This is a genomic window from Kordia sp., from assembly GCF_965283645.1.
GTDB lineage: Bacteria > Bacteroidota > Bacteroidia > Flavobacteriales > Flavobacteriaceae > Kordia.
Window position 1 is genome coordinate 865,072 of record NZ_CBDIPG010000001.1, and the last position, 230,686, is coordinate 1,095,757.

Sequence of the window (230,686 nt, forward strand, 5' to 3'; positions counted from 1 at the left end):
AGTTTTCGTCCTGTGACCAAGGTAAACATGGATATGTATCAAAAATCGTATGATATCTTTATTCGTGAGAATAAGGTAGAAGAGGAAAAAACAGTTGTTTTGTTTGAAATTACACTTTCTAACTTACGTGCGGAAGGTGAAATTGATGAGCAAGATTTTATGGACAGAGCACAATTACTCGGTTCACTTGGTCAAACAGTGATGATTTCTAACTTTAAAGAATACTACCGATTGGTAGAATATTTCTCTAACTATACAAAAGAACGTATGGCGTTGACAATGGGCGTAAATAACCTTGTTGACATCTTTGATGAAAAATACTATCGTCATGTTAGTGGAGGAATTTTAGAAGCATTTGGGAAACTATTCTACAGAGATTTAAAAGTGTACTTATATCCAATGAAACGTAAGGAAACTGGCGAATTGGTAAATAGTAACAACATGAAAGTACATCCACGTATGAAAGAATTGTATAAATTCTTTAAGTACAACGGAAAAATGGTTGACATTTTTGATTTTGATAATGATATTTTACAAATTTTCTCGCGAAAAGTATTAAAAATGATTGCTAGCAATGAAGAAGGTTGGGAAAGCATGTTGCCCGATGGTGTTTCGGAAATCATTAAAGAGAAAAACTTATTTGGCTATTTAGAGCAAAATGAAAACGAATTGATAGAAAAAAAATAACACATAAAAGCTCCATTTGAGGAGCTTTTTTTATACCTAAAAACTACAATGAAACTATTCGAATTCACAGCAAACAGTAATCTTTCCAACTGGTATGTTGTAAATGATGATGTTATGGGCGGATTGTCGCAAAGTACATTTACACTAAGTGAAAACGGTCACGGAGTTTTTAAAGGAACGGTTTCGCTAGAAAATAATGGTGGCTTCTCTGCTATTCGTTATGGAATTGGAAACACCGATATTTCAGGGAAAGAAACGGTTTGTATTCGCCTGAAAGGTGACGGGAAAAAGTATCAATTTCGTTTGAAACAAAACAAAGATGATAGACATTCGTACATCACAACATTTCAAACTGTTGGCGATTGGGAAACGATTGAAATTCCACTAAATACTTTATATCCAAGTTTTCGCGGACGCACATTGGACATTGGTAACTTTTCGGCAAACTATTTGGAAGAACTCGGTTTCTTAATTGGGAACAAAAAGCAAGAATCGTTTCAATTAGAATTGGATTATATAACATTGAAGTAAAAGATTAAAACTAAGAATTTAGATTGCTTCATTTTCAAAATATTGACTTCTCATTATATCGTATAATTCATCATTGCGAATGTTTTTAAAACAAATTACTTCTACATTTAAATCATAAAAAAACAGACTTCACAAAATTGTAAAGTCTGTTGTATATATTAAACGTCACTTCGAATGAATTTGTGAAACAAATTAGTATCGAGCGAGAAGTATTTTAAAAATACTATAGATTCCTTCCTATACAGGAATGACAACTGAAATTCGAAATTAACCTATCAATTCCAGAATTTGCTCCGCGTGTGCTTTCGTTTTCACTTTATCAATCACATGATCAACAACGCCTTCTTCATTGACTAAAAATGTTTTACGGTGAATTCCATCATAGGTTTTCCCCATAAATTTCTTTTCTCCCCAAACACCAAACGCTTCAATTACGTCTTTGTTTTCATCTGCTAATAATGGAAAAGGAAATTCATATTTATTCTTAAAATTGGTTTGTCTTTTTTCAGAATCAGCACTTACACCTAACAATTCAAATCCTTTGCTTTGCAATTCAGTATAATTGTCTCTCAAGTTACACGCTTCCGCCGTACAACCTGGCGTACTTGCCTTTGGATAAAAGAAAACGATTAGTTTTTTTCCTTTGTAATCTGATAAAGAAATTGCGTTTCCATCTTGATCATTTACGGTAAAATTGGGTACTTTATCTCCTATTTTTAAAGTGTTCATAGCTTTCAATAATTTATTGATTATTTTTGTATAAAAATACTGAAAAATGACCAAACAAGAAAAGGTTCAGTTTGTAATTGATACACTTGAAGAAATATATCCAGAGATTCCAGTTCCACTCGATCATACAGATCCGTATACTTTACTTATTGCCGTTTTGATGTCTGCACAAAGTACCGATGTTCGCGTCAATAAAATTACGCCGTTATTATTCGCGAAAGCTGATAATCCGTATGATATGATCAAACTTTCAGTAGAAGAAATTAGAGAAATTATAAAACCTGTCGGTTTATCACCAATGAAAGCAAAAGGAATTTACGGTTTGTCACACATACTTATTGACAAACACAATGGTGAAGTTCCGAAAACTTTAGAAGAGTTGGAAGAATTACCAGCTGTCGGACATAAAACGGCAAGCGTTGTGATAAGTCAGGCATTCGGAATTCCTGCTTTTCCGGTAGATACGCACATTCACAGATTGATGTATCGTTGGAATTTGACAAACGGAAAAAATGTAGTTCAGACAGAAAAAGATGCAAAACGGTTGTTTCCAAAAGAAAAATGGAACGATTTACATTTACAAATTATATGGTACGGACGAGAATATTGCCAAGCGCGCGGTTGGAACTTGGACAACGATATTATTACCAAAACAATTGGTAGAAAGTCAGTATTAGATGCGTATTATTTAAAAGTTAAAAAGACTCGCAGCTAACGAGTCTTTTTCCAAAGTTTAGTTGAGAAGCGTTTCAAACTTCATCCTTTTGTAATTAATAACACTTAAAGCCTTAGAATAGTTCAATATGAAATTAATTGTATCCTTTTTAGGTAACATTTTTTTCATTTCAGATGAACTTTTAGTGTAATTTTTTGCCATGCGTCGGTTTTTATATTTAAAATACAACGCACGGAATTCTATTTTATTGTATTAGTTTGTTAAAACTATGTTATGTTTGTCAATAACTTTTCGCAAATTAATCAAAGCGTACCGCATTCTACCCAATGCGGTGTTGATGCTTACCCCAGTTTTTTCTGAAATTTCTTTGAAGCTTAAATCTTGATACATACGCATCAATAACACTTCTTTTTGGTCTGCTGGCAATTCATCAACTAAGCGTCGAACGTCACGTTCTACTTGGTTTTTGATGATTTTTTTCTCTGCATTTAAATCGGTATCACTTAATACCGAAAAAATATTAAAATCACCATTATTGTCATATTTTGGCATTCTATTATTTTTTCTAAAATGATCAATCACCAAGTTGTGAGATATACGCATAACCCAAGGTAAAAATTTACCTTCTTCATTGTAATTTCCTTTTTTTAGCGTTCTAATCACTTTGATAAAAGTGTCTTGGAAAACGTCTTCTGTAATATCTCTATCCAGAACTTTTGAATATATAAAACTATATATTCGTTGTTTATGACGTTCTATTAATGTGCCTAAAGCGCACTCGTCACCTTTAATGTAATTAGATACCAATACTGAATCTTGCAGAATCTGTTCCATAGCAATACTTTTTATACTTTGATACTTATCGAGGCTGATAAAATCTATTTAAATTTTAAAAAGTACTTTTTTGCTATACGCAGATGTTTTTGTAGTGTGAATTAATAAATCCAAATATAGTGACAATCGTTAAAGAAATGCAAATAAAATCCAATATTTTAACATTTCCGCTGTTTTTATTGGGTTAAACCGTTCGTTTTATAAGTAATATATTACTCAGTACAACTATTATTTTACATATTCTTTCCCTCAAATTCATTTTATTCCAAGTATTAAAAGCAGTATCTTTGCAATTATTTTTTCTCCAATGACACAAGATCTCGCTACTATAAATCCAAAAGAAAACATCATTATTAAAGGTGCAAAACTGCACAACCTAAAAAATATTGATGTGGTAATTCCACGAAATAAATTGGTTGTGATTACTGGACTTTCGGGTTCTGGAAAATCAAGTTTAGCTTTTGACACCTTATATGCAGAAGGACAACGAAGATATGTAGAAAGCTTGTCATCTTATGCTCGACAGTTTTTGGGACGTTTGCACAAACCAAAAGTAGATTATATTAAAGGAATAGCGCCTGCAATTGCCATTGAACAAAAAGTAAACTCTACCAATCCGCGTTCATCCGTAGGAACCACAACAGAAATTTATGATTATTTAAAGTTGCTGTTTGCACGAATTGGAAAGACCATCTCTCCTATTTCTGGTAAAGAAGTAAAAAAACATACTGTTTCTGATGTGATCAATTATGTAAAAACATTTGAAGAACGTAGCAAGCTTTTATTGTTAGCTCCTGTAACTGTTCCGGAAGGTAGAAGCGCTTTTCATACTATAAAAGTGTTAGCACAACAAGGATATGCACGAATTAAAAAGAATAATGAAATTATCCGAATTGATGAAATTAACGAAGACTTTTCAGAAGATTTCTCTTTAGTAATCGATCGTATTGTAGTTGCGCATGATGAAGATTTCTACAATCGCTTAGCAGATGCAATTCAAACTGCGTTCTTTGAAGGAAAAGGCGAATGTAATATTGAAACTGTTAGTGATCAAAAAAGCATGCATTTTAGTAATAAATTTGAGTTGGATGGAATGAAATTCCTCGAACCAAATGTGCATTTATTCAGTTTCAACAATCCGTATGGAGCTTGCCCAAAATGTGAAGGTTATGGTGATGTAATTGGAATTGATGAAGATTTAGTCATTCCAAATACAGGACTTTCTGTATATGAAAACGCAATTTTTCCTTGGCGTGGCGAAAGTATGAGTTGGTACAGAGATCAATTGGTAAATAATGCATATCATTTCGATTTTCCAATTCATAAACCTTGGTTTGAATTAACCGCAACACATAAAAAATTAGTTTGGGAAGGAAATAAATATTTTGAAGGATTGCATCAGTTCTTTTCTTATTTAGAAGAAAAAAGCTATAAAATTCAGAATCGTGTAATGTTATCACGGTATCGTGGAAAAACAAAATGTGCAACCTGTGAAGGAAAACGTCTTCGCCAAGAAGCAAATTATGTAAAAATTGATGGAAAAACAATTACGGATTTAGTGGTTTTACCGTTAAATGAATTGATTGTTTTCTTTGACAAATTGAAATTAAGTGAACACGATCAAAATATAGCAAAACGTTTATTAAAAGAAATTAAAAATCGTTTGGCATTTTTAACGAATGTTGGACTGGATTATTTAACCTTAAACCGCAAATCGAATTCACTTTCTGGTGGAGAATCACAACGAATTAACTTGGCAACTTCACTCGGAAGTAGTTTGGTTGGTTCTATGTATATATTGGATGAACCTAGTATTGGACTGCATCCGAAAGACAGCGAACGCTTAATTGAAGTATTGTTATCCTTACGGGATTTAGGAAATACCGTAATTGTTGTTGAGCATGATGAAGACATTATGCGTGCCGCTGATGAAATTATTGATATTGGTCCAGAAGCTGGAACACATGGTGGACATGTAGTTGCTTTTGGCGATTATGAAACTATTTTGAAAGCAGATTCGCTAACCGCAAAATACCTCAACAAAACCATTAAAATTGAAGTTCCTCAAAAACGCAGAACTTCCAATCAATTTATAAGAGTTGTTGGCGCACGTGAAAATAATCTCAAAAATATAGACGTCACTTTTCCTCTAAACATGCTAACAGTCGTAACGGGCGTTTCTGGAAGTGGGAAAAGTTCGCTGGTAAAAAAGATTCTGTATCCTTCCATGTTGAAAGAAACTGGCGGATATGGAGAAAAAGCTGGTCAATTCACAAAAATAGATGGAAAATATAGCAACGTAAAACATATTGAATTTGTTGATCAAAATCCTATTGGACGTTCTTCGCGTTCCAATCCGGTAACATATATTAAAGCATATGATGATATTCGTGCGTTGTATGCAAGTCAGAAGCTTTCTTCTATTAGAAACTACAAAACCAAGCATTTCTCGTTCAATGTTGATGGCGGACGTTGTGAAACCTGTAAAGGTGAAGGACAAGTTACGATTGAAATGCAGTTTATGGCTGATGTACATTTGGAATGTGAAACATGTGGCGGAAAACGTTTTAAGAAAGAAGTTTTAGAAGTTGCGTTTCAAGATAAAAATATTGATGATATTTTAACCATGACTATTGACGACGCCATGGATTTCTTTACGAAACATGAGCAGAAAAAAATATATCGTAAGCTAAAACCTTTGCAAGATGTTGGTTTGGGATATGTAACACTCGGACAAAGTTCGTCTACACTTTCTGGTGGAGAAGCGCAACGTATTAAGCTTGCATCTTTCTTGGTAAAAGGAACTACCAAAGAAAAAGCATTGTTCATTTTTGATGAACCAACCACAGGATTGCATTTTCATGATATTAAAAAACTATTAAAATCATTTGATGCCTTAATTGAAAAAGGACATTCGATCATTGTGGTGGAACATAATATTGAATTGATCAAATGCGCCGATCATATTATTGATTTAGGTCCTGGCGGTGGAAAAAATGGAGGAACGCTTGTTGCATACGGCACTCCTGAAGAAATTGTAAAAAATAAAGCTTCGTTTACAGGAAAATATTTAAAAGAGAAATTGTAGTGTTTCTTTTCCAAATAAAATTTGATTGTACAAAATAGGCAGTCTCAAAAATTAAATTTTAGTCAAGCCAAACCATGTACTGAACTAGATTCAGTATTAACTTAATTTCTCATGATTATTGAAAATTAGGATCATGAGATTCTGAATCAAGTTCAGATATACGAAAGTACTATCTACCATTAATATAGGAAAAATGATACAATCCACAACATTACAAACGTAACTGGAATTACAAAAATTAAGTATATAAAAGATAAGATACAGGTTTTGATAAATGTTTTAATATATCCTTGCTCATAAAAACGTTTCAGACTTATGACTAAATAGAAAAAGGTTGATAGTATTAGTAAAACATCAATAACATCAGGAATTTCTACAATATAGTTTGCAACTAAAATGATACTAGAAGCCAAAAACATGAAGGCAAAATAGTAAAAACTAAATACCATATGATGTGCAAAACGTCCTCGTTTTCTGTACAGAATTCTTAATAAGAAGGCAAATATTGGAATTAAGAAAAACATAGAAATTGGAATGGTGTCAAAGAAAGCTTTTAACAGTCCTACACCTCTATTATGTCTAAATTTAATGATCTGTTTTCCAAAAAATCTTGAAAACCAACCATCACCATCTTTATAGCCCATTGCTTTTAACTTATCATCAACACTGGCGTTACTTTGCTCTAAAGAATCTAGTAATTGTGTATCAAAATTAAATCCTAAAACTTGTCCATTTACGTTCCTATTCTTCTTAACTTTTGAGGTATCATTTCCTATGTTTGTTTCAGATATTAATACGTTTTTCATCTTCGCTAAAGCCAAGCTATCTTCTCCATCCATAGTTGCAATTTGCACTTCCAAAGCATTAGCAATGGAATCTCTCACCCGATTTGCCTCTTCTACAATTGCTTTTTCTTTCCCAAAAGTTTCTTTGAGCGAATCGTCAAATTCACGCTGACTAGAACGTGTGGCAATTGAAAACAAAAAGAAAAACACGATCGATGCAAATAGATAAAACTGTGCAGGATGCAAGTATAATAAGCGTTTTCCTTTTACAAACTCTTTCGCTAAAAAACCAGGTTTAAGTAGTAATGGAATGAAACTTCTAAAAAATCGAGCATCTACCGAAAAGTAATTCATAATGGTATTATGAAAAAGTAAACGCATACTCAATTTGTCATCTACTTTTTGACCGCAATTAGGACAAAAACTATGATAGTGTGTCAATTGATATTCACAATTGGAGCAGTGTTTGGTTTCGGTTGACATATTTTTTAGTTACGGTTGGTTTTGCAATACATACAAAGATGCTAAATTCTATTTACACGTTGAAATTAATGAAATAATAAATGGTATACTAATCTGTACATTTTTATATTTCAATGTTACATTTTTACCACTATTTCTTTAAATCGATCAAAAAAATACATACTCAAAACACTTCTAAATTACTCACAAACAGAATCTTGCATTTTTGGCACGCAAATTGGTTTTACTTAGGCAAATAGCGCTCGCCGAAAAGCTAAAGAGTAGGCATAACCCTAAAAGTATATATTATGAAAAACTTTTACCTTTTATTTGTAGGATTGTTACTAAGTGTAACAGCTACACAAGCAAGTGAAACTAGCAACCAACTAGAAACTACCGAAAATGGGTTAACTAATCGCTATCGTTATGCACAACCAATTCAGTTTGTAGAACGAGGTGTAGAATTTTTTATTTTCCAAAACGGAGAATTCGATTTTAACACACATCCTGTAGCAATTAACAGAACAAGAAGAAGTTCTGTAAACGCAACCTTTGGAGCTCCAAGAGTTCGTACCAGAGGAACTCGGTTCAATACAAGAAATATTGGTGTTCGTGTAGAACATGATAGAAACGGAAGAGTACGAAGAATTGGAAATTTATTTATCAGCTATGACCAGATTGGACGCGTAAAAAGAATTGGAACCATTTACATGCGTTACCACCAAAGATTTGGAAAAATAAAGCAAATTGGTGGATTACACTTAAAATATAACCGTAGAGGAAGACTCATCAGACACTATGGAAGTGTAAAACTAACACCAACACGTACGCAATGTGCAGTTGGTAATTGTAGAATTGATCATGCAAATGTTCATATTAATGATGATTTTCAAAACGGACATGATATTCCAGCAAATGATGACGATTTATATTATTACAGAAATAAAGGAAAGCAGAAAAAATTAAAAAAACAATAAATAGCAGTAACCAATAGTAACATAAAAACCTCGTGAAAATGTTTGACTTCACGAGGTTTTATTTTATAGTATAAAGAAAACGCTCCAACTATTTCTTCGCCGTTTTCGTATATTTTAATCTATGACAGAGTCAACTAAACTACAAAAATTTTAATCGCGTCAGACGACTATAATTTTATCTTCTCCATAACTTCAAAAACCAAAAACAACACTACTATAATTTTTGCCTAAAGTAATTATTTGAAATCACATATAAGTATGGCAAAACCGTACTTTCTATCCGTTATTTTGCATATTTTAAGACTTTTTTTTACTTCCATTTTCATCAATTTCAAAACTTTGGCACGTTGTTTGGTTTATACTTAACAACATTAAAACTTTGTGTCATGAGAAAAATAATATTCATACTTACAGGAATCTTTTTCTTCGCTGCAACAACAGTAGAAGCAAAACGGACAACAACAACTACAACAACAGCAACGTATTTCAATAACAATTCATTTTCGTTTATTGAACAAGGAATTACATTTTCTGTTTATAATGATGGAGAATTCGACTTTTTTATCAATCGTTTGCATCCTGGAATTAGTGCCAATATCAATACTGGCGGATTAAACATTAGTTTTAACGCTGGTTATAACTACAATCCGTACATACAATATGATGATTATGGAGCGGTAATTCAAGTTGAAAATGTTCCTATTTATTATGACTATTACGGACGAGTTTTCAGAATTGGTAATATCAATTTAAATTACAATAGCTTTGGAAATTTATTGCAAGTTGGTAATATGAATGTATTTTATGATGATTTCGGATATTATTCGCATACAGCAGGTTATATAAATAGATTCAATAGAAGAACAGTGTTTTACAATAACTGGTTTTTTCGCCCATCTGTAAATTTATGTCTTGTAAATTTCAGACCATATAGACAATTTTATACGCCAATTCGTTATACTTTTTGTGCTCCATATAGAAACAACTTCAGACGTTCATATGTTAATGTTGGACGAACTTATCGTTATGCAAGAAATAACTCAAGAAGAAATGTGTATAGAAATGATAGAAGAGTTACACGTAGAAATGATTTAGCTATCAATAACACTAGAAGAAATACGGTAACACGTTCGACAAGAGGTACAAGAAATAATACACGTGTGGCTTCTACTAGAAACAATACACGTAACAATACTACAACGCGTAACAATACACGTACAACTAGACAAAATAACACAACACGTAACACTCGTAATACTAATAATGTACGAAATACACGAACTGACAGAAACACATCTACTAGAGGAAATGTTCGTACAAATACTACAAGAATTGCACAAAACAATACAACACGTTCGACTCGTAACAACAACGTTCGATCAAACAGTACTAGAAATAATACAAGATCAGTAACACGTAACAATACTCGCACAAATAGAAATGTTACTACAACACGATCTACTCGAAATAACAATACAAGAGCGACAAGAAATTCTAGCAGAAATAATTCAAGAGCGACACAAAGTAATAGAAGTACGCAAAGAAGAGCTGTAACACAAAAATCAAATCGTTCTTCACAACGAAAAGCGAAAAGCTCTCGAAAAAGAAGTACAAGAACTAGAAGTTAAAACTTAATTAATTAGTTATATAAATTGATCTTGCCTAATATTCCTTACCAAAATATTAGGCAAGTTTTTTTATGTAAGATTGTGAAGTAACGTAGCCAAACGTTCGGTTAATGCTTTGCGCGAATATTGTTGCAATCCAATTGGTGCCGTTTTTAATTCTTGTCTTTTGTATAAATTATAATATGAAATAATTTGCGCTTTTAACTGTTCCTTTTCAGTATATAAAAAATACGTTCCAGTATTGGTTTCTTTGATGATTTTTGAAATATCAGCACCTGCTGGCCCAAGTCCGATAATTGGTCGTTCGGCTACCATATATTCAAATATCTTTCCTGCAATGATTCCTTTTGTTTTTTCAGCATCAATTTCAATCAATAATAACACACGCGAAGTACGTTGCAATTCCAACGCTTTTTGATGTGAAACATATCCAAAATATTCTGTATAATCGTCTAATCCAACTTCACTAATTTTCTGCTTAATTCCATCACTAATAACTCCTGCAAATTGCAATTGAAAATCAGTTGCAAAATTCTTATTTTCTTGAAGTAATTCTGCTAATACTTCCCATAATATTACAGGATTTCGTTCTGATAACAATGAACCAATATGCGAAATTGTAAATTTTTCACTTAACGGTTTGTGTGCATACTTTTCAATATCATAACCGTTCGTAATAACTTCAATAGGTTGTGTTGTGAGTTTAGAAAACTCTTCTTTTGTTGTAAAGCTCGTCGTTACAATTATATCTGCCGTTTGTAAAACTTCAGCTTCTAACTCTTTGTGTTTTTGTTGAGATTTATCAGTCAATTTCAATGACGAATGGTATCCAATTGTAGTCCAAGGGTCTCTAAAATCTGCAAGCCACTTTATGTCTAATTCTTTTCGCAAGCTAAGTCCGATCAGATGCAAACTATGTGGTGGACCTGTAGTAACGATGGAATCAATATTTTCTTCTTCAAGGTATTTTTTTAAAAACTTTACGGAAGGTTTTATCCAATATTTACGTGCATCAGGAATAAAAAAGTTTCCACGGATATAAAGTAATAACTTTTCGATAAATGTTTGTCTTCCTTTTGCGATAATTCCTTTGCTAATCTTTTTTGTTTTCTTTTTAGAAAAAATGGTTGCAACCGAATAGGGTTCAAAAATTGACTTTTTTAGAATTGTAATATCTTCCGGAATTTCGTCTGAGAATGATGCATCTACAATTGGATAATTAGGATTCTTAGGAATATACACAACTGGTTCAATGTCGAAATTGCGTAAATATTTTACAAATTTCAACCAACGCTGTACACCTGGGCCACCGGCTGGCGGCCAATAATATGAAATAATAAGTACTTTTTTAGGCATAACTTGAGGGGATTAATTATGCTTTTTCTTCTCTCCTATGCTTGAATTCGAAATATAAAGCTCCAATAATTAAAAGTATCAAAATAATTGTACTTGTTAATGAAACTACTATACCTGTAGCAACAATTTTAGGTTCAAATTTAAAATCAATTGTATGTGTTCCTGCCGGAACTTCTAATGCTCGTAACACATAATTTGCACGATAATGTGGCACTAATGTACCATCAATATAAGCGTTCCAACCATGTGGATAATGAATTTCTGAAAATACAGCAAATCCAGCTTCTTTATTTTGTGATTTGTATGTCAAAGCATCTGGCTTATAATCAACCAATTCAATTGTTGCCAATGAATCTTTTACATAAGTTTCTTTTAACGTGTCAGCGGCTTCTTGCCCTTTTCGGAATACAGCTTCACTTTTCGTATTTAAACTAGCTAAAGACAGTATTTCTTCATCTGCGGAATTCGCGAATTTCAAATTATTTACAAACCATGCATTTCCATTTGGATACGGGTTTCTAAGTGCAACAGCGCCAGCGCCAGCTTGATCTTGTTGCCCTTCTAAATCTTCAATAATATACCTAATATTCAACATATTAAGTACATTGATATTGCGTTCGTTCACTTCAAATTTTCCATTTCCATGATCGAGATAGAAATCATATAATTCTTGAAATTGTCTTGGTTTTGCCGCATGATAACCACCTAATGTGTTATGAAAATATGCAGTACGTGAATTTGCCAAACGTAATCTTGGTTCAAATACACGATAATGTCCTTTGTCTTTCAAAATTTGTTTATCAACTTCTAAAGTTCTATAGGGTTGCGAAAATTGTGCTTTGGACACAAATCCTTCCGTAGAAACGTAACCTCTTGCAACGCCAACTAAATCAAATAATAACAATCCTATTAGCAAAACAATTACTAAATTTTCTTTTAACTTGTCTTTGATGAATGCAAATAAAACTGCCGCAGCAAGCAAGATTAAAATTAACGAACGAATTGAATCTTGAGTTAATATGGACACACGATCTTCACGAATGATTTCCATAAATTCTGGACCAAAAACCGCTTGTTCATAATACGCATCATTCAAACCAACAAAATCAAATAAAGCCGTTTTAAACAGGATAAAGAAAATAATAATTCCACCAATAATTCCCGTAGAAAGTAATAAAGCTTTCTTTTTTTGTTCTGTTTTAATTTCTTTATTGAATAAACTTACCAAGGCTAAAACACCCAAAATAGGAATACACAACTCTAAAATGACTTGTATGGACGAAACTGCCCTAAATTTGCTGTACAACGGGAAATTTTCAAGCATAAAATCTGTAAGTCCGCTTAAATTTTTTCCCCATGATAACAATATAGACATTACAATTCCGCCTGCGAGCCACCATTTTGCTTTACTTCTTACCAAAAATAAACCAAGCAATGCCAAGAAAATGATAACTGCTCCAACATAAGCTGGCGCAGCAACAATAGGTTGATCGCCCCAATATGTTGGAATATTTCTAACAATATCTCTAGCTTGCGTTGGAGAAATGTTTCGTTGTAATAAATATTTATATGATTTTGAATTAGTTCCTAAATCTTCAGAACCTGCTCCACCCATAAATCGTGGAATCAATAAATCGAAGGTTTCCATTTTTCCATAACTATATTCTGTTATGTACTCTTTAGAAAGTCCTTGTGTTTCTTTTTTACTTCCATCAGGATTGATTGTTAATTCACTTTTCCCACGAATACTCCAATCTGCATATTGCTTCGTTGTTAATAAGCTTGCTCCGTTAACACCAATTGCCAAAATTACAGCAACAACTAATAAACCAACTGCTTTAAAAAAATGTGCTAATTCATTGTTTTTAAATGCTTTTTCAAAATATTTTTTATTGAATTTAAAGGGTTTTTCTTTATTGAATAAATAATGGAAGAAATACACCAATCCAAGTACTATAACTAACAACATTAAGTAATATGTCATTTGTGGATGCGACGTCATAATTTCCAACGACATGGCGACGGCTGTGAGCAGAAATCCCCAAATATATTTTCGTTGAAACGTCAGCAAAATTCCTGACAATACCAGCGGAAAGTACGCTATAGCATGCGCTTTGGCGTTGTGTCCAACGCCCAAAATAATGATTAAATAGGTGGAAAACCCGAAAGCGACAGCTCCCAGAAATGCCAACTTATAATTGACTCGCATGACCAATAATAAAACGTAAATACCTAAGAAATACAGAAATAAATAATCTGCGGGTCTTGGTAAAAAACGTAAAGTTCTATCTAATGTTTTTATGTATGCATGCGGATACCGCGCTCCTAATAAATAGGTTGGCATTCCTCCAAAAGCATTGTCTGTCCAATACAATTCTTCGCCAGTAGCTTCTCTATAATCGTTTTGTTTTTTTGCCATTCCAGCATACTGAACAATATCTGTTTGCTGTATTTTTTTTCCTTGTAAAACTGGATAAAAGTATGCCAATGACATTCCTACAAAAAGTAAAATTGCTACTACATGCGGAATTATTTTTTTGAAATCTATTTGCACTTGATATTATTTTTAGCGTGTAAATGAATGAAAGCAATATACTAAAACCTTTTTGGAAAGGCTACACCGAAGTATTAATCTACTTCTTCAAAATCTATATATTCACCAACATTTTTAGAAGGTTTAGTTTTTGGCGCTTTATCTATAACCGTTTCTCCTTCTCTTGGCTGTTGTTGCTGATTTTTTGCATGTTGCTTAAATTGTTCCGAAAATTTTTTCTCAGCTTTCTTTGCTACATATCTTAACAAGAATGGCGCAAACAACCTTCCTAAAATACGTAATCCGTATATCGCAAGAATTACAATTGCTATTGTTCTAAGTACTCCCATAATAATTAGTAACCTATATATTTTTTCAAAAATACAATTTATGAAGATTTAATATCGTTTTTACTAGATAAAAAAGTATAATTTTATGTAGTTTTGAATTTAACCCAATAAAAAAATGATGAAAACAAATTCCTTCTTAGCTGTTCTCGGTTTCTTATTTTTATCCACTTCAGCCTTTGCACAATATACAGAAGTGATCAATTCGAATCGTCCTGGAGCTTCTATCAGTGCTTTTTCTGTGGGAAAAAATGTGATACAATTTGAAGGTGGAATGTTTGTAGAACAACAAGAACACAAGAAATTAAATACCGAAGTTAAAGCCTTTGGTTTAGATTTCGCTTTGCGTTACGGTTTGTTTAAAGAACAACTCGAAATTAGTTGGGAAGGTGCTTATCAGTTTGATACGTTTACAAATAACACTACAAATCCTCCATTTGAGTTCAACCGAAACGGTTTTCTATCACACACCATTGGAGCAAAATATATGATTTACGATCCGTATATCAAATCATCATTAGAAAAACCAAATTTATTAAGCTGGAGAGCAAATAATTCCTTCCGTTGGAAAGATTTAATTCCTGCAATTGGTGTATATGCTGGTGCAAATTTTATTTTCTCAGACAATCCATATTTTCCTAGAACAGAACCTTCAATCAGTCCAAAAGTTACGCTCGCTACACAAAGTCATTTTGCAGGACGTTGGGTTTTTGTTTCAAACATTACCTATGACCGAATTACTTCTGACACTAAAGAATTAAGCTATATTTTAACATTAACACATGCGTTTGACAATCCAAAATGGTCTGCTTTTGTAGAACATCAAGGAATTGATAGCGATCGTTATGCAGATGCTTTATTTAGAGTTGGTGGAGCATATTTGTTAGGTGACGACTTTCAGTTAGACGGCGCAATTGGTGCAAGTATAAAAAATACACCAACACGCTTATTTGCTTCTATTGGTATTTCGTATCGAATTGACGATTGGCATGTAGATGAACTTATTCCGATTGATGAACAAGATCCAAAAGGTGATGAAAAGAAGAAGAAAAAAGATGAAGACGAATTGAAAAAATTTGAAGATGATGGAGACGACGGTTCTATCTAACATTTAATACACTTTTTTTCAAACTAACCAAATTAATGATTAATGATTGATATTCGTGAAGCTACTTCTAAAAAGGATTTAAAAACTTTTGTAAAATTTCCATTTAGCATATATAAAGGTTCAAAATATTGGGTTCCACCTATTATTAAGGACGAATTGGAAACTTTTAATAAAGACAAAAACCCCGCATTTTTAGATGCTGATGCACGTTTTTTCTTAGCTTATAAAAATGGGAAACTAGTTGGACGTGTTGCGGCAATTGTCAATTGGATTGAAATTAAAAAACAAAAACTTTCCAAAATGCGTTTTGGTTGGTTTGATATGATTGACGATTTTGAAGTTTCTGGTGCGTTGCTTGATAAAGTTGCCGAAATTGGTCAATCGCATAATCTAGAATACATGGAAGGTCCTGTTGGATTTTCAAATTTAGATAAAGTTGGAGTACTTACTGAAGGTTTTGACCATATTGGAACAATGATTACTTGGTACAATCATCCGTATTACGAAAAACATTTTATTCATCACGGACTCGTTAAAGAAAAAGAATATTTAGAAAATAAGTTTCCGTTTGAGAATGTAAAACCAAAGTTTTTTGAACGTGTGCAAAACTTAGTCAAAAAGCGTTACCAACTTCGTCAGCTCAATTTTACCAAGACCAAAGACATTATGCCGTATGTAGATCAAATGTTTGATTTATTTAACGCTTCGTACGCTTCGTTGTCTTCTTTTGTTCCGATTACCGATATTCAAAAAGCATATTTTAAAGATCGCTATTTAAATTTTATCAATCCAGAATTCATCAAATTTGTCATTGATAAAGATGATCAATTAGTTGCCTTTGCCATTGTTATGCCATCATTTGCAAGAGCTTTACAAAAGATGAATGGAAGATTATTTCCGTTTGGGATTTTCCACTTATTGAAAGCTCGAAAAAAACCAAAAAACATCACATTCTACTTAATTGGCGTGCATCCTGAATATCAAAACAAAGGATTAACGGCAATTCTCTTTATGGAATACTACCTAACATTTACCGAGAAAAATATTGAAACCTGTATCCGAACTCCTGAATTAATCGAAAATACTGCCATTCATCAACTTTGGAAACATTTTGAACCTGTAACGCATAAACGCCGAAAAACGTATAGAAAAAATCTGTAGATTTTTTCAGATGTTAGATCGCTTTGCCTTCAGTATTCAGTATTCAGTATTCAAAAACAATCTCAATACTCAATACTAATTTCTCAATACTAAATTTAAAACGCTGTTAGCACTTCATCAAAAGGAACTTCCAATTGTGTTCCGCTAATCATGTTTTTTACGATACACGTATTGTTTTCCAATTCATTTTCTTTTATAATAATAACATAAGGTATGTTACGCTTATTAGCATAACTCATCTGTTTGTTCATGTTTTTATTATCTGGATACAACTCTGCACTTTTTCCTGCTTTTCGTAAAATCTTGATCAATTTCATAGAAGCAAGTGCTTCTTTTTCACCATAATTAACACACAATACATCTACTTTATCTGTAACAGTTTTAGGAAACAAGCCAAGTTCTTCAAGTACTAAGTAAATTCTATCCAATCCAAACGAAATTCCAACACCACTGACATCTTTCAATCCAAAAATACCCGTTAAATCATCGTAACGTCCGCCGCCGCCAATAGAACCCATTTTTACACCTTCTGGCGCAGCAACTTCATAAATAGCTCCTGTATAATAGTTTAAACCTCTGGCAAGTGTAATATCCAAATCTAAGGTTGCTGTTTCTAAGCCTAAAACTTCAATGGCTTCAAACACAAATTCCAATTCTGAAACTCCTTCCATTCCTTCTTTCGAACTGGAAAGTAATCCTTTTAACTGACTTAATTTTTCATCTAAATTTCCTGAAAAACCAAACAATGGTTGTACTTTTTCTATTGCTTCCACAGAAATTCCTTTGGCGAGCATTTCATTTTTCACACCTTGTTCACCAATTTTATCTAGTTTGTCTAATGCTACTGTAAAATCGATTAGTTTGTCCTTTGCTCCTATTACTTCCGCAATTCCCGAAAGAATTTTACGGTTGTTTATTTTGATCGTAACACCTTCCAAACCTAGGTTTGCAAACACCTTGTCATACAATTGTACAAATTCTACTTCTTGCCAAAGCGACGTTGAACCAACCACATCTGCATCACATTGAAAAAACTCTCTAAAGCGTCCTTTTTGCGGTCTGTCGGCACGCCAAACTGGTTGAATTTGGTATCTTTTAAAAGGAAATATAATATCATTCTGGTGTTGCACTACATACCTTGCAAACGGAACTGTAAGATCATAACGCAAGGCTTTTTCTGCTAACGAATTTGAAAAACGTGCCAGATTTCCATCTTCCAGTGCTTTCAAATCTGCTTTTTTCACTTTATCACCAGAGTTTAAAATTTTGAAGATTAATCGATCGCCTTCTTCACCATATTTTCCCAATAACGTTTCTGATTTTTCGAAAGATGGTGTTTCAATTGGTTGAAATCCAAAACTTTGAAAAGCAGTTTTTATGATATTAAATATGTAGTTACGTTTCGTTACTTCTATTGGAGAAAAATCTCGTGTTCCTTTTGGTATGCTAGGTTTCTGTGCCATGTTTCTGTATTGTGGCGCAAATATAAGTTTATTTTATTTTTTGTGTAACTGTTTAAGGATTGAATGATTGTTAGATTGAAGTATTTCTTAAACTTTTAGGAGATATCCTTGAAGATTTAAAAAATATTTTACAGAAAAAACAATATTATTTTGTAGCCATAGTAAATACCTAATGTAAGAATTAAGTATTAACACTCGTAAATATAACAACCACATAAACTAGTTTTACAATATTATTAATCATATAAAAACTAATCTTATGGGAAACACAATTGGAGCCACTTCTTGGCTAGACAACAACGGACAAATTCACCTTAGAGTGTACAGCTTACAACAATCTAATGGAAAACTACTAGAAAGATGTTGGGATAGTAACAAATGGTACGATGGTAACTTAACAAATCAGTTTGATGCAATTTCTGGTGCTGGAGCAACTTCATGGCTAGATAAAAGCGGACAAATTCATATTAGAGTATATGCTGTTGGTACCAATGGTAAAATTATGGAATTTTGTTGGGATAAAGACAAATGGTACTCAGGAGCATTGAGCAATCAATTTCAAGGAAGTTCAACTCCACAAGCAGCTTCATGGTACGATAAAGATGGACAAGTGCACATCAGAGTATATGCATACAACCAAGACAATGCACAAAAAGAATATGCTTGGGATGGATCAAAATGGTACATCGGTGCATATACTGAATAACTACATTTTTTAACTTACCATTAAAAAAGAGTTTCTTATTTAAGAAACTCTTTTTCTATTATTATTTTTATATGAATGCTGCGTCATAAAAGATTGAAGAAAGAATTTAGTTATTTACTTTTACGGAATAACTTATATTTTTCTAACTTGTTCTCGTTAAGAATTACCAATTATGAACTTCAAACCAATCAACTGCCCAAAATGCAACTTAGCACAACCTCGAATTCGTAAACCAAAAGGTTGGAAAGAAATTTTATGGGGTGGAAATACCTGTGAAAATTGCAGTTGTAAAATGGATCGCTTAGGTAAAGAACGCTCCTAAAACGTTTATTAAATTGTTACAATAAATAATTTTCAAATTGATATACTAATGTTAATTCAATATAATTTTTCCTTAAAATTACTTTCCTTAGTTTTCATGAAAAATATAGTTAAATAACTGAAATACAGATTCTATTTTTTATTTTCTTTGATTGTCTAAAGAAAACGAAACAAAAGAAAAGACACTTTTCCAGAGGAGTTTTTTAACTAAAAAAAGCTAAAAACCGTAAAGCTTTCTCTAAATTTCCTCCAAGGATTCGAAAATTCTTAACGAAAAAACATTACTACACTGCGGAAAAGAATAAAACTCAGTTCCTTTTTATCGAACTTACATTGCATTGAAAACTATTTCATAACAGTAGTATTGCTTATTACAGTAGTAATAGTATTTGATTGAAATATGTTGTGAATATAACTACTGATACAATGAAACTCGATAAACTACGCGGTGATTGATTCAAACCACTGAAATAGTTGTCCTTTTGTAATGTTTGAACCTTGTTGTACCAATGCAAATTTGTCTGCATTACGATCTTCAGAATATGCTTTGTTTGCCGTTAGGATTTCTACTTTTTCAGTTGCATAATTATCACGCAACCAATTAAACCCTTCTTTTGTAGTAATGTCAATACCTTCCTGTAGAATTTTAATGGCAATTAATTTCATTTCATTTTCACCTAAGTGAAATAAATACATGTGTTGAGGCGATACATTTTCAAGATAGTTTGCTTGTTTCAATACACCTTCCCAAACCAAGTCACTAAATACATCTATTTCCTGTTCTGCAACTGCTGGCTTTTCAGTTTTCAACGTTGCCCATTCGTCTGCAGTAATGGATTGTGTTGCTAAGAAGTTGATAAATTCTTGGTGTAATTCTTCTAATTGTTCTTTTGTGAGTCTTGTATATTTCATGTTTCTTTCCTAAAAAAATGTATGCTTTGCTTAAAAAGTCTGCAAATTTACAACATAATAATGCTTCGAGAAATATATTACTGCTTTTATTACCTCAAAATACTTTTAATGAACTCCTGAAGAAGATTCCATAATAATATTAACTCTTGTTGGCTTGTTGGCACTTACCATTATGTCTTTGAATTCAACTGTATTAAGACCTGTCAATACAGCTTTTAAAGAATATTGACCTACTGCTAAGTAATTTATAAGATAGCTTCCATTTGCTCTTGTAACTGCAAGTCTATTTTTATCAGAAGTATTATTTTGAACAGTAATTGTTACCCCAGGAAGTGTCTCTCCATTTTGCAATGTAACTGTTCCTCTAATTTCTCCACTGTTTTCCATAATTGTGATTTTAAATTTATTCCATGAAGATATAAAAAAAAAAGCCACTCAAAAAATGAGTGACTTTCGTATGTAAACAATTAATTAATTGTTTTGTCTTATGCTTCTGCAATAACTTCGAATGGTAAGTCTACAACTACACTTCTGTGCAATCTAACTTTCGCTTCGTATTTACCAGTTCTTTTTACACTTCCACCGATAACTTTGATGAATTTCTTCTCAATAGTATGACCAGCTTTTTCAAGTGCAGTTGCCAAATTGATATTGTTTACAGATCCGAAAAGTTTTGTTCCAGATCCTGTTTTTGCAGTAATCTTAATTTCTAAGTCTAACAATGATTTCGCCATTGCATTAGCCTCATCCACTAATTTTTGTTCTTTATAAGCTTTTTGTTTCAAGTTTTCTGCTAAAACTTTTTTAGCTGAACTTGTTGCTAATGTTGCAAATCCTTGTGGAATTAAATAATTTCTTCCGTAACCGTTTTTCACTGTTACAACGTCATCTTTAAATCCTAAATTTTCAACGTCTTGTCTTAAAATAAGTTCCATAATTGCCTCTAGTTTATTTTAACATATCGCCAACATATGGCATTAATGCTAAGTGACGCGCTCTTTTCACAGCTACAGACACTTTTCGTTGATATTTTAATGAAGTTCCTGTCAAACGACGTGGTAATAATTTACCTTGTTCGTTTACAAATTTGATTAAAAAATCTGGATCTTTATAATCGATATACTTGATACCAGACTTCTTAAAACGACAATATTTCTTTGCCTTTGTAGTTTCTATGTTCAAAGGAGTTAAATACCTGATTTCTCCTTCTTTTTTTCCTTTTGCTTGTTGTTCTATTGACGACATAATTTCTTAAGATTTAGCGGTTTTTCTATTTCTTCTTTTCTCTGCCCAAGCAATTGCATGTTTGTCTAACCTTACAGTTAAATAACGCATGATACGCTCGTCACGTCTAAATTCTAGCTCGTAAGGAGTAATAACTTCTCCTGGTGCTTGGAATTCGAATAAGTGATAGAAACCACTTTTTTTGTGCTGAATTGGGTAGGCTAATTTTTTTAGTCCCCAATCTTCTTTTGAAATCATTTTTCCACCTCTAGAAACAACGAAATCTTCAAATTTCTTTACTGTTTCCTTTATCTGAGTTTCAGATAAAACGGGATTTAAAATGAAAACAGTTTCATAATGATTCATAAATACTATTTTTTTAATTAAAAATGAGCGCAAATGTAATGTTTTATTGTTTGAATGCAAACAAAAAACTATCTTTTTTTTGTGCAAATATGTAATAAAATCAGTAATAAATACGCTAATTTGTTGTGTCTTTAATTTATTTTTTATAACATTGCATGTACCCAAATTTGATAAAATCGCTTTTACATATGAAGCTTAACTGTATTATCGTAGACGATTCTTCCATACAGCGAATGGCTGTAGCGAAGTTGACGCTAAACCATCCATCTTTAAACCTCATTGCTGAGTACAGCAACGCTATTGAGGCTAAGAATGGATTGAAGACAAATAATGTCGATTTAATCTTTTTGGATATTGAAATGCCTGTTTTAAATGGATTTGATTTGCTAGAATCATTAAAAAATCCGCCACAAGTAATTATGGTTACCGGAAAAACCGAATATGCTTTTAAAGCGTTTAACTATGATGTTACTGACTTCTTACACAAACCTTTAACGAAAGATCGTTTTGATAAAGCCATTGCTCGTGCGTTGGACAAATCTAATTATGGAGCGAAAAGCACTGAAGATGATGATCATATTTTTGTGAAGAGTAATTTGAAGAAGCGCAAAGTAATTTTAAACAGTATTAAATGGATTGAAGCGTTAGGCGATTATGTAAAGTTGGTTACTGACGATAGTAATATTGTAGTTTTATCTACTATGAAAGCTTTTGAAAAGCAATTACCTGAAAATAAATTTTTACGAATTCACAAATCTTATATCGTGAATTTAGACAAAGTTGATCGTTTTAATAGTAAAAATGTTGAAATTTCTGGTCAATTAATTCCATTGAGTAGAAATAAGAAAGTCGAACTTTCAGAAGCACTTTCTAATATTTAGTCTTCGACTTCGCTCAGACTCCATACAATTTTCTCCGAAAACTACTCGAAATGACGATGTGTGTTTTTACTTTTTCAATACTAAATACTGACTTCTCAATACTGTTTTAAACCGTATCCACATCAACAATAACGCGTACACTTCTGTAGCTTGCAATGGATGAAAAACTGTTTTTTACACGTGTGATTACGTCTTTGGTTTTTGCTAACGATTGTTGTTTCGGGATTTTTAGTAAGATATGCTTCAGGTACAAGTTTCGAATTCGTGCTACAGGCGGAAATTCTGGACCTAATACATTATCACCAAAACTGTTACGAAGCGACTTTGCAAACCAAGCCGCACTTTCATTTACACGATTGTACTCTTTGTGTTTTACTGTAATTTTTATCAATCTGTAGAATGGTGGATAGTGAAATTGTCGTCTGTCATTTAATTGATCTGTAAACATTCCTTCGTAATTACCAACCGAAACTTGTTGTAGTATTTGATGATACGGATTGTAGGTTTGTACAATGACTTTTCCTCGTTTTTTGGTTCTTCCAGCTCTACCGGCAACTTGCTGAATTAGCTGAAAACTACGTTCATGCGCTCTAAAATCTGGAAAGTTTAGCATACTATCCGCATTCATGATTCCGACTAAATTCACATTTCTAAAATCCAGCCCTTTTGTCAACATTTGCGTTCCAACTAAGATTTGAATTTCCTGTTGTTCAAACGATGAAATTATTTTTTGATACCCGTATTTTCCACGTGTTGTATCTAAATCCATTCGACCAACTTTTACATTGGGCAGTAACTCTTTTAGTTCTTCTTCTATTTGTTGCGTTCCAAAACCTTTGGAATCTAATTCGTGACTTCCGCATGCCAAACATTGTTGTTGCATGGCAATGTGATGACTACAATAGTGACAACGCAATTGATTTTTGTAGTGATGATACGTTAAACTCACATCACAGTTTGGGCATTGTGGCGAATGTCCGCAAGTATTACATTCTATAATGGGCGCATAACCACGTCTGTTTTGGAATAAAATAACTTGCTCGCCATTTCCGATAGTTTCTTCTATTTCTTCTAACAAACGATCTGAGAAATGACCTTTCATACGCTTTTTACGATGCTTCTCTTTGATATCAACTAATTCCATGTCTGGCAATAAAACATCACCATAACGCCGTGTAATCGTCGCTATAGCATACTTGTTTACCTTTGTATTGTAATAACTTTCTATGCTTGGTGTTGCAGATCCTAGTATTATTTTTCCGTGATGCAGTTTTGCCAATACAATTGCCGCATCACGCGCATGATAACGTGGCGCAGGATCAAATTGCTTGAAAGAAGTTTCATGCTCTTCATCTACAATAACCAAACCCAAGTTTGAAAACGGTAAGAATAGTGAAGAACGCGCTCCAAGGACTATTTGTGCTTTCGGCTTGTTATCCAAGACATTGTTCCAAACCTCAACACGTTCATGAATGGAATATTTGGAATGATAGATGGCAACTTTTTCACCAAAATAGTTTTGCAATCTGTCAATGAGTTGTGTTGTTAACGCGATTTCTGGCAATAGATATAATACTTGTTTACCAGTAGCTATGATTTCTTCAATGAGTTTTACATAGACTTCCGTTTTCCCAGAAGATGTGATTCCGTATAGCAAACAAACATCTTGCGTTGTAAATGCCGTTTTGATGGTTTCATACGCTTCCGCTTGATATTGATTGAGTTGTTTTGAAGCTTCTACTTCTTCTCCGTCATACACCACTCTATCTTTCTGAATGTAATATGCTGAAAGAATTTCTTTGTCAATCAAAGTTTTTATGACTGCCGAACTCGTGTTGCTTTGTTTGCTTAGTTCTTTAACCGTTATTGGTTGTTTTGTCGTTGCAGAAAGTGAGAATAACGTAAGAATGACTTCACGTTGTTTTTTAGCTCTGTTTAATGAATCTAGTAGTGTTTGTAAGCTTTTTTCATTTGTATAATTGGCGTGAAGCTTTACATACCGAACTAATTTTGGTTTGTATTGCTCGTAAATTTCTTCATATACTTGAATGACTCCTTTTTCAATTAATCGTGTTAAAACAGGTAACACTTTTTTCTTACCGAGAATTGTACTGATTTCTTGAATTTTTAATAGTGATTGATGCTGTAATGCTTCAAAGATTAGAAATTCATCATCTTTTAAGCTGCTTTCATCAACCTCATTATCAACACGTTTAGATATAATTGTTTCACTTTCTAACAGAAAAGCACTTGGAACTGCCGAACGAAATACTTCGCCTAAACTAGCCATGTAGTAGCTGGAAATCCATTCCCAATGTTGCAATTGTTGCTTGGTAATGATTGGAGTTTCATCAAGAATTTGCTGAATTTCTTTGGCTTCGTAAACTTCTGGAGCAGTTTGATGAATTTTGTAGACCAATGCTGTGTATACTTTGCTCTTTCCAAACGGAACAGCTACACGCATTCCTTGCTGTAGAAAGTGTGCTTCAGCTTCTGTAATACTGTACGTAAACAGTCGCTGTAGCGGAATTGGTAATATGACATCAATGAAATAAGCCATTGCTCAAAGGTAGGTACTTTACATAAAAAAACCACTCTTTTTTTGAGAGTGGTTTTCTATATTTTTTAGGGTTGCTATTATTCTACACGAAACCAATTTTGAGTTCGGTATAGAAAGGCTACATAACCTCGTACATAGAGTTTATTTTTATCATCCGCATCAAGCCAAAGTTTACATTTGTATTCTTTTCCTTTTTCTGGATCAAGAATTTTTCCACCTTCGTATTCGTTATCATCTTTGGAAAGTCCGTTAATAATAACCATTCCTAGCACTGGCTTGTCTTTTCGGTTATCTTTACATTTTTCGCATATACCATCACGTTTTGCAGGATTTAGAATTTCGATAACCTTTCCGTAGATTTTTCCATCTTTTTGATAGATTTCTACAATAGATTTTGCTTCTCCTGTTTCGTCATCGATCGTTTTCCATTTGCCTTCAATACTTTGCGAAAAAGCAACTTGAAAGCTCAAAAGAAATACAGTAGCAAGTATGTAAAGTGTGTTTTTCATTAGTTAAAGTTAGTTTCCTAACATTCCTTTTTTAAGCTTTTTATCAGCAGGTTTATCAGATAACCAAATTCCGAAAAGTGCTTTTTTGAACTCCATTCCTGAGATTGCTCCTTTTTTCGTTCCGTTTTTGTAAACCATAACGCCGCTTCCTTTGATATATACAATATCGAAGATGTCTCCATCATTGATTTCGTCACTAAAGAAACCTTTAAATTTTTCTATTTCTGCCGAAATTGACGCTGTTTTTCCACCTGTAGAGTTTTCAAAACCTTCATCTACTGCATCAATCATTTTTTTACTAGAAATTAAACGTGATGTAATGTGTAATTTGATTGCCATTGACGCGTCTGCTTCGATAATATCTTTTGCATCACTTGATTTTTTTGTCAAATACAATCCGCCAGAATATAACTTAAACCAAGCTTTTTTTCGAACGCCTGCTCCATTATACATAAGTTCCTGACCTTCAAAAGTTACTGTTTCAGGAAGTGTCGCTGCACCAATTTCTATTTGTGCTTGTGAAACACTCATTCCTACGATTAGAAAAGCGAATAACGCATAAATTGTCTTTTTCATTTTAATATTGGGTTTGTTTATAATTACGTGTTGTAAGATACCATTTTTTATTATGCAAACATAATACTTTATGTGATCTCTCTTTTTAATTTTAACATATCTATGGAAGCATTTAACTCGAATCCTAACAGTAATATATTAGCATTCAACCATATATACATCATTAAAATTAATAATGCTCCAATAGAGCCATATAATTCATTGTATTGTGAAAAGTTAGAAATATAAATTCCGAACAAATACGATGTCAATACAATGAGTACTGTTGTGAGTAAAACGCCAGGTGAAAAGAATTTTGCTCTTCGTCCTTGATACGTTCCAAAATGGTATAGAATTGCTGTTCCAATGTAAATGATCAAAATTACAAAGAGAAATTGCGCAATACTGATTGCAATTTGATCACCATTCGTTACATTTAATCCTGTCGTTTTTCCTGCAAAATTACTTATGTATGGAATGACATATAGCTCTACATATCCTAATACTACTATTGTAAAAATCAATAACAATGCCAAAATTAATCCAACACCCAAAGCGAGCGCATATTGCCTAAAAAATCTTCTTCTTTTTTGAATGTAATATGAGTTTTCAAATCCTGCAAAGATAGCACTGACACCATTTGCCATTAAAAAGATAGAAAGTAAGAATGTAGTAGAGAGCAATCCTCCACGTTTGTTTTTTACAATATCTACAATGATTTCATTAAAGAAGCTTGACGTTTCATTGGGTAGAAATGAAGTGATTGTTCTGATAAATTCTGCTTGAAAGTCTTCAATTGGAACGTACGGTAATAAATTTAATAAAAATAGCAACGATGGAAATATTGCCATAAAGAAACTAAACGCCACCGCGCCCGCACGAGAGGTCAACGCACCATTAATGATTCCGACAACATACATTTCTATTAGATCATAGAGAGACAAGCCTTCGAATCCAGGAAGTTTTATTTTCTTGAGCAAGGCTACTAAGAAGTTTAGTATCGGAATTTTGGCTAATTTGTCTTCGATGTCTTTTGACATTATTCAACAGCTTTTAGACTTAAATCTAAATTGTATACAGAATGTGTGAGCGCACCAGAAGAAATGTAATCAACTCCACAAAGTGCGTACTCGCGAATGGTTTTTTCATTGATTCCACCTGAAGATTCTGTCAAGCATTTATCTCCAATCATTTTAACGGCTTTTCGTGTATCTTCGTAATTGAAGTTGTCAATCAAGATTCGATATACACCTTCGGTTTGAAGAATTTCTTCTATTTCTTTCAGGTTACGAGCTTCTACAATAATTTTTAAATCGTGATTATTTTCTTTCAGATACGCCTTTGTTTGCGTTATTGCTTGCGTTATTCCTCCACAAAAATCAATATGATTGTCTTTTAACATTATCATATCATACAAGGCAAAACGATGGTTGACGCCACCACCAATTTTTACAGCCCATTTTTCTAAAGCTCTGATTCCAGGTGTTGTTTTTCGAGTGTCTAGTATTTTTGTTCCTGTTCCTTCTAAAAGTGTCACAAACATATTAGTTTTTGTTGCAATAGCACTCATACGTTGCATAGCATTTAATACCAAACGTTCAGCTTTTAGGATCGATTGTGATTTTCCAGTAACATAAAACGCAATATCTCCATATTTTACATTGCTTCCATCTTCAATTAGTGTCTCCACTTTCATCTCTGGATCGACGTAATTAAACACCATTTTTGCAAATTCAATTCCTGCAATAATTCCTTCATCTTTTACCAATAGTTTTGCTTTTCCTGTGGCTGTATCTGGAATACAAGCTAACGAACTGTGATCGCCATCACCAACATCTTCACGGATAGCATTTGAAATTATTAGTTCTAATTCTTTTTGAAATTGCGTTTCTGAAATCATATTTTCGTTTAAAATAGTATTTATACCAAAATTGCAACGTTTAAATTGCATTTCAAAATTGTAACGGATAATTATTGGAAATAAAAAAGCATCACCTTTTCAGATGATGCTTTTACGGCTTTATTTATAACGACTTATGCTTAGTAGCAAGAACCACATGTTCTGTCAAAATATGTTCTATCTCCTGTACAAATACAGTCTGTATGCGGAATAGATACTGGTGGACAGCCAATACTGTGTGGAATTGGACCTGAAGGCTGACAAGCACCACCGCTAATTCCACCTTTAATACTTCCATTTCCTACTCCCGAAATTGTGTTTTTGCTAATGCGCAACTTTTTTAAACTCTTTTTTTTCATGATTTTAAGTTTTAATGATTCATATTTATTTTTGAAGGCTTTAACTTACCCTTACACAAGTTAAAACTTATATTTACAACGCTTGATTCAACATGTTTAGTGTGAATAATGAATAGATTATGAAATTTTTAACAAAAAGCACCACCATTTCTGATGATGCTTTTACATCTATTATATATTGAATTGGATTAACAGTGAAAACTGTCGTCTGAAGAACACCAGCAATTAGATCCGATATCTCTTGATTCTGTCCAACAAATTGTTTCAATAGTGATTGGTTGCGGATCAGCAACATTACAATTACGACTTCCAGGTGGTCGTCCACCTTGTAAAGCTGACAAGTTTCCAATTGTTTTCTTAGATAAACTTAATTTACCGATTTGATTCTTTTTTTTCATAATTTCAAATATAAAATGGTTAAAATTTCTATTTAAAAATACTAAGATTTGACATTTGTTAAAAATGAAACTTATGATGTTTTATAAAACATCACTATGATTTTGCTTCCTAAAAATCGATCAATTAATAACATCAAAACGTTATCTAAAACAAAAAACACCATCTTTTGAGGATGGTATTTTTTGAATAGAAAAACTAAGTTTTCTTCAATCTTTTTTCTTTTTCATGGTTCTAAGACCTTGCAATTTTTTGTAAATTTAATTATTAAATTCCTATAAAACAGCCAACTAACTATTAGTAATTATTATCTACATCATTAACAACTTTTATACATAAAATAGTTTACATAAAAAAATACTTATAAAGTGATCTAATTTGATAATTTGTATTTTGCAGAATTCATTTATTTTTGAAGTATGAATATTAAAGTACTTGCCATAGGGCGAACGGACGATACGCAATTGCAACAACTAATTGATTTGTATGTAAAACGGTTATCGCATTATGTGAAATTTGACTTGGATATCATTCCTGACCTCAAAAACACAAAGAATTTGAGCGAAGCACAACAAAAAGAAAAAGAAGGCGAATTAATTTTGAAAAAACTCGCTCCTACGGATATTTTAGTGCTGTTAGACGAGAATGGAAAACAGTTTACTTCCGTAGATTTTTCAAGTTATTTACAAAAACGCATGAACTCAGGCATTAAAACGTTGGTATTTGTAATTGGCGGACCGTATGGTTTTTCCGAGTCCGTTTACGCGAAAGCACAGGGTAAAATATCGTTATCAAAAATGACCTTTTCCCATCAAATGGTACGTTTATTTGTTGTAGAACAAATTTACAGAGCCTTTACTATTTTAAGAAACGAACCGTATCATCATCGATAGAAATTATAAGTTTATGAAACTCGTATTTGCAACCAACAATCAAAATAAAGTCAAAGAAGTACAATCGTTACTTCCTGATCATATTACTATTTTAAGTCTAAAAGATATAGGCTGTAAAGAAGACATTCCAGAAACACAACCAACTATTGAAGGCAACGCCATTCAGAAAGCACAATATGTAAAAGAACATTATGGCTATGATTGTTTTGCAGATGATACAGGTTTAGAAGTAAACGCTTTAAATGGCGAACCCGGCGTTTTCTCGGCACGCTATGCAGGTTTGCAACGAAATGCAGATGATAATATGAATAAATTATTGAGCGAATTGCAAGATAAAAATGATCGTTCTGCACACTTTAAAACGGTTGTTGCGCTAATTTTAAATGGCAAACAATATACATTTGAAGGAATTTGTAAAGGAAGCATCATCAAAGAGAAAAAAGGCGAAAAAGGTTTTGGCTACGATCCAATTTTTATGGCAAATGGATTTGATGAAACCTTTGCACAAATCTCTCTTGAAGAAAAAAATCGTGTGGGACATCGTGGAAAAGCGGTACAAAAATTGATTGACTTTTTGAACACCAAAAAATAATTAATCTTGACAACGTACAGACTTTTGCTCGCTTTAATTCCACTTTTTATTAGTTCTTGCACCAAAACAGTCACTGAAACTGTCATTGAAAAGGAAATCATATACCTACAAACGGTAAATGATACTTTGTTAAGAGTTCATACTCCAAAAGCAAATGGCGATCAGTATCAATTTAAAATTCTACAAAATAACAACCCAATAACTTTTAAAAGAGTTACTCATCTAAAAAAATCAAGTTTTGAATATTTTGATAGCATATACAACATCAAAAGTTCTTTTACTAACAAAAAATTAGAATTAAGCAAATACGATGAATATATAGAAAAAGCAAGTTTTATCAATATTTCGCTTCCTGCTATAGATAACAAAACAGAAGAAAAATTTGTCATAAGAAGATTATCACAAACATATCAAGATTTAAAATTGAGAGGTATTCAAGGTAGTAAACATAATCTCCAAATTTATAATCCAAATTCTCTAGCTATTCCTCTATATACATTGATTTTCCATGGAGACGAGTTATTAGCTTACAACGGTTTAGACTACATTATTTCAATAAAATATGGTTGTTGCATGAGCACGAACACATATGAATTATTTGATTTCAAAGGAAATTTCATCGTAGGTTCAAATCACAGTATCAAAGAAATTAATACCAAAGACAAAACCTATTTTATTGGAGTATTAAAACCTGATATTCCAGATTTTCCAACTATTTTCATTCAAGATTCTAATAAAAATACACAATACGTAAGTTTATCAAATATCAATGTAGATAATATTGCAGGTGAAGAGTTTTATCTAAAATTTAAAAGTGAAAACAAACCAAAGATAAAAACCAATAGTCCGTTATTATCTAAATATAAGCTTAATGATCTAGACGATCTCGAAATTTGGATTCCATTCAACAAAAAAGACACCTTAAAAATTCCGTTCAAAAACCAAAAAGCATTTGGCGTTAATCATTCACAAATACTTATTTCGCTTCCGAAATAAAATTAAAAACCTGATTTACAACAAAATATATAAAAATATCATACATATAAAATCATTATGCATACATAGCAATAAATCAAAATAAAACACTACCTTTGCCGCTTGAAATCCCAGAGCGGGATGAAGTTATGCAGCGTCAAGGTATTTAATAAGGTCGTGCGCTCCATGTAACTTCTCAAGACAGCAAGAAGCTGTACGAACCTTTATAAATTACATTATGACAAAATTTGAAGAATTAGGTCTTCAAGACTCGCTTTTGCGTGCAATTCAGGATATGGGCTTTGAAACGCCTAGTGAAGTTCAAGAAAAAGCAATTCCATTATTACTTAACGAAGATACAGATGTTGTAGCACTTGCTCAAACAGGAACTGGTAAAACAGCCGCGTTTGGTTTTCCGTTAATTCAAAAAATTGATGCAAATAGTAGAACTACACAAGGATTAATCCTTTCTCCTACACGTGAATTGTGTTTACAAATTACAAACGAATTAAAAAACTACTCTAAATACGAAAACATTAATGTTGTTGCTATTTATGGTGGTGCAAGTATTACCGATCAAGCGAGACAAGTAAAGAAAGGTGCACAAATTGTTGTGGCTACACCTGGACGTATGCAAGACATGATCAATAGAAGATTGGTTGATATTTCTAAAATAGAATATTGCATCTTAGATGAAGCGGATGAAATGTTAAACATGGGATTCTATGAAGACATTACAGCTATTTTATCACACACACCAGATGATAAAAGCACATGGTTATTCTCCGCAACAATGCCAAGAGAAGTATCTACCATTGCAAAAAAGTTTATGCATTCTCCAAAAGAAATTACGGTAGGATCGCGTAACTCTGGTTCAGATACAGTAAGTCACGAATACTACGCAGTAAGCGGAAGAGATCGTTATTTAGCATTAAAACGCTTGGCAGATGCCAATCCAGATATATTTTCAGTAGTTTTCTGTAGAACAAAACGTGATACACAAGCAGTTGCTGAAAAATTAATTGAAGATGGTTACAACGCGGCGGCAATTCATGGTGACTTAAGCCAGAATCAGCGCGACTTAGTGATGAAATCATTCCGTACACGTCAAATACAAATGTTAGTTGCAACCGATGTTGCGGCTCGTGGAATTGACGTTGATGATATTACACACGTAATTAACTATCAACTTCCTGACGAAGTAGAAACCTACACGCACCGAAGTGGTCGTACTGGTAGAGCTGGAAAATCAGGAGTTTCAATAGTAATTGTTACAAAAAGTGAAATGCGTAAGATAAAATCTATCGAGCGAAAAATTCAACAAAAATTTGAACAAAAAGCCATTCCTACTGGAATTGAAATTTGCCAAATTCAATTGTTTCACTTAGCAAATAAAATTCATACTACAGAAGTAAATGAAGAAGTAGAAAAGTTTTTACCTTCTATCAGCGAAATTTTCGAAGATACTTCAAAGGAAGAATTAATCAAACGTATGGTTTCCGTTGAATTTAACAGATTCTTCAATTACTACAATAAAAAACGTGATTTAAATCAGCCGAAAGGAAACAGTGAAGACAGTTCATCTCGTGGAAGAAGTAACGAGCACAGCACACGTTATTTCATCAATGTCGGTGAAAAAGATGGATACGATTGGATGCGTTTAAAAGATTTCTTAAAAGAAACATTAGATTTAGGACGTGATGATGTGTACAAAGTTGATGTAAAAGAGAGTTTTTCTTTCTTTAACACGGATGTTGACAAAAAAGAACGCGTTTTAGAACACTTTACAGACTTTAAAGTTGACGGACGTTTTGTAAACGTAGAAGAATCAACCAATACTGGCGGCGGCGGTGGAAACCGAAGACGTTCTGGCGGTGGTGGCGATCGTAGAAGACGTTCTGGCGGCGGAGATAGTGGCGGTGGAGATCGTAGAAGAAGAGATCGCAGAAGTGAAAATTCATCATCTGATGGTGGAAGACGAAGACGAAGCGGCGGAAGCGAAAGCGGTGGCGGATTCAGAGGAAGATCAAGAAGAAAATAACAGAATACTGTTAATATTAAGTAAAAAGTGCGCTACGGCGCGCTTTTTTTAGTTTTGTTTAGTATTTTTATATAAAATTTAGTCATTTAGGCTAATTTTAAACATTGCATACATGAAAAAGGTACTTACTTTTCTATTATTATTTTTAGCCATCACCTCAATTTCTGCACAAACTGTGCAAAAAGAAAAAAAATTGTATGCTAAAGTTATCAATGACGCGGACGAAAAACCAATGCCAAATGTGCATGTTGTAAATTTAACAACGATAAAAGGTGTTATTACCAATGAAAAAGGAGAATTTGAACTTACTGCAAAAGCAGATGATGAATTATTCTTTTCATTTTTAGGTTTTAAATCGATCAAAGTTCGTGTTACCAATGACATGTTAAAATACAAAGGTTCATCTACAATTCGATTGACAGAACTTGCATACGCCCTTGAAAAAGTAGTACTTACACCATATCAACTAACTGGATATTTAGATATTGATGCGAAAAATGTTCCGATTAGAGCAAATTATCGTTACCGAATTGCCGGACTTTCTTCTGGGTATGAAGCTGGTGGAAATGCGCCTGGAGCAATCTCAACAGTATTAGGAGCCATATTTAATCCTGGTGATTTCTTGCAAAACTTATTTGGTAAAAAGCCAAATCAAATGCGCAAACTGCGTCAAATGAAAGAAGATGATGAAATTAGAAATCTGCTCGCTTCAAAATTTGACCGACAAATGCTTCGCGAATTATTACAGGTAGAGCGTGTAGATATAGACGAAATTCTATCACTCTGTAATTATTCAAAAACCTTCATTACAACTGCAAACGATCTACAAATTTTAGATGCAATTAATGATTGTTATGAAGAATATAAAATCTTAAGCAGACAAAAAAAGAAGTAATTCTTACCTTGAACTTCACTCCTATTTTGTTCAAATTTTCACGCTATAATTTACTTTAACTATTTTAGTTATTAAGAAAATTGTTAACTCAATCGTTGTAGTTACAATTTTTTAACGGAATCTAAATTTCACGATATGAAAATAGCCTCGTAACCTTTATATTGCAGTAATTCTAACTCAATTCACAACAAAATATGAAGTCATTAGCGTTATTATCTATACTATCACTATTTGTTTTTGGATGTAAATCCAATTCTTCCGAAGTTGCCAAAACTACTTCAAAAGAACAACCATTTGTGTGGGAAGCTGCGAATGTATATTTTATGCTTACAGATCGTTTTCACAACGGAAATAAAGAAAATGATGTAGTATATGATAGAACGAATGAACCTGCAAAATTACGTGGTTTCATGGGTGGCGATATGGCAGGAATTACACAAAAAATAAAAGAAGGATATTTTGATGATTTAGGAATCAATGCCATTTGGTTTTCTCCTGTGTTAGAACAAATTCACGATAGTACAGACGAAGGCACAGGAAATACGTATGCTTTTCACGGATATTGGACAAAAGATTGGACAAACTTTGATGCCAATTTTGGAACAGCAACAGACTTTAAAGAATTAGTGGATACAGCGCACGAGCACGGAATTCGAATTCTGATGGATGTTGTAATGAATCATACTGGTCCTGTAACCGAAAAAGATCCTGTTTGGGATAACAATTGGGTTCGGACTGAACCAAGTTGTAGCTATCAAAATTATGCCACTGCTGTAGATTGTACGCTTGTTGAAAACCTTCCAGATGTATTAACAAACCGTGAAGAAGCTTCTGAATTACCTTCTCCATTAGTTGCAAAGTGGAAAGCAGAAGGTCGTTATGAACAAGAAACGAAAGAACTAGACGAATTCTTCCAAAAGACAGGATTGGCAAGAAGTCCAAAAAATTACATCATCAAATGGCTAACCGATTATGTTCGTGAATATGGAGTAGATGGCTACAGAGTTGATACCGTAAAACATGTAGAAGAAGCCGCTTGGAACGCTTTAAACAAACAGGCTAAAATAGCTTTCGCTGAATGGAAAACTGCCAATCCTGAAGCGGTTTTAGATGCTAATGAATTCTTTATGTTGGGCGAATTGTACGGTTACGGAATTGAATCAAAACGTTTCTATGATTTTGGCGATAAAAAAGTAGATTATTACGCGAATGGATTTGACAACTTGATCAATTTTCAATTCAAATATGATGCACAAAAAGATTACGAAAGTATTTTTTCTAAATATGATAGTATTCTACAAAATGAACTAAAAGGAAAAAGCGTGATGAATTATATTAGTTCTCATGATGATGGAGAACCTTTTGATCAAGATAGAACAAAAACTTTTGAAGCCGCTACAAAGTTATTATTAACGCCTGGTATATCACAAATTTATTATGGTGATGAAACAAAACGTTCGTTACGTATTGAAGGTACAAATGGAGATGCTACATTGCGTTCGTTCATGAATTGGTCCGCTATCAATACACTTGAAACAAAAGAATTGCTTACACATTGGCAAAAATTAGGAACATTCCGAAAAGCGCATCCTGCAATTGGTGCTGGAGCACACAAAATGCTTTCAAATAGTCCGTATGTATTCTCAAGAACTTATAAAAAGGACAACGTTGTTGTTGGGTTAGATTTGCCAAAAGGAAAGAAAGAAATTACTGTTAGCAACTTATTTGAAAATGGTTCGACAGTAACAGATCATTATTCTGGAAAAACTGCAACCGTTGAAAATGGAAAAGTTACAATCGATTCTGAGTTTTCAATTGTACTTTTACATTTATAAACAATGTCTTGGGTTTTAGAATCAAATTAATTTTAATTGATCACCAAACATCATTTCGAATGATTTTCAATAGAAAATTGTATCGAGAAAGACCTATAAATAGAATTCGTCAATTTTGAATTAAAAGCATCCTAATTTTATATGCTCAAATCAAGGTTTCGAAAACAAGGCAACTCTGTTTCCTTCTGTATCAATAAAAACTGCCATATAACCAGTTTCAGGAGAAATTTGCGTTTTTCCTTGCACAATAATTCCACCAGCTTTTTGTATAATTTCTAATTCATTCGCAACATCATCAGAAGCAAAATATACCAACGCTCCGTCTGTTTTACTTGGAATGTATGATTCTTGCTTTATCAATGCGCCTGTACAATTTTCAGGTGCCGCTTTTGGTGGAAACCAACCGTACAATACGCCACCAAAATCTTGTACTTTAATGGATACGTTAAAAACAGTTTCATAAAATTTTTGAGCGCGAGCCATGTCTACAACAGGAATTTCAAACCATGCAATCATTTGTTATCGTTTTTAGTTCGTAAAAATTTTAGTTACTTAAAGATACTTTTTATTTTTGATTTTACCCATACTGCATCAAAATCTAGGGCAATTTCATTTTTTTTAGTACTTTTAAAACTCCTAAAAAAACAACCCATTTATGAAATACGAAGCAACAACTGTAGACGCATATATAGCACAACTTCCAGAAGATCGTAAAGAAGTTATTACAAAACTGAGAACAATTCTTCAAGAAAATTTACCTGAAGGTTTTTCTGAACGAATTGGATATAATATGCCTGCTTTTGTAGTTGCACATGACACGTATCCGGATGGTTATCATTGCGATCCAAAATTACCATTGCCTTTTATAAGTTTTGCTTCTCAAAAGAATTTTGTCGCTTTGTATCACATGGGAATTTACGCCAATCCTGAACTTATGGAATGGTTTACAACAGAATATCCAAAACATTGTAAACGCAAGCTAGATATGGGGAAAAGTTGTATTCGATTCAAAAAAATGGACGATATTCCTTATGATTTAATTGCAGAATTGGCAACAAAAATGTCACCTCAAAATTGGATTGACTTGTATGAAGCAAATGTGAAGAAGAAGTAAGTATTACTAATTTTCTTCGTATCGTTTTAAAATATCATCAATACTTTTAATAGACTTTTTGCACCAATCCATTCGTTTTTCAAGATTTTCTTCTTCGGTTAATTGCCAAGAAATGTCTGAGTTACGAAGCAAATTCGTCACATGTTGAATGGTAATTGCCGCCGAAACGGAAATATTCAAGCTTTCCGTAAAACCTACCATCGGAATTTTTAAAAACTCATCGGCTTGCGCTAATACTTCTTCACTCAAACCTTCTGTTTCTTTTCCGAAAAAGAATGCCGCTTTTTGCGTAATGTCAAACTCATGTATATATTGAGAATCTTTGTGTGGCGTTGTCGCAATGATACGATATCCTTGGGCTTTTAACGTATCAATGCAGGTTTGTGTATTACTAAATCGATGAATATCTACCCATTTTTGTGCGCCCATTGCAATTTCTCTGTCCATCTTCTTGCCCAATTGCGCTTCAACCACATGTACATCTTGCAACCCAAAAACATCGCAACTACGCAATACAGCACTTGTATTGTGCAATTGATATACATCTTCAACTGCAACCGTAAAATGTCGTGTGCGTTGTGCTAAAACTTTGGCAAACAAACCTCGTCTACGTTCGGTGAGAAAACCTTCTAAATGCTCCAATAAATCTTTGTCAATCATGCTGCAAAATTATCATAAAAAGATATTCGAGCAAAATAGCAGAAAACATTTGAGATATCTGAGTAATTTCACTAATTTAACCTTAAAAATTATTGCCGAATGAAATACCATGCATTATTGTTGCTCATACTTTGTATGAAAACATCTTTTGCACAAAATCTTGAAGAAATCTCCGTTAATTTTGCTGTAAATGACACGATCAATGATGCGAAAGTTATTGAATTTGCAAATTTGCTACAAACATCTCTCTATGCTCTTGATACTGAATTCTTTTTAACCAATTTCGATTCTGAATCTTTCGCTGCTAAGGTGTTGATGAACGATGAAGAATCTTTACAAAATAAAGATATTCGGACCTTCAACAAAGCATTTACAGATGGTTTTTTAAAGAAATTTGATGTCTTCCCCGTAAAAATAACACAGACTATTGAAAATAAAGCTTCGTATGATGTTGTAAATTATTATTACGATGAACTCGAAAAAAAATACCATCTATTATTTAGAGTTTATTCAGATACTGATGGCTTAAATTATCATGATTATCAATTGAATTATGTAAATAAAAAATTTAAAATAGAAGATATTTACATTTACACAACTGGAGAATACTTAAGTGACACCATCAAACAGTTGTATTTGATTAATTTACCAAAAACTTACTTAGATGATATTGATGTAAACAAAAATAGATTGAATACCATTTTATTTTTTTACAATTATCAGAAATTAATCGCACAAGAAAAATACAAAGAAGCCTATGATGTATTGTCAAATTTAGAAGGTGATATTAAAGAGCAAAAAGTAATTTACATTATGAAAATTCAAGTAGCTTCCGTTATTAGTGAAATTTATTATATGGAAGCTATAGACGAATTATTGAAGAAATTTCCCAACGATCCATCGACACAATTAATGGCTGTTGATTATTATGTAATGTTGAAAAATTACAATGCTACAATGGCTTCTTTACAAGCGTTAGAAATTGCTACAAGTGATACGTTTATTGAATATATACGTGGAAATTTAGCTTGGGAATTCAATGATTATGAAGGTGCTGAAAAAGCATACAAAGCTACCATGAAGGAATATCCAGATTTTGAAGCTGCCCGATTGAATTTATTATATATGTATGATGAAGCGAAACTGTTTGAAGCTTGTATTGAAATGCTTGATACATTTGTTGCCAACGGTTTTTATACCAAACAAGATTTGATTAATTTTATTGATGATACAAAAAACGAATTGAAAAATATACCAACTGCTGAACTTTATAAACAATGGAAAGAAAAAAAATAGTTGTACTAACAGGCGCTGGAATTAGTGCTGAAAGCGGCATTAAAACGTTTCGTGATGCGGACGGATTGTGGGAAGGACACGATGTTATGGAAGTTGCTACACCAAATGGTTTTGACAAAAATCCTGCATTGGTCCTTGATTTTTACAATCAGCGAAGACAACAATTGAAAAATGTACATCCAAATGAAGGTCACAAAGCTTTGGTACAATTAGAAGAAAAATATGACGTTGTAATTATTACGCAAAACGTAGATAATTTACATGAACGCGCAGGAAGTTCAGAAATAATTCATTTGCACGGTGAACTTGTAAAATCGAGAAGTACAAAAGTACCGTTTAAAATCTATGATTGTACAGAAAATATTGTGTTAGGTGATTTGTGTGAAAATGGTGCGCAATTGCGTCCACATATTGTATGGTTTGGTGAAGACGTACCAATGATACAAATGGCTGTAGAAGAATGCTACAAAGCTGATATTTTGATTATTATAGGAACATCTATGCAAGTATATCCAGCGGCAAGCCTGATTGATTATGTCCCTCAACACACAAAAGTATATTTTATAGATCCAAAACCTGCATTACCAACTAATTATCATAGAGATGTAACAGTTGTTGCAGAGAAAGGATCAATTGGTGTTCCGAAAGTTGTTGCTGAGTTGATGTAACAAGATTCTCAACTATGCTCAACTTGACATTGAAACACTATATATGTTTTTTGTTGATCTAAAAACTGCAAAACTAGGCTTAAAACTCTTACTTCTAAATACTTACTGCGGTTGCTTCTCTCCTATTGATAATATAGCTCTCGCATCTGTAACCCAATCCGCTAATTCTTTAATTTGTGCTTCGGTTAGTTTTGCGTCACCATGTATCCAAGTATACGATGAAATTGGCATATGGCCTTCTTCAACTTCTTCAATAATTTCTTCTAATTTATGATCTTTTCTTTTTGTTGAATACGTACTCCATTCTGAGAAGTTTAATTCTTCTTTTCCGTGCTTTACATGATCTGCCAGCCAATACGAAACTGGTTCTACATTACTATACCAAGGATAACGCGTATTGCTTGAATGACAGTCATAGCAAGCAACTTTTAACGTTTGTTGTACAGAAGCTGGCGGATTCGTTTCTGTTAAAAATGGTTGTAAATCAGCCACATCACCTATATTTTTTTCTGGTCCGAAAAATTGTAAAATTATCAATATAAATAATGCAAAAACTGCTATTTTTTTGAGTATCTTCATGTCGTTATTCTTAAGCAGTCTAAATTATAAAAACAATGACGTTTGCACAACTTTATTCGGAATTAAATTATGTAAATCATTCTCGTGAGAAGCGAAACTATTATGCACAAATTGTTTTAAACAATCCGGAATTACTTCCAACCTTACTTGAAGTTGTGTTTACTGTTGATGATAAAATTTCGGCAAGAGCCGCATGGTTATTTGAGTTTGTTGCACGTGAAAATTTAGATGCAATTCTTCCATATTTAGATATGTATACAGAAAAAATGCAAACTGTACATTTAGATCCTGCAGTACGACCTATGGCGAAAGTTGCCGAATATTTAATTGAAGCCTATTATCATAAAGTTCCCAATAAAACACAACAAAAATTACAATTACACCATCGTGAAAAAATTACAGAAGCTTGTTTTGATTGGATGATTAGCGATCAAAAAGTAGCTGTAAAAGCCTATTCCATGCGTTCATTATTTTTATTAGGAAAAGAATTCGACTGGATTCACCAAGAATTATTACTAATAATAGAGCGTGATTTTGCATCACAAAGTGCCGCTTTTAAAGCCAGAGGCAGAGATTTGATTAAGCGGATTAAAAAAGGACAACGATAAGTAACTAAAATCTAACGTAATAAATTTTATTTCATAAAACGGAACAAGTATATTTGTCAGCTTAACACAACAACACAACTATAATGACGCTTACACCGCTTAACGCAATTTCTCCTATTGATGGAAGATATCGTACCAAAACTATCGCATTAGCTAATTATTTTAGCGAAGAATCTTTGATTAAATATCGTGTTTTAGTAGAGATTGAATATTTTATTGCTTTGTGCAATATACCTTTACCGCAACTAGAAAGTTTTGATGCTTCATTATTTGACGATTTACGCAGTATTTATGAAAACTTTACTTCTGAAGACGCACAGGCAATTAAAGACATTGAAAAAGTAACAAATCATGATGTAAAAGCAGTTGAATATTTCATTAAAGAGAAATTTGACGCGCTTGAAATTTCACAATATAAAGAGTTTATTCACTTCGGATTAACGTCTCAAGATATTAACAATACTGCCATTCCGCTTTCTATTAAAGAAGCGTTGCAAGATGTGTATCTTCCAGAATTGGTCAGTGTTTTGGAAAAATTGAAAGAATTGGCAACTGAATGGTCAGCTATTTCAATGTTAGCCCGAACGCACGGACAGCCAGCTTCGCCAACACGTTTAGGAAAAGAAATTGAAGTATTTATTACGCGTATTGAAGCACAAGTTGAATCGATTTCAGGAATTCCACATGCCGCAAAATTTGGTGGTGCTACTGGAAATTTTAACGCTCATAAAGTTGCATATCCAACAATTGATTGGAAAGCGTTTGGAAATGATTTTGTAGAACGAATTTTAGGATTACATCATTCATTCCCTACAACACAAATAGAACATTACGATCATGTTGCAGGAATTTTTGACGGATTGAAACGTATCAATACAATTTTAATTGATTTGGATAGAGATTTCTGGACGTATATTTCTATGGATTATTTTAAGCAGAAAATTAAAGCTGGTGAAGTAGGCTCATCTGCAATGCCACACAAAGTAAATCCGATCGATTTTGAAAATAGTGAAGGAAATTTAGGAATTGCCAACGCAATTTTCACACATTTATCTGCAAAACTACCAATTTCGCGTTTGCAACGTGATTTGACAGATTCTACGGTATTGCGAAATGTTGGTGTTCCCTTTGGACATACAATAATAGGATTTCAATCTACTTTAAAAGGATTGACTAAATTATTATTAAATGCACAAAAATTTGAGCAAGATTTAGAAGATAATTGGGCAGTTGTTGCAGAAGCTATTCAAACTATTTTGCGAAGAGAAAGTTATCCAAATCCGTATGAAGCCTTGAAAGGATTGACTAGAACTAACGAGAAAATAACGCAAAAATCCATTGCAAGTTTCATTGATACATTGGAAGTTTCTGACGCAATTAAATTGGAGTTAAAAAACATTAATCCAACTAATTATACTGGAATTTAAATAAAAGCTAGTTTCCCATTTATTTTTTATTAATTTAGCTGAGTTAATTAAATGTGTAAATAAATGAATGGTTTGAGTATTAAACTAAAGAACACCAAAAAACACGATATCTTGGCTACCAAAGAAAACATAGGAAGATTACAAATTAAAAAGAGAATTTTTAATAAAGCTATCAAATCATACATTCAAGAGAATTATGAGACAGGAGTTCATTTTGGGAGCATGGACAATAATTTAAAAGAGATTTTAAAAGACTTGTCGTTAGATTCTATTATGGATAGCTCCTTAAAGTTATCACTAATTGATGTGAATAAACTGACTACTATTAATGAAAATCAAAATGAGTTTTCAAACTTCGGATTATATGAAAATTTCACATGTACTTTCATCGCGAAAGAAGGTGTAGACTCAAATGAGTTTGTTAAAGGTATGCATAAGCTTGAAACGTCCTTCTTAAATATTTACAATGATCAAGCAGGCAAAGAATTAATAGAAATTGAACATAAAAACCGTATGGCAATAAGAAAAAGAGAAATGCGTGAAATTATATTTTTCGTAATTCTTTTTATTATAGCAATTGCCACTATTTATTTCTTCTCTAAATAATTAAGTATCTATATAAATTGGATAAATGTTTCAGTATACATTTATCCAATTTTTTATTTTGATAACTTTATAAAGTTTGAAAACACTCCTAAATTCATACCGTCAGCGCTAAAATCTTGCGTAGATACAAACTTGTAAAGTTCCATAAATTTATTCATCGTCATATCATCTCCAATGATCCGTGCAACTGCAAAACCGAAGTTTTTATCTGAAAAAAAGATAACAATTTCGTCAATGGAATTTTCATCACCAGTATATTTTATAATACCACGTGACCCAAAACTAACAAGTTCGTGATATTTTGGTTGTTTTAAGATCGATTTTATTTTTTTATTTTCTTCAGAATAATCATCTTTTGTAGTTTCTGATATTCTAAATGCCAATACACTTACGCGTTCAATAGCTTCATAAGCTTCTAATTGCGCTTCATCCATTTCTGAATTGCTTGGTTTTAAAACACTTTTAGGAATACTACTTGAAGAAAAACCGATGTTTTCAGCGTTTGCTAAAATATAGTTTTGTAAGCTATTCTTATCTGAACAACTACTAAAACAAATAAGCAAAACAACTACCGAAATAATTGATTGTATATTTTTCATTTTTTGATTGATTTGATGATTATTTGATGATTGTTTGATGTAAAAAGTAAAAAGCGCATCAATAGACAAATGCTGTTGATGCGCTTAAAATTAGAACGTTATTTAGTTTTTCTTTTTCGCATTCTTTAAGTGTTCTCCACCTGGAATGTCCATTTGACTCGTCAACTTTGAAATTTGATTCAAGTCAATATCTCCTGTTAAAGAAACTACCACTGTATTAATATCAGTTTCGCTGATTTTTACTTTATCCTGAATTCCTGTAATACACATTAGTAACTCTTTTACTTTTGTATCACTACTTCCAGATTTTACATAAAATTTCATACGTGTATTTCCTTCTCTAACAACCATTAATTCTTCTAAATCGTTAGAACGTTTTCCAACCCATCTTTCAATTTCTGCTGCAATTTTTGCATTACTTGTAGCAATAGTTTTAAAACTTGTAATACTATTTACCATTTTCAAAAATTCTTTCGAATCTGGATCGTCTGCATCTAATCCCATTGTTGCAAGCATCTTAAACATTCTTGGTTTTATAGATACGTATGCTACGTCTTCACTATCTGCGTATTTTTCAAAAATACCTTGTCCAAATGTAACTAATGGCAACGCCATTAAGAATACTAAAATTACTATCTTTCTCATGTCTTAATTATTTTGTGTTATAAAAATTTTGTTAGTTGTTTCTGTAAATTGATTTAAATGATTGATGCGACTTGCTCCCGTATTGAAACTTTCGGAAACTAAGGTCATACTTTCTTTGAATTGTGCATATGCTAATGCAGCTTTTTCTCTTTCGAGAGCGTCTGTGTATTGCGTAATTCCAATGGCACTCATGAAGATTAATACAGCGGCAACAGAAATCCATTTTAAATAGTTCTTTCTAGGTTGTAATGGAACGTTTTTTGTGTATTGTTCTTCTTTTAAATTAGCGAAGTGTTGAAACATTGGTTGGTATTCTTGCAAATGCGGCGCCACATTATTTTGCGAAAAATACAACTGTAACTCTTGTTCTTCTTGAACCGTTGTTGATGCTTCAAAATACTTCTCTACTAATTTTTCTATGTTAGCTAATTCCATAGTTGTGTTTTTTTATAAGTTCTTGTCTAACGTATTTTCTTGCTCTTGATAGTGCTACTCTAATTGCTGTTGGACTCATGTTTACTACTTTTGCAATTTCATCAAAATCATATTGCTCTACATCTCTGAGCTGAATAATTATTTTTTGTTGTGCTGGTAGTTCTTCTAAAATCTGATGAACAAAATTTACACTATCTCTTGCTTCTACTTCTTTTTGTAAAGACGTGTGTTCGTCTTTATAATTACTGTGTACTAATTTTAAATTACTTGCTTGTTTTGATTTTAACTTATCCAAACAATAATTTTTAGTCATTGTCATTGCAAAGGCCTCTACATTGTTATACGCTGCAATCTTTGCTTTTTTCGACCATAATTTCAACAACACTTCTTGGGTTGCATCCTCAGCTTCTTCATTAGAAACTAGCAAACGCTTTGCCAATCTGTAGAGTTTATCTTTGAACGGCAATATGATATCTAAAAAATCTGCCTGTTTCATATTATGGTTATTTTTGTTTTTTGATTGCTTATAAGGAAGACGAACGAGTTACAAATTTGTTACAAATAATTTTTATTTTGCAATAATGTAGCTATTTTTAGTGTTTATTAGTAAACCCACAAGTTAAGATATTACTATGATGAAGAAAATTATGAATATAAAAAAATTGCTCTTCTTATTTGTTGCCGCTTCAGTTATTGCTGTAAGTTGTACAGATCAAGATGATAATCTGTTTAGCGTACCTGCCGATTTAGAAGTACAAGATTTTGTATGGAAAGGGTTAAACCTTTGGTATTTTTGGCAAGGTGAAGTTACAGATTTGGCAGATAGCAAATTAGATAATAGCGAAGATTACATCTCATTTTTAAACAGTTTCCCAAATCCTGCAGATTTATTTGAACATTTACGTGATCCAGATGATCGTTTTAGTGTAATTGTAAGTGATTATGATCAACTGCAAGCTTCTCAACAAGGAAACTCAGATTCTAATGGTGTTGATATTAGTTACATCTTCCTAAATAGTGGAAGTCCAGAAGTAATTGGATATGTACGTTATATTATACCAAACTCAGACGCAGACGGAAAAGATATTCGTCGTGGAGATATTGTGTATGGTGTAAATGGACAAAGTTTATTTTTCAACTCTGAAACAGATAATAATTTAAATTTACTCGATCCTACAAATTATACCTTCAACTTAGCTGACTTAACCGTTACTAATGGAGTTCGATCTATTGCACCAAATGGACGAAATATTGATTTAACAAAAACAAACATTACTGAAAATCCAATACTGATTGCTTCTACAATTGATGTTGGACCAAAAAAAGTTGGATATTTAATGTACAATCAATTCATTTCTACTTTCGACGCACAATTAAATGGTGCGTTTGCAACTTTTCAAGCAGAAGGTGTTACTGAATTGGTATTAGATTTTCGTTACAATCCAGGAGGATTTGTAAGTACGGCTATTGCTTTAGGAAGTATGGTAACTGGTCAGTTTGAAGGACAATTATTTACAAAATTTCGTTACAATGATAAAATTCAGCCACAATTAACAGATGCACAAGAAAATAGATATTTTGTAAATGCAATTAGTACTGGAGCCGCTATAAATAGTTTAGGATTAACGAAAGTATATGTAATTACAACAGGAAGCACCGCTTCCGCTAGTGAATTGATAATTAACTCTTTAGAACCATATATTGATGTAATACAGGTAGGAACAACGTCTAGAGGAAAAAATGAAGCTTCTGTTTCTTTATACGATTCACCTTCATGGACATTTGGAGATGCACAGTTAAACCCAAATCACAAATGGGCAATGCAACCTTTAGTTTCTCGATTGGAAAATAGTGCCGGTTTTTCTGATTATACTGATGGGTTAAACCCAGATATTGTTCTCGCAGAAGATTTAACAAATTTAGGTATTCTTGGTGATGAAACTGAGCCATTATTAGCAGCCGCACTTACTGATATTGCAAACGCAGGAAGACCTTCAGGTTTAGATAGCTTTAAAATTGTGCCAATAGACTTTATTACAGATTCTAAGTTGCGTACCATTACTGCTGATCGTATGTATATCGATTTAAAAGTTGGTAAAAACGATGACGCTTTACAAAATCATAAATTAATTATTCCACAAGAATAATTACACACTATATCTTATACAAAAAAGCTCCTTTATCTAAGGAGCTTTTTTTTACAATAAGGAATCAAAAATTCAAGAACTACAACCTCTTTTGCGAATTATTTAAGTACAAATTTTAGCAAGATATTATTGCTTTATTATTTTTCGTACGACTGTTTCCTTATTGCTTTTCAACGCTAACATGTACATTCCATTTTGAAAATTGGACAAATCAATGGTCGTTTCTGTAAAAGAAGCTACTTTTTCATATACCATTCTTCCAGATACATCATATAATTTAAGAGATGTAATGTGCTTGTTATTTGTGCTTGAAATGGCTAAATAATCCGTTACAGGATTTGGGTATGCAACCAACGTAGTATTCATTTCTGAACCTTGTACGCTTAATAGTGAACTATCTACAAACACGCTGACTATTCCTGCATTAGGATTACTATTTATAGGATTTGTGGCATTAAACGCGCCAATACCAAAATATGCTCCATTATCACTTAAGCTTACCGAAATACCGGCTAAGTCACCTGCGACATTTGAATTATTAAAAATTCCTGATACAGCATTCCACACATTTCCTGACGTATTTTCATATAAGTATGCTTTTCCAGAACTAGTTCCGTCGCTGTCATTAAAAGGAGCGCCAACAGCTAAAAAGTTACCATCATCACTTAATGCAACTGAAGTTCCAAAACGATCACTATTGCTTTCTCCAACAACACTAGCACTAAACACATATGTATTTGAAGTTCCATTATATTTATATACTCTAACAAACCCTGAACCATTTGCAGGATCATTGGTTTGTGGCGCACTTGCTACTAAAACATTACCGCTATCACTTAATGCGACAGTGGTTCCAAAAGCAAAACTTTCTCCTACTATTGCATCAACAAAAATTTGATTCCAGTTTGATGTGTATTCATATACCTTTACCTGCCCTGAATTTGTTCCGCTTGCGTTACCGTTTGCATCTGAAAAAGGAATTCCGATAGCCAAAAATGTACCATCGTCATTAAAATTTACAGAATTTCCAAATCGATCACCATCTACAATACCATTCAGTGTACTTCCTAATTGTGACCATGATGCGCCGCTATATTCATACACGCGCACTTCTCCTTTTGCTGTATCAACTCCTGAAGCGGCAATCGCAACTTTTGTTCCGTCCGCGCTTAAATCTACAGCATTTCCTAGATTATCGAAATCTGATTGCCCTATAAAATCTGAACCAAGTTGCGTCCAAGTTCCAGCATTGTTTTCATATACACGCGCATATCCTCTTGCAGATCCACTTCCGTCCGCTCTTGGAACGCCAACCGCAATTATTGATCCATCTGCATTAATAGCTACACTACTTCCAAAAAAATTGCCTGTGCTATCGCCAACGATATCACTTCCTACTTGCGTCCAACTGCCCATTGTAAATTCATACACTTGTACTTTTCCAGTATTGGAATTGTGTTGTATAGAACTTATAACTATAAAATCGCCCGAAGCATTCATTGCAGAATTGCCTCCAAACCTATCATTTGTCAATCCGCCTGCATCTGCAATAATATCTCCTTGCAATGCGTATTGCGAAAACCCCAATATAGGAATCATTAAAATGTAAAAGAGTACTGTTTTTTTCATGAAATTTGTTTTAATTGTTAGTAAAAAATAGTGTCATCATATCTTTTAAAATTTAGAGATATGAATATCTGATATTGTTTTACAAAACAAGACTAAAATTGATTTCGCGAAAAGTTTTGACCGTCTACAAATGGTCTACAGGTGGCTATAAATGCCTATAAATAGTGAGATTTAGTGTTTTCACCCAGTTACATTAGTATTTTTACTACAAGGTAAATAGAAAGTTTTTTAAATCATCTTCTTTGTTCAGATTCAGTTTTTTCTTGAGTCTGTATCGATGCATTTTTACACTTTTGGGTTCTATATTTGTTAAGATTGATACTTCTTTGCTAGACAAATTCATACGTATGTATGCACATGATTTTAAATCATTATTTGTCAAGTTTGGAAATTTAGTGTTGAGTACTTTGAAGAAATTGGGATGCACACTAGTAAAATGTTTTTGAAACGTGGACCAATTAGCATCTAAATTTAATCCGTGTTTTACTAAATCTTCAAGTTCGTTAATTACATTCGATTTTGGAATAGCGGCATCTTTGAGTGCGTTTAGTTTGTTTCCTAAATTTAGGAGCAATTCATTTTTTTGAAAAGAATTCATTGTTACAGAACTTAATTCTACCGCTTTTAACTCTAATTCCTTTTTTTGAAGCGCTACTTCTAGGTTTGCAGCCTTTTTTTCTTTTTCGAACAAGTCTTCTTTGAGTTTGAATCCTTTTCGTTTTATTTTATATCTATTGTATAAGAGTAATAGCGTGATGATGAGTAATACTGAAAAAACAATTGCCCAATTTCTATATAATTTTGAAACTGCAATATCTTTGTCTTTTTGTACCGTTTCTGTTTTTAAGATTTGTATTTCTTTCGCTTTCTTCTCAGCTTCGTATTGCTCTTGGTAAAAAGCTACTTTTTCAGATACATCTTTATTGAATAAACTATCTTTCGTTGTTATATACCTATTAAAATTATCATGTGATAGTTCATATTGTTTTAATTGAAAATAAGTATCTGTCAATCCTCTATGCGCTTCAACACGATATGGCAAAGAACCCGATTTCTCTGCGGCATCTTTTGCTTTACTGTAATATTCTTTTGCTTTTTGATACTTTTTTTGTTTGTATTGAAATCCACCTAAATTGATAAACGTCATTGCGGCATTTTCAACATCTCCGATACGCACAAATAAATCATTTGCTTTGGTATAATAGTCAATGGCTTCTTCTGTTTTTTTCTCAGAAGCATTTATGTTTCCTAAGTTTGAATATGCACCAGCCAATCCTCTTTTGTCTCCAATTTTTAATGCAAATTCTAAATAGTTTTGATAATAGGTTTTTGCTTGAGTATAATCCTCTTTTTCATAATAAATAGTTGCTATATTATTGATTGAACTCGCTATTAATCGTGGATTTTTTAGTTTTTTTCGATATTCGTAAGATTCTTCCAAATAGGACAATGCTTTATCATAATCATCTAAGTTTTTATATAATAATCCGATACCATTTAGTGCATCTGAAGTTTCTTTTTGCAATTCATACGACTTGTATATTGACAAGGCTTTAAAATAAAAATCCAATGCTTTTTGATATGCTCCTTTATGCCTGTATAATGATGCTAAGTTATTATATGATTTTGCTATCGACGTAGAATCGTTTACTTTGATACGATAATCTAATGCTTTTGCATAATTTGCCAAACTAGAGTCTATAACGCCAAGTCGCTGATACAAAACGCCTAAATTGTTATATGCATCTCCTTTTTTCTTAAAATTAGTAGGTGAAATTAATTCCAATGATTTAGACCAATATACCTTTGTACTATCATATTTTCTGGTATAAAAATATGCTGTTCCTAAATTTTTATAAGAATCGATAAGTCCGTTAGTATAGTTCAGTTGTTCACTTAAGGCAATTGCTTCTGGCAGGTATTTAAATGCCAATCGAATATTTTTACCAAAATTCTTTCTACTAACATCGTTCAGAAAAACCACTTTGGTCGTATCATTTTTCATTGATTGTAATTTCAAATTGAGACTGTCAACTTGTGCATACATTTGAAATGATAGAACTAAAATAAGTAAAGTAACTTTTTTCATAGTGGTAGCTTATTTATAAAAAAATTATTCTGAAATAACTCCAAACAAGATATAAAAAAAACGCTTCTAATTTCTTAGGAGCGTTTTTTTTATGCAATCTATAGCTATTAATTAATTTTCTGAATGGTCACTATTGCGCCTGTTGCATTTCTATCTGACAAAGTAGAATCACTTTGTGTAACATCATCAAAAGCAAAAGCGTAATCATCACTATCAATAGCATTTTCATGAATGTATTTTGAATATACATTGTAACAATCCAATATACTTCCGTCTTCTAATTTCATTGTATTTGTATAAAAAACATTTTCCTTTTTGTATGTTTTCCAGTTTTTATCTTGTGTTCTTGTTGTTGGTGGCATTAAATACAATACAGCATCTTTGATGCTTGGATGCGCTAAAATTCCAACATTAAAAGCAGCTCCTAAGTTTTTAGCAGGAACCGATTGTGGCGTTTTATTCGGTGCCGCAAACAAATTTTCACAACCAAAAACACTTCCTTTTATCTGGTTGCTTCCTGTTGGCTTTTCAAACGAAATACTAGGTAGTTTTCCGCTTCCGCCTTTTTCTGAGAATACAAACTTGCCGCCTGTTACAATTCCTTCAAAAATAACATCTTGATAGCCTGGATTAAATTCTGCAATTTCAGACATATCAACTTGAACTGATTTTCCCTTTCCTTCGGCATAATATTCCCAAACAGCATCTACATAGTTTTGAAAGCTAGAAGCATCAAAATTATTATCAATTACATCTGGTAAATTTACCAATGCTTTATTTGGCGCTATAATTCTTATGACGTCTTTACCTTCTGGCTTCTGTCTAATTTTTGTCCAATGTCCATCAAGTCCATCTTTAAACGATTTGAAAATTTCTTGTCTGCTTTTCGCAAATCCTTTTGGACCATTTGTCGTTCCGTTTGGTAGTTTTTCTTGTAATTGTAAAGGAACGCAGAAGAAATCTACATTCGTAATGTCAATAAACGGAAATCCATCTTTTGGTAAAAATGAAATTTCAAATTTATCATATATCACATTAAAACTTGGATCTAAAGGATTTCCAATATTTGGTGGCGAAATATCATCGGCAAATTTTAATGCACTTCCAAATGAAAGATATACAATACCTGAATCAATATTAGGCATATGAATGATTCCGTCTGTAAGATCACTTAATTTTACAGCTATAGCCGTATTACTCCAAGCTTTAGAAGTTATATCATAAAATTGTTGCTTTTTATTCTCTGCAATAGAAGCATTCATTCCTTTAATTGTAATATATATTTCTTCATCTGATCCTGAATTATTTACAATTGTTATTGGAAATGGATTTGGGCTACTCATCTGTAATATGGTTTAAAAGTTAGAACGACAAGTTACCGTAACTATTTTAAACAACGCAACGTAGTTATACGTAATTACTAAATATTAAAAAATCACACAAATAGGTGATGTAAAATGCTATAATTATGTGTTTTACAATCAGTAATGTAGCTTTAATTTTGACGTATTAATCATTAAAAATTTAAACTATGAAACATACAAATGATTTAATTATCGTTCATTTCCAAGAAGGCTTTTTTGACAATACGAATCAAGACATTAAAAGTACAGTACTATCTACATTAACTCCAATGGTGAAAAATGCAATCAAAGCAAACATGCATGTTAGTTTTTGGGAAGATGTAACAAGTAGTGATCCAACATCAATTATTGATCTTTCATCTTTCAATAAAAAAGTAAGTCGTGAGGATGCACCTGGTGGAGTGAACAAATCGTACATAGTACATGGAGCCGAAATAACCTTAACAGGTGGTTGGTTTGGCGCTTGTATCAAAAATGCTATACGAAGTATTTTGTTAGCATTTTTTAAGAATAAAGAACTCATCAAAACTGGTGAACTTACCATACGCATGCCTTCAAAAGCAGTATATGATGAAAATGAATTGTTAGCTGATATGTCAGATGCTAATATTGGACTCGATATTGTAGACGCGCTTGAAAGATCTGCTGTACTAAATCAATTAGAAGTAAGAGAAAGAGGTTTACAAGTACGAATTGCCAAAAGTAAAACACAAGAAACCATTTTAGAAAAAATTCTTGTAGCAGTACCACATAAACCAACATTACAGATTTTTGATGTCGTTTTCTTGATAGATTGATTTTATGTATTCTTATAAAATTAAAAAAGCCATTGGTTTCCCAATGGCTTTAGTCGACTTATTGTATTAAATAAACGTTACAGGTTCAAAGAAAAACCAACGCGAACGTTTGTTCCTCTTGTAGTAAATCCTGTAATTTCTGTATATGCTGAATTAAAGATGTTTGAAACGGCTAAGAATCCGCTTAAACGCTTGCTAAACTTATGGTTTACGTTTGCGCCAATTAAGCTAAATGATTCTAAAGTTACATCTTCAAAAGTTGCAAAGTTTGTATCTAAACGTTCAGATGTAAATTGGTAAGATACAGCAGCATTTGTTTTTTGTGTAAATGCATATCCAACATTTAGGTTTGCTTTGTGCTTTGGAATACGCAATACTTTTACATCTTTCTTTTCTGTAAATGTATAGTTTGCATCAATTGTTAAGTTTTCAATTGGTGTTGTAGCTACTTCAAATTCGAAACCATTTACTGTAAAATCCTGACTTACATTTTGATATTCTCCAGCAAAAGTTGTAAAATCAGTCACTACATAATCAATAAAGTTTTGCTCGTCTCTGTTAAAATATACGGCGCTTGCACGAAATTTTTCAGACAACTTCACTTCTACTCCACCTTCTAAAGTTGTATTTTCTTCAGGTTCTAAGTTTGGATTTGGTCCAAAATTTCCAAATAATTGCGATAATGAAGGTGCAATAAATGAAGTACTGTACGAAGCAAATGCTTTTACATATCCTTTTTGGAATGGCATACGATACGACGGATTAAAATTGTATGTAAAGTGACTTCCATATTCACTATGGTTGTTCATTCGCGCTCCAGCGTTAACATTCAATCCAAAGTCAGAAACATACACAACATTTACATACGGATCTACAATAGAAGAAGATTGTTCTTCTGTAAATACCGTTTGATTGTCAATATAATTTACACCAACAACTGTGTAAAATTTGTTGTTGAAGTTATATTTATTAAAGATATCTACTGCAATTGTTTCAGCTTCAAAAGTTGATGGGAAACTTGATCTAAATGTACGATCAATAGAAGTATATGCCGCATTTAACGTAACACTACCATTTTTATACGTGTACTTTGGTGCAACTCCAAAACGATATTGTTCACTTTCCGATTGAAAGTTTGCATCTTCTATAGGAAATGAGTTATCAAAATCGTTTTTAAATTTGTCTAATGTTCCGTAAATACTAGCTTCAAAAGCATTAGAAAATTTATATCCAACTTTTACATTTGTATTTATTCTTGAAAAAGGATCACTTTCTTCTCCAATTACGGCCGATAAACCATCTGTACTTTGATGTCCAAAACCAACTACATAAGATAGTTTATCAACAGTTCCGTCAATACGAGCGCTGTTTGAAAAATCGTTAATATTATAGTTTGAATCGTCTTGCGATTGGTTGGTTCCGAAAGAACTGTTTATTGTCAACGCAATATCATTTTCAGATGCTTTTTTCGTTGTGATATTAATTACCGCTGTTGCCGCACCACTTCCGTACAACGTACTTGAAGCTCCTTTAATAATTTCAATCGATTCAATTCTGTCTAAAGAAATTAAACGTAAATCAAAATCGTTGGCAATAGAAGAAGGATCGTTTACTTGAATTCCGTCAATTAAAATTAATACTTGGCGGTTGTTTCCTCCACGTACAAAATAACTTAGATTTTGTCCTGCGTTACTTCTACTTCCTAAAATTTCAATTCCACTTTTGGTATTGATTACCTCAGCAATCGTTTTTCCTTGGTTTCTTGCAATTTCTTCACTTGAGATAGAAATTACCGTTTTTCCAGAGTTTTCACGTTTCAATGCGTGACGTGAATCTGAAATGACAACTTCATCAAGTTGTTCTTTTTCGTCTTGTTGTTGTGCAAATACAGAAGTACAAGCCAATAACAAAGCACTAACAGATAGTACTGTTTTTTTCATTTGTTTTCGTTTTATGGGAAAAAGTATGGGTTTCCATACGCAAACTCTTATCCCGAAAGTTTGACATTAATTGCGAAATGTGGCAGGTCTCCTGACTTACAATTTGCTATATACCTTCCCGAATACTCAGTGGTCATGTAGTTATAACAACTCATTGTTGAAATGAGGTACTGAAAATGTTCAGCACATGTTTACAGTTGCGGGAACAGTTCAAGACTGAAGGAATGTTTCCTTTTCACTTGATTCCCTTTTAATTCGCACATACAAACGTATGTTTGAAACCAAAATTCGGCGCAAAAATAAACATTCTTTAGAATCTATCTACTAAAAGATGAAATAATATTACTTTTGAAAAAAACTAGCGAAACCATTTATGCAATCTTTCAAATCTATTTTTTGTCTTCTTATTATACTTTGTACATTTACTTTTTCGTGTAAAACGGAGAAAAAAGAAGCGCCACAAGAATCATTACCTACAACGCAAACACCTGAAAAAGAGCAGGGAAAATTAAAATATGCCAAGAAATTTTCCATTGAAAAAAATGGAGATATTACAGTCATTACTGTTTTTTCGCCTTGGCCAGATGCTGATAAAAATTTTACGTATGCGCTGATTCCAAGAGAAAAAGCCGCTGCAATTACGCTCCCACGTGATGTGTATGATGCAATTATTCTGACTCCTATTGAACGTGTTGTAGTAACTTCAACAACACATATTCCAACATTGGAAATGCTTGAAGTTGAACATGCGCTGGTTGGTTTTCCAGATACAGATTATATTTCTTCTAAAAAAACACGTGCTTTAATTGATGCAGGAAAGATTAAAGATATTGGTCAGAATGATGAAATTAATATGGAATTGTTACTGGATTTACAACCAGAATTAGTCATTGGATTTTCGATCAACAATTCAAATCCTACGTATAAAAAAATTGAAGATTTAGATATTCCTGTAGTGTATAATGGCGATTGGACAGAGGGAACGCCACTTGGAAGAGCAGAATGGATACAGTTTTTCGCACCATTTTTTCATAAAGAAGCCAAAGCTACAGAAGTATTCAATACGATTGAAAAAAACTATATAGAAGCAAAACAACTCGCAGAAAAAGCTACAAAAAAACCAACGGTTTTGGCTGGTGCCATGTATAAAGATATTTGGTATTTGCCTGCTGGCGAAAGTTTTCAGGCACAGTATTTAAAAGATGCCAATGCAACTTATATTTGGGAAGACTCTGAAGGCACAGGAAGTTTATCGCTCAGTATTGAAAGTGTGTTAGACAAAGCTGCCGATGCTGCTATTTGGATTGGTCCAGCACGTTTTAAAACCTATGAAGACATGGAAAAAGCTAGTAAAATGTATACTAAGTTTGCTCCGTTTATAAACAAAAAAATATATTCTACAGCAAATACTCTTGGAAAAACTGGCGGAACTATGTATTACGAATTAGCGCCAACACGACCAGATATTGTGTTAAAAGATATCATTAAGGCAATTCATCCAGAAGTGTTGCCAAATTATAAACCTTACTTTTTTAAACCTTTATTATAATTGCCAAATCAATCGTCATATAGCGTTACGTTTATCATACTTAGCTTAGTATTGATCAGTTGTTTTCTGATGAATATTAGCTTAGGTTCGGTTGCAATTCCGTTAAAAGGAATTTTTGCGGCGTTTACAGGTGGCGAAATTGATAAAGAAACCTGGCGAATTACTATTTTGAGTATTCGGTTACCAAAAGCTATTGCGGCAATTTTAGTTGGTTTTGGATTGTCATTAAGCGGTTTGTTGATGCAAACATTATTCAGAAATCCACTTTCTGGACCTTTTGTGTTAGGATTGAGTTCTGGTGCAAGTTTGGGCGTTGCTTTGTTAATTATGGGCGCATCCGTATTTGGTGGTTTTTTAGGAACACTTTTACTATCAAGTTATAGTTTGGTAATTGCGGCAAGTATTGGCAGTTTCTTGGTTTTGTTGACGGTTATGGCGGTTTCGTATCGTGTAAAAGATACGATGTCAATTTTAATTATCGGATTGATGTTTGGAAGTATTACAGGTGCAATTGTAAGTGTACTAACCTATTTTAGTGATGCTGACGAATTGAAACAATTTATGATGTGGACACTTGGTTCCTTAGGGAATTTAGATGCGCAAGAGTTGAGCATTTTAACATTTTTAGTGGTTTTAGGAATTGGCTTAAGTGTTTGGGCTATTAAATCCTTAGATGCTTTTTTATTGGGTGAAAATTATGCCAGAAGTTTGGGTGTAAATATTAATAAATCGCGATTGCTTGTTATTATCGCAACCAGTTTAATGGCTGGAAGTTGTACAGCTTTTGTTGGACCAATTGCTTTTATTGGTTTGGCAGTTCCGCATATTACACGATTGTTTTTTAATACAACAAATCATCGAATTTTAGTGCCAAGCGTCTGTTTAATTGGTGGAATTTTAATGTTGGTTTGTGATAGTATTGCACAAGTTCCATTTAGTGAAATTACACTTCCTATCAACGCGATTACGTCTATTATTGGCGCACCAGTTGTGATTTGGTTGTTGGTGAGAAAACGGAAGATGATTTTTTAGACTTGTTCACGCGTAGGCGGGAATCTCTTAGATTTTTAGATTCGCTTCACTGTTGGATGTTAGGTCGCTTTGCTTTTGGGTTTTGAGTTGCTTCACTGTTTGGTTGATTGGATTTCTCACGCATGACAGAAAACCAAAAACTAGGTCCTAAAAACCATAAAATAACGTACCTTTATCATCTAACTAAAAGCCTATTTCTACAACAAACACATATCCAGTTTTACAAGCTTCAAATCTTTCTATTGGCTATCAAGATAAAGCGAATACTAAAGTGATTGCAGAAGCTATTAATTTTCAAATTTCGAAAGGAAAATTAGTTTCATTGGTTGGCGCAAACGGAATTGGAAAATCTACATTGTTACGAACGTTGGCAAAGATTCAACAACCACTTTCTGGAGAAATATTATTACAAAATAAGTCGCTTCACTCCTATGCTAGCGGCGAATTAGCCAAAGAAATTGGTTTGGTTTTAACAGAACAATTGCCATCTAAGAATTTGACCGTGTTGGAATTAATCGCGCTTGGACGCCAGCCATATACTAATTGGATTGGAAATCTTTCAAATCATGATTATGCTATTATAGAAAATTCTTTAGAGAAGACAAATTTGCACGAGTTGAAACATCGGAAATGTTATACATTAAGTGACGGACAGTTGCAAAAAGTAATGATTGCACGCGCGTTAGCACAAGATACATCTATGATTATTTTGGATGAGCCAACGACACATTTAGATATGTATCATAAAGCATATGTGTTGAATTTACTAAAGAAATTAGCACACGACACACAAAAAACAATGCTATTTTCTACACATGAAATCGATTTGGCAATTCAGTTGTGTGACGAAATGATTGTGATGCATGATGGTAATGTATTTTCAGGAACTCCATGCGAATTGATTGAACAAGGCGTTTTTGAAGCGCTATTTCCTAATGATTTGATTGCTTTTGATGCAACTTCAGGAAGTTTTAGGGTAAAGAACAATTGATATATCTACAAAAGAAAAGCGCCTTATCAAAAGATAAAGCGCTTTATAAAAACTAACCAACCAAATGTAAAACGACTCTATGTACGCAAGTAACCAGCTCTGTGTACTGTCATCATCGTAATACACATTATATAAGACAATTTCCATGCCAAAATGTTACACGTTTCCTTAAAAAAAATCTGACTTTTGTGAAATAATCCCAAAATTGTGTTAATAAAAAAAACACCTCACAAACGTGAAGTGTTTTTTTACTAAACTAACCAACCAAAATGTACTATGACTCTATTTACGTAAGTAACCAGCTCTTTGTAACGTCATCATCATGGTACATATATCATAAACCAACTTCTGTACCAAAATATTGTATTGACTTTTAAATTCTAACAAAACTTTAGCATTTGAAAGCTTCATGATTGCTTTTATGCTAACTCAATTTTACATACAAAAAAACGCTTCACAAGTGTGAAACGTTTTTTTACTAAACTAACCAACCAAAAATTGTATTATAACTCTCTTTACGCAAGTAACCAGCTCTTTGTACGGTCATCATTATAATACACTTTATATAATCCAACTTCCGTGCCAAAATGTTCTGAGTCTTCTTAAAAATAAGTGTGTTTCTGTTAAATATTCAGAAAGTTATGTTAAGTCTATTCATAAATGTAGTAATTGATCGAACAATATATACTTGAGAAGAGTTTTATCGCCTAAAAAAACATAGCAGCATCTACAACTAAAACTACTTCACTGACAACTTTTATACAATTTGGCAGATTTCTAAAAAAAGTCGTAAAATATGATCTCGTTATGCAACTTACAACTCATACGTTCGTCATTCAGACTTCTTAAAGTTGCGTTTCATTAACAAAAAAACGCTTCACAAGCGTGAAACGTTTTTTTACTAAACTAACCAACCAAAAATTGTATTATAACTCTCTATACGCAAGTAACCAGCTCTTTGTACGGTCATCATTATAATACACTTTATATAATTCAACTTCCGTGCCAAAATGAATTTCTAACTATTAAAATTTAGCCAATATCATTACTTTTTGCACAATTTTTATTTTTGGTTAATAATAGCAAGTATTTCATTAAAAACAGCAATACTATCTATGGTTTGTAACGAAATACTTATATACATTTACATATCACAAACAACACAAGAGTTGTAATTACATGTTTTTATTACTGTTACAGGTTCTGTAACAGGATGATCACAAGTCTCTGTTTTACATTCAGCATTAACCCATGTTATTCTTCCTCCAGTTAGTGTTCCTACATGAAGGTTAGAAATTGATTTCTTGTTTAGTTTTAGTGATTTAAAGTTTTGTTTTTTCATAATGTAAATTGTTATAGTTAATATGTTTTAGGTTTAGGTAATTTTATCTTGGTCTTCTTGGTCCTGGCGCAGTGTCTGATGGAATTGTATCAACAGGATCATCCATTGGTACAGCATTGTCGGCTGGTTCTACATAGCCTGCATCTGGATCAAGATTAGGATCTGTAATTCCGCCAAGAATTTGAAACATCCGTGTTGTTTCAATATGATTGAATTGTTGTTTTTTTCATAATTTTAATGTGTTTGACTTGTGTTTCTTTTAAACTCTTTTTTAAAAAACATTAATTAAGACGAAGAAGATGTCGAATCATCTGCTGTAGTATCAGCATCGGGATCTTTGTTAGGATCTGTGATTGGTTTAGGAGTTAATCTTCCTCCCAAAATTTGAAACATCTGTTTTGTTTCAATACGATTGAATTGTTGTTTTTTCATAATTTAAATTGTTTTAGTTAACAATTCAAATGTATAGGTATAGAAAAATAAAACAACTGATATACATAGCTTTGTGATAAATAGGTGTAAAAATAGTGATGAATTAAAAATATAGTGTGACCAGTCACTAAATATCTGGGATGAACTTTTTTCATCTTCTCTAAAGGAAATCACATGTGATAAAATTCTATTCTTAAAAAATAGTACTTGATCAATAATTTTGATGAAAGTGATAAAAATGATACAGTGTTTTTTTACTAATTTTTAGTCGTTTTTATGCAAACAAAAAAACACTTCACAAGCGTGAAGTGTTTTTTTAAAACTAACCAACCAAAATGTAATGCGACTCTCTTTACTTCGAGTAACCAGCTCTGTGTAATGTCCTCACCGCGTTACGTTTTAGTATAAAACAAGTACCGTGCCAAAAAATAAAATCTAGTATATTTTTTGTTTGAAATAGATTTCGATATTTTTATAAATTAATACTATTCTCTTGAAAAAAATATTTGAAACCGAGCGTCTTATGTTGCGTGAGTTTACTCAGAAAGATGCCGCTTTTGTGCTTCAACTTGTCAATTCGCCTTCATGGTTAAAGTTTATTGGCGATCGTAATATAACAACGATAGAGGTTGCGACTCAGTACATAAAAAACAATTTAATGCTAAGCTATGAGATCAATTATTTTGGTTTGTGGTTGGTTTCACTAAAAGACACAGGAATTCCAATTGGTATGTGTGGTTTGGTGAATAGAGATTATCTTGAAAATATTGATATTGGTTTTGCTCTTTTACCAAAATATGAGCGAAAAGGATATATGTACGAAGCTACAAAGGCAACGATGAATTATGGAAAAAAAGTAATTGGTATTGATAAAATAGTTGCGATTACAGATACTAAAAATGTAGCTTCAATTGGATTGCTAAACAAAATAGGATTGCAGTTTGAAAAAAAATTGCAACTCTCCGATGATGACATAATTTTATTATTTTCGTAGCGTACTTATAGTTTACAAAAAAAGAACTCACAACTCACATGAATCCTAAACTAAAGAAAGGCATAAAAGCTGGTCTTGCAATGTATGGAATTGGTTTTTTAATCTCATTGCTATACTACGTATACGTTCCGCAAAAAAGTCATATGCCAGCAACTTACATGCTTGTTTTAATTGGTTTATTTTATATATCATTCATACTTTTATTCGTAAATATATTTCTGTTACTATTTAACAAAATAAGATTGCTCATTATGGGGTTTATAATTACAAACATGATCTATATTATAGTATGCTTGATCTTTCTGTATTTTAAGCCGATTTGATTTAAATTTCTAAACCTTCTACAAAAAACTTTTTTGGTAAATATTCTTCGCTAAATTTTTGATGTACATAATTAAACCACATCACTTTATATAAAATTTCAGAAGTAATTTTTCTTTGGTTACCATTTGGATAAAAGAGTTTTTCTTGAGGTTCTTTTTTTATTCCTGATAAAATAAAATCTGGAGTTTGATATGAAGTTTTCTTTAGTTCTTCATTATTTTTTTTTTCATAGGACTTTCTGTGTTCTAGTTTTTTTGTTTTGAATTGTACCACTTTTCCATATAAATAATTAAAATCACTTACATAATTAGTAACTTCATCAATTAAACTTATGCTTTCTTTTCCATTTTCATCAACTTCATCTTTTCTATAAAAATTTAATTCTTTATGTGAAATCAGAAAAGATTCAAATAAAGTTTTCTCTTCAAATTTACTTGTATTGGCACAAAAATAAACACAAACGTATTTTATGAAATCTGATATTTGAGCTTTTTCAATTTCTTCACTAAATATTTTCTTATTTTTATAATCTTCTAAATAAACTTCTTTCACTAACATTAAAGGAGGTACTAGTAAACTTAAATCTTTTATACTTGAATGATTTTGTGTTAAAGGATGTGATTTTAAAGTAACTATATCACCAATACCAAACTTATTTTCTAAATCCATAAAATATTTTTTTTAAATGTACGAAAAAAGTTAGATTTGTCGTAAGTAGAGAAGTTCTTTAAAATTTATGATATTACATTTACAGAACTATTGTATCAATTATTTAATTGGTCACTTAATCTGACCATTTTTGGGATAATACATACGAGATTAAGAAGAATGTAATTGTTTGTATAATTTCTTGCTTTATGCATAAACCAAGAATTATACCAAACGAGTCTGTCTTGCTATTGAGACATCTTGTCAAGCTTCCCACTAGGAAAGCAATCAAGTAGCAAACAGCTAAGATAACTAAATTTCTTGGATATGTATCAATCATAAGTTCTAAGGTATTTAAAGTCTTTGACGTAAAAATGCAGCGTGAATCGAGAATTCGGTTTGTGGTTCAACTCGAAAGAGTGTTATGTAATTATTCAGATAAAAAACGTGGGAACTTCTCATACTTTTTTAATTCATGCAGAAACAAAAAGATTGGTTTAAAGATAGAGGTTATCTACATTTTTCTAATAAAACACCATTACGTGTTAGGAAGAGTGTGTTTAACTATGTCTCAAATTCTAAGAAAGTAGCGAGTCACTCTTTTTATCCTTTAATTTTTAAAGAAATAAAACAAAGACGTTATAAAGAATCAAGTTTTGAGGAAATAATAAGACGTTCTCATAAAAAATGGAAGGACGGGAAAATAGTTTCTAATACTAAAATCAGAGAAATTTTATACACAACACATATAGATGCGCATGTGTATTCATATTACACACAAAAAATTATCACTCCGAAGTATGAATATTACCTGAAACAAAATGCGCTTCTATCTGATTCAATTACAGCATATCGACAGATTAAAACTGATGATGATATAAAATTTAAAAATAATGTACATTTTGCTAAAGATGTTTTTGATGAAATAAAAAGGCGAAAAAACTGTGTTGCACTAGTTTTAGATATTGAGAACTTCTTTCCTAGCTTAGATCATAAAATTTTAAAGTTAGCTTGGGCTAAATTATTAGGTTGTAAAACACTTCCAAAAGATCATTACAATCTTTTTAAGTCATGCACACGGTTTTCATATGTAAAACTTAATGATTTAAGAACAAAGAATAATCATTTTGATGAAAAGAAAATTGCACACTTACGTAATAAAGGAAAACATACATTTTTTGAAAATATAAAAGAGCTTGTAGCTTCAGAAATAATAATTCATAAAAACCAAAAGAAAAATAAGAACGGAAAACTTATGGGAATTCCACAAGGTTTACCGATAAGCGCATTATTAGCAAACATTTATATGCTAGCATTTGATGAAGATATAATTAATGAATTAACTATAAAACAAGGAGTTTTTTACAGAAGATATTCAGATGATATCGTATTTTTATGTGAACAGAATCAAATAGATTTAGTTGAAAAATTTGTGGAAAAAGCAATTGATAAAATTAATCTTTCAATTTCATTTGAGAAGACGGAAAAAATACTTTTTAAAAGTGATTCAGGGCATTTACAGTGTTATAAAATTGAAAAAGATAACTCTTTGAAGAAAAACTTTCCTTTAAATTATTTAGGCTTTGAGTTTTATGGGTATCAGACTTTGATTAAATCGAAAAACTTAGCAAAGTTTTATCGAGAAATGAAAGATACTGTAAGACGAAAATCTAAACGCGTTGAAGCAATCAAAGAAAAGTATCTACTTGATGAAGCTCCTTTATTTAAAAGAAAAATTTATCGTTTATATAGTTTTAAAGGTGTTCAAACTCGTGAAATACCGACAAAAAGAGTGACATTCATTAATGGAAAGCAGCATATTCATAAATATGATAGAAAGTTCAGAGGAAATTATTTACGATATGCATATAGAGCTTCGGAAGATTTAGAAGCTCCTGAAATAAAAAGGCAATTGAGAAATCATTGGAAAATTTTACAAAAAACGCTCAGGAAATATGAGTTTTCAAATGTAAGAGATTCATAATTCAACATTCTGAATTTATAATTAACACAAAATACTATCTTTACACAAAATCTAATTCATGTCAGAAATCGTTATTTATATTATTCTTATAGTAGTGTTTTTAGCTGTTGGTATTTTCTTAGGAATGTACATCGGAAACCTTAAAACAAAAGCACAACAAGAAGGTTTACACGAACGTAACCGTCAATTACAAACACAGTTTGATGATTTGAAACAATCCGCCCTAACTGAAACTGCAAAGCAAAACGAGTCGTATCAACAACAACTAAATGATGTAAAAAACAGTCTGATAAAAACAGAACAAGAACGTGAAGAAATTCGACGTGAAAAAGATTTCTTAAATGTAGAATTAGCCCGAAAGAACTCAGAATTCGAAAATCTACAAAAACAAAACCTAGAACGTGATGAAGCATTAAAAACGCAACAAGAACAACTTCGCAAAGATTTTGAGTTGTTAGCGAATAAAATTTTAGAAGAAAAATCATCCAAATTCACAGAACAAAATAAAGAGAATATTAAAAACATATTGACGCCACTACAAGAGAAAATTCAACATTTTGAAAAGAAAGTGGAAGACAGTCAAAAGGAAAATATTAGTATTCATTCCGCTTTGCGCGAAAAACTATCCGAACTCAGCAAAGCCAATTTGCAAATCAGTCAAGAAGCTGTCAACTTAACGAAAGCGTTGAAAGGTGATAGTAAAATGCAAGGAAATTGGGGCGAATTGGTCTTAGAACGTGTTTTAGAAAAAAGTGGTTTAGAGAAAGATCGTGAATATATAGTACAACAAAACTTCTCTCGTGACGATGGTTCACGCGCTATGCCTGATGTAATTATCAACTTGCCAAATAACAAGAAAATGGTAATTGATGCAAAAGTTTCATTAACCGCTTACGAACGTTATGTCAATAGTGAAGACCAAGAAAGAGAAGTGAATTTAAAAGAACATTTAATTTCTATAAAACGTCATGTAGATCAACTTTCAGCTAAAAAATACGAAGATTTATACGAAATGGAAAGTCCCGATTTTGTATTGATGTTCATTCCGATAGAACCTGCATTTGCAATTGCCATTAACGCTGACAATACCTTATACAACAAAGCATTTGAACAAAATATTGTCATTGTAACGCCAACAACATTACTAGCAACTCTCCGTACAATTGATACGATGTGGAATAATGAAAAGCAACAACGAAATGCAATTGAAATTGCGCGCCAAGCTGGTTCGTTGTATGATAAGTTTGAAGGATTCATGAGCGATTTAATCGGAATAGGTAAAAAAATTGATGCTACAAAATCTGACTATTCTTCAGCAATGAACAAACTTTTTGAAGGTCGTGGAAATATTATCACAAGTATTGAAAAAATTAAGAAAATGGGCGCAAAAGCAAAGAAATCACTTCCCGATACAATCATTAAACGTGCGGAAAGTACTGATGAATTGCAGGAATAGGTTTGGTGTTTGTTGAAATATAAAATACCAATAGCTAATCAAATATAACAAGGCAAAAATAGTTTCAAAGTACTTCTCGATACAATTTTTCTTCATTTCATTACGAAAAATCACTCAAAGCGACCCAAAAGCACTTGCGCTGAGCGCAGCCGAAGTGAAGTGACCAAAAAAACACCTTATCTGAGAGTTTGATAAGGTGCTTTTGTGACGTTTCCATTCATTTGCTATTTCTTTCATGTTACACTTGACTTACGGTAATTGAAACAGCGTTTTCTAAACCTAATTCTTTGTTAACTTTCACTTTTGTTAAGATATCCATTAACTTCAAATCTTTTTTCCATTCTCCATTTACCAACGTTTGTACATCATATAATACGCCATCTGTTGCAAATTTAATTTTCAGTCCTTTGTAATTAGCATCATATTTTGTTACTACGGAAGCGTAATTTTCTTGAAACCAAAGTTCAGCTTCTCTTGCTCCTTTTGCTAATTGTTCTGGCGTTCTTGCTCTTTTCTTTTCTGCCGCAATTGATTTTTGTAAAGCAAGTTTTAATTCTTCTGTGACTTCCATTAAACTGTCATTTAATTGTTGTTCAGCTTGCGCTTCCATTAATTTTATTTCGTCCATTGCTTGCGCAATTGCAATGCATTCTTCCAATGCTTGCGCTTCAAATTCGCTTGTTGTTTGTGTTGCTACAGGAACTACTGTTGCCATTTCTTCTCCTACTACTGCTGTAGTTTCTTTTGTTTCGTTTGTTGAAAAATTGCATGCTGTAAATGCTAATGCTACTAATCCTAAAGCTGTGAATACGGTACGTTTCATACGAGTTTGTTTTTAAGTGTTATACTTTATTTATAGTTCAAATATGCAACGAAACTCAGGAAGAATTTGAATAGCTTTAGTATTCGTTAGAAACCATCTAGAATTCGTTGAAGATTGTTAAATTTCATTGCCTATCTCCAATCTTTCACGTATTTTTATAGAAAAAGAATACGCTGGTAAAAATCTTAACAATTTCAATCCAGCCATACTGAAAAAGAAAGATTGAATACATGAATGGAATGAATTTTAACTACGAAAAAGGCTTTACATTTAGTAAACATATTCCAGAAGACATATCGCATTTTGATCGCGTGTTTAATATTTTTAAAGACGTTCTCACGCACACGTCAGGCGATATAGAAGAAGCCTTTGAGTGGCTCGATACGCTCGATAAAGAATACAATATCTTCACGGACGAATACACATTGCAAGACTTTGAAGACGATCTGAAAAAGCGCGGTTACATCAAAGAAGAAATTGATCCAGATAAAGGAAATGCAGGCAACGGAAGCGGAAAAGGTAAAAATATATTGACAGCGAAACTGGAAGCTGCCTTGCGTTCGTATGCACTAGATCAAATATTTGGAAAGCTAAAAAGAAGCGGTTTAGGAAATCATAATACATCAAAATTAGGAAAAGGTGACGAACACAACGGAGAACATCGTGCGTTTCAATTTGGAGACGATTTGTCAATGATAAACATGACAGAAAGTATTAAAAATGCACAAGTAAACAATGGAATTTCAGACATACGTCTCACCGAAAATGATTTAATTGTTGAAGAAACAAAACATAAATCGCAAATGAGTACAGTGTTGATGATCGACATTAGTCATTCCATGATATTATATGGCGAAGACCGAATTACACCAGCAAAAAAAGTTGCAATGGCACTGGTTGAGTTAATTCATCGTAAATATCCAAAAGATTCTATTGATGTTATTGTCTTTGGAAACGAAGCATGGCCGATTAAAATCAAAGATTTACCCTATTTAAAAGTTGGACCATATCACACAAATACAGTTGCCGGATTGGAATTGGCAATGGACATTCTTCGCAGAAAACGAAACACGAACAAACAAATTTTCATGATTACGGATGGAAAACCAAGTTGTGTGCAGTTGCCTTCTGGAGAATTTTACAAAAATAGCAATGGTTTGGACGAAATGATTATTTCAAAATGCTTGAACAAAGCCGCACAGGCGCGAAAACTAAAAATTCCAATCACAACCTTTATGATTGCTCAAGATCCGTATTTACGACGATTTGTAGAACTTTTTACGGCACAAAATAGAGGAAAAGCATTCCTAACTGGATTATCTGGTTTAGGACAAATGATTTTTAAAGATTACGAAAAAAATAGAAAAAGAAGAATTTAAATATGGCACTACTTTTTCCGAAGTATCGTAATTACTTTGTTGAAGCCTGTGCTGAACTTGATTCAGTATTCTTTGGAGAAGCAAAGAAAACGAAAATAAAAAACAAAAATGATACACCTAAGTTTTAAGTTGTTTCATTTAAAAAAGAACAATTGAAAAAGAATAAAATTCATAGATGAAAAAAGAAATCACATTCAAAGAATTAAAGGATTCTGGATTTATAGATAAAACAATTAGTGAAGAAATTCAAGCAAATTTAATTGCACGAATCAAAGCAAATGAACCTGTTTTTGAAGGACTTTGGGGATATGAAGATACGGTAATTCCGCAATTGAAAAAAGCAATTTTGGCAGGACATCACATTAATTTATTAGGGTTGCGAGGACAAGCAAAAACTAAAATTGCAAGAAGCATGGTTGCATTGTTAGACGAATATATGCCAATTGTAAAAGGATCTGAAATTAATGACAGTCCGTTTCAACCTATTTCTAAATATGCAAGAGATATACTAGCCGAACATGGTGACGAAACTCCAATTTCGTGGGTACACAGATCTAATCGTTTCTTTGAAAAATTAGCAACACCTGATGTAAATGTTTCTGATTTAATTGGTGATATCGATCCTATCAAAGCGGCAACATTAAAATTACCGTATTCGGATGAACGTGTATTGCATTATGGAATGATTCCGCGTGCCAATCGATCTATATTCGTGCTAAACGAACTTCCTGATTTACAGGCGCGTATTCAAGTATCATTGTTTAATATATTACAAGAAGGTGATGTGCAAATACGTGGTTTTCAGTTGCGAATGCCGCTCGATATTCAATTTGTATTTACGGCGAATCCAGAAGATTATACCAACAGAGGAAGTATTGTGACGCCGTTAAAAGATAGAATTGGCTCACAAATTTTTACACACTATCCAACATCAATTGCGTTAGCGCGTAAAATTACCGAGCAAGAAGCAAATGTTTCCACAAAAGATAAATTGGCAATACAAGTTCCGAATCTTGCAAAAGATTTGTTGGAAGAAGTAGCGTTTGCGGCACGTAATAGTGAATATGTAGATGCAAAAAGTGGTGTAAGTGCACGTTTAACAATTAGTGCCATGGAAAACTTAATGGCCGCCGCAAAATTACGATTAATTGAAACAGATGCTGAGCAAACTACAATTCGTTTGGTAGACTTCATGTCAATTATTCCTTCAATTACAGGGAAAATTGAATTGGTATATGAAGGTGAACAAGAAGGTGCGGATGAAGTAGCTAAAATATTGATAGATGATGCCGTAATGACATTATTTGAAGATATATTTCCGCGTGTTCCTAAATTAGAAAAAGAAGGTGTAAAAACAACGTATACAGATGTAGTTACTTGGTTTGAAGATAACTTTATTGAATTGAATTATACAGCTACAGATGAAGAGTTTTATACAAGTATTAATATGGTAACACCTTTAAAAAGTATTATTGAAGAATACGCTTCTGATTACAGCAAAGAAGATCAATATTTTTGTAAAGAATTAATATTATGGGCATTAACGGTTAATAATAAATTAGATAAATCTGAAAATAGTACAGCTTTCACGTTTGATTCGGCTGGTTTCGGCAAACACTTTTTATAGAAATATATTTGAACTTAAATAAAAATGTTTCCAGAAAGTTATACGATTTTCTGGAAACATTTTGTTTTGTTAAACAGCTGTGAAAATTTATTTTTCGTCGCAAACTCCAGCACGCTGTGCAAGTTGCCACATAAAATCGGTACGGTAATATGTAGAATCTTTCGAAACCGAATTATTTTCATAATCTTGTAAAATTGGGGTTCCGTTGTAAGCAATTGGATGAATTCCTTGTGTGGTAGTATCTGTGACTTGATTTGGTAAAATAATTCCATCTCCCATGGAGCTAAACATTCCTAAATTTTGTCTTGGATTGTTGTTATTTAATGTAGCGCGTGCATGGCATGTAATACAGGAAGAGCTGGAAACTAAGTTTGCTTCTAAAATAGAGTTACCAAGGATTGTAGCCTTTCCTTCGTTAGTTGTGTATTGCGTTTGCGAACCTTTTAAACGGTAATTTTTAAAAGCTTCTGGAACATTATTTTCTTCGAATAAAAGTTTTAAAGCTTCTGAAGTTTCTCCCGTATTGTAACCCGCATTAACTACATTTCCTGGATTGGGACTAATGAAAGGTTCTGTACAACCAAAATTATCTTTACATCCTATATAATCACAAATACCCAGGTTTCCTGAATATTCAAAGGTAGACCAAACCCAATTTGGGAGTTCATGTGTTACCAAATGAAAACCGACTAAACCCATGAGTTGATCAGTTACGGAAGCTTCAATAATGTCTGGTGCTTCTTCGGATGCATCCTGTACTTCACTTACTACTGTCTTTTTACCACTTATAATCTTAGTATAGTACGATCCAACTTGTGATGAATCAACAGGAATCCATTGAGCTTTGATCATCATTGCATCTTGCGGAAAATTAATTCTTCGCTCTTTAGCCATTTTATAAACCGAATCCTGATTGTACAATGCATTGTCTTGAATATAGTCAAACATGGCTTTGTTAATTCGTAATTCTTCGTAATATGGATTGTCAAAATTAAGTGTCAACATCGTAAATGCGGTCGTTTCAAAATTACTATTCGGGCTAATTCGTTGATTATTAACCGCGTCAATGATAGCAACCGCTTTTGGATTTCCGAGTAAATTTTTAAATGAATCGGTAGGCCATTCTTTACCATTACAAGCATCTTCATATGTATATTCAGCACTTGCCCAAAACTCCCAATTTAAGTTGGTGGGCGATTCTGTTTTTATCTGGAAAGTTCTTGCCATTTTTTCCCATACATATTGATCGGTATGATAAGCGGCCATACTTGCATCCGGATCATTTTGTAAGGTCTCGTAATCTGTTTTTACTTGTGAACAATTGTACATTAATGCTGACAATAATAACAAGCAACTGGAAAATTTTAAGTTTCGTTTCATAATTTATGGTTGGTTAGTTAAACTCTTATTATTTCTAAGTTATACTCTCCTATTTTACTCACTTGTTAAGTTTGGTAAAAAAATGAGAGCATATATCAGAACTTTGCCATAACATATATGAAAGTACTTCTATACAGTATTAAATTGAGTTTGATAAATTCTTTTAACTAGTAGGAATATTTATAGTCTAAAAATTAAGTCTTTATAAACTATATGTTATGAAAAAAATAAATCAATTATAATAATAAAATGGTAGGTTAGTATATATGATTAGTTGGCATTATCTTTTGCAATTGCTAAAGCGGCTTCGTCTATTTTTTTCAAATCAATTTTCACAATTTCCTTAACTGCATATTCATAATCTTCTAAAACAACTTGATCTTTTGGTTGATGAGCCGTGAGTATTTTTTTATATGCAGTCATAAATGGAACAATATCAAGTAACGTATGATATTCACTTGTATGTTGTACAGCGGCTTGTGCTGCAAAGCGCGCTAAATTTCTCAGATATACAGCATATTTTCCTAAAGCTGTAGGCAATACCAATCCTATATATTCTAATTTTTTAGAAATTGTATCATCCATTTCAGTATCAAAAGTACCATTTAGCGTTGTTGAAGGGCTTATTTGTTGGTAACGATTTACTGGAACACCAATAATATTTTTAGTAGCCAAAGCATTTAGTGCGGCGGCACTTGCTAAAGTTCCCGTAATTGTTTCTGAAGGATTTGCATCGCTTGGTTGTTTGATATAATCTTCATAAATAGTTGGTATTTTTTCTAAATCTTCTTTTTGCCAAGCATGTGGTACAACATCAATAGCGTTGTGTTGACTTAAATAGTAAATTTTAGATGCGGCAATTTGTTTTTCGTAATACGAAGCAAAAGCTTCATCACCTGGTGTTGGCCCAGCAGTTGGAAACGCACCAATAGATGTTATTCCATTTGCATCCCATTCTGATTTTGTATCTGAAAGAAACAATGCTAATGTAGGAGACAAAGCACCGCCTAAACTATGTCCAGCAACGGCTATTTGCATTCCAGTTAACATAGGATTTTTCTTTAAGAAGTTTTTTAAAGCCGTAATTACAGTTTCTCCTTCATGATCTTTCATGTTACGTAAAATAGACAAGCCAACATACGTTCCATGTGAAATGTTTCCAGAACTTGGAACACCTGTTATGGTTTCCCAAGATTTTGTTGTGTGTACCGAAAAATCTTCTACTAGCCATCCAAATGGAGAGTTTACATTTGTTCCTGCAATACCAATTACCATTACATTTTCGTCTGCATTGTAATACATTCCCATGGTATTGTCTGCATGTACAGAATTTGATGTTGGGTCATTTGCATACACAATTGGTCCCCAAACAGCTTTCCAATTTCCAATAATAGAAGTCGTTTCTGACAGAACAGCGGCAGCAACCGTTTTTACATATGCTTGCATTTTAACCATTCCGCTTTTACAATCGGTTTGTTCCCATGACAGGTTAGAGGCTGAATTTACTGAGAATGATAAGCTATAAATTTGTTTTAAAAGTTCATTTGAAGGATTCATAAATTTTTTTCTTTTTTCTTGAATTACTAAGTATGTTTATAAACAAAGTAACTATTTTCCATATGCTTGTATTAGAAGACTTACACGCGAATATAGAAACAGGTATTTATACTGATAAAAAGAGAAAAATGTTTATGAGAATGTTAAAAAAAGGTCATATTTGTAAATAATTATTACTTTTGTAAATAAGTTATCCCAAATTGAAAAAAGAGTGAAGCTAAAAATACTTTTAACTATTTTATTATTTTCTTTTGCCACTACCATGTTCGCTCAAAACAATAGTAGTGTTGCATTAGCTTCTACGACTGAAACAGTTTTTAATATCTTACCAAATCCTGGAATTAACGAATTAAATATTAGACTTACAGAGAAGAAAAATGCTTCTGTTGAAGTTTATAATTTGTTAGGTAGAAAAATTTATACAGGAAAATTAACGACAATGCACAATGCTATTGATATTACTTCTTGGAAATCAGGAATTTATTTGGTAAAAGTAATTACAGATAAAAAATCGATCACAAAACGATTTGTTAAAAAGTAATTCTAGTCTTTCACAAATTATCTTTTCTTTTCTGCTTTAATCTTTTAGCACACATCTTCAAAATTTTTGTTATTGTTGTATACATTGTACAACTTCTTTTTTTCTTTAGTACAATTTTCTGAATATTAATAATGATGTAATTAATTCAAAAAAGAGTAGATTTCACTCATCATAAATTCATCACTAAAACAACTCTTTTAATACCTTACTACAAATTTAGCACGCACTTTTTTTATTAAAATTTTATATAAAAATTCATTTCATATCATAGTAAAGTCAATATATAAAAGGATTTGTGACGAACACCTTTATAATAGGGACAAACAATATTTTACTAATTTCATTATGTTTTAAATAATAGTATTTTTGTTTAAAACATACATCTTGAGCCACTACCAATATCTTATTCTTCTTTTTTTTACATTAAATATATGTCATGCACAGGAACATGTATACAAGCATTTTGGTGTAGATGAAGGTTTGCCAAGTTCGGAAGTATATGATGTTTATCAGGATAAACAAGGATATATTTGGTGTGCTACCGACAAAGGATTGGCACGTTACAACGGCTATGAATTTGAAAATTTTACCACACAAGATGGATTGCCAGACAATGTAGTTTTAGATTTTTTTCCTCAAAAAAATGGACAAATTTGGTGTTATGGGTATCAGAATCAAGAAATATTCTATTTTGATGAAGATTTTAAAAGGTTTCATAAATTTAAGTATAATAACCTATTCAAAAAATACATTAGATCTAATACTGTTGTAAAGAGCATTGTTGTTGATAAAAATGAATCTATACATATTGGTGGGTATAATATTTATGGAAAAATTGAAATAACCAAAGACGGAAAAGATATCAATCGTTATGAGAAAAACACTAATACGACTAAAGATCCTGGTGAATCTAAAATTAAATTTGCCATAAATACAAAAAATAATCTCCTATTTTCAATATATGATGATTATGAGTTTCCTGAAAATATTTTGACTTCTCATGAGACAAATATGGTAAATTCACGGTTAAAATTCGATCGGTTAAATAAAAATCAATATGCAGTTATAAACAATGGTTTGTGGATACTTTCTAAAAACGGATCTTATACAGCTGTTAAAACATCACATGCTCCAATTGGAGTTAAACAAATAAATGATTCTCTTTTTTTTGTCGGATATTATAACAATGGTGCAGAAATTAGAAACGTATCAGGTGCTGTAATCAAAACATTCTTACCTGAAAAATCGGTAACTAACTTTCTAATAGATACTGAAGGAGGTTATTGGTTTAGCACTTTAAATCATGGTGTTTTTTATGTGAAAAATCCTAAAATAAACGTGTTTCGTAGAGTGCATGTATCTTCTTTGACAAAAAATAATGAAAATGTATTATTTGCGGGTTTTAATAATGGTAATATTGTGAATATAACAAAAGGAAAAATTAATGTTATATACAAGGCGTTGAATATCAATAAAGCCATTGTTGAATATGATAAAATTCAAAATCATTTTTATGGATATAGTGATAAAGGTTTCATTAATTATACATTGCATATAAAAGATCATCCTAATTATGTTCGAAAAATTCCTGAAAACGTTGGAAATCCTTTGTTGTATTCGGGAACATCTTCCTATACAGTGATCAAGAATGATACTTTTGTTACCCATAAATTGAATCATAAAACGCAAGATGTATGTATGTTAAATGGAGAAGTTTTGATTGCAACCACAAATGGTTTGTTTGTACACAGAGATAGTGTTGTAAAAAAGAATCCTTCTTTAGACTTTTTGAATCTAAGAATAGATGATATCGATATCAATAAAAAAGCAACTACAGTATACATGGCTACACATGATGCTGGAGTTGTGGTGTATGGAAATCGTATTTACAATATAATGGAAGAAGATGGCTTGACAAACAATATTGTAAGTGAAGTTCATATTGAAAATGATTCTATTGTTTGGGCATGTACCAACTCTGGACTCAATAAAATTTCATTCCTGCCCAATGATACATTTAAAATTACAACAATTACAAAAGAAGATGGTTTATTAAGCAATGACATTAATGATGTAGAAATCGTAAATGATACAGTTTGGGTTGCTACAAAAGAAGGCTTGTGTTTCTTCAAAAAAGATATGATAGCAACAGATACAAGCTCAAAAATGATTTCGCTACATATAAAAGAAGTCAAAGTAAATACTAAATCCATTGATGATGCCGCTGTAAAACTTCCGCACTATCAAAATAATATCGATTTTTCATTACTAGCTATATCGCACAAAAACTCTAACAATTTTAATTATTTATATAGAATAAAAGAAATAGATACCAATTGGATTGCTACAAAAAATAGAAACATTCGATTTCCTTTGTTATCGCCAGGAAATTACACATTTCAAGCAAAAGCCTGTGTGTTAAATACTAACTGTGATAACGTCGTATCATATACCTTTAAAATTATGCCGCCATTTTGGAAAACGTGGTGGTTTTATAGTATGTGCGTATTTCTACTATCTGGTATTGTATATCTATTCTTTAAAATTCGTGTGTTTACGTACAACAAAGATATCATTCGTGAGCTCATTCGGTTGGCTATAAAACGTTTAAAACGGGAAGAAAAATTCATTAATTTTCGATCTAATGGAGAAGATTTTAAAGTTCCCACGTATGAAATTTTATACGTAAAATCGCAAGGAAACTATTTGGACATTATTACAGAAAAAAAGACGTACACAATTCGTTGCAAAATAGGCGATTTTATAGCAACTACGCCAGATGCCTTAGAATACCTTAGGATACATCGTTCACATATCATTAGAATTGATAAAGTATCGAGCAAAGGAAAAAATTGGGTTGTCATAAAAGAACAAAAAATACCCGTTGGAGAGACATATCTCTATCAATTAGAAAAAATTCAATTTTAACTAGAACAGTATTGAATATTGAGGTTTTGGTATAAATGTTTAGAATCCATAAACTCACAAAAGAACAAATCGACAAAATTCTAAATGTAAAAGTATTTTTCAACCAACACATAAAACCCGAAAGCAAAGTGACCCAAAAATCAAACCTAAAGCCTTTCCGTACACGTAATTTTCACTTTATACTTTTCTAAATCTTTAATATACTTTTCGAGTGTAAAATCTTCATGATCAAACTCTTCTCGTCGTTTACGCTTCATTTCAATACGTTTCAATGCTTTCAGAAACCGCTTAATGGCTGTAATATCGTCTAAAATTAAGCCATCAACTTCAATACCTTTTCCATCGTCATCACGTGCTACCATTGTAAAGTAAGAAGAGTTGCAATGTTTTACAGCGCCAGTTTGAATATTTTCTGCTTCCACGCGAATGCCTACAACCATCGACGTTTTTCCAACATAATTAATAGAAGCACGCATCGTAACCAATTCGCCAACATCAATCGGATTCAAAAAATCAACAGTATCTACGGAAGCCGTTACACAATACGCTCTCGAGTGTTTAGAAGCGCAGGCAAACGCAATCTGATCTAACAATGAAAGAATATAGCCTCCATGAATTTTTCCACTAAAATTAGAATGTGACGGAAGCATCAATTCGGAAATTGTAATTCTAGATTCTTCTGCAGATTTATATTGTATACTCATAAACGGTATTTCTAAATATTTGTTTAAAAATAATGAAATAAGTTCACTTCCGTGAGATAAATCTCGTTGAAAAACGAATTTTAGATCCTAACAAACGAATCTTAAAATAACGTACATTTTACTTCAATTTCATAGAATATTTGAATCAGTACGAACAAAAAATAACGCAAATGATACGCTCAAGTTTGACTTAACTGCTCAAATTAACTGTTCATTTGAATTGGATTACCATACTACAAAGAAGTTTATTTAGAAGACAAAATTGTATTTATATGTACATAGAATCACAATAACAGAAACAATGTAAACAGCTTACTGACAAACAAATATCTGTTTTTCCGAAGTGTCAGTAAATGCTTCTTCGTTAAAACTTCCAAATTTATGAATGATATTAAAATCATTCCATGTAAGGTAAGAATCTAGTTCCTGTGGAAAAAACAATCTCATATCCAAGTTTTGAATTGAATTAAATTCACCATTAATGTAATAATGCCATTCTATACGATTAATCTGAGTTTTATTTTCATAGCACATTTGCTGTTTTATCAATACTTCTCTTCCATCGTTGGTGGTATATTCGGCAATTTGCGTATGATCTTTTTCAGCTTCAACAATGTATTGAATATTCGGATTGAAGCAATCTAACAGAAATAAACCTCCTTTTTTGAGATGATTTTTAACCACGGTAAACGCCTTAAATAAATCTTTATTTTTATATAAATGATGAATTGAGTTAAATGGAATAAAGATAAGATCGTATTTTTCTGGCAAGTGCAAAGTTCTAATATCTGCTTCTATAAATTCAATTTCTAATCCTTCTTTGGAAGCTTTTGCTGTTGCCTGTTCAAGCATTGAAGGTGTAAAATCTACGCCAGTAATATCATATCCATCTTTTGCGATTGGAAGTGTCAATCTGCCTGTACCACAACAAAGCTCTAGTATACGAGCATCTTTATTTTTTGGAAGCCACCGTTTGTAAAACTCCAAATCGGCTAGATTGGTGTTCATTCCATCATAGATATTTGCATCATAAATTAAATCGCCAACTTTATAACTATCATTCATTTTGTCCTTTTCTACCTATTATGTTATCATGAATACATAAAAAATAATGTGTAATTCTATTAAAACTGCTTATTATTTTCTATAAAAGTAGAACAAAGATTATACGTATGCAATCTACTTTTCCGTAAAGAGTTGCTTATAGTAATTATATTCTGAAAAAAATCTGAGATTGCTCCAGTTTGTTCTCTACTGCATTCAACTGACAGTTTGCACTGAAATTAAATAGATTGGTACAATAATTAGAAATGCTTCCTGCAATCGTAAGACTTTAGGAAGCTTTTGTTATCGCTATTGAGTTGATTTACTCTAATGAAGTTTCCTTTTTGTGAATACAAGCTAGAATAATATTGACAAGTGGAACTAAAAATAACCAGCGATTGTATCCTGCATCGTTAAGTCTTCTAAAACCTAAAGCTATAAAAGGAAGAAGCGTTAATATCAAATAGATGTCGCCTAAATTATCAATACCCAATTTGACACTCAAAATTCCTAAAATAAATACAATTATATTTTCAATAAGGAAAAACATCCAAAATTGTTTTACAGTTGATTTACCTGTAAAATCAAAAGTTCTTTTTAGTGGTTCAATGTAATAATTCATACGTTATTGGTTTTAACAGTTTTTAGTCATCTTATCATTTTGACGACTTTTTTCTACAAATTACTACAATAATTATCAAATCAAGTTATGGTTTTCCGTAAAGAAAAAAAATAATTCGTGAATTCGTGACAAAAATAGATTCTTAACTTCTCAACAATGACCATGCAAAACAAAAAAAATGCTTCCAAAAACCGTATGGCTCATGGAAGCATTTTCAACTGTATTTGCTTTTTTATTACATATCGACTAGATTCGATATAACAGTTACCATGCAAAGAGTTTATTTACTCAAATACATTTTTCTACGTGAATATAAGTTGTAGAAATCGTCATCTTTTAAGCTATCAATAAATAAGATGCTTTCTCCTGTACTTTTCATTTCTGGCCCTAAACGCTTGTTTACATTCGGGAATTTATTGAAAGAGAACACAGGTTGCTTAATGGCATATCCTTCTAATTGTGGATTGAAATCGAAATCCGTTACTTTCTTCTCTCCTAACATCACTTTCGTTGCAAAGTTTACATACGGTTCTTTGTATGCTTTCGCGATAAAAGGAACGGTACGAGATGCTCTAGGATTGGCTTCAATAATGTACACCATATCATCCTTGATAGCGAACTGAATATTGATCAACCCAACTGTATTTAATGCCAAAGCAATCTTTTTTGTGTGATCTTTAATTTGTTGCATCACAAACTCACCTAAGTTGAATGGTGGCAACGTTGCGTTTGAATCTCCTGAGTGAATTCCGCAAGGTTCAATATGCTCCATGATTCCGATGATGTATACATTTTCACCATCACAAATTGCATCTGCTTCAGCTTCTATAGCGCCATCTAAATAATGATCTAGTAAGAGTTTGTTATTTGGAATTTTACGCAATAAGTCTACTACAGTTTCTTCCAATTCTTGCTTATTAATCACAATTTTCATTCCTTGTCCTCCAAGTACATATGATGGACGAACCAAGATTGGGAAATCCAATTCATCTGCCAACGCTAAGGCTTCATCTGCATTTTCTGCAACTCCAAATTCTGGATATGGAATGTTGTTGTCTTTTAATAAGGTTGAGAAACTTCCTCTATCTTCCGCTAAATCTAACGATTGATACGTTGTTCCTAATATTTTTATTCCGTGACGATCTAACTTTTCAGCAAGTTTCAACGCGGTTTGTCCACCTAGTTGTACAATGACACCTTCTGGTTTTTCGTGTTGAATGATATCGTAAATGTGTTCCCAGAAAACAGGTTCGAAGTATAATTTATCAGCCGTATCAAAATCGGTAGAAACCGTTTCTGGATTACAATTAATCATAATTGTTTCGTATCCACATTCAGCCGCGGCTAAAACTCCGTGTACACAACAGTAATCGAACTCAATTCCTTGCCCAATTCTGTTTGGTCCAGAACCTAACACCACAATTTTCTTCTTGTCAGTTACAATACTTTCATTGTGAATATAACGTTTGCCGTCAGCAGTTTCTATTTCTGCTTCAAATGTAGAATAGTAATACGGTGTTTTTGCCGTGAATTCTGCCGCACAAGTATCTACTAATTTGTACACACGTTTTACGCCTAATTCTTCACGTTTTTTGTACACTTCACTTTCCCAACAACCCAACATGTGTGCTATTTGTCGGTCAGCAAATCCTTTTTGTTTTGCTTCTAACAGTAAATCTTTCGAAATAGAATCAATTTTATTATGTGAAGCAATTTCTTTTTCTAACTGGTGTAATTCTTCATATTGACGTAAAAACCACATGTCAATTTTAGTGATTTCGTGAATTCTACTTAATGGAATTCCCATCTGAATGGCATCATAAATTACAAATACTCTATCCCAAGAAGCATGTTTTAGCTTGCTTAAAATTGTTTCATAATTTTTATATCCTTTTCCATCTGCACCAAGTCCATTACGCTTTATTTCAAGTGATTGCGTTGCTTTGTGTAAGGCCTCTTGAAACGAACGTCCAATTCCCATTACTTCACCAACAGACTTCATTTGCAGTCCAAGTTCACGATCAGATCCTTCAAATTTGTCAAAGTTCCAACGTGGTATTTTTACAATTACATAATCGAGTGTTGGCTCAAATAATGCTGAAGTCGATTTTGTAATTTGATTGTCCAATTCATCTAACGAGTATCCGATAGCTAATTTGGTAGCAATTTTTGCAATTGGATATCCTGTTGCTTTACTTGCTAATGCTGATGAACGTGATACACGCGGATTAATTTCAATTGCAATAATTTCTTCTTCCGCATCAGGACTTACAGCAAATTGCACATTACAACCACCTTCAAAGTCACCAATACTACGCATCATATGAATTGCCATATCACGCATTTTCTGATACGTACGATCTGATAATGTCATGGCAGGTGCAACCGTGATGGAATCTCCGGTATGAATTCCCATGGGATCCATATTTTCGATTGAACAGATAATTACGACATTGTCATTTTTATCACGAAGTAACTCTAATTCGTATTCTTTCCAACCCATCATTGCTTTGTCAATCATTACCTCATGAATTGGAGAAATTTCCAGTCCACGACGTAATAATTCGTCAAAATCTTTTGGATCGTATACAATAGAAGCTCCTGCGCCACCAAGTGTGTACGATGCTCTAATAACTAACGGGAAACCAAATTCTTGTGCAATTTCTTTTCCTTTTAAGAACGATGTTGCAGTTGCTTGTGGCGCCATTCCAACACCAATTTCAAGCATGAGTTCTCTAAATTTTTCACGATCTTCCGTAATATTAATCGCTTCAATATCAACTCCAATTAGTTTTACATCGAAGTCTTTCCAAATTCCTTTTTCATCAGCTTCAATACATAAATTCAAAGCAGTTTGTCCACCCATAGTTGGTAAAACTGCATCAATTTGTGGATGCTCTTTTAAGATTTCAATGATTGATTTTGTAGTTAAAGGTTTTAAGTATACATGATCCGCCATAGAAGGATCGGTCATGATTGTTGCGGGATTTGAGTTGATGAGAATTGTTTCGATTCCATCTTCTCGTAATGAACGAAGTGATTGTGATCCTGCGTAGTCAAATTCACAGGCTTGACCAATTACAATTGGGCCTGACCCAATAAGTAAAATTGAATTTAAGTCTTTTCTTTTTGGCATTTTGAATAGTTGTGTGTTGTGTTGCTAAAAATAAAAAAATGTTCAAGTATAAAAAAAGGTGTTGCTTAAAAAAAACAACACCTTAATTTATATGATTATATATCATTACTTCTTATGTCTCAATTCAGATGACACAGAAACTTTTTTTCTTCCTTTCGCTCTTCTACGAGCTAGCACTTTTCTACCGTTTACAGAAGCCATTCTTTCTCTGAAGCCGTGCTTGTTTCTTCTTTTTCTTTTCGATGGTTGAAATGTTCTTTTCATTATATAATTTCTTTAATTTCTCTTCTAAAATAATTGTATGTGCACGAGAGATTGTTTCTAAAAGTGCGGCGCAAATATACAAAGAGTTTTTACTTTCACAAACAGATTTTAAAAAATATTTACGATTGTTTTTTATACATTTGCAACCTCTATAAATATATACCGTTTTATGTTCAACAAAAATATTAAATTAATTATAGCTGCCGCAATTTTAGCATTCGCAATTTACCAAATTTATGATGACTATATTGGTAACGGAATTTTCTTGATTCTGCTAGCGGCAATCTTTGTATTGCTCTACTTTAAGAATGAGTTTATTTTATTATCTTTTTTAAAACTTCGTAAACAAGATTTTGAAGGTACAAAACGTTTGCTTTCTAAAATTAAAAATCCAGAAACTGCACTTACAAAAAAACAACAAGGATATTATTACTATTTACATGGTATTATGGCTTCCCAAAATAATTTGACTCAAGCCGAAAAACATTTGCGCAAAGCAGAAAAGTTAGGACTGAGTATGGATCATGATATGGCAATGGTAAAAATGACCTTAGCGGGAATTGCTTCTCAGAAAAATAGAAAGCAAGAAGCGAAGAGCTTGATGAAGGAAGCTAAGACGCTTGATAAACGCGGAATGATGTCTGAGCAAATAAAGATGATGGAACAGCAGATGAAACGCGCTTCAAACGCTCCTAAACAGCATTATGGAAACCGTCAGCAAATGCGAAGAAGATAATTTCGTAAAGTGAAAAAGAAAATATATTGCGAAAGCGACTTGTAATAGAGTCGCTTTTTTTATTTCTATTTGTTCCATAAAGATTTACTATCGCAATACACTATACTAAAATCTCAATACTATTTTTTAGCACGATGGCGAATAACATCAGGCACAATTTGTGAATCTTCTTCTACAAAATGATGCAAGTTGGATAAGATTTCTGAGTTTTTGTTATTGTTTGAAATCAACTCATACGCAATACTTTGAATGTCTTCTTTTGGAGCTACCGGTTTTTTAAACTCCGTTTTTAATACGTTTAAGAAGTTAAGATTGTTTGCTTCTTGCACTTCATATTTGTAAAAATGATTGATTTCACTTTGAAGTTCTTTTTTACTTTCAAAATGTACAAAGTGATTGTTTAAACAATTGACAGCATCTTTGTTTTCGCGCCAACCTTTTACGAGTAGTTGACTTGCAGCAACTTTGTCGTCCATTTTTTTACGATAAATCAACGACGCTTTTACATACTGATCATTCTTGGCATAATCATCAACCACAATTTTATAATGATGATGTGCATTTTTAGTATCTTTTATTTTGGTATAAATATCACCAACCGATTCATGCGCGTCTAGTTCTTTATAAAGTTTGATCGCTTTTTTGTACGAACGTGCTTTTTCATAACATTCTGCGGCATTTTGCTTGTCGTTGCATTTTTTTAGATAAATTAATGCCGCATCACTGTGCAAGTTTGCTTCTTCAAAAATATACGCGGCTCTGTATGGATTTCGAAGTAGTTTGAGTTGAATATAGGCGGCTTTTTTGAATTGTTTTTTCTCAATAAAACCATCACATAACTTTTCATACCGATCCATTAGTTTTTGAAACTGATCGTCTCCAACGGTTGTTCCACCACCATTTCCACTAGATTCTCCTGACGATTTAAACATGGAAGCAATGAACAATCCTACACCTAAAAATATAATAATTATGATAAAAAGTGCTAACAGAAAACCACCAAAATCACCATTCAGAAGTGTATCAAAAATGATGTAAAGCAATTTTAACATCAACAATACGATGATGAAATATAAGAGTTTGCCTTCAAATCTACTTTCTTTATGCATCGTCTTGGTCAAATTTTTTGTTTCTATTTAATAATGTATATAACATCCTTAGTACGATAAATGCCGCTATGACACCAAAAGTTCCAGGAAATCCATCTTTATTTAATATTGGGTAGAAAAGATACACTAATAATCCTATAATTATGATTGTTAGGAATATCTTGTTTTTGGCACTTATTTCATTTCCACCGAAATAAAAAGCACTTTTTCGTTGATTTTTATCTTCACTTTCATCATCATGAATGTCAAATAATTCACTTTCATCAGGTAAATCTAACCAAGAATGCTTTTTTTCTAGCGGTTTTTTCTGCTCTTTTTGTTTTCCATACAGTAGTAAATATCGAATGAATAATAGCAAAGCTAAAATAGCAATAATAGCCAAAATGGTTTGAATAATGCTGCTTTCCGGTGTTGGTTCAAGTTGTTCTTCACGCTGTCTTGTGTCCGACAGATCAACATCTGTATCCGTATCTTCATCTTTTGTATACGTGGTTTCTGTATCTGGTGTTGGTTCAATATCTTCATACGGATTAACGACTTCTTTTTTATATCTGGTCTCTTTTACAGCATTTAATGCTTCATACCCGATCCAAAAAAGCACTACAATTGCCAAAACTGCGAATACTATTTTTAGGTAATTTATTACTTTACCATCAGTTTTTCCAAAACCTAACGATTCAAAAAAGCCGCTTTTAAATTTGTATTTCGCAAATGCTTTTCCTCTTGAAGTTCCCATCATGTCTAACGGAATCGCCATTTTGAGCGCCGCATCAGGATTTTTATCTAAGTAATTTAAATATTTTGCAACCTCAGCATTGTTTCCTTCCAATACTTTTTTCATATCAAAAGGCAAATCTTTAGGGTCTACTTCCTCTGAACCAAATGGATTTTCCAACGCTTCCACTTCTTCCACTTCTTCTATTTCAATACTGAAAGAGGCAACTTGTGTTGGAATTTTGACACCTTTTGCGGGTGTTTCAATTGTTGGAAATTGTTCTTGTGGATTTTGTATAATTGTTGCCCAATTTAATACTTCATTGAGTTCAATCATGCCAAATTCATGATGAAAAAAATGTGGACTTCCATTTACCAATTTTGTAAATTCTTCATCTGTCAACGCCATATTCAACGCTGTGTTTTCAGGAATAAAGAAATTTTCGTGTACTTTTTGTATAGTTATGTTGTTTCCTATATCTATATTTTTCTGAGCTGTTTTTAGAATTAGTAACACACCCGAAATACCATTTGCTTCCATACTTGGACATGCGTACGCTGTACAGTCGGACAATTGAAGTTTCATGCGTTTCACTTCCTGCAACCATACTTTTGGCGACGCGTGCTTGATGAAAATTCCGCAACGTGGATACGGATTGTGATCGATAAATTGCAACGCTAACTTCATGAATTTATGATATTTACGATAAATGGATCAATATATTTACGCTTGAAATCTTTTACACTGCTAACTTTTAAATTTGAATCTTCTGGCAAGAAATATTCATTCCCTGCAAATTCGGTTTTGGTTGCCATTGCCAATGTTATTTCGATGTAAGAAGATAAATAAAAGGTTTCTATTTCTGGATTTGGGCTTAAAAATGCTAAAATTCCTTTTTTATCTATCGCAATTTTACTTCCGTTACTAAACCTAAATTCTGTTTTACTAATATATGTTGCAACTGCCGCATTTCCTTCTTCTTTTCGATCTAATTGAAATAAAAAATAATCATCCGAAATGTGTAATTTATGCAAGTTATTAAAGACAAATTCTAAACTTTTAGTAATTGTAATCGATCTTATTTTTGTAAATATAGAACCTGGAAAATATGCAAAATAGTTATCAATACACCTTTTATAATGTTCTTTGAGTTCATTAGAAGGTTGCGTAATTTCGTCAATAAACGTATGCTTTGTATCTATTTTTAGAAAAACAGGATCGGCGCTGTAATATTTTTTTGTGATGAGATATAATTCGTTTTCATGCACTAGTAAGTTTTTAACCGAAGCGTTACTTTGTTTACTATAATCGCCTGTAAATGTATGCGAATGAAATTCTCCTTTTACAATAATTTTGTTGGAAGAATTACAAGAAACGATTATAAATTCATCGTTACGTATTGTTGCTATTAATGGTTTTTTCATACCTGTTACAAAACGAACATCTGTTCTGACAAGATTAAATCCTCTGTCGTGATCGTTCATTCTATACAAAGCGCCTCGTTTCTGCAACACATATCCGGTATCAGCTGTGAAAAAGTGTGTTAAATACCCGTTTGGATATCCATACAATAGTGGATATTCAATAATTGGTGCTTCTTTTTGAGATGTATTTTGTCTTTTTCGTCGCGAACTTGGTGGTTTTGCCCATAATTCTTGTAATGGCAATTGAATGTGTTTTACCAATCGTTTTGCGCTATTTTTAAGTTTGTATACGTCAATATTTCCTTCTGTATCAGCCGTAATAATTCCGCCAAATTTATCATGATGTACATTAAAAACATGTTGCATGGTTGCATGTTGCAAGGTTTTTGGAGAGGTAAATAAGGTAATTTCTATGTTTTCTTCTTCACATTCGTCAATAAATTGTAGTATCGCGCTTGACGCATCTAATAAAGGAGACGTTATTTGTAAACCTTCAATAATATCTATCTTTTCTTCAAACGCAAGTTGTATATAGTTTTCGCCAATTGCATACGGCTGAAAGTTCATTTCATTTTTTGGATGATGAATGAAGGCAAAAGCAGTTGCAAACGATAGTATTTTGGGTGTTCCCCAATTTTTTATAGTTGTATCAATTAGAAAAATTCGTGTGCGCAAATCTTCTTCTGGCGTTGTTTCACGACGAATAAAAAGTGCTTCTTTATTGGCGATTCTGTGTAAAAAGATTAAATCATCATTTGCGAATTCTGAAATCAGCAAATTATCAAACTTTCCTTTATTTGTGATGTCTGAGATTCCTCCGAGCGGCATTTCTCCTGGATGCACATAATGCATTGGCAGTTGAATTCCTGACCAAATTCGTTTGATTAAATTCCCCATAAAGAACGTTTTTGGGTCATCAATCAATTGTTGAATCAAGTCTGGACTGTCACTTATGGTTTCAATTTCGGCATCTTCTGGGGCAATTTCGACAGGTACCATTTTTCCCCAAGCTTTTAACAAAGCATTTACCGTTGGATAGCGTTCATGTAACAACGCTAACGAATTAAAATCTTTGCTTAGTGCAGACATTGTAATTTCGGTTTGCCTGCCACATTGGTTCAATTCAAACGCTTTATTTTGGATACAGGTTACAATTGCTTCTCCATATTTGTTGGACAAACCATGTTTAACTTCTTGAAATAAGAAGATGAATAAGTCAATTCTGTTTTTATTCTTTTTATATTGTTTTGGAAGTGAGATTAACGTTTCTAAAAAACATTGTGCTTCTTCAAAATATACATTTTTAAACAATAAATCGTCTTCAAATGTTTTTTGAATCTTTTTAAATTGTTCATCAATTGTCTTTGAAACTTCTCCAGAATTTGTTGCCAAGAAAGCTAAAATTAACGCACCAAAAGGAGGTAAATCATTAGCAGAAATTGCTTTGAGTATTTCTTCAATTTGTTCTTTGTACGCAATCGTAATTCCATCAGGAACACTGATACAGTTGATGCCGCCACGATAGTCAGATACATTTTCAATAACATTTTTATCAAATATATAATCAATTTCCCATTGCCAGAAATAGTCTGTATAGGATTGAAAATAGTATATAGCTTTTTGTTGCGTAATGCTCATGTTATTGTGATAATCGGAATCCGCTAATTGTCAATGGTTTTAATTGCTCTGCTGTTATTTTATAATATGTACTATCTTGCTGAAAAACAACATATTGACTGTGTTCTGTTTGTATATTTTTATGATAGAAATTGCTTAATTCTGGATGTTCAAAATCGGATCCTGTTGGAATTAGAAAGTGTTGCTGTTGCCAATAACTTTTCCCAGGAATGGGCAATAATGGAATTCCTATGAGAAGTGCTTTGTTGTTGACAATTGTCCATTGAATGGATTGTAATCGGATGGCTGGAGCTTTTTGGATGTACGTTTCTAATACTTCAAAATCAACTACTATTGCTTTCGATGCTCGCTCTACGCTTGAAGCAATCAATTTGAAATCTATCGTTTCGTTTACACCAAAATAATTGAAATTATAGTTTGGCATTTCTACAGATAATGCGTTGTTGATTGGCGACCAAAGCAATGATGTTTTGAGTCGTTCTTCGGGTAAATTTCCGCCAAGGAGAAATAATGCATTGTCTTGTTGAAAGTATATTTTTTTGAATGGAATGCTTCGTATTTCTGGACTATTGAGTTGATTTGGAGAGATTCCTCGAACCCAAATATCGTCTTCATCAGTAGCCATGCGTAATGTATTCCACACGCGAATTTGTGAAAGTTTTTCTTTGTATTTTGAAGGCAATCGCAACCAATATTCCGTTACGCCTTGTGCAAGATTTCTTTCCACAACTGATCTATTTCATTGTTTATGTATTGCTTTTTTTGTTGGTCTTTGATCCAATCGGTACGATTTTGCAAGTAGCGAAGTTTGTCTTTGATCACATTTAACTCTTGCAACGACAAACCTTCACTTGATAGTTTTAGTTTTAAGTTGGAAACTTCACTCATCAATTCTTCTGGATTTGGCGCTTTGTTGAAAAACGCTTGCGGATGTGAACGTTCTGTCGTTTCTTCCTTTTCAATTAACGCATTTACCGTTCCTTGCAAGGTTTCTATTTGTTCTTCCGTGTTCCAAATATATTTTAAGACCCATAAATCAGAAAGAATTGCTTCTGTTCTGTCGCACAACATAGCGCTTGCCGCCACTAAGTTTTGCATTTTTACCGCTCGCCTATCCGATACTTCTATTCCAGTATTTCGTAAACTGTGAATTAGTTCGATGTATGAACTTCTGATTGCCGATAAATCAACTTCTTTTACTTGATATTGTAGCTCTTTGATTTCGTCTGGTGAAATGAGCGTACGTTCTATTTCTTCATTTCGTTCAAGTTTCCAACCAGCATGCAATACTTCTTCTAAAAGATCGGGTTTTACGTTGTCTACTTTTAATCGAATTAGGAAACGATCTAGTAACGCCGCCAACGCTTCATCTTCTGGTAATAAGTTACTGGCACTTATGAACATTAATGCCGGTAATTTTTTTGTTTCTTTTCCGCGACGAAATATTTTTTCGTTTAACGCCATTAATAAACTATTCAAAATAGCCGAATTCGCATTGAAAATTTCATCTAAAAAGACCAACGAAGCTTCTGGCAGCATTCCGTCCGTATTCGTTTTTAATTCTCCTTCTTTTAGCAAACGAATGTCTAATGGACCAAATATTTCATTTGGCTCCGTGAATCGTGTTAATAGATAATCAAAGTTAATTCCGCCAATTACATGACTTGATAATTGTTTTACGATGGCACTTTTTGCTGTTCCTGGCGGTCCTAAAAGAAATACATTTTCTCTTGCCAATAATCCAATTCCAAGCAAATCAATTACTTCATCTTTTCCGACGAATATATTTTTGATTTCTTCAAGTATCGTACGTAGTTTTTTTGTTTCGTTCATAATGTGTTAAACTTCAGAAGTTAACGCTCTCCAAAAGTGATTTTTGTGTTCTCCAAGATGAATTGCGATATTTTCGTGAATGATTGTATGTTCTGTGAGACTGATGTCTTTTTTTTCAATGACTCGATCAATAAAGAGTGTTTTGAAGCATTCGTTTTGAAAGAGTTTTGCAAGTTGTTCTTGATCAATTTCTAAATCAAAACTGTGTCCAATAGTTGTATATGGAAATTTTTGCAAACGTATTTTTAAGATTTTCACCAACCAATCTTCAAAGTCAATTGCTTCCAATTCTTTGATAATAAATGGCAAAAAACGTAACGACAAATCTGCCGAAAGGCAACTGTTTGCCGTTATTTCATCTTTTAATGCTTCAAAATATTGATTGAGATCTTTTGGTTCTTCGTGTCTATGTGCTAAGAATTGTGCGCCAAAGTAGATCATTTTTCCGCCCCAAATTGCGGCTTCTCTGTTAAACTTTGGTACTTCAAACGGATAGTTTAGGGCTTCATTTTCATATTCTTGCTCTAAAAAATCGCCTAAATCATTCAATTCTTTATCACTTACTTTTGGTTTGTTTGTATATAAAACAAATTGCCCAGAAGTACGCAAGTGATGAATGGTTTGAAGTATGTTGTTCTTTGTGTTCAAGAATTTTTAAATAAAAATATTGTGTTACCGAGAAGGCATTACTCAAAAGAACGAAAATTATATGTAAGAAGCAATTTTGGCTGTTGGGTTTTTGTATCTCTACGGTGTTTAGGTGCAAATTGTTTTTCTCACTTGAAAAACTGGTAGTTTAGACAATTAGCTTTGAGTATTAAAAAAAGCTGTTCAGAAATTTCTAAACAGCCTTTTTGTTTTTTTAAAATAACTATAATATTTTATATTAAAGTATCAAGTGTGTAAGGGTTATTTACAGAATGACTTCCAAATTCTTTTAACAATTCAATTAAATTCCCTTTGTGTTTTGGGTTCTTCTTGATATAGGTTTCTACTACAGGCTGTTTCTCAGATGGAATACGGCTTAAGAAAAAAGGCCATAAACGATCATTTTCATATTTTTTATTAACATCTGGAAATTCAAAAAGTGGTTGTAAATCATTTTGTGACTTAAATGAAGGAGTATATTCAAAAAACCACTTCTCTTTTTCATATGTCAAATATCCCATTTCTTGAGATTGGTATGATACAAGAATAGTTGGATTTGTATTAGGTACAAATCCATATTCTTCATCAGATTTTTTTGATGAATTTATTTTAAATATATTTTTTATTATTTTTTTCATTTAACGGAATCTAAAAGTTGTGATAATTTTTCAAATCTTATTTTTAATATCTTCTCTATAATCTCTCTTCTTTCTTTTAAAAAGAAATTTTGAAATTTAGTATTTAATATTAAAATTGCCTTATCAAGACTTTCTTCATTAGTCCATATTTCTTTGTGATTGTTACTAATATAATTATTTTTTATTAAATAATCCACCAAATCAAAGTGATTACAAGATTTATTATTTGGTATGCTTATCTTTGGCGACGAATTTTTAACGTATTTATTTAGAGATTTATTGTTCCCTAGTTTCAGTTCAGAATATAAATCTAACATTTTCTCATCTGACTTATTCCAATATAATCCTCGCGCAGAATCATAAATGGGGGAAAATTTAGGGTTATGTTTATTTTTTATATGGGTTATAACTCCCCAATTATAATAATGTCTATCATTATTTCCACTTAAGGCATCAAATAATAACATGTGAAAAAAACTATCTAGTATGGTCTGATGATCTTTTTTAAAAACCTCTTTTATTGCTCTAGTTATATCATCAATATTAATATAACTTTTCAAAGAACGATCTTTGTCCATATCATCAATCCACTCAGTATTAGTTTCATTTAAATATCTAGACAAAATGTTAGCACCATGCTCTAATGATTGTTCCTCATTATGAAAATGTTCACTTAAAAAACGAATATAATTTTCGACATAAACCAATCTAGAATTTGCAATATTTATGCCAAAACATGTACCAATTTCTGTCATAAATTGTTCAGTAATGCTTTCATTAGGATACCATTTATGGCCAATTTTAGCAATATATTTAATCCATTTTTTTGGATTTACTTTTAGACATTTTTTATACTCATAAACTCTTATTACATCTTTTGGAGCATCTCCACCCACAGATTCATTAATACACTTAAAATTTTGTTGTTTCAATATATCTAAACCACTTAGTTTGCTAAATATACCCGACTTATGAATACATTTCTTTGACGTTAATTGCTTAGACATTAATTTATGTGTTATGAATTATTAACTACAAATTTTAATAGTTTACTTCGCATAATACCCATCTTCAGGAATTGCAATTTTATATTTTTTTCGTGATTTATTGTTCAATTTGTTTTCACGCAACCACGGATTGTGAATTTTTAAGATTTTGTAGTTAATGTCAAACTTTTTTGCAAAGCTTGCAAAATTCGTAACTGCTGTGTCTACTTCCACTTTATACGTTGGAATGTATGTGTATAAATGCTTGGCATTAAAGTTGAAACCGTATTTTTTAGCATTGGTAAAGATTTCTTTTAGCGCAATCACTCTAAAGATGTAACGACCAGTTTCTTCTCCTAGTAATAAATCATAATACGAATCTACTTGTTGCTCTGTTAAACGTCTGTTTACTCCTCCATTTCCTGCATTGTACGCCGCCGCCGCTGATGTCCAGTTTCCAAATTTCTTTTTAGATGCTAATAAGTATTTACATGCCACATGTGTTGCTTTTTCTAAATGAAAACGTTCGTCTACATTGGAATTGATTTCCATTCCGTTTTCTCTTCCAGTAGCTTTCATTATTTGCCAAAAACCTCTTGCTCCTGCTGGAGAAGTTACGTTTTGCAATCCACTTTCAATGACAGCTAGGTATTTAAAATCGTCTGGAACACCATATTCTTTTAAGATTGGCTCTATGATTGGGAAATATTTGTTTGCACGTTTGAATAGTAATAAACCGTTTGACTGCCAATACGTGTTTACTAACAATTCACGATCCATACGTTCTTTGATGTCTGGCAAGTGCAATGGAACTTCTTCGCCTGCAAAATTTAAGGTTTCTGGAACATCTAATGCATATACATTGTAATCATTCGTATCAGTAGCTACTGATTGATTTTCCGATGCTGTTTCTTCTGTCATTACTGCCACTTGCTCCTGTTGTACAGCATTCATTAATAATATTCCGAGGAAAATTAATCCTAAAAAGGCAAATCCATTTTTAATTTTACGCATATGAGTTTTTTTAAATATTTTCTTAATCGACTTTAAGTTAAGTATTTTTTGGCGAATTGTAAAAAATGATTGGGTAGTGATTACAAAAATAGGAAACTGATTTTGAATCGAGTGCCTATCGTTGAAATTTATTTTAATTCATTAAAAATATTTTATTTCCGCTTTTTGTAAAATAATTACTGCGTCACGCTGGATTTATTTTGCTTCACTAATTCAAAAAATCAGCGTGTTACAGAGACAGGAGATTCTGAATTGATACTGAATCAAGTTCAGCACAAGGCTTAGAATGACGCACTTTACAGCTTTATGGTATATTACAAACATGTAATTTAATTTGTATTCATACTTGTTTTACAAGTACTTCTCGACACAGAATTATTTCATTTCATTCGAAGCTATATTGTGAAAAGTTATTCTTTAATTAATCTTGGAAGGTTTTCGTTGAACCATTTGTATTTATTGATGATCATTATGTGTGTTCCACCTTTTACTTCAATATAGTTGGATAGATATTGCTTAGGGAATACACCATCATTTTCACCGTGAATATGTATTGTGTTTGGCAACGCTTCTACTTGTTCCCAATTGACAATTTGCTCAATTGACCAATCTAAATAGTATTTATCGCGAACAGACAAGTATTGCTCGTATAAGTCCAATCGTTTCGTTGCTAAATCGCCAAAAGCATACTTCCGAATCATATCAATATTATTGACTAAACTTGTTGGTAAGAGTTTGTAGATTTTAGTTTTTTTAGCAAATTTTATTCTTCTTGGTAATTCGAACATCGTTTTTACACTTGAAACCACAATAAGCTTACGAATGTTGATGTGACGCGCCATTTCTTGCACTAATATTCCTCCAAAAGAAACACCAATTAAAATGCTATTATCGTGTTTTATTTTTTGTGTCATGCGCAATGCATACGCTTCTATGGTTTCTTCTTTTTCAGGTACAAACCATTCTAAAAAATACATTTCATATTCTTCTTCAGGTAGCTGAATATGCTTAAATATTGAAGGGTTTGCGGCCATTCCTGGCATGAAATACACGGGTATTTTATTAGGTTTCATACAGATAGTAGTACTAAAAACTCGGAAATCTACTCTAAATTTAGTATCTTTGCAACTTAACCCAAGATTTTTTCTTCTAAAACACCATTTAAAGATTAATTTAAATTAAACTGCTATGGATAATGAGATTGTTATCAACGACAATGAATTTTTAAGACAATTCGAACACAAGACTGATAACGGAATTGCAAAAATTGAGTATTCACTCCAAGAACGTAAAATATTTTTAACAAAATTAATTGTTCCAGAAGAGTTAGATACGCTAGAATTTAAGAATGCATTTATTAGAACTGTACTCGACAGCATTCAGGATCGCAACTTACGCGTTGTACCAACTAGTCCAAGAATTGCTAGTTTTTTACGAAAACATAAAGAATATAAAGATTTACTGCCCGTAGGCGTTCGAATCTGATTAAATTAAAACTAAAAAAAAGGGAACTGATAAAGTTCCCTTTTTTTGTAGCATATTTTTTAAAGTTATGTTACTTTTTTTTCAAATACTTTAAAACTTCTATTGCTCTTTCTTCAACTTTTGCTAATAATTCTTTTAGTGATTCTGGAGCATTTGGTTGGTAACGAATGTTTATTTTTTTCCCTTTATATGTTAAGTCTGTATTTTGAATGTCCATAATGCGTTCATCATCATATTTGTCTTGAAAATTCATGAAGTTCGCCTCTTCAAATTGCTTGAATATTGATGCAGATTTATCTGCTGTCAATTTTACCACATGTTTTCCTTGCACTGCTGCATTGAATCTTCCCGTGTAATAAACTGTTCCGTCCGCATACATGATCATTGTGAATTCTTCACAGTTTCCTTTGCATGGAGATTTATATAACGTTATTGATTCGCCTTTTGGTACACTCGCTGTAGTTCCTTGATTGTCGATAGGCGTCGTGATTAAAACAATATCTGTAGTTTCTTTCGTTGGCACTTTTTTTTCCTTGACAAATATTTTATCATTATTTTCCATGCCTACTTTAGTTGCTACCATTTCATATTTTTTAAATTTAATTTTTACAGTATCACCCGATAAGGTAGCATATTCTTTGTCGAATTTAATTTTTGAAACCTTATAGAGTGCTCTTGTTACAGCCATTGAGAATTCTGAATCGCAACACATTTCTGTACATCCTAAGTTGCTCAGTTGAATGTTTCCATTTCCAACAATCGAATAGGTTCCGAAACAATTATTTTTATCAAGTTTTAATGTGAATTCTGTTGCACTTTTTATGGTAAGAATGACATCATTTGTCACTGAAAATTTTGTGTCATTATCTGTCAATTCGCTTACAACCCAAGAACTTCCGATGAATTCTTTCGTAGTTGCATCACAACTTATTAAAGTTAAGACTAATATAGAAAGTAATGTTGTTTTCATGCGTTTTGATTTAAAGTTAAATATAAGTATCTATTTGTAATTATTGATAGATACATTATGATATTTACACGAATCATACCAATCTTTCGACCACGTTCAAGATACTCCGATGAAACATTTTAATGTAACACATTCAAAATAGCATATTATGAAATATAACTAGTTAGCTTGAAGCAACTGTTTCCTTTACAAAGTCAAAACGAACCATCCCATCATCGTCAATTTTTGTGAGCGTAACTTCATGTAGTGTATTGACCAATTCAGGATTCCAAGGAGCTTTTACTTTTACATAATTTTCGGTAAATCCGTGAATGTAGCCTTCTTTGTTTTCACCTTCAAACAATACTGTTTTTGTATTCCCTAGTTGACTTTCATAGAATGCTCTACGCTTTTTTACAGATAATCCGCGTAACATTTTACTACGCTTTTTACGCACGCTTTGCGGTACAACACCTTCCATTTCGGCAGCAACTGTATTTTCACGTTCCGAATAGGTAAATACGTGTAAGTACGAAATATTCAATTCCGTTAAGAAGTTATAGGTTTCTAAAAACAATTCGTCCGTTTCACCAGGAAATCCGACAATTACATCCACACCAATACACGCATCAGGCATTACTTCTTTAATTTTCGTCACACGATCTACATACAATTCGCGCATGTAACGACGACGCATTAAACGCAATAACGTATTGCTTCCACTTTGTAATGGAATGTGAAAATGCGGAACAAATGTGTTACTTTTTGATACAAACTCAATAGTTTCGTTTTTCAACAGGTTTGGCTCAATTGAAGAGATGCGTAATCGTTTAATACCTTCAACTTTGTCTAACTCTTGAACCAATTCTAAGAATGTATGTTCGTGTTTTTTGTTTCCAAATTCACCTTTTCCGTAATCGCCAATATTTACACCTGTTAATACAATTTCTTTGATGTTTTTCTCTGAGATTTCTTTCGCGTTTTTTAATACATTTTTCAATGTATCACTTCGAGAAATTCCTCTTGCCAACGGAATTGTACAGTACGTACATTTGTAATCGCAACCATCTTGTACTTTTAAGAATGCACGCGTACGATCGCCAACAGCATAGCTTCCCACATAAAAATCAGCCTCTTCAATTTCACATGAATGTACTTCGCCAAAATCATTTTTGGTAAGATCATTTATATAATCTGTAATCTTAAATTTTTCTGTCGCGCCAAGCACTAAATCCACACCATCAACAGCCGCTAATTCTTCTGGTTTTAGCTGTGCATAGCAACCAACTGCCGCCACAAACGCATCAGGATTTACTTTTTGTGCTTGTTTTACAATAGTTTTGAAGCGTTTATCAGCATTTTCTGTTACGCTACAGGTATTAATAACATACATATCTGCATGTTCTGAAAAATCTACCTTTTCAAAACCTTCCTCTTGAAAGTTTCGGGCAATTGTAGACGTTTCTGAAAAATTCAGTTTGCAACCTAGCGTATAAAAAGCGACTTTTTTTCTATCGTTCATTCCTGTACTTTTCTACCAAAACGGTAGCGATTTGTATTAGTATACCATTTATCAATTGACAACTGGTATTATTTATGTACTTTTAAACCTTTAAATTTTGGACTACGATTCGTAATTCTTGAAGGTAAAAGCCCGCAAATTTACAATTAATTCAGCATATGATAAAATTAACAATACAACATTTTAAATTGGTAATAAGTTCTATATCAATCGGTTGTTTGTTGTTGATTTCTTTTTCGTGTCAACAAAACAATACTGACAACAGAGATCACTTGGTTTTTCGCTATAATGAGCATGCAAATATTACTTCCTTAGATCCTGCTTTTGCGAAAGATCAACGAAATATTTGGGCGGTTCATCAACTGTTTAATGGTTTGGTTGAAATGGACAATGATTTAAATGTAATTCCTTCTATTGCAAAGTCTTGGAAAATTTCTGATGATGCAATGACTTATACTTTTGTACTGCGAAATGATGTGCAATTTCACAACCATGAGTTGTTTGGAAAAGATAGTACACGAACCGTCAATGCATTTGATTTTGAATATAGTTTTAATCGTATTTTAGATGATAAAGTAGCTTCTAGTGGACGCTGGATTTTTAAAAGTGTAGCTAGTTTTAAAGCCTTGAATAACGAATTATTCACAATTACGCTTACACAACCTTTTCCTGCTTTTTTAAGTCTGCTAACGATGAAATATTGTTCGGTAGTGCCGAAAGAGATTGTGGAACATTATGGGAATGATTTTAGAGCGAATCCGATAGGAACTGGCCCTTTTCAATTTAAGATTTGGGAAGAAAACACAAAATTAGTTTTGCGCCGAAATCCTACTTATTTTGAGAAAGATACTACCGGAAACAACTTGCCCTATTTGGAAGCAGTTGCCATTACTTTTTTACCAGATAAACAGAGTGAATTTTTACAGTTTGCACAAGGAAATATAGATTTTTTAAATTCGCTTGATCCATCATATCAAGATGAAATTTTGGATGCTTCTGGTCAGTTACGAGAAACCTATTCTGAAACTATTAATATGATTTCTGGACCGTATTTGAATACTGAGTATTTAGGGATTTTTATTGGCGATAGCACCAACGTTTCCAGTCATCATTTGTTACGAAAAGCAATGAATTATAGTTTTGATCGTCAAAAAATGATCACATATTTGCGTAGCGGAATTGGAACGCCAGCCATTCATGGTTTTATTCCAAAAGGATTGCCTGGTTTTGCCAATATTAAAGGATTTGATTATCAACCCGAGCTTGCGCAACGTTTAGTGAATCAGTATGTTGAGGAAACTGGAAATACGTCGCCAGAAGTTGCTATTACGACAAACGGACAGTATTTAAATTTCTGTGAGTACATTCAGCGAGAGCTTGAAAAGATAGGAATTAAAGCTAGTGTAAATGTGATTCCCGCGTCTACGTTGCGTGAATTGCGATCGAAAGGAGAGTTGCCAATTTTTAGAGCAAGTTGGATTGCCGATTATCCAGATGCTGAAAATTATTTATCACTTTTTTATAGTAAAAATTTCACGCCAAATGGTCCAAATTATACACATTTTAAACATCCACAGTTTGATGAATGGTATGAAACTGCGTTGCAAGAAACGGAAGCTACCAAACGTGCCAAATTGTATACAAAAATGGATTCTTTGTTGATTTCGGAAGCGCCATTAGTTCCTCTGTATTACGATCAAGTTGTGCGATTTACACAAAAAAATGTTGAAGGCTTGGGCATTAATGCATTGAATTTATTAGAGTTAAAACGTGTAAAAAAAAGTAAGTAAGTTTTACTTTTATACCATAGTATCAATTTTCGTTTCACTATACAACTCCACTCCTTTTTTCGTTAAAAAATAACAACCTACAGCGCAAATTATATTGTAAGGTATTGATAATAGTATGATGAACCATCCAATTTCAATTCCCCATAAAAATCCTTTTTCTATTAGTATAGACATCCAATTTTCAGGAAAATATCCAGCTTGCATATCATGAAAATGCCATAACATTCCACCAAAAGGAGAACTTAGTAAAGTGGTTAGCACACAAATTATAATCGTTAAGAATATACGTCTAATTGTGTTTTTATTTCGAAAGCTATTTGTGAGTAGTGTTGCTAGAATTCCGTAGAAAAAACAAGGAATCATTATGTACTGTAACGGAAATGCGTGATGGTAGAGAAACATGCGATATAATGCTCCGAATACATGATGATACGGTACTAGCAACCATAAGATATAATACAAAATAGACGCAAGCATAAAACTTGAAATCCAAAAGAAAAGGAGTCTACTTTTAAGTATTTTAGGAATTAATTGTTCACTCATTTTTAGGTGTACTTCACAGACTCAACTAATTTAAGTTAATTACATTTAAAACTAGAAATTTTAAGTATTTTATTAGTAATCAGCTAAATTCTACTAAACATTAGTAATATTTTTCTTTGTAACGTTTTCATTTTTTTTAATACAGATATTATATATGTTTCATTGAAAAGAAGAAGATTATGGGGTCAGGAGCAGGTTTTTTTGTACATGGCGATTTAGAACGAACGAAAAAAAGACGTGCTAAAAGAACTTTTGATAAGAACATTCAGTATTACAAAGACGAAGGAATTAAAGAGGAATTTCCGAAAGCTACAGAAGCACAGTTGGAAGCGATTCGTGAAAAAATTAAAAAACAACAACGTTTGGATAAATTCAAATTGATTGTAGCTTTTGTATTAGCAATTCCGCTTTCACTTGGTGTCTTAATTGGAATTATTTATTTATTAACCTCTTAAAACTATTGTTATGATTGGAGTTGGAGTTGGATTGGCTACGATGAATGCTACTTTGAAAGCGAATAGCAGACGAAAGAGAAGAGTTGCTTTTGATAAAAATCTTCATTATTATAAAGATGAAGGTATAAAAAATACATTTCCGAAAGCTACAAAGGCGCAATTGGAAGCAGTTCGAAAGAAAATTAAACAACAAAATCGTATTGAGATCAGAAAATCAATAGCTGCGTTTATACTTGGAATTCCTGTATCAATTTTTGTAGTAAAATTATTTTTTGATTTCATGCTATTTCTAAACTCATAATATTATGCCAGTTATTGTAAAATCTGCTTCTACAGTTGCGTTTAATAATAGTAAGCGTAGATTGGAGCATCGACAAAATCAACGAAAGTTATATCTTAAAGAAACTACTGAAAAAGCTGTTTATGAAGAAGCTACGGATAGTTTGTTAAAAAATATTCGATTCAAAATTCAAGAACAGGAAAAAAGACGCAGGATAAGAAATATTAAAGCAGGAATTATTTTTGGAGTTATACTTACACTCGTTTTTTGTTATTTCATGTTTTTTAAATCGTTTGACTCAGATTTAATGTCTATTTCAATATTTGAGTAACTCATCTCAACAAAATTTATTTAATAACAATTAAAACCAATTTATTATGTCTGGGTTTATGTCACATGCAAATAGTGTTATTCGAAACAATAGACGCAAGCGTTTGGATAAGCTAGAACGCGTAGAGCGTTATATTGGCACAGAATCGTCTACAGCTGAATATAATGAAGCTTCTGAGTATATGCTACGTAAAATTAGAACGAAAATTCAGAAAGAGCAACAACAATCGCGACAAAAAACAATTCTTGTATTTTCAATTGTTGGTGTTGTTTTACTCGCTGTTATGAGTTATTTTCTTTTTATTCATGAATTTTCAAATGAAGTACCACTTATCTTTCAATTCTAGTAGATAAAATGCATTTGTAACACTTTCAACACTTTACCTACATATATAATATACGTTAAATTAAAAAAGAGAACGTTATGATGGGATCAGGAACAGCATTTGAAGTATTTGGAGATATTGCTAGAACAAAGCAAAGACGTAGCAAGAGAACACCTTTTGACCATGCAAAACGTTATTATAAAAATGATGGAATTAAAAATGTGTTTCCGAAAGTAAACTCGCAAGTTTTGACACAAATTAGAAAACGTATCCAAGAAGAAAATCAACAATCAACACGCAAAACTATTGCAATCTTAAGTATTGTAGGATCTGTTTTAGTATCACTTATGTATTACTTTTTATTTGTGTATCAATTTTCCAACGAAGTATCAAGTTTATTTCAATTTGGCTGGTAATTATTGAAAATCAACAACTCAAATTTTACAGATTGCTTTATTTCATCCACAATAACGACTTTTTAAGTATGTTGTATATCTATTTTTAGAATCGCCAATTATCGTCTTTCTTCTTCGATAAATCTCCTAAATCTTTGTTTCCGATTAAGAAATCTTCTCTTGGTTTTTCTTCTTCTTCAGATTTTCCGATATCCGAAATTTTAGGTTTTAAACGTTGTTTTTCTTCGAATTTCTTTTTCCAAGATTTTTTTAATAGTTGATAAAATGCCCAACATGACAAAATACCAATTGGTAAAAATATCAACGTTAGTATAATGTTTGATGTACCTTCTAAAATGTATGATCCTGTGATTTCAGAGTATAGTCCTATAAAAACACCTGCAATAAAAGCACCTGCATAATAGGATATAATACCCAATATTGCGTATAACCACGCTAATTGCTGTTCATATTTTTTCGCTAATTCGTAAAATTGCCTTCCTACGGCAATCATGATGATAATTTCTAACATATTATTTTAAGGTATTATTCTTTTCGCCATTTTTTAGTTTCTTCAAAAACATGTGTTAGTATAGCTTCATCTTGTGCTGTAAATTCCACTTTACGTCGTAACATTACTACTTTGGCTACTTCAAATGCTTTCTTAGTTAGATACGTTGTAAATCCGCTTGCGCCGCCCCAACTGTAACTTGGCACAAAGTTTCTTGGAAATCCTGACCCGAAAATGTTGGCATTTACTCCAATAACAGTTCCTGTGTTAAACATGGTATTGATTCCGCATTTACTATGATCGCCCATCATTAAACCACAAAATTGCAATCCAGTTTTTGCAAAGTTTTCAGTTTCATAACTCCACAAACGTACAGGTGCATAGTTATTTTTTAAGTTTGAGTTGTTACTATCCGCTCCAATATTACACCATTCACCCAGAACTGAATTCCCTAAGAATCCGTCGTGTCCTTTGTTTGAATAGCCCATTAATACAGAGTTGTTTACTTCTCCTCCAACTTTACAAAACGGCCCTAAAGTGGTAGCTCCATAAATTTTGGCGGCTAGTTTTAATACTGAATTCTCACACATTGCTAACGCGCCACGCACCACAGCTCCTTCCATGATTTCAGCATTTTTCCCTATGTAAATAGGTCCGGAACTTGCGTTTAATGTACAAAAATTTAATGTTGCGCCTTCTTCTATAAATATATTTTCAGGAGCAATTACATTTACCGTTGCAGGAATTGGTTGTGATGTTCTATCTTTTGTTATCAAATCAAAATCAGCTTGAATTGCTGCTGCATTTTTTGAAAAGATATCCCACGTATTTTCTATTCGCAAGCAATTTTCTTCATATGAAATTACATCATAGGTATCAAAATCAACCTCATCTTGTTCGTCTGTTGCGTGAAAAGCAATGATTTCATCACCCGAAAAAATAGCTTGTTTCGAAGATAAATCTTGAATCATAGCAGTCAATTCGGCATTTGGCAGAAAAGAAGCATTAATCATTACATTTTCTTCCAACTCAACCATCGGATATTTTTCAGAAAGATATTCCTCTGTTATTGTGGTCGTTGTACCTCCTAAATGTAATTCCCACTTTTCTCTGATGGTTAATATTCCAACTCTAATATCGGCAACAGGTCGTGTGTATGTAAATGGTAATAATGCATTTCTAACGGTTCCATCAAACAGAATATAGTTCATGAGTATCTTGAATTTTTGTAAATGTAAAAAAAGCTAGGCTTTTGCTATGATTTTGTTACTAATTTTTCAAAAAAAAATGTCTTTCAGCTAACTGAAAGACATTTTTAAATGTGTGATCGAGATTCTTATTTCTTGAATTTCGAGTATTTGTTTTTGAACTTATCAATACGACCAGCTGTATCTACTAATTTAGACTTACCAGTGTAGTATGGATGTGAAGTTCTTGAAATTTCTAATTTGTATAGTGGATACTCAGTACCTTCGTGTTCGATAGTTTCTTTAGTATCTACAGTAGATTTTGTAAGAAATACATCGTTGTTAGACATATCTTTAAAAGCTACTACTCTATAATTTTCTGGATGTATACCTTGTTGCATCTTGTAATTTTTATTGTGACTTTCTCAATTTTCGAGGTGCAAATTTAATTATTATTTCTGAATGTGCAACATTTAAATAGAAATTTTTTGACATTTTCTACGCTTGAATTTCTATATTTGTGACTTGCATCAAAAAACAGATCCATGTTTTCAAAAACATCACATTTTGGAATTGCTCTAGGAATCCTAAATATTATATTTTTCTTAGCGCAATATCAACAAAATATTCATACCAAACCATTAAATATATATGTAATTTTAATGATGCTGATTTCAGTGATATTTATCATACTAGCAATTGTAAAAGCAAGTAAAGATCATGAAGGAGAATTGTTTAGTATTCGAAAAGGATTGCAGACAGGTATTGGTGTTATTTTACTTGGCGGTTTGATTATTTGGGTATATCAAATTTTTCATGCCAACTATATAGAGCCTGATTTTATTGATAAGTTAGCAGCCGCTGCGCCCGAAAATCTACAGCTTGACAAACAGTTTTCACCTGAGGAAATTACTGAGAAGGTTGCTTTATTCAAAGAAAATTATAAGTTTAGCTTATTCAGTGATGTTATATTAAAAAGTTTATTTACTGGATTTTTTGTTTCTTTGATTACTTCATTGGTCATCAAATCGAAAATATTTGTAAAACCCTAAGAATTAATATTACTGTATGAATATATCCGTAGTTATACCACTACTTAACGAAGAAGAGTCTTTACAAGAACTTTATGATTGGATTGCACGTGTAATGAAAGCCCACAACTATTCATATGAAGTGCTTTTTATTGATGATGGAAGTACCGATCGTTCTTGGGAAATTATAGAAAACTTATCTTCTAAACATTCAGAGATAAAAGGAATTCGCTTTTTACGAAACTACGGAAAATCACAAGCCTTGCATGCAGGTTTTAAAAAAGCAATTGGTGATGTTGTCATTACAATGGATGCCGATTTACAAGACAGTCCTGATGAAATTCCAGAATTATTTACTTTAATTACAGGGAAAGAGTTTGACTTGGTTTCTGGTTGGAAAAAGAAACGTTACGATTCTGTCATAGCAAAAAATATTCCTTCAAAATTGTTCAATTGGGCGGCAAGAAGAACTTCCGGATTGAAATTAAACGACTTTAACTGTGGTTTAAAAGCATATAAAAACATTGTTATTAAGAATGTTGATGTATATGGAGAAATGCACAGATACATTCCTGTATTGGCTAAAAACGCAGGTTTTGGAAATATTGGCGAAAAAGTTGTGCAACATCAAGCGCGTAAGTACGGCAAAACGAAGTTTGGATACGATCGCTTTATTAATGGTTTTTTAGATTTGATTACAATTTGGTTTTTGTCAAAATTTGGAAAACGACCAATGCATTTATTTGGCGCACTTGGTGTGTTAATGTTTATAATTGGCTTTGCTGCCGCTGGCTATATCGGAATTACTAAATTGTACAAACTTGCCAACGATTTACCCGCAATTTTGGTTACAAATAATCCTTGGTTTTACATTTCGTTAGCTACCATGATTATTGGAACGCAACTTTTCTTAGCTGGATTTTTAGGTGAAATTATTTTACGAAGTAAACGTGATAAGGAACGTTATAAGATTAATGAAACTACTAATTTTTTATAATTACTTTGCACCACCTTTTGGGTTTCTCTGATTGAATTTTTAGTAAATTTTATACTTTCTACATTTTTTATTTTCGTATTCTTTGCTTCCCTCAAGAATACTGAATCAAATCAACTATTGGTTGCGCTTCTTCTTTTTAGAAACGTTTTCTACTAGAAAATAAGCATTGTAAGCACTTACTATTTTACTCGATTTTTGACATGACTATTAAACACTACTAATAACAATCCATTTTAATTTGCGCCATATTTTCAAATTCACTTAATGGAAGATTTAGCTTTGATCGTGTGATGACTTCCAACAGATTCAATACTTGATTTTGCATTCCAACGGAACCACAAATCATAATAACACCATTATTTTGCAACACATTTGCTATAAAATCAGCGTGTTCAGTAATCAAATCTTGTACGTACTGTTTGGTTTCTGTTGATTGCGAATATGCTACATGAAATTTTGTAAGCTTATTGGTTTCTAGCGCTCTGTCAATGATTTTTTTATATATTTTTAACGAAGATGTTGTACGTGTTCCCCAAAATAAATGTACTTTTTTAAGTTTCAAATTTTCATTAATCATTCCTAAAAATGGTGCAATTCCTGTTCCGTTAGCAATCATCACAATTTTATCAGTATGTTTTGGAAAATGAAACTCATGATTGCGTTTTATATTCGCTTTTACAAGATCATTTTTTGCCAATTGACTTAAATATGTAGAACACACACCTAACTCATGTTTTTTGATACTTAATACAATGGAATTGTCTATTTTTCCAATAGAATACAAACGTTCTACATGATCGGGTTTAGGATAAAAAGACAATAAATCGCCTGATTGAAATTTTTGATTCTTGGAAGGTTTTAATTGAATTAAGAATGTTTGGTCTTCATTTAAGTCTGTTCTTTCAACAACTGAAAACGATTGTAGCTTTTTTAAATTCACGGCAATAGCTGGTTTGTCAATTATTATTGGAATATTAGTATGAGTTCCCCATTGTTTTGCCCAACTTTGAAAAGCCGTAAATGATTGATTGTTGATTTTAAATACTGGCAGTATCGCATTGAAATTATCATGTATTTTCAATAGTTCATCCACATCTATCGCATATTTGCAGAAATCAGGATACAGTAACGACCCAAAACCAACTACAGAATAATTTAAGGTATTATTTAACGACGTACTTTTCAGTAGTGATTCAAATTTTTTCGCATTGCTTGGCGCTTCTCCTTCTCCATATGTAGCCGTAAAAACGATGACATGTCTTGCTTTTTGATAACTTGTATAGTTGTTTAATTGTGTAATAAATGCTGTTTTTCCACTAGCGAGAAGCGCATCAAAAAATAGCTTCGCAAAACGATAGGTATTTCCTGTTTCTGAACCAACTAAAATGATGAATTCCGCAGTATCTTTAGCATATCCATTTTTAGGAATCAACTGCTTTTTGGTTCGCTTTAAGGTCATTTTAAAACCTGAATAGATAAAAAATAATACAGCCATACATGCCAATGCTAAAATAATAGACCATACTATATTTCCTTGACCTGTATGTACTACTAAACTCCATTCGGATGCAATGGCAACCCATGGAAGTTGAAAGGAACTCAAAACTTCTCCTGTATATTGATGCACTTGCAATTCTTCATTGGAAAGTTGTACCAAAAAATAATCTTCAACATCATCAGAAAACGGAAATTCAATACTTTTTACATGTGCCAACGATATGTTTTGAAACAACTCAAAATCTGAAGGTTTTGATTTTTCAGGAATCGTCTCTGAAAATACTACTTCTTGATGTGACATGTTATACGAAGGAAGTAGATCAAATTTTTCTAGCGATAAATACACACCTGTAAATGTAATAATAACCAACGGAATCAACATAATTCTACCCAATTGCACATGATAATATTGGTGAAAATTTTCTTTGACAATTTTTGAAAAGAATCGCTTAATGCCACCTTGTCGTTTGGCTATCAGCTGAATTCCTGTAATAGCAATTAAGAACAATAAAAAGGACACGAAACCGACAATAAATCGCCCTGTGCCTTTTAAAAATAGGGAACGATGCAAATTTGTTGCAAATTTAAATATAGGTGCTTTTTCAATACGTTCTCCAAGCTTTTCTCCTGTATTTGGATTGATATAAAACGTTTCACTTTCGCCTTCATTGGTAATTACAGAAGCAACTACAAAATTATCGTTCGTAATTTTAAGATTAATAACTTCATCATAGTTTTTCTGTAAAACATCAACTGTATTTGCAATTGAAATTTCATCCAAATTATCCACAGCAAAAGGTGTTAACTGCTTTGAGATAGGCTCAAATGCTAGAATAATTCCTGTAATGGAAGCAATTATGATAAAAAGCGAAGAAGATATAGCCAACGCTAAGTGGCTATATCTCCAGATTGAAATTGTCATTTTCAAAACTTTTATTTTTGTGGAATCATGCGAATGTAACGGATAAATCCATTGCCTTCTTTTTTACTTTTTACACTTTCAGAAGTAAGCTCAAACTGTACATCATCTGTATAATATTCTTGATCTTCAACCGCAGTTTCAAAACGAATTTTATATCTTACATCAATTTTATCATCAGGAATTTTAAGTACACAGATTTTTCGTTCGCCACCACTAATGGTTTCGCCTGTAATAGCATCAATATCAGGACGTCTTTTCCCGTAAAATTTCCACCATTCTGTAATGTCTGAATACCATTCATCATCATTTCCTTGCACATAAAGCGTTTGCAGATAATCGCCATTCGCATCTAATAAAGAAATGACAACGTAAGCGCCTTCGCCAGTATAATTTTTCATTTGAATCATACATTTGTACTGAGAACTTTCAACGGAAGTGGTAAAACTCGTCAATATAAAAGCAAAAAGCATGCTTATAACTGTGATCGTTCGTATTGTTAATTTTTTCATAAGCTATTTTAAAAATGTGATGTCAATTTTTTTCTGTTGTAATACTTCATTTTCTGTTGCCAAATCGTATACACTTTCATGAAAATTTGTTTTTTGAGATACATCGGCACCAATTGATATTAAATATTTTAAAATCTTTGTGTTTTTAGCTTTCATTGCCGCAATGTGTAGCGGAGAAATTCCTTCTATATTTTTCTGATTGATATCAATATTTAGTGAGTGAACATATGTAATGAGTTCTAAATTTTCAGTGTTTACTGCCAAATGAAACAAGGTGTTTCCGTTGGATTGTGGCTTTAGAAAATTAAAATCTTTACTTTTTAATAGAGCTAATTTTTGATTGAAATTCGCTTGTTTTTTTGGGTTGAAATTTTTTAAAAGGTAATATCCTAGATTGTATTTTTCTTTATCAACTACAGCTACAGTTGCTCCTTTTTGCAAAAGAAACGCTACAACTTCAGGAGAATTACGATACACTGCATTTGTCAAAGCACTTCTACCTTCTTTATTTTGATGATTGATATTTTTTGTTTCCGAAGTCAAATAGCGAACAATAGCTTCATCATTTCGAGAAGCCACATTTAACAATGCTGTATTTCCGTCTTTATCAACTTGATTCACGTCAACACCTTCAGCAATGAAATATTTGAATACATTTATATCTTTTGATTTGTATGCTAACGAATGTAATGGTGTTTCTCCTTCGGTTGTTGTGATATTTGGAGAAATTCCTAACGAAACTAAATATTTAAAAGTGGGTAAGGTATTTACTTTTCTTCGCAATCCACGACTTGCAAAAATGATAGCATTTTCGTTTGCTTTGCTTACTTTTTTATAATCAACTCCTTCTTCAATTAAACGTTTCATTAGTGGAATATTTCCAGCTTTTGCGGCATAATTGAAAATTCCATTTCCATGAGTATCCGTACTTTTTAATGAAACTCCTTTTGAGATAAAGTAGTCAATAATTTCAAAATCTTTAGCGAAAGGTGCTACTAACAATAATGCATTTGCTCCATTGTTATCGGTATCTTTAGTAAAATTTGCTCCATTACTGAGACAAAAGTTATACAATTCAGGATTGACCTGACCTGTGACAGCGGCAAAATTTGCTATAGAATATCCGTGACTATCAATGATAGTTGTTTTCGCACCTTTCTCAACTAAAAATTGCATCATTTCAAGATTACCTTTGTAAGCTGCCCAAAAAATATAGGTTCTTCCGTCATGGGTTAACTTGTTAACGTCATTTCCTTTTTTTGAAAGTAAATATGTGATGGTTTTATTGTCTACTTTTTCAAGAAGTGCCATAGAAACGGCATCAAACATATTCCGATCGAGTTGGGCAATATCATTTCCGTTGGCTATTTTTTGATCAATATCGGCAATACTCGGATTTGTTTTCCAATAGGCTCTACTCAAAAAAGCGTTAGATTTTTGAGCTAAACTTGTAGTAACTACACATAGTAGAAAAGTAGTTAAAATGAACTTGAACTGTTTCATAATTTATTTTTTTACAAAAGATTCAATGATTTCATTAATTTCTTCTTCTTCAGTCATTTCATCAGTAAATAAATACTTATACAACACTTTGTTATCTACTTTTGCTTCAAGTGATAAATCTGTATGTCTTCCGTATACTTCTGACCATTTTTCACGAACATTTGCCCATTTTTCTTGATGTTTTTGCCACCAATCTGAAGCGCCTTTACAACGACTATTCGCTACTTTTTTATATACATTATAACCTTTTTCACTAGCAATAATGATATCTTCTTTTCCAGTTTCACGAACTACTTTTAAGTTATCTTGATCGTGAATCCAACCAAAATTTGTAATTTCATGTCGATTACCACGAACCGTCACATTGTAGTCGCTTCGCTTTGTATATTCACGTCTTGGAAGTGGTGCATCAGTAGTATTTTCCCAATAGCTTTTCCCATCAACATGAACCCAAGTTCCTGAACCTTCATAACGTGGACTATCATCAACTTGATATACTTTTTGTGTCCATTGGTTTTTTATGGTTGCTCTTGGTTTTTCTACAAATAACCAATTATTATCACCATTGTACATGTAGAAATCTGTATTTTCAAATAACCAATCTTGACGCCAATGCTTTACAATGTAAGGTTTTCCAGGACTTCCAACTTGTAGTAAGTGTTGAATTGAAATTTTATTTTTTTCATCCACAACAAGTTGCGCCCACTCTAAGCCTTTGTCTGTTTTTGTTTTTGATGGTTTGTATAGAGAATCATTACTGTATTGAAATGTTTCAGCAAAATTGAACGTTACTTCAAAACAACCACACATTTCTTTAATAGCATTTCGGTCTTTCTTCTTTTTACTTTGCGCTTGTATGATGTTTATATTCAATATACTTAAAACGAATAGTGTTACGATTTTTTTCATCTGTTTATAATTTTTTGATTCTTGAATGTTCATAAATCAGAATACATTCAAGAACTCACATGAGTTTTTTAAATTTCCTTGGATTGATTTGAATGTGCATGTACTTCACTAGAAACTAGTAACATTATCATTTGGTTGATATACATAGCTAAATGTGAAATAACGACTTGCATCTGCAAACGCATCAGGATTGTCAGGTGCGTTTTCATAATAGCTCAATATTTCAACTTTAGCATATTTTCCATCGTGCGTTCTGATAACTAATATTTTTCCAGGAATTGGATTGATTAAAAATGTTGGCGCTCCTGCATAATTGTACCAACCATTTCCGCTTCCACTAGGAATTGCATAGCTTGAAGAACTGTCTTGTAGCAAGTTTTCAGTTTGTACTTCCGTTATGGAACTCATAGTTCCGTCAGCGATATACACAGCACCGTTTCCTGTACGCTCAGGTTCGTCAGTTGTTCCAAGTGAAGTTCCTCCGTTAATAATAATTGAAGTTCCTCTAAAAGCAATATCCCATTCCGTATTACTGGTGGTTGCTTCTCCTGTAGCAAAGTTAAATTTGGCAAAAGTACCCGAAACAGGTTGCCCTTGTCCTCCAGTTTGTGGCGCATGTAAATTGCTTACCGTTTCAGAGTTTACAGCTAATAATTCAGGTGTAGCGTCATCGTCATTACTACACGATAAAAATCCTATACATAGGAAGGTAACGATTAAAAGATTGATTGTTTTCATGATATATAAATTGTATAATTAAAATTCAATAGTTAGATTTCCGTAGATAATACGACCTGCAATGTTGCTGATGTTTTGCGGATCGGTAAAGTCAAATAGATTGTCAATACCGAAACCGAATGTGTATTTATCGTATATCGTTTTATTCATAGCTAAATCCCAAATAGCATAACCGTTAACAAAGTCATCGTAGTTGTCCAGATAACCATTTCCGTTGGAGTCGGCAATTCCGTATTTACTGCGATACACAGTTCTTATGTTTGCATTAGCATTCCATGTAGGAATATTGTAGAATATTTTCCCGTTTGCCATGTGTCTTGAACGATTGAACAATCCGAAATAATCCGAGGTTTTTAGTTGAAACGAAGGTGAACTTGGACTTTCGCGTGCAAATACTTGTCCATTGTCAAAAGCTGCTACTGCGGCTTTATCTTTTGCAAATAATAATTGATAACCAGCTGAGAGTTTTACATTTTTAATGATTTTCCATGTGGAAGAAAATTCCAAACCTTGTGTATATACTTCGTTTACATTGGTATAACTAAATACATTTTGCCCGTTGGTTTTGTTGGCTATGATTCTTGTATCAATTAAATCATCAATGGTATTTCTAAATATATTTAATTGTAGTGAAGTTTTTGAAGTCGGTTTGTAATCAAAACCTATATTGATAGCTAACGAACTTTCAGGTCTTAGTTCATCGGAAAACGCACTTACGGGAACAATTTGATTGGCAATTTGTCCTTCCGCTTCTAACTGTGCAATGGCGTCAGCTACAGCATCATATCCTAAAACTGTATACCCTACAGTAGCATTGGTAAAATTGAAATATAGTTGTCTAAAATCTGGAGCTTTAAAACCATAACCTGCCGAACCTTTTACAGCAATTTTGGAGTTTACCTCATAGCGAAGTGCTAATTTTGGACTAAACTGAGAAGCGTATACATTATGATTGTCAAACCGTGCACCGACGATTATATTTAGCTTTTTTAGCGGATTTCCATCGTATTGTGCGTACACATAAGGAGATTTGAATTTGGGTGTTCCACTAAAAAATGTGCGATCAAGTGTTTCATATGTATACCCAATTCCACCAATGTATGATGCCTTTTCAGAAGCTTTATAAATAGTTCTTACTTCTGGTCGAATCATGGTTTGATCGAAAGAAGCTTCACTAAAGTTTAAGTTATCTGAAAGATCATCTAAAAACTCAGAAGCATAATAGTTTGTTGTATAAAATTCTAAGGTACTTTGCCATTTTGAATTGAACTTATGATTCAATTTTGTGTGAATATTCCATTCGTTAACGCTACTTTCACCTTGCAAGGTTTCAGAAGCAATATTTTCTTGCTGTTGGGTAAATATTCTACCTGAGAAAAGTATATCGGTATTTTCAGAGAATTTGTAGGTAGCTTTTGATGAAATCGTATAGTTTTCAAACGGTTCAACTGTATTGGAAAAAGTATTGTTGTTTAAATCAAAACCTTCACTACTGTATCGGTTTACAAAACCTGAAATACTAAATTTATCATTCTTATAACCAATGTTAGCTCGTGTATCGTAAGTTTCAAAGGAAGAAGTCCGTTGTTGTACACTTCCGTTTACGCCATATTTAGGCGTTTCAGTAATAATATTAATTACGCCGCCAAGTGCTTCGTTTCCATATAGTGAAGAAGAAGCACCTTTAATAATTTCAATTTGTTTGATGTTTCCAACTGTAATTCTATCTAAATCCAATGTTCCTGCTGAACGACCAATTAACGGAACGCCATCTACCATAATAAGTGTGTATGCAGCATCCAAACCTTGCATCTGAATGCCTTCTCCTCCACCAAAACCTGGTACAGTAATTAAACCACTTTGTTCATTTAAAATATCACTCAAACGTACTGCATTGATAATTTTTAAGTCTTTTTTAGAAACAATAGTAGCAGGTAATGGTAATGAAGATAACTGTCGCTTAGTTCGTGTAGCAGTGATAACAACATTGTCTAAAGTTTCTGTTTTAAGAGAATCTTTCTCAACGGTATTTGATTCCTGAGCAGTTACCATTCCTGTTAAAAACACTAAAATATAGCACCAATTATTATTTTTACTTAGACTCATTATAAATAATTTGAATGCAAATATATATATTATTCTTATTCATTCTAAATAAAAATAATGTTTTTTATGATCAGAAATTCGAGACTTAGTGTTTATAATTTAGAAGACACCATACCTATTTAAAAATTGAAATTTTTTATAGAGATACACAGGTTTCGTTACATTAAAAAATCATTCAATTCATAGATGATTTTTCTGTAACATCAGTTAAACTTTAGAAAAATCAACACCTTGAATGTTGGAATTTTACATTGATTCTGAAAGTGTATGATGCAGTTTTGATATAACACAATTGTACTGAACCATCTTAATTGTAGCTGATTTACCTTGTAGGCGGCATACAATCTACAGTTTGTAAGTATTTGTTAAGTATACTATAATTGCTGGTTGAAAATAACTTTAAGACGTTTTGTGAATAAACATTCCGAATATTTTTGAAGTATTTGTAATAAGGCTCTATTTTATTTGCTTACCAAATACTCCCATTAGCTGAATTAATTTGGAAATTAATCACATAAGCCACTACAATACCAATCAAAACTAATGATGGCTCGAAGATTTTTAGCTATTCTAAATTGAAGAAATAATGTACTGATACAAATGTTCCTGTAATTACTAAAAACAAAATAGACTCATGACGAGTCCAATGTGCTCAATCCTTTATTTTGAAAAGTTAATTTTAACGCTTGAGCGTTACGTTTCCTGTGATGGTTCTTCCGTTTTCTAGAGTGAGTTTATACCAATAATCGCCAGCTGGCAAAGGACTTCCTCTATAAGTTCCATCCCATTCTCTATCGGCTTTTATGTAATCTAGGTTTTTACCATATCTATCATACAATTCAATAATAGCGTTTGGATAAAATTCTTTGCCTATTAATGACCAAGTATCATTTATGTTATCTCCGTTTGGTGTAAAGAATTTTGGAAACCCGCCAACTAAGACTACTCCAGAAGTTGAATCGCAATTTTCGCGTTTTACTACAATATCATACACACCTGGAAATAAATTAGTAAATTCATTAGATTCATAAAATGTTGCGCCTCCATTAATAGAATACAAAACTTCCTGTGCACTTGCTCCTACAAGATTAATTTTGATAGAATTCCTATCTTGAAAATCAGATACTTCTATGTTATCAATTTCTATTGGTGATACTTCCGTAACTACAAAAGCAACTTCTGTTTCACAACCAGCTCCATTTGTAACGACCACATAATAGGTTCCCGTTTCTGTAACAGAAATCATTGGTGTAGTTTCATTGGTAGACCAAGTATATCCTGCAAAATTTTCTTCCAATTCGAGTAGTACCGCTGCTCCGTCTCCACCACATAAAAATACTTCTTGATCGTCTACTTGTGGTTGTGCTATCACATTTATAGAAACATTTCCTATCGCAGAACAATCCTCAGCTCCGTAAGAAACTCTAAAGAACAGTTGCTCAATTGATGTGTTAATTTGTACTGTATCAGATAATTGATTTTGTGCTAACAGCGCATCATTATCAGATAGATAAATTGCAATACTAGCTCCAAGAAAATCTTCAGAAAGTTCGGCTACTATTTGAGATATCGCAATTCCATTGGTATCTAATTCACAAACATCAATGCTTGTATATTGATCAAGATATCCGCCTACAGTGGCTTTTAATCTTACAGTTCTGATCGTAAAACATGCTGGATTATCAAAAACTCTTGCATAAATAATTTGTTCATTTACCGAATTCGTATAAAAAGGACCGTTAATTATATGTTGGTTTAATTCTGCATCATTTAAATTCTCATAAAATGATACTTGAACATCAGGAGATGTAGTGTTGGCACGAATAAAATTTGTGGCTACTTCCAAGTTAAATATCGTAATTCCATCGTTCGGATTACTATCAACATCACATTGTTGTATAGTATATTGTACATTCAACACTTCAGGAACTTCATCAATGACAACAACTTCATTGAAAGTTCTATTAGGTTCATTTGTAAAAGCAACCTCAGCGGTAACAATATACACACCAGTATTTGTAAACACATGAGAAGGAGATATTTGTGTAGAAGTATTGTTTGCACCTGAAGCTGGATCGTCAAAATTCCAATTTATAGAGACAATATCGGTCGTATCATCTACAGTAAAAGTTGTTGTATCTCCAAAACATTGATTCTCAATCGTGGCAATACTTTCAAAATATGATTGTACATAAGATGGCAAGCCAAAACGTGCAAAATTAGTTCCTAAATTTACACTATTGAATTGAAAATTACAGTCAGGACCTGATAAATTTGGCGAATTTATAGATGATAATGTTGAACCAGGTAATGAGTGATAAATTCTCTTATTAAATCCAATTTGTAAGCTTCCGCCCAAAGATGGAGCTACTTGACTTTGTTCATAATTGTATACAACATATCGTGTATTACTAACACTAACGGCATCAACATCAAACTGTTGCAATTGTATATTTGAAATTGAATTATCTGTGCTAAGTAATTTTCCAGAAGCATATAATTTTGAAGAATTTGAAGAAAACTCAACGCCATAGTATGTAAGACTCTCTCCTAAAAAATCTGAATTCTGTACAACACCTGTTTCTTTATTAAAATCATATAAATATAGATATCCTTTTTGCTCAGGAAAAAAGAACGCATGTGCAATTGCTAGTTTTTCACCATTGGGAGATATTTTCATATTTCCTCTCGTATTTCGATAACTCGAAACAGTAAAAGAAGTTTGTGAAATGACTGGAACAGTATCTACACCAGCACCTGTTACTTTAAATGCGTAAAATGAATTTTCATAATGCGTAACAACCCAAAAATTTCCGTCAGTACTTAATGCAGAACTTACTTTCTCAGATGTATTTGGCATTAAATTTACATTTTTATCCGTGACTGCTCCCATTCCGCCATCAAGCGTCATATCTACTATCGTATAATTAAATCCGTTACTTGTATTTGTTACTGGATCGTAAGCATCTACAACATCTGTTGTAAAAATATAATAAATAGTAGGATTGCCAGGACTTGGCACAATAATGGATGATTGCGTACTCGAAAAGCTTCCTATTAGATCAGTTCCATTAGACATAATTTCATGCAAACGATTCCACACGGTTACTCCATCTGTATAGAATAGTAAGGAACCATTCTCATCTGAAATCGTTGAACAACCTTCAAGTGTATTTACTTGACTATTACCTAACAATGTTGGGGTTCCACTGTTAAAATCTAATCCAGCATTTATACCAAAAAACCAGTTAGCGGTTTCTCGTTGTGCGTTAATTATAGAACAGAAAAAAAGTAATATGCAAAAGAGTTTTAGAGTTTTTTCTTTCATATTATTCATAGCAATTCAATAAAGTTATCCAAAATATCCTTCCTAGCAAAATAGAAACCAAATGAATTCATTATTTTTGTATCTAAATTTTCTTTTAATGACAAAGATTGACGCAAAAATTCTGGAAAAAGCAACAGCTTGGTTGAACCCAAATTTTGATTCGGACACAATTGCAAAAGTGCAACAACTTATTGATACAGACCCAAAAGAACTTACTGAAAGTTTTTACACAGATTTAGCTTTCGGAACAGGCGGAATGCGTGGTGTTATGGGACCTGGAACCAATAGAATTAATAAATATACACTTGGGAAAAATACACAAGGATTAAGTAATTACCTTAAAAAAGTGTATCCAAATGAACCTTTAAAAGTTGCTATTGCATACGATTGTAGACACAATAGTAAGTCGTTAGCACAAACGGTTGCAAATGTATTTTCTGCAAATAATATTGAAGTATTTTTATTTTCAGATTTACGTCCGACACCAGAATTGTCATTTGCTGTAAAGTATCTAAATTGTCATTGTGGAATTGTCTTAACAGCTTCGCACAATCCGCCAGAATATAACGGTTATAAGGTATATTGGACAGATGGTGGACAAATTGTACCGCCAGAAGATGAAGAAATCATAAATGAAATCAATGTATTAGATTTTTCTGAAATCAAGTTTGAAGCAAAAAATGAGTTGATCAAATTGATAGACACGGAAATTGATGAAGCTTTTGTAAAAGCAAGTGTTGCAAATGCAGATTTTAAAGCGCCAAAAAAAGATGATGTAAACATTGTGTTTACATCTTTACACGGAACTTCTATCACTATGATTCCTCCTGTTTTGCGTGAAGCAGGATACAACAATATATACATCGTAGCTGAACAAGCTACACCAGATGGCGATTTTCCAACAGTAAAATCACCAAATCCAGAAGAACCAGAAGCCCTAGAAATGGCTTTGAAACTAGCAAATATTACAAACGCTGATATCGTTATCGGAACTGATCCTGATAGTGATCGTTTGGGAGTTGCAGTTCGTGATTTAGATGGAAATATGATTCTGTTAAACGGAAATCAAACCATGGTTGTCATGACCGATTTCTTATTGCAACAATGGAAAAACAACGGTAAAATTAACGGGAAACAATTTATTGGATCTACAATTGTATCAACTCCAATGATGGTTGATTTGGCAACTGCGTATAATGTTGAGTGCAAAATTGGCTTAACAGGTTTTAAATGGATTGCAAAAATGATCAAAGATTTTCCAGAACTTGAATTTATTGGCGGTGGCGAAGAAAGTTTCGGTTTTATGACAGGAGATTTTGTACGTGACAAAGATGCCGTTACAGCCGCATTATTAGCTTGCGAAATTGCTACACAGGCAAAAGCCAATGGAAGTTCTTTTTATGAAACTTTAATTGACATGTACGTTGCACACGGTTTCTATAAAGAAAAATTGATTTCTATGGTTAAAAAAGGAATGGATGGCGCGGCAGAAATAAAGCAAATGATGATTGATTTACGCGAAAATCCAGTAACAACTATTGACGGTTCAAAAGTGGTTCGCATTGAAGATTACCAAACTTCTACAGCAATTGACATGACAACTACTGACACAACGCCTATATTAGTGCCAAAATCAAATGTATTAATCTATTACACAGAAGATGGTACTAAAATTGCGGCACGTCCTAGCGGTACAGAACCGAAAATAAAATTCTACTTTAGTGTAAAGTTGCCATTAGCAAACAAAGCTGATTACGCAGATGTAGAAAAACAACTCGATGCAAAAATTGAACGCATCGTACAAGAAATGAAACTCAACTAATGAATTATATTAAAAAAATATTGCGTTTTGCAATACCTTATAAAAAATACGCATACTTAAATATTTTCTTCAATATACTTTATGCATTGTTTAGTACGTTAGGAATGGTAGCATTAATTCCAATGCTTACCGTACTTTTTGATGAAGGAGAAAAATTGACTAAAAAACCAATTTTCAACGGTAACATTAAAGAATATTCAGAAAATTATTTGAATTATTTTATCACTACTACTTCAGAGAGTGAAGGACAAATTAATACATTGATGTACATGATTATTCTGATCATTGTATTATTCTTTTTTAGAAATATATTCTCTTATTTAGCCATGTATTTTATTACTTTTTTACGAAATGGAATCTTGAAAGATGTTCGAAATGAATTGTATGATAAAATTACAGCATTGCCTATTTCTTTTTATTCAGAGAAACGTAAAGGCGATGTAATTGCTAGAACTTCAGCAGATGTTGGTGAAATTCAAAACTCGTTCTTATCTGTTTTAGAGCTTATTGTGAAAGAACCTTTAACTATTCTGTTTACAATTGGTGCGATGTTTTTTATTAGTTCAAAATTGACACTTTTCGTATTTATCTTTATTCCAATTTCTGGTTTTATTATTTCTTCAGTTGGAAAAAAATTAAAAAAACACTCTGAAAATACACAAAAAGAACAAGGAATCTTTTTATCTCATTTAGAAGAAACTTTAGGAGGATTACGTGTAATTAAAGGGTTTAATGGAGAATCTTATTTTGGAGATCGTTTTAAAGAATCTACGTATCGCTTTTTCAGTTTTTCTAATAAATTATTAAATCGTCAAAACTTAGCCTCTCCGACGAGTGAGTTTCTAGGAATTGTTATTATAGCTGTGTTACTTTGGTATGGCGGAAACATGGTATTGGTAGAAAAAACTTTAAAAGCAAGTGCTTTTATAGCCTACATAGGATTATCATGGCAAATTTTAACACCTGCAAAAGCAATCTCAAAAGCTTCATATGGTGTTAAAAGAGGAAATGCTGCTGCTGACCGTGTATTAGAGATTTTAGAAACCGAAAGCCCTATTGCAGATGCGCCAAATGCTAAAACAAAAGAAGATTTTAATTCTGAAATAGCATTAAAAAACATTTCCTTTAAATATGATGATACATACGTACTTAAAGACTTTTCACTCAAAGTTCCGAAAGGAAAAACAGTTGCCTTAGTTGGACAATCGGGAAGTGGAAAAAGTACCATTGCAAACCTTGTAACACGTTTTTACGATGTAAATGAAGGCAGTATTGAAGTTGATGGAGAAAATATCAAAACCTTTACAAAGGCTTCTCTACGTGGTTTGATGGGATTGGTAACACAAGATTCTATCTTATTTAATGAAAGTATTCGTAATAATGTAAAACTTGGAAAACAAGACGCTACTGACGAAGAAATTATTGAAGCCTTGAAAATTGCCAATGCATGGGAATTTGTCAAAGACTTACCCGAAGTTTTAGATCATAATGTAGGAGATTCTGGTGGAAAATTATCTGGCGGACAAAAACAACGTTTGAGTATTGCAAGAGCCGTATTAAAGAATCCGCCAATCATGATTTTAGATGAAGCTACTTCTGCCCTAGATACCGAAAGTGAACGTTTAGTGCAAGTTGCCTTAGAAAATATGATGAAAAACAGAACTTCTATTGTCATTGCACACAGATTATCTACCATTCAAAAAGCAGATGTAATTGTGGTTATGCAAAAAGGTGAAATTGTTGAACAAGGAACACACGAAGAATTAATTAGCAATAACAGCATGTATTCTAAGTTGGTTCAAATGCAGACGATTTAAAAAAACTTACATACAACTAATTGTCATTCCTGCGTAGGCAGGAATCCATTGAAGTATAAATCTGTGAATTTCTATCTTCATAAGAATCATATTTTTTATCTTTAGATTAAACCTTTACTTCATTACAAAGTCAAAGAACAAAATACAAATACATTGAACGTCGTAGAAACAACGCTAATAGATGATTTAAAGAACCCGAAAACGCAACAAAAAGCGTTTCGTGTACTTGTGTCTACGTACAAGGAGCGTTTGTATTGGCATATTCGTAAAATGGTAACACATCATGAAGATGCTGACGATGTGCTTCAAAATACATTTATTAAAGTATTTCGAAGTATTGACAAATTTAAAGGCGACAGTAAATTGTATTCATGGATGTACAGAATTGCTACGAATGAATCGATTACATTCATCAATCAACGATCAAAAAAAGCAGGTATTTCTTCGGAAGAATTGCAAGAGCATTTGGTCAATAATTTACAAGCCGATGTATATTTTGAAGGTGATGAAATTCAATTAAAATTGCAAAAAGCAATTGCAACTTTGCCACAAAAGCAACAATTGGTATTTAATATGAAGTATTTTGATGATATTACATATAATGACATGAGTGACGTTTTAGACACTTCAGTTGGTGCTTTGAAAGCTTCGTATCATCACGCAGTAAAAAAGATAGAAAAAATTTTAACAACAGAACATTAAACCTTTTAAACAATTTAGAGTCAAACCATTGTGAAAAAGAACGAATTACATAGCAAAAAATTAACAGAAGGATTTTCAACTCCGAAAGACTACTTTGAATCGTTTGAAGCACGTCTTTTTGAGAAAATTCAAGCGGAAGCTGTGATTCCTAAGGAAAACGGTTTCAAAGTGCCTGACACCTATTTTGATAGTTTGGAAGATAGTTTAACAGCCAAATTATTTTCTACTGAACAGGAAGAAATTAAAGTAATTCCACTATCAAACAGAAAAAGATATTTAAAATATATTAGTTATGCTACAGCCGCATGTATCGTGTTGCTTGGTGCTATCAATTTTTTCCAAAGTGATGTAAAACAAGGTTCTATTTTTGATGATGTTGCTAATAGTGAAATTAACACATTTATTGAAAATGATTTAATCGCTTTGAATAACTATGATGTTATCATGGCTTTTGAAGAAGAAAACATAGATGTCTCTACTATTTTTGAAGTAGAATTAAACGAAACAGAAACAATAGATTATTTAGGAAATACAGCAGATCCATATGATTTATTAATTGAATAATATTATGAGTAAAAAATTATATACTACATTCCTATTTTTGTGCTTTGGACTTTTAGTCGGATTTGCACAAAAAGGTGAACACGGAAAGCAAAATAAGGAGAAAATTCAGAAATTAAAGATTGCTTATTTTACTGAAAACTTAAACCTTACAGCAGCAGAAGCACAAAAATTTTGGCCAATTTACAATGCGTACGATGATAGAAATCACGATTTACGTGTAAAAGGATTTTCTAAAATTAAAAAAGAAGTGAAAGACATGGAAAAAATGTCGGAAGCTGAAGCGCAAGAAATCTTAACACGTTTGGAAGCTTTAGAAACGCAAGTATATGAAAACAATAGAGATTTGTTTCGAAAACTCAAAAAAGTACTTCCTGCAAAAAAGATTATACAACTCAAAAAAGCCGAGCGCGATTTTAATAGAAAGTTAATGAAAGAGTTTCGAAAAAAACGTCGCGGATAACAAATATCAATGTCCTAAAAAGCCTAGAGTAGTTTCTATTCTTATGCATTGATTAGAAAAGAGCATTTTTTTTATAGAAAATGCTCTTTTTGTTTTTAAACCTTTACTACATATTTCAGTCTAAAATATGTAATGTAACAACTAGTGATAGTTATTCATTTCATTATAATTTTTGGTGATTGGTGACAAGGAGCGTTCTACAAAACGCTCCTTTCTTATAAAATACTTACACATGAGTATTTTTATTATTGTGGAATAATCGTACTTTTCTGAAATAATTAAACTGAATGTCACGATTAAGAAATTTCAATCCTTACACATATAGTAAGCAACAAGGATATACAAAAAAACTCATCATCGTTTTTGTTATATTATCTACTTTGATGAAAATTGCTACAGGATTATTTTCATTAAAAGGCTGGATTCATGTTCCACAGTTTGATGAAGATATTGTGAAAGTCAAATGGTTCACAACTACTGTAAATGAAGCGCCTGAACAACTCTTCTATTTTTGGACCTATTTTATTATTGACTATTTTTGGTCGTTTTTGTTATTCTTTTTGTTGGGTTTATATGTGTATAACAAAGCAACTTTGCAAACTAAAAAAATTCGTTGGTTTTACTGGCCTTTTCTTATCATAAGTTGCATTACTTTTTTGTTAGATTGTACTGAAAACACATGGTATTTAGCCACAAAAGAATATCCTGAAACCATTGCTACACTCAAAATTGTCGGTTTTTCAATTTCAATTGTATATGTTGTTCTGGTTATTATGTATTATTCTTTAAAAGATAAACTTGCCATTTTGAGAGATTTTTTATTATCAGCATGGATTAGTCTTTTATTCCTCGTTATTATTGGACTTACGTTACCAAAAGCGCCACAAGTAAACTCTATTATTGTCGATTTATACTACCATCCAATTTGGTTTGTGGTTATACTTTTAGGTATCTATGCGCCTATTTACTGCATTACATTATCACATTATCCTGCATACTTTTTATTTTCGTATTCCAATAAACGCATTGGTAAAAAGAATTGGTACATGACCAAATCACTAGGTTTATTTGGAATTATTTGGTACAGTAGCGATAGTAAACGTGAGAAAATTGATAAAACGAAAAACTTTATTCATGAAAGTTGGCTTGGCTTTTTACGAAGAACGTTAGGTGTTTTTTTTTACGTTGCACTTTTTTATATGATTGCCTACACAACTGATACAAATTTTGATACTCCCATTAGTATTAGCGGTTCTTCCCTATTTTTATTAATCTTTTCACTTTGGTGGTTGTACGAATTGAAAAAGAAAAAAGACATTTGGTACGCTTATCACAAAGAAGATATACAAGTTATTGATTTTGATCATCCAAATTCATATTACACACGACAAGAAAAACCAAATTTACACAAAGAAATTACTACTTACCTTATCTTTTTAGTAGTGACTATTGTAGTACACGTAGTGTTGTTTATTTCATTATACATTTTTGCTCCGTACACCTATCTAACTGTATTGTTTAGCTTAATTTGTATCATTCTTCAAACCATAACGTATATGTATTACCGTACGTTTCGTTCTGTGTTTAAGTATGCGTTTTTCAATAAAAAAATTCCAGCAATTATTAATAGTTTCATCATTATGCGTGACAAAAGTTATAATGGAACTGATATTGAAAAGCAACAAAAGATTCTGGATAAGTTTGAAAAAAATGAACTTCAAAACAAGAATTCTTTATTTCAGCGTATTGCAAAAATTAGAATTGGAAGTCTTAGTCTTGGTTCATTGAGTAATAATATCATCTTTTTACAAATCATTGCCTATTTCGGATTCTTAAATGCTAGTTTTTTAGTCGTAATTAATATTTGGCCAACGTTGGCGTTAAAAATTAATGCAATCCTTATTTTACTTTCGTATTTCTTTCTTTTTTATGGAATGATTGTCATCATCTTAAAACACTTCATTTATTACAAATCGAAAGTAGAAGTGGTAAAAGAAAAAGAACAAAGTTTAGCATTAAAAATAGAAAAATTAGAAGCGAAGAAAGTAGATGAAATTCCAACAATAGAAGATGCTACAGAACGTGGAATTCGTTTTAAATTACTAACTGAAAAACTAAAAGAACTACAAACGGAACTCCTACATACAACAAGGGAAAAAGTAGTACCCGTTGCCAAACAACATCGTTTTTTATTTATATTATATGTTTCCGTTTTGACTATTGTGGTTTTAAATTTTTTAGCACGATTTAATGAAAGTAGTCGTAGTAATTTATTTGAATTAGAACCCGTTACAAAAAACGTTTCTGACACTAGTGTCAATTTTGAAACGTATGCAAAAAATTTACCCAAAACACGTTATTATATTGGTTGTTATGGTGGCGGAATGAAAGCAAATGCGTGGACAATGACCGTATTGAATGCATTGGATAAAAACAATACATTGTACGATAAAACTGCTTGTTTATCAGGCGCTTCAGGTGGAACTATTGGGTTGATAAACTATTCAGTAATTAAGCATGAAATTAATTCGAAAGAAAAGCGAGAAAAAGCAATTAAAGAAATTAGCACGGAGAATATTTTATCAATGGATTTAACGCATGTGTTCGGAAGAGATTGGCTAAACCATGTGTTGGTTCCTTTTAAAGATTTAAAGGGAAAAGACCGTTCTACAGGCGCTATGAAACGATATGCACGCTATTCAGATCCGAAATATTATGATACTAATAATAATTATGAATTTGATCAGAAAAAATTTGATACAATTTCATACAGACACTATTGGTCTGAAATGTATACGAAAAGTGGCAACCACTTTCCAATTTTAATTAGCAATACAACTGATATCAAAGGACGACAAGGAATGGCGGTTTCTATCAAAACACACGATAAAACTGTAAATGATATCTTGTATGCGGGCGCAAATGATATTTTAAAGATAAGTGATACGACTACGTTGAGTTTTTATAATGCCGTTTCTACAACCAATAGATTTCCATTGATCAGTCCGGCGGCATCTATTGCAGGAAAAGGACAGTATAATGATGGCGGAATTTATGAAAATTCAGGGTTGTTATCTGCTTATAAATTGTATGAAGCTGTAGATCAAGTAGATTCTACCGCAAAAGAGAAAACCTCAATCTTTATTAATATTATAAATGACAAAGCCGCGTATGTAAAATCGTGTTTAGATTCCATTATGATGAATTGTAAAGGAACTAAAATTAATGTTTCTAATGAACTTTCTGCTATTTTAAATTCCGTAGCGGCAACGGAAATGTTACCGGGTTATGTGAAAGATAAATTAACACTTTTGGATACGTTAGAAAAAGAGAAAGTGACTTTTACAAGCATTTATTTACCACATCGTTTTTATTTTGATGATGTAAAAGCCATTTATGGAGACGACATAAAAACTCTTACTTGTGTTGATAAAATTTATAAAATTATTAAGGCTAATAATGACGAAATTCGCGACTTAACTAGAAAGCAAAAAAGTGAAACCAATGCAATTATTGAACCCGAAATGAGTCGTGTAATGGCAATTCCGGCATTTGAGTTTATGCAATCTATGTTGGGACATAGTCGCATTGAAAAAACGATAAAAGAGTTGCAGTAATTTTTATTTAAACGTTAACCGAGCAATACGATTTTTCCCTGCGGCATACGCAATCGAATCGTTTACAAAACGAATGGTATAAAATCCTTCGTCAGATAAATGTGTCCAAGTAGTTCCTGCATCTTGGGAATAGTCAATTCCTTTGAAACCAATAGCAATCAATTCTTTGGCATCACTGTTTGGTACATATTGCACACAACTCCTGTAACCTGGACCGCTATTTTGAGCAACAAGTTTCCACGTTTTCCCACCATCCGAAGTTCTGATTTTGTTAGCTTCATTTACAGCTGCTTTGGTATAATCGCCACCAATAGCAAAACCATTTTTTGCATCGTAAAAAGCCAATGAATAGATTCCTGTCGTTTCCAATCCTTGCACTATAGGCGTTTCATACGATGTCCACGTATTTCCTTTATCTCCCGAATATAGTATTCTACTCGTTTTTCCGCCTGTTGCAACCCACGTTTCGTTTCCTTTGGTCACAATGTTTGTATTACTTGCGGCAAAAGCGGCTTCTCCATCGTTTACTTTTGGTAAGTTTTCGCACGCAATTTTATTCCATGTGTTTCCACCATCACGTGTAATAATCATACTCATGCAATCGTCTGTTGAGTCGCCAATAGCAATTCCTTCTCTGGTATTCCAAAAAGCCATTGCATCATAAAATACTTTTTCATGCGCTTCTTTGTAGACTAATAAAACGTTTCCTTTGGATGAAATTTTATATAATAACGCTGGATTTACAATAGAGATTCCGAATGTATTTCCGTTTACATACGCTGTCGCTCTGAAACTCACATTTAAAGAATCGGGCACTTTCCCTTTTAGCAACGCTGTATGTGTGTTCTTTTTTGCATCATAATGACCAATCGTTGTTTTGTTTCCTCCATAAATTAAATCATCATTAGGTGTTACTGCAATTGCTCTTATACTTATAGAATCGTCAAAAATTGGATTCACAGTGACGGAAGTTATTGCTTTTCTAGGTGGTTTTACTTCTTCCGCTTGTTTCTTCCCACAGGAAAAACAAAGAATTGATATTAGTATTAGAATAGTAAGACGCATGTTTATGTTTTTTTAGGTTTGAATATAGAAGCTCCAATTGATTTTATAGAAATTACATTTAATGGAAATTCCAGAAATACATGTAATAAGCTTAAGAATAAAAGTAGTGTTAAACCAACTCGATAATCATAGAAATATAACGCAACGGAAACGATCCATACTAGTAGAATAAATAACGAACGTTTTTGTGATAGCTTTTTGTGCCAACCAATTACTGTTGTTTTTGAAAACCAGTTTAGATAATGATAGGTGTACGCAAATGCTATGAATATTTGAATTTTTACATCTATAATATTTGACAATGAAAAGCTTTTTCCGTCTGAGAAACCAAAGAGTTTAGAAATGTTCATATTCAATATATGAAAGCTATTTTGGTTGTATATAGCAACCGTTTTTTTTCCAATTGAAAAACCATGTAACGAAAAGTTGACAAATGCAATGATAAAAGGAATTGCAAGTAGTAAAATAACATTGAAGTATCCTAATTTGGATTTTGATTTTAGGTTTCCATACCACATAAATAATAATGTGAATAGATATACGTGAATAACTGTTGGCAACAAGATTCCAATAATAACATGGTATAATGTGTAAAAGTGTAATAGCACCGCTAACGCAATTCCTAACGCAATTATTAAGTATTGATGTGTTTTCTTTTTAAATGCTACAAATGCTATGGCACACGCTATGGCTATAGAGAAGCATGCGTTTAAATATGTTGGCAGGTAAAAAGAAATTTGCTTTATTATGGTACGATTTTGAAGTGCTTCAAAAATTGGCAATTGAAGTAGCAATGGAATTGATAGTAATAGTGAAAAGGTAATCGTAAGCCAAATCCAAAGTTTATTGTTTGCAACAAAATATTCTTTTTCTCGAATCCAATTGATTTCTGTAAAGTAATGTAATGGCCCTAATACTGCGTATGCAAAGAGAAAAAGCTCAAATGGCAACCAATAGGCTACTATAAGAGCGATGATGATTAATCCTGTATTTAAAAGATCGACATTAAAGATTTTCATAGTGTTTAAAAAATAAAAGACATGAACCTTTACTATTGTGGCGACTATCTTTATAGAATCTATTTAAAATGGCTCAAGTTTAAGATTTTAATTTTCAGCAGAATTAGTTCAACTTATAATTTTGAAGTTTGCCGTATAGATTTCTTAAAATGAGTTTCACTAAAAATAAAAAAAGCTCCGTAAACTACGAAGCTTTTTTGTTTTATTTTGAGAATTGAATATGAGTTGTATAAATTACTCAATAATCATTTTCTTAGTATCTACTTTCTGACCACCAACATATAATGTGTAGTAATACATTCCTGAAGATAATGTTCTTGTATTAATGTCTAATTCTTGATCTCCTTTTTGTTGTAAATCTACTTTCGAAATAATTTGTCCAGCAGTATTTACAAATACAATAGAAGCTTCTCCTGTCATTGTTTGTGGAACAAAGTAACGAATTGAAGAAGTATCATTAAACGGATTTGGAATATTTTGATATAGAATAGCTCCGTCTCTTGATGCATCTCCTCCACCAGGTAAACCTAAAGTTCCGCTACAAGCACAAGCTTCAATAGCTTCTACTCTCGTGATTAAATCATTTATTTGATCTTGTTGTGCACTGTTTTCGGCTTCTAAACTTGCTAGGATTGGAGATAAATCAACGTTTACAGAAGTTCCACCTTCAATAGCAACTGTTAATGTGTTTCCACTTAAGGTTGCAGAAGTTAAGTTTTGATTATCTGTTCCTGTTCCATCTGCAAGTGATGATAAATCTACACCAGTTCCGCCAGAAATATTTAAAGTACTTCCTGATAAAGATAAATTTTGACTATCAGTATTGTCCAAGTATCCTGATAAATCAACAGTTCCTGCATCACCTGTAATACTTAATACGTTTGCGGCAACAGAAATTGCTTGACTGTCCGTTCCTGTTCCATCTTGTAATGGAGCTAAATCAACGCCAGTTCCACCAGAAATATTTAAAGTTGTTCCTGATAATGATAAACCTTGACTATCGGTGTTATCTAAATATCCTGATAAATCAACATTTACAGAAGTTCCACCTTCGATAGCAACTGTTAGTATATTTGATGATATTGTAGCAGACGTTAAATTTTGGTTGTCCGTTCCTGTTCCATCTTGTAATGGAGCTAAATCAACGCCAGTTCCACCAGAAATATTTAAGGTAGTTCCTGATAATGATAAATCTTGTGCATCTGTATTGTCTAAATATCCTGATAAATCTACTGTTCCAGCACTTCCTGTGATACTTAAAATATCAGAAGCTACAGAAATTGCCTGTGCATCAGTATTGTCTAGGTATCCTGATAAATCTACTGTTCCAGCATCACCTGTAATACTTAGTACATTTGCAGCAACAGAAATTGCTTGTGCATCTGTATTGTCTAAATATGGAGATAAATCAACTGTCCCAGCACTTCCTGTAATACTTAAAACGTCACTAGCAACAGAAATTGCTTGTTCGTCTAAATCTGTATCCATCATACCTTTCCACTCTGTTCCATCCCAATAAAAAGAATTATCTGTTTCAGTATCGTACACTACCATACCTTCATCAGTTGCTCCTAGTGAGCTTCCAAAAGCAGTACGTTCTGCAGTTGTCATACGGTTTAGTTGTAAACCTTTTGTTGTTCCTGTTAAGTCTAAAGAAGCATTTGCGTTTGGTGTATCTGTTCCGATACCTACACTTAATGGATTTATGCTTCCACCAAGCACCATTGTGTTATCATTTAAGGCTGTGGCAGCATTACCAATAGCAACCGAATTGAATCCTTGTACCCTTGCGCTAGTACCTATGGCAATGTTATTAGTAGGATTTAAAGCACTTGGATCTAAAGAAGAAGCTTGATATCCAATAACAATGGCTCCGTCATTCTGTGCAACTGTCGTAGAACCGATCGCTATTGCAAATTGATTGTCTATATCTACATCGCGTCCAATACCTACAGCATCATTTTCTGCAACATTTACACGATCACCAATACCAACTGAGTAATCAGCTAGCGTACCCATATTCCCTAAATATCCCATCATAATAGAGTAATCACCTCGTACATCATGATCATGTCCTAAAGAAACTGAATATTGTCCATCAATAAATGCTCTGTTACCAAATCCCATTACATTATTGTTACTTACAGTAATATCATACCCATAAAATACGGCGTTAGAACGGTTCGTATTGTCAAAATCGGCTAACGATCCCATACCAACATTGTATTGTCCTTCTCGGTTTGAAAAACCAGTAGAGAAACCTACATACGTGTTATGGTTTGCATTCGAAGTATTATTTGTACGGTTGTTATCCCAACCTGCTTGTGCTCCAATAAATGTATTATAATCTGCCCATTCTGTAGCAACTCCGGCAGCGGCACCAACCATTGTATTGTAAATACCGTCTCCAATATCAATTGCAGCAGAATCTCCAACTCCTGTATTGTGGTGACCGTCATCAACATCACTCATAGCTTCACTACCAATAGCTGTATTTCGGTAACCAACGTCTGAAGAAATACCTACTTCGTTACCTACGAATGTTTGCTTGTAACCAGTGGTGTTACTAAAACCTGCATCTTCTCCGATGAATGTGTTTTCATAACCAGTGGTGTTGTTTGCTCCAGATTCTTCACCGACGAATGTGTTGTCATAACCAGTTGTGTTATTTTCTCCAGATTCTGCTCCGATAAAGGTATTATCTCCACCGTTGATATTCAAACGTCCAGCTTCATAACCTATAAAAGTGTTATCAAAACCAGTGGTATTTGAGTATCCTGCAAGATATCCGATAGCAACCAACTCACTTGTAGTAACGCTTCGTCCAGCGCTGTAACCAAATAGTGTTACTCTTGATCCTGTGGTAATAAAACTACCTGTACTATCTCCATAAAATGTGTTGAAGTCTCCAGAAGTAATTGCGACTCCTGAACCGGTACCCATGGTTTCATTTAGCGTTTGTGCTTGCATACCTGTTATTCCTAATAGGCAAAATACAAACACAATAACGAGGGGTAATTGTTTTTTCATAATAGTATTGTTGTTAGTTTATTTAATTATGGTATCCAAATATAACAATTATAATTTTAACATAATTTTCAAATATAATTAACTAATCATTAACGAGTATAGGGGAATACACCTGTTTTTGGCTAATTCTTGTTGATTTTGTTTCTATCGTATTTATATTTTGTAATTTTTTAGAATGAATAATTCCTTTATATTGCATGAAAATTAACCCATCATAATGCCAAAAGCTAAAAAACTGAGTAGCTGGATGCTCTTCGCATTCGTGTTCTTTGTATATGCAGTTTCTATGTCCAAAACCATTGCATTCTGGGACAGTTCGGAGTTTATTACGAGTAGTTTTACCTTGCAGGCATCGCATCCTCCAGGCGCTCCTTTTTATACAATTTTATGTAACGTAATTTTATCATTTTTTCCAGCAAGTATGGCAGCGTACGCTAGTAATTTGATTTCTGCTTTTTTTGGAGCATTAACTGTTACTTTCTTATTTAGAATCGTTACAAATATAGCCGAACGTGTACTTTCGCTACCTAAAAGTAATCATGCGCCTACAGTAGCTATAGTTTCTGGAATTATTGCTGCTTTAACACTGGCTTTTTCAGATAGTTTTTGGACAGCTTCCACCGAAACAGAAGTATATACGTTATCATTTGCGCTTATGACAGGAATGATTCATGTGATGTTAGTATGGGAACGTACGCAAGACAAACACAAAGAAGTCACTTTGTTGCTACTCTTAGCATTCATGCTGGGAATTTCTACAGGCGTACACTTAATTTTATTATCCATTGTTATTCCGTTTTCACTCTTAATTGCTCACAAAAAATTTGGACTCACTATTAAAAGTTTTTGTATTTCATTAGCTATTGGTTTAGTATCCTTCTTTTTTATCTATATATTTATGGTTCAAGGAATTATAAAGCTTACCAACTCCTTAGATATTTGGCTAGTAAATTCATATAAAATGCCTTTAAATACAGGAATTATCATCTTCCTTTTATTGGTTTCAATTAGTATTTCGTTCACTTTAGTATTCTCGCGAAAGCATCAAAAAATAACAATGTATTACAGTACGTTGGGTATTATTTTCTTTTTAATTGGAATGAGCTCTTTTTTCATGTCATTACAACGATCTAGCATTAATATGTTGGTTTCAGATAGCATGTCAAATAGTCAAAAAATGCTACAATATGTACGTGCTGAACAGTTTGGTGTTAGTTCAATTCCTCTGCTAACTGGCCCTGTGTATAATGCTCCTCTGGATAAAGATGTTGGTTTTTTAGATGGAAAACCTGCGTATACGTATAATCCTGATCAAAAGAAATATATCAAAGTTCATGATGGAAAGTTCAAAATCGTGAATTATGCCAGTGAATTCAAAACATTTTTTCCTAGAATGTTTGACAAAAGTGACGCCGAAAAGTACAAAGCATGGACGCCAATTTTTGGTGAACCTATAAAGTATCCTGTGCAAAATGAAGTTGTCACCATCAACAAACCAACATTTAGTGAAAATCTAAGCTTTTTTATAAACTATCAAGTAATTTGGTTGAATCTTCGTTATTTGTATTGGAATTTTATCGGACGACAAAACGATCATCAAGGACTTGGGTATATCAAAGATGGAAACTGGATTAGCGGAATTAATCTAATTGATAAACATCGAATCGGAGATCAAGCTATCATTCCAGAACATTACAAAAATCACAAAGGAAATGATGGTTTCTACTTTTTGCCGTTCATCTTGGGTATTTTGGGATTAATTGCCTTATGGAAACACAAACAGTATTTTTGGACGACTTTACTCCTATTTTTAACCTTTGGTATCGGAATTACAATCTATATAAATCCAGTTCCGTCAAGTATATTAATTCGTGAACGCGATTATATTTTTATTGGTTCATTCATCATTTTTGCATTGTGGGTTGGACTTTCAGTAGTTGCATTATTTCAATTCACTAAATTCATTGCAAATCAGAAAATTCGCTTTATAATAGTTGGTTGTATTGCATTTTTAGCCGCACCAGGGCAGTTATTTGCAAAAGGTTGGGACAATCACCAACGTAGTCATGATAATTTTGCATGCAACTTCGGAAAAGCCTATTTAGATGCCTGTCCGCAACAAGCTATTTTAATTACAGATGGAGATAATATGACGTTTCCAATTTGGTATTTACAACAAGTTGAAGGCTATCGTACGGATGTTCGTGTCATTAATTTTGATCAATTAAATATTGATACACATATTGATAATTTAAAACGAAAAATTTACGATTCAAAACCTATCAAACTAACCCTACCCAAAGATTTATATATCAGTGGTACTGAAAAATTATTTCCTTTACAGGAAGAAATAAAAGAAGCGGCAAATCTTCCCATACTATTCAATTTTTTAAATGATAAAACAACGCGCATCAACTGGAATGGAAGTTTGCGTCATTACATTCCGTCTACGTCATTTTCAATTTCAATTGATACGACACGTATTAAAAAAATAATTGATCCTACAACTGTAAATACTTCATATACTTCAACAATTACGTGGAATCATCCGAAAAAGTTTTATGGTTTAAACGAAATTGTTTTGATGAATATTTTGACCAATAACATTCAAGATCGTCCAATTTGCTTTGCGATTAATAGTAAAAAACGCCAAAATATAGGATTAGAACCCTATTTTATTCAACATGGAATGGTGAATATTTTAGCGCCAATTCAACGAAAAAATCCACAACTCAATCCAAAAATTGTAGACACTGAAATGATGTACCCATACATTATGAATCAAGTTGATTTTAAAGGGTTGAATGACGAAAACACCTTCTTAAAAAGTGAAAATAAAGATTATGCACGTAATATATTAAGACAGAATTATTACTTTCTTGCGCAAGCATTACTAGAAGAAGGAAAGACTAAAAAAGCAATTGAAGTATTAGATGTGTGTAATTCACTCTTTCCTAATAAAACTATTCCGTACAAGCAATTTTCATTTGCAATTGGGAAACTATACATTCGTGCCGGAAAAACGCAAAAAGGAGTTGAAACTTGCACAATTGCTATGCAAAATATTTGGGATGAATTGCAATGGATGACTTCTTTTGATCCACCATATCCTATCATAAATTTACGACATGCATACCGTTTGAAAGATATGTATGCGCAAATGATGATGCAATTTCCAAATGGTATTGAAAATGCTCCAATAAGCAAACAAACATTTCAACAGTTTGATGCCGTTTTTCAAAAATGGCAACATCGAAATTGGCCATATTAAATTCTCCTAACTATGTTATTCTCTACTGAAGTTACTTCTTCAAAAATTAATTCTGACAATCCACTCTATCAACGTACACTAAAAGCGTATCATTTGGTGGCACCATTTATACATGGAAATGTATTGGAAATTGGTTGTGGTGAAGGATATGGCGTCGAATTATTGTATAAAAATGCGGCTGCATTAACGCTCATTGACAAATCGCCTTACACAGCAGAAACCATTAAGGAAAAGTATCCAAAAGCAACTATAATTCAAGAAAGAATTCCACCATTAACACAGTTAAAAGATAATAGTTTTGACGTAATTGTCTCTTTTCAAGTCATTGAACATATCAAAGATGCAACGCTGTATTTAGAGGAAATTCGTCGTGTATTAAAACCAAGTGGAAAAGCATACATTTCAACACCAAATGCTTTAAAAACGATTGCTCGTAATCCTTGGCATTATAAAGAATATACATTTGAAAATCTGTCAAATTTATTTGAAAAAACGTTTTCAACTTACACTATTCAAGCCATTAAAGGAAATGGTAAAACAGATGCCTATTATGAAAAAAATCAAAAATCGGTGCATCGTTTTTTACGGTATGATGTTTTTAAGTTGGAACACAAAATTCCTTCTTGGTTGTTGCAAATACCATATGAAATTGCCAATCGTATGAATCGAAAAAAGTTATTGAGTAAAAATCCTGATTTGGTAAATAGTATTACATTAGAAGATTATTCGCTTACCGAACATTCAGAAGCTACTTTAGATTTCTTTTGTACGCTTGTCAAATAAAGTTGTTAGAGTATGAAATTGTGCTACTCTTGGAAACACTACGATTTTTGGGTTTTAGGTTTTCACTAATTATTTAGTCACTTATACAAAGAAACAAAAAAGAAAAAGACTTCACCAAACCAACTGCGAAGCCTTTTTCACATATAAAAACTAATCCTAATTTTCTAATTGTAACGTTTTAATATCTGCAATTAACTGTTGCACAGCTGTTTTATTTAAGCCATTATAAATTCCTCTAATTTGTCTGTTTTTATCAATCAATACAAAGTTTTCTGTGTGTAAAAAATCGGCAGCTGTTTTAGTTTCACCTAAATCTTCTTCAACGAAATAATAGTTTCGACCTAAGTCATAAATTTCAGAACGTTTTCCTGTAACTAAATGCCACTTTTTACTATCAATCTCTTTGCTTTCAGCATAATTTTTTAATACGGAAACAGAATCTATTTCTGGCGTTACCGAATGCGATAACAATAAAATTTCTGCATCATTTTTAAATTCTTGCTGTAAAATATCCATGTTTGCGGTCATTTTTGGGCAAATTCCTGGACAGGTTGTAAAAAAGAAATCAGTTATGTAAATTTTGTCTTTAAAAGTGGCTTCTGTAATCGTTTTTCCATCTTGGTTTGTTAAACTAAACGCAGGTATTTGATGAAATGATTGTTGCGCTTTGCTTCCACTTTCCAACCAATGTGGCGTAAATGATGCTTCATTATAATACGGTAAATTAGACACGCGACTGTCCAATTGTTTTTTTGCGTCATTTTTACAACTCAAAAACAATAAAACACTTAGCATCAACACTAAAACATTACTTTGTCTGTACAATTTCATTTTGTAATTCATAACACAATCCTGATCGTTTTAAACCAAAAATTCGTCCGTTTTTAGCTTCGTAATTATTAAATAGTTTTCCGTTTTTTCGCCAAGCTTTTTGCAAACCTTCTTCTTTTCCATTCACAATGGTCAATTGCTTAAATTTTTCGCCCGTTATATACCATTGTTCTTGCATTCCGTTTACAATTCCATTTGCATGATTTGTTACAGAACGTACATTTCCATTGCGCCACCACGTTTTAGAAGTTCCGTGTTGTTTTCCATCAATATAATTTGCTTTAAAACTTAGCAAACCAGTTTGAAACCACTTTCTTCGTACGCCATTTTTCTTTCCAAGCACATATTCAATCGTCTCTGCAACAATTCCATTGGCATACTTTTCTTTAGAAATTCCAGTAAAAGGTTGATTTTGAAAATACACCAATCCTATAGTTGGTTTTAGCACGAGTGCATCTTTTAAAACAACTACCGAAGTCATTTGGGGAGTCACTTCGGCAATTATTTCCTTTTCTTGAGATTTTTGCTGGCATGAAACCAACAGAAGTATCATCCCAAAAAACCAAACTAAACTACTGTATGTTATTCGCTGTTCCTTGATAATTCCCTGGAAATAAGATATAATACGCATTCAAATAAAGTTCATTTTGTATGTGATAGTGATATTCTGAATCTGTGGTATGTTGTGTTGTACTTGTATGTCCGCCAGAAGCATCCAAATCTGTTGGGTACGTTCCCGTAGAATTACATTTTCTTCCATATATAAAAAATCCATCAGCAATAATTCCGATTAAGTTTTCATCATCATCCGACCAAGCTTTTGTTTCTAAATGGTAGTGATAACTTTGTGGCCCTGTATGTGCGGCTGTATAATCTAACGAAGGCAATGCATTATCGATAGGCACATTTGGACCTTCCTTATCATTGTAAATCATACCACCCGAAATTGCAATTCCGATGGCTCCTAAACCAGTTGCGCTAGAACTTGAAGCCAATGTTGGGTTTGCAGAAACTGTCAATGAATACGAACCGTTAAAGTCATCAATATTTCCTGGCGCCATATCTTGAAATGATGTAACAGTTGGCGCTACAAATAATGGATGATCTGTAGTTGAAGCAGGCGTTCCTGTTCTAGTGGTTGTGTTTGACCAATATGGTGAGGTATGATTTGGCATTCCGTTAGATTCTATTTCTACATTTGAACCATTCAACATAATGGTTACGTTGTCTGTATCAAATTCACCAAAAGCCGCATGTAATGTTGCTGTATCTCCATCATTTGTGGTTGATGTTGTGTTAGCATCATCATTTCCACAGGCAACTATAAATGTTAAAGAAGCGACTACTAAAAGTAATATGATTAAATATTTTCTACTCATGTTATATAGATTTTAATTAGGTATGTTTTGTTTAGATGTGTTTATTTAAAAAAACTTGCGGTGTTTTTTAAATTTTTAAATTGCTGGTGTTTTTTGCGTTTTATGAATAACAAAAAAAGCAAATTATCAAACAGGCAAATCTATTGTCTTCCACCGCGTCCGCGACCTCTTTGTTGTCTTTGAGGTTTTGGAGCATTTTTAAGTTCTTCTTTTGTTATAAATCCGTCATCATTGGTGTCAACTCTTGAAAAACCTTGTTGTAATGGTCCTTTTACTTCTTCTTTACTTAGTTTTCCATCCGCATTCGCGTCCATTTGCTTGAATAATTCGTCTACACTTGGACGTTCGCTATTGTTTCTACGATTATTTCTTCTGGGAAAGTCATCACGATTTCCACCACGCATACCGCCACCAACCTTAAAACTTTCATTCGGTGTTCCGACAAAAAAGCGTGGTAACGAAGGAAAAGTATCTGTAATTACATAGTAATAGGTTCCGTTTGGAAATTCAGGAGTTTTGCCAAAACGCCCATTGGCTTCATCCAAATCGCCATGTCTTTCTATATATTCAAAATCGCGCACATAGGTTCCGTCATATACTCCATTTGGTGCTGTAATTCCATTTCCTGGGCGATTTCCGCTTTTCAATTTGTAACTAGATGTCATTTCAACTACCTGAGTACTTTCTGCGGAAGCGTAACCATATTTGTAATAAATTGGAAAACCATCAGCCGCCCAACCGAGTAAAAACATGCTATTTTCTTTTGCTTGTTTTACAATTCCCCAAGGCGTTCCGTGATAATGATATTCGCCCGTTGGTTGCACGTGTGCATTATTGCAATCGTCTCCTAAGTCAACATTTGTACTTAGGGCTTCTTTTGCCCAAGCCGTGTTTATTTCACGTGTGTTTGCATTTATGAAGAATTCCATTGCCGTAGGTTCCATCTTTACACCATTAATAGCGACACCAAAAACATAGTCAGGTTTTCCCTGTCCTAACATTCCGTCACTATACACAGAAGTTATTTTTTTGTTCTTTGTAGGCTTTAAAGGAACTTTATAGGTTTTATTTTGAGGAGAAATGACATTCGGATTTCCAGCGTTTGGAAATTTCCCTGTAACGTGCTCTGGAATTGCATTTGATTTGATAGTACGATATTTTCCTTGTTCAGAAATTGTCACAATGTTTTCATACGTGACCATTTCGGTACATTTGTATCCGCCTTTTACTGAGAAGGTGTTTATTGTTTCTTGTGCGAATGTTAGGCACGTAACAAACAAAAGTGAAGTGGTTACTATATTTTTCATTTGGAAAGAATTTCATCGTGTTTTGTAGTTAGATGTATTCTTTCGAAAAAACTTGTGCTAATATTAAATTATTTTGGTCTTTTCCTTCCGTGCTTGTGTAATGCGTCTTTTAAGATCGTATTTAAGCGTTCACGTTGTTCATCAGTACATATTTTTTGTACTTCTTTGAAATGATAAAAGAGTTTTAAATCTTTTTGACGTTCTTTTTCACCAATACGTCTTGCCAAATCGTTTACTGTATCCGTATTAACTGAAGTCTCTGAAATTTGATCAAATAACTGATCTTTTAGCGCTTTTACTTCACGAGAAATTGCGCGCATTTCATCATGATGTTCGTCATTCAGTTCATTAAATGCTTTCGTTTGTGCTTCATTAAACTGTAATTCCTTTGCTATAAACATTCCAGGATTGCCTTTTGGCGGACGACTATCTCCAAAAATTTTAACCATAAAAAAGCCGTTCATCACAATTAAAAAGGCAATTAAGATATAAAGAAGTATATTTTTTTTCATGTGATTTTTTTATTTAATTGAATACTGAAGGTTGCGTTTCTTGCGACAATTCATATGCATTTGCAAATTCTGAAATGCTATCATTATATTCAGTTTTTGTCAGTTGTAAAATTCCAAAAACATTTACAATCAATATACAAACTAACGTCGCAAGCTGTAGTTTTGGTGTAAACCAACCAAAACTTGTTGAAACTATTTCTTCTTTTTCTGCAAACAAACGCTGCATGGTTTTATCCTTAAAAAACGGAGAAACATTGACTTCATTGATGTTTTCTAAAACGTCAAATGTTGCTTCAATATCTTTATTAATTTCTTCGGGTGTTTTCATAACTATTAGTTAGATGCAATATTTTAAAAAAACTTGCGTTACATTTTGTTTTTATGAAAATTTTCTAAAATTTTCTGTAAATTTTTCTTGGCTCTAAATAGTAAAGATTCAATGGACGATATACTTTTTTCTGTAATTTCGGCAACTTCTTTATATGACAAACCTTCAACCTTGTTGAGTGTGAAAACTATTTTTTGTGCTTCTGGCAATTGATTTATTGCTTTAAAAATGGTTTCGCTTTTTTCTTTATTTTCTAATAAAATTCCAGGGTGATTCATCTCTGTAAAATACGCAGTTTTATCAATTGGAATATCATTTCCAAAAATAGACTGCATAAATGCAAATCGTTTCTTTGTATTTTTCTTTCGAATGAATTCTAACGATTTATTCACCGAAATACGATACATCCATGTAGAAAGCTTCGAATTTCCTTGAAAGTTTTGAATCGATTTAAAAACTTCTACAAACACTTCTTGCGCAATATCTTCTGCATCTTCCTTATTGGGTACAAAAGACAAACATGCATGAAAAACTTTTTGCTCATATTCGTCTAATAAACGACTATATGCTTCACGTTTTCCTGCTTGTAAATCGGCTATAAAAGTAGTTTCGTTCAATGATTTTGTTTGATTGTTTAAATTAACTAAAAATTCTAAACATAAAACAATACCTTTGCGGTTTAATTTGAAATCACATGCGATTACACAGAAATTTAGTCTTTTCAGTCATTGACGGGCTAAACTTAATATTTAATGAAGGAGACTATGCAGACAAAGTAGTTGAAAAATTACTAAAGCGAGACGCGCGTTGGGGAAGTCGTGATCGTAAGTTTGTTGCAGAAACTACTTATGAAATTGTACGCTGGAAGCGTTTATATGCTGAAATAGCAGATATAAAAGAAAACTACTCTCGTGAAAATTTATGGCGCATATTTGCTGTTTGGGCAACGCTAAGAGGTATTGAATTACCAGATTGGAACCAGCTTGAAGGCACGCCAACACGTAGAATTAAAGGTCGTTTTGACGAACTTTCTAAAATTAGAAAAATCAAAGAATCAATTCCTGATTGGTTAGATGAGTTAGGCGTACAAGAACTTGGTGAAGCTGTTTGGACGAAAGAAATTAATGCGTTAAACAAACAAGCCGATGTAATTATCCGAGCAAATACCTTACGTACTACAAAAGAGAAATTACAAGAATTGTTGGCTACTTTTGATCATGAAACAGAAGAAATAAAAGGACATCCTGTTGCGTTACGTTTGAAAGAACGTGCTAATATTTTTAGAAATGACGCGTTTAAAAATGGTTTTTTCGAAGTACAAGATGCTAATTCACAATTAGTTTCTGAGTTTTTAGATGTAAAACCTGGAATGAAAGTTGTTGACACGTGCGCAGGTGCAGGAGGAAAATCATTGCATTTAGCGGCATTAATGGAAAACAAAGGAAACTTAATTTCTTTAGATATTTACGAAGGGAAATTGCGCGAGCTTAAACGTAGAGCGCGAAGAAATGGTGCGCATAATATTGAAACGCGCGTTATTGATTCTACGAAAGTGATCAAAAAATTATATGACAAAGCAGATCGTGTATTAATTGATGCTCCATGTTCTGGTTTGGGCGTTTTACGTAGAAATCCGGATGCAAAGTGGAAAACTCAACCTGGATTTTTAGAAAAAGTAAAAAATACACAACAAGATATTTTACAGCGCTACTCACGCATGGTAAAATCTGGCGGAAAGTTGGTTTATGCAACTTGCTCCATATTACCATCGGAAAATCAAGAACAAGTACAGAAATTTTTAGCTTCTAACGACGAGTTTACACTTGTAGAAGATAAAAAACTGTTGGCTTCGGAATCTGGCTTTGACGGATTTTACATGGCATTACTTGAACGAAAATAGAACCCTAAATCACTTCAATATACTATTACAATGAAAAAAACAGTACTTTTTTTAATCGGATTAATTTCATTTACGGCATTTTCACAACAAGCGTATTATAATGACGTAAATCTTACTCTTACGGGAACACAATTACGAGACGCGTTAGCTACAAAAGTAATTAACACACACTCAAATTCATTATCATATTCTGAAATCTGGACAGCAACAATGGTGACTGATCTCGATCCTAACAATTCAAACAATGTATTATTATTGTATGGATGGGAAAACGGAAGTGACGGAGATGTTACAAACGATATTTCAAGAGACAAAGATAATAATGGAGGAAATGTTGGCGATTGGAACAGAGAACATACATTTGCAAATTCGTTGGCGAGTCCTGATTTAGATTCAAATACTACAAACGGACCTCCATATAGTGATGCGCACAACTTACGCGCTACAGATGTACAACGAAATGGACAACGTGGAAGTCGTTTATTTTCTGCTGGTTCTGGTAATTCTGGAGCTGTTGGTTCATTTTGGTATCCTGGTGATGCAACAGTTGGTGGACCTGATTGGCGTGGTGATGTTGCCCGAATTGTAATGTACATGTACCTTCGTTATGGAAATCAATGTGCGCCAAATTTAGTAGCAAACGGAACTACAAATAGTGTCGATTCAAATATGATTGATTTGTTATTAGAGTGGAATGCGGCAGATCCTGTTTCTACGTATGAAGATACACGTAACGCATATCATGAAAATATTGCGAATGCAACTGCACAAGGAAATCGCAATCCATTTATTGATAATCCACGTTTAGCAACACAAATTTGGGGCGGAACTCCTGCAGAAGATCGCTGGGGAATTTACGGAACTGATACAGAGTTACCTTCAGTACCAATGAATATAATGGTAAGCAACGAAACAAGTAACAGTATTGATGTTTCTTGGGCAGCTTCTACCGATAATGTTGGCGTAACTGGATATGATGTGTATGTAGACGGAATGTTAAATCAATCAGTAGGTGGAACAACTGCAACAGTAAGTGGTTTATCAGCTTCTACAATGTATGGTTTTACTGTACGAGCTAAAGATGCCGCTGGTAACAACTCAGCACAATCATCTTCAACAGACGGAACAACTTTAGCTGGCGGTGGCGGCGGAAACAGTTCTAGTTTATATTTTTCGGAATACATGGAAGGAAGTTCATTTAATAAAGCACTTGAAATTGCTAATTATACAGGTGCAACTGTTGATTTGAATGATGTTACGAATGTATATACATTAAAAATTAGTACAAATGGTAGTGCTACATGGAACTCTACCTACACATTCCCTACGGGAGCCATGATTAGTGATGGTGATGTATATGTAATTGGAAATACTGGTTTAGCTGTTTGTACAAGTGTTGTAGATGATTCTGATGATACAATCACAGGGTTCAATGGAAACGACGCTATTGGTCTATTTAAAAATGATGTACTAATTGATATTTTAGGAACACTTGGTGATGGAACTACCTATGCGAGTAATACAACTTTGGTAAGAAAACCAAGTATTGATACACCAAATACAACATACACAGCTACTGAATGGAATACTTCTGCTTCAAATACATGTACAGATTTGGGAAGACATACACAAACGTTAAGTGTTACTACATTTGAACAAGATGCCTTTTCAATCTATCCAAATCCAGCAAATGGAAATACAGTATATATCAATACAAAAAACAATGCTCAAATTTCTGAAGCACGTGTGTATGATATTACAGGAAAGCAAGTATTACAACAAGCAAATCCAACCAACAAAATTAATATTCAAGGGTTGCAACAAGGAATGTACATTTTACAGTTAAAATCTAACAATCAAACAGTTACTAAGAAATTAATTATACAATAAAACGAAGCAGTCTTTTATTCAGAGTTTCTTTCAGATAGTAGTAATTATATATAAAACAAAAGCTCCAAACATACATTTGGAGCTTTTTTATATTACATAATTATGCCAGTAAAAATGTAATTTGCTATAAAAATATAAACTATTTTCTATTTCTAAAAATGATATTGCAAATGTTTACAAAACTAACGCAACGCTAAATCCATTGCTTTTGTAGCATGTATCGTTGTGGTATCAAATACAGGAATTGCAACATCTTCTTGTTTAATAAGTAACGGAATTTCTGTACAGCCTAAAATAATTCCTTCTGCGCCAGCCTGTTGCATCCGTTCAATAGCATCCAAATACGCTTGTTTAGAGCTAGGTTTTAGTTCTCCTTTTGACAATTCATCATAAATAACCCTATGAATTTCATCTCTATCTTCGTCATTTGGAATCAAGGTTTTAATTCCAAAAGAAGCTAACACATCTTTATAAAAATCTTTCTCCATCGTGTACTTCGTACCTAACAACGCCACTGTTTTCAGTTCTTTAGCTACAATTTTTTCAGCAGTTGCTTCTGCAATATGAATCACAGGAATTGAAACATTATTACGAACAGTTTCAATAGTTAAATGCATGGTGTTTGCACAAATTAAAATACAATCTGCGCCAGCATTTTCCAGACTTTTTGCCGCATTTGCCATCAATTCGTCTAACAAATCCCAACGACCTTCAGCTTGCAATTTGTGTATTTCTTCAAACTGTACAGAATGAATAATACACTTTGCAGAATGCTTTCCTCCAAGTCGTTCCGCTGCTAAAGTGTTCAATACTTGGTAATATAAAATGGTAGATTGCCATGTAATTCCACCAATAAGCCCAATAGTTTTCATACTTGATAATTTATACCGTTAAAATTAGGGATTTATTCGCTTTGCTTCTACTTTTGTAACTATAATTTTAGCGCATGACAACTTTACTTATCAACATCAAAGAATTACTTCAAGTTCGTGAAACTTCTATTTCCAAAGTCTCAGGAAGCAATATGAAACAACTTCCAATATTGGAAAACGCATATGTTTATATTGTAGATGATGTCATTTCAGATGTTGGCTTAATGAGAGATATTGAAATTGCTTCCGCAGATACCATCATCAATTGTACAGGAAAAGTAGTATTGCCAACTTGGTGCGACAGTCACACACATTTGGTCTATGCTGGAAACAGATCGCAAGAATTTGTGGATAGAATCAACGGATTGAGTTATGAAGAAATTGCAAATCGTGGTGGTGGAATTTTAAATTCGGCTAAAAAACTTCAGGAAACTTCCGAAGATGATTTATTTACACAATCTGCCAAGCGTTTGGAAGAAGTGATGCACATGGGAACTGGCGCTATTGAAATTAAATCAGGTTACGGATTAACGACAGAAGCCGAACTCAAAATGCTCCGTGTTGCCAAGCGTTTGAAGGAAACATATAACTTTCCGATCAAAACTACCTTTTTAGGTGCGCATGCAATTCCTGCAAACTACAAAGGAAATCAAGATGGTTATATGGACTTGGTAATTAATGAAATGTTGCCAAAAGTAGCTTCGGAAAAACTTGCGGATTATGTAGATATATTCTGTGAAAAAGGCTATTTCACCTTAGAAGATACGGAACGACTTTTAAAAGCCGCACAACACTACAATCTAACTCCAAAAATTCATGTCAATCAATTCAATGCGTTTGGTGGTGTTGCACTTGGTGTAAAATACAACGCACTTTCGGTAGATCATTTAGAAGAATTGAATGATGCTGACATTTCGGCTTTACAAAATAGTAATACGATGCCTGTTGCGTTGCCTTCGTGTTCATACTTTTTAAGCATTCCATACACACCAGCCCGAAAATTGATGGATGCAGGGTTACCTGTTGCATTGGCAACCGATTACAATCCGGGTTCAACGCCTTCTGGAAACATGAATTTTGTCGTAAGCACGGCATGTATCAAAATGAAAATGACACCTGAAGAAGCTATTAATGCGGCTACCATTAACGGCGCGTATGCTATGGGACTTTCGGATACGCATGGAAGTATTACCAAAGGAAAAGTCGCAAACTTAATTATTACCAAAGAAATTCCTTCATATCACGTATTGCCATATGCGTTTGGTGATAACAATATTGAACAGGTATTGATTAATGGAAAGGTTGTGTAGGCACGCTTTGCTTTTGGTATCGCTGTGCTCTTAGAATCTTGGACGCGCTTCGCTTTTAGATTGTTAGATTTCGTCATTCTGAACTTGATTCAGAATCACACATATTATTCACGCTAAACTCACAACACATAACTAAATAAAAATCATGCTAAATTTCCCGCTTTCACTGCATTCTCCACTCTCCAAGTTGTTGCTAGATAAAGAAATATACGATTTCAAAAGCGCGATTGCATATGTAAATCAATTGCCTTACGGAAGAACTTCAGATCGTAGTAATTTTTGTTTAATAATTCCAGAAAACAAAGGAACATGTTCTACAAAGCATTCCTTTTTGAAGCAACTTGCCATTGAAAATAAGCAAGAAATAGTGGAATTGTTCATTGGAATCTATAAAATGAACGAAATCAACACAAAAGGTGTTGGAAGCGTTTTAAACAACTACAACTTAGATTATATTCCAGAAGCACATACGTATCTTAAAATTAACGGAAACATTCTCGATGTTACACGAACAACTGAAAACGAAGCTTCTTTTGAAGACAGTTTACTTACAGAGCAACAAATTCTTCCTCATCAAATTGGCGAATACAAAGTACATTGGCATCAAAATTTTCTAAAACAATGGCTTCAAACTGAACAACTTCTCTACTCTTTTCAAGAAATCTGGAAGATTCGTGAGGCATGTATCACTGCTTTAAGCTAGTAAACTTCATATTAAAATTGGTTGTTCTTTATCTTTCATCAAATCATATAAAAGTGTAAATTAGCATCAAGTAATTGACCTAAAAACCCATGCTACAACTTTACACAAAAGCAACTCTTGATACCTATATCAATCAACGCAAAGGCGAAACTAAATTTGGAGAAAAAGTAGATACACTTTACCTTCAAGAAGATTTAGAAACACAATTACAGCAAAGTCCGGCTAAATATGTCTTAGTAGGAATTCCCGAAGATATAGGCATCTTGGCAAATCGTGGAAAAGCTGGCGCAACTACTGCTTGGAAAGCGGTTTTAAGTTCATTGCTAAACACACAAGACAATGCTTTAAATAAAGGAAAAAGAATGTTGGTGTTAGGACATTTAGACTTTTCTGAATTGCTTGCAACTGCTAAAACTTTGGATTCAACTGCTATTGATTACCACGAACAGCTTTCGCTTTTAGTAGACAAAATTGATGAAGAAGTTAGCTATTTAATTTTTCAAATCGTGAAAGCTGGTAAAAAACCTATTATTATTGGTGGCGGACATAACAACGCTTATGGAAATATTAAAGGAACATCTTTGGGCAAAAGTGAAGCAATTAATGTTGTAAATTTTGATGCACATACTGATTTTCGCTCGTTGGAAGGCAGACACAGTGGAAATGGTTTCAGTTATGCATTTAAAAGGTATTTTTTACAGAACTATTTTATGTTTGGATTGCATGAAAATTATACTTCAAAAAAGATTTTTAGTATCTTGGAAGCACATGCCGATCGATTGCAATACAATACCTTTGAAAGTATTGAAATTAGACAAGAACAAGGTTTTTCTTTTCAAATGAATCGTGCATTAGAGTTTATAAATAATCGTCCGTTTGGTGTGGAAATCGATTGTGATTCTATCGAAAATGTACCAAGTAGTGCCATGACGCCAAGTGGTTTTAGTGCCAATCAGGCAAGAGCATTTGTATCATTTTTTGGAAAACAGAAAAATGCAACATATTTACACTTGTGTGAAGCCGCACCAAATGAAAATGATACAGATGAAATGTATCAAATTGGAAAATTATTAAGTTATCTCATCACCGATTTTATGCGTAAATAAGTCATGAACACAATTTCTATTATTCCTTTTGACGAGCTATATGCCAAAGATTTTTACGATTTAAATATTGAATGGTTGGAAACCTTCTTTTATGTAGAACCGCATGATGAAGAAGTGTTGAGTCAGGCAAAAAGTTACATCATTGACAAAGGTGGACATATCTTTTTTGCAAAACAAAATGATACAATTGTTGGAACTGTGGCGTTGATAAAAATAGAAGACGGCGTTTTTGAACTTAGTAAAATGGCAGTTTTACCAAAATTAAGAGGTCAAAAAATTGGACAACAATTATTACAATATTGTTTAGATTTTGCAAAAACACAGAAATTTGAAAAACTCCTTCTCTATTCAAATCGTAAACTAGAAAACGCGATTTACATTTATGAAAAGTATGGTTTTGTAGAAATTCCTATTGAAACAGACAATCCGTATGCACGTGGAGATATTAAAATGGAACTTATTCTGGACAAATTAGATCGTTAATTGATATCGTAGTCATTGCGAGGAGTCAACGACGAAGTAACCTGTTTATTCAAGAAAAAGAGTGCCACAAGTTTTTTCAAAACTTTCGCAATAACGGTTACTAAAAATATTCTTGTAATCATTGAATACTTTAATCTTTTAATTTAAAATTTAAAACGCAACATTTATAATTAAAGTTTAGCAAAACCGTAACATTTATGTAGTTTTATCGTCTAGTAAGCGTATCAAATTCTGAATCATCAATCTATCAATGAAAGAAAGTTATATTACGTTTTTTAGGCGTTTTTGGATTATAATCATCATTGCTTTTATAGCATATAATTTTATTTTTCCTGAAACTTTTTCTAGAGAAAATATCGCAACACACATTCAAGCATATGGCAACTATGGTTTGGCAATTTTCTTTTTTTGCCACCTTATCAGAGGTTTTGTTATGTTGCCAAGTACAGCACTCATTTTTGCAGGTGTTTTTCTATTTCCGAATGATTTATTTTTAGTGCTATTACTTTCCGTTATCGGAATTGTAATTTCTTCTATGATTGTATATTATTTCTCAGATAAATTGGGCTTTGCCAAACTTTTTGATAAGAATACCAAAACAACAAACCTTGTTAAAGAAAAGCTTTCTGGAAAATACGGTCCCTTATTTATTATGTTTTGGGCATTTTTTCCGTTTGTTCCAACAGATTTAATTTGCTACACTGCAGGCGCGATGAAAATTAATCCAATTGTCTTTGCCATTAGTCTTTTTATTGGTGAATTGATTTTGTGTAGTGTGTATGTCTACGGAAGTGCATATTTTATATAAGATTTACGTATAAATTTTTCAATATAATTTGGTGAAATTCTTCAATATCATAAGGTTTGATGATAAAATCGTTCATTCCTGCATCATAAATTTGATCTTTAATTTGATCTTCTTCTACCGCTGTTAACGCAATAATTGGTGTTTCAATCTGTAATGTACGAATTTGCTTTGTCGTTTCAATTCCGTTAATTTTTGGCATGTTAATATCCATCAAAATTAAATTATACGAATTATTTTTCACTTTTTCCAAAGCTTGAAAACCATCTTCAGCAACATCACATTGATATCCTTTACTCATTAATATACGCTTGGTTACCACACGATTAATTTTGTTATCATCCACCACTAAAATGTGTTTTTCATGACTGTCTATCATATTATTTGAAGTCAATACAACTTGTTCTAACAATTCTTTACTTTCTTCAAAAATAATTGAGAATCTAAACGTTGCACCTTCATTTTTCTTACTTTCAAGTGTAATATCACTGTTAAATAATTCAAGCAAACGTTTTACAATTGGCAAGCCTAAACCTGTTCCTTGGTAATTTTTTTCAATTGGGCGTAACTGAACAAATTTATCAAAAACAGCAACTTGCTTTTCTTCTGGAATTCCTAAACCATCATCTTTTATGGTGAACTTTATGGTATGTTTTGAATCCTCAATTTTTACTAAATCGAGTTGAATCCAGATATTTCCTGATTCTGTAAATTTGATTGCGTTTCCTATTAGATTCATTAATATTTGCGACAATCGAACAGAATCGCCTAATAAAATCTCTGGAATTTGTTCGTCAATCTTTTTATGTACGTTGTTTTCATTTTGATTGATTGCAAAACCAAACGAATTCACAACTTCATTCACCAAGTTTCGAATGTTGAACGGAATGCGTTCAAGTTTTACACTTTTAGATTCTATCTTATTAATTTGAAGCACATTATTAATCAACGACAGCAAGTATTTACTTGAAAATTTTAGCGATTTAAAGTTTTCATTGCCTTTCAAGTTTGGAAAATCTTCTGAAAGCAACGACGTTAATCCAACAACGCCATACAAAGGTGTACGCAATTCGTGGCTTACCGTAGAAAAAAACTGTGACTTTAAGTTTGCTTGCTGTTCTGCTTCTTCTTTAGCAGTGCGTAATTCAGAATTCTTCAAGCGTAATTTAGCCAAAGCTCTGTTTCTAAATTTGTAATTCTTAAACATATTAATTAGTAAAAGAATTAGAATAAAACCAGCAATCATCAACACATATGAAATTTGTTGCGATTGCTTTATAATAATCTCTTGATCTTTCTTTTCGGCTTCAACAAGCTCAAAGTTTTTCCGAATTTCTTCTACTTCAAACTTTATTTGTGCATTCTGCAATTCGCGTATTTTTGTTTTATTGTATAACGAATCTTTATACTTTACATGTTGTTGCAATCGTGCATACGCATTTGCAGGTTCTCCTTGTTTTTCTGCCAATTCAGCATATGATTTGTAGATTTCTGTCAACTCTGACAACAATTTTTCTTTTTTAGCATACACAATTGATTTATCGAAATAGTTACTTGCCAATTTAAAATCTTCTGTATGCATATGATAACGCCCTAATAGAAAACTAACTTGCACTTTCGCAGAAGTATCTCCATGTACAGTATTGATCATTCTTTCTGAATCAATCAAATATGGATACGCTTCATCAAACTTATTTAAATCAACATATGTCCAACCGATATTTAAAATTGGTGTAAGAATTTCGGCAGTATCTTTAAGTTTACTAGATATTTTTAACGACTCTTCGTAGTAATAAATGGCAGAATCGGTATTTTTAAATCCTTCTGAATAAATGTTTCCAATATTATTATAAACCCGACATATCAAAATATCATTGGCAACCTCTTTAGCATATTTTAATGATTTGAAATAATTCGTTTTAGATTTATCCAATTCAGAAATACTTTCATACGACAATCCTAAATCATTATGAAGTATACATAAACTATATATATCATTAATTTTTTCGGCAAATGTTATTCCTGCAGTGGCAGCTTCAAGTGATTCTTTATATCTGTATTCATCAAAACTTATTCCAGCGGTGTAAGAGTATTTTTTAATACTATCTTTTATCGCTAACGAATCTAGCTCCTGACCTTGCAAGAAGCACACGAAAAAAAAACACAATATGGTAGGTAGTACGTTGAGTTTCAAAAATTGAGGCTTTAAGTATATCTTACAAAATACAAAAAATAAAATAGAGTGTCCTTTTGCATTGTTTACCATGAATCTTTCTGTTAACTTTATAAAATTAAATCATTTAAAAAGTTACTCATGAATATTTTTCATTACGCTTTTAAAGTAAAAAATATTACGTCAACGCGAAAATTCTATGTGGATTTGCTAGGTTGTCAAGAAGGCAGATCAACCGAAAACTGGATTGATTTTGACTTTTATGGTCATCAATTATCTGGACATGTGAGCGAAAATTTTCCAAAACTAGATTATTGTGGAAAAGTAGATGGTGTCAATGTTCCAATTCCGCATTTTGGTTGTGTTTTAACGATAAAACAATTTGAAAATTTACAGCAAATATTTGAATCAAACCAAATAGAATTTGTCGTAAAACCGCAAACACGTTATGCTGGACAAGTTGGCGAACAACGCACGATGTTTGTCTTTGATTTTAGTGGAAATCCGTTAGAATTTAAAGCGTTTTCAGATGAAAATGAAGTCTTTGCAAAGTGATTATAAAAAGCTAACTTACACACATGAACGCACTAAAACTTCCTTTTGAATTTGATGTTGACATCATAAAAAAAGAACTTTCACAATTTTCAAAAACGGATTATCAGGATATTTACAATTCCTCTGTAATGTTGGAAACTTTATGGTTAATCCATTTTATAGAACCGATTCTTGGCGAAGATGGACTTCCAGTTTTTCTACCAAATGATGCGCTCAAAAAATGTCCATATATATTGTCAATTTTTAAAAAGTTTGAATGTCAAGTAGAAACGTTTCGAATTCACACGTTAGATGCAGGCGCAAGCATACAAAAACATAGAGATACAGGCTATAGCTTTGAAATGGGGAAAGTCCGATTGCATATTCCTGTGTTTACAAATGAAAAGGTTGAAATGTTAGTTGATGATGAAGTCATTCCGATGAAAGAGGGCGAATGTTGGTATTGTAATTTCAATATAGAACATGAAGTCAGAAATAATAGCGATCAACCACGCGCGCACATTATTTTAGATTGTATTGTAAATGATTGGTTGACTGGGGTTTTTGAAAAAGGTTAAGAAAGCTTGTTGTAAATAGACTAAAAAGTATTCATAAGTTCATGGAGAAATTCAGTATGGTGAATTTTTCTCGATACAATTTTTCTTTATTGTATTACGAAAAATCACTCGAAATGACGCTTGTGAATTCAAATCGTCACTTCGAGTTGTTTTTTACGGAGTGAAGCGGAATACAAAATTGTATCGAGAAGTAATTTAAAACTATAATGCCTAACATCATAAAACCCTCACAGATCAAATTGCAAGGGTTTTCATTTTAGTTTTATTTGTAAAGATTCCTGCCTTCGCAGGAATGACAAATCGTTATCTAATTAACTTCTTATATTTAATACGTTTCGGCATCAAGTCGCCACCTAAACGTTTCTTTTTATTTTCTTCATAATCTGAGAAGCTTCCTTCAAAGAAATATACTTGCGAATCACCTTCAAAAGCTAAGATATGCGTACAAATACGATCTAAAAACCATCTATCATGCGAAATTACTACCGCACAACCTGCAAAGTTTTCCAAACCTTCTTCCAACGCTCGTAATGTGTTTACATCCAAGTCGTTTGTTGGCTCATCCAATAATAAAACATTTCCTTCTTCTTTTAGCGTCATGGCTAAATGCAAACGGTTACGTTCTCCACCAGAAAGTGTATTTACCTTTTTGTTTTGTTCGCTTCCTGCGAAATTGAATCGACTCAAGTATGCACGAGAATTGACTTGCTTTCCGCCCATCATCACCAATTCTTGCTCGTCAGAGAAGTTTGCCCAAATTGATTTTTCAGGATTTATATTTGAATGCGCTTGATCTACATACGCAATTTTTGCCGTTTCACCAACCGTAAAACTTCCTTTATCTGGTGTTTCTTCGCCCATAATCATTTTGAAAATAGTCGTTTTTCCAGCTCCATTCGGACCAATAACTCCAACAATTCCAGCTTGTGGTAAATTGAAATTTAAGTCTTCGTATAGTAATTTATCGCCAAATGCTTTGGAAACACCTGTCGCTTCTATCACATTTGTACCTAAACGTGGACCATTTGGAATGTAGATTTCCAGCTTCTCGTCCATTTGTTTTTGATCTTGACTCATCAATTTGTCATAATTCTTCAAACGTGCTTTTTGCTTTGTTTGACGTCCTTTTGCACCTTGACGAACCCATTCCAATTCACGTTCTAACGTTTTTTGACGTTTGGAAGCTGTTTTGCTTTCTTGCGCCATTCGTGTTGATTTTTGATCTAACCAAGAAGAATAGTTTCCTTTCCATGGAATTCCTTCTCCTCTATCCAATTCTAAAATCCAACCGGCAACATTGTCTAAGAAATATCTATCATGCGTTACCGCAATTACTGTTCCTTTGTATTGTGCTAAATGATGTTCTAACCAATGTACAGATTCTGCATCCAAGTGGTTGGTAGGCTCATCAAGTAATAAAATTTCTGGTTCTTGTAATAGTAAACGACACAACGCTACACGACGACGTTCTCCTCCAGAAAGTACACCAATTAATTTGTCTGGCTCTGGCGTACGCAACGCGTCCATTGCAATTTCGAGTTTGGTGTCTAATTCCCAAGCGTTTGAAGCATCAATTTTATCTTGAAGATCTGCTTGTTGCGCCATTAATTTGTCCATTTTGTCAGCATCAGAATATACTTCTTCCAATCCAAACATATCATTTATCTTGTTGTACTCATCAAGAATGGCAACCGTTTCGGCAACACCTTCTTTTACAACTTCCATAACAGTTTTTGTTTCGTCTAATTGTGGTTCTTGTTCTAAATAACCCACATTATACCCTGGCGAAAACGTAACATCACCTTGATAGTTTTTCTCTACACCTGCAATAATTTTTAGTAAGGTAGACTTACCAGAACCGTTGAGACCGAGAATCCCGATTTTAGCTCCGTAGAAAAAACTGAGGTAAATATCTTTTAATACTTGTTTGTTGGTACTTTGATAGGTTTTAGAAACCTTATTCATGGAAAAGATAACTTTCTTATCGTCTGACATAATTGATCTTAAATTTAATTGCTATGCAACAAATATACATAATTGTCGCTGTATTCGCACGTATAAATAGGATTGAAAGATTTAATAATTGAAAAGTCGAAAAACAAGGTTTCTTATCAAATTTCTTTCAAAATTACAATCTTATCAAATTAAATATAAAAAAATGTGATTTTAAATTTATTTTTTAAAACACTATAAATCAATTAATTATAATAAAATTTACGTAAATTTTTAACATTTCTTTCAACTTTTTACATTCTCAGAAAACCGTGTGCTATGTGTTCTCGTATATAATACCAAACAATAAAATCTAATTAAACTTTAAAATTATGAAACGAGTAACAACCATTTTAGGAATCAGTATTGTATTGATAGGAAGTTTCTTTTTAATTGCGGCAGATCATATTGATGCGCCTGCAGTTCAGGGAACGACTTCAGACATTACAGATTTCTACGCCTTTCAAGGAGCTGACACAAACACCATTGCATTTGTTGTAAACACTCAAGGATTATTAAGTCCGACTGCAACAGCTGGAGCTACATTTAATGAAAACACCTTAATTGAAATTAATATTGACAACACAGGAGATAATGTTGAAGATTTAGTAATTCAAGCTATTCCAAGAGACGGAAAAATGTATTTCTTCGGACCAACTGCGCCAAGCACAACAGGTTTAAATAGTGTTATTGAAACTTCTGCAACAACTTCTTCTGTAGATATTACAGCATACGGAAATACTGCAATTACGGCTAATAATAATAGCATGAAGTTTTTTGCAGGTCCGAGAGACGATCCTTTCTTTATGGATTTTGCTCAGTACGGAGAAATCATTGCAGGAAATGCTACAAGCTTTAACGACCCAGGAACAGATACGTTTGCAGGTTCTAATGTATTATCAATTGTAGTAGAAGTACCAAAATCTCAAATTGGTGGTTCAGGAACAATCAATGTTTGGGCAGAAGCAAAAGGAAAACAATAATCAATCAAATTCACAATTTAAAATAGAAAAAGACATGAAAAATATACAATCAATTTTAGGAATTCTTCTCGTAAGTATGTTTACGTTCACGAGTTGTTCTTCAGACGATAACACAATTACCATTGATAATACACCTGATTTTTCTGGAACATTTGCTCAACAAGATCAAATGGGAAGACCAGCTGTAAATACAGTTTTTGTTTCATCTACAAGTAAAGATTCGTTTAATACAACTGTTCCTACGCAACAAAATGCGGCGTTTCAAGCAATGTTTCAAACAAACTTAACAGGATTAAGTCCAGCATTTACAAACCCTGGAGATCAGAATGCTTTAGGACAAGATGCCGCGGCTTTTACAGGATTATTAGCTACAGATGTATTAAATGTTTCTTTAGATGGAACTACAACATTTTATGACGGAACAAATGTATTAACAGGTCGTGCATTAGCAGATGATGTTATTACAGTAGAGTTATTATTAATTTTTGGAGGTGAAGATTTCACAGAAAACCCAAATCTTTCTGATGATCACGTTGACGCAAATGATAAGCCTTTTTTGTCCTCATTCCCATACTTAGCCTCACCATGGTAGTTTAGTTATGAACAGAGTATTTAGCAATACACATTTCCCCCAGATGTCTATTTTGAGTTTAACGATCAGCTAAATACTCTTGTTCACAATCCTTTTTAATCACTAAAAACAATCAATATGAATACCAAAATCGTTTTACAAATTTTAGGAATATGTGCATTTCTTGCGAGTTGCACGTCTACTCCATCACAAAAAATAACTACAAGTTTAGAATATGATACTTATTTAGAACTTGCTGAAAATAAAAACAGTACAAATGCCGCAGAAATAAAAAACTTCTGGGAAACAAAGCTGGAAAAAGCACCAAATCAATATCCGTATCACGCAAAAATTGCAAGCGCACATTCTCAGTTGTTCAAATCAACTGGTGAAATATCTCACTTAGTTGAAGCTGCTAATCACTTAGAGCTTCTGAATGAAAAAACGAAGTATAAGAACGCTAATTACATTAGAAGTTTGGTTCGTAATTATATTTCTCAACATCGTTTTCAAGAAGGATTAGTCTTGTTGAAAAAAGCGGAAGAATTGGGTGAAAATTTAGATGCAACCCAAAAAATGCTATTTGATGTACATTTAGAACTTGGAAACATTGAAGAAGCAGAATCATACTTAAACAATTTTAAACATGATAATAGTTTTGATGCCTTAATTAGATTGTCAAAATGGTATGACTATGAAGGAAAACTCATGGCGGCTATTAAAGCAATGGAAAAAGCAAAGTTTAAAGCAGAAGATGCTAATAATACATTTTTGAAAAAATGGTCATACACAAATCTGGCAGATTTTTATGGACATGCAGGACGCATTGAGGACGCTTACAATCATTATTTAAAAGCATTAGCATTAGATGCTACAGATGCATATGCTAAAAAAGGAATTGCCTGGATTGTGTTTTCACATGAAAAAAATCCGGAAGAAGCGTTGCGTATTCTAAATACGATTATGTCACAACACAAAGCGCCAGATTATTATTTATTGAAAGCTGAGATAGCTGAATATATGGGAGAAAATACAGAAAAAGAAAAAAACATTCAAGCATTTATGAGTGCTATTTCATCTGAAAAATATGGTATAATGTATACTTCATATGCAGTTTCTGTACTTTCTGAAGAATTAAACAATACAGAAAAAGCATTAGAAATTGCACAGCAAGAAGTTGCTTTACGTCCTACAGCACAATCGTACGATTTGTTAGCCTGGACATATCATTTACATGGAGATTCGGCGAAAGCGTTAGAAATTATTCAAAATCATGTACTAGACAAAACATTTGAACCTGTAGCAATGTATCATGCGGCAGAAATTTTAAAAGCAACCGGAAACACAACAACAGTATTGGAAATTAAATCAGAATTGCTAGAAAGTAGTTTTGAAGTTGGTCCAATATTGACAGAAAAAATACAACGTTTATAGTTTTGGTAGACTATATATATTGAACTAACTCACGTTAGGCGATTGGTTTTTATTGATTGAAAAAGACACTTTGTAATGAAGTGTCTTTTTTTGTTTAGATGATTCACTAACAAAAAATAAGATAAAACTTACGGTTTTAATAACGCAACAAGTATGTTTATAATTAATTAAGCATGTGAGCTTGAAGAGTAATCATTTCTTTAATTTACGAGTAGTAGTGTATTGTTATTAAACATAAAACAATATATCATGAAAAAAAGTAATCTAAAAAGTTTACAATTGAACAAAAAAGCTATTTGATTTAGAAAACATTAAAGGTGGAGTTGACGACTGTACTTGTGACTTTTGTGACTGTAAATCAAATTGTTGCGATATGCTAGATGCTCCACAATAAGCATAACATATTTCATAAATAATTGAATGAATCACGGTTGAAATAATTTTCAATTGTGATTTTTTCTGCTATACTCCAAAACGATTAAAATTATAAATACGGTCATCCCGTAAGTAATTCTAATTCGTTCTTTTTATCTTCTACATATGTTTAACAAAAAAAAAGAAACCATGAAAAAAAGAAATGTTCAATCGTTGACTTTAAACAAAAAAGCAATCTCACATTTGAAAGGAAAGGAATCTAAAATCGGAGGTCGCGGCGCAAGTGACAGACTTACGGAATGTAGAAATAACTATTGTGTTTCGTTGTACAATAGTTGTCCTTGGGTTTGTTAGACTAAAAAGTTACTCATTGTCATTCCTGCGAAGGCAGGAATCCATCTAGTTCATAGGTGGATTGCGCAACACGTGCGGAATGACATTTTTTATCTTAAAAAAAGGTTTCTAAGGATTCGAAGCAACTACACCAAGTGTATACAATTGTTCCATTGTTGGAGATTCGCTTCCGCCTTCTGGCTCAAGTGTAATTCCGAAAGCTTGTGACTCGTTCGTATTTTTCAAATCGAAAACTTTGTCTTTGTCTGTAGAAAACTCTTCTATTACACCTAAACTTGTTGGTGTCAATGGATTTAATGTTAACGACCAAACTTGGTATACTTTACCTTCTGGTGGTTCTGGCAATCCTTGTAAATCTAAGTAAACACTGTTCGTATTTTTATCCCAATATACTTTTGCATATGATGTTGGCGAAACTGCTTGCCCGCCAAGAGGAACAGAAATAATATCTTTTGTTCGCAATACTGATAGTAATTCTGTTGCGGCTGTTAAGTCACTATTTGCCTTGTAAATTTGTTCCTTCAAGGCTTCTCGTTCCGACTTTACAACTTCTATTTCAGATTGTAAACCGTCTGTTTTCAATACGGAATAAATTAATCCAATTGCTAAAACAATTGAAGCTACCCAACCAAGATAAAGGAAAATTGGGTTTCTTTCCTGAATTGGAATCACTTTTACATCTTTCTCTTCATCTCTATCAGAAAGATTTAATTCTTTTTTGATAGCTTCATAAACATCAGATGTATCTTTGTGTGCGGTTGCGGCTGTTAACTGCACAATAGCCGTTTCAATAGAAAATACTTCTTGCATAACTTCAGGATGCATTTGCATCATTGCAAATACTGCCTCGTTTTCCTTTTCGGAAAGTGCTCCAGCTATGTACAGCTCTAATATTCCTGATGTTATGTATTCGTTACTATTCATTAGTATACTTCTAACATTTTTCGAAGTTCTTTAATACAATTTCTATTTCTGGTCTTTATAGTTCCTAACGGAATTTCTAAAGTTGCTGCTGTTTCTTTTTGTGTATATCCTTTAAAATAGAGATAATCTATAATTTTTTTACACTTATCAGCAAGCTTGCTCACATAATTTTTAAGACCGATTGCATTTGTCTTTTGATCCAAACTATCATTGGTCTCTATACTATGTACGAAAAAATCAACATCAAGGTTTTGTTGTGCATTCTTAAAAGATTTTGAACGTGTTTTATCGATCGCCGCATTTCGTGCAATATTCAACAACCACGTGAAAAAACGACCTTTTCCAGCATTATATGTATCAGATTTATTCCAAGCTTTTATAAAGACATCTTGCATAATTTCGGTAGCAATATCTTCATTTTTAACAATAGTATGTATCACACCAAAAATGCTTTCATTATACATAGTATATAACGATTCAAATGCTTTGGCATCTTTTTGTTTAAATTTCTCAATGAGTTTATCTAACTCCATACATACTTGTTGGTTAACTATATTTTCTACAAAAATAGTAGTAAATTACAGATTGTTAAAACTACAATTTTTAACGCAATTTTTTAACTTTTTAGAATAAAAAAAAGCTTCAATATTTGAAGCTTTCCTATTTTTTTTAATCATTTGTATCAAACTCGACCTTTCAACGCATTGAAAACCCAAGCAATAGCAAAGAATCCGATTCCGACAGCGGCAAATCCGTATCCTGCAACATCGTCATATCTAAAAGCACCAAGTGCAATTAATCCAATACCTACTAAAATCATTATCAGTGTAGCCCACGCTAATACTGTATTTTTGTTCATTCCCATAATCTGTTTATTTGGGCGCATCTTTTGTAACACTTTGAGTTCCTCAGTGTTTCAAAAGTCAGGCTTTCGACAGTCGCTCTCTTCGAGGAGCTTCAACAAATGTCTCTATCCTTTGCGCTTTTATGAATTACAAATATCTAATTTTTAATTCAATATTTACAAATTAATGGACTACAAATTCTTCATCACATCAAATAATACAACCTAAAATACCGTACAATTTTTAGTATCTTGCTACAAAATTTTAACTTAAAAAGTATCAAATCCAAACCTCATGAATAAGAAAATTTCATTGCTAATTTTATGCATCTTTACTATATTTATAAGTTGTACTTCTACAAAATCAGTTGCCAATAAAACGGAAACTCCAAAACTTGAAAAATCACTTCTTTGGAAAATTACTGGAAATGGTATTGAAAAACCTTCGTATTTATATGGAACCATTCATTTAACATGTGATTATGTTTTTACCGATAAATTAAAAAAAGCTTTTGATGAAACTGACCAATTAGCACTAGAAATTGACATGTCTAATCCTAATTTACAAGCTGAAATGATGAAATTTATCTTCATGGAAGACGGAAAAACCATTCAAAGTATTTTAAGTGAAGAAGATTATACATCGTTATCAACTTTCTTTAAGCAACAGGTTGGTATGGATTTAAAATTATTCAACACCATGAAACCATTGGCAATTACCTCAACATTGACATCAAAAATGGCAAATTGCGAAACTGGTACTGCATACGACATGGAATTTATGAAAGTAGCAAAAGCGCAAAAAGAAAAAGTAATTGGTTTAGAAACTATTGCTGATCAAATGAAAGTTTTTGATAATATTCCATATGAAGATCAACTAAAAACTTTAGTGAAAATGGCAAAAGAAGGTATGGATGAAAGTAAAAAAAGTTTTGAAGAAATGACGCGTTATTACAATGCAGAAGACCTTGAAGGCTTACTAAAAGTCACTGCCGATCAAGGACTGGAAGCTGATTTTCAAGAAAATTTAGTTGACCAACGCAATCGTAATTGGATTCCATTGATTGAAAAAATTGCAAAAGAAACGCCTACTTTTATTGGAGTTGGAGCGCTGCATTTACCTGGAGAGCAAGGTGTCATCAATTTATTAAGAAAACAAGGATTTACGGTTGAAGCTGTATATTAGACTCGTTCCCGCAAATGCGGGAATCTATTAGACCACTACGCTATTGGATTTTAGATCGCTTCGCTTTTATACTTTTCTTACTGTTGTCTTGGATATTTTGTTACTACGCAACTTTGGAGTTTTGAGCTATAATTTATAATCCCAATGTGAGTTTATGGAAGTTCGAAAAGCAGGATACTCGGGTGTTATTTCCACAAGCTCATTAACCGATTTGTCATAATCAAACATTGCTTTTAGCGTTGTTTTTTTCCAATCAGCTATACTGTGTGAAGTGCGTTTACAGCCAAATGTCCAATTCCTATTTTTTGATACAGCTACGTTTAATACAGCTTCTTTATCTATTAAAATGTGTGTACATGCTTTTGCATTTTTATTTTCAGAGGCTTTAAATTCAAATTCTATCGGAACTGGAATTCCCTGTAGCGACATTTCGTAGCGCTTTTCTACATAATAATAAATTTTGTCTAAATCTGCATTTGATAAACTTGGAAAAGATGTCATAACTCCCCAATATTTATCACCTACGGCAATAGCAAGACTATCACCTTCTTTATACATTCTTAGTGAATTCTTGGTAAATTTATACAACCAATCTTTGTTTCGTTTCTTTGTAATTCCTCCTAATGATGGCGCAGTCAATCTATGAACCATATCTTCTGCATGACAGCCTTTACAATTTGCCTTAAACAATGCCTTTCCATAGGTAAAATTTACATCTTGGTGTTTTTCAGCTTGGTGTTTTTCAATAAAAGTATATGTGTTGTCTGACTGATGAAAAGCAACTACAATACTTGAAATAAGCATCATTATCAATAAAATGATTGCAATTTTTGTCTTCATAGGGAAGGATTTCTGTTTGTAAAATTACAACTTAAAAAAGATAATCCGCAACGTTTATAAAACATTACGGATTTTATATAAATTCTAATTTTTAGCTTATTACAACTTCGCTGCCAAACGACTTCCTTGATCAATTGCGCGTTTTGCGTCTAACTCAGCAGCAACATCTGCGCCACCAATTACATGTACCGTCATTCCTTTGGCTTGCAACGGATCTAGCAATTCTTTTAAAGGTGTTTGTCCTGCACAGATTACTACATTATCAACTTCCAACACTTTCGTTTCGTTGTCTTTTGTGTAATGCAATCCTTCGTCGTTAATTTTTGTATACTGAACTTCACCTATAAAGTTTACTTTTTTCTTTTTAAGGTTTGTTCTGTGAATCCAACCTGTAGTTTTCCCTAAATTACCTCCAAATTTACCTTTGCTACGTTTGAACATGAATATTTCTCTTGGCGAACCGTGAAAGTTTGGTTTCATGTTTTCAATTCCACCACGTGCTTCCAACGTTTTATCAATTCCCCATTCTGCTAACCAAGCGTCAATATTTTGTGAAGTAGATTCGCCTTCGTGTGATAAATATTCCGAAACATCAAAACCAATTCCTCCTGCTCCAATGACAGCAACACGTTTTCCAACTGGTTTTTTATGTTTTAAAACATCAATATAACTGAGTACTTTTTCGTGTTCAATTCCGTCAATTTTTGGCATTCGTGGTTTTATTCCTGTTGCCAGAATAATTTCTTCAAAGTTTCCTTGCGAAAGTTCGTCTGCATTTACACGTGAACCCAATTGTAATTCAACATTATGCAGTTCAATTTGTTTGTTGAAATAGCGGATGGTTTCGTAAAACTCTTCCTTTCCAGGAATTTGCTTCGCGATGTTAAATTGGCCTCCAATTTCTGTATGATCGTCAAATAACGTTACTTTATGACCGCGTTGTGCTGCAATGGTTGCCGCGGCTAATCCTGCTGGACCTGCGCCAATTACTGCTATTTTCTTTTTAATATTTGCTGGTTTGTAATCAAATTCGGTTTCGTGACATGCTCTCGGGTTTACCAAACAACTTGCAATTTTTTGCTTAAATATATGATCTAAACATGCCTGATTACATGCAATACACGTATTGATTTCATCATCTTTTTCTGCCGCCGCTTTGTTTACCCAGTCAGCATCTGCTAAAAACGGACGTGCCATTGAGATCATATCTGCTTGTCCAGCTGCTAGAATTTTTTCGGCAACACTCGGCATGTTAATTCTGTTCGAAGTAATTAGTGGTACATTCACTTCTTTTTTCATGCGTTCCGTAATCCACGCAAAAGCGGCTCTTGGAACTGATGTTGCAATTGTTGGAATTCTGGCTTCATGCCAACCAATTCCTGTATTTATAATGGTTGCACCTGCTTTTTCAATTGCTTTTCCAAGTTGCACAACTTCTTCCCAACTACTCCCTTTTTCAACCAAATCGAGCATTGAAAGACGATAGATAATAATAAATTCGTCTCCAACGGCTTCACGAACAGCTTTCACCGTTTGCACAGCAAATTTCATACGATTTGCATAATTCCCGCCCCATTCGTCCGTTCGTTGATTTGTATGTTCTACGATAAACTGATTGATTAAGTATCCTTCAGAACCCATTATTTCGACACCATCATATCCTGCTAGTTTTGCTAAAGAAGCTGCATTTGCAAAATTTTTGATTGTTTTTTTGACTCCGTAATCACTTAATTTTTTCGGCTTAAAAGGTGTTATTGGTGATTTTATTGCTGAAGGTGCTACGTTTAACGGATGATGTCCGTAACGACCTGCATGTAGAATTTGCATACATATTTTTCCACCATTTTTATGAACAGCTTCCGTAATGACTTTGTGTTTTTTGGCATGTTTTTTTCCACTCATTCGTGATGAAAAAGGAACTAACCAGCCACGAACACTTGGCGCCATTCCGCCAGTAACGATTAATCCTACGCCACCTTTTGCACGTTCGGCATAGAAAGCAGCTAATCGTTCAAATCCGTTTTTCTCTTCTTCCAAACCTGTATGCATTGATCCCATGAGCACTCGGTTTTTGAGTGTTGTAAATCCTAAGTCTAATGGTTCAAAAATATGCTTGTACTTCATGTATTCCAATGGTTTTACTGATTGTAGTAAATATACTATTATTCTGTGTAAAAAATAGTCTATTTTATTATGCATGCATAATATTATGCAATATACCGTTTTTTTGAGAAGTGGCGAAGATTATTTGTTGTTTGCTTAGAATTTAAAGTTGTTTTAGAAAGTAAAAAAGATTGATTGTAGATTCAATAAATAAATACAACCTTCCAATAGAAAACCACTATTAATAACGCTCTACAAGGTTTTATAATCATATTGCCATTTCTCAGGAATAATTTTATTCAATTGCTTTTTTATATTTTCTTTTTCTTCATAGTTCATATCTAAGCATTTATACCAAATCTTAGACCAAGTTGAATGAGTGAGATCACCTTCTGGTATTTCATCAACGATCTCCATCCAGGCTAATCTTTGTCCCGAAGTAGTAGTAAACCATTTCAAAATAATTTTTTCCTCGTGAAGATAAATAAAATCATAAGGTAATTCATCAGAGTAAGTTATTACATGCCATGTAGCTAGTTTATACTTTTTTCTATGGTTATCTACGATAGCTTTTATTTTTTGCTTTTTTGTTTCATCAATATTATCAGAATTTGTTATGAAAAAACGTATTAAGCGACCTCCGCTTTCAACAAAACGTTTTTGTATTTTAAGTAAATCCTCGGCAAATGGGTTTTCATTTTCTTGCCAAATTTTTACATTATTAGAATGTGTAATTCTGGCTATTAAAGGCTTATTTTTTTTTCTGTTATTAACTTCATTTCTTTTTATTTGTTCTTTAAGCATTTTTTTCCAAAAAGTTAGATAAGCCTCCATTGCTTGTTTTTCTCCTTTTATGATAAATACACTCTTGTCCAAAATATTTAGTTTATAAAAATGTCTTTGAAATGTTGTTGACAAAGTATCATATACAATAGTCTTATCTTTTTTTTCATTAATGTAATTTGATAAATCATTTACATATGTTTGAATCTTAAAAGAAGCTATATCTTTCTCAAATTTATTAGTGATGTTTTCTAGAGTCTCACCGAGAGGAGATGTAGTTTCCACTAACTTTATTAGTGTCGAAATACAAAATGTAATTCCAAATGTTAATACGAAGATTGTAAAAAGTAAAACAAAGTTTTTATCCTCTTTTCCAAGATAGTTAGCGAAGAAAGTTATAGTTGCTAATGAAAAAGATATAATGGTTGAATAAAAAATTGGCTTTCTATATCTGAATTTTCTTATTTGAGTTTTCATTTCTTTATTATATATCTACAAGCAAGTAGCTTAAAAGCTACTCTTTAAGAAATAAATATACTTCAAAAAGATCAATAATAAAAATGATAGAATGATTTAAAAAGTGTCTAACATAGTATTCATTAAAAAAAAATTCTTAACGTTAAGAATATTCTGAGATATCTACTAATAAAAACTTTGGATTAAAACATAAAAAAATCAACCTCAAACTTAGATCAACTTCTGAATTAGTACGATATTCATAGTAAATACACAAAAGTATATCCAGTAAACTATCTCTTGATTAAAATATTAATTCATTGGAACTTCAATAACTACCATTTTTGAATTTTCTTTGACGTTTATTGCTACGTTTTCGGTTTCCCAAACACCTAAAGCGTCTTTTGTTTCTAGCGTTTGATCGCCTACTTCTATTTCACCTTCTAATACGAAAATATAGATTCCGTGAGAAGCATCATTGAGTTTGAAATTGATTGTTTGTGAAGCGTCAAAGTTTCCTAAAGATATGTAAGCTTGTTGGTGAATCCAAAGTGCATCATCAATGCTATTGTCTTTTGGAGCGACAACTGTTTGAAACTTGTTTTCACGATTCTTTTGATCGAATTCTTTTTGCTCATAACGTGGTGCAACACCTAATTCTTGCGGTTGAATCCAGAGTTGTAAAAAGTTGACTTCTTCCGTTCGGCTATCATTAAATTCTGAATGTTGCAATCCGGTTCCGGCAGACATTACTTGTACTTCTCCAACCGTAATTGCCCGTTTGTTGTCCATACTGTCTTTGTGTGAAAGTGCGCCGCTTAACGGAATGGATATGATTTCCATGTTTTGATGCGGATGTGTTCCGAAGCCCATTTTTGGTTTTACGATATCGTCATTTAAGACTCTTAGTTGCCCAAATCCCATTCGGTCTGGATTTTGATAACTTGCAAAACTGAAACTGTGGTGACTTTTTAGCCAACCATGATCTGCTTTTCCTCTTGAGTTTGCTTTGTGGTATATTGTTTTCATTGTTTTTATGTTTTTGTCTGTTCGGTGTTTGGTGAAATACTTTTATATTTTACATTTCGAGTTTTGTATTTATAGTTTTGTTATTTGTTTACACTGAGCATTATTGAAATCAAAATACATTTTGATTGAAAATACCTAGCGAAGCTACCGACGTATTAATTTGGTTTTTGAATTTATCAATACTCAATATTATAATCTAACTTCTAAGTTCGCGTAAGCGATTGAAGGATTTGTTGAAGCTCCTCGTAGAGAGCGACTCCTGAAAGCGCGACTCCCGATTTTCTCGGGAGATACGCCCAAATTATTGTCATCAATGTCATTACGAACGAAAGTGAAGTAATTTGTTTTTTGAGAGACAGATTACTACAAACTTTGATAAGTTCTCAAAAAAACGATTAATAGAGATGCCCCATTTTCCCTTGTTGATAGTCACGCATAGCTTCCATAATTTCAGTTTGAGAGTTCATTACATACGGTCCCCAAGAAGTGACTTTTTCTTCAATTGGTTCTCCAGAAAGTATGAGCAACGTACTTTTTTTGTTGGCTTCAATCGCAATTGCTTCACCGTCTTTGTCAAACGTAAGTAATTGCAGTTTTCCTAGTTTTAAGGTGTGTGCGTCATTTACTCTTGTTTCTCCTTCTAACAGATACACCAATAACTCATGGTGTGCAGGAATCGGAATCGAGAGTTTTCCAGAAGTTTCCAAGTTGGCAACAAACGCATTGATTTCCGTGAATGTGCTTACAGGTCCTTTTTGTCCATTGAGTTCTCCTGCAATTATTTTTATGTGTACGTTTTCTTCAGAAATGACAGGCATTTGATTTACCTTGACATCTTGGTATTTTGGCGTTGTCATTTTGTGCTTTTTTGGAAGATTTACCCACAATTGAATTCCTTCCATAGTTCCGACAAAGTCCTTGCTTGGACCTTCGTCATGAACTACGCCGCTTCCGGCTGTCATCCATTGAACATCACCCGCATGTAAGATTCCTTCATTACCAAGTGAATCTCTATGCAATTGTTCTCCTTTGAAGAGAAATGTTACAGGTTCGAATCCACGGTGTGGATGTGGCGATAGTGATAATCCTGGACTGTGCGGTCCGACATCATATTTGTAATGATGTAATAGTAAGAATGGATCAACTTGATCTACTTCTTGTGTTGGCAATGGTTGGCGAATTAAATTTCCGCCCATATTTACATAGTCACTTGTTCCTTTGTATGCTATGTTTCGTAGTGTTTTCATTTTTTATTCCTTTCTTTCTTTTGTTGTGTACAAAGTATTTTCCATGGAAGATATTTGGATAAATTTTTAGCGGATTTTATCTAATAAATCGCTTAATATATTAGCTTCTTCTGTTGATAGATTGCTTAATAGGTTCATTCCGTCTTTGTTTTCTTCAATTTTCGCCAATAATTGCAATCCGTTGTCTGTAATTGCAATATGTACAACTCGCCTATCTTCTGGACATGGAATACGTTCTATGAGTTGTTTTGCGCATAGCTTGTCCATTAATCGTGTTGCATTGGGCGCTCTTTCGATCATACGATCTTTAATTTGTTGTACTTTTATTGCTTTTCCTGCTCCTTTTAGGATTCTGAGAATGTTGAATTGTTGCGGTGAGATTCCGAATGGTTTGAAAAATTCGTTCTCTTTGCTATGTATCCAATTGGCAGTATATTTTATGTTGATAAAAGCCTTTACCTTTTCAGATGGAAATTTTGATTGTATGTCTTTAGAAATGTCTCCCATGGATTGTTGATTTTGTTTTTACGAATGAATCGCTGTTTTCAATTTGGCTACTTCAACTTGTAATTTTTCATATACATCAGCATCAACTAATTTTCCATCTTTAAAATTGTCATTAAAACTTGGTAATGAATAATTTCCAACAATGTTTCCGCCCATGTACGGGAATCTTCCTTTTGCAATGTCCAAAACTGTTTGTCCACCTCTTCCACCTGGTGACGTTGCCATTAATAACATTGGTTTGTCTGACCATAATTTTCCATCAATACGTGACATCCAATCAAATATATTTTTGAATACCGTTGCATACGCGCCATTGTGTTCTGCTAAGGATACTACAATTCCGTCAGCGGCTTTAATTTCATTTAAAAATTTGTGTGCATTCTCTGGAATTCCATTTTCTGTTTCTCTGTCAATTCCGTATAGAGGTAATTCGTAATCATTTAAATCTAATACTTTTACGGTTGCTCCTTCTACTAAACCTGCAGTATATACTGCTAATTGTTTGTTTATTGATGTTTTACTGTCGCTTCCTGCGAAGGCTATGATTGTTTTCATCTATATATTTTTAAATTACGTGTTTTTTATTTCTAATAACATTACAAAGCTACAAAATATATTTTTAGTTTCCAAGGAAAATACTTCCGTGTAAATTAAATGTAATTATTTTTTAAGAAAACTTTCAAACTTCCTTCCTTTTAATAGCCGTATTTGTTTCGTATTTTAGCAAAGTAAAATTTTACAACCTATGGACATTAACTTCAATAAAAACGAAGATCACAATAAACTTTTAGTCTCAGAATTACGCCGTCGCTTAGTAAAAGTAAGTTTGGGCGGTGGACAGAAACGTATTGACAAACATCACAGCAAAGGAAAAATGACTGCGCGTGAACGTATTGACTTTCTGTTAGATGACAAAAAACCTGCGATTGAGATTGGAGCTTTTGTTGGTGATGAAATGTATGAAGAACACGGTGGTTGTCCGTCTGGCGGTGTTGTTGTAAAGATTGGATATGTACAAGGAAAACAATGTATTGTTGTTGCCAATGACGCTACTGTAAAAGCTGGTGCTTGGTTTCCTATTACTGCCAAAAAGAATTTACGCGCACAAGAAATTTCTATCGAAAATAGATTACCAATTATTTATTTGGTCGATAGTGCTGGTGTGTATTTGCCAATGCAAGATGAAATTTTCCCTGATAAAGAACACTTCGGGCGTATTTTTAGAAATAACGCTGTGATGAGTAGTATGGGAATTACCCAAATTTCTGCCGTAATGGGCAGTTGTGTTGCTGGTGGTGCATACTTACCGATTATGAGTGATGAAGCGTTGATTGTTGATAAAACTGGAAGTATTTTCCTTGCGGGAAGTTACTTAGTGAAAGCGGCAATTGGCGAAAGTATTGATAATGAAACATTAGGTGGCGCAACAACACATTGTGAAGTTTCGGGAGTAACCGATTATAAATCGAAAGATGATAAAGATGCGTTAACCACAATTAAAAATATTGTTGGAAAGATTGGCGATTATACGCCAACAGGTTACAATCGTGTTGAAGCGGCAAAACCAAAGGAAAATCCAGAAGAAATTTTCGGAATTTTGCCAAAAGCACGTCATGAGCAATATGATATGAAAGAAATCATCAAGCGAGTTGTAGATAATTCTGAGTTTGATGAATATAAAAAAGGCTACGGACAAAGTATTATTACCGCATATGCCAGAATTGACGGTTGGGCAGTTGGAATTGTCGCCAATCAACGTAAGTTGGTAAAAACAAAGAAAGGCGAAATGCAGTTTGGTGGTGTAATTTATTCTGATTCAGCAGATAAAGCAACACGATTTATTGCAAATTGTAACCAAAAAAAGATTCCGTTAGTGTTCTTACAAGACGTTACTGGTTTTATGGTTGGAAGCAAATCTGAACATGGTGGCATTATTAAAGATGGTGCAAAAATGGTAAATGCAGTGAGTAATAGTGTGGTTCCTAAATTCACTATTGTGATTGGAAATTCATACGGAGCAGGAAATTACGCCATGTGTGGAAAGGCATACGATCCAAGATTAATTGCCGCTTGGCCAAGTGCTGAGTTAGCCGTAATGAGCGGAAATTCTGCCGCAAAAGTATTGTTACAGATAGAAACTGCTTCCTTAAAGAAGAAAGGTGAAAAGATTACAAAAGAGAAAGAAGAAGAATTATTTAATAAAATAAAATCACGTTACGATAGACAAATTTCTCCGTATTATGCCGCTGCACGTTTGTGGACAGATGCAATTATTGATCCGCTAGATACACGTACTTGGATTTCTATGGGAATTGAAGCGGCAAATCAAGCACCAATTGAGAAACCATTTAATTTAGGTGTGATTCAAGTGTAAGTAGCCTTGTTTTTGGGTCTTGGATATTTACGCCAATTTGTTTTTCGCTTAGTTGATATGTCATTCCACACCTGATGCGGAATCTACTTAATGCTCAATACTACAACCTCAAAACTATTTTTACACAAATAAGAAAAGGCCTAGTACGCTAAATACCAGACCTTTTCTCCCTAAAAAACCTAAAATAACCTAATCTTTATTTCTATAAGAAAGCAAAGATTTATTGCGTGGTAAGTCACAAATTCTATGCCATTCTTTACTTTTTTTATGTTTTCTTTAACACAAATAGAAAAACCTAATAAGTTATGATTTACTAGGTTTTTCTGAATAAACAACTAAACAACCAACCTTGTGTTAATTACTATATAAAAGTACATTACTCACGTTAATTTTGAAACCTATAATGAGGGAACACGTCATTTTGATGAGTGAAATGCCTTCTTTATTTAGTAGAAGATACTAACCGAATAAATTCAGCTCTGTATCCATTGCTATCTTTTCCTCTTCCCTGTTCGGCTAATGTAAGTACCGTTTCTAAATTTGTATTGTTGTGATATTTTGAAGATTTTAATTGCATTCCGTATAAAGCAACCGCCGCTGTAAAGTTGAAATCGCTTGATAAATTTTCTGTTAGTGTATTGGCAACTACTTCTTTTAATTCAATACTTGTGTCTTCTGTTGGCTTCTTGTAACGTAATTTTACGGTGAGCAATTCATTTGAGTATGAACTCTTTGTAATTTCAGTTTTTGTATATTTCAAACTATCTACTTCTTTTAAGTAGTTCGTTTTTGCACCAACTGGAATAATTTCATATAAAGCTGTCACTGTATGACCTGAGCCTAATTCGCCAGCATCTTTTTCATCATCTTTAAAATCTTCATCTGCCAATAATCTATTTTCATATCCAATTAAACGATATCCTTGTACAATTGTCGGATTGAATTCTAACTGTAGTTTTACATCTTTTGCAATTGTATACAACGTTCCTCCGAATTCTTGTCCAAATATTTTATTTGCTTCTTGCATGGTATCAATATACGCGTGATTTCCGTTTCCTTTAGCTGCCAAAGCTTCCAATTTATCATCTTTATAATTTCCATAACCAAAACCTAATACAGATAAAAATACACCTGTTTTTCGTTTTTCTTCAATAAGTGTTTCCATATCGCCAACACTTGTATTCCCTACATTAAAATCACCATCTGTTGCCAAAATCACTCTATTGTTTCCATCTTTTACAAAATTTTCTGAAGCTATTTTGTATGCCAATTCTATTCCTTGTCCACCAGCAGTAGATCCGCCAGCACTTAACTTATTCAATGCGTTACGTATTTTATTTTTTTTATCTCCAGAAGTTGGTTTCAATACCAAACCAGCGGCACCAGCGTAGACTACAATCGCAACTTTGTCTTCTGGTCTGAGTTTATCCACCATTAATTTGAAAGCTGCTACTAATAATGGCAACTTGTTTTGACTTGACATAGAACCAGAAATATCTATTAAAAACGTAAAGTTTGATGGTGGAGTTTCCGCTAATGGAATTTCTTTTCCTTGCAATCCAATTTTTAATAATTTAGTTTGCGAATTCCAAGGCGTTGTTCCTAATTCTGTTTGAACTGCAAAAGGATGTTCATCAGTTGGTTGTACATAATCATAATTGAAATAATTGATCATTTCTTCAATTTTTACTGCGTCAACTGGTATTTCTTGACCATTGTTAATCATTCTACGAATGTTACTATATGAAGCTTTATCAACGTCAATAGAAAATGTAGATAATGGTACTAAAGCTGTTCTTTTGAATATATTTTCGTTAATTTCTTTGTACGATTCAGTATTTGTAATTGAGCTATTTGAGTTATGAATATTTCCGTTTAAAGAAGCGCGACCACGTAGCGTAATTTGTTGTCCTGGTTGTTGATAATTACTATTTATGGTAACCTCTGTTGTTTGTCCTTGCAGTACTTGACTTGAATTTTTATTTCTTTTAGCACGGCGAGCATCTCTTCGTTGTTGTCTTCTTATTTTTCTTTCTTGACTTCTGTAGTTATTGCTGTAACTCTTTCTTCCATGCGCCATGACAACAACTTCTGAAAGCTCAGTACTTGTTTTCAATTTTACATCGATGCGACTTGAACTTCCAACTGTGACTTCTTTCGTCTTGTATCCAACATATGAAAACACCAATTTTTGTCCTTGTTGTGCTTTTATTTCATATTTACCATCAAAATCTATTGTTGTTCCTGTTTGAGTTCCTTTAATAAAAACAGTTGCACCTGGTAATGGCAAACCAGAATCATCTGTAACAATTCCAGAAACTGCTATTTCTTGAGCAAAAAGTTGATTACTGATTGTCAGCATCATAAAGAGTAGTAGTAATTTTTTCATGATTTCTCTGTGTTATTGTTTGATGATTCAAAACTAAACCGAGAATAGTTCTTAAAAAATGATGATTGAGTGAAGTCGCTGTTTGAATGAGGGAAAAGAATACTAAATATTACATGTAAAAGTGTAGATAGGAACAAACTGGAAATTAAATTAAAAATGTAAAATGCTAAATATAAACGTGATTTTAAGAAACAACAGAAAATCGAGAACATACAACTTAACAACCCAACAAAGCAACCGTTTTCGCACGTTGAATCTTTCCTGTATTGGTTTCTGCGAAGTTAGAAAGTGTATAGATTTCTTTAGGAATTTCAAATTTTGAGAACTTGTTTGATTGTTTGATTGTTTCCAACATTCTAGAAACATCTACACGTTTTTTTTTGTCTTCAATTAATAATATGAGCTTTTTTCCAAATTGATCATCATCAATTCCTGTAACGAAATATCTTCCTGATATAAAACTACTTAACTTCTCCTCTATTTGTTCAGGATGTAATTTAATGCCGCCACTATTAATTACATTATCAAAACGACCTAACCAATTAAATTGAGTTTCAGAGATAATTTTGACAACATCATTTGTAATAATTTCTTCTGTATGAATTCGCGGTGCGTGAAGTACCAAACAATCACGATCATCCTTACGAACAGTAATATTTGGTAAGGTTGAAAAACAAGCGCTTGCACTATTTGATAACTTATTCAACGGTTTTGCGGCAATATGTGTGATGGTTTCCGTCATTCCATACGTAGCAAATACATTGGTTGAAACGTTTTGTAATTGTTCAATTAAAGTTGCAGAAGCTGGCGCACCGCCAACGATTAAGGTTTTAATTTGGTGTAATTGTTCCAATGAATTTTCAACCTGAATTGGAACCATTGCGCAAAAATCATACTTTTTAGTAGTTGCAGTTAACGGATTCATTGAAGGTGCAATTATATCCAACGATAGACCTAAAACTATAGCTCGAATCAACATCATTTTTCCTGCAATAAAATTAGAAGGCAAACATTGCAACGCGGAATCGCCCGATTGTATTCCGAAAAAATCACCTGTTGCCAATGCCGAATGCACCATTGCTAGTTTGTCAAGTCTGATCGGTTTTGGTTTCCCTGTAGAACCTGACGTAAAGACATCAACAAAAGGTTTGTCGTTTAACCAATCAATCAAAAAATCACCAATTTCTTTTTCATAGGATTCACCTTCTTTTATATAGCTGTAAGCAACTTCTTTTAGGGCTTCTGAATTGAAATAATTACCATTCAATCGAAATTGAAAATGTATATTTTTAAATGTTGGAATCATTTTTGTTATAGTTCTTGTGTAAATTTAAAAATAAGCTAGATAAAATACCCGTTTTCTAGGTTAGTTTTTATTAATTTAGTGGTTTGAGCTTGCGTTATGACACAATATTTCCCTAGTAAGTAATGTTTGTTTTTATGTAAGATTCTCCACATCGATTTTAAATTATCATTTATGACGACATCGTATTTAAAACTTCCATATTTCATTTTTCTCCTGTTTGCGAGCATTTGCATTGCACAAAATAATACTTCTGAAGATTATCAGTTTTTAGAACGAAATGAAAATATTAATATAGCATTAGAAAAAGGAGAGTTTACTATTGTAAAAAGTATTCATGAAAAAGCAGAATACATAACTGCAAACAAGTTATATTTTGCTAATGAAGTATTGCGTTTTGATAGTTTTACAAAGCTAGAAGATATAAAAGCAACTACCATACTTCCTGATGGAAAAACTGTTGAAGCAGATTATATAGAAACAAAACATGAGTTTGATGATGGTATTTTTTACAGTGATCAGCAAACTAAAAATTTTACGTTTCCAGCAGTAACAAAAGGCGCAATTACCGATTTAAAATATAAAGAAATTATTTCAGATCCGCACTTTTTAGGATTGTTCCGATTTGGAACGTTTGCACCTACAAAAAAAGCTCAATTAACTATTGAATTTCCTAAAAATGTTCAGATTGGTTATAGAGAATTTCACACCGAAAATGTTCCTGTAGACTTCACAAAGGAAGAAACAAAAAATTCTTTCATCTACCGTTGGAGCGTTGAAAATGTTGCAAAATATAGTAGCGAAGAAGATTCGGAAGCTGCATTGTATTATTTACCACATATTATCATTCACATAAAAAATTACGAAGAAAAAGGCAAAACAATTCCCGTATTGAGTAATGTAACCGATTTATATAGCTGGTACGCATCGTTGGCAAAACAAGTGGATGCAAAAGATTTAGAAAAAGTATATCAAATTGCAGAAAATATTGCTTCAAAATATACTACAGATACCGAAAAAGCAGAAGCAATATACAATTGGGTTCAAGGAAATATAACCTATGTTGCGTTTGAAGATGGTTTGGGCGGATTTATTCCACGTGGCGCGGCAAGCGTTTGTAAAAACCGTTATGGAGATTGTAAAGACATGGCAAATTTATTATATGTAATGTTGAATCATGTTGGAATTCCTTCTTTTAGAACTTGGATTGGCACACGCGATCGCCCGTATTTGTACGAAGAAGTTCCTACACCAATGGTAGACAATCACATGATTACAGCAACAATAATTGACAATGACACTATTTTTATTGATGGAACCGATAGTTATGTCAATTTTGGAATGCCAAGTTCATTTACACAAACAAAGGAAGCTTTAATTGGAATTACACCAGAAAAATTTATCTTGAAAAAAGTGCCAAAACAACCTTCTGAAAAAAGTAAATCTATTGTAAATACAACTATTTCATTTGAAGACGGAAAAATAAATGCTTCTGAAAAACGAACTCTAACAGGTTACGAACGTGTCGATTTTGTCACAGACTATTTATACAAAAAGAAAGACAACACAGAAGAAGAGTTTTTAAACACAACATTAGCTTTAGGAAACAATAAAACGAAGTACCAAAATATTAAAGTTTCACCTGTTGAACCAGAGTATAAAACGATTACGATTTCGTTTGATTTACTGATTGATAATTATGTAAAAACGATCGGATCAAAAACCATTTTAAACTTAAATATCGATCGTGTATTGTCTAAAGGAAAAATTGATATTGAAAATCGAAAGTACACAAAAAAGATCGATCATCAATTTCAAAAAGAATATACAACAACCTTCAATATTCCAGCAGGTTACAAAGTAACTTCCGTTCCAAAACCTATCAAATTTGATGGAAAAGATTATGGTTTTTCAATTTCATATGAAGAAAAAGAAGGCGTTATTATTCAGCATAAAAACATTTATGTAAACAGCTTACGTATTGAAAAAGAAGATTTTGAAGCATGGAATACTTTTGTGAAAAAATTAATAAAAGCCTATAAAAAAAGTATTATTATTGAAAAGTAAAATGAATTATATGAGAACTTGTATTGTTATCCTTTTATGTTTATGTTCTACACAAGCGTTTTCACAATATTATAAAGACTACGATTGGGAAAAAAGTCCAAAACTACATCAGCTTTCCGAAAAAGAAGCAGATGAGTCTTCCATTGCCATTGCCGAAAACTATATCATAGAATATTATGAACCAGAACTTGGTGGCGTGATTAGAAAATTTGAAACCAATCATACCATTACACGTGTGCATGATGAAAAAGGAATTAAAATGCACAACAGAGTGTATATTCCAATGTACAATGTAACAAATATTATAAATATTAAAGCTCGAACTATTTCGCCCGACGGAAAAGTAACATTGCTTAATAAAGATAATATCAAAGAAGTAAAAAATGTGGAGGAATATGGCGATTTTAAAATTTTTGCCATTGAAGGTGCGCAAAAAGATTCTGAAATTGAAGTGTTGTATACACTAGAAAAACAATATTCTGCTTTTGGTAGAGAAACGTTACAAAAAGATTATCCGATAAAAAACTTAGAATATCATTTCATTACTGGCGATTTAGAAGGTCGAATAAAACCGTATAATACCAACGGTTACTTTAAAAAGGCAACGTATAATGATCGTGCTGGTTTACAATTAATGCTAACTGATGTTATTCCGATGGTTGAAGAAGAATATTCAACTTCTGATGCTAACAAAACTGTGGTTGCGTATCAATGTTTCGGGCAAAAAGGTGTTACTGAAAGTTTATTATGGAACAATGTTGTGACAAATATTTCTGACGGAATGTTTCCAGAAGAACCAAATGCAGAAGTTAAAAAAATTGTCGCCGAAATTTTAAAAGGTCAAAAAGAAGACGATTTTACCAAAGCGTATTTAATTGATGATTATGTAAAGAAAAACTACACAGTTATCAAAAATAACAACGAGCAACTTTCTAATATTGACTACATTTTAAAAAACAAATCGGCAAGTGATTTAGGAATCATTAAAGTGTACGGACACTTCTTAACAGCTGCAAATGTGGAATATTTACCAATGATTTCTGCAAACATATACGAACAAAAAGTAGATCCAGAGTTTTTTAATCCAAGTGCTTTGCGCGAATTTTTAATCTATGTTCCAAAAACTGGAAATTACATTACACCAGATCGTATTGAATACCGTTTGAGTGAAATTCCGTTTTACATTTTAGGAAATAACGGAATTTATATCAACAATGAATTACAATACAGTTTTTACAAAACGAAACTGAGCGATCCAGATTACAGTCGTGTCGTTCGAAACATGAATATTTCATTTGAAGACGAATTAGAAGCCGTAAAAATTGTACAAAAACAAGAATATTACGGTTATTGGTCTATTACAAACAGAGCAGTATTAAATTTAGCACCAGATCAATCTATCAAAGAGTTTGAAGACTATTTAACAGGTTCTGGAATTGAAGATAAAGTTGTAAAATCATACACAACTGAATACAAAGACATTACACAATTAGAATACAACAAACCGTTTATTGTAAACTCCACAATTACTTCTGAATCTTTATTAGAAGAAGCTGGCGACAGTTACATATTTCAAGTTGGAAAAGTGATTGGAACGCAAAGTGAATTGTATCAAGAAACCAAACGTGTAAATCCTATTTTGATGCAATATCCAAATCAGTACGATTATGAAATTGTAGTAACAATTCCAGATGGTTATAACGTAGAAGGTTTGGAATCTTTACTCATCAAAAAAGAATTGTTAGACGAAGAAGGAAAGCAAAAATGTAAATTTGAATCTAATTACAAGTTAGAAGGAAACAAATTAACAATTAGCATTCAAGAATTTTACAAAGTAAGCGAATACGATATTGATCAATACGATGAATTTAGAAATGTAATTAATGCCGCTTCTGACTTTAACAAAGCCGCAATTTTAATGAACCCGAAAGAGTAAATAATAATTATACTTAACAAACAAACAGATTCAATTTATAAACCAAATAGTACTTTTCTTTCAAAAAGCTTTTAGCCATTGTAATTTCGATTCATCATTAATTCTAAATATAAATAATTATGAAGAAAAAACAGCTTAAAAGTTTAAAACTGAACAAGAAATCAATTTCTAGTTTACGTACAACAAATGAAATTAAAGGAGGAACACTAATTCCAACTTTAGGTCCTATTTGTACAATTACAATTCAAGTAACTATTAACGCGTGTACACGTTGGAATGGTTGCGATCTTCCAACAATTGGCCATGATGATGGTTCAAATTGTGTAAGTCAGAATGCAGATTGGTGCAATGGCAGATAAATTAGCACTAAAAAGTTTACTTAAAAAGTTCGTCTATATGACGGACTTTTTTTTTGCGTTAACTTGTATGAATGTATACAATTGCACTTGGTTATTATTTACAAAAAGAGAAAAATTTGTATCTTTAGGAAACCGATTGTTACCAAATAAAAACTATGAGAAAAATTTTATGCGCATTCTACTTATGCCTTATAAGTTGTTACTCTTTCTACGCACAAGTATTAGACAAAACTGCCAATGATCGGTTGGTTATTCAACATGAATTAGTCGCTTCAAAACAAGTCAAAGAAAACATTTACATTCATACCGATAAAGACATTTACGAACCTGGTGAAGATTTATGGTTTAAAGCATATATCTTAAATGGTAACGATTTAAAAATATCACAACAGACTAAAATAATTTTTGTCGAACTCCGAAAACTAGGAGAAAAAGAAGTTATTACAAAGGAAATTTATGATGCTACAAATGGTTTTGCGAGTGGCCATTTATTTTTGGCAGATATTTTAAAAGATGGAACCTATCAATTGATTGTTCACACTAAAAATACAATGGAAAATGCTTCAAAAACTATTTTGGCGAACAAGCAAATTGAAATAAGAGAAAGTATCATTCCAAAAATATTAATTGACTCCGAATTCCATAAAAAAACATACGAAAGAACGGATACTGTACAACTGGAAATTGCTGTTTTTTCTAGAAGTAGAGTTCCATATATTGAAGCTTCTGTTATTGCAGAATTATTTTCTACTGATAAAAAAATCGGTCGTATAAAAGTAAAAACTGATGAAAAAGGAGAAGCCAAATTGACTTTTCCTGTAAAGAAAACTACAAATGCTGCATACATTAAGTTACGCGTTCAATACAAAGGTGAAACTGTACATTATAGTGTTGATATTCCTTTTCAAAATCCAGCCGCAATACAATTTGGCATGTATCCAGAAGGTGGAAATTTAGTAGAAAATCTTCCAAATACTGTTGCTTTCAAAGCCGTAGATCATCATGGGAAACCGCTACATGTAGAAGGCGATTTGTATGAAGATGGAAAAAAAGTACGTTCGTTTGAAGTTACTCATTTTGGCATGGGAAAGTTTTTATTTACACCAAAACCTTATAAAAAATATACGGTACAATTATCAAATCCAGTATTGGACAGTACTTTTCAATTGCCCGATATTCGCAAAAGCGGTATCAAATTACAAGTAGATAGAAGCAATCAGAAAAACATACATTGCAGCATTACAAAAACAACAGATATTTCACCACAAAAAGTGTATATCAGAGTTCAAAATCGTGGAAATGTCTATTGGATGGCTACGGCTTCTTTGACAAAAGATCGAATTCGTTTTAAAATTCCTTGTAACAAACTACCACAAGGAATTGCAGAAGTCACCATCTTTAATGAACGCTTTCAACCGTTAGCAGAACGATTGGTATATGCGAATCTTGATCAAAAATTGCACGTGAAATTGGAAGAAATTTCTAAAATGCTCTATCGCCAAAAAGAAAAAGTAAACATGCGATTTAGTGTAAAAGATCAATTTGGGAAACCCGCAATTGGTCATTTCAGTTTAAGTGTTTTTGATCATTTATATGCTAAAAAAGACAATCATTACAGCATATTACCACATTACTATCTCTTTTCGGAATTAAAAGGTCATGTATACAATGCTTCTTATTATTTTGATGAAAAAAATAAAGATCGTGATAAACATCTTGATTTAGTATTACTAACGCAAGGTTGGCGAACTTATATTTGGAATCCAGAAAATTTATTAGACGCACATGATTATGTGAAACCATTTCGTGAAGAAGTAACAGGACGTGCATTTCAAGTAACAAAAGAAAAAACCTTGAAGAATGCTAAAGGTGCTGAAATCAAGGTGGTTCTTCCAAAACGAATTACTTCAATACATACGGATAGCAACGGAAATTTTGCACTTCCTGTTAATTACCTAAAAATAGGTCGTGGATATGAAATTACATTTTTACCTATTAATTCTGAAAGCATTATACTAGAAGCAACATTTCCGTTCGATGAAATTGGCAAACGCACCAAAAAAAAGCTATTATTATTTCCAAAAAGTGATCGTTTGGTCTCCGAAAAAAAACAGTCATCATACGATTCTGAATTTAGTTTTAACGAAACCAATTATTTAGAAGAAGTAAAACTAACAGGTTATAAAGATCGTGATAAAAACAGTGGTGAAAATGTTATTTATAAGGATTTCCCTAGTGGAGATTATGTATGTCATGAATACGGTGTATTGAATTGTAGAAATCACCGTTCAGGTTCTCCTCCAATTGAAGGAAAACGCTACAGACTTAATAGTGGACAATATGTTGTGTTCGGAAATACCAAAGTTAAAAAAGGTGAGAAAAAAACAGCTTTCTTAATGGTCAAAGGTTTTTACCCAACTAAAGAATTTTACAATCCAACCTATGACAAAGCGGAAGACAAATTATTTCCTGATAATAGAAAAACATTGTTTTGGTCACCAAAATTAATTTCAAATGAAAAAGGTGAAATTAATGTGAGTTTTTATACATCTGATGTACAAACAACATTTTTTGGTAGACTAGAAGGAACCAATGGAAGCGGATTGTTTGGCGCTAATTATTTTCAATTTAACGTCAACTAAAAAGCATAAAAAGCTGTTAATTTTTTATTAAAATCACCTTTCTAGCTGACAAAAAAACAATTCAAAAATAGAATATTCCGTATCTTTATACAAACCGACTTGTAGCAAACATTAACACTATGAAATACTTTACCACTTGGATCAGCTTACTACTTTTTAGCTGTTTTTTTTCGCATGCACAAGTATTAGATGATTTTGCCAATGAACGCTTAGTTGTTCGTCATGAATCACTTGCCGAAAAGCAACTCAAAGAAAATATTTACATTCATACAGACAAAGATATTTACGAACCTGGTGAAAATTTGTGGTTTAAAGCGTATATTTTAAATGCAAATAATTTAAAAATCTCGGAAGACACTAAAATCATTTTTGTTGAATTACTCAAAGAAGAGGAAAACGAAGAAGAAATTATTGTAAAAGAAATGTATACTGCCAAAAACGGTTTTGCAAGTGGTTATTTATTCTTAGCGGAAATTTTAGAAGAAGGAAATTATCAACTCATCATTCATACTAAAAATACACTTGAAAATAGTTCGGAAGAAATTAGCGCTATCAAACGTTTTGAAGTTAGAGAAAGTATTATCCCAAAAATATTAATTGATACTGAGTTTTTAGCAAATGCTTACAACAGAAACGATGAAGTTGTGCTTGATGCAGACGTATTTTCAAGAAGTAGAGTTCCACTAAAAGAAGCGACCATTTCAGCCGACATCTACTCTACCGAAGAAAAACTTGCGCGTGTACGGATTAAAACGGATTCACTCGGTCAAGCCAGAATTATTTTTACAGAAGAAGAAACCGCTAAAGCTGAATTTATAGAATTGCGTGTAAAATATGGAAAAGATATTGTGTATCATATTATTGATATTCCGTTTAAAAAACCTGCGTCAATTCAATTTGGAATGTATCCGGAAGGTGGAAATTTGATCGAAAACTTACCAAATACAGTCGCATTTAAAGCGATAAACCATCATGGAAAACCATTAAATGTAAAAGGTGCGTTGTATGAAGATGGAAAAAAATTACGCTCGTTTAAAGCGGCTCATTATGGAATGGGAAAATTTACATTTACACCAAAACCAGAAAAAAAATATACAGTACAACTTTCAAATCCTGCGTTAGATAGTGTTTTTCAATTGCCATTAGTTCAGAAAAAAGGACTTCGATTGCACGTAGAAAAACGAGATCCAGCATACATACAATTCGGCATAACTAAAACGCCAAATGTGACACTTAAAAAAGTATATATCCGAGCGCAAAGTCGTGGATATGTATATTGGATGGCAATTGCATCATTGAAAAACGATCATGTCCTATTTAAAGTTCCACTAGATAAATTACCGCAAGGAATTGTAGAAGTTACATTGTTTAACGAACGTTATCAACCATTAACGGAACGCTTGGTATATGCTAATATTGACAAAAAATTACATGTTACATTAACAGAAGTTTCAAAATCATTATTTACACAAAAAGACAAAGTAGATTTAACTTTTTCAGTAAAAGATCAATATGGAAAACCTGCTGTCGGGCATTTTAGCTTGAGTGTTACTGATCAGTTATACGCAAAGAAAAATAATGATTATGCAATGATGCCGTATTATTATTTATTCTCAGAATTAAGAGGACATGTATATGATGCGTCCTATTATTTTGATGCAAAAAATAAAGAGCGTGAAAAGCATTTAGACTTGGTATTATTGACGCAAGGTTGGCGAAATTACAATTGGACATCAGGAAATTTACTTAAAAATTTATATGATGATGTACAACCTTTTAATGAAGAAGTTACTGGACGTGCGTTTTATCGAACTAAAAAAGGTACGTTGCTAAATGGTGGCAGCGCCAACGTACAAGTATTATTACCAAAGGTGGCAACTGTTATAGAAGCTGATAAAGGTGGAAACTTTAGTATTCCGTTAGTTTTTTTAGAAGCAGGAAAAGGTTCACGCATTACACTTTTGCCATTAATTCCGCCACCGCCAAAATATCCTGACAAAAAATCTACACTACCAACAGAAGCTTTTTTAGAGATTACAGAACCTTTCAATGAAATTTTTAAACGGACAATCAATAAGCAATTAATGTTTCCTCAAAATGATCGTATGATTGATGAAAAGAAACAATCATCGTATGATACATCTTTTAGTTTTACAGATACGAATTATTTAGAAGAAGTAGAATTGACAGGTTTTAAAGATAGAGCCAAAGATCGTGGTGATAAGGTAATTTTTGAAGGTGTCGTTGGTGATTATATTTGTATTGAATATGGTATTTTAAACTGTCAAAATCATTTTGCTGGACCAGCGCCAATACACGGAAAAAAGTATAAATTAAATGACGGAACAGAAGTAACCTATAAAGCATCAACCGAAGCACTTGAAAAAGAAAACAAAGAACGTGGTTTCATGTTTGTTAAAGGCTTTTATCCTACGAAAGAATTTTACAGTCCATTGTATGACAAAGAAGAAGATAAACTGTTTCCTGATAACCGAAAAACCTTGTTTTGGGCACCTAATTTAATTTCTGATAAAAATGGTAAAATTAAGGTGAGTTTTTATACATCTGACATTCAATCTGTATTTTTAGGAAAACTTGAAGGAACTGATGGAAATGGCTTATTAGGCACAAATTTGTTTGAGTTGAATGTGAAATAATAAAAAAGTTGCAAAGGCGTTTTTTTACTTCGAACACTTTTGACAATACCGTTTCTTTACGTTTTTATCTTGTAAGAGTTGGAAATCGTTTTTAATCCAATCGCACCATTTTTTATATCGTATTTTACGCTTTATGCAAATCGAGATGTAATGCTAATGCAGCCAAACCTGTGTTTTTTCGCAATGTGTTTACTTTTTTAAAAAGTACTTTTCGTATGGTTTGCTTGTCAGAAACTTTTAGTTATGCAAAACCTACTTGAAAAGTAATGAAAAAAGTATGACCGTAAAACACTTTTTTGCCCTGTAATTTATGCTTCTGATGTTGCTTGCATCTCGTCTAACTCATGAGTTTTATCACTCACAATTCCGAATAGTTTTTCTTTCCAGTTTTTCCATTTGTATATTTTTGCTAAGATCAATAACATGATTGGATAGATAATTAATACTGGAAAAATGATATCAAAAAATCCAGTTGAAGGTTCGGAAGTATCAACAAATACTGCGTCAGTTTGCAATGCAGACCAATCTGTTGTTACCAATAATGCGGTTAGAATGTTGTTTCCTGCATGATACCCAAGTGCCAATTCCATTCCGTCATCCATTAAGGTCATAATTCCTAATATTAAACCTGTTCCGATATAATATACCATTGAAATATAACCGAGTTTTTCTACTTCAGGATTTGCCGCATGCAACACACCAAATATTACTGATGTAAATAGTAATGGCACCCATTTTCGGTGTAATATGGTTGGATTCGTTTTGCTTTTTTGATCTAAAATTATGACTAACACTAACATAACTAACCCTGTAGTTCCTAGGTTTGTCCAGAATTCTAATTGAAGATTTGCATGTAATATAAAGTACACAACTGGTCCAACAGAAAGTGCAATAATTAATAACGGAATAAATTTGTTTTCTTTTAAATTTACGCCAATTCCCTGCATGAGATATCCTCTAAAAAGATATTCTTCAAAACTGGTTTGAATTGGTAGAAATAGCAAACAAATAACCAATAAGATAAGAAAAGGTTGCAAGTTAAAGTTCCATTCCAACGCATCTGGCGCTAAAAAATACCCAACTGCAAATGTTGCCAAATTGAAAACTATTACAATGGTAAAGCCTACAAATATGCGTTTCCAATCAATTTTACTTCGTGAAGTTGTTAAAGAAAGAAACGATAATTTGTGCAATACTTTGTTCGAAAATAATATTCCTAGTAAACCGAATGCAAACGAAACAATCATCATGAATAGAAATAGATTTCCACCTAAAAGTGTTACCATTCCATCCACAGATGTTGGCATTAGATCAGATTCCAGTACCTCTGGAAAGCTCATTCCACTTCCACTAGCACTTTGAAATACTTTAACAAGTAATACAATTGCAAGCGGAATTGCGCCTACTAATTGCCACATAATAAACGTGATAAGCGTTCCGATAATGTATCGCCAAAACTCGTATAAACCTTTGTAAGCTTGTGTAATAAACATATGTTTTCTTTATTTTTTTATAAGTTGAAAGGTACATTCCACGATTTTGCTCTATCGTATTGCAATGCTCCTTTTTCTATCGTTAATGGTGAATCAAAATTATTGGTATATAAACTTCCCGTTCCTAAACCTTGCGGCAATTTGCTTTGCAATGTGTAGGTCCATTGCGCAATAGCATTAAGTCCAATATTACTTTCCAACGCACTTGTAATCCACCAATCTATGTTTTGTTTTTTGGCAAGTGAAATCCATTCTGAACTTCCAGTATAACCACCGACCAAACTTGGCTTCAAGATAATGTATTGTGGTTGAATAGTTTCAAGTATTTTTTTCTTGTTTTCACGATCAAAAATTCCGATCAATTCTTCATCTAGCGCAATTGGTAATGGCGTTATTTCACAAAGTTTAGCCATTTCCTCATGTTGCCCTTGTTTTATTGGTTGTTCAATGGAATGCAATTCAAATTCGGCTAACCGTTGTAGCTTTTCTAATGCCGTTGAAGGTGTAAACGCGCCATTGACATCTACACGTAATTCGATATCATGTACAGAATATTCATTGCGAATACTATGCAATAATTCCAATTCGGTTTCAAAATCAATCGCGCCAATTTTCATTTTTATACATGAAAAACCTGCTTCTAATTTGTCTTTAATTTGCGATTTCATGAAATCAGCTTCGCCCATCCAAATGAGTCCGTTGATGTCAATTGCTTCTTTTCCTTGCGTAAATTTTGAAGGATGCAACAAAAATGGAGTTTCAGCTCCTAAAGATAAGAACGCTTGTTCTACACCAAATTGAATCGATGGAAACGTTCGTAATTCTTTCAGTAATGCGTCTTTTCCTAAATGTATATTTTCACAGGCCCAACGTAATTTTTCTTCATAATTTGGAACATCATCAATACTCAAACTTCGTAAAATACCACACTCACCTATTCCTTGTTTTTCTCCATCTGTAAGATGAATAAACCACGTTTCTTTTTGTTTTAAAATGCCGCGCGACGTTCCACTTGGTCGTTTAAAATCTAAGATATGTTTGTGATAAGTTGCTTTCATGCTGGTATATTAGTATTCTCGTATATTGGTACTTTCGTATTGTTATTGTTTTAAACTTGACATTAATTTCGATAACATTTTTATAATCGATTGTAATTCTTCAAGCAATTTTTGAGATGCTGTTTAATTCATAAAATCTAAATCAGTAGCGATTAATAGTTGTGTTTTTATTTCATAAGTTGAACCAATAGCTATTTCCAAAAACCTATAAAAATCTTTATTAGATCTTCTAAATGCACCTTCTGCAATGTTAGATGCAATTGATACATTAGCTCTTCTTAGTTGGCTTACTAAGCCAAACTTTTCTTCATTTGGAAAACTTGCTGTTATTTCATAAATAGATTTACAAAATATTCTACTCGATTTCCAAACTTGTAATTCTTTAAATCTATGCATAATTGATCTTTGAAGCACTTCCCTAATACCAAAATTCCAACATACTAAAATAGTAACGTACCACTTAAACCGTCAAACTCTTCCCTATTTCCAACAAAAGCAACTCTTTATGTCTATCCGTAAATTTTTGTTTTGCTTCCGCTTGATCAATTTTTATTGGAGGAAATGAATCGTAATGGTACCCTAAAACTCTGTCACATTCTACAAAATCACTTGCAAGTATTGCATCGTCAATTCCCATCGTAAATGTGTCTCCGATTGGCAAAATAGCCAAATCGAGCTTAGTTTGTAATGGAATGAGTTTCATATCATAGGTCAATGCCGTATCACCAGCAATGTAAATTGATTTTCCGTTTGCTGTTAAAACGAATCCGCCAGGTTGTCCGCCATAAGAACCATCCGGAAATGCTGAGGTGTGAATTGCATTTACGTATTTTGCCGAAAACGTGTCTGTTTTGTAGGTTCCGCCATGATTCATTGCAAAAACTTTGAAATCTTTTCCGCCATAATGCATTGCAATTTCATAGTTTGAAACGATTGTTGCGCCTGTATTTTTGGCAATCGTTTCCACATCTAAAATATGATCTTGATGTGCGTGTGTTACCAAAATATAATCAGCTTTTAAATCATTAATATCAATAGCTGAAGCTAGTGAATTTCCAGAAATAAAAGGATCTACAATGATGTGAGTTCCTTCAAATTCAATATGTAACGAAGCGTGTCCTAAGTAAGTAACTTTCATGCTATTTATGTTTTTTTAAATTAATTATTCCAATGTTAAAAATTTCTTTTTCTTTCTTCTTTGGAGAATAAACGGTAAATACTTTGATTTCGTCATCAAAACTCAAATGTCCTTTGTAGACTTCTTTCTTTTCTTTTTTGATGATTTTAAAAAATTCTTTGTCCAAATTACCATTAAAAACATCTAGTAAAATATTCTTCCTCCCAAAACGAACAATAGCCGTTTTTCCTGCTGGATTTTTGTAAACAACGTCAATTCCATCAACTTTTACTTCATCTTTAAACTGGGCACTTTCGGTAATTTTTAATTTTGTGGTAACTTCTTCTTGACTGTGTAATACATAGCCTAAAAGACAACATAATGCTACTAATACGATTTTTTTCATGTGTGATTTTAATTAAATATTGCAAATAAAATAGCATACAAAAACGTACTCAACGCAACTTTTTTCAATTCAGGATCAAGTTCTCTGTGAATGATGTTTTTTCCAACAACAATCATATTCATTACTAAGGGAATAAACGCTACTAAACATATGTATTGCAGTGGCGAATGGTAATTGTTTTTGATAAAAACTAATGTACAGGTAAGCGCACCAATAATTAAACCATAATGATATAATTTTGCTTTTTGACTTCCTATTTTTACAACCAATGTGTTTTTATTGTGCTTTTTATCTTTGATACGATCACGCATATTGTTCAAATTCAATACAGCCGCACTTAGCAATCCGATAGCTGTTGCAGGTAGAAAAACATCAAAATATAATCCTTTTTTGTATAAAAAATAACTTCCTAAAACACTCAACCAACCAAAAAATAGAAAGACAAAAATATCGCCCAAACCTGAATATCCGTAAGCACTTTTTCCAACGGTATATTTTATAGCGGCAATAATTGAAGTAATTCCTAAGAAGAAAAATAATATTGAATAGCTAAAGTTTTCGCTTCCAAATGCTGTATAAATCACTAGCAAAGCCAAAATTAACGTGATAATTGCCGTGATAATCATGGCGTTTTTCATTTGCTTAGGCGAAATAATTCCAGAAGCGACCATGCGTTGTTCGCCTTCTCTATCGTCGTCTGTACCGCGAATTCCGTCACCATAATCATTGGCAAAGTTTGATAACACTTGAAAACCAACCGTTGTTAAGATAGCGAGTATAAAAATAGTGTAATTTGTATCTTGATGAAAACATCCAAAACACTCCGTTAGCGAATAATTTTTCGGATGATTGTTTATTGAAAAATTTGCCATTGCACAACCCACAATAATTCCAGAAATGGATAAAGGTAAGGTTCGTAATCGTGCGGCGGCCAGCCATGCTTTTATCATGTATGTGAATTTTTGTAAATATACAATTTCAAAAAATATTGAAAAAGGCAATGGTATTGTTTTTGATTTCCTTCTTTTATCATAATATTCTATTAATTTTGTATTTGCAATTCACAGTTTTAAGTACATTGCATTTTACTTTTTTATTATTCATCTATGAAATTGAAAATCAGCTTATTGTTTCTACTAATTCCATTATTTTTTGTGCTTGCGCAAGATGGAGCAATCTGGAATACCTATCAAGCCAAGCAAGAAAAAGGTGTTAGTTCTACCAATGTTCGTATGGATTTAATTGAGAAAGCGCCAGTAAATGGTTATGACTTTCTTTTTTATGTAAAGATTGAGTATCGAGTTACCAAAGAGAGTGATTTCCCGATAGGAAATAAATTGAAGAAATTATACAAAATTAAAGATGCCATTTTTGATACCGTAAATGGTAATGCTGACACGCAGTATGTTGGTTCATTTATGTATGATGGCAATCGTTTTGAGTATTATTATGTGAAAAATGTTACCGGGCTTGAAGAAAAAATTGATCAGTTATTCGATAAAAATTTCAGCCGAGAAACGTATAAAGTATATGTCAGAGAAGATATTTCGTGGGAATTATACAAAGACTTTTTGTATCCGAATGATGAAATTAAAAATTTTATGTCGAATCGTGATACGTTGATTCAACTTAGAAATGCTGGTGATGTTGCCGAACATGCTAGAAAGATAGAACATTACGCAAAGTTTCCGACAGCGCAAGATAGAACTCAATTTATCACAGCTATCAAAGCACTTTCATACAAAATTGAATATGAAAAAACGATGGATGATCCGTCATTTCCTTTTGAAGTAAAATTTCATAGAAAAGATATTACAACGATGGAACAAATTTCGAAAATTACTGCAGAATTGATGGTATTTTCAACAAAATATTATGGTAAATATGATGGTTGGGAAACGTTTATTTGGACGAAGAAGTAGGTTTTCAGTTTTCTAAAAATGATTCAACATCTTTTTATTGCATCTCGACTGCGCTCGATGTGATAATTTCTGTATTAACTATAGATTAAGGAAACTGAGTGGAGTCGAAGTTCAATATTCTCAAAGCCGAACACCAACGCCCATACTTACAGTATGAATATTTTCATTAAATCGATTTCCAGAGACATTTCCATCCAAATCAAGCTTTATAAAATCTGCAGAAACTTCTATAAAAAATAGATCCGTAATATCATATGCCGCGCCAAATCCGTAACTGATTCCACTGTAGGTTTCAGTAACGCGTTCGTCATTTGGTTGAATTGAAGGATTCGGATTGTTGATAATGTCAAAACCCGTACTTGAAGTTTGCAGCGAAACCGTAAAAAATCCATAGCCTAAAGACAGATAAGGTTTTAGTTTTGGAAGATTTTCTATGTTGAATTCTCCAATGATTTCAGGCTTTATTACAAAAGCACCACCATTTACATCATCAAAAAAAGTATAATCGAAATAATCAATTGCAACTGCGGCTTTTATAGAAATTAATCGTGTATCGGCAAATTGATAACGAACGTCTGCTCCTATCAATCCGACATATCCATTTGCTATAAAATTATCACCTGTAGATAACGGATAATGCAATCCGACATCAAATAAAGGTTCTAAATCTGATGTATCTTGATCTTGCGCATGTCCAAATTGAAAACTTAGAAATACTAAAAGGATGATGAGTTTTTTCATTTTGATTGGTTTTATCAGTATTAGACAATAACGTTCTTATCCTCTATTTATTGGAATTCAAGTAGTTTGTGCCCACGCAGGAATGACAAACTAGTAATAACTATTGAAAATATAGGTGAGATACTGAATCAAGTTCAACATCACGCAATGGAATACTCACAACGAATATTGAAATTACAAAATAAGAGTTATGAGTTTTTTCGAATCAACAAATCAATAAAAAATACTTAAGTTTTACCCAACGCTATTAAATTCAAACTTTTCAGTATGACTCAATTCTCAATACTAATATCTCAACACCAATTTATGGAATCCACTTTTTGTCAAAGTTTGGCTTGCGTTTTTCTAAGAATGCATCGCGTCCTTCTTTGGCTTCTTCTGTCATGTATGCCAAACGTGTAGCTTCGCCAGCAAATACTTGTTGCCCTACCAAACCATCATCTGTAAGATTCATAGCAAATTTTAACATCTTTATAGACATTGGCGATTTTGCCAAGATTTCTTGCGCCCATTCAAAAGCAGTATCTTCTAATTCTGCATGCGGAATTACGGCATTTACCATACCCATTTCATATGCTTCTTGCGCTGAATAGTTTCTTCCTAAGAAAAAGATTTCTCTTGCTTTTTTCTGACCAACCATTTTTGCCAAGTATGCAGAGCCATAACCAGCATCAAAACTTGTTACATCTGCATCAGTTTGCTTAAAAATTGCGTGTTCTTTACTTGCTAATGTTAAATCACAAACTACATGTAAACTGTGTCCGCCACCAACTGCCCAACCTGGCACAACACAAATAACTGCTTTTGGCATGAAGCGAATTAAACGTTGTACTTCTAAAATATTCAATCTATGGTAACCATCTTGTCCAACATATCCTTGATGTCCTCTTGCTTTTTGATCGCCGCCACTACAGAAAGAATATACGCCATCTTTACTTGATGGGCCTTCTGCAGAAAGTAATACAACACCAATATTTACATCTTCATGTGCATCTCTGAACGCATCTAACAACTCGCTAGTTGTATGCGGACGGAATGCATTGCGAACATCTGGTCGGTTAAAAGCGATTCGGGCAACACCATTTGCCTTTTTGTATGTGATATCTTCGTATTCTTTTACCGTTTTCCAATCTGGTTTACTCATATTTTTTAGTATTTTGCGTAAAAATAATTCATTTTACACACTTTTCAAGATTTTATCGATTCAAATTCTTGCGAAGTCATACTTATTAAACCATACTATTTCCAATGAAAAAAATACTTTTATCCATTTTCGTATTTTGTTTTACAATCAATGCTTTTGCACAAGATTATAAGTTTAAAACAACTGTTGATTTAGAAGCAACACCTGTTATTAGTCAAGGACGTACAGGAACTTGTTGGAGTTTTTCGGCTTCTTCTTTTTTGGAATCTGAAATTATTCGTTTGACAGGAAAACAGATTGATATTTCTGAAATGTTTAACGTACGAAATACCTATCCGAAGAAAGCTTGGAATTACGTAATGCGACAAGGAAAGGCACAATTTAGCGAAGGCGGATTAGCGCACGATGTGATAAATGCGGTAAAAGCACACGGATTGGTTCCGAACAGCGCTTATTCTGGTTTACAAACCTTACAAACAAATCACAATCATGCAGAAATGGTTGCCGTTTTGAAAGCAATGTTGAATGTGTATATCAAGAATCCTGGAAAGAAATTATCAACCAATTGGAAACCTGCTATTGAAAATGTATTGGACGTGTATTTAGGAAAACGACCTGAATCATTTCAGTTTGAAGGGAAAACATATACGCCACAATCATTTTTGGAAATGACAAAGATTAATCCAGATGAGTATGTAACGATTACTTCATTTACACATCAACCATATTATGAATCGTTTATTTTAAATATTCCAGATAACTTTTCTAACGGAAGTTTTTACAATGTACCATTAGATGAATTGGTTGCTGTAACAAAAAATGCTTTGCAAACGGGATATACGGTAGAATTGGATTGTGATGTTTCTGAAGCGACATTTTCTTCGAAATATGCAGTTGCAACTATTCCTGAAAAAGCTGTAAATAGTAGAAAAGATTTTTCTGCTGAAATTCGTAAAGAGAAAACTATTACGGCTGATTACAGACAACAAGAATTTGAAAATTATACCACTACAGACGATCATTTAATGCACATTACAGGTTTGGCTACAGATCAGAATGGAAATACGTATTTCCGTGTAAAAAATTCATGGGGAAGCAATACAGATCGTGTTCCAAATGATGGACATGTACAAATGAGTGAAGCTTTTTTTAGACTTAAAACAATTTCTGTAATGGTTCATAAAGATGCATTACCAAAAGCGTTGCGTCTGAAATTAGGGTTTTAATTAAAAAAATAAATCATAAACTTAGTTTCCCCTTCTTTTGGTATAATTTTTGATGCACTATTGAGATCAATCATCAATCAATAAAAAACTGATTTTACCATGAGAACCACGTATCTAATTAGCTGTATCATAGCACTTTTAGCTTTTAGTAGTTGCAGCATCGAAGAAGAGGAACAAACATTTGATTTAACTCAGAAGTTAGTCGCACATTACACATTTGACGGAAACACCAAAGATAAAAGTGATTTTAATATAACTGCATCTACCAGCGGTGTACGATTAACTCACGATCGATATGCAAATCCAAGAAATGCATACTATTTTGATGGAGTTGACGATAAAATTGTCATTCCTGCAAATGATCATATCAATTTCACAAAACAATTCACTATTAATGTATGGATTAAAACGGATGCTACACATTTACAACAAGTATTGTATAAAAATGTTTCCGATGAAAAACAATTGAGTGCCGATTATGGAATTTCATTAGGCTATACACCTAAAGATGAAGTTCAGAAAGCTACAAACGATATTATTTTTTCAATTGCTCCTTACGGAATTGAACAAGAATTACGAAAGTTTGATTATGAAAAAGAAACTTGGTATATGGTTACCTGCATTTTAAAAGATGATACCATGTATTTATATATTAATGGAAAACCTGCAGTATTGAAGTATATTGATGGTGAATTATCAACCTCTTCATTGCCTTTATTATTAGGAAACGATCCAACAGGAGAAAATCCGTTTAAAGGAAGTATTGATGATTTACGTATGTATAGTGAAGCAAAATCTTTAGATTTTATTGAATATTTATACCAACAATAGTTTAGCTAAAAAAAATTACAAAACGTTGTTCAGAATCTCATTAAGTTGATTTCCAATGATGATGAGAAACCGAATCAAGTTCAATTTTACAAAAAAGGCGAGTGTTGAAACTCGCCTTTTTTTATTTTAATTCAATTCCGTCTGAATTGATTACAATTTGTTCTTGCTTATATAAGCTTCCAATTGCTTTTTTAAAGCTCTTTTTGCTCATGCCTAAGCGCTTTTTTATTTCTTCTGGATCACTTTTATCGTGCAATGGCAAACTTCCTTTGTTTCGCTGTAAAGCATCCAAAATAATTTGTGCAGAAGGTTCAATATTTTTGTACCCAATATGTTGTAACGACAAATCAATTTTGTTGTCTTCTCTAATTTTTGAAATAACACCTTTGAGTTCTTCGCCCAATTTTAAATCTTTGTAGATTTCATCATTGTACACCAAGCCTTTGTGTTGCTGATTGATAATCATTTCTACACCTAAGTCTGTAAAACGAGAAACAATCAAATCAACCTCATCAAAACGTTCAACCGTTAATTCTTCGTTACTCAAAAACTTATTCGTTTTACTCGAACCAACCAAACGATTCGTTTCTTCATCCAAGTAACAATACACAACATACCATTTTCCTTCTAGCATATCGCGCGCTTGTTCTTTAAAAGGAACAAACAAATCTTTTTCCAATCCCCAATCTAAAAACGCTCCATAATCACTTAAAGCCGTTACACGTAATAAAGCAAACTCATTTACTTTTGTATACGGTTTTAACGTGGTTGTTACAGGACGCTCATGACTATCTAAATATGCAAAAACAGAAAGCTTGTCTCCTATTTCAAAAGAAGCTGGCACATATTTATTTGGCAACAATATTTCATTTCCTTCTTCATCGCCCAAGAAAAGTCCTGGAGGCGTTTCGCGTAATATTTCTAATGTATTAAGTTGTCCTAAATGAATCATTCGGTGTAAATTTTCGCCAAAGGTACGTTTTATCTAATTATTACAATAAAAAAACGCTGCCCTAAACAGGACAGCGTTATTTAAAACATATATATTGGTATTCTTAGCTGTATACTTTTTGTTTTCCAAAATGTACTGTAAGTAAGTAATATACAACAGCTCTGTATTTATTTCTGTTAGAACGACCGTATTTTTCCATAACTGCGTCAATTGCTTTATCTAAAGCAGCGCTATCTGCCAATCCTAACTTTTTAATTAAGAAATTGTTTTTTACGGTAGCAAGTTCTTTTTCGTCAGATCCTGAAACGGTAGCAGCATCTTTATTGTAAATAGCTGGTCCACATCCGATGGTTACTTTTGTCAATAAATCCATGTCAGCATCAACTCCACATTTGTCTTTTAAATCTGCCGCATACTTTGTGATAAGCTCGTCTCTTTTACTCATAATTTTTTTAAATTTTTGATAATAAAATGATTAATACTATATGGTTTCAAATGTAATTTATGTAGAAATATTCTTCCTTTTTCGGAATAACAAGTTATTTATTTTCGTTGAAAAACTTAAAATAATCGATCAACGTAATATCATTGTCAATTCGAGGTGTAAAAACCTCTAAGATTTTTGGCTGTTCGCTTTCGTCATAAAATGTACGCAATGCCGTTTGAAGCGAAACTGTATCCGTAGCCGTATTATATTCAAAATGATACATTGCGGCCAACTGTTTTGCCGTATGTGAATGAATGGTTTCAAAATACGTATTGAAATTTTCCGTATTTTTATTTCCTGGCAAAATTCTAAAAATTCCACCACCACTATTATTCACTAAAATGATTCGGAAATTTTTCGGAATGTAATTATTCCACAACGCATTGCTATCATAAAAGAAACTCAAATCACCTGTAATCAACATTGTTTGTTTTTCGGCTACGACCGAAGTTCCAATTGCTGTTGATGTGCTTCCGTCAATTCCACTTGTTCCTCTATTACAATACAATTCTATACTAGAATCAATTGCAAAAAGTTGTGCATATCTAACGGTAGAACTGTTTCCTAAATGTAAAATTAACGAAGCTGGCAACGAATTAACAATAGCTTCAAAAGCCTTTAAATCTGTAAATTGTATTTGTTGTAGGTATTGACTATGCTTTGTTTCACGATCAATTTTTATGGTATTCCAAAAGTTCTTATATGAACTTTCAATTGGTGTCGTTTGTGCAAAAAATGATTCGAAAAAATCATTCGGATTCATCTGAAAAAAATGTTCCAAACAGAAAAACGTATCAAATACACGATTTTCATGAATATGCCAATGATGTTTTGGCTGACGCTTTCGCAAGATGGCTTTAATTTTCTTTGAAACAATCATTCCGCCGAGTGTTAGCATTACTTGTGGCTGAAATTCATCTAACAACTCTTCATTTTTTTCAATAGGCAAAATTAATTGATCAATTGCATTGAAAAATCGTTCGTCTCGTAAATTTGACGTGGTTTCGGTTAAGACCATCACAGACGGATCTGCTGCTAAAATTTCCAAATACTTTCGTAAAATTGTATTTGGTGGCAACGTACCAACTAATACCAACTTTCGTTTTGCTGTACTCCAAACATTGGCAACAGCTGTTATTCTTGAAAGTTCAACAAGCGCTTTCGTATTTTGAGGAATTACACTTGGAGAAATATCTTGTGTTTCCTTCATTTCATACAAAGGTTCATCAAAAGGCGCGTTAATATGAACAGGACCATTTGTTTCAACAGCGGCGTTTAATGCCAAATTGATTTCCTTTTCATTGTATGCTTGCACTTTTGCCTGAAGTTCACGCTCCATGTCTTTAGACAGTTGATGCGTTTCTTGTAAAATGGTACTTTTATGAACAATATCTTGTTTTAGATTTGCTTCATAATTGATATGATTTTTGAAAACATGTTTTTGTCGAATGGTTTGTCCGTCACCAACATCAATCAAATACGCAGGTCGGTCAGCCGAAATAACCACAACTGGCACATTGCTATAAAAAGCTTCTGCTATTGCTGGATAATAATTCAACATTGCCGAACCCGAAGTACAAATCACCGCTACAGGTTTGCCTAGTTGTTGCGCCATTCCTAATGCAAAAAATGCGGCACAACGTTCGTCAACAATACTATATGCGTGAATGGCTGGATGTTGTGAAAAACTCAATGTTAACGGCGCATTTCGCGATCCTGGAGAGATCACAACATGGTTTATTTCTTTGGCAATACAAAGCGCAACTAACGTTTGTGCGAGTGGGATTTTTGAGTACATCATTCGTATCACAAAAGTACAACTTTCAATGTATTTTTTATAATACTCGTTTCATTATTTGCGATTTCGCAAGTGTTTCTTGCCATTCCGATTCAGGATTCGAATCTTTGGTAATTCCGCCACCAATATAAAGTGTTGCTTTTCTATCGGTTAACTCCATACAACGAAGATTTACATAGAGTTCCGAATTGCTTCGAACAGTTCGATAAGCACTATTTTCTTGATTTTTCCGATTTCGATTTCTTGAAGTTTCTTCTTTCACATTCAATTCGCCTAAATATCCTGTATAAAACGTACGATCATACGTTTCTTCTTGTAAAATAAATGCTTTTGCTATATCTGTTGGAAAACCACAAATAGCTGGTGTTGGATGTAATGTGGTAATAATATCGCCAATATTTACCGTCGGAGAAATTCGTCCAGAAATCATCGAACGTAAATGCACAATACTTCCAGCTTGGTGTGTTGCTGCTTTTGTAACACGTACATTTGTCGTTACATTTTGCAATCGATTTACAATATAATCGGTAACAATTTGTTGTTCATCTATTTCTTTTTCATTCCAAGAAACGACAACGCCTTCTTCAAATTTTCGTGTTCCTGCCAAAGACATCGTTGCAAATGTGCTTCCTTTTGCATGCACCAACGTTTCTGGTGTTGCGCCCAACCACATGCCTACTTTCGGATGATACCAAATGTATACAAATGCGGTTTCGTACGTTGTTAATAATTGTTGAAATAATACAAACGGACTTTTATCGGTGACAACTTCTTCTTTTCGAGAGACGACAACTTTCGTTATTACAGAATTTTGAATTGCATCAACGCCTTTTTGTACTAAATTGATATGTTTTTGGTGCGCTTCCGCTGAAATGTACTCAGAAATACTTGAAGCTTTAGGAGCTGGAATAGTTTCTATTATTGTTTGTTGCACATCTTCAAACGGAATTAAAACGGCTTGTTGTGTTGCATCAAACGGAGCAAAAATAAATCCGCTTTCGGTAAAGTCTGAAACTTCATGCAATGCATCATCATGCTGAAAAATAACATTTATAGCTGTTGCATTCGGCTTTCGATAGGCAACAAAAGGCAAGTTGTTTTCAAAATGTGTAGCTAAGGTTTCGAGCATGAAATTCTGTTGAAATTATTTTTTTAAAACAATTGTTGTCAATTTACACAACGAAATCAACATTCCTTCTTCATCTTCCACACGAATTTCCCAAAGGTGCGTTGTACGTCCTTTATGAATAGGTTTCGCCGTAGCAAAAACTTCTCCTTCACTTTTACTTTTTAAGTGATTTGCAGAAATTTCCAATCCTTTTACTTTAAATTTTGAAGTATCAATGAATAAATGTGAAGCTGTACTTCCAACAGTTTCTGCCAACGCAACTGTAGCGCCACCGTGCAATAAACCTTGTGGCTGATGCACACTCGGAGTTACGGGCATTTTGGCTGTTAAGTAATCTTCCCCAACATCAGTATATGAAATTTGTAAGGTTTCGAGCAATGTATTTGGTACAATTGCATTGAGTTGTTTCAGAATTTCTTCTTTTTTTAAATTCATTTGATATATTTATAGAATTCTATCAACAAAAATACAAAACACTAGCGCAAATCTAATGATGAACGAAAAAGAAATAGCATACCAAATTACAAATACATATACGACTGTAAACAAACTTACTTCAAAAACTAAAAATGTTTGGTTTGTTTGTCATGGCATTGGCTTTTTGAGTCGTTATTTTGCCGCATATTTTGAAGCTTTAGATCCTGAAGAAAATTATATTATTGCGCCACAAGCATCTTCTAAATATTATTTAAAAAACGAATACAAACATGTTGGTGCAAGTTGGCTTACGAAAGAAAACACGCAAAAAGAGATTGAAAATGTGATGGCAAATTTGAATGCAATTTACAAAGCGGAACAGATTCCATCAAATGTAAATTTTTATATTTTAGGGTTTTCACAAGGCGTTTCTGTTGCTTTGCGTTGGGTAGCTCGTTATAAAATTCCGTGTGCCAAATTGATTATTTATGCAGGAAGTATTCCAACGGAATTGACACCGAAAGATTTCGAATTTATCAACTATGATATGACAAAAGTGATAAATATTGTTGGTGATAAAGATGAATACTTAACAGAAAAGCGCATGCAACAAGAGCTTGAAAAGATGCAATTACTATTTGGTGACAATTATTTTTTCAATACATTCGAAGGTACGCACAGTATGTCTATAAAAATACTTTCAGAACTAGCAGATTAAGTTAAAATACATGAAAGTACGTAGCTTTTGTACGGCGTTCACGTAACAGTTTGCTTAATATTATATGTATGTTTACATCATCAAAAAAATAATTGAGTTAAATTGAAGATTTCCTAAAAAACCTAAATTTAACTCAACACCATTAAATAACCAATCACAACCAATCCTTAAAAGCGCAACAGCTACATACTGTTGCGCTTTTTTGTATACGCCATTTTTTTGCCATAAAATCGCTTTGTTTGTATTGGTTTTTATTTAGAATTATTTAAAATAAAACCTTCGGAAAGTAGCTATTTTTTGTTTTCTTTGTAAGATATGATAGCCCCAAATAAAATTAAAAGTACCCTAAAAGAATATTTTGGTTACGACCAATTTAGACCATTGCAAGAAGAAATCATTCATTCAGTTTTTGAAGGGAATGACAATTTAGTTATTATGCCTACAGGTGGCGGAAAATCGATCTGTTTTCAATTGCCTGCTATTTTATTAGAAGGAATTACGATTGTAATTTCACCTTTGATTGCATTGATGAAAGACCAAGTAGACGGATTGACCACAAACGGAATTTCTGCCGCGTATATCAACAGTAGTCAATCGGAAAGTGAACAGCAGGAAATTTACACCAAAATTGCTTCAAATGAAATAAAGTTGTTATACACTGCTCCTGAAAGTTTGTCATATTTAGAACATATTTTTACAAATCAGAAAATTAGTTTGATTGCCATTGATGAAGCGCATTGTATTTCATCTTGGGGACACGATTTTCGTCCTGCCTATACCAATCTAGGTTATTTAAAAAACCGTTTTCCAACTATTCCAGTAATTGCACTGACAGCAACTGCCGATAAGGCAACTCGTGAAGACATTGCTAATCAATTAAACATTCCGAACGCAACACAACATATTGCGTCATTTGATCGAAAAAATTTAAAATTAGAAGTACGTCCTGCAAATGATCGCATTACGCAAATCATTAATTTTATTAAAGAAAAACCAAATGAAAGTGGAATTATTTATTGTTTAAGTAGAAAAGCTACGCAAACAGTTGCCGAAAAATTACAAGCGGCTAACGTGAATGCTATGGCGTATCATGCAGGAATTGCACATAATATTCGTTCCCAAATTCAAGAAGATTTTATCAACGATTCTTGCCAAGTTATTTGTGCAACTATTGCCTTCGGAATGGGAATTGACAAATCGAATGTACGTTGGGTAATTCATTATAATTTACCAAAAAATATTGAAGGTTATTATCAAGAAATTGGTCGTGCAGGTCGTGACGGATTGCCTTCGAATACTTTACTTTTCCATAGTTATGGTGATGTGATTCAGTTGCAAAAATTTGCACAAAATTCTGGAAACGTTGATGTTCAACTTGCAAAGTTAGAACGTATGAAAGAATATGCAGATGCTTTAAGTTGTCGCAGAAAAATATTGCTAAACTATTTTGGGGAGTTGATTAGTGAAGATTGTGGAAATTGTGATGTTTGTGAAAATCCACCACAGTTTTTTGACGGAACTATCATTGCGCAAAAAGCGTTGTCAACTGTTGCGCGTTTGGACGGACAAGAACCAATTGGAGTTGTCATTGATGTTATGCGTGGCGCGCAAAACAATACTATTTTTGAAAAAGGTTATGAAAAGGTAAAAACCTACGGAATTGCAAAAGATATTGCGTGGCTTGATTGGAAACAATACATGACACAACTCATTAATCAAGGATTTTTAGAAATTGCTTTTCATGAAAATAATAAATTAAAACTCACAGATTTTGCAAAAGATGTGTTGTTTAAAAGTAAAAGAGTTGATTTAGCAAATTTAGTTGAAGCTGAAAAAATAAAAGAGAAAGAAAAGATCAAAACCCCGAAAGCGACTAAGAATTCATTATTTGAACGTTTACGTCAATTACGACTTACCATTGCACGAGAAGAAGAAGTTCCTGCGTATCAAATTTTTAATGATGCCACGTTGAAAGAAATGGAGATAGAACGACCAATGTCGGACGAAGAATTTATGCAAATCAATGGTGTTGGACGTACAAAAATGGAAAACTACGGATATCAATTCATCAAAGAAATCATAGCGTTTTCAAAAGAAAAAAAGTCAAAACGAAAAGGTGAAACTACATTAAAAACCTACGAATTATACAAACAAGGTTTGTCAATCCCTGAGATTGCGACAGCCAGAAAATTAGCCGAAACAACGATCTTTTCGCACATTTCAAAATTATATGATGATGGAAAAGAAATTGATTTAACGCAGTTTATTGATAAAAATGATTTGGTAAGCATTAAAAAAGCCAAAGAAACATTGGAAGATCCTGATACCTTAAAAGCTTATTTTGAACATTTTGAAGAAGCAATTCCGTATGCTACTATTCGTATTGGTTTAACGATTTTGAAGAAAGAGGATTCGTGATTATTTTTGAGTACTATTTAATCCTAAATTTAAAAAATGACCATTTTCCCAAGCAAAGAACTGGAATTTAGATTAATTGATGACCAAATAAAAACGCTTGATCGATTAAGTCGAAGAACTGAAAATTCTGAAAGTTTGACTTCTGCACATACCGAAAAATCATTTCGTGGAATACTAAAAAAAAAACGAATTCAAAATCATTTCTTCTGTTATTGGAAAAGGAGCTTTTTGCGTAATGACTGGAAAAATAAATTCTGAAAACGGATACGTGAAAGTTGAAATACACAAAGTATTTAAAGTTTTGTTGAGTATTCTTCTTTGTTTCCCTGTCATTGGAATGATTGTTCTCATATTAATCGACACAAAAGAGTTTTCACCAATTCTAATCGTAGTTATGCTCTTACAAGTTTTAATGATTCGATATATCTTTATTGGATTAGCTTTTAAATTTTTATCAAAAGACAGCCTTAATAGATTACGTGATGTTTTAGATATTGAATGGATAAAAAACCAAGCATAAAATAATATTCCCCCTAATTTATCTACAATCTCTGTAGATTTTATTCTTTTCACACTTTCGCCAAAAAATTTGATAATTCTATAAATTTCAGCTAACTTCCTGTCTTTATTTCATTTAAAACTAACAACCAACCAATCATGAAAAGAAAACTACTCTTTTTACTCCTTATTTTTACAGGAGTTTCTTTTACCAATGCACAAGGAATTTTTGACGATTCCATTCATACAGCAACCAATTTTGGAAGTGTAAATTCGCCAGGAGCTGAAGGCGTGCAAAATATTATTGATCAAAATTCGAATACAAAATTTCTCGATTTTAATGCTTTTGACGGAATTGGCTTTGAAGTCGATTTATTAGGCGTTTCCAAAACTGCCATTGCCATGGAATTTGTAACAGCAAACGATTCACCTGAAAGAGATCCTACAAATTATGAAATTTCTGGATCTAATGACGGAACAAATTATACAAGTATTGCTACGGGAAGCCTTCCATGTGTTTCAACACGTTTTTTTTCAAGAACATTTTCGTTTACCAACACAAATGCATATACGTATTACAGAGTTAACTTTACAGGAACTTGCGGCACTTCAAGCATCAACCAAATTGCTGATATACAGTTATTTGAATCTATTGGCGATTCGCCCGTAATTACCTGTCCTTCAAACATCACAATGAACAATACAACAGGACAATGTGATACGGTTGTAACTTATACTGTAACAGCAAATGATACAGAAGATGGTATGTTGACACCAACGGTTACTTCTGGTTTGGCTTCTGGCGCTACATTTCCAGTTGGTGTAACAGAAGTTTTTATGAGCGTTACGGATAGTGACAATAATACGTCTAGCTGTAGTTTTACCGTTACGATTGTAGATAATGAAGATCCAGTTGCGGGTTGTCCTGCAAATATTATGGAAACTACAGCAAATTTTGGAGATACAACAGCTGTGGTAAATTATGCTTTAACGCCAACTGATAATTGTGTGTTAATTAACCCATTGACAGATTTTACTCCGTTGACAAACATTAACGGAAAAGCCTATTATTTATCTAATAATTCATTTATTCCTTCTGATGCTTTCGCAGATGCAACAATGCAAGGCGGATTTGTTGGGACGATTAGAAATGCTACAGATAATACTACAATTACGGAAGCTATTAATACTGTTGGAAGCGCTGGAGACGTACTTATTGGATATAGTGATACTGCTACAGAAGGTACTTTTGTATGGCAAAGTGGCGATACTTCAACGTATAACAATTGGAATCTTGGTGAACCAAATAATGCAGGAAATGAAGATTATACAGTAACACAATCTAGTGGTGGCTGGAATGATGTTACAAATGGTACCGCATTCAGATATCTTTTAGAAATTGATTACACTCCTACGCAAACAGCTGGTTTAGCAAGCGGAAGTGATTTCCCAATTGGAACAACAACAAATACATTTACAATTACAGATTTGACTGGAAACGCAGTAATGTGTTCGTTTGATGTCACTATTGATCCAAATTTAAGCGTTGACGAAAATGCTTTTTCAAATAGTATCAAGCTTTCGCCGAATCCAACAAAAGATGTACTAACGATTAATAGTGTAACAAATATTTCATTGAACACTATACTTATTCTTGATTTGAATGGTAGAACATTGCAAACCGTTTCAAATATTGGTCAGTTAGCAGATGGAAAAACAATTGATATTTCACAGCTTGCGACTGGAATGTATTTTATGAAATTACAAGATGCTGATAACAGAATTGCTGTAAAGCGAATTGTGAAGCAATAATTATACCTCGACTACGCTCGATATGACAAAAATAAGATAGCATAAAAAAAGCTCCTCAATTGAGGAGCTTTTCTTTTATCTATGATTGTTAAGTTGTTAAGATTACTTAACCTCTTCGAAGTCTACGTCTTGAACGTCTTCTCCGTCTTTGTTATCATCTCCTGTTGGAGCTGAAGCATCTGGTCCAGGCGCTCCACCTTGTTGCTGTGCATCTGCTTGCGCTTTGTACATTTCTTCACTAGCAACTTTCCAAGCTTCATTAATTTTTTCTAAAGCTGGATCAATTACTGCAAGATCTTTCGTTTCATAAGCTTTTTTCAATTCTTCTAAAGCATCTTCAATTGGCTTTTTCTTATCATCAGATAATTTATCACCAAATTCTTTTAATTGCTTTTCAGTTTGGAAAATCATTGAATCAGCTTCATTCAGCTTATCAACAGTTTCTTTAGCTTTTTGATCTGCTTCAGCATTTACTTCCGCTTCTTGCTTCATTCTTTCGATTTCTTCTTCTGTTAATCCTGAAGAAGCTTCAATACGAATGTTTTGTTCTTTATTTGTTCCTTTGTCTTTAGCAGAAACATTGATAATTCCGTTAGCATCAATATCGAATGTTACTTCAATTTGAGGAACTCCTCTTTGTGCTGGTGGAATTCCATCTAAGTGGAAACGACCAATTGTTTTGTTGTTTGCTGCCATTGGACGTTCACCTTGTAATACATGAATTTCCACAGATGGCTGATTGTCTGCCGCTGTTGAGAATACTTGAGATTTCTTCGTCGGAATTGTAGTGTTTGCTTCAATAAGCTTTGTCATTACATTCCCCATAGTTTCAATTCCAAGAGAAAGTGGCGTTACGTCTAATAATAAAACGTCTTTTACATCACCTGTTAAAACTCCACCTTGAATTGCAGCTCCTACAGCTACAACTTCATCAGGGTTTACACCTTTACTTGGTTTTTTACCAAAGAATTTTTCTACGGCTTCTTGTACTGCAGGAATACGTGTAGAACCTCCAACTAGGATAATTTCGTCAATATCGCCTGTAGATAAACTTGCATTTTTCAATGCAGTTTGGCAAGGTTCAATTGTTCTTTTTACTAAATCGTCAATTAATTGCTCAAATTTTGCTCTAGATAATGTACGTACCAAGTGTTTTGGTCCACTAGCTGTTGCAGTAATATATGGCAAGTTAATTTCCGTAGAAGTTGTACTTGACAATTCAATTTTTGCTTTTTCAGACGCTTCTTTTAAACGTTGTAAAGCCATTGGATCTTTACGTAAATCCATTCCTTCTTCATTGTTGAACTCATCTGCCAACCAGTTAATGATTTTCTCATCAACATCATCACCACCTAAGTGTGTATCTCCGTCAGTAGATAATACTTCAAAAACACCATCTCCTAATTCTAAGATAGAAACATCATGTGTTCCACCTCCAAAGTCAAAAACAACGATCTTCTGATCAGTTCCTTTTTTATCCATTCCATAAGCTAATGCCGCGGCAGTTGGCTCATTGATAATACGTCTCACTTTTAAACCTGCAATCTCTCCTGCTTCTTTAGTTGCCTGACGTTGTGCATCATTAAAATATGCTGGTACTGTAATGACAGCTTCCGTAACATCTTGTCCTAAAAATTCTTCAGCAGTTTTCTTCATTTTTTGAAGAATCATTGCAGATAATTCTTGTGGAGAATATAAACGTCCGTCAATATCAACTCTTGGCGTATCGTTATCTCCTTTTACTACTTTATATGGAACACGTCCTGCTTCTTTAGAAGACTCTGAAAATTTGTTCCCCATAAAACGCTTGATAGAATAAACCGTTTTTGTAGGGTTTGTTACAGATTGTCTTTTGGCAGGATCACCAACTTTGATTTCTCCTCCTTCAACAAAAGCAATTACAGAAGGTGTTGTTCTTTTTCCTTCAGCGTTTGCAATTACTACGGGTTCATTTCCTTCCATTACGGAAACACATGAGTTGGTAGTTCCTAAATCGATTCCAATAATTTTACTCATAACCTTATTTTAAACTTTTATCTATTGTGTTGTAATTTTATTTTTTAACTGTTATCCATAAGACAATGACTATGCCAACCGTAAAATGGTAAAGTTTTGTCAGACAGTTTTATGATTATGGCAAGATTAAATGACAGGTTGGCAGAATTTTTGTTTTTTCTTAAATAAATTTCATGTACTACTTACATCTTGTTTAACTTAATCACATATATTTGTTTTACAAAAATTGAATATATAATGGAATACATCAGTGTATTTGATATGCTTAAAATTGGTGTTGGACCATCAAGTTCACATACTTTAGGTCCTTGGAGAGCCGCCGAAAGCTGGATTGAAGAGTTAAAATCTGCCGAACTTTTTGATGCAGTTACTTCTATCAAAGTAGATTTGTACGGTTCGTTGTCATTGACAGGAAAAGGACATGCTACAGATTTGGCAGTGTTGCTTGGCTTGTATGGAGCCGATCCAGAAACGGTTCCTACAGAAAATATTGCTGTAATAGTAAATAATATTAAGGAACAACAAGTGTTATCTTTTAATCAAGAAAAAGAAATTCCATTTACGCCAAGTAAAGACGTTGTATTTAATTCAGATTTTCTCCCGTTTCATCCTAATGCGATTACTTTTCATGCGATTATTGATCATAAAATACATTCATCTACCTTTTATTCTATTGGTGGTGGATTTGTGGTCAAAGAACATGAAACACATGCAGATACAGATCATCCAATTCGTATTTTCCCTTTTCCTATTAATAAAGCAACTGATTTGCTCAATTTTTGTGAGAAAGAACAAAAGAAGATTTCTGAGATTGTATTGTTGAATGAAACCTTACTTCGCTTTCCAGAAGAGATTGATGCCGAATTACACAGAGTTTGGAAAACCATGTTAGAATGTATGTACATTGGTTGTCATACTACAGGAGTTTTACCTGGTGGATTAAATGTGAGGCGAAGAGCATATGATATTCATGAAAAACTAAAAGGAGATTTACCATACGATTCTCCTGAAAATTGGTTAGAAACGATACGAAAAACAGAAGTTAAGTTTCGTCAAATTTTTAAATGGGTAAGTTGTTTTGCACTTGCTGTAAACGAAGTAAATGCTTCACTTGGAAGAGTTGTAACTGCCCCAACGAACGGAAGTGCTGGCGTTATTCCTGCTGTTTTAATGTATTATATGGTGATTGAAAATCATAATGCTGATTTTACTCATATTAAACGCTTTTTGTTAGTTGCTGGCGAAATTGGAAGTATTTTTAAGAAAGGTGCAACTATTTCTGCGGCTATGGGCGGTTGCCAAGCTGAGATTGGTGTTTCTTCTGCCATGGCGGCTGGTGCATTGACAGAGTTATACGGAGGTTCGCCTGAACAAGTTTTGATTGCGGCGGAAATTGCTATGGAACATCATTTGGGACTCACATGTGATCCAATTGGTGGTTTGGTGCAAGTTCCGTGTATTGAACGAAATTCTATGGGAGCAATTAAAGCAATTAATGCTGCCGAACTTGCCATGGAAACCAATCCGGAAGATGTAAAAGTTCCGTTAGATAAAGTAATTAGTACCATGTGGGAAACTGCAAAAGATATGAATTCGAAGTATAAAGAAACTTCCGAAGGCGGATTGGCTGTTGGTGTCCATTTAGCGGATTGTTAATATGCTTTTTTCTTGATACACACAATCACATGTAATTTCGTGAGAAATATTATCAAAAATATTACATTTTTTTTAAGATTTTTATATTCTTTTTTCAGTAACTTCAGTGTATTATTTACCATAAAATTATTAATCATGAAAAACAGAAGTATCAAAGCATTAGCGCTTAACAAGAAATCAATCTCTAATCTTAACGTCGGTATTACAGGAGGGCGAGCATCAATTACTGGAACTTTTACTCACACGTTCACCCACACATTTACAGATACATTTACAGATACATGTACCGATACGTATACGCATACATCAACAGACACCATTACGGATACTATAGATCCAAATGATCCTACTGTTGGATAAGCATTAAATGAAACAATTATAAAGAGACGAGCTATGATTCGTCTCTTTATATTTTGAAGATATACTTATAATTATTCCTGACAACCTTTTTGGCGTCGTGTATCAATTAAGTAGATAATTTTCCATTTGCCATTGTCTTTGAAAAGTTGAAACGAATTTACGCCACAATGCAAGAACTTACCGTCCAACCAGAATTCGTACGGCGTCCAAACGTTTGCCATTGTTCCATCTACTTGTACATTGTATGATGATATGCGTTCTTCCCACGTTGGACTATCCGCTCTACTGACAACCGCTTTTATAAAACCATCTGCTTTTTGATTTCGTAAAACCGCTTCTCCTTTTTTGGTCATGAATGTTGTTTGCAAAATGATATCTTTATGAACAACTGCTTGCATCATGACTGAATCCTTTTTATGAAATCCGTCAAAGAATTGTATAACCGCTTGTTTCGCTTCTTTTTCGTCTTCCGTTTGTGCATTCAAGCGAAAGCTTACTACTAAAATTAGAAAGAATATATAGGGTTTCATGCTGATTGGTTTTTTAGAAAATTAGCTTAAATAAATTAAATCTAATTGAGATTTACCATAGTTTTAAGATTTTTAACAATAGTAAATATCTTCAGAATACTATATGTTATGAAATGTTCTTTTTTAGTTTAGAAAATAACACACGCAGAAACTTCATTTCATTTATTATCACTACATTGTTTTTCCAAAAATAACCAACCAATGATTACTACTATTTTAACCAAAGTTTTACTTCCTTTATCGCTCGGTATTATTATGCTCGGTATGGGAATGACCTTGATTCCAAAAGATTTTACCCGTATTACAAAATATCCAAAAGCTGCTTTTATAGGTATTGTGAATCAGCTTATATTTTTACCAATAATTGGTTTTTCATTGGCAATTGCGTTTGATTTAGATGCAACGATGGCAATTGGATTAATGATTTTAGCCGCCGCGCCAGGTGGACCAACTAGTAATTTGATTACGCAAATTTGCAAAGGAAATATAGCGCTGTCAGTGACATTGACAGCTATTGTCAGCTTTGCAACAATTTTGACAATTCCAGCTATTTTATCGTTTGCGCTTGATTATTTTGGCAGTACTTCTGATGTTGTCATTGCATTGCCTGTGGTAGATATTATACTTCAAATACTTGTTATTATTATCATTCCAATTTCAATAGGAATGGTTATTCGTCGTTTTAAACCTGCGTTTGCTACACGAATGGAGAAACCAATGCGAACAGCTTCTACAGTTATTTTTGTGTTGATTTTTGTTGCTATTGTAGCGGCTAAGTGGCAATTTTTAGGTGATGCTATGAAACAAGTCGGATTGGTTACTTTATTGTTAAACATTGCAACAATGGCCTTAGGTTATGTAACCGCTCGCCTATTTAAGCTCAACTTAAAAGATTCTATTTCAATTACCGTAGAAAGTGGTATTCAAAACGGAACACTTGCCATTGTAATTGCCACAACAATTTTGAATAATTTAGACATGGCAATTCCTATTGTAGCATATTCTATTTGGATGTTTGTAACAGGAAGTATTTTAATGTGGTATTTTGGAAAACGAAAAGATTCAGTTATTAATTCATGAAAAACGAACCAACTATACAAAGGCTTTTGCAGAAAAAACTCATTGGGAAATCTGCTCGCATGTCTTTAGTTGCTAATACAACTCCAATTTTATGGAGACGTTTTATGCAAAATAGAAAACATGTCAAAAATACAGTTGGCACAGATTTTTATTCGATTCAAATGTATGATGATCGTTCCTATTTTGAAAATTTCAATCCGCAAACTGAGTTTACAAAATTAGCCATGATTGAAGTTTCAAGTTTTGAAATTATTCCAGATGATATGGAAACCTTGACAATTGAATCTGGTTTGTATGCCGTTTTTATGTATCAAGGATTGCCTGAAGGTTTTCCTGTATTGGCAAATTATATTTTTGGAGAATGGTTGCCAAATTCAAGTTATGAATTAGACCACAGACCGCATTTTGAAGTTTTGGGAGAAAATTACAATCCATCAGATAAAAATTCACAAGAAGAAGTTTGGATTCCTATTAAAGAAAAACAGTAAAAATACTTTTTATTACTTATATGTATGTATATCATTTCAATCACTTATAAAGTCTCTTTAGAAATTGTGAATCAACATTTAAAAGATCATGTTGATTATTTGAATGAACACTACAAACTAGGCAATTTTCAAGTTTCTGGCAGAAAAGTGCCAAGAACTGGCGGGATTATTTTATCAACCATGAAAAATAAAGATGAACTAGTAGCTGTTTTAGAGAAAGATCCTTTTAAAATTAATGATTTGGCAACTTATGAAGTAATCGAATTTATCCCAAGCAAAACTTCGGAAGCTTTTGCTTTTTTACAAGAAGATAGTATACATTACAAAACCTAGGAATCTTACTAATAATCGCACTATAAGATTCCTAGGATTAACTAAACTAACTTGTTGTTACAAATCTTTCAATATTATACCGCTAAGCTGTGTACAAAACGTATAATATTATATAAACAAATGCGTTAACATCTGTTTAGATTTTAATGTAAAACATTAAACAAATATACTATGGAATTACGAAAAGGCATTATGAAAAAACACCCATTTAATTACAGATAAACAGTAGTTTGTACTATTTCTATTACGAATATGTAATTTATGCAACCAGTAAATATTTAGATCCTAAAAATTCAAGCATTGAAAAGCAATTTAATTGCATTCTTTTTAATTGTAAGCATATCGTAATTATCCTTACTTTTACAGAATTACAAATAATTTAAGAAATGTCAGTAGCAAAGAAACAATACAAAAGAGTGACGGTAAAGTCACTAGTGGAAATGAAGAGCAATGGAGAAAAGATTTCCATGTTGACCGCTTATGATTATACCATGGCAAAAATTGTTGATGGTGCAGGAATTGATGTTATTTTAGTTGGCGATTCTGCAAGTAATGTAATGGCAGGACACGAAACAACATTGCCAATTACCTTAGATCAAATGATTTATCATGCATCATCTGTAGTTAGAGCTATTGACAGAGCGTTGGTTGTGGTCGATTTGCCTTTTGGCACCTATCAATCTGATCCGAAAGAAGCATTGCGTTCTGCGATTCGAATTATGAAAGAATCTGGTGGACATGCCGTCAAAGTTGAAGGTGGAAAGGAAATTAAAGAATCGATTAGGCGAATTTTAAATGCTGGAATTCCTGTAATGGGACATTTAGGTTTAACACCACAATCTATTTATAAATTTGGAACATACACGGTTCGCGCCAAAGAAGAAGAAGAAGCACAACAGTTAAAGGAAGATGCTAAAATGCTTGAAAAAGCAGGTTGTTTTGCGATTGTTTTAGAAAAAGTTCCTGCTACATTGGCAAAAGAAGTTGCTGCAAGTCTCACGATTCCTGTAATTGGAATTGGTGCTGGAAATGGTGTTGATGGACAAGTATTGGTGACACACGATATGTTAGGAATGACACACGAGTTTAATCCTCGCTTTTTACGCCGTTATTTGAATATGTATGAAGAAATGACAAATGCTTTTAAACAATATTCAGCTGATGTGAAATCGGTTGATTTTCCTAATGAATCTGAGCAATATTAGTTTTAGGTGAGTTGTGAGTTGTGAGTTGTGAGTTGTGAGTTGTGAGTAAAATTAATTATTATGGATACTCAAAACGTCATTTCGAGTGAAATTAGATAAAATTTTGTATCGAGAAATATTTAGTATTTAACTAGTAAACTATTTTAACAGACACATCAATTCTAAAAATCCAATAATCCAATATATAAGATAAGAAGTCTGAAAAATGTCCAAAGTAATTTCCACAAAAAATAATCTTCAAGTACTTTACGAAGACAATCATGTGATTGTTGTGAATAAACGTGCAGGCGATATTGTTCAAGGTGATAAAACGGGCGATAAACCACTGAGTGATGTTGTAAAAGAATATATTGCGGAAAAGTATAAGAAACCTGGGAATGTATTTTTAGGCGTTGTACATCGTTTGGATAGACCAACAACTGGTATTATTGTTTTTGCTCGAACTTCAAAAGCATTACCGCGATTGAATCTTCAGTTTGCAGAAAAGAAAGCTAAGAAAACGTATTGGGCAGTTGTTAAAAATCTACCTCCGAAAACAGAAGATACATTAATACATTGGCTTCGCAAGAATCCAAAGAATAATAAATCGACAGCGTTTGCAAAAGAAATTGATGGAAGCAAAAAGGCAATTTTAGACTATACTGTTAGGAAGAAATTAGATCGTTATGTATTGTTAGAAATTGCGTTACATACAGGAAGACATCATCAAATTAGAGCGCAGTTAGCAACGATTGGTTGTGCTATTAAAGGTGATTTGAAATACGGCTTTGATCGTTCTAATAAAGATGCAAGTATACATTTACATGCGCGCAAGTTGGTCTTTACGCATCCTGTAAAGAAAGAATCGTTGGAAATTATTGCTCCTTTGCCAAAAGATCCTGTTTGGGATGCGTGTACAGCTTAACTCTTCGGTTCTAAAATTAGCGTGATTTTATTGAAATCTGCCGCACTGTTGATCACTTTTCTGTATTCTTCATATTCAGAAGCGGCAACAATGTTTATTTTGTAATATTCGTTTGCAGTGATGTTCAATGTATTTCCATTTAACTCATAATCAGATAAGAACGAAAGAACTTTTTTTCCTTTTTTAGTGTATGCATTTTCAATTTTTATAGCATCTAAATTACTTATTTGATAACCTTCAGGAATTTCTATTTTGATCGTTCGCACATAACTACGTTGGAATTGATTTTCAACTGGCAAGACACGTTTTTTTTCTTGATATAATTGCATTTGTTGTCCAATTAAATCACCAACTTTAAACAAGTATTTTCTCCCAGCTTTTTCTACCAAAGCGTCCGATTCTACAACTGTATTTACAATTAATGGTTGTATTCCGAAGAATTCAGGAGCGGCATTTTTCATGTCTTTACTAATGATTTCAGCATCTTTATGAATTCTTTTTCCAAATTCTTCTATCAATTCCGTTTTTTGTTCTTCATTGAAAAGATTTGCAAACGCTTGTATGTATAATGCGTAATAACCTGTAAGTTCATTGGTAAAGTTTACGTTTATAATTGTGAAATCATCTTCATCAAATGATACTTCAAAGTTCATTTTGTCAATGGTTTGATCAGCTTTGATCGGTTTGATGTATTTTATTTTATCAACAGCAGATTTGTAATCGCCTACTTTTACTTCTTTTATGAATAAGCCGTAATTGTCTGTTAAATTTGCAGGCGGAAAACCGTATCTGCTATCGAGTTCTGTTGGTGAAAGGTATTTTTTATATTTTGGTAAATAGATTAAGAAATCTCTTAGAAAGTTGTTTGCTTCAAACTTTTTATCGAACTTCAATTCTGTTCTGTCGGAAGTAATTACTAGTTGATTTTTGATTCCTAACGTGTTGAAAACCGCTGTATATAAACTTATAAAACCAGATTCATCAGCAACTTTTTTGTCCAACGTTTCTTCTAGATTTGCATCAACACCTTCTGAACTGAATACATTTGTTTTGATGAATATTTCAAGTTTTCTGATAATTTCTTCTTGATCCGTCAGTTTGTCAATTCCCGCTTCAGCGATAAATTTTTTAATCTTTTTTTGCTCTTTTTTTGTGTATTCAGGATAATAATAACTGTAAATATTTTGAGCTACTTCACCATACGAAGAAATATCATTTACGCCTGTTGCCAAGTTTTTGTCAAGCTTATACACTACAAAACCTTTTTGCGCATCGTACGCCGATTGCGCTTCTCTTTCAAGTGGTTTCATGTTTTCTACGCTAATATTCCAATGCTTTTTGTTCGCCATTATTGTATCTCTTTCGGCATCCGGAATTCCGTTGTAACTTTTGAAAGCAAAGAGTAAATTTTTCGGAGCGTATAAGTCAAATTTCATTTCTTTTTTAGGATGTGATGTCTGTAAAGACAGCTTTCTTCCCTTGTATGATGGACGCTTTTTTACTACATAGAAATATTCAATGAAGCTTCCTTTTTCAATTCCTTCGAGTGCAAAATAAGTGTATTTACTTCCTGTTTCTTCGTTAACTGCCGTTAGAACTTTGGAATCATCTAAGACTAAAATTTCACCTTTTTTGTTGATTACACGCGCTTTGCTTACTTCAATGTTAGAGCTTGTAGCATATGGAATGTAGATTTTGTTGTAGTCTTCAATTTTTTCATCTGAGTTTAACCAAACAATTCTATGTTCTAAAAAGTATTCTGTTAGTGCATTTGATTCTTCAAAGAAAAACTCTGTAATGACATGTTCTTTTAGCGTAATAATTTGTTCCTCTTTTTCGCTTTCATCTATGGAGTAACTTGGATTTTCTTGCCAATCATAGGATTTAAATTCAGGAATATTTTGTGCAATTACCAATTGAATTGATACTATTAAAAATAAACTTAGGAGTATTTTTTTCATGCGATATGTTCTAATTTTGTATCTAAAAAGTACTAATTTGTATTGTTATGATTTCTTTTTTAGCACAATAATTTCTTTAAAGTTTTTTTCAATTTTTTTGATCAGCTTGTTTACTTTTTTCTGTTCTTCAACAGCTAAACTTAAGTAGTTTATTTCTCCATTGTGACTGTACAATAGTTGGTTTCCTTTACGCTTGTATGTGATTGCTGATCGAATCCACTCATTTTTAACCTCAACATTTTCAGGCAAGTATGATATTTCATATCCTTCGGGAATGTCAAATATTGTTTGATAGTTGTAGTGAATTTTATATGTATTTTTGATTTCATGTTTTCTATCTCGCTTCGTTTTGAAAGTAGATAAATCTTTGATTAGATTCAGATTCACATAGATTTCATCATCAATACTTTTTACATAGTTTGCAATGTTGAAATCGTACTCAATGATGAAGTTTTTATCATATTCATACAGATTTTTTTCTTTAAAGTTATCTACCAAAAAGCTATTGCTTCCTTTGCGTAAGATACTGTTGTAGAAAGATGTTCGTTTCTCATCCGTTTTGATACTTTCCAAGTAATTGAAATAGTAATTTTTTTCATAACCTGAAAGTTCAATTTTTCCTTTTCCAACAATGTTTTCACCATCAATTGAAATGTATGTTGTATCAATTGTAGCATTTTGCATGGCTTCTATTACAGGAACTTTTTCTACTCTAAAATCACCTTCTCCATTTCCAATTAAGGCTTCTTTTCCTTGTATGAATGACGACGGAAAATCGATTGGCAAATACCTTCCTGTTGCATCTAAAAAGTATGTTTTTCCTTCATATTGATACGATAAAATCATGTGATTGTCTACAATTGGCGTTGGCACTTCTTCGTACGAATACGGAATGCTTCGTGTTCCTATCCAAGTGAGATTTCCTTTGAGTCCGGCAATGTCTAACATGGTTGCTAAGATGCTCGAATTGTCTTTACAATCGCCATATTTCTTTTTGTACACATCATTGGCTTCTCTTGGTATAAAACCGCCCAAAGCATATTCAAATGCAATGTATTTGATGTTTTTTTGTACCCAATAGTAAATGGCGCTAACTTTTTCTAAATCGTTTGCTTTGTCAGCCGTTATTTCGTTGACAATTGTTACCAATTCTTGATCACATTCTTGTTTGTTTACGTCTTTTACCAACGAATAATACCAATTGTACAAGTCTGCAACTTCACCTAATAGTTTTACGTCTTTATCTTCTTCATCTTTGTAAGATGTGATGATCGGTACAATATGTGGCAATACATTTTTGTAGGTTGGAACATTTTCTTCGTAATCAAATTCGTCCATATTTTGAATTTCCCACGTATAAATAATGTTTCCTCTTTTTTCTTTTTTTGAAAAGTTTATCGGAACGTTTTCTGTGTTAAATTCTTTGAATTGTAATGAAACGTCTTTGTCTGCAATGATGGTTACTTTTCGATGTTTTACAGGTGAAAATCCGCCAAAGTAAAATGGACTTAAGAATCGTGGATTTTTTACTTTTTCCGAATATTCTAACTTCGTTTTTGAACCTTCTTTAAGGTTTGGATAGATGAAGTTTAATGATTTTGTATCATCATGAAACGATTGACCTAATTCGTCCTTTTCCTTGAATTCTTTTACTTCAGTTTCTCTGTATTTTCCCTTTGTATATGTAAATGCAGACGCTTCAACCTTTTCCATTTCGAAGAATGAAGAGAAGCTTAACGAGCGTTTGGATTTGTACGTTGCGCTTTCATTTAGATAGATATCTTCTTCTAAGAAACGTTGTATAATATCAAGGTTTCCTTTTTTTAGTTTGATTTCTATTGTTGTTTCTTCTTGTAATGTAACTTGATCTGCATTTGGATATTTCTGTTTCAGATTGGTATATTCTGAAGATTTTTGTCCAAACATAGCGCTTGTTGAGATCAGTGCTATGATCAGTATATGTATGTTTTTAAAGAGTTTTTGACTCGTATATTTCTCCATTAAAATAGTATTCTGTTTTTGTGTGTTTTCCTGCTTCATCGTAATATTTTGCTGCTCCTGAAATTTCATCATTTACGAAGGTAGCTTCCATTTTTAATTTTCCGTTTTCGTGGTACAGTTTTGTATTCCCATGAAGCTTTCCGTGTTTGTATTCTTTTTCATTTTTCAGATTTCCATTTTCATAGTATTCTTTGATGATTCCGTTGTATTCTCCGTCTACATAGGTCATTTCATTTGCTGGTTTTCCATCATAGTAGTACGAATTGTAGATGCCCGTAAAGTCGCCATATTTTACTTCCATTACTCTTGAAACTTTTCCATTGTCATAGAATGCTTCTATTTTTCCAGTTTCGTTGCTTATTGGAATCATTTCTTTTTCTTTTCCATCAGTTCCTAGGTAACTGTAACCAACTAATCGTCCATGATCATAAAAACGTACTAGTTGTAAGTTTCCTAGTGGGCAGAAAAATTCTTTACGTCCGTGTTCTTTTCCGTTTTTGTAAGGTGTAGAAATTTCTACTTTACCATTGTTGTAATACGATGTAGACATTCCTTCTTCTTTACCTCTGTGGTATGTTGTTTTTCTGGTAATTGTTCCATCTGTATGATATCCTATTAATTCTCCGTGTAAATTTCCTTGATAGTAGTTTTGAACTGACGAAATATTTCCATCTTCATCATACCAAGTCCATTTGCCGTTTTCATTACCATTTATATACATACCTTCTGCTCTTTTCTTTCCATCGAAAGAATATGTAATAGATTCACCGTGTTTTATACCATTTACATATTTTGTAGATACATTTGGTTTGTTATTTGTGTAGTTGTAAGAAAGTATACCATCTTTTGCGTCTTTTGTATAGTTGATGTTTTGATACGATTTTTCATTTTGATCAAAAAATTCATCCGTCAATAAATTTCCGTATTTGTATTTTAAACTTCTTTCTAGTTTTCCTGTATTGGTATATTCTTTTTGTATTCCATGTAGTTCACCTTTGTGATAGAAATAGACATTTTCTGGTGTTCCATCTAAGTAATAATCATGATATTCGCCAAATTCTTTTCCGTCTTTGTACCAACATTGATGTTTTAGTTGTCCATTTGAGTAATACGTAGCGTGGTAACCGTCTTCTAAGCCCTCATCATTGTAGTTTATAACCGATTGTTGTTGTCCGTTTTTGTAGTACGTGGTATGTTCTCCAATTGCATTGCCTTCTTTGTATGAACCTTTTTCGCTTAGTACGCCATGATTTGTGTAGAATTTCCAATCGCCTTCTTTTCCACCTTCAATATCATATATTCCTTCTGAAGTAATATTTCCTTGCGGAGAATAACTTTTGTATTGAAACTCGCCACCTTTTTTCTTTGCTTGTTTTATGATTTTACCAGCTTTGTCATAAAATTTGTATGAGATTATTTCCCCTTTACGATATACATATTCGTTATGTATTTTTCCGTCAGTATCGTAATGTTTGTATAGTCCGTTGAGTTTGCCTTTGACGTAAGTATATTCATCCTTAACAGTTTTATCATCATAATACACAAGCCACGTTCCACTTGGTTTGCCATTAACATAGACTCCTTTTTCATTTATAGCTCCATTCGTATGATAGGTGGTATAATCGCCATCTAGTTCACCATCTTTTTGGTTGGCTTCAGAAGTGACATCTCCTTTTAGATTGTATCGTTTTTCAACACCATTTCCTTTTCCATTGGCATATTGTATTTCTCTATATATTTTTCCGTTTGCATAGTATTCTAAAATTTTACCATCTGGAGCGTCATCTACGTAGTTGATATTATATTCAGGCAATAACTCACCAACTTGAAAGTACGAGATGTATTTACCATTAAGCTTTCCGTTTTTGAAATACTTTTTTTGCATCAATGCGCCTTTTTTATTGTAGTATTCGTATTTACCTTCCAATTCTCCTTCGGCATAGTTTGCATCTATATATACACTTCCATCTTCATAGTATACTTTGTTTTTCCCTACTAATTTTCCATTTGCATAGCTAGCTGTTTCTCTAACTTTTCCTTTTTCATTGTACCATTTCCAATCGCCATTACGTTCTCCACTTTCATTAAATGTGCCTTCGCCTGTTAAGCGTCCGTAACTATTGAAAAATTTCCATTTTCCTATAGGAGTACCATTTTCTAATTTTCCTTCTCCTTCTACATATCTACCTTGATAGAAAAATGACACTTCTTTTTCTTCACCATCAATAACTAGTGTATTTGTACTTGTAATATCTTTCCATTTTTGTATTGCCAGTTTCAGAAACGCATCGATGTCTTTTTGTTTTCGCTCTACGTGTTTTTTGTATTTTTTGTTTTCGATTGAAGCTACTAAGGTGTATGCAAAATCTTCAAAAAGATTATTTGTTTGAATCCACTTGTAGAATGGTACAAACTTTTTACTCCAAAAACCATCTGTTCCTTCGTAGTTTTCTAATTGTGCTAACATGGCATGATTTTGTAGTACCAAAGCAACATTAACTTTATGATCAATTTTGTAATCTTCATTGAGTGCAATTTTATTATCAATTACCAAATCAATATCTTCAAAATATTCATCATCTTCTGAAATTTCTACATCAGGATCAGCTTCATTTTCGTTTTTGTTAGATACAATATCATTTAATGATCGGAGCGTTTCAAAAGCACCTTCTCCATCAGCATCTAGTAATAGATACATATCAAAGCACATTAATGCTTGTGTTATTTTTCCTTGTCTGTAACATAAGTTTCCAAGTTTTAGATAGGCTTCTCTAAAAAATGGATTGAGCGTTATGACTTTTTGGTACACTTTTGCCGCTTCTTCAATTCTGTCTAATCGAGCAAGAGCAGTACCTTTGTTATTCCAAATTTTATAAAATTTAGGATAGCGTTTCAAGCCTTCATCATAGACTTCAATAGCTTTTTCAAAGTTTTCTTTTGCGGCATAAGCAACACCTTTATTTATGTAAAAATATGCTTTGGAGTCGCCACAATCATAGGCGTCAGCTTCATCTAATATTTTTATAACCTCATCATATTTTTCTAAATTGATGAGATAGTATGCTTTTGATGTTAAGAGTGAGCAATACGTAGAATCGTTTTTGTTGATTTTTTCAATGAGTGCAAGTGCTTTTGCGTCTTCGCCTTTTTGTTCTTCTTCCTGAATTTGTTCAATAATTTGTAGAGGATCAATCAGTGGAAGTTTTTCTTGGGATGTACTTAAAAAGGGAAGTAATAGAAGTAAAAAGAAATACGGGAATTTTTTCATAAATTAAATAAAAAGATTGTTAATGTATGCTATTATTCGGTTGTTGCCATAAAAATACATTTTTTTATAGTGATATAATAATATTAAAAATAGCTTCTCTTTTTGTAATTACAAAATGAAGCTTACCACAATTCCTCTTTTTTCATGAACAATTCACTTTTTTATCGTTTTTTAGCGCTTGTATACACTATTGTTAATAACCTTTTAAAAAATTAAACATATTAAAAAGCAGTTTTATCCGAAACTTTTTAATTTTAGTCGTAACCTTTTAAATCTTACAACATGCGCATTGAAAGTGATATAAAATTAGGCTTTAAAGATGTAATGATTCGACCAAAACGTTCTACTTTAAAAAGTCGTTCAGAAGTTTCATTAGAACGTACTTTTAAGTTTTTGCATAGTTCTTATGTGTGGAAAGGCATTCCAATTATGGCCGCAAATATGGACACCGTTGGAACGTTTGAAATGGCACAAGCCTTGGCTTCTAAGCAATTGTTTACAACCATTCACAAACATTATAGTATTGAAGATTGGAACACTTTTATGACATCTGTTCCTCAAAGTTATATTCCGCATATTGCCGTGAGTACAGGAACTAGTGAAAAAGATAATGAAAAGCTTCGAAATATTTTTACGATACATCCACAATTGAAATTTATTTGCATTGATGTAGCAAATGGATATTCACAACATTTTGTAGATTTTGTAAAGAAAGCACGCATGCAGTTTCCTGATAAAGTGATTATTGCGGGAAATGTGGTTACTGGCGAAATGGTTGAAGAGTTAATTCTTTCTGGAGCTGATATTGTAAAGGTAGGAATTGGTCCAGGTTCCGTTTGTACTACACGCGTAAAAACTGGTGTTGGGTATCCACAACTTTCTGCCATTATTGAATGTGCTGATGCTGCACACGGACTTGGCGGACATATTATTTCTGATGGTGGTTGTGCTACTCCTGGAGATTTGGCAAAGGCGTTTGGCGCTGGCGCAGATTTTGTAATGCTTGGCGGAATGCTTTCCGGACATCATGAAAGTGGTGGAAAACTGATTGAACGCAACGGTGAAAAATTCAAGCAATTTTACGGAATGAGCTCAAAAACTGCCATGGAAAAACATGTTGGTGGTGTTGCTGAATATAGAGCTTCGGAAGGAAAAACAGTAGAAATTCCATTGAAAGGTCATGTTTCAGATACAATTCAGGATATTTTGGGCGGAATTAGAAGTACATGTACGTATGTTGGCGCTCCACGATTGAAAGAGTTGACTAAACGAACTACTTTTATTCGTGTTGCAGAACAGGAAAATAGAGTATATTCGTAGCTCTTGGCTCTTAAAAAATCTTTTTATTTAATTTAAAACTAAATAGTTAATAGTTAAATAGTTTACGTATTTTTTAAAGTATTGGTATGAAATGTTACCAAGCCATCTATAGGTCTGCGGATAATATTACCAACTGTAAATCCAAATTCTTTGGCTACTTCTCTGATTTCATTTTCAGAGAAAAAAGCAATAGAACCTGCAAAGTGAACTGGAACAGTTTTGAGTTCTTCTTCGTATTGCATGATCATATTTTTAGCAAATTCTCGAAATCCTCTTTTGATAAGCTCTAAAATATAATCAGAATCTTTGTTAAGGAACATAAACTCTGCAAAGTTTGCTAAGTATGCATTCGGATTTGGTTGTTTGTATAAATTGTATTTGATGTAATCACTTTCAAGATTGTACTTTTCTTCAAAGGCAACACGAATGAAACTTGGCATTTTATTAAAGTAATAATCACGGATTAATTGTTTTCCGTAGTAGTTTCCACTTGCATCATCCATTAGGCTATAACCTAAAGAGTTTACACGTTGGTGTAATGTTGAACCATCATAGTAACTACAGTTTGAACCTGTTCCTTGGATACATACAACTGCGGCTTCTGTTACATGATTGATGGTAGCATATACAGCAGCTAGTGTATCTTCATTTACTTCAACATATGCATTTGGAAAAAATCCTTCTAAAACTCCTTTTAGCAATAAACGCGGATTTTCAGTTCCGCAACCAGCACCATAAAAAAATATGTGCGTAACGGTATGACGATGTGCTGAAAGTTCTTTGCTTTTTTTAATGGTTTTTTTCAGTTTCTTTTCAGTTAGTATAGCAGGATTTAATCCTTTTGTACGAAGCTTGTCTAATAACTGATTACCATCTTTATCCACTGCAATCCAATCGCATTTTGTGGAACCACTGTCTACTACTAAAATCATAGGATGAATATAAAAATAAATTCCCGATTTTGGGAAATGTTTTTAGAAAGGAGTAATTTTTATGTCATGGTAAGCACAATCAAAATATTTTTAATAGTTGATTGCGCTTACTGCGACATTTATATATTATAAGTTGTTAACGTGTAACGCTAAATCTACTAATTTGTTTGAATATCCAAATTCATTATCATACCAAGAAACGATTTTGAAGAATTTAGAGTTTAACTCAATTCCTGCACCAGCATCAAAGATACTTGTACGATCGTCACTTACGAAGTCTTGAGATACTACAGCTTCTTCTGTATATCCAAGAATTCCTTTTAGTTCGCCTTCAGAAGCGGCTTTGAATACATTTTTGATTTCTTCGTATGAAGTTTCTTTTTCCAAACGAACCGTTAAATCTACAACTGATACATCAACTGTTGGTACACGAAACGCCATTCCTGTAAGTCTTCCGTTTAGTTTTGGAATTACTTTTCCAACTGCTTTTGCGGCTCCTGTTGATGTAGGAATGATGTTGTTCATTGCTGAACGACCTAATCTGTAGTTCTTTTTTGATGGAGAATCTACTGTGTATTGTGTTGATGTTGCCGCATGAATTGTTGTCATTAATGCTTCTTCAATTCCGAAGTTATCATCTAATACTTTCGCTATTGGCGCTAAACAGTTTGTTGTACATGAAGCGTTTGAAACGATATTGTCCGATGCTTTTACATCTTTATGGTTTACGCCCATTACAAACATTGGTGCATCTTTAGATGGTGCTGAAATTACTACTTTTTTAGCTCCAGCCTGAATGTGATAGTCTGCTGTTTCTAACGTTGTAAAAATCCCTGTACATTCTGCAACTACATCAACGCCAGCTTCATCCCACTTTAAGTTTTTAGGATCTCTTTCCGCAGTTACGCGAATTGTTTTCCCATCTACAACAAGATTTCCATCTTTTACTTCAATCGTTCCATCAAATCTTCCGTGCACAGAATCGTACTCTAATAAGTATGCTAAATGATTTACATCTAGTAAGTCATTAATTGCAACTACATCTACATTGTTACGTTTTATGGTTGCTCTAAATACGATTCTTCCTATTCTTCCAAATCCGTTAATTCCTAATCTTGTCATTTGAGTTTCTTTTTTCTTTCTATTCTTAAATTTATACTGATAGTATATCTGATATTCTTAATAATTCTTTGTTAATGGTGTGTTTCCCTTTGACTGCTTTTTCAATGCTGGTTACCAGTAATTTGTTATCTGATACACCAACCATTACATTGGTTTGTCCGTCCAAGATAAGTTCTACTGATTTTACACCAAGTCTACTTGCTAATACACGATCAAAACAGGTTGGTTTCCCACCACGTTGCATGTGTCCTAATACAGATACACGCGCTTCATAGTCAGGTAAGTTTTCTGTGACATATTCTGCTAATTCGAATACATTTTTGCCTATTTTGTCTCCTTCAGAAACCACTACAATACTTGATGATTTTCCGCTTCTACGACTTCTTTGTAGTGATTCTAATAATCGTTCTAACCCTAAATCTTCTTCTGGAATTAGAATTTCTTCCGCTCCTGCTCCAACTCCTGCATTTAATGCAATAAATCCTGCATCACGGCCCATTACTTCTACAAAGAATAATCGGTTGTGCGAACTTGCAGTATCACGAATTTTATCAATAGCTTCTACTACTGTATTTAATGCAGTATCGTATCCGATTGTAAATTTTGTTCCGAAAATATCATTGTCAATTGTTCCTGGCACACCAATTACTGGAATGTCATATTCTTTACTAAAAATCATTCCACCTGTAAAGGTTCCGTCTCCACCAATAAGAATCATAGCTTCTACACCTTCCTCTGTTAGGTTTTCATATGCTTTTTTTCGTCCTTCTTTTGTTTTAAATTCTAGTGAACGAGCAGATTTTAAGATGGTTCCACCTTTACTCACTATATTTTTTACACTACGTGCGGTAAGTTCTACGCTATCACCTTCAATCATTCCTTGATAACCTCTGTAGTAGCCTACACATTTTACATTATAATACGAACATGCTCTTGCTACAGCTCTGATGGCCGCGTTCATTCCTGGAGCATCTCCTCCAGAGGTCATTACCCCTATTTTTTTGATGTTACTTTGCATTCAATTTTTAATTTGAATAGTAAAGCTAGTAAACTTATTTTGATTTCATAGTACGGTTTACACTAATTTTATAGTGTTCGGAAATTTCAAACGTTTTCGTTAATAAGTTCTCAGAAATTTAACGTTTTAGTACCGTGTTTTTTCACTTTTTTTGAACTTTTATGTTATTTCAATTTAGTATTTTTAAGTATGAATAAGCTTGTTTTTTTGATTCAATTTCACATCAAGTTTAAGTAATTAAAGAAAACCTCAATTATAACAATTGAGGCTTCATTTTTAACATAATATAGTTTTACGATTATTAGCGTTTCTAGGTAATTATTCTGTTTGTTATGAATATTTAAAATAATAGATAGCAAAAAGCAAGACGATAATAATAAAGGTAATAGCAGTAAAGAAGCCTGCTATAAATCCTTTAAAAAATATTCTATTCTTAAACATCGGTTTTATTTTTTTTACTTTTGTTTAGTTAGCAAGACGGTAAAAAAGTAAGCCATACATATCAACCGCCTTGCCCTAAACAGCATGTTTCCATCAAAAAGGAAACCTACCAACACATCTTGAACAGTGCACTAGTATTCGGTAAAAGTGCATTCTAGTAAAAACATTTATAAAAAAATAATGTTCTTGATGTGTTATTTTTTATTTCTGTAATTCATAACTCCATTTGTTCTTCTCTTTATCATATTGAAAAATAATATTTCGAATCTGTGCAACAGGAAGCTTTGTTTTTTTATGGTATTTTATCTCCCACTTTTTAATCTTTTTAGCAATTTCTATGGCTTCTTTTTCAAAATCATTTGATGGAATATTTTTTTTACTCACAAACTCAATAGGAAGTTTGAAAATTGAATCATATATAACATGAAATTCTTTTGTACTTGAAACGCTTTGTAATTCCCCATTCTTATTTATATACAGTTTTATTACAGTAAAATTATTTTTATAATCACCCTTTTTAGAGGTTGCAATAATTGAATTAACGTCAGTTATTGGTTTTGAATATGTAAATCCATACTCAAATTGATATATATAATTTTCTATTTTAAACGTATTCCCCAAATCTAATTTTTTTTGATCAGATTCGTGAATAGGAGATAAATCGATACGCCTAGAGTTTGAACAAATACCATCGAAGTGTAATAAGTCATCATTTCCTAAGTGTGCATATACTAACCATTCTTCGTTCGATTCTACTGACCAATCACATGAACTTGATTTGCCTGTATATTCTTCTTCAGAATCAAGAATAAAACTTAAAGTTGTTGGCTTAGCACCATCTTTATAGTGTTTAGTAATTTCAAATGTTATTATATATGTTTGAAAATCCCTCGCATAAATTTTTGAAAATGTTCTACCTTCAAAAACATATGATGCATTGTAAAATTCTAGTGCAGAGTTAGGAGCTGTGCAATCACACGCAAATGAAAGTGAACATATGAAAAAGAATAGTATTGAAAAGTGATTTTTCATCAATCATTATTATTTTTTACAAAATCAACAAGTTCAGAAGTCGGCATCACTAATTTTGGTATTACAAAGTCGTTTTTCGTGAAGTCTTCTACAATGTATATATTTCGAGTACGAGCAAATAAACGTTCGAGTTCTTTTTCGGAAAAATTATTTAAGTCGTTAGGCGAAATAGTTTCATATGATTTTTTAAACAAGTCATATTTTTTATCTAAAATACTAGTTGCATTACGCTTATGCGTTAATTGAAAAAATACAACATGATTTTTAATATTGAGTTTAAAATTATATTGCTCTTTAATTCTTTGCACTCCGCTATTATTAATATCTTCTTTTACAACTCCATTTGATTGCTCAAACAAAATATAGAGATCCTCTTTTTCAGATATCAATGTTAGCTTTGGAAGTAAAAAAGTATAAAAATTGTCATCAAACTGATATTCTTTATAAAATGGAATAATATTTCGTGTTCTAAAAATTTTAAATTCATCAACATCATTTGTATTATAATCGGAGTTTACAAAGGCTCTTCTTATCAAAACTTTTCTTCCTTTTGTTTCTGCTTCGTCAATGATGAAATTTTTTTTCCATCGTCTAGCACCTAAGAATTCATCACGTTGTTTAGAATCTAATTTATTGAGAAATTCAATAGTAATGAGCTTATCTTTATTTCTTTTTAGAAAACGTTTTTTATGATACTTTTTATAGGTTTTTATACCTGCAAACATAGAATCAAAATCTTCATATTTTGAATATTTTAACCTAATCAACTCTTTATCATCTTTGTAGTAAGCGTATATAATTAAACTATCGTTAACATTATTATCTTCATAAATATTTTTCTTTTGATATTCATTTGCTGAAAAATAAAAATAGACTGTATCTAGCTTTTTTACTTCTACCAATGTTTGCGCTTTCAAATTGAAGCATATAAAAAATAATATGATAGTTAGGATTTTCACTGATATTTATTCAATATAATATTGCCATTTCACTTTATATTTTACAATAGTAGAATCATTAATTTTTTCAACTAAGTATAAATTTGGAAAAACTTTAAAAGGATATAGAGGATTTATTTTATTGACTTCCTTTTTTATATCTTCAATATTTGACATTTTGATATTTTTCAAATTAGCTATCACACAAGTATCAGTTTTTTTTACATTAGAAGAAAACATTTCTTTTCTGATGTAAAAGGTGATTTCCCCGTTTTTCTTTATTCCTTTAGTGTAGATCTTTTCTGTTCCCATTTTCCCATTGCCAATTTCATAGCTATAAGTCTCATTGGATAAGTTATCGAAAAATAGATACGTATTTTCGTCATTTGTTTGTGATAATCCATTTTGAGAAATAAAAAATAGTGTCAGACATAAAATAAGTTTCTTCATGGTGTACAAGTTTGATTATTATTTGTCACTATTATACTCATAATCAATCTCTAATCATAACCCAATCATCAATCCAAGTGACATCATATTTCAAAACTTTGTCATTTGATATTTTTTCGATTATATATATTTTTTTAAAAGGATTGTAGCGCATAACGTTCTCAGATTTTTTTTTCTTGATATACTCTAAATCAACAATCTTAGAGTTGGTTAGCATATCAATAGAACAAGTATCTAGTTTACTTTTTTTATGATTGTATGCAAATTGTTCATTACATATTACTAAAAATGTTAAGTTGTTTTCTTTAAATTTTCTGTATTTGTTTAGCCTCTCTGAGTTGCCAGAGCCGTCTTCTACAATACATGTCTCTGTACTTTTCATATCAAATAATAGATAAACTGTTTCTTTATCTTGCTTTTGAGCAAAACAGAAAAATGTTGATAATAACAGCAGTAGTGTTAAGTTTTTCATTCCGTACATATTTCGTTAATATTATTAGTTATGTAATTTGAGATTACAGACTCTATCCTGTCTCTTTCAACTTGAGGTAACTGTAACCAACTTTGAATAGCGTTACTTCCATTTTCATAAATTAGTCCTTCCCAAGATAGATCCATATACAATTGCTGTGGTTCTACATTATTAGGAACTGCAACACCTGTATCAAATTCTTGTAGCATTTTTGCTATAGTCTTTCTGTAATGAGTAGCCATCTGTTGGTGTTGCCAATCTTTGTATCTTCGCATATAGTCATAAATACCAGGGAAATCTCCTCTAATGCTAATCATATAGTTTGTTTGCTCTTCCGTTGACTGACCTGAAAAATCTAAATGTCCTTGCTTTGCTAGTGATAATAACTTTCTAAACATTTCTGCGTGTATTACTTCATGAATAATCGTTTTAGCAATTAGCAAATTTGGCCTCTGTGGATGCCCATATTGATTATTTGAGCTATTAATTTGAATTCTAATCATATAGTCTGGAGAATTTATTATTAATGTACCATTTGCAGGAGGTATAGTCAACCCTTTTGCTGTGCCATCTAAAATTTCACTTTCCAGCTTCAAATGTGCAACAGGAAAATCTCCATCAAATTTTTTAATAGCATTTTTAAAACCAGAACTTGACGATTTTAATTTATTGTATACACAAAGAGCTTTCCCTTCCAATTCATTTAAAATTTTATAATCATCATATTCATCAATTAAATTATCAATAACTTCCTGTTGTGCAGTTTCACTACAATTAGTATCCTCTAGAAAGTTACTAATTTCAATCCAATCATTTGGTGTCAAATTGTTTTGCTGTGCAATTTCTGGGTCTATGGTAGTGTTATCGTTCATATTAAGTGATAATCCGTTAATACAATTTAAAATTGATCTTATTATACCTTCATCAAGAATCACGCCAACCGAGCCATCATCACAAGGATCTGTAGGATTTCTTTTAAACATAGTGTTTACATCAGAACTGTTACGATTACTATAAGTATTACCATTACAATCTGTTACAATTAAAGGGCTTCCTTTACAACAACTTGGTCCGCTAGGGGAGTGTCCGTTGGCGTTACCACCGCAACCACATTCGACATAGCTCCAATTGAGTCCGCAATCATCATTATCCGAACTTGCAAACCAACCACCATTTCCAGTATTATCATTTGGTGCAGAATTGTTGGCACCATCACTACCAGGAACTCCCGCACTTGTGCTGGAACTGCTTGTATTTCCGTCTGCAGGTTCATCATTGGTATTGGTGTTACTGTTGTCATTGGTGGTATCATCATCACACGGATTCAATTGTCCTTGATCATTTGTAATAACTCCGTTTTCAATGGTTATACTACCAATAGGTGTTCCTTGATCGTCAAAAGTTTCTATAGTTCCGTTAAATTTTGAAAAGTCAACAGTGGTTTCACCTTCAAAATAAGGTATTGCTCCATCAAACGTATATTTTATGAAATACTCATATATGGTAGTACCTTTTTCTACAATAATAAGGTTGGTAATGCTATTAGTTGTCGTAGTTGCGTTAATGACTTTAAATGTGTGCTTGGTATTTGTTTCATTAATAACAACAACTTCTTTGCTGGTATCTACAGTTCCTAAGCTGTTGTTTTTACCGTTGGCAGTACCTTCGGATAACATAATTCTCCCTTTTTTACCTGTAACTTTAAAGGAATTGTTGGTTTTTATTTTGATAAAGTCTATTGCAGTTTTAGAAACTTCATCATGGGTATTTACTTGTACTTTGTTTAGTTGTTCTGTTTGTGTTTCATCAACAGATAAACCGTCATCTTTTTCGCAATTAAAAAAGATTAGGGACACCAACACTATCAGTGCTAGCCTAAAAGGGGATAAAAAATAATTTCTCATAAAAAATTGTTTTAAAGATTATGTGTTCTTGTAAAAGCAATTCAGTTTTAAGGGATAAAGGGAAATTTCTATACGTTACTCAATCATAAATAAAATGAAAAAAAGTTAACTGTGTCAGAGGAATCTTCCTCTTTTTTTAGGGGATTATTCATGTATTTAATATTAGTTTTAAAGGTTTATTTTTTTAGTTTTTTAGTATCTTGGACTTTTAATTGAATTTTGTATTAAAAAAGTACTACCGCAGTCATTAATTTTTGAATTTTAATGAAACCTATGATACTAAAAAAAATAACTTTAGTAATACTTTTTTAATCAAATATACTTCAAATATATAAATAAAGTTATAACATAACAACAAAAGTTGTTTATTTTTTTGACTATGTCTGAAATTGGAAAGCGTTTTAAGGAATTAATTGTTGCAAATAATGACTCTAATAAGTCGTTTGCAATGAAAATTGATGTAAATCCTAATTATATTCTATGATAAAAGCAAATAAAAATCCATTTATTTTCACAACTAATCACTAAGTGATGAGTGAATTTTTTCAACTTGTTCTTTAGCGATAAGTTGATATGAAAAACTAAATTCTTCACTATTTACTTAATGATGAGTTCGTTTTGTATCTAAATTTTAGCTTACTACTTAACAGTGAGTTGATTTTTCTTTATTATTTAAGCTTACCGAATAAATTCAGGAAGTATATTTTAGAGTGTTTACATACGGTGTTCCTCTTTCTACAATAGCAAAAACCCTAGCGACCAACTTGTTTCTAATAATATTCAAAGTGCTCATTTTATTTTTGCCCTCTTTGACTCTTTTCTGATAGTATTTTTTCATTTCAGGGTTAAATCGTATCGCTGACATTGCGCACATATTGAGAATAACTTTAATTTCTTTATTGGCTAAATGAGATACCCTTGTTTGCTTTCGTATGCTGGTTCCAGATTGATATGGAAAAGGTGCAATACCTGAATAGGAAGCAAATTTTCTCCAAGTCTTGAACTTCTTAAAATTATTAGTATAAACGATTATCATATAGGCAGCTTGTGGTCCAATTCCGCTAATGCTAGTTACTAAATCAAAAATAGATGTAAGTTCTAAATCCTGTTTTACAATTATCTCCATTTGTTCTTCAATTATAATTATCTGAGCTGTTAGATTATCAATCAATTCCTGCTGGATTTTAAATAAGACACCAAAATCTTTTTTATTCAGTATTGATTTTTGTTCATTCATGGAGCTTTTGAATCCTGCTCTCTGTTTAACTAATCTTGAACGTAATGTTAATAGTGCATGGAGCTTTTTAATCTTTAAACAGGTGTTAGTACTAGGTTTAAGTTCATCTCTTAAACGATATCCATACAGTGCAATTCTTTTAGCATCTACTTGGTCACTCTTACCACGAGTTATTCCTAGAGATCTTTTTATTTCTAGTCCAGGAACAATGGAAAAAAGTAGATTTTCTTTTTCAAGAAAATCAGCAAGTTGATGTGAATAAATCCCCGTATGCTCGAATACAAATAGTGTTTGTTTTTGAACTAAAGTAATGTTCTTCTTTATCCAAATAAGCATTCGTGCAAAACCTTTTGAATTGTTTTCAAAACATTCATTTAATTGATTAAAGTGAATACAAACATCAATTGTTAGCTTGCTAACATCAATACCTACAATTTCTTTTATTTTCATACATTTGATTGATTAGATATGGTTACATAAACTAAGACCTTTAAAAGGAGTATCCTGAAATTCTATATGGTTCTTAGTAACCAGTTATAAAGAACGGAGACTAATACGATGAATAGCTCATTAAGCTAGCTTAACGAAAAGTTCACTCCGTTCTTTTTTTTCATTTTCTACACCTTTAAAATAATATTTTAAAGGTGTAGAAAATTACAATAATTGACTTTTGATTTATGAATTATTTGCAGGTGCTAATCTAAAGGTATTCTATGATGATTACAGGACGCAAACCTATTAGTGATTCTATATTATACAGTATAAAAAAAGTGATTCCTTCACTTAATGAAGAATGGTTGGTACACGGAAAAGGCACAATGTTTATTGATACACAGGAAATTATACCTAAAACAATAGATGATAAGTTTGCTAATATTACTGAAGATGAATTTGCTTTATATTTTGCCAAACATAAAAAACGTCTTTTACAAAACGAAATTATAAAAGTTGTTATAGATAAGGTAGCTTCGGATTTATATATTAAGAAGTTAAAAGACGATATTAAAAAGTTAACGGATAATAGCTAATATCAATTCTTTCTCCTCTAAATTGAGTTGCATGTTGTGCAAAATTTTATATTTGATCGTTTTTAAAATTTCTATTTCTTTTTGATCTCTCACAAGTTCGGCTTCGTACATTTCAATTACATTTCTTTTTGTATGTGAAATTTCATCAGACAACAACTTACTAAACTCCTCTTCTGATAAGTTTCCAGATTTAAATTTTTGTAATTCGCTTTTAAAATGAGCTATCCTTTCCAATAATTTTTTATCCTTCTTAATCATTTATTGCCAAGTTTATGATTCACAAAATCTAATCCTTCATTTAATAATAGTTCTTTGTACTCGTGAACTTGTCTTAAATATTCTATATACTCCTTTACTTTAAATAAAATTAATATTCCTATTATAATAACTAGAATTCCGAAAAATGCATATGCCAGTAAATTATAGTTTATATCTGGGATAAACACCCAACTGATGAAAAAAATAGCAGACATAAAAGGAGATAGTAAACTCAATCGTAAATGTTTCAAAGTAATTTTTAAATCTTCTTTTTTTCCTAGAGTATAAATTATTATGAATATTCCTAATGTCAAAAAGAGTAAACTTGTATGTGTACCCGCTGAATACATAAACCGATGTACACTTGTATAACCAAAGAATTTTTCTTCCAAAGGTTTATCAGGAACTAATACGTGAACAAAGGGCAACACACCACTTAGTATAATGAGTACATTGCCCAAAAGTTCATAGTTAAAAATTTTACTGGGATTTTTAATCTCCTTTTGTAGTTGGTGTTTCAACTTGGTCTTTGTCAATTCCGAAGTGTTCTGTTTCATTTTCTACGCTTGTCGGTGTACATGCTATCATAGATATGCATGCAAAAATTGCAATTAATTTTTTCATGATTATAGGTTTTCTAATTAAAATTC

General features: G+C 32.7%; 209 protein-coding genes and 1 riboswitch (1 of these 210 cut by a window edge). Of the genes, 89 read left to right on the forward strand and 120 right to left on the reverse strand.

What is annotated here, in order from left to right; all coding sequences use genetic code 11:
- Both ACQ654_RS03525 and ACQ654_RS03530 read left to right on the forward strand, forming a co-directional pair.
- A protein-coding gene (locus ACQ654_RS03525; protein ID WP_430408933.1) for a TonB-dependent receptor crosses the window boundary here: on the forward strand, nt 1-687 show its 3' end. It extends 777 nt beyond the left edge of the window; the window shows 687 of its 1,464 coding nt (coding positions 778-1,464); the start codon falls outside the window, past its left edge; the stop codon is at nt 685-687.
- 48 nt (nt 688-735) lie between these two features.
- A complete protein-coding gene (locus ACQ654_RS03530; protein ID WP_430408934.1) occupies nt 736-1,218 on the forward strand; it encodes a CIA30 family protein in 483 nt (160 codons plus the stop codon).
- A gap of 267 nt (nt 1,219-1,485) precedes the next feature.
- On the opposite strand, the gene bcp is transcribed toward ACQ654_RS03530, so the two are convergent.
- Nucleotides 1,486-1,947 (reverse strand): thioredoxin-dependent thiol peroxidase, encoded by a 462-nt coding sequence (bcp, locus tag ACQ654_RS03535; protein WP_430408935.1) that lies wholly within the window; start codon nt 1,945-1,947, stop codon nt 1,486-1,488.
- A gap of 46 nt (nt 1,948-1,993) precedes the next feature.
- Between bcp and nth the strand changes: the two genes are divergently transcribed.
- The gene (gene nth, locus ACQ654_RS03540) at nt 1,994-2,662 is read left to right on the forward strand and encodes an endonuclease III (protein ID WP_430408936.1); all 669 of its coding nucleotides are present in this window, start codon (nt 1,994-1,996) and stop codon (nt 2,660-2,662) included.
- 213 nt (nt 2,663-2,875) lie between these two features.
- Here the strand turns inward: nth and ACQ654_RS03545 are convergent, their stop codons facing one another.
- Complete coding sequence (locus ACQ654_RS03545; protein ID WP_430408937.1) at nt 2,876-3,457, reverse strand: RNA polymerase sigma factor; 582 nt, start codon at nt 3,455-3,457, stop codon at nt 2,876-2,878.
- Between the two features lie 307 nt (nt 3,458-3,764).
- On the opposite strand from ACQ654_RS03545, the gene uvrA reads away from it, so the two are divergent.
- Nucleotides 3,765-6,545 (forward strand): excinuclease ABC subunit UvrA, encoded by a 2,781-nt coding sequence (gene uvrA, locus ACQ654_RS03550; protein WP_430408938.1) that lies wholly within the window; start codon nt 3,765-3,767, stop codon nt 6,543-6,545.
- Nucleotides 6,546-6,724: 179 nt separating this feature from the next.
- On the opposite strand, the gene ACQ654_RS03555 is transcribed toward uvrA, so the two are convergent.
- The gene (locus tag ACQ654_RS03555) at nt 6,725-7,813 is read right to left on the reverse strand and encodes a DUF3667 domain-containing protein (RefSeq protein ID WP_430408939.1); all 1,089 of its coding nucleotides are present in this window, start codon (nt 7,811-7,813) and stop codon (nt 6,725-6,727) included.
- 287 nt (nt 7,814-8,100) lie between these two features.
- Between ACQ654_RS03555 and ACQ654_RS03560 the strand changes: the two genes are divergently transcribed.
- Complete coding sequence (locus ACQ654_RS03560; RefSeq protein WP_430408940.1) at nt 8,101-8,769, forward strand: hypothetical protein; 669 nt, start codon at nt 8,101-8,103, stop codon at nt 8,767-8,769.
- Between the two features lie 386 nt (nt 8,770-9,155).
- Nucleotides 9,156-10,397, forward strand: coding sequence for a hypothetical protein (locus ACQ654_RS03565; RefSeq protein ID WP_430408941.1), 1,242 nt, complete (start codon nt 9,156-9,158; stop codon nt 10,395-10,397).
- Between the two features lie 69 nt (nt 10,398-10,466).
- Here the strand turns inward: ACQ654_RS03565 and ACQ654_RS03570 are convergent, their stop codons facing one another.
- The 3 genes from ACQ654_RS03570 to ACQ654_RS03580 form a co-directional block, all read right to left on the reverse strand.
- A complete protein-coding gene (locus ACQ654_RS03570; protein WP_430408942.1) occupies nt 10,467-11,753 on the reverse strand; it encodes a glycosyltransferase family 4 protein in 1,287 nt (428 codons plus the stop codon).
- Nucleotides 11,754-11,769: 16 nt separating this feature from the next.
- On the reverse strand, nt 11,770-14,307 hold the full coding sequence (locus ACQ654_RS03575; RefSeq protein WP_430408943.1) for a YfhO family protein: 2,538 nt from the start codon (nt 14,305-14,307) through the stop codon (nt 11,770-11,772).
- Nucleotides 14,308-14,381: 74 nt separating this feature from the next.
- The gene (locus tag ACQ654_RS03580; protein WP_430408944.1) at nt 14,382-14,636 is read right to left on the reverse strand and encodes a DUF4834 family protein; all 255 of its coding nucleotides are present in this window, start codon (nt 14,634-14,636) and stop codon (nt 14,382-14,384) included.
- Between the two features lie 115 nt (nt 14,637-14,751).
- Between ACQ654_RS03580 and ACQ654_RS03585 the strand changes: the two genes are divergently transcribed.
- On the forward strand, nt 14,752-15,741 hold the full coding sequence (locus tag ACQ654_RS03585; protein ID WP_430408945.1) for a transporter: 990 nt from the start codon (nt 14,752-14,754) through the stop codon (nt 15,739-15,741).
- Nucleotides 15,742-15,783: 42 nt separating this feature from the next.
- Nucleotides 15,784-16,902, forward strand: a complete 1,119-nt coding sequence (locus tag ACQ654_RS03590; RefSeq protein WP_430408946.1) for a GTP cyclohydrolase — start codon at nt 15,784-15,786, stop codon at nt 16,900-16,902.
- Nucleotides 16,903-16,997: 95 nt separating this feature from the next.
- On the opposite strand, the gene hisS is transcribed toward ACQ654_RS03590, so the two are convergent.
- Nucleotides 16,998-18,365, reverse strand: a complete 1,368-nt coding sequence (hisS, locus tag ACQ654_RS03595; protein WP_430408947.1) for a histidine--tRNA ligase — start codon at nt 18,363-18,365, stop codon at nt 16,998-17,000.
- Nucleotides 18,366-18,609: 244 nt separating this feature from the next.
- On the opposite strand from hisS, the gene ACQ654_RS03600 reads away from it, so the two are divergent.
- Both ACQ654_RS03600 and ACQ654_RS03605 read left to right on the forward strand, forming a co-directional pair.
- A complete protein-coding gene (locus ACQ654_RS03600; protein WP_430412997.1) occupies nt 18,610-19,071 on the forward strand; it encodes a hypothetical protein in 462 nt (153 codons plus the stop codon).
- A gap of 172 nt (nt 19,072-19,243) precedes the next feature.
- Nucleotides 19,244-19,393, forward strand: a complete 150-nt coding sequence (locus ACQ654_RS03605; RefSeq protein ID WP_430408948.1) for a hypothetical protein — start codon at nt 19,244-19,246, stop codon at nt 19,391-19,393.
- Between the two features lie 440 nt (nt 19,394-19,833).
- On the opposite strand, the gene ACQ654_RS03610 is transcribed toward ACQ654_RS03605, so the two are convergent.
- The 5 genes from ACQ654_RS03610 to rpsF form a co-directional block, all read right to left on the reverse strand.
- Nucleotides 19,834-20,304, reverse strand: a complete 471-nt coding sequence (locus ACQ654_RS03610) for a DUF6495 family protein (protein WP_430408949.1) — start codon at nt 20,302-20,304, stop codon at nt 19,834-19,836.
- 105 nt (nt 20,305-20,409) lie between these two features.
- Nucleotides 20,410-20,691 (reverse strand): carboxypeptidase-like regulatory domain-containing protein, encoded by a 282-nt coding sequence (locus ACQ654_RS03615; protein WP_430408950.1) that lies wholly within the window; start codon nt 20,689-20,691, stop codon nt 20,410-20,412.
- A 98-nt stretch (nt 20,692-20,789) separates the two neighbouring features.
- Nucleotides 20,790-21,239, reverse strand: a complete 450-nt coding sequence (gene rplI / locus ACQ654_RS03620; RefSeq protein ID WP_430408951.1) for a 50S ribosomal protein L9 — start codon at nt 21,237-21,239, stop codon at nt 20,790-20,792.
- 13 nt (nt 21,240-21,252) lie between these two features.
- Nucleotides 21,253-21,552 (reverse strand): 30S ribosomal protein S18, encoded by a 300-nt coding sequence (gene rpsR, locus ACQ654_RS03625; protein WP_187563951.1) that lies wholly within the window; start codon nt 21,550-21,552, stop codon nt 21,253-21,255.
- 3 nt (nt 21,553-21,555) lie between these two features.
- Complete coding sequence (gene rpsF, locus ACQ654_RS03630; protein ID WP_298420285.1) at nt 21,556-21,894, reverse strand: 30S ribosomal protein S6; 339 nt, start codon at nt 21,892-21,894, stop codon at nt 21,556-21,558.
- Between the two features lie 188 nt (nt 21,895-22,082).
- Here rpsF and ACQ654_RS03635 point away from each other — a divergent pair, with 188 nt between their 5' ends.
- Nucleotides 22,083-22,775 carry a LytR/AlgR family response regulator transcription factor gene (locus ACQ654_RS03635; RefSeq protein WP_430408952.1) on the forward strand — a complete coding sequence of 231 codons (693 nt, stop codon included), beginning with the start codon at nt 22,083-22,085 and terminating at the stop codon, nt 22,773-22,775.
- 106 nt (nt 22,776-22,881) lie between these two features.
- On the opposite strand, the gene priA is transcribed toward ACQ654_RS03635, so the two are convergent.
- The 7 genes from priA to ACQ654_RS03670 form a co-directional block, all read right to left on the reverse strand.
- On the reverse strand, nt 22,882-25,335 hold the full coding sequence (priA, locus tag ACQ654_RS03640) for a replication restart helicase PriA (protein WP_430408953.1): 2,454 nt from the start codon (nt 25,333-25,335) through the stop codon (nt 22,882-22,884).
- 77 nt (nt 25,336-25,412) lie between these two features.
- Nucleotides 25,413-25,844 carry a DUF2147 domain-containing protein gene (locus tag ACQ654_RS03645; protein WP_430408954.1) on the reverse strand — a complete coding sequence of 144 codons (432 nt, stop codon included), beginning with the start codon at nt 25,842-25,844 and terminating at the stop codon, nt 25,413-25,415.
- A gap of 9 nt (nt 25,845-25,853) precedes the next feature.
- Nucleotides 25,854-26,420: a chalcone isomerase family protein gene (locus ACQ654_RS03650; RefSeq protein WP_430408955.1), complete on the reverse strand. Its 567-nt coding sequence runs from the start codon at nt 26,418-26,420 to the stop codon at nt 25,854-25,856.
- 68 nt (nt 26,421-26,488) lie between these two features.
- Nucleotides 26,489-27,439, reverse strand: a complete 951-nt coding sequence (locus ACQ654_RS03655; RefSeq protein ID WP_430408956.1) for a YihY/virulence factor BrkB family protein — start codon at nt 27,437-27,439, stop codon at nt 26,489-26,491.
- Nucleotides 27,439-28,299 (reverse strand): carboxylating nicotinate-nucleotide diphosphorylase, encoded by an 861-nt coding sequence (nadC, locus tag ACQ654_RS03660; RefSeq protein ID WP_430408957.1) that lies wholly within the window; start codon nt 28,297-28,299, stop codon nt 27,439-27,441. Before nadC ends, ACQ654_RS03655 begins: the two co-directional genes overlap by 1 nt.
- Nucleotides 28,300-28,439: 140 nt before the next feature.
- Nucleotides 28,440-28,658: a hypothetical protein gene (locus tag ACQ654_RS03665; protein ID WP_430408958.1), complete on the reverse strand. Its 219-nt coding sequence runs from the start codon at nt 28,656-28,658 to the stop codon at nt 28,440-28,442.
- 188 nt (nt 28,659-28,846) lie between these two features.
- On the reverse strand, nt 28,847-29,056 hold the full coding sequence (locus ACQ654_RS03670) for a class I lanthipeptide (protein WP_430408959.1): 210 nt from the start codon (nt 29,054-29,056) through the stop codon (nt 28,847-28,849).
- 417 nt (nt 29,057-29,473) lie between these two features.
- Between ACQ654_RS03670 and rlmH the strand changes: the two genes are divergently transcribed.
- The 6 genes from rlmH to ACQ654_RS03700 all read left to right on the forward strand — a co-directional run bounded on the left by rlmH (nt 29,474) and on the right by ACQ654_RS03700 (nt 36,285).
- On the forward strand, nt 29,474-29,947 hold the full coding sequence (gene rlmH, locus ACQ654_RS03675) for a 23S rRNA (pseudouridine(1915)-N(3))-methyltransferase RlmH (protein WP_430408960.1): 474 nt from the start codon (nt 29,474-29,476) through the stop codon (nt 29,945-29,947).
- Between the two features lie 13 nt (nt 29,948-29,960).
- On the forward strand, nt 29,961-30,539 hold the full coding sequence (locus tag ACQ654_RS03680) for a non-canonical purine NTP diphosphatase (protein WP_430408961.1): 579 nt from the start codon (nt 29,961-29,963) through the stop codon (nt 30,537-30,539).
- A 6-nt stretch (nt 30,540-30,545) separates the two neighbouring features.
- Entirely contained in the window at nt 30,546-31,535 is a 990-nt protein-coding gene (locus tag ACQ654_RS03685) for a hypothetical protein (protein WP_430408962.1), read from the forward strand.
- A gap of 217 nt (nt 31,536-31,752) precedes the next feature.
- A complete protein-coding gene (locus tag ACQ654_RS03690; RefSeq protein WP_430408963.1) occupies nt 31,753-33,555 on the forward strand; it encodes a DEAD/DEAH box helicase in 1,803 nt (600 codons plus the stop codon).
- 112 nt (nt 33,556-33,667) lie between these two features.
- Nucleotides 33,668-34,450 (forward strand): carboxypeptidase-like regulatory domain-containing protein, encoded by a 783-nt coding sequence (locus tag ACQ654_RS03695; protein WP_430408964.1) that lies wholly within the window; start codon nt 33,668-33,670, stop codon nt 34,448-34,450.
- A 194-nt stretch (nt 34,451-34,644) separates the two neighbouring features.
- Complete coding sequence (locus ACQ654_RS03700) at nt 34,645-36,285, forward strand: alpha-amylase family glycosyl hydrolase (protein ID WP_430408965.1); 1,641 nt, start codon at nt 34,645-34,647, stop codon at nt 36,283-36,285.
- Between the two features lie 150 nt (nt 36,286-36,435).
- On the opposite strand, the gene ACQ654_RS03705 is transcribed toward ACQ654_RS03700, so the two are convergent.
- Complete coding sequence (locus tag ACQ654_RS03705; RefSeq protein ID WP_430408966.1) at nt 36,436-36,801, reverse strand: VOC family protein; 366 nt, start codon at nt 36,799-36,801, stop codon at nt 36,436-36,438.
- A 139-nt stretch (nt 36,802-36,940) separates the two neighbouring features.
- On the opposite strand from ACQ654_RS03705, the gene ACQ654_RS03710 reads away from it, so the two are divergent.
- Nucleotides 36,941-37,399, forward strand: a complete 459-nt coding sequence (locus ACQ654_RS03710) for a DUF1801 domain-containing protein (RefSeq protein ID WP_430408967.1) — start codon at nt 36,941-36,943, stop codon at nt 37,397-37,399.
- A gap of 6 nt (nt 37,400-37,405) precedes the next feature.
- Here the strand turns inward: ACQ654_RS03710 and ACQ654_RS03715 are convergent, their stop codons facing one another.
- A complete protein-coding gene (locus ACQ654_RS03715; RefSeq protein WP_430412998.1) occupies nt 37,406-38,056 on the reverse strand; it encodes a TrmH family RNA methyltransferase in 651 nt (216 codons plus the stop codon).
- A 102-nt stretch (nt 38,057-38,158) separates the two neighbouring features.
- On the opposite strand from ACQ654_RS03715, the gene ACQ654_RS03720 reads away from it, so the two are divergent.
- A complete protein-coding gene (locus tag ACQ654_RS03720) occupies nt 38,159-39,355 on the forward strand; it encodes a tetratricopeptide repeat protein (protein WP_430408968.1) in 1,197 nt (398 codons plus the stop codon).
- Nucleotides 39,337-40,023, forward strand: coding sequence for an SIR2 family NAD-dependent protein deacylase (locus ACQ654_RS03725; protein ID WP_430408969.1), 687 nt, complete (start codon nt 39,337-39,339; stop codon nt 40,021-40,023). Before ACQ654_RS03720 ends, ACQ654_RS03725 begins: the two co-directional genes overlap by 19 nt.
- Before the next feature lie 102 nt (nt 40,024-40,125).
- On the opposite strand, the gene ACQ654_RS03730 is transcribed toward ACQ654_RS03725, so the two are convergent.
- Nucleotides 40,126-40,602 (reverse strand): heme-binding domain-containing protein, encoded by a 477-nt coding sequence (locus tag ACQ654_RS03730; RefSeq protein ID WP_430408970.1) that lies wholly within the window; start codon nt 40,600-40,602, stop codon nt 40,126-40,128.
- A gap of 35 nt (nt 40,603-40,637) precedes the next feature.
- Here ACQ654_RS03730 and ACQ654_RS03735 point away from each other — a divergent pair, with 35 nt between their 5' ends.
- The 3 genes from ACQ654_RS03735 (at nt 40,638) to ACQ654_RS03745 (ending at nt 43,243) form a co-directional block, all read left to right on the forward strand.
- The gene (locus ACQ654_RS03735; protein WP_430408971.1) at nt 40,638-41,210 is read left to right on the forward strand and encodes an adenylosuccinate lyase; all 573 of its coding nucleotides are present in this window, start codon (nt 40,638-40,640) and stop codon (nt 41,208-41,210) included.
- A gap of 83 nt (nt 41,211-41,293) precedes the next feature.
- Entirely contained in the window at nt 41,294-42,637 is a 1,344-nt protein-coding gene (gene purB / locus ACQ654_RS03740; RefSeq protein ID WP_430408972.1) for an adenylosuccinate lyase, read from the forward strand.
- Nucleotides 42,638-42,748: 111 nt separating this feature from the next.
- A complete protein-coding gene (locus tag ACQ654_RS03745) occupies nt 42,749-43,243 on the forward strand; it encodes a hypothetical protein (protein ID WP_430408973.1) in 495 nt (164 codons plus the stop codon).
- Nucleotides 43,244-43,296: 53 nt separating this feature from the next.
- On the opposite strand, the gene ACQ654_RS03750 is transcribed toward ACQ654_RS03745, so the two are convergent.
- The 4 genes from ACQ654_RS03750 to ACQ654_RS03765 all read right to left on the reverse strand — a co-directional run bounded on the left by ACQ654_RS03750 (nt 43,297) and on the right by ACQ654_RS03765 (nt 45,418).
- Nucleotides 43,297-43,842, reverse strand: coding sequence for a DUF4252 domain-containing protein (locus tag ACQ654_RS03750; RefSeq protein WP_430408974.1), 546 nt, complete (start codon nt 43,840-43,842; stop codon nt 43,297-43,299).
- A gap of 102 nt (nt 43,843-43,944) precedes the next feature.
- Nucleotides 43,945-44,487, reverse strand: a complete 543-nt coding sequence (locus ACQ654_RS03755) for a DUF4252 domain-containing protein (protein WP_430408975.1) — start codon at nt 44,485-44,487, stop codon at nt 43,945-43,947.
- 3 nt (nt 44,488-44,490) lie between these two features.
- The gene (locus ACQ654_RS03760; protein ID WP_430408976.1) at nt 44,491-44,922 is read right to left on the reverse strand and encodes a hypothetical protein; all 432 of its coding nucleotides are present in this window, start codon (nt 44,920-44,922) and stop codon (nt 44,491-44,493) included.
- Entirely contained in the window at nt 44,909-45,418 is a 510-nt protein-coding gene (locus ACQ654_RS03765) for an RNA polymerase sigma factor (protein WP_430408977.1), read from the reverse strand. The genes ACQ654_RS03760 and ACQ654_RS03765 overlap by 14 nt, the downstream gene beginning before the upstream one ends.
- A gap of 151 nt (nt 45,419-45,569) precedes the next feature.
- Between ACQ654_RS03765 and ACQ654_RS03770 the strand changes: the two genes are divergently transcribed.
- The gene (locus ACQ654_RS03770; RefSeq protein WP_430408978.1) at nt 45,570-47,069 is read left to right on the forward strand and encodes a S41 family peptidase; all 1,500 of its coding nucleotides are present in this window, start codon (nt 45,570-45,572) and stop codon (nt 47,067-47,069) included.
- Between the two features lie 126 nt (nt 47,070-47,195).
- On the opposite strand, the gene ACQ654_RS03775 is transcribed toward ACQ654_RS03770, so the two are convergent.
- The 3 genes from ACQ654_RS03775 to ACQ654_RS03785 form a co-directional block, all read right to left on the reverse strand.
- Entirely contained in the window at nt 47,196-48,698 is a 1,503-nt protein-coding gene (locus ACQ654_RS03775) for a T9SS type A sorting domain-containing protein (RefSeq protein ID WP_430408979.1), read from the reverse strand.
- Between the two features lie 205 nt (nt 48,699-48,903).
- Nucleotides 48,904-50,787, reverse strand: a complete 1,884-nt coding sequence (locus ACQ654_RS03780) for a tetratricopeptide repeat protein (RefSeq protein ID WP_430408980.1) — start codon at nt 50,785-50,787, stop codon at nt 48,904-48,906.
- Between the two features lie 107 nt (nt 50,788-50,894).
- A complete protein-coding gene (locus ACQ654_RS03785) occupies nt 50,895-52,130 on the reverse strand; it encodes a beta-1,3-glucanase family protein (protein ID WP_430408981.1) in 1,236 nt (411 codons plus the stop codon).
- Between the two features lie 188 nt (nt 52,131-52,318).
- Here ACQ654_RS03785 and ACQ654_RS03790 point away from each other — a divergent pair, with 188 nt between their 5' ends.
- Nucleotides 52,319-52,948 carry a hypothetical protein gene (locus ACQ654_RS03790; protein WP_430408982.1) on the forward strand — a complete coding sequence of 210 codons (630 nt, stop codon included), beginning with the start codon at nt 52,319-52,321 and terminating at the stop codon, nt 52,946-52,948.
- Nucleotides 52,949-53,025: 77 nt separating this feature from the next.
- Here ACQ654_RS03790 and ACQ654_RS03795 read toward each other — a convergent pair whose 3' ends face one another.
- A complete protein-coding gene (locus ACQ654_RS03795) occupies nt 53,026-54,888 on the reverse strand; it encodes a TonB-dependent receptor plug domain-containing protein (RefSeq protein ID WP_430408983.1) in 1,863 nt (620 codons plus the stop codon).
- Between the two features lie 64 nt (nt 54,889-54,952).
- A riboswitch (cobalamin riboswitch) is annotated at nt 54,953-55,189 on the reverse strand.
- A 72-nt stretch (nt 55,190-55,261) separates the two neighbouring features.
- Here ACQ654_RS03795 and ACQ654_RS03800 point away from each other — a divergent pair.
- From ACQ654_RS03800 to ACQ654_RS03810, 3 genes are all read left to right on the forward strand, one after another.
- Nucleotides 55,262-56,437 (forward strand): ABC transporter substrate-binding protein, encoded by a 1,176-nt coding sequence (locus ACQ654_RS03800; protein WP_430408984.1) that lies wholly within the window; start codon nt 55,262-55,264, stop codon nt 56,435-56,437.
- Complete coding sequence (locus ACQ654_RS03805) at nt 56,438-57,469, forward strand: FecCD family ABC transporter permease (RefSeq protein ID WP_430408985.1); 1,032 nt, start codon at nt 56,438-56,440, stop codon at nt 57,467-57,469.
- A gap of 271 nt (nt 57,470-57,740) precedes the next feature.
- Nucleotides 57,741-58,460 (forward strand): ABC transporter ATP-binding protein, encoded by a 720-nt coding sequence (locus ACQ654_RS03810; protein WP_430408986.1) that lies wholly within the window; start codon nt 57,741-57,743, stop codon nt 58,458-58,460.
- Nucleotides 58,461-59,604: 1,144 nt separating this feature from the next.
- Here ACQ654_RS03810 and ACQ654_RS03815 read toward each other — a convergent pair.
- From ACQ654_RS03815 to ACQ654_RS03825, 3 genes are all read right to left on the reverse strand, one after another.
- Nucleotides 59,605-59,802 (reverse strand): hypothetical protein, encoded by a 198-nt coding sequence (locus tag ACQ654_RS03815; protein WP_430408987.1) that lies wholly within the window; start codon nt 59,800-59,802, stop codon nt 59,605-59,607.
- A gap of 43 nt (nt 59,803-59,845) precedes the next feature.
- Complete coding sequence (locus ACQ654_RS03820; RefSeq protein WP_430408988.1) at nt 59,846-59,992, reverse strand: hypothetical protein; 147 nt, start codon at nt 59,990-59,992, stop codon at nt 59,846-59,848.
- Between the two features lie 95 nt (nt 59,993-60,087).
- Nucleotides 60,088-60,234 (reverse strand): hypothetical protein, encoded by a 147-nt coding sequence (locus ACQ654_RS03825; RefSeq protein WP_430408989.1) that lies wholly within the window; start codon nt 60,232-60,234, stop codon nt 60,088-60,090.
- A gap of 493 nt (nt 60,235-60,727) precedes the next feature.
- Here ACQ654_RS03825 and ACQ654_RS03830 point away from each other — a divergent pair, with 493 nt between their 5' ends.
- Complete coding sequence (locus ACQ654_RS03830; RefSeq protein ID WP_430408990.1) at nt 60,728-61,228, forward strand: GNAT family N-acetyltransferase; 501 nt, start codon at nt 60,728-60,730, stop codon at nt 61,226-61,228.
- A gap of 324 nt (nt 61,229-61,552) precedes the next feature.
- Here the strand turns inward: ACQ654_RS03830 and ACQ654_RS03835 are convergent, their stop codons facing one another.
- Nucleotides 61,553-62,221 (reverse strand): hypothetical protein, encoded by a 669-nt coding sequence (locus tag ACQ654_RS03835; RefSeq protein WP_430408991.1) that lies wholly within the window; start codon nt 62,219-62,221, stop codon nt 61,553-61,555.
- Nucleotides 62,222-62,675: 454 nt separating this feature from the next.
- On the opposite strand from ACQ654_RS03835, the gene ACQ654_RS03840 reads away from it, so the two are divergent.
- Nucleotides 62,676-64,184, forward strand: a complete 1,509-nt coding sequence (locus ACQ654_RS03840) for a reverse transcriptase domain-containing protein (protein ID WP_430408992.1) — start codon at nt 62,676-62,678, stop codon at nt 64,182-64,184.
- 58 nt (nt 64,185-64,242) lie between these two features.
- Complete coding sequence (rmuC, locus tag ACQ654_RS03845; RefSeq protein ID WP_430408993.1) at nt 64,243-65,640, forward strand: DNA recombination protein RmuC; 1,398 nt, start codon at nt 64,243-64,245, stop codon at nt 65,638-65,640.
- A gap of 238 nt (nt 65,641-65,878) precedes the next feature.
- On the opposite strand, the gene ACQ654_RS03850 is transcribed toward rmuC, so the two are convergent.
- Nucleotides 65,879-66,463, reverse strand: a complete 585-nt coding sequence (locus tag ACQ654_RS03850; RefSeq protein WP_430408994.1) for a hypothetical protein — start codon at nt 66,461-66,463, stop codon at nt 65,879-65,881.
- Between the two features lie 230 nt (nt 66,464-66,693).
- Here ACQ654_RS03850 and ACQ654_RS03855 point away from each other — a divergent pair, with 230 nt between their 5' ends.
- Entirely contained in the window at nt 66,694-67,842 is a 1,149-nt protein-coding gene (locus ACQ654_RS03855; protein WP_430408995.1) for a vWA domain-containing protein, read from the forward strand.
- Nucleotides 67,843-68,017: 175 nt separating this feature from the next.
- Complete coding sequence (locus ACQ654_RS03860; protein ID WP_430408996.1) at nt 68,018-69,469, forward strand: sigma 54-interacting transcriptional regulator; 1,452 nt, start codon at nt 68,018-68,020, stop codon at nt 69,467-69,469.
- 87 nt (nt 69,470-69,556) lie between these two features.
- Here the strand turns inward: ACQ654_RS03860 and ACQ654_RS03865 are convergent, their stop codons facing one another.
- Both ACQ654_RS03865 and ACQ654_RS03870 read right to left on the reverse strand, forming a co-directional pair.
- A complete protein-coding gene (locus tag ACQ654_RS03865; RefSeq protein WP_430408997.1) occupies nt 69,557-70,849 on the reverse strand; it encodes a hypothetical protein in 1,293 nt (430 codons plus the stop codon).
- A 270-nt stretch (nt 70,850-71,119) separates the two neighbouring features.
- Nucleotides 71,120-72,406: a lipase family protein gene (locus ACQ654_RS03870; protein WP_430408998.1), complete on the reverse strand. Its 1,287-nt coding sequence runs from the start codon at nt 72,404-72,406 to the stop codon at nt 71,120-71,122.
- A 211-nt stretch (nt 72,407-72,617) separates the two neighbouring features.
- Here ACQ654_RS03870 and ACQ654_RS03875 point away from each other — a divergent pair, with 211 nt between their 5' ends.
- Nucleotides 72,618-72,947, forward strand: a complete 330-nt coding sequence (locus ACQ654_RS03875; protein WP_430408999.1) for a T9SS type A sorting domain-containing protein — start codon at nt 72,618-72,620, stop codon at nt 72,945-72,947.
- 384 nt (nt 72,948-73,331) lie between these two features.
- Nucleotides 73,332-75,875: a LytTR family transcriptional regulator DNA-binding domain-containing protein gene (locus tag ACQ654_RS03880; RefSeq protein ID WP_430409000.1), complete on the forward strand. Its 2,544-nt coding sequence runs from the start codon at nt 73,332-73,334 to the stop codon at nt 75,873-75,875.
- A 146-nt stretch (nt 75,876-76,021) separates the two neighbouring features.
- On the opposite strand, the gene ACQ654_RS03885 is transcribed toward ACQ654_RS03880, so the two are convergent.
- From ACQ654_RS03885 to rpmH, 5 genes are all read right to left on the reverse strand, one after another.
- Nucleotides 76,022-76,579 (reverse strand): acyl-CoA thioesterase, encoded by a 558-nt coding sequence (locus tag ACQ654_RS03885; RefSeq protein WP_430409001.1) that lies wholly within the window; start codon nt 76,577-76,579, stop codon nt 76,022-76,024.
- Between the two features lie 312 nt (nt 76,580-76,891).
- Complete coding sequence (locus tag ACQ654_RS03890) at nt 76,892-77,644, reverse strand: class I SAM-dependent methyltransferase (RefSeq protein ID WP_430409002.1); 753 nt, start codon at nt 77,642-77,644, stop codon at nt 76,892-76,894.
- Between the two features lie 301 nt (nt 77,645-77,945).
- Complete coding sequence (locus ACQ654_RS03895) at nt 77,946-78,245, reverse strand: DUF805 domain-containing protein (RefSeq protein ID WP_430409003.1); 300 nt, start codon at nt 78,243-78,245, stop codon at nt 77,946-77,948.
- 280 nt (nt 78,246-78,525) lie between these two features.
- Nucleotides 78,526-81,381 (reverse strand): carbamoyl-phosphate synthase large subunit, encoded by a 2,856-nt coding sequence (gene carB / locus ACQ654_RS03900; RefSeq protein ID WP_430409004.1) that lies wholly within the window; start codon nt 81,379-81,381, stop codon nt 78,526-78,528.
- 105 nt (nt 81,382-81,486) lie between these two features.
- Nucleotides 81,487-81,645: a 50S ribosomal protein L34 gene (gene rpmH, locus ACQ654_RS03905; RefSeq protein ID WP_082113443.1), complete on the reverse strand. Its 159-nt coding sequence runs from the start codon at nt 81,643-81,645 to the stop codon at nt 81,487-81,489.
- A 169-nt stretch (nt 81,646-81,814) separates the two neighbouring features.
- Here rpmH and ACQ654_RS03910 point away from each other — a divergent pair, with 169 nt between their 5' ends.
- Nucleotides 81,815-82,381 (forward strand): DUF2892 domain-containing protein, encoded by a 567-nt coding sequence (locus tag ACQ654_RS03910; RefSeq protein ID WP_430409005.1) that lies wholly within the window; start codon nt 81,815-81,817, stop codon nt 82,379-82,381.
- Between the two features lie 119 nt (nt 82,382-82,500).
- Here the strand turns inward: ACQ654_RS03910 and ACQ654_RS03915 are convergent, their stop codons facing one another.
- The 10 genes from ACQ654_RS03915 to ACQ654_RS03960 form a co-directional block, all read right to left on the reverse strand.
- Nucleotides 82,501-83,490: a tetratricopeptide repeat protein gene (locus ACQ654_RS03915; protein ID WP_430409006.1), complete on the reverse strand. Its 990-nt coding sequence runs from the start codon at nt 83,488-83,490 to the stop codon at nt 82,501-82,503.
- A complete protein-coding gene (locus tag ACQ654_RS03920) occupies nt 83,483-84,892 on the reverse strand; it encodes a hypothetical protein (RefSeq protein WP_430409007.1) in 1,410 nt (469 codons plus the stop codon). Before ACQ654_RS03920 ends, ACQ654_RS03915 begins: the two co-directional genes overlap by 8 nt.
- The gene (locus tag ACQ654_RS03925; protein WP_430409008.1) at nt 84,889-87,267 is read right to left on the reverse strand and encodes a hypothetical protein; all 2,379 of its coding nucleotides are present in this window, start codon (nt 87,265-87,267) and stop codon (nt 84,889-84,891) included. The genes ACQ654_RS03920 and ACQ654_RS03925 overlap by 4 nt, the downstream gene beginning before the upstream one ends.
- 1 nt (nt 87,268) lies before the next feature.
- Nucleotides 87,269-87,994 carry a hypothetical protein gene (locus ACQ654_RS03930; RefSeq protein WP_430409009.1) on the reverse strand — a complete coding sequence of 242 codons (726 nt, stop codon included), beginning with the start codon at nt 87,992-87,994 and terminating at the stop codon, nt 87,269-87,271.
- On the reverse strand, nt 87,967-89,100 hold the full coding sequence (locus ACQ654_RS03935; RefSeq protein WP_430409010.1) for an AAA family ATPase: 1,134 nt from the start codon (nt 89,098-89,100) through the stop codon (nt 87,967-87,969). The genes ACQ654_RS03930 and ACQ654_RS03935 overlap by 28 nt, the downstream gene beginning before the upstream one ends.
- A 6-nt stretch (nt 89,101-89,106) precedes the next feature.
- Nucleotides 89,107-89,748: a hypothetical protein gene (locus ACQ654_RS03940; RefSeq protein WP_430409011.1), complete on the reverse strand. Its 642-nt coding sequence runs from the start codon at nt 89,746-89,748 to the stop codon at nt 89,107-89,109.
- A 233-nt stretch (nt 89,749-89,981) separates the two neighbouring features.
- A complete protein-coding gene (locus ACQ654_RS03945) occupies nt 89,982-90,386 on the reverse strand; it encodes a HipA N-terminal domain-containing protein (protein ID WP_430409012.1) in 405 nt (134 codons plus the stop codon).
- A complete protein-coding gene (locus tag ACQ654_RS03950; RefSeq protein WP_430409013.1) occupies nt 90,383-91,393 on the reverse strand; it encodes a HipA domain-containing protein in 1,011 nt (336 codons plus the stop codon). Before ACQ654_RS03950 ends, ACQ654_RS03945 begins: the two co-directional genes overlap by 4 nt.
- Before the next feature lie 42 nt (nt 91,394-91,435).
- Nucleotides 91,436-92,386, reverse strand: a complete 951-nt coding sequence (locus ACQ654_RS03955) for a lytic transglycosylase domain-containing protein (RefSeq protein ID WP_430409014.1) — start codon at nt 92,384-92,386, stop codon at nt 91,436-91,438.
- Nucleotides 92,387-92,796: 410 nt separating this feature from the next.
- Complete coding sequence (locus ACQ654_RS03960; protein ID WP_430409015.1) at nt 92,797-93,459, reverse strand: alpha/beta fold hydrolase; 663 nt, start codon at nt 93,457-93,459, stop codon at nt 92,797-92,799.
- Nucleotides 93,460-93,574: 115 nt separating this feature from the next.
- On the opposite strand from ACQ654_RS03960, the gene ACQ654_RS03965 reads away from it, so the two are divergent.
- Complete coding sequence (locus tag ACQ654_RS03965; protein ID WP_430409016.1) at nt 93,575-93,871, forward strand: GNAT family N-acetyltransferase; 297 nt, start codon at nt 93,575-93,577, stop codon at nt 93,869-93,871.
- Between the two features lie 70 nt (nt 93,872-93,941).
- Here the strand turns inward: ACQ654_RS03965 and ACQ654_RS03970 are convergent, their stop codons facing one another.
- Nucleotides 93,942-94,841, reverse strand: coding sequence for a DUF6438 domain-containing protein (locus ACQ654_RS03970; protein ID WP_430409017.1), 900 nt, complete (start codon nt 94,839-94,841; stop codon nt 93,942-93,944).
- 163 nt (nt 94,842-95,004) lie between these two features.
- Entirely contained in the window at nt 95,005-96,342 is a 1,338-nt protein-coding gene (gene mtaB / locus ACQ654_RS03975; RefSeq protein WP_430409018.1) for a tRNA (N(6)-L-threonylcarbamoyladenosine(37)-C(2))-methylthiotransferase MtaB, read from the reverse strand.
- A gap of 158 nt (nt 96,343-96,500) precedes the next feature.
- Between mtaB and ACQ654_RS03980 the strand changes: the two genes are divergently transcribed.
- The gene (locus ACQ654_RS03980; protein ID WP_430409019.1) at nt 96,501-98,132 is read left to right on the forward strand and encodes an ABC transporter substrate-binding protein; all 1,632 of its coding nucleotides are present in this window, start codon (nt 96,501-96,503) and stop codon (nt 98,130-98,132) included.
- 9 nt (nt 98,133-98,141) lie between these two features.
- Here ACQ654_RS03980 and ACQ654_RS03985 read toward each other — a convergent pair whose 3' ends face one another.
- The gene (locus ACQ654_RS03985) at nt 98,142-98,675 is read right to left on the reverse strand and encodes a hypothetical protein (protein WP_430409020.1); all 534 of its coding nucleotides are present in this window, start codon (nt 98,673-98,675) and stop codon (nt 98,142-98,144) included.
- 179 nt (nt 98,676-98,854) lie between these two features.
- Between ACQ654_RS03985 and ACQ654_RS03990 the strand changes: the two genes are divergently transcribed.
- The 5 genes from ACQ654_RS03990 to ACQ654_RS04010 all read left to right on the forward strand — a co-directional run bounded on the left by ACQ654_RS03990 (nt 98,855) and on the right by ACQ654_RS04010 (nt 100,482).
- Nucleotides 98,855-99,130 carry a hypothetical protein gene (locus ACQ654_RS03990; protein ID WP_430409021.1) on the forward strand — a complete coding sequence of 92 codons (276 nt, stop codon included), beginning with the start codon at nt 98,855-98,857 and terminating at the stop codon, nt 99,128-99,130.
- Between the two features lie 10 nt (nt 99,131-99,140).
- Complete coding sequence (locus ACQ654_RS03995; RefSeq protein ID WP_430409022.1) at nt 99,141-99,431, forward strand: hypothetical protein; 291 nt, start codon at nt 99,141-99,143, stop codon at nt 99,429-99,431.
- Nucleotides 99,432-99,435: 4 nt separating this feature from the next.
- Nucleotides 99,436-99,741, forward strand: coding sequence for a hypothetical protein (locus tag ACQ654_RS04000; protein WP_430409023.1), 306 nt, complete (start codon nt 99,436-99,438; stop codon nt 99,739-99,741).
- A 46-nt stretch (nt 99,742-99,787) separates the two neighbouring features.
- Entirely contained in the window at nt 99,788-100,087 is a 300-nt protein-coding gene (locus tag ACQ654_RS04005) for a hypothetical protein (RefSeq protein WP_430409024.1), read from the forward strand.
- A 77-nt stretch (nt 100,088-100,164) separates the two neighbouring features.
- Complete coding sequence (locus tag ACQ654_RS04010; protein ID WP_430409025.1) at nt 100,165-100,482, forward strand: hypothetical protein; 318 nt, start codon at nt 100,165-100,167, stop codon at nt 100,480-100,482.
- Between the two features lie 85 nt (nt 100,483-100,567).
- Here the strand turns inward: ACQ654_RS04010 and ACQ654_RS04015 are convergent, their stop codons facing one another.
- The 3 genes from ACQ654_RS04015 to ACQ654_RS04025 all read right to left on the reverse strand — a co-directional run bounded on the left by ACQ654_RS04015 (nt 100,568) and on the right by ACQ654_RS04025 (nt 102,560).
- Entirely contained in the window at nt 100,568-100,993 is a 426-nt protein-coding gene (locus tag ACQ654_RS04015) for a hypothetical protein (protein ID WP_430409026.1), read from the reverse strand.
- 14 nt (nt 100,994-101,007) lie between these two features.
- Entirely contained in the window at nt 101,008-102,183 is a 1,176-nt protein-coding gene (locus tag ACQ654_RS04020; RefSeq protein ID WP_430409027.1) for a GlmU family protein, read from the reverse strand.
- Between the two features lie 125 nt (nt 102,184-102,308).
- Entirely contained in the window at nt 102,309-102,560 is a 252-nt protein-coding gene (locus tag ACQ654_RS04025; protein ID WP_430409028.1) for a type B 50S ribosomal protein L31, read from the reverse strand.
- Nucleotides 102,561-102,704: 144 nt separating this feature from the next.
- On the opposite strand from ACQ654_RS04025, the gene ACQ654_RS04030 reads away from it, so the two are divergent.
- Both ACQ654_RS04030 and ACQ654_RS04035 read left to right on the forward strand, forming a co-directional pair.
- Nucleotides 102,705-103,211, forward strand: a complete 507-nt coding sequence (locus ACQ654_RS04030) for a DUF4199 domain-containing protein (protein ID WP_430409029.1) — start codon at nt 102,705-102,707, stop codon at nt 103,209-103,211.
- A 16-nt stretch (nt 103,212-103,227) separates the two neighbouring features.
- Entirely contained in the window at nt 103,228-104,187 is a 960-nt protein-coding gene (locus tag ACQ654_RS04035) for a glycosyltransferase family 2 protein (RefSeq protein ID WP_430409030.1), read from the forward strand.
- A 217-nt stretch (nt 104,188-104,404) separates the two neighbouring features.
- Here ACQ654_RS04035 and ACQ654_RS04040 read toward each other — a convergent pair whose 3' ends face one another.
- The 7 genes from ACQ654_RS04040 to ACQ654_RS04070 form a co-directional block, all read right to left on the reverse strand.
- The gene (locus ACQ654_RS04040; RefSeq protein ID WP_430409031.1) at nt 104,405-106,606 is read right to left on the reverse strand and encodes a PepSY domain-containing protein; all 2,202 of its coding nucleotides are present in this window, start codon (nt 106,604-106,606) and stop codon (nt 104,405-104,407) included.
- Between the two features lie 11 nt (nt 106,607-106,617).
- Entirely contained in the window at nt 106,618-107,115 is a 498-nt protein-coding gene (locus ACQ654_RS04045) for a DUF2271 domain-containing protein (protein WP_430409032.1), read from the reverse strand.
- A 3-nt stretch (nt 107,116-107,118) separates the two neighbouring features.
- Nucleotides 107,119-108,618 (reverse strand): ankyrin repeat domain-containing protein, encoded by a 1,500-nt coding sequence (locus tag ACQ654_RS04050; protein WP_430409033.1) that lies wholly within the window; start codon nt 108,616-108,618, stop codon nt 107,119-107,121.
- A gap of 3 nt (nt 108,619-108,621) precedes the next feature.
- On the reverse strand, nt 108,622-109,527 hold the full coding sequence (locus tag ACQ654_RS04055; protein ID WP_430409034.1) for a DUF6607 family protein: 906 nt from the start codon (nt 109,525-109,527) through the stop codon (nt 108,622-108,624).
- Between the two features lie 108 nt (nt 109,528-109,635).
- Entirely contained in the window at nt 109,636-110,265 is a 630-nt protein-coding gene (locus ACQ654_RS04060; RefSeq protein WP_430409035.1) for an HmuY family protein, read from the reverse strand.
- Between the two features lie 18 nt (nt 110,266-110,283).
- On the reverse strand, nt 110,284-112,371 hold the full coding sequence (locus tag ACQ654_RS04065; protein ID WP_430409036.1) for a TonB-dependent receptor plug domain-containing protein: 2,088 nt from the start codon (nt 112,369-112,371) through the stop codon (nt 110,284-110,286).
- Nucleotides 112,372-113,050: 679 nt separating this feature from the next.
- Nucleotides 113,051-115,699: a T9SS type B sorting domain-containing protein gene (locus tag ACQ654_RS04070; RefSeq protein ID WP_430409037.1), complete on the reverse strand. Its 2,649-nt coding sequence runs from the start codon at nt 115,697-115,699 to the stop codon at nt 113,051-113,053.
- Between the two features lie 97 nt (nt 115,700-115,796).
- Between ACQ654_RS04070 and ACQ654_RS04075 the strand changes: the two genes are divergently transcribed.
- The 6 genes from ACQ654_RS04075 (at nt 115,797) to ACQ654_RS04100 (ending at nt 124,681) form a co-directional block, all read left to right on the forward strand.
- Nucleotides 115,797-117,521, forward strand: a complete 1,725-nt coding sequence (locus ACQ654_RS04075) for a phospho-sugar mutase (RefSeq protein ID WP_430409038.1) — start codon at nt 115,797-115,799, stop codon at nt 117,519-117,521.
- Nucleotides 117,521-119,338 (forward strand): ABC transporter ATP-binding protein, encoded by a 1,818-nt coding sequence (locus ACQ654_RS04080; protein ID WP_430409039.1) that lies wholly within the window; start codon nt 117,521-117,523, stop codon nt 119,336-119,338. Before ACQ654_RS04075 ends, ACQ654_RS04080 begins: the two co-directional genes overlap by 1 nt.
- Before the next feature lie 153 nt (nt 119,339-119,491).
- A complete protein-coding gene (locus ACQ654_RS04085) occupies nt 119,492-120,040 on the forward strand; it encodes an RNA polymerase sigma factor (RefSeq protein WP_430409040.1) in 549 nt (182 codons plus the stop codon).
- A gap of 30 nt (nt 120,041-120,070) precedes the next feature.
- On the forward strand, nt 120,071-120,604 hold the full coding sequence (locus tag ACQ654_RS04090; RefSeq protein WP_430409041.1) for a hypothetical protein: 534 nt from the start codon (nt 120,071-120,073) through the stop codon (nt 120,602-120,604).
- Between the two features lie 4 nt (nt 120,605-120,608).
- Nucleotides 120,609-121,064, forward strand: a complete 456-nt coding sequence (locus ACQ654_RS04095) for a sensor of ECF-type sigma factor (protein WP_430409042.1) — start codon at nt 120,609-120,611, stop codon at nt 121,062-121,064.
- Between the two features lie 287 nt (nt 121,065-121,351).
- The gene (locus tag ACQ654_RS04100; RefSeq protein WP_430409043.1) at nt 121,352-124,681 is read left to right on the forward strand and encodes a hypothetical protein; all 3,330 of its coding nucleotides are present in this window, start codon (nt 121,352-121,354) and stop codon (nt 124,679-124,681) included.
- 3 nt (nt 124,682-124,684) lie between these two features.
- Here the strand turns inward: ACQ654_RS04100 and ACQ654_RS04105 are convergent, their stop codons facing one another.
- The 3 genes from ACQ654_RS04105 to ACQ654_RS04115 all read right to left on the reverse strand — a co-directional run bounded on the left by ACQ654_RS04105 (nt 124,685) and on the right by ACQ654_RS04115 (nt 129,795).
- Complete coding sequence (locus ACQ654_RS04105; protein ID WP_430409044.1) at nt 124,685-125,746, reverse strand: oxidoreductase; 1,062 nt, start codon at nt 125,744-125,746, stop codon at nt 124,685-124,687.
- A 2-nt stretch (nt 125,747-125,748) separates the two neighbouring features.
- Nucleotides 125,749-126,765 (reverse strand): hypothetical protein, encoded by a 1,017-nt coding sequence (locus ACQ654_RS04110; protein WP_430409045.1) that lies wholly within the window; start codon nt 126,763-126,765, stop codon nt 125,749-125,751.
- Between the two features lie 234 nt (nt 126,766-126,999).
- On the reverse strand, nt 127,000-129,795 hold the full coding sequence (locus tag ACQ654_RS04115) for a T9SS type A sorting domain-containing protein (RefSeq protein WP_430409046.1): 2,796 nt from the start codon (nt 129,793-129,795) through the stop codon (nt 127,000-127,002).
- Nucleotides 129,796-130,012: 217 nt separating this feature from the next.
- Here ACQ654_RS04115 and ACQ654_RS04120 point away from each other — a divergent pair, with 217 nt between their 5' ends.
- Together ACQ654_RS04120 and ACQ654_RS04125 are read left to right on the forward strand one after the other, a co-directional pair.
- Nucleotides 130,013-133,066, forward strand: coding sequence for a glycosyltransferase family 117 protein (locus ACQ654_RS04120; RefSeq protein ID WP_430409047.1), 3,054 nt, complete (start codon nt 130,013-130,015; stop codon nt 133,064-133,066).
- Nucleotides 133,067-133,078: 12 nt separating this feature from the next.
- On the forward strand, nt 133,079-133,849 hold the full coding sequence (locus tag ACQ654_RS04125) for a class I SAM-dependent methyltransferase (RefSeq protein ID WP_430409048.1): 771 nt from the start codon (nt 133,079-133,081) through the stop codon (nt 133,847-133,849).
- A 156-nt stretch (nt 133,850-134,005) separates the two neighbouring features.
- Here ACQ654_RS04125 and ACQ654_RS04130 read toward each other — a convergent pair whose 3' ends face one another.
- The 7 genes from ACQ654_RS04130 to ACQ654_RS04160 form a co-directional block, all read right to left on the reverse strand.
- Nucleotides 134,006-134,680: an SCO family protein gene (locus ACQ654_RS04130; RefSeq protein WP_430409049.1), complete on the reverse strand. Its 675-nt coding sequence runs from the start codon at nt 134,678-134,680 to the stop codon at nt 134,006-134,008.
- Entirely contained in the window at nt 134,658-135,311 is a 654-nt protein-coding gene (locus ACQ654_RS04135) for a toxin-antitoxin system YwqK family antitoxin (RefSeq protein WP_430409050.1), read from the reverse strand. The genes ACQ654_RS04130 and ACQ654_RS04135 overlap by 23 nt, the downstream gene beginning before the upstream one ends.
- The gene (locus tag ACQ654_RS04140; protein ID WP_430409051.1) at nt 135,253-136,059 is read right to left on the reverse strand and encodes a YHYH protein; all 807 of its coding nucleotides are present in this window, start codon (nt 136,057-136,059) and stop codon (nt 135,253-135,255) included. The genes ACQ654_RS04135 and ACQ654_RS04140 overlap by 59 nt, the downstream gene beginning before the upstream one ends.
- 140 nt (nt 136,060-136,199) lie before the next feature.
- Complete coding sequence (locus tag ACQ654_RS04145; protein ID WP_430409052.1) at nt 136,200-137,366, reverse strand: YHYH protein; 1,167 nt, start codon at nt 137,364-137,366, stop codon at nt 136,200-136,202.
- A gap of 68 nt (nt 137,367-137,434) precedes the next feature.
- The gene (locus ACQ654_RS04150; protein ID WP_430409053.1) at nt 137,435-137,878 is read right to left on the reverse strand and encodes a Spy/CpxP family protein refolding chaperone; all 444 of its coding nucleotides are present in this window, start codon (nt 137,876-137,878) and stop codon (nt 137,435-137,437) included.
- 13 nt (nt 137,879-137,891) lie between these two features.
- Nucleotides 137,892-138,206, reverse strand: coding sequence for a hypothetical protein (locus ACQ654_RS04155; RefSeq protein WP_430409054.1), 315 nt, complete (start codon nt 138,204-138,206; stop codon nt 137,892-137,894).
- Nucleotides 138,207-138,244: 38 nt separating this feature from the next.
- Entirely contained in the window at nt 138,245-138,823 is a 579-nt protein-coding gene (locus tag ACQ654_RS04160; RefSeq protein WP_430409055.1) for an RNA polymerase sigma factor, read from the reverse strand.
- A gap of 77 nt (nt 138,824-138,900) precedes the next feature.
- Here ACQ654_RS04160 and ACQ654_RS04165 point away from each other — a divergent pair, with 77 nt between their 5' ends.
- On the forward strand, nt 138,901-140,106 hold the full coding sequence (locus ACQ654_RS04165; RefSeq protein WP_430409056.1) for an RsmB/NOP family class I SAM-dependent RNA methyltransferase: 1,206 nt from the start codon (nt 138,901-138,903) through the stop codon (nt 140,104-140,106).
- Between the two features lie 30 nt (nt 140,107-140,136).
- Nucleotides 140,137-141,996, forward strand: a complete 1,860-nt coding sequence (locus ACQ654_RS04170; RefSeq protein ID WP_430409057.1) for an endonuclease — start codon at nt 140,137-140,139, stop codon at nt 141,994-141,996.
- A 182-nt stretch (nt 141,997-142,178) separates the two neighbouring features.
- On the opposite strand, the gene ACQ654_RS04175 is transcribed toward ACQ654_RS04170, so the two are convergent.
- Nucleotides 142,179-142,868 (reverse strand): aspartate/glutamate racemase family protein, encoded by a 690-nt coding sequence (locus ACQ654_RS04175; RefSeq protein ID WP_430409058.1) that lies wholly within the window; start codon nt 142,866-142,868, stop codon nt 142,179-142,181.
- 74 nt (nt 142,869-142,942) lie between these two features.
- On the opposite strand from ACQ654_RS04175, the gene hutI reads away from it, so the two are divergent.
- From hutI to ACQ654_RS04200, 5 genes are all read left to right on the forward strand, one after another.
- Complete coding sequence (hutI, locus tag ACQ654_RS04180) at nt 142,943-144,178, forward strand: imidazolonepropionase (protein ID WP_430409059.1); 1,236 nt, start codon at nt 142,943-142,945, stop codon at nt 144,176-144,178.
- Nucleotides 144,179-144,323: 145 nt separating this feature from the next.
- Complete coding sequence (locus ACQ654_RS04185) at nt 144,324-144,881, forward strand: hypothetical protein (protein WP_430409060.1); 558 nt, start codon at nt 144,324-144,326, stop codon at nt 144,879-144,881.
- An 89-nt stretch (nt 144,882-144,970) separates the two neighbouring features.
- Nucleotides 144,971-145,987 carry a formimidoylglutamase gene (locus ACQ654_RS04190; protein ID WP_430409061.1) on the forward strand — a complete coding sequence of 339 codons (1,017 nt, stop codon included), beginning with the start codon at nt 144,971-144,973 and terminating at the stop codon, nt 145,985-145,987.
- 3 nt (nt 145,988-145,990) lie between these two features.
- Nucleotides 145,991-146,470 carry a GNAT family N-acetyltransferase gene (locus ACQ654_RS04195; protein WP_430409062.1) on the forward strand — a complete coding sequence of 160 codons (480 nt, stop codon included), beginning with the start codon at nt 145,991-145,993 and terminating at the stop codon, nt 146,468-146,470.
- Nucleotides 146,471-146,720: 250 nt separating this feature from the next.
- Nucleotides 146,721-147,278, forward strand: coding sequence for a TVP38/TMEM64 family protein (locus ACQ654_RS04200; RefSeq protein WP_430409063.1), 558 nt, complete (start codon nt 146,721-146,723; stop codon nt 147,276-147,278).
- Here the strand turns inward: ACQ654_RS04200 and ACQ654_RS04205 are convergent.
- Nucleotides 147,271-149,469 (reverse strand): response regulator, encoded by a 2,199-nt coding sequence (locus ACQ654_RS04205; RefSeq protein WP_430409064.1) that lies wholly within the window; start codon nt 149,467-149,469, stop codon nt 147,271-147,273. The two genes, ACQ654_RS04200 and ACQ654_RS04205, sit on opposite strands and share 8 nt — an antisense overlap.
- Nucleotides 149,470-149,589: 120 nt before the next feature.
- On the opposite strand from ACQ654_RS04205, the gene ACQ654_RS04210 reads away from it, so the two are divergent.
- Both ACQ654_RS04210 and ACQ654_RS04215 read left to right on the forward strand, forming a co-directional pair.
- Entirely contained in the window at nt 149,590-150,003 is a 414-nt protein-coding gene (locus ACQ654_RS04210) for a VOC family protein (protein WP_430409065.1), read from the forward strand.
- 23 nt (nt 150,004-150,026) lie between these two features.
- Nucleotides 150,027-150,560: an aspartyl/asparaginyl beta-hydroxylase domain-containing protein gene (locus ACQ654_RS04215; protein WP_430409066.1), complete on the forward strand. Its 534-nt coding sequence runs from the start codon at nt 150,027-150,029 to the stop codon at nt 150,558-150,560.
- Between the two features lie 303 nt (nt 150,561-150,863).
- Here ACQ654_RS04215 and ettA read toward each other — a convergent pair whose 3' ends face one another.
- Nucleotides 150,864-152,555: an energy-dependent translational throttle protein EttA gene (gene ettA / locus ACQ654_RS04220; protein WP_430409067.1), complete on the reverse strand. Its 1,692-nt coding sequence runs from the start codon at nt 152,553-152,555 to the stop codon at nt 150,864-150,866.
- Between the two features lie 329 nt (nt 152,556-152,884).
- Between ettA and ACQ654_RS04225 the strand changes: the two genes are divergently transcribed.
- The 4 genes from ACQ654_RS04225 to ACQ654_RS04240 all read left to right on the forward strand — a co-directional run bounded on the left by ACQ654_RS04225 (nt 152,885) and on the right by ACQ654_RS04240 (nt 156,269).
- On the forward strand, nt 152,885-153,535 hold the full coding sequence (locus ACQ654_RS04225; RefSeq protein WP_430409068.1) for a DUF4331 family protein: 651 nt from the start codon (nt 152,885-152,887) through the stop codon (nt 153,533-153,535).
- A gap of 34 nt (nt 153,536-153,569) precedes the next feature.
- Nucleotides 153,570-154,127 (forward strand): DUF4331 family protein, encoded by a 558-nt coding sequence (locus ACQ654_RS04230; protein WP_430409069.1) that lies wholly within the window; start codon nt 153,570-153,572, stop codon nt 154,125-154,127.
- A gap of 117 nt (nt 154,128-154,244) precedes the next feature.
- Entirely contained in the window at nt 154,245-155,540 is a 1,296-nt protein-coding gene (locus ACQ654_RS04235) for a tetratricopeptide repeat protein (RefSeq protein WP_430409070.1), read from the forward strand.
- Nucleotides 155,541-156,104: 564 nt separating this feature from the next.
- Nucleotides 156,105-156,269 (forward strand): hypothetical protein, encoded by a 165-nt coding sequence (locus ACQ654_RS04240; protein WP_430409071.1) that lies wholly within the window; start codon nt 156,105-156,107, stop codon nt 156,267-156,269.
- Between the two features lie 108 nt (nt 156,270-156,377).
- Here ACQ654_RS04240 and ACQ654_RS04245 read toward each other — a convergent pair whose 3' ends face one another.
- From ACQ654_RS04245 to ACQ654_RS04255, 3 genes are all read right to left on the reverse strand, one after another.
- Nucleotides 156,378-157,193 carry an anti-sigma factor gene (locus tag ACQ654_RS04245; RefSeq protein WP_430409072.1) on the reverse strand — a complete coding sequence of 272 codons (816 nt, stop codon included), beginning with the start codon at nt 157,191-157,193 and terminating at the stop codon, nt 156,378-156,380.
- Entirely contained in the window at nt 157,193-157,726 is a 534-nt protein-coding gene (locus ACQ654_RS04250) for an RNA polymerase sigma factor (protein ID WP_430409073.1), read from the reverse strand. The genes ACQ654_RS04245 and ACQ654_RS04250 overlap by 1 nt, the downstream gene beginning before the upstream one ends.
- A gap of 149 nt (nt 157,727-157,875) precedes the next feature.
- Entirely contained in the window at nt 157,876-158,058 is a 183-nt protein-coding gene (locus ACQ654_RS04255) for a CAL67264 family membrane protein (RefSeq protein ID WP_160131380.1), read from the reverse strand.
- Nucleotides 158,059-158,332: 274 nt separating this feature from the next.
- On the opposite strand from ACQ654_RS04255, the gene ACQ654_RS04260 reads away from it, so the two are divergent.
- A complete protein-coding gene (locus tag ACQ654_RS04260) occupies nt 158,333-159,223 on the forward strand; it encodes a TraB/GumN family protein (RefSeq protein ID WP_430409074.1) in 891 nt (296 codons plus the stop codon).
- A 126-nt stretch (nt 159,224-159,349) separates the two neighbouring features.
- On the opposite strand, the gene ACQ654_RS04265 is transcribed toward ACQ654_RS04260, so the two are convergent.
- The 7 genes from ACQ654_RS04265 to ACQ654_RS04295 all read right to left on the reverse strand — a co-directional run bounded on the left by ACQ654_RS04265 (nt 159,350) and on the right by ACQ654_RS04295 (nt 166,743).
- On the reverse strand, nt 159,350-160,063 hold the full coding sequence (locus ACQ654_RS04265) for a c-type cytochrome (RefSeq protein ID WP_430409075.1): 714 nt from the start codon (nt 160,061-160,063) through the stop codon (nt 159,350-159,352).
- 99 nt (nt 160,064-160,162) lie between these two features.
- Nucleotides 160,163-162,187: an FAD-dependent oxidoreductase gene (locus ACQ654_RS04270; RefSeq protein ID WP_430409076.1), complete on the reverse strand. Its 2,025-nt coding sequence runs from the start codon at nt 162,185-162,187 to the stop codon at nt 160,163-160,165.
- 231 nt (nt 162,188-162,418) lie between these two features.
- Complete coding sequence (locus ACQ654_RS04275) at nt 162,419-163,426, reverse strand: hypothetical protein (protein WP_430409077.1); 1,008 nt, start codon at nt 163,424-163,426, stop codon at nt 162,419-162,421.
- Nucleotides 163,427-163,717: 291 nt separating this feature from the next.
- Nucleotides 163,718-164,434 carry a pirin family protein gene (locus tag ACQ654_RS04280; RefSeq protein ID WP_430409078.1) on the reverse strand — a complete coding sequence of 239 codons (717 nt, stop codon included), beginning with the start codon at nt 164,432-164,434 and terminating at the stop codon, nt 163,718-163,720.
- Nucleotides 164,435-164,829: 395 nt separating this feature from the next.
- Nucleotides 164,830-165,681: a pirin family protein gene (locus tag ACQ654_RS04285; RefSeq protein WP_430409079.1), complete on the reverse strand. Its 852-nt coding sequence runs from the start codon at nt 165,679-165,681 to the stop codon at nt 164,830-164,832.
- A 66-nt stretch (nt 165,682-165,747) separates the two neighbouring features.
- Entirely contained in the window at nt 165,748-166,188 is a 441-nt protein-coding gene (locus ACQ654_RS04290) for a MarR family winged helix-turn-helix transcriptional regulator (RefSeq protein ID WP_430409080.1), read from the reverse strand.
- Between the two features lie 18 nt (nt 166,189-166,206).
- Nucleotides 166,207-166,743, reverse strand: coding sequence for an NADPH-dependent FMN reductase (locus tag ACQ654_RS04295; RefSeq protein ID WP_430409081.1), 537 nt, complete (start codon nt 166,741-166,743; stop codon nt 166,207-166,209).
- A 190-nt stretch (nt 166,744-166,933) separates the two neighbouring features.
- On the opposite strand from ACQ654_RS04295, the gene ACQ654_RS04300 reads away from it, so the two are divergent.
- Nucleotides 166,934-168,562, forward strand: coding sequence for an acyl-CoA carboxylase subunit beta (locus ACQ654_RS04300; RefSeq protein ID WP_430409082.1), 1,629 nt, complete (start codon nt 166,934-166,936; stop codon nt 168,560-168,562).
- A gap of 442 nt (nt 168,563-169,004) precedes the next feature.
- On the opposite strand, the gene ACQ654_RS04305 is transcribed toward ACQ654_RS04300, so the two are convergent.
- Nucleotides 169,005-170,951, reverse strand: coding sequence for a YfbK domain-containing protein (locus ACQ654_RS04305; RefSeq protein ID WP_430409083.1), 1,947 nt, complete (start codon nt 170,949-170,951; stop codon nt 169,005-169,007).
- Between the two features lie 217 nt (nt 170,952-171,168).
- The gene (locus ACQ654_RS04310) at nt 171,169-172,257 is read right to left on the reverse strand and encodes an AMP-binding protein (protein ID WP_430409084.1); all 1,089 of its coding nucleotides are present in this window, start codon (nt 172,255-172,257) and stop codon (nt 171,169-171,171) included.
- A 171-nt stretch (nt 172,258-172,428) separates the two neighbouring features.
- On the opposite strand from ACQ654_RS04310, the gene ACQ654_RS04315 reads away from it, so the two are divergent.
- The 5 genes from ACQ654_RS04315 to ACQ654_RS04335 all read left to right on the forward strand — a co-directional run bounded on the left by ACQ654_RS04315 (nt 172,429) and on the right by ACQ654_RS04335 (nt 181,915).
- Nucleotides 172,429-174,321, forward strand: a complete 1,893-nt coding sequence (locus ACQ654_RS04315; protein WP_430409085.1) for a DUF3857 domain-containing transglutaminase family protein — start codon at nt 172,429-172,431, stop codon at nt 174,319-174,321.
- Nucleotides 174,322-174,331: 10 nt separating this feature from the next.
- Entirely contained in the window at nt 174,332-176,257 is a 1,926-nt protein-coding gene (locus tag ACQ654_RS04320) for a hypothetical protein (RefSeq protein WP_430409086.1), read from the forward strand.
- Nucleotides 176,258-176,376: 119 nt separating this feature from the next.
- On the forward strand, nt 176,377-176,616 hold the full coding sequence (locus ACQ654_RS04325; RefSeq protein ID WP_430409087.1) for a hypothetical protein: 240 nt from the start codon (nt 176,377-176,379) through the stop codon (nt 176,614-176,616).
- Nucleotides 176,617-176,771: 155 nt separating this feature from the next.
- Nucleotides 176,772-179,258, forward strand: coding sequence for an MG2 domain-containing protein (locus ACQ654_RS04330; protein ID WP_430409088.1), 2,487 nt, complete (start codon nt 176,772-176,774; stop codon nt 179,256-179,258).
- A gap of 119 nt (nt 179,259-179,377) precedes the next feature.
- Complete coding sequence (locus ACQ654_RS04335) at nt 179,378-181,915, forward strand: hypothetical protein (protein WP_430409089.1); 2,538 nt, start codon at nt 179,378-179,380, stop codon at nt 181,913-181,915.
- A 308-nt stretch (nt 181,916-182,223) separates the two neighbouring features.
- Here ACQ654_RS04335 and ACQ654_RS04340 read toward each other — a convergent pair whose 3' ends face one another.
- The 6 genes from ACQ654_RS04340 to menA form a co-directional block, all read right to left on the reverse strand.
- Nucleotides 182,224-183,408: a CPBP family glutamic-type intramembrane protease gene (locus ACQ654_RS04340; RefSeq protein ID WP_430409090.1), complete on the reverse strand. Its 1,185-nt coding sequence runs from the start codon at nt 183,406-183,408 to the stop codon at nt 182,224-182,226.
- Between the two features lie 17 nt (nt 183,409-183,425).
- The gene (locus ACQ654_RS04345) at nt 183,426-184,466 is read right to left on the reverse strand and encodes an o-succinylbenzoate synthase (protein ID WP_430409091.1); all 1,041 of its coding nucleotides are present in this window, start codon (nt 184,464-184,466) and stop codon (nt 183,426-183,428) included.
- 123 nt (nt 184,467-184,589) lie between these two features.
- Nucleotides 184,590-184,862: a four helix bundle protein gene (locus ACQ654_RS04350; protein ID WP_430409092.1), complete on the reverse strand. Its 273-nt coding sequence runs from the start codon at nt 184,860-184,862 to the stop codon at nt 184,590-184,592.
- A 64-nt stretch (nt 184,863-184,926) separates the two neighbouring features.
- Nucleotides 184,927-185,604 (reverse strand): metal-dependent hydrolase, encoded by a 678-nt coding sequence (locus tag ACQ654_RS04355; protein ID WP_430409093.1) that lies wholly within the window; start codon nt 185,602-185,604, stop codon nt 184,927-184,929.
- Nucleotide 185,605: 1 nt separating this feature from the next.
- Nucleotides 185,606-185,989 carry a hypothetical protein gene (locus ACQ654_RS04360; RefSeq protein ID WP_430409094.1) on the reverse strand — a complete coding sequence of 128 codons (384 nt, stop codon included), beginning with the start codon at nt 185,987-185,989 and terminating at the stop codon, nt 185,606-185,608.
- 8 nt (nt 185,990-185,997) lie between these two features.
- On the reverse strand, nt 185,998-186,939 hold the full coding sequence (gene menA, locus ACQ654_RS04365; protein WP_430409095.1) for a 1,4-dihydroxy-2-naphthoate octaprenyltransferase: 942 nt from the start codon (nt 186,937-186,939) through the stop codon (nt 185,998-186,000).
- Between the two features lie 156 nt (nt 186,940-187,095).
- Between menA and ACQ654_RS04370 the strand changes: the two genes are divergently transcribed.
- Complete coding sequence (locus tag ACQ654_RS04370) at nt 187,096-187,911, forward strand: DUF695 domain-containing protein (RefSeq protein WP_430409096.1); 816 nt, start codon at nt 187,096-187,098, stop codon at nt 187,909-187,911.
- Nucleotides 187,912-188,031: 120 nt separating this feature from the next.
- Here ACQ654_RS04370 and ACQ654_RS04375 read toward each other — a convergent pair whose 3' ends face one another.
- Together ACQ654_RS04375 and ACQ654_RS04380 are read right to left on the reverse strand one after the other, a co-directional pair.
- On the reverse strand, nt 188,032-188,652 hold the full coding sequence (locus tag ACQ654_RS04375) for an outer membrane beta-barrel protein (protein WP_430409097.1): 621 nt from the start codon (nt 188,650-188,652) through the stop codon (nt 188,032-188,034).
- Nucleotides 188,653-188,956: 304 nt separating this feature from the next.
- A complete protein-coding gene (locus ACQ654_RS04380) occupies nt 188,957-189,796 on the reverse strand; it encodes a 1,4-dihydroxy-2-naphthoyl-CoA synthase (protein WP_430409098.1) in 840 nt (279 codons plus the stop codon).
- A gap of 104 nt (nt 189,797-189,900) precedes the next feature.
- Here ACQ654_RS04380 and ACQ654_RS04385 point away from each other — a divergent pair, with 104 nt between their 5' ends.
- A complete protein-coding gene (locus ACQ654_RS04385) occupies nt 189,901-191,022 on the forward strand; it encodes an aminopeptidase C (protein ID WP_430409099.1) in 1,122 nt (373 codons plus the stop codon).
- Nucleotides 191,023-191,121: 99 nt separating this feature from the next.
- On the forward strand, nt 191,122-191,853 hold the full coding sequence (locus ACQ654_RS04390) for a LamG domain-containing protein (RefSeq protein WP_430409100.1): 732 nt from the start codon (nt 191,122-191,124) through the stop codon (nt 191,851-191,853).
- Nucleotides 191,854-191,974: 121 nt separating this feature from the next.
- Here ACQ654_RS04390 and ACQ654_RS04395 read toward each other — a convergent pair whose 3' ends face one another.
- The 5 genes from ACQ654_RS04395 to ACQ654_RS04415 form a co-directional block, all read right to left on the reverse strand.
- Nucleotides 191,975-192,805 (reverse strand): CvfB family protein, encoded by an 831-nt coding sequence (locus ACQ654_RS04395; protein ID WP_430409101.1) that lies wholly within the window; start codon nt 192,803-192,805, stop codon nt 191,975-191,977.
- A gap of 103 nt (nt 192,806-192,908) precedes the next feature.
- Nucleotides 192,909-193,250, reverse strand: a complete 342-nt coding sequence (locus ACQ654_RS04400) for a DUF2853 family protein (protein ID WP_430409102.1) — start codon at nt 193,248-193,250, stop codon at nt 192,909-192,911.
- 94 nt (nt 193,251-193,344) lie between these two features.
- Nucleotides 193,345-195,093 (reverse strand): 2-succinyl-5-enolpyruvyl-6-hydroxy-3-cyclohexene-1-carboxylic-acid synthase, encoded by a 1,749-nt coding sequence (gene menD / locus ACQ654_RS04405; protein WP_430409103.1) that lies wholly within the window; start codon nt 195,091-195,093, stop codon nt 193,345-193,347.
- Between the two features lie 34 nt (nt 195,094-195,127).
- Entirely contained in the window at nt 195,128-196,219 is a 1,092-nt protein-coding gene (locus ACQ654_RS04410; protein ID WP_430409104.1) for a chorismate-binding protein, read from the reverse strand.
- A 15-nt stretch (nt 196,220-196,234) separates the two neighbouring features.
- Nucleotides 196,235-196,654, reverse strand: coding sequence for a hotdog fold thioesterase (locus ACQ654_RS04415; RefSeq protein ID WP_430409105.1), 420 nt, complete (start codon nt 196,652-196,654; stop codon nt 196,235-196,237).
- A 55-nt stretch (nt 196,655-196,709) separates the two neighbouring features.
- On the opposite strand from ACQ654_RS04415, the gene ACQ654_RS04420 reads away from it, so the two are divergent.
- The 4 genes from ACQ654_RS04420 to ACQ654_RS04435 all read left to right on the forward strand — a co-directional run bounded on the left by ACQ654_RS04420 (nt 196,710) and on the right by ACQ654_RS04435 (nt 202,082).
- Complete coding sequence (locus tag ACQ654_RS04420) at nt 196,710-197,354, forward strand: alpha/beta hydrolase (protein ID WP_430409106.1); 645 nt, start codon at nt 196,710-196,712, stop codon at nt 197,352-197,354.
- A gap of 315 nt (nt 197,355-197,669) precedes the next feature.
- Nucleotides 197,670-199,772: a DNA helicase RecQ gene (gene recQ, locus ACQ654_RS04425; protein ID WP_430409107.1), complete on the forward strand. Its 2,103-nt coding sequence runs from the start codon at nt 197,670-197,672 to the stop codon at nt 199,770-199,772.
- A 235-nt stretch (nt 199,773-200,007) separates the two neighbouring features.
- On the forward strand, nt 200,008-200,292 hold the full coding sequence (locus ACQ654_RS04430; RefSeq protein ID WP_430409108.1) for a hypothetical protein: 285 nt from the start codon (nt 200,008-200,010) through the stop codon (nt 200,290-200,292).
- 137 nt (nt 200,293-200,429) lie between these two features.
- On the forward strand, nt 200,430-202,082 hold the full coding sequence (locus tag ACQ654_RS04435; RefSeq protein ID WP_430409109.1) for an HYR domain-containing protein: 1,653 nt from the start codon (nt 200,430-200,432) through the stop codon (nt 202,080-202,082).
- A 102-nt stretch (nt 202,083-202,184) separates the two neighbouring features.
- Here the strand turns inward: ACQ654_RS04435 and dnaK are convergent, their stop codons facing one another.
- Entirely contained in the window at nt 202,185-204,098 is a 1,914-nt protein-coding gene (gene dnaK / locus ACQ654_RS04440) for a molecular chaperone DnaK (RefSeq protein WP_430409110.1), read from the reverse strand.
- A 237-nt stretch (nt 204,099-204,335) separates the two neighbouring features.
- Between dnaK and ACQ654_RS04445 the strand changes: the two genes are divergently transcribed.
- Complete coding sequence (locus tag ACQ654_RS04445) at nt 204,336-205,754, forward strand: L-serine ammonia-lyase (protein ID WP_430409111.1); 1,419 nt, start codon at nt 204,336-204,338, stop codon at nt 205,752-205,754.
- A 135-nt stretch (nt 205,755-205,889) separates the two neighbouring features.
- Complete coding sequence (locus ACQ654_RS04450; protein WP_430409112.1) at nt 205,890-206,114, forward strand: hypothetical protein; 225 nt, start codon at nt 205,890-205,892, stop codon at nt 206,112-206,114.
- A 71-nt stretch (nt 206,115-206,185) separates the two neighbouring features.
- Here ACQ654_RS04450 and ACQ654_RS04455 read toward each other — a convergent pair whose 3' ends face one another.
- A complete protein-coding gene (locus ACQ654_RS04455) occupies nt 206,186-206,644 on the reverse strand; it encodes a nuclear transport factor 2 family protein (protein WP_430409113.1) in 459 nt (152 codons plus the stop codon).
- Between the two features lie 201 nt (nt 206,645-206,845).
- On the opposite strand from ACQ654_RS04455, the gene ACQ654_RS04460 reads away from it, so the two are divergent.
- From ACQ654_RS04460 to ACQ654_RS04480, 5 genes are all read left to right on the forward strand, one after another.
- Entirely contained in the window at nt 206,846-207,724 is an 879-nt protein-coding gene (locus tag ACQ654_RS04460) for a bile acid:sodium symporter family protein (protein WP_430409114.1), read from the forward strand.
- On the forward strand, nt 207,721-208,212 hold the full coding sequence (locus ACQ654_RS04465; RefSeq protein ID WP_430409115.1) for a GyrI-like domain-containing protein: 492 nt from the start codon (nt 207,721-207,723) through the stop codon (nt 208,210-208,212). The genes ACQ654_RS04460 and ACQ654_RS04465 overlap by 4 nt, the downstream gene beginning before the upstream one ends.
- Before the next feature lie 24 nt (nt 208,213-208,236).
- The gene (locus ACQ654_RS04470; RefSeq protein ID WP_430409116.1) at nt 208,237-208,545 is read left to right on the forward strand and encodes a YciI family protein; all 309 of its coding nucleotides are present in this window, start codon (nt 208,237-208,239) and stop codon (nt 208,543-208,545) included.
- A 386-nt stretch (nt 208,546-208,931) separates the two neighbouring features.
- Nucleotides 208,932-209,750 carry a 3-methyl-2-oxobutanoate hydroxymethyltransferase gene (gene panB, locus ACQ654_RS04475; RefSeq protein WP_430409117.1) on the forward strand — a complete coding sequence of 273 codons (819 nt, stop codon included), beginning with the start codon at nt 208,932-208,934 and terminating at the stop codon, nt 209,748-209,750.
- Between the two features lie 205 nt (nt 209,751-209,955).
- Complete coding sequence (locus tag ACQ654_RS04480) at nt 209,956-210,654, forward strand: RluA family pseudouridine synthase (protein ID WP_430409118.1); 699 nt, start codon at nt 209,956-209,958, stop codon at nt 210,652-210,654.
- On the opposite strand, the gene ACQ654_RS04485 is transcribed toward ACQ654_RS04480, so the two are convergent.
- From ACQ654_RS04485 to ACQ654_RS04495, 3 genes are read right to left on the reverse strand one after another with little or no spacing between them, the layout of a single operon-like run.
- Nucleotides 210,651-212,615, reverse strand: a complete 1,965-nt coding sequence (locus ACQ654_RS04485) for a DUF3857 domain-containing protein (protein WP_430409120.1) — start codon at nt 212,613-212,615, stop codon at nt 210,651-210,653. The two genes, ACQ654_RS04480 and ACQ654_RS04485, sit on opposite strands and share 4 nt — an antisense overlap.
- Nucleotides 212,616-212,660: 45 nt before the next feature.
- A complete protein-coding gene (locus ACQ654_RS04490; protein WP_430409121.1) occupies nt 212,661-214,616 on the reverse strand; it encodes a DUF3857 domain-containing protein in 1,956 nt (651 codons plus the stop codon).
- Nucleotides 214,585-217,884, reverse strand: a complete 3,300-nt coding sequence (locus tag ACQ654_RS04495) for a tetratricopeptide repeat protein (RefSeq protein WP_430409123.1) — start codon at nt 217,882-217,884, stop codon at nt 214,585-214,587. The genes ACQ654_RS04490 and ACQ654_RS04495 overlap by 32 nt, the downstream gene beginning before the upstream one ends.
- A 282-nt stretch (nt 217,885-218,166) precedes the next feature.
- Between ACQ654_RS04495 and ACQ654_RS04500 the strand changes: the two genes are divergently transcribed.
- Entirely contained in the window at nt 218,167-219,204 is a 1,038-nt protein-coding gene (locus tag ACQ654_RS04500; RefSeq protein ID WP_430409124.1) for a GMP reductase, read from the forward strand.
- 62 nt (nt 219,205-219,266) lie between these two features.
- Here ACQ654_RS04500 and ACQ654_RS04505 read toward each other — a convergent pair whose 3' ends face one another.
- The 9 genes from ACQ654_RS04505 to ACQ654_RS04545 form a co-directional block, all read right to left on the reverse strand.
- The gene (locus tag ACQ654_RS04505) at nt 219,267-220,136 is read right to left on the reverse strand and encodes an N-acetylglucosamine kinase (RefSeq protein WP_430409126.1); all 870 of its coding nucleotides are present in this window, start codon (nt 220,134-220,136) and stop codon (nt 219,267-219,269) included.
- Nucleotides 220,137-220,262: 126 nt separating this feature from the next.
- Nucleotides 220,263-221,258: a type I glyceraldehyde-3-phosphate dehydrogenase gene (gap, locus tag ACQ654_RS04510; RefSeq protein WP_430409127.1), complete on the reverse strand. Its 996-nt coding sequence runs from the start codon at nt 221,256-221,258 to the stop codon at nt 220,263-220,265.
- A 31-nt stretch (nt 221,259-221,289) separates the two neighbouring features.
- Nucleotides 221,290-222,276: a 6-phosphofructokinase gene (pfkA, locus tag ACQ654_RS04515; RefSeq protein ID WP_430409129.1), complete on the reverse strand. Its 987-nt coding sequence runs from the start codon at nt 222,274-222,276 to the stop codon at nt 221,290-221,292.
- Nucleotides 222,277-222,918: 642 nt separating this feature from the next.
- Nucleotides 222,919-223,749 carry a hypothetical protein gene (locus ACQ654_RS04520; protein ID WP_430409131.1) on the reverse strand — a complete coding sequence of 277 codons (831 nt, stop codon included), beginning with the start codon at nt 223,747-223,749 and terminating at the stop codon, nt 222,919-222,921.
- Nucleotides 223,749-224,651, reverse strand: coding sequence for a hypothetical protein (locus ACQ654_RS04525; protein WP_430409132.1), 903 nt, complete (start codon nt 224,649-224,651; stop codon nt 223,749-223,751). Before ACQ654_RS04525 ends, ACQ654_RS04520 begins: the two co-directional genes overlap by 1 nt.
- A 63-nt stretch (nt 224,652-224,714) precedes the next feature.
- Nucleotides 224,715-225,137 carry a hypothetical protein gene (locus tag ACQ654_RS04530; protein WP_430409133.1) on the reverse strand — a complete coding sequence of 141 codons (423 nt, stop codon included), beginning with the start codon at nt 225,135-225,137 and terminating at the stop codon, nt 224,715-224,717.
- 43 nt (nt 225,138-225,180) lie between these two features.
- The gene (locus tag ACQ654_RS04535; protein WP_430409134.1) at nt 225,181-225,609 is read right to left on the reverse strand and encodes a hypothetical protein; all 429 of its coding nucleotides are present in this window, start codon (nt 225,607-225,609) and stop codon (nt 225,181-225,183) included.
- On the reverse strand, nt 225,606-227,513 hold the full coding sequence (locus tag ACQ654_RS04540; RefSeq protein ID WP_430409135.1) for a hypothetical protein: 1,908 nt from the start codon (nt 227,511-227,513) through the stop codon (nt 225,606-225,608). Before ACQ654_RS04540 ends, ACQ654_RS04535 begins: the two co-directional genes overlap by 4 nt.
- A 691-nt stretch (nt 227,514-228,204) precedes the next feature.
- Nucleotides 228,205-229,200 carry an IS110 family transposase gene (locus tag ACQ654_RS04545; protein WP_430408577.1) on the reverse strand — a complete coding sequence of 332 codons (996 nt, stop codon included), beginning with the start codon at nt 229,198-229,200 and terminating at the stop codon, nt 228,205-228,207.
- A 263-nt stretch (nt 229,201-229,463) separates the two neighbouring features.
- Here ACQ654_RS04545 and ACQ654_RS04550 point away from each other — a divergent pair, with 263 nt between their 5' ends.
- On the forward strand, nt 229,464-229,778 hold the full coding sequence (locus ACQ654_RS04550) for a hypothetical protein (protein WP_430409136.1): 315 nt from the start codon (nt 229,464-229,466) through the stop codon (nt 229,776-229,778).
- Here ACQ654_RS04550 and ACQ654_RS04555 read toward each other — a convergent pair.
- Genes ACQ654_RS04555 through ACQ654_RS04565 form a run of 3 tightly spaced genes read right to left on the reverse strand, consistent with a single transcriptional unit; the run spans nt 229,761 to nt 230,660 of the window.
- Nucleotides 229,761-230,036, reverse strand: coding sequence for a hypothetical protein (locus tag ACQ654_RS04555; RefSeq protein WP_430409137.1), 276 nt, complete (start codon nt 230,034-230,036; stop codon nt 229,761-229,763). The two genes, ACQ654_RS04550 and ACQ654_RS04555, sit on opposite strands and share 18 nt — an antisense overlap.
- Nucleotides 230,033-230,557, reverse strand: a complete 525-nt coding sequence (locus ACQ654_RS04560) for a hypothetical protein (RefSeq protein WP_430409138.1) — start codon at nt 230,555-230,557, stop codon at nt 230,033-230,035. Before ACQ654_RS04560 ends, ACQ654_RS04555 begins: the two co-directional genes overlap by 4 nt.
- A complete protein-coding gene (locus ACQ654_RS04565; protein ID WP_430409139.1) occupies nt 230,529-230,660 on the reverse strand; it encodes a hypothetical protein in 132 nt (43 codons plus the stop codon). The genes ACQ654_RS04560 and ACQ654_RS04565 overlap by 29 nt, the downstream gene beginning before the upstream one ends.
- Nucleotides 230,661-230,686: the final 26 nt, after the last annotated feature.

Bases quoted from the DNA above. Each gene is read 5' to 3' on its own strand.
- ACQ654_RS03530 (WP_430408934.1), top strand. From the start codon at position 736: ATGAAACTATTCGAATTCACAGCAAACAGTAATCTTTCCAACTGGTAT.
- bcp (WP_430408935.1), bottom strand. From the start codon at position 1,947: ATGAACACTTTAAAAATAGGAGATAAAGTACCCAATTTTACCGTAAAT.
- nth (WP_430408936.1), top strand. From the start codon at position 1,994: ATGACCAAACAAGAAAAGGTTCAGTTTGTAATTGATACACTTGAAGAA.
- ACQ654_RS03545 (WP_430408937.1), bottom strand. From the start codon at position 3,457: ATGGAACAGATTCTGCAAGATTCAGTATTGGTATCTAATTACATTAAA.
- uvrA (WP_430408938.1), top strand. From the start codon at position 3,765: ATGACACAAGATCTCGCTACTATAAATCCAAAAGAAAACATCATTATT.
- ACQ654_RS03555 (WP_430408939.1), bottom strand. From the start codon at position 7,813: ATGTCAACCGAAACCAAACACTGCTCCAATTGTGAATATCAATTGACA.
- ACQ654_RS03560 (WP_430408940.1), top strand. From the start codon at position 8,101: ATGAAAAACTTTTACCTTTTATTTGTAGGATTGTTACTAAGTGTAACA.
- ACQ654_RS03565 (WP_430408941.1), top strand. From the start codon at position 9,156: ATGAGAAAAATAATATTCATACTTACAGGAATCTTTTTCTTCGCTGCA.
- ACQ654_RS03570 (WP_430408942.1), bottom strand. From the start codon at position 11,753: ATGCCTAAAAAAGTACTTATTATTTCATATTATTGGCCGCCAGCCGGT.
- ACQ654_RS03580 (WP_430408944.1), bottom strand. From the start codon at position 14,636: ATGGGAGTACTTAGAACAATAGCAATTGTAATTCTTGCGATATACGGA.
- ACQ654_RS03585 (WP_430408945.1), top strand. From the start codon at position 14,752: ATGATGAAAACAAATTCCTTCTTAGCTGTTCTCGGTTTCTTATTTTTA.
- ACQ654_RS03590 (WP_430408946.1), top strand. From the start codon at position 15,784: ATGATTGATATTCGTGAAGCTACTTCTAAAAAGGATTTAAAAACTTTT.
- hisS (WP_430408947.1), bottom strand. From the start codon at position 18,365: ATGGCACAGAAACCTAGCATACCAAAAGGAACACGAGATTTTTCTCCA.
- ACQ654_RS03605 (WP_430408948.1), top strand. From the start codon at position 19,244: ATGAACTTCAAACCAATCAACTGCCCAAAATGCAACTTAGCACAACCT.
- ACQ654_RS03610 (WP_430408949.1), bottom strand. From the start codon at position 20,304: ATGAAATATACAAGACTCACAAAAGAACAATTAGAAGAATTACACCAA.
- ACQ654_RS03615 (WP_430408950.1), bottom strand. From the start codon at position 20,691: ATGGAAAACAGTGGAGAAATTAGAGGAACAGTTACATTGCAAAATGGA.
- rplI (WP_430408951.1), bottom strand. From the start codon at position 21,239: ATGGAACTTATTTTAAGACAAGACGTTGAAAATTTAGGATTTAAAGAT.
- rpsF (WP_298420285.1), bottom strand. From the start codon at position 21,894: ATGAATCATTATGAAACTGTTTTCATTTTAAATCCCGTTTTATCTGAA.
- ACQ654_RS03635 (WP_430408952.1), top strand. From the start codon at position 22,083: ATGAAGCTTAACTGTATTATCGTAGACGATTCTTCCATACAGCGAATG.
- priA (WP_430408953.1), bottom strand. From the start codon at position 25,335: ATGGCTTATTTCATTGATGTCATATTACCAATTCCGCTACAGCGACTG.
- ACQ654_RS03645 (WP_430408954.1), bottom strand. From the start codon at position 25,844: ATGAAAAACACACTTTACATACTTGCTACTGTATTTCTTTTGAGCTTT.
- ACQ654_RS03650 (WP_430408955.1), bottom strand. From the start codon at position 26,420: ATGAAAAAGACAATTTATGCGTTATTCGCTTTTCTAATCGTAGGAATG.
- ACQ654_RS03655 (WP_430408956.1), bottom strand. From the start codon at position 27,439: ATGTCAAAAGACATCGAAGACAAATTAGCCAAAATTCCGATACTAAAC.
- nadC (WP_430408957.1), bottom strand. From the start codon at position 28,299: ATGATTTCAGAAACGCAATTTCAAAAAGAATTAGAACTAATAATTTCA.
- ACQ654_RS03665 (WP_430408958.1), bottom strand. From the start codon at position 28,658: ATGAAAAAAAAGAGTTTAAAAAAGTTGCGCATTAGCAAAAACACAATT.
- ACQ654_RS03670 (WP_430408959.1), bottom strand. From the start codon at position 29,056: ATGAAAAAAAAGAATCAAATCGGTAAATTAAGTTTATCTAAGAAAACA.
- rlmH (WP_430408960.1), top strand. From the start codon at position 29,474: ATGAATATTAAAGTACTTGCCATAGGGCGAACGGACGATACGCAATTG.
- ACQ654_RS03680 (WP_430408961.1), top strand. From the start codon at position 29,961: ATGAAACTCGTATTTGCAACCAACAATCAAAATAAAGTCAAAGAAGTA.
- ACQ654_RS03690 (WP_430408963.1), top strand. From the start codon at position 31,753: ATGACAAAATTTGAAGAATTAGGTCTTCAAGACTCGCTTTTGCGTGCA.
- ACQ654_RS03695 (WP_430408964.1), top strand. From the start codon at position 33,668: ATGAAAAAGGTACTTACTTTTCTATTATTATTTTTAGCCATCACCTCA.
- ACQ654_RS03700 (WP_430408965.1), top strand. From the start codon at position 34,645: ATGAAGTCATTAGCGTTATTATCTATACTATCACTATTTGTTTTTGGA.
- ACQ654_RS03705 (WP_430408966.1), bottom strand. From the start codon at position 36,801: ATGATTGCATGGTTTGAAATTCCTGTTGTAGACATGGCTCGCGCTCAA.
- ACQ654_RS03710 (WP_430408967.1), top strand. From the start codon at position 36,941: ATGAAATACGAAGCAACAACTGTAGACGCATATATAGCACAACTTCCA.
- ACQ654_RS03720 (WP_430408968.1), top strand. From the start codon at position 38,159: ATGAAATACCATGCATTATTGTTGCTCATACTTTGTATGAAAACATCT.
- ACQ654_RS03725 (WP_430408969.1), top strand. From the start codon at position 39,337: ATGGAAAGAAAAAAAATAGTTGTACTAACAGGCGCTGGAATTAGTGCT.
- ACQ654_RS03730 (WP_430408970.1), bottom strand. From the start codon at position 40,602: ATGAAGATACTCAAAAAAATAGCAGTTTTTGCATTATTTATATTGATA.
- ACQ654_RS03735 (WP_430408971.1), top strand. From the start codon at position 40,638: ATGACGTTTGCACAACTTTATTCGGAATTAAATTATGTAAATCATTCT.
- purB (WP_430408972.1), top strand. From the start codon at position 41,294: ATGACGCTTACACCGCTTAACGCAATTTCTCCTATTGATGGAAGATAT.
- ACQ654_RS03750 (WP_430408974.1), bottom strand. From the start codon at position 43,842: ATGAAAAATATACAATCAATTATTTCGGTAGTTGTTTTGCTTATTTGT.
- ACQ654_RS03755 (WP_430408975.1), bottom strand. From the start codon at position 44,487: ATGAGAAAGATAGTAATTTTAGTATTCTTAATGGCGTTGCCATTAGTT.
- ACQ654_RS03760 (WP_430408976.1), bottom strand. From the start codon at position 44,922: ATGGAATTAGCTAACATAGAAAAATTAGTAGAGAAGTATTTTGAAGCA.
- ACQ654_RS03765 (WP_430408977.1), bottom strand. From the start codon at position 45,418: ATGAAACAGGCAGATTTTTTAGATATCATATTGCCGTTCAAAGATAAA.
- ACQ654_RS03770 (WP_430408978.1), top strand. From the start codon at position 45,570: ATGAATATAAAAAAATTGCTCTTCTTATTTGTTGCCGCTTCAGTTATT.
- ACQ654_RS03775 (WP_430408979.1), bottom strand. From the start codon at position 48,698: ATGAAAAAAACAGTACTCTTTTACATTTTAATGATTCCTATATTGGGG.
- ACQ654_RS03780 (WP_430408980.1), bottom strand. From the start codon at position 50,787: ATGAAAAAAGTTACTTTACTTATTTTAGTTCTATCATTTCAAATGTAT.
- ACQ654_RS03785 (WP_430408981.1), bottom strand. From the start codon at position 52,130: ATGAGTAGCCCAAATCCATTTCCAATAACAATTGTAAATAATTCAGGA.
- ACQ654_RS03790 (WP_430408982.1), top strand. From the start codon at position 52,319: ATGAAACATACAAATGATTTAATTATCGTTCATTTCCAAGAAGGCTTT.
- ACQ654_RS03795 (WP_430408983.1), bottom strand. From the start codon at position 54,888: ATGAAAAAAACAGTACTATCTGTTAGTGCTTTGTTATTGGCTTGTACT.
- ACQ654_RS03800 (WP_430408984.1), top strand. From the start codon at position 55,262: ATGCAATCTTTCAAATCTATTTTTTGTCTTCTTATTATACTTTGTACA.
- ACQ654_RS03815 (WP_430408987.1), bottom strand. From the start codon at position 59,802: ATGAAAAAACAAAACTTTAAATCACTAAAACTAAACAAGAAATCAATT.
- ACQ654_RS03820 (WP_430408988.1), bottom strand. From the start codon at position 59,992: ATGTTTCAAATTCTTGGCGGAATTACAGATCCTAATCTTGATCCAGAT.
- ACQ654_RS03825 (WP_430408989.1), bottom strand. From the start codon at position 60,234: ATGAAAAAACAACAATTCAATCGTATTGAAACAAAACAGATGTTTCAA.
- ACQ654_RS03835 (WP_430408991.1), bottom strand. From the start codon at position 62,221: ATGGATTTAGAAAATAAGTTTGGTATTGGTGATATAGTTACTTTAAAA.
- ACQ654_RS03840 (WP_430408992.1), top strand. From the start codon at position 62,676: ATGCAGAAACAAAAAGATTGGTTTAAAGATAGAGGTTATCTACATTTT.
- rmuC (WP_430408993.1), top strand. From the start codon at position 64,243: ATGTCAGAAATCGTTATTTATATTATTCTTATAGTAGTGTTTTTAGCT.
- ACQ654_RS03850 (WP_430408994.1), bottom strand. From the start codon at position 66,463: ATGAAACGTACCGTATTCACAGCTTTAGGATTAGTAGCATTAGCATTT.
- ACQ654_RS03855 (WP_430408995.1), top strand. From the start codon at position 66,694: ATGAATGGAATGAATTTTAACTACGAAAAAGGCTTTACATTTAGTAAA.
- ACQ654_RS03860 (WP_430408996.1), top strand. From the start codon at position 68,018: ATGAAAAAAGAAATCACATTCAAAGAATTAAAGGATTCTGGATTTATA.
- ACQ654_RS03865 (WP_430408997.1), bottom strand. From the start codon at position 70,849: ATGAAACGAAACTTAAAATTTTCCAGTTGCTTGTTATTATTGTCAGCA.
- ACQ654_RS03870 (WP_430408998.1), bottom strand. From the start codon at position 72,406: ATGAATCCTTCAAATGAACTTTTAAAACAAATTTATAGCTTATCATTC.
- ACQ654_RS03885 (WP_430409001.1), bottom strand. From the start codon at position 76,579: ATGAGTATACAATATAAATCTGCAGAAGAATCTAGAATTACAATTTCC.
- ACQ654_RS03890 (WP_430409002.1), bottom strand. From the start codon at position 77,644: ATGAATGATAGTTATAAAGTTGGCGATTTAATTTATGATGCAAATATC.
- ACQ654_RS03895 (WP_430409003.1), bottom strand. From the start codon at position 78,245: ATGAATTATTACATTGAACCACTAAAAAGAACTTTTGATTTTACAGGT.
- carB (WP_430409004.1), bottom strand. From the start codon at position 81,381: ATGCCAAAAAGAAAAGACTTAAATTCAATTTTACTTATTGGGTCAGGC.
- rpmH (WP_082113443.1), bottom strand. From the start codon at position 81,645: ATGAAAAGAACATTTCAACCATCGAAAAGAAAAAGAAGAAACAAGCAC.
- ACQ654_RS03910 (WP_430409005.1), top strand. From the start codon at position 81,815: ATGTTCAACAAAAATATTAAATTAATTATAGCTGCCGCAATTTTAGCA.
- ACQ654_RS03915 (WP_430409006.1), bottom strand. From the start codon at position 83,490: ATGCATAAAGAAAGTAGATTTGAAGGCAAACTCTTATATTTCATCATC.
- ACQ654_RS03920 (WP_430409007.1), bottom strand. From the start codon at position 84,892: ATGAAGTTAGCGTTGCAATTTATCGATCACAATCCGTATCCACGTTGC.
- ACQ654_RS03925 (WP_430409008.1), bottom strand. From the start codon at position 87,267: ATGAGCATTACGCAACAAAAAGCTATATACTATTTTCAATCCTATACA.
- ACQ654_RS03935 (WP_430409010.1), bottom strand. From the start codon at position 89,100: ATGAACGAAACAAAAAAACTACGTACGATACTTGAAGAAATCAAAAAT.
- ACQ654_RS03945 (WP_430409012.1), bottom strand. From the start codon at position 90,386: ATGAAAAAAATAATAAAAAATATATTTAAAATAAATTCATCAAAAAAA.
- ACQ654_RS03950 (WP_430409013.1), bottom strand. From the start codon at position 91,393: ATGTCTAAGCAATTAACGTCAAAGAAATGTATTCATAAGTCGGGTATA.
- ACQ654_RS03955 (WP_430409014.1), bottom strand. From the start codon at position 92,386: ATGCGTAAAATTAAAAATGGATTTGCCTTTTTAGGATTAATTTTCCTC.
- ACQ654_RS03960 (WP_430409015.1), bottom strand. From the start codon at position 93,459: ATGAAACCTAATAAAATACCCGTGTATTTCATGCCAGGAATGGCCGCA.
- ACQ654_RS03965 (WP_430409016.1), top strand. From the start codon at position 93,575: ATGGATAATGAGATTGTTATCAACGACAATGAATTTTTAAGACAATTC.
- ACQ654_RS03970 (WP_430409017.1), bottom strand. From the start codon at position 94,841: ATGAAAACAACATTACTTTCTATATTAGTCTTAACTTTAATAAGTTGT.
- mtaB (WP_430409018.1), bottom strand. From the start codon at position 96,342: ATGAACGATAGAAAAAAAGTCGCTTTTTATACGCTAGGTTGCAAACTG.
- ACQ654_RS03980 (WP_430409019.1), top strand. From the start codon at position 96,501: ATGATAAAATTAACAATACAACATTTTAAATTGGTAATAAGTTCTATA.
- ACQ654_RS03985 (WP_430409020.1), bottom strand. From the start codon at position 98,675: ATGAGTGAACAATTAATTCCTAAAATACTTAAAAGTAGACTCCTTTTC.
- ACQ654_RS03990 (WP_430409021.1), top strand. From the start codon at position 98,855: ATGGGGTCAGGAGCAGGTTTTTTTGTACATGGCGATTTAGAACGAACG.
- ACQ654_RS03995 (WP_430409022.1), top strand. From the start codon at position 99,141: ATGATTGGAGTTGGAGTTGGATTGGCTACGATGAATGCTACTTTGAAA.
- ACQ654_RS04000 (WP_430409023.1), top strand. From the start codon at position 99,436: ATGCCAGTTATTGTAAAATCTGCTTCTACAGTTGCGTTTAATAATAGT.
- ACQ654_RS04005 (WP_430409024.1), top strand. From the start codon at position 99,788: ATGTCTGGGTTTATGTCACATGCAAATAGTGTTATTCGAAACAATAGA.
- ACQ654_RS04010 (WP_430409025.1), top strand. From the start codon at position 100,165: ATGATGGGATCAGGAACAGCATTTGAAGTATTTGGAGATATTGCTAGA.
- ACQ654_RS04015 (WP_430409026.1), bottom strand. From the start codon at position 100,993: ATGTTAGAAATTATCATCATGATTGCCGTAGGAAGGCAATTTTACGAA.
- ACQ654_RS04020 (WP_430409027.1), bottom strand. From the start codon at position 102,183: ATGAACTATATTCTGTTTGATGGAACCGTTAGAAATGCATTATTACCA.
- ACQ654_RS04025 (WP_430409028.1), bottom strand. From the start codon at position 102,560: ATGCAACAAGGTATACATCCAGAAAATTATAGAGTAGTAGCTTTTAAA.
- ACQ654_RS04030 (WP_430409029.1), top strand. From the start codon at position 102,705: ATGTTTTCAAAAACATCACATTTTGGAATTGCTCTAGGAATCCTAAAT.
- ACQ654_RS04035 (WP_430409030.1), top strand. From the start codon at position 103,228: ATGAATATATCCGTAGTTATACCACTACTTAACGAAGAAGAGTCTTTA.
- ACQ654_RS04040 (WP_430409031.1), bottom strand. From the start codon at position 106,606: ATGACAATTTCAATCTGGAGATATAGCCACTTAGCGTTGGCTATATCT.
- ACQ654_RS04045 (WP_430409032.1), bottom strand. From the start codon at position 107,115: ATGAAAAAATTAACAATACGAACGATCACAGTTATAAGCATGCTTTTT.
- ACQ654_RS04050 (WP_430409033.1), bottom strand. From the start codon at position 108,618: ATGAAACAGTTCAAGTTCATTTTAACTACTTTTCTACTATGTGTAGTT.
- ACQ654_RS04055 (WP_430409034.1), bottom strand. From the start codon at position 109,527: ATGAAAAAAATCGTAACACTATTCGTTTTAAGTATATTGAATATAAAC.
- ACQ654_RS04060 (WP_430409035.1), bottom strand. From the start codon at position 110,265: ATGAAAACAATCAATCTTTTAATCGTTACCTTCCTATGTATAGGATTT.
- ACQ654_RS04065 (WP_430409036.1), bottom strand. From the start codon at position 112,371: ATGAGTCTAAGTAAAAATAATAATTGGTGCTATATTTTAGTGTTTTTA.
- ACQ654_RS04070 (WP_430409037.1), bottom strand. From the start codon at position 115,699: ATGAAAGAAAAAACTCTAAAACTCTTTTGCATATTACTTTTTTTCTGT.
- ACQ654_RS04075 (WP_430409038.1), top strand. From the start codon at position 115,797: ATGACAAAGATTGACGCAAAAATTCTGGAAAAAGCAACAGCTTGGTTG.
- ACQ654_RS04080 (WP_430409039.1), top strand. From the start codon at position 117,521: ATGAATTATATTAAAAAAATATTGCGTTTTGCAATACCTTATAAAAAA.
- ACQ654_RS04095 (WP_430409042.1), top strand. From the start codon at position 120,609: ATGAGTAAAAAATTATATACTACATTCCTATTTTTGTGCTTTGGACTT.
- ACQ654_RS04100 (WP_430409043.1), top strand. From the start codon at position 121,352: ATGTCACGATTAAGAAATTTCAATCCTTACACATATAGTAAGCAACAA.
- ACQ654_RS04105 (WP_430409044.1), bottom strand. From the start codon at position 125,746: ATGCGTCTTACTATTCTAATACTAATATCAATTCTTTGTTTTTCCTGT.
- ACQ654_RS04110 (WP_430409045.1), bottom strand. From the start codon at position 126,765: ATGAAAATCTTTAATGTCGATCTTTTAAATACAGGATTAATCATCATC.
- ACQ654_RS04115 (WP_430409046.1), bottom strand. From the start codon at position 129,795: ATGAAAAAACAATTACCCCTCGTTATTGTGTTTGTATTTTGCCTATTA.
- ACQ654_RS04120 (WP_430409047.1), top strand. From the start codon at position 130,013: ATGCCAAAAGCTAAAAAACTGAGTAGCTGGATGCTCTTCGCATTCGTG.
- ACQ654_RS04125 (WP_430409048.1), top strand. From the start codon at position 133,079: ATGTTATTCTCTACTGAAGTTACTTCTTCAAAAATTAATTCTGACAAT.
- ACQ654_RS04130 (WP_430409049.1), bottom strand. From the start codon at position 134,680: ATGAAATTGTACAGACAAAGTAATGTTTTAGTGTTGATGCTAAGTGTT.
- ACQ654_RS04135 (WP_430409050.1), bottom strand. From the start codon at position 135,311: ATGCGTATTATATCTTATTTCCAGGGAATTATCAAGGAACAGCGAATA.
- ACQ654_RS04140 (WP_430409051.1), bottom strand. From the start codon at position 136,059: ATGAGTAGAAAATATTTAATCATATTACTTTTAGTAGTCGCTTCTTTA.
- ACQ654_RS04145 (WP_430409052.1), bottom strand. From the start codon at position 137,366: ATGAAAAATATAGTAACCACTTCACTTTTGTTTGTTACGTGCCTAACA.
- ACQ654_RS04150 (WP_430409053.1), bottom strand. From the start codon at position 137,878: ATGAAAAAAAATATACTTCTTTATATCTTAATTGCCTTTTTAATTGTG.
- ACQ654_RS04155 (WP_430409054.1), bottom strand. From the start codon at position 138,206: ATGAAAACACCCGAAGAAATTAATAAAGATATTGAAGCAACATTTGAC.
- ACQ654_RS04165 (WP_430409056.1), top strand. From the start codon at position 138,901: ATGCGATTACACAGAAATTTAGTCTTTTCAGTCATTGACGGGCTAAAC.
- ACQ654_RS04170 (WP_430409057.1), top strand. From the start codon at position 140,137: ATGAAAAAAACAGTACTTTTTTTAATCGGATTAATTTCATTTACGGCA.
- ACQ654_RS04175 (WP_430409058.1), bottom strand. From the start codon at position 142,868: ATGAAAACTATTGGGCTTATTGGTGGAATTACATGGCAATCTACCATT.
- hutI (WP_430409059.1), top strand. From the start codon at position 142,943: ATGACAACTTTACTTATCAACATCAAAGAATTACTTCAAGTTCGTGAA.
- ACQ654_RS04185 (WP_430409060.1), top strand. From the start codon at position 144,324: ATGCTAAATTTCCCGCTTTCACTGCATTCTCCACTCTCCAAGTTGTTG.
- ACQ654_RS04190 (WP_430409061.1), top strand. From the start codon at position 144,971: ATGCTACAACTTTACACAAAAGCAACTCTTGATACCTATATCAATCAA.
- ACQ654_RS04195 (WP_430409062.1), top strand. From the start codon at position 145,991: ATGAACACAATTTCTATTATTCCTTTTGACGAGCTATATGCCAAAGAT.
- ACQ654_RS04200 (WP_430409063.1), top strand. From the start codon at position 146,721: ATGAAAGAAAGTTATATTACGTTTTTTAGGCGTTTTTGGATTATAATC.
- ACQ654_RS04210 (WP_430409065.1), top strand. From the start codon at position 149,590: ATGAATATTTTTCATTACGCTTTTAAAGTAAAAAATATTACGTCAACG.
- ACQ654_RS04215 (WP_430409066.1), top strand. From the start codon at position 150,027: ATGAACGCACTAAAACTTCCTTTTGAATTTGATGTTGACATCATAAAA.
- ettA (WP_430409067.1), bottom strand. From the start codon at position 152,555: ATGTCAGACGATAAGAAAGTTATCTTTTCCATGAATAAGGTTTCTAAA.
- ACQ654_RS04225 (WP_430409068.1), top strand. From the start codon at position 152,885: ATGAAACGAGTAACAACCATTTTAGGAATCAGTATTGTATTGATAGGA.
- ACQ654_RS04230 (WP_430409069.1), top strand. From the start codon at position 153,570: ATGAAAAATATACAATCAATTTTAGGAATTCTTCTCGTAAGTATGTTT.
- ACQ654_RS04235 (WP_430409070.1), top strand. From the start codon at position 154,245: ATGAATACCAAAATCGTTTTACAAATTTTAGGAATATGTGCATTTCTT.
- ACQ654_RS04240 (WP_430409071.1), top strand. From the start codon at position 156,105: ATGAAAAAAAGAAATGTTCAATCGTTGACTTTAAACAAAAAAGCAATC.
- ACQ654_RS04245 (WP_430409072.1), bottom strand. From the start codon at position 157,193: ATGAATAGTAACGAATACATAACATCAGGAATATTAGAGCTGTACATA.
- ACQ654_RS04250 (WP_430409073.1), bottom strand. From the start codon at position 157,726: ATGGAGTTAGATAAACTCATTGAGAAATTTAAACAAAAAGATGCCAAA.
- ACQ654_RS04255 (WP_160131380.1), bottom strand. From the start codon at position 158,058: ATGGGAATGAACAAAAATACAGTATTAGCGTGGGCTACACTGATAATG.
- ACQ654_RS04260 (WP_430409074.1), top strand. From the start codon at position 158,333: ATGAATAAGAAAATTTCATTGCTAATTTTATGCATCTTTACTATATTT.
- ACQ654_RS04265 (WP_430409075.1), bottom strand. From the start codon at position 160,063: ATGAAGACAAAAATTGCAATCATTTTATTGATAATGATGCTTATTTCA.
- ACQ654_RS04270 (WP_430409076.1), bottom strand. From the start codon at position 162,187: ATGAAGTACAAGCATATTTTTGAACCATTAGACTTAGGATTTACAACA.
- ACQ654_RS04275 (WP_430409077.1), bottom strand. From the start codon at position 163,426: ATGAAAACTCAAATAAGAAAATTCAGATATAGAAAGCCAATTTTTTAT.
- ACQ654_RS04280 (WP_430409078.1), bottom strand. From the start codon at position 164,434: ATGAAAACAATATACCACAAAGCAAACTCAAGAGGAAAAGCAGATCAT.
- ACQ654_RS04285 (WP_430409079.1), bottom strand. From the start codon at position 165,681: ATGAAAACACTACGAAACATAGCATACAAAGGAACAAGTGACTATGTA.
- ACQ654_RS04290 (WP_430409080.1), bottom strand. From the start codon at position 166,188: ATGGGAGACATTTCTAAAGACATACAATCAAAATTTCCATCTGAAAAG.
- ACQ654_RS04295 (WP_430409081.1), bottom strand. From the start codon at position 166,743: ATGAAAACAATCATAGCCTTCGCAGGAAGCGACAGTAAAACATCAATA.
- ACQ654_RS04300 (WP_430409082.1), top strand. From the start codon at position 166,934: ATGGACATTAACTTCAATAAAAACGAAGATCACAATAAACTTTTAGTC.
- ACQ654_RS04305 (WP_430409083.1), bottom strand. From the start codon at position 170,951: ATGAAAAAATTACTACTACTCTTTATGATGCTGACAATCAGTAATCAA.
- ACQ654_RS04310 (WP_430409084.1), bottom strand. From the start codon at position 172,257: ATGATTCCAACATTTAAAAATATACATTTTCAATTTCGATTGAATGGT.
- ACQ654_RS04315 (WP_430409085.1), top strand. From the start codon at position 172,429: ATGACGACATCGTATTTAAAACTTCCATATTTCATTTTTCTCCTGTTT.
- ACQ654_RS04320 (WP_430409086.1), top strand. From the start codon at position 174,332: ATGAGAACTTGTATTGTTATCCTTTTATGTTTATGTTCTACACAAGCG.
- ACQ654_RS04325 (WP_430409087.1), top strand. From the start codon at position 176,377: ATGAAGAAAAAACAGCTTAAAAGTTTAAAACTGAACAAGAAATCAATT.
- ACQ654_RS04330 (WP_430409088.1), top strand. From the start codon at position 176,772: ATGAGAAAAATTTTATGCGCATTCTACTTATGCCTTATAAGTTGTTAC.
- ACQ654_RS04335 (WP_430409089.1), top strand. From the start codon at position 179,378: ATGAAATACTTTACCACTTGGATCAGCTTACTACTTTTTAGCTGTTTT.
- ACQ654_RS04340 (WP_430409090.1), bottom strand. From the start codon at position 183,408: ATGTTTATTACACAAGCTTACAAAGGTTTATACGAGTTTTGGCGATAC.
- ACQ654_RS04345 (WP_430409091.1), bottom strand. From the start codon at position 184,466: ATGAAAGCAACTTATCACAAACATATCTTAGATTTTAAACGACCAAGT.
- ACQ654_RS04350 (WP_430409092.1), bottom strand. From the start codon at position 184,862: ATGCATAGATTTAAAGAATTACAAGTTTGGAAATCGAGTAGAATATTT.
- ACQ654_RS04355 (WP_430409093.1), bottom strand. From the start codon at position 185,604: ATGAAAGTTACTTACTTAGGACACGCTTCGTTACATATTGAATTTGAA.
- ACQ654_RS04360 (WP_430409094.1), bottom strand. From the start codon at position 185,989: ATGAAAAAAATCGTATTAGTAGCATTATGTTGTCTTTTAGGCTATGTA.
- menA (WP_430409095.1), bottom strand. From the start codon at position 186,939: ATGATAAAAGCATGGCTGGCCGCCGCACGATTACGAACCTTACCTTTA.
- ACQ654_RS04370 (WP_430409096.1), top strand. From the start codon at position 187,096: ATGAAATTGAAAATCAGCTTATTGTTTCTACTAATTCCATTATTTTTT.
- ACQ654_RS04375 (WP_430409097.1), bottom strand. From the start codon at position 188,652: ATGAAAAAACTCATCATCCTTTTAGTATTTCTAAGTTTTCAATTTGGA.
- ACQ654_RS04380 (WP_430409098.1), bottom strand. From the start codon at position 189,796: ATGAGTAAACCAGATTGGAAAACGGTAAAAGAATACGAAGATATCACA.
- ACQ654_RS04385 (WP_430409099.1), top strand. From the start codon at position 189,901: ATGAAAAAAATACTTTTATCCATTTTCGTATTTTGTTTTACAATCAAT.
- ACQ654_RS04390 (WP_430409100.1), top strand. From the start codon at position 191,122: ATGAGAACCACGTATCTAATTAGCTGTATCATAGCACTTTTAGCTTTT.
- ACQ654_RS04395 (WP_430409101.1), bottom strand. From the start codon at position 192,805: ATGATTCATTTAGGACAACTTAATACATTAGAAATATTACGCGAAACG.
- ACQ654_RS04400 (WP_430409102.1), bottom strand. From the start codon at position 193,250: ATGAGTAAAAGAGACGAGCTTATCACAAAGTATGCGGCAGATTTAAAA.
- menD (WP_430409103.1), bottom strand. From the start codon at position 195,093: ATGATGTACTCAAAAATCCCACTCGCACAAACGTTAGTTGCGCTTTGT.
- ACQ654_RS04410 (WP_430409104.1), bottom strand. From the start codon at position 196,219: ATGCTCGAAACCTTAGCTACACATTTTGAAAACAACTTGCCTTTTGTT.
- ACQ654_RS04415 (WP_430409105.1), bottom strand. From the start codon at position 196,654: ATGAATTTAAAAAAAGAAGAAATTCTGAAACAACTCAATGCAATTGTA.
- ACQ654_RS04420 (WP_430409106.1), top strand. From the start codon at position 196,710: ATGATGAACGAAAAAGAAATAGCATACCAAATTACAAATACATATACG.
- recQ (WP_430409107.1), top strand. From the start codon at position 197,670: ATGATAGCCCCAAATAAAATTAAAAGTACCCTAAAAGAATATTTTGGT.
- ACQ654_RS04430 (WP_430409108.1), top strand. From the start codon at position 200,008: ATGACTGGAAAAATAAATTCTGAAAACGGATACGTGAAAGTTGAAATA.
- ACQ654_RS04435 (WP_430409109.1), top strand. From the start codon at position 200,430: ATGAAAAGAAAACTACTCTTTTTACTCCTTATTTTTACAGGAGTTTCT.
- dnaK (WP_430409110.1), bottom strand. From the start codon at position 204,098: ATGAGTAAAATTATTGGAATCGATTTAGGAACTACCAACTCATGTGTT.
- ACQ654_RS04445 (WP_430409111.1), top strand. From the start codon at position 204,336: ATGGAATACATCAGTGTATTTGATATGCTTAAAATTGGTGTTGGACCA.
- ACQ654_RS04450 (WP_430409112.1), top strand. From the start codon at position 205,890: ATGAAAAACAGAAGTATCAAAGCATTAGCGCTTAACAAGAAATCAATC.
- ACQ654_RS04455 (WP_430409113.1), bottom strand. From the start codon at position 206,644: ATGAAACCCTATATATTCTTTCTAATTTTAGTAGTAAGCTTTCGCTTG.
- ACQ654_RS04460 (WP_430409114.1), top strand. From the start codon at position 206,846: ATGATTACTACTATTTTAACCAAAGTTTTACTTCCTTTATCGCTCGGT.
- ACQ654_RS04465 (WP_430409115.1), top strand. From the start codon at position 207,721: ATGAAAAACGAACCAACTATACAAAGGCTTTTGCAGAAAAAACTCATT.
- ACQ654_RS04470 (WP_430409116.1), top strand. From the start codon at position 208,237: ATGTATATCATTTCAATCACTTATAAAGTCTCTTTAGAAATTGTGAAT.
- panB (WP_430409117.1), top strand. From the start codon at position 208,932: ATGTCAGTAGCAAAGAAACAATACAAAAGAGTGACGGTAAAGTCACTA.
- ACQ654_RS04480 (WP_430409118.1), top strand. From the start codon at position 209,956: ATGTCCAAAGTAATTTCCACAAAAAATAATCTTCAAGTACTTTACGAA.
- ACQ654_RS04485 (WP_430409120.1), bottom strand. From the start codon at position 212,615: ATGAAAAAAATACTCCTAAGTTTATTTTTAATAGTATCAATTCAATTG.
- ACQ654_RS04490 (WP_430409121.1), bottom strand. From the start codon at position 214,616: ATGGAGAAATATACGAGTCAAAAACTCTTTAAAAACATACATATACTG.
- ACQ654_RS04495 (WP_430409123.1), bottom strand. From the start codon at position 217,884: ATGAAAAAATTCCCGTATTTCTTTTTACTTCTATTACTTCCCTTTTTA.
- ACQ654_RS04500 (WP_430409124.1), top strand. From the start codon at position 218,167: ATGCGCATTGAAAGTGATATAAAATTAGGCTTTAAAGATGTAATGATT.
- ACQ654_RS04505 (WP_430409126.1), bottom strand. From the start codon at position 220,136: ATGATTTTAGTAGTAGACAGTGGTTCCACAAAATGCGATTGGATTGCA.
- gap (WP_430409127.1), bottom strand. From the start codon at position 221,258: ATGACAAGATTAGGAATTAACGGATTTGGAAGAATAGGAAGAATCGTA.
- pfkA (WP_430409129.1), bottom strand. From the start codon at position 222,276: ATGCAAAGTAACATCAAAAAAATAGGGGTAATGACCTCTGGAGGAGAT.
- ACQ654_RS04520 (WP_430409131.1), bottom strand. From the start codon at position 223,749: ATGAAAAATCACTTTTCAATACTATTCTTTTTCATATGTTCACTTTCA.
- ACQ654_RS04530 (WP_430409133.1), bottom strand. From the start codon at position 225,137: ATGAAGAAACTTATTTTATGTCTGACACTATTTTTTATTTCTCAAAAT.
- ACQ654_RS04535 (WP_430409134.1), bottom strand. From the start codon at position 225,609: ATGAAAAACTTAACACTACTGCTGTTATTATCAACATTTTTCTGTTTT.
- ACQ654_RS04540 (WP_430409135.1), bottom strand. From the start codon at position 227,513: ATGAGAAATTATTTTTTATCCCCTTTTAGGCTAGCACTGATAGTGTTG.
- ACQ654_RS04545 (WP_430408577.1), bottom strand. From the start codon at position 229,200: ATGAAAATAAAAGAAATTGTAGGTATTGATGTTAGCAAGCTAACAATT.
- ACQ654_RS04550 (WP_430409136.1), top strand. From the start codon at position 229,464: ATGATGATTACAGGACGCAAACCTATTAGTGATTCTATATTATACAGT.
- ACQ654_RS04555 (WP_430409137.1), bottom strand. From the start codon at position 230,036: ATGATTAAGAAGGATAAAAAATTATTGGAAAGGATAGCTCATTTTAAA.
- ACQ654_RS04565 (WP_430409139.1), bottom strand. From the start codon at position 230,660: ATGAAAAAATTAATTGCAATTTTTGCATGCATATCTATGATAGCATGT.